Raw genomic sequence first — 230,196 nt, forward strand, 5'->3', positions numbered from 1 at the left:
TTTTACAATCGCAAGAGGCTACACTCTGCCATTGGCTATTGCTCCCCAGAAGAGTTCGAGCAGCAGGAGTTGAAGATGGCAGCATAAGGGTTTCTAACGTGTCCTCTATTGCGAAGATAGGCCATAGGTCACTTCGCCTACCGCGACGCCCTCACCCCAACCCTCTCCCAACGGGAGAGGGAGTGAACGACACCCTCACCCCAACCCTCTCCCATGGGGAGAGGGAGTGAACGATGCCCAGATGAACGGAAAAAGAATGTCTGATAAAAAACGTGTAGTTGTGGCTATGAGCGGCGGCGTCGATTCTTCGGTGACCGCCGCTCTTCTCAAGGAACAGGGATACGACGTCATGGGGGTCTCGCTGCAGCTTTACGAGCGCCCCGAACAGACGCCGTCCGGCGGAAAGACCTGCTGCTCTCTCACCGACGTGATGGACGCCGCCCGAGTCGCCAAGCGCCTGGGGATCCCCTTCCAGGTGGTTGACCTGCGCCAGCGCTTCCAGGAGCTGGTGATCAACGATTTCATCTCCGAGTACAAGGCGGGACGGACCCCGAACCCCTGCGCCCGCTGCAACGAGAGGATCAAGTTCGGCCTGCTCCTCGAGATGACCGCCTCCTTCGACGCCGACCTCCTCGCCACCGGCCACTACGCCCGCATCGAGGCCGATGCCACCGGGATCTACCGGTTGCGCAAGGGGCACGATCCCCGCAAAGACCAGACCTATTTCCTGTTCGGGATGAACCAGCGGCAACTCGCCCGCACCATCTTCCCGGTGGGTCACCTTGAGAAGCCCGAGGTGCGGCAGCTCGCCACGCGCTTCAACCTGCCGGTGGCACAGAAGCAGGAAAGCCAGGAGATCTGCTTCATCCCCGACAACGACTACGTCCGTTTCCTGGAAGACAGCGGCGTCGCCCCGCGCCCCGGGGAGATCGTGGACCGCGACGGCAACATCCTTGGGCGCCACGACGGCATCCACCGCTTCACCGTGGGACAACGGCGTGGCCTGGGCATCGCCTGGAAAAAACCGCTCTACGTGACCGGAATCGACACCGCAAACGCGCAGGTGGTGGTCGGCCCGAAAGAAGAGCTGCAAACGAGCCACCTTTTCGCTGACCAGCTTACCTGGACCGACACGCCCATCACCGGCAGCTTCCGCGGCAGCTGCAGCATCCGTTACCGCCAGCAACCGGTACCGTGCCGCGCCGAGCTGTGCCAGGACGGCAGGCTGCGGGTGGAATTCGACACCCCGCAGGGAGGGGTCACGCCGGGACAGGCAGCGGTGCTCTACGACGGGGACTCCGTAGTCGGAGGGGGCTGGATCCTCTAGGCGGTTGCCGCCGCTCAGCCCAGGCGGCGGAAGGACGAGGCCTTGATCACGGCGTAGACCTCGTTTCGCGCCTGGATGGCCAGATCGTCTGCCGCCTGCACCACCACCTCCGCGATCAGCGTTTCGTGCCCGCAGCGCAGTTCCACACCCACCTTGTTACCCGAGGGGAAGGTATCCATGACGGTGCACTTCAGGAGGTTGCGGGCACTGACCGCCTCCGGATGCCTGGTGAACAGGATGATGTCCCTCGACGAGAGCTCGAACACCGCCATCGGCTCGTCGTCCCCCGCCGAAACGAAGAGTTCCTCCATCCCCCACCGGTACACGTACAGCCCACCCATCTTGCGCAGTTTCTCCACCTGCAACAGGTTGATGTAGCCCACCTGGCTCTGCCCCATCCGATCCCGGGCCAGCTGTTCCGGCGTGGTCTGTCCGAGCACCCTCCCCCCAGCCATGGCGAGCACTTGGTCGGTGAGAAGCCGAATCTCGAGCAGAGAATGAGAAATGAAAAGATAGGGGATCCGGAACTTTTCGCTGGCGCGTTTCAAGTAGTGGATGACCTGCAGCTTGAGACCGTCGTCAAGCGCGGACAAGGACTCGTCCATGAGCAGCAGGCGCGGGTTGGCAAGGATGGCCCGCCCCAGCGCGACCCTCTGCTTCTCCCCTCCCGAAAGCCGGTTCACCCCACGGTCGAGTAGGCCGTCCAACTTGAGGACCGAAACAAGCGCCTTCACGTCGATCTGCCGGTGCCGGACCGGGCAGCGCCGGTAACCGTAGAGGAGGTTCGACTCCACGCTGAGATGCGGGAACAGGCAGCTGTCCTGGAACACGATAGACACCCTGCGCTGCTGCGGAGGGAGATCGATGCCGCGCTCGCTGCTGAAGAGGCATTCTCCGTCGAGCACGATCTCACCCTCGTCAGGCTCGATAAGTCCGGCGATCAGGCTGACCAGGGTCGACTTGCCGCTTCCCGAGACGCCAAACACGCCAACCTGCTCCCCGGCCACGGTAAAGTCGGTCTTCAGATCGAAGGCACCGGCGAAATTCTTGGAAACCTCCACGCGCAGTTCCATCATTGCCTCCTGGCCAGTTTCCTGGTGAGGCTCTCGTGAACCAGGAGCACCAGTACCGAAATGGAGATGGCGACGCCGCAAAGGACCAGCGCGGCCTCCTCGCCCCCCGGCGACCCCGCATAATCGTAGATGGCCAGAGGGATGGTCCGGGTGACGCCGGGGATGTTCCCGGCGACGATGATGGTCGCCCCGAACTCGCCCATGCTGCGTGCGAACATCAGCGACGAGCCGGCAACGATGCCGGTGCGGGACAGCGGAAGGATCACGGTCACCAGCGAGTCCAGGGGTCCGGCCCCGAGCGTGCGCGAGGCCTGGATCAGGCGACCGTCGATGGACTCCATGGCAAGGCGGATGGAGCGCACCAGCAGGGGGAAACCGACCAAGGCGGAAGCGAGCACGGCCGCCTTCCAGGTGAAAATCAGGCGCATCCCCAGCGGCTCCAAGAGGGGAGCGAGCCAACCGTTTTTCCCAAGGGCGACCAGGAGCAGGTACCCCATGACCACGGGGGGCAAGGTGAGCGGGAGGTTGACCATGACCTCGAGGAGCACCTTGGCCCTGAACTTGAAAAAGGTCATCAGGTAGGCGTAGAGAAAGCCGAAGGGGAGGCTGACCAGCGTTGCGGTGAACGCGACCTTGATGGAGAGGACTATGGCATCGATATCGGGACTGCTCAGGGCGGGCATGGGGTCACCTCTCTGTGATGCCCTCCCGTAGCAGGTTCCATTCCAGATACGGTAAACGCCGCAAGTCGCACAACCACGGCGCTTCCGATCTGAGCCGCGGCACGGAGACAGCAGAGGTCCGGGATGAAAATGCTGAAATTTAGGGCACACAGGCCGCGCCGCAGGCAGGGCAATAAAAAAGGGCGGCCCTCGCAACGGCCGCCCTCCCCTTTCCTGTCTGTAGATGTCCAGGCTAGCCGGCCACCTTGAACTGATCCATGATCCGCTCCAGGTCCTTCACGCAGACGGTGAGCTGTGAAGCCTGCTCGGCGCAGTGGTGCGAACCTTCGGCGGTGCTTTGCACCAGGTCCGTGATCTGCCTGATGTTGCCGCTGATCATGCCGGTGGTGGCGGTCTGTTCCTCGGCGGCCTGTGCGATCTGAACGATCTCGCCGGCGACGACGTTCACTTGGTCCAGGATCTCGCGCAGCGCCGTGCTCGACTTGGTCGCCTCGCTGGTGCCGGCTTCCACCTCGTGCACCCCCTCCTCCATGGCGACCACGACCCCTCTGGTTTCCTGCTGGATGGTCTTGATCATGTCGCCGATCTCGCGGGTCGCCTTGGTGGTCCGCTCGGCGAGCGCCCGCACCTCGTCGGCTACAACAGCAAAGCCGCGCCCCTGTTCGCCGGCGCGGGCCGCCTCGATGGCTGCATTCAGCGCCAGGAGGTTGGTCTGGTCAGCGATATCCTCTATGGTGCCGATGATCTGGCCGATCTGGTCGCTGCGCTGCCCCAACTGCTCCACGGTCCCCGAAAGCCCCTTGACCCGCTCCGCAATCTGCTCCATCACCGTAATCGTGCCCGCGACCACGGCGACGCCGGTCTCGGCGATGCTGCTGGTACAACGCGAGTTCTCCGCGGCATGCTGGCAGTTGCGGGATATCTCGTGCGAGGTGGCCGCCATCTCTTCGCTCGCGGTGGCCATAGTGACCGATTCGCCGGCGGCATGCCCGGCGTTACTTGCGATCTGCTCCGATGCAACCGAAAGCTGGTCCGCCGCGCCGACCAGGGTTGCTGAAGTGGCGTGGAGCTGCCGCATCACCTCGCTGAACCTTTCCACCATGGTCTTGAGGCTGATCATCATGCTCCTGACACTGCCGCCCCCCTGGACCGAGACCTCGACTGAAAGGTCCCCCGTCGCGATGCGGTCCATTACGGAGGTACAGGCGACGAAGGTGTTGTGGATATTTTTGATGATGAAGGCACTCAAAACGACGCAGCCGAGGATGACGGCGAGGCAGAGCGCCACGAGCAGCATGGTGGAGCGGCTAAGTTCCTCCCCGGTGCTCTTTTCCAGCGCGGCCCCGTTGGCGTTGGTTACGCTGACGAGCTTGTCGATGCTGGCCCGGTGCTGTTCATAGAGTGCCGAGAGGGTCGTTAAGGACTGGTTGGCCTTGGCCTGATCCGCGGCCAGGAGCGCAGGGAAGAACTCGGCCTGGGCAACCTGGTAGAACTGCGCGGCGGGACGGTAGGATGCGCCTACCATCAGCTGTTTTTCCTCCCCGTCTTTGAGCTCCTTGCCCCAATAGGCGTGGCGCTCGTCGTACTCCCCTTTCAGCTTTTTGAACGAATCCTGCAGCGACCTGATCCTGCCCTGATCGGTCTCCCGCGCTGCCTGGAGCACCACCAGGTACGACTCGATGATGTATTCCGGCGGGGGGAGGATATCCGCCACCAGGTCCTTTCCCTGCACGAGCTCGTTGTAGATCGGCCCGTTCACCTTCACCCGGTTGATGATGGAGTACGCGGTAACGGAAACGAAAGCAAGACCTATGACGCAGACAAGGGCGAGGAAAACGATCTGCTGCAGCACGCTGAAACGGGAGATGGAGGATTGCCTCATCGCACACCTCAATAAGGGGGTAATCAATGGTAACCCTACCTGTATCGGCATCGCTGCACACAGCTTTAGCGCTAAGAAGGTGCAGGCGGCATCGGCCGCGGCGATCTGATTGGGGGAGACTGCTTGGGGAGGAGAGTGGGGTAGCGGGCCGGGGAAGATCAGGCGCCGTTGGCCAGATGGGTGCCGCGCAGCAGGTCGCGGCTCTCTTGTTCGCCCAGCACCGACTCGACCACGGCGTACCCCGCCACCAGCATGTCCCAAAGATGCTCACCGCGATGGGCATCGGTACCAAGGCATGAGTACAAGCCGTGCCGCAGGAACAGCAGGGCGCGTTCGCGCACCTCGTAGCCGTAATAGCCGGCAAAGCTCCCGAGGTTCCCCTGGAACCTGCAGCCGAGCCGCTTGAGCGCCACGATTTCCGAATCCCCCATCTGGTGCTCGGGCTCCTTGCTGAACACCAGGGAAAGCGCGGCCCGGAACCCGCCTCCCGCTGTTGCCGGGTCAAAGGCGGCACAGCGCTCCGGGTGTGCTATCAACGGGGCAAGGCCGTGCCGGGAAAAGGTTTGCACCATGGGGCGCAGCAGCTCGGTGCCTGCATGAAAAGGGACTTCCACGAGCAGGTACCGCGAAGTTCCCGCCCTCAGTGCTCCCGGCAGCATTTCCGGAAGGTACTGGTCCAGGTAGTGCTCGTTGCCGGGTACCAGGCGCAGGGGGATGCCCTCCTCGTCGAGCCGGCGCTGCATGATGTGTACGGCGCGAATGACGCGGGCGGGTTCGTTCTCATAACCGCCGCGAATGAGATGCGGCGTACAATGAACCGTGGCAAAGCCGAAGCTGCAGAGTGTGCGCGCCATATCGAGCGACTCTCTCAGGTCCACGGCGCCGTCATCGAGTGCGGGCAGCAGATGGCAGTGATAATCGATGAAGTCGGAACTCATGAAACATTCTGTAACACCTGTGTGCCGTCAAGTCAAAGCCCCGCAACATTACAATACTCTCACAGACACGTCTTCGCCGCTCACTGACCCTATCCCCCGCCTTGCCATCAGCAACGACCCCTGTAGAATTATCACTTGTGCAAGGAGGTACTGTGGAGAAGACCTTCCTGAAAACGTCGCGGCTGAACCAGTTCCTGGAGACCTTGCGCCTCTTCGGCGAGTTGCACGGCCCCACCGTCTCCGAAAGCGGAGTGCACCGCTTCTCGCAGCTGCACGACCCCGCGGAGCTGCAGCTCGACTACCGCCGCACCCAGATCCCCCCCAAGAAATACCTGCTCCCCTTCAGGGAGGAGATCCTCCACTACGCCTCGGGCAGCTACAGTGAGGGATATGCCGGCGCCGGCGACCTCGTCCTGTTCGGCGTCCACAGCTGCGACCTGGAAGGGATCGCGTACCTGGACCGCGTTTTCCTCGCCGAACCCGTCGACACCGGCTACGCGACGCGCAGGTCACGCCTGACCCTGATCGGTATCTCCTGCGAACCTGACGATTTCTGTTTTTGCACGGAAGGAATGGAGTCTTCCTCCTGCGACCTCTTCCTGGACGCCGTGGCAGACGGTTTCCGCCTGAGCAGTCACAGCGCCAGGGGAACGGCACTCCTCACCGCGGCAGAGCAGCTTCTGGAAGAGGGGCCGCCTCCGGCTCCACGCCCTTCGGGGCCCCGTCTCCTGCCGCAGGACCCGCAACTCCGTTTTTCGGAGCACCCGCTCTGGCGGAGGTTCGCCTCCACCTGTGTCTCCTGCGGGGCCTGCTCGGTCTGCTGTCCCACCTGCTACTGCTTCGACGTGCGCGAGTATCCTTCCCTTTCCGGAGGCGGCACGCGGATCAGGGAGTGGGACAACTGCCTGTTCGCCAGCCACGGCGAGGTCGCGGGTGCCAACTTCCGCCCGGACCGTCTGGACCGGCTGCGCTACCGCTTCCTGCACAAGTACTGCGGCTTCACCCCGCTGCAGGGGATCACCTCCTGCGTCGGCTGCGGGCGCTGCAAGGAGGTCTGCCCGGTGGGCATCGACCTGCGCGAACTGACCGCGCCACCCGAGCGGGAGGAACGATGAAAAAGGCCCAGCACACGCCCCACATCCCCTTCGCCGCGCGCCTGCTCGAGCGCAGGGACCTCTCGGAAGATACCACCCTGTTCCGCATAGCCCCCGAGGAGGGGGCACTCGCCGAACTCTCCTCATTCGTTCCCGGGCAGTTCGTGCAGCTATCGGTGCCGGGAGCCGGGGAAATCCCGATCTCGCCGGCGGACCTCCCCGCGCCTGACGGCACCCTGGAACTGTGCGTGCGCCGCGTAGGCCACGTCACGGAACTGCTCCACAAACAGCAGACCGGGGCCAGGTTGGGGATCCGCGGTCCCTTCGGAAGCGGTTTCCCGCTACGGGAAATGGCCGGCCGGCCGGTCCTGCTCCTGGCCGGGGGACTGGGGATCGCGCCGCTTCGTTCGCTCCTCATGCACCTTTTACGGCAAAGAAGCAGCTACGGCGAAGTCACCCTCATGTACGGCGCCAAGCAGCCCCGGCTCATGCTGTTCAGGGAGGAGTTGACAGCCCTAGCCGCCACGGGCGGGCTGCGGCTCTACCTGACCGTGGACTTCGCGCCGGAGACCTCGGAGGGCGAATACTCCTGCGCGATCGGCCTGCTGCCGGACCTCCTGAAGGGATTCCGCTTCGATGCCGTCAACACCTATGCCGCGGTCTGCGGTCCCCCTCCCCTGTACCGCTGCCTGGTCACCGACCTCGAGCGCGCGGGCGTTGCGGCCGAGCGCATCCTGCTCAGCCTGGAGCGCAGGATGCGTTGCGGTATTGGACGCTGCTGCCACTGCGCCCTGGGGCAGAAACTTTGCTGCGTGGACGGGCCCGTGTTCCGGGCCAGCGAACTCAAAGGGATACCGGAGGCGTTGTGAGACGAATGAAACTCGCCATAACCGGGCTCACGGCTTGCTCGGGGTGCCAGCTCACCCTGTTGAACTGCGAGGATGAGCTCCCCGAACTGCTGGGGCACTGCGAACTCGTCTACTTCCCCCTCGCGGAAAGCGGCAACGTGCTCGATGTGCAGTTTGACGCCGCCATCGTGGAGGGGGCCGTCTCCACCCCCAAGGACCTGGAGCTTCTGTTCAAGCTCAGAAACGCCAGCACACACCTGGTCGCCTACGGCACCTGCGCGCTCTTTGGCGGCGTCGCCGCCATGAACAACAGGGTCAGCACGAGACGGGAGCTGCTGCGGTCAGTATTCGGCGCCGGGGAGAAACTGCCGGAGAGCTTCCCGCCCGTTCCCCTGGCCAACTTCGTCAGCGTGGACGCGGCCGTCACCGGCTGCCCGCCGGAGAAGCAGGAGATCATGGAGCTTGTGGTCGCCCTGGCGGCGGGAACCCTCCCCCCTGCACGGTCCTACCCGGTCTGTACCGAGTGCCGCAGCCACGAAAACCTCTGCCTGCTGCTGGAAAAAAGGGAACTCTGCCTTGGTCCCGTGGTGCAGGGTGGCTGCAACGCTCGCTGCCCGGCCACCGGCATCGTCTGCGAGGGGTGCCGCGGACCGGTGCGCGAGGCCAACGTTGCCCAGGAGCTGGAACTCCTCCTGGAGCGAGGGTTCGGCAGGGACGAGATCGAACGCAGGATGAGCCGTTTCAAACCGGAGTGGGACTATGGGAAGCGTAGTTGAGATAGCGCCTCTGACCAGGCTGGAAGGTCACGGCAGCGTCCGGGTGTACCGGGAGGGACGCCGGGTGGAGCGGGTCGAGCTGCAGTTCATCGATTCGCCTCGCCTCTTCGAGGCGCTTCTTTTGGGGAAGAGCTTTGCCGAGGTGCCGGAAATCATCTGCCGCATCTGCGCGCTCTGTTCCACGGTGCACAAGGTGACCGCGCTCCTCGCGGTGGAGGACGCCTTCGGGGTCGAGGTCTCCGAGGTGACCGCCCTCACGCGGGAGCTCATGCTGCAGGCAGGGATGATCCAGGACCACGCCCTGCACCTGTACTGCCTGGTGCTGCCCGACCTTTTGGGGGTGCGTGGCGTGGCCGAACTGGCCCGGGTGGCTCCGGACCTTTTGAAAACAGGGCTGGCGATCAAGAAGGTTGGCAACCAGATTACGGAAACGGCGGGAGGACGGCTCATCCATCCGGTCAACATCCGGCTCGGGGGGCTAGGGCGCAGTCTGACCCGGAACGAACTGGCGAGGCTTAGGGACGAGCTGCAAAAGGTGCTGCCGGCGGCGCAGGAGGCGCATCGGCTCTTCAACACCCCCTTCCCTTTCCCCGAGCTTCCCACACCTGACTTCCTCGTCCTGCAACCGGCTGAACACCCGCTGGGGGCGCAGGCTTGCAGCATGGTCGGCCGCGCATCGTTCCCGCTGCGGGATTACCGGCAGCACATAGAGGAAACGGTCCTTGACTACTCCAACGCCAAGCTCTCCAGGGTGCACGGCAAGGAGGCCACCGTGGGCGCCCTGGCCCGGCTCAACCTCCACCCCGACCTGGAAGGGGGCGCCGGCGCGTTGTTCAAATCCCACAAGCAGGAACTGGTGGGGAAGGACATGCGGGGCAACAACCTGGCCCAAGCCATCGAAATGTACCACGCCACCGAGCGGGCGCTGCGCCTGATCGACCGCCTCATCGAACTGGGACCGCGGCAGGAGGAAACGGCCGCGCCTTCACCCCGCGCAGCGACGGGTTGCGCTGCCTGCGAGGCTCCCCGCGGGGTCCTGATCCACAGCTACTCGTTCGACTCGCAAGGGATCTGCACCATGGCCGACGTCATCACCCCCACCGCCCTGAACCAGGGGGCCCTGGCCCGCGACCTGCTGGCTTTGGCCCGCGGCATGGAAGGGGAAGAGACCAACCGTATGACAACGGCGCTGGAGCGGCTCATCCGCTGCTACGATCCCTGCATCTCCTGCTCCGTTCACGTGCTGTCACTCTAGCAGCATCCCACGTGGGTGCTACGCCACAGGACCTGACATTCATCGTGCACCTCACTGCTGCAACGTTCGTTGCTACTTGCGCCTTGCACTCCCATAAAAATCAAGGGCAACTGTCATACCAACAACCGGTGAAAGTGGTCAGACAGGCATTGGTCGAATCTCACTCAAAGAGGCAAAGCCGGCGAAATGACAGCCGCTTTACCCATTAGCAAAACCGACAAAAAGTGCTATTTATCAGCATCTTAGATCAGATGAAATTAATCTCATGTCAGTCTTGACAGTCATAAAGGGATTGCTAAACTTGGGTCAAGCTTACGCATGTGAATGCGAGCGGCTCTGGAATACTCGTTGCGCATCCGTTTGGGTCCCTGACTACCTTTATTATCAAGATGTCCCTGGTTTCAGTCGTGGTGAGCAAGCCCTCAACAAGGCAGAGGGAAGCCTGAAGCGTCTCACCGGGGTATGTTGCGACACTGGTCAGTAATCCATGCCCCCCGTAGCGGTATTCCGGAGCGAATTAAAAAATTGGCGTTACTCGGGACAACGCTGAAAGCGACTTATCTCATCCGCCAGGCGGCTGCGCTTGAAAAAGGGAAGCCGACCGGTACGCGCTGCGGGGACGCACCGACCACGCAGCACCGGCCGTGAAGCTTTACCGACGGATTGGTAGAAAGTGCCCCGATGCAACGCCAATGCAGGGAAAAGGCCCATGGTCAAACATGGGCCTTTTTTAGTGCCAGCCCCCCTTGTCCAGGGGTACACGCCCTGAACAACGGGCATGGAGCTCGAGAACGGATGGGCTTTCATCTAAGTAGCTATATTGTTGGGATAAAAAATGTCACACATCTTCCACAATTGCTGTGGAAAACTCTGTGGGTAACGTGGGGTGGAGGGGAAAAAATCGACGTGACGATCGCTAATGATAGCGTTTTGCCTACTTTTTAAGCAGCGGGATTGAGCGCAGCAAAAAGGGCGCGGCCAACGCCACGCCCTTACCCGCCCGCATCCCGACCAGGCTCAAGCTCCCCTCGCCCTCCGGGAGAGGGGCGGGGGTGAAGGGCCCAGTCCTTTGTCAAAGGAAGCAGCTACCCCTTCAGTCCGGCCTCCAGGTTGGGGTAGAGCAGCGTGATCCCGAGTTCTTTCAGAATCTTGCTGCTGTCGACGATGCGTCCCTCTGAGAAGTATGAGATCATGAGCGGGGTCATTACCTGCCGCGCCTCGGCCAAGGTAACCTGCCTGGGCCTGGGGAGCCCCAGCCTGTCGGCTGCGGCGTTGAAGTACGCCGTCATGGTGCTCGGAGCCCCGTCGCTCACGTTGAAGACCGCCCCGTCCTTACCCCGCTCGAGCGCAGCCAGGCAGATGCGGGATAGGTCGTCGGCGTGGATCCTGTTGCTGGGGAGCGCCTCCTGTTCCCGGAGCACCGGCTGCCCGGTGGTGAGTTGGGTGACCGGCAGGCGGTCGGCCGCGTAGATGGCGGTCACCCTGAGTACGACCACGGCAACTCCGCGCTCGCGCCCCCAGGCCTGCAGAAGACGCTCGGCGTGCAGGCGCCTTTTGCCGCGTGCGGTCTGGGGAACCGGCTCAGTCTCCTCGGTCACCACCTCGCTCCCCCCGCCGTAGACGCCGCTGGTGCTGATGTAGACCACCTTGGCGGGCTCGTCCCCCGCGGCGATGCCGGACAGGAAGTTGCGCATCCTGGTGTCTTCTATGCCGCCTCCCGGCGGCGGTGCGAGGTAGATCACACCCGCGCCACGGGTGGGAAGACCGCGCAAGGTATCAGGCTCGTCCAGGTTTCCCGTTTGGTGCCGTACCCCGGACAGCGGGGCTTCACCCCTGTTGAAGGTGCAGACGTCCATCCCCCGCGCGAGTGCCAGTGCGGCCACCCGACGGCCGACGGCACCGCAGCCTACGATCAGTAATGGTTCCATGTAGAGCCCCCTTTGGCACGTGATTCTCCTGCAGCAGCCGCTGCAGCCCTCCCTTTCTACCAGAAACCCCGCCGCGGTGTCAGCAAAAAACCCGCCCCCCCTTGCCCGGTCCGGCTACCGTTTTGTAAATATGTTTTAATATGCTATGGTTTTGCTTTCTCGGAGAAACGGCATGAAATACCGCGCGGTCACCTGCATAGCACTGCTGCTGTTCACCGGACTGGCCACCGGGGCGCTGATGCCCACGCCGCCGACGATCCAGATAGAACAGGAGGAGTACTTGGAAGCTGACGACTGGTTCCAGGCCGGCGTCGAGCTGAACAGCGAGGGGAACTACCGCGAGGCAACCGAGGCCTTCAGCAGGAGCGTCGCCCTCGCCCCGAGCAACGCTCTGGCCTGGCTCAACCTTGGAACGACCCAGGCCTTGAGCGGCGACTACACCCGCGGTATCGACTCCCTCAAGAAATCGGTACAGCTGGATCCTTCATTGGCTCTTGCCTATTCCAACCTCGGCGAGGTCTGTTTCAGGGCGGACCGATACGATGAAGCCGTCGAAGCCTATACCATCTTACTGAAGCTGTGGCCGGGCAATGCCAATGCACTGTACAAGCTCGGACTGTCACATCTGCTGCTCGACGAAACGGAGAAGGCACAGGGAGACTACCTTTCTTTGAAAATAGTGGACCCGGAACTGGCAGAAAAGCTGCGTCATGCGATAATTCAGGGTGCCGGCAATTGAGGGAGGGCACCATGCGTTATTCGCCTTTGCTTACCGATCTGTACGAACTCACCATGCTGGCGGGATACCTGGACCAGGGCATGCACGAGCGTCCCGCCGCCTTCGACCTCTTCTTTCGCCACAACCCGTTCCATGGCGGTTACGCGGTGTTCGCCGGGCTCGACACCGCCTTGTCCTACCTCGAAGAACTCTCGTTCAATGACGAAGAGCTCGGCTACCTGGAGAGTCTCAATATCTTCAAACCCGCCTTTCTCTCCTATCTCTCGAATTTCAGCTTCAGGGGAAGCATCACGGCGCCCCCCGAGGGAACGGTGGTCTTCGGAAGGGAGCCGCTCCTCACCGTCGAGGGAGGGCTCGCCGAGGCGCAGTTCGTTGAGACGGCACTTTTGAACATCATCAACTTCCAGACCCTGGCCGCCACCAAGGCGGCCCGCATCAAGCTCGCCGCCGGCGACGCCACCGTGCTCGAATTCGGGCTGCGTCGGGCCCAGGGGCCGGACGGCGGGCTGTCCGGTGCCAGGGCCGCCTACATCGGCGGGGTGCGCTCCACCAGCAACGTGCTTGCCGGCATGCGCTACGGCATCCCCGTGCGCGGCACCCATGCCCACAGCTGGATCATGGCATTCCCGGACGAGCTCAGCGCGTTCCGCTGCTACGCCAAGGAATTCCCCGACAGCTGCATCCTCCTGATCGACACCTACGACACCTTGAAATGCGGACTCCCCAACGCGCTCATCGTGGCCCGCGAACTGAAGGAGCAGGGCCACGACTTGGTCGGCGTGCGCATCGACTCGGGCGATCTCGCCTACCTCTCCCGCCAGGTGCGCGCAGCCTTCGACGAGGCCGGCTTCACCAAGGTGAAAATCGTCGCATCAAACGAGCTGGACGAAAACGTGATCGACTCGATGCGCCGGGAGGGGAGCAGGATCGACATCTACGGAGTCGGCACCCGCCTGGCCACCTGCGCCGGCGAGGGAGGAGGCGCCCTGGGGGGGGTCTACAAGCTGGTGCTCATGGACGGGGAACCGAAGCTCAAACTGACCAGCGACCTGGCCAAGGCGACGCTGCCCGGCCGCAAGAAGGTGCTGCGCGCGGTGGCACCGGACGGTTCCTTCATCCTGGACCTGATCGCGCTGCAGGACGAGGAGATCCTCCCTGGAACAGTGGTCTTCGACCCGGCCAATCCGGTGCAGCACGTCCGGATTCCGGAAAAGGCGCGCCTGGTCGACCTGCGGCGCAAGGTGATGGAAAAGGGCAAAAGGTGCGTCCCGACGCCGGACCTCGAGAGCTGCGCCGACCTGGCCGCGGAACAGCTGAAACTGCTGCCCGAAGGTAGCCTCCGCCTGGTCAACCCGCACACCTACAAGGTTTCCATCAGTTCCGGCGTCAACACGCTGCGTCTGAAGCTGATGAACCGGATCCAGAACAAATACCGCAGCTAACGCCGGGGGGGCACGAGAGCGGCCCGTCACCGGCAAAGGAGGCTCGCGATGCTACGCAGAGGCGCCCTTCTCGTGGTTGATGTACAGCTCGACTTCTGCCCTGGGGGCGCACTCGCGGTCCCGGAGGGGGACCAGGTGGTGCCGCCGCTCAACCGTTATCTCGAACTCTTCAAACAGAGTAGCGCGCCGGTCTTCGCTTCCCGGGACTGGCACCCGGCGCAGAGCAAGCACTTCAAGGAACAGGGGGGGGTCTGGCCGCCCCACTGCGTCCAGGGGTCGGCCGGCGCGGAGTTCCATCCCGGGTTGCTGCTCCCGGAGGGGACCATCGTCATCTCCAAGGGGATGTCCAGCTGGGACAACGGCTATTCCGCGCTCCAGGGGGTCACCGAAAACGGGACCCCGTTCGCGATGCTGCTGCGGCGCATGGAAATGGACCGGCTCTACGTCGGGGGGCTGGCTACCGATTACTGCGTGAAGGAGTCCGTACTGGAGGCGCTCAAGGAGGGTTTCGCGGTGACGGTGCTTACTGACGCCATACGCGGGGTCGAGGTGGAGCCCGGGGATTCGGAGCGCGCGCTGCAAGAGATGTGGGGAGCGGGAGCCGAGCAGGCCACCTTCGCGTCGGTCCGCGGCGACCTGCAGGCAAAAGTCGCCTCCCGCCCCCCTTCCAGAACCGACTGAACAGGCATTTCGCCCTACCTTTTTATACCTGCGCCATACAAAAATATGCTCCCGGCAAAATTCCATAACGAGGGGGCATTTTTTTTTGACAGCGGGTTGGAAACGCGCTAGATTACGGCACATTAAAAACTGCTAGCGCGGAGCCTACGATGATTAAGACCAACAATCTCAAGGTAAAAAGCATCACCCCCATAATTGCACCGACCGATCTGAGGCAGGTCTTTCCGATCTCGGAGCAGTCCAGTACCTGCGTGAGCGAAAGCCGCGCGGCGATCTCCAATATACTGAGGGGCGCGGACAAGCGGCTCATGGTGGTGGTCGGCCCCTGCTCCATCCACGACCCCAAGGGCGCCCTGGAGTATGCCGAGAAGCTGGCCGCCCTCTCCAAGGAAGTTTCCGAGGAACTCCTCTTGATCATGCGCGTCTATTTCGAGAAACCGCGCACCACCGTCGGCTGGAAGGGGCTCATCAACGACCCCGGCATGGACGGGACCCACCTCATCTCCAAGGGGCTCGGCATTGCCCGCGGACTTTTGTGCAAGGTGACCGAGATGGGGCTCCCCGTCGCGACCGAGATGCTCGATCCCATCACCCCCGAATACCTGGCCGATCTCCTCTCCTGGGGTGCCATCGGCGCGAGGACCACGGAGTCCCAGACCCACCGCGAGATGGCCAGCGGCCTCTCCTTCCCCATCGGGTTCAAAAACGGCACCGACGGCAACCTGCAGATCGCCATCGACGCCATGAAGGCCGCGCTGCATTCGCACAGCTTCCTGGGCATCAACCGTGACGGCCTCACCTCCATCATCCAGACCACCGGCAACCCGGACGTGCACATGGTGCTGCGTGGCGGCAACAAAAAGCCGAACTACTCGCCGGAGGACATCGCCAAGTCCGAGGAGATGCTCGCCAAGGCCGGGCTGAACCCGACCCTGATGGTTGATTGCAGCCACGGCAACTCGGAGAAGAAATACGAGCGCCAGCCCGAGGTGCTGAATAGCGTCGTCGACCAGATCGTGGCCGGCAACCGCTCCATCTCCGGCGTCATGATCGAGAGCTACCTGAAGGAGGGGAACCAGCCGATGCCGAAGAACCTCGCCGAGCTCACCTACGGCGTCTCCATCACCGACAGCTGCATCAGTTGGGAGACCACGGAAAAGGCGCTGCGCGAAGCGCACCGGAGGCTGAAGGCCTGCGGCGGGAGGAAGCTCGCCTAACCCGGAACAGGGAGGACGTCGAGGTAACGACACCGTAGGGGCGAATAATTATTCGCCCAGCGCAGGTGCCCCCAGGATGTCTCCCAGGTATCAACCGCCGTGGTGGCACGAATAAGGGGCGAACGGTTACTCGCCCCTAAACAGAATTTGCAGTATCAAACAATGAAAAAGACCCCCGAGCTTGCGCCGGGGGCCTTTTCTTTTCCTGCTCTTCTATCCTGCCTTACTTCGCGGTGATCAGGTAGAGCGGCTTCACGAAGGTCGCCTCGGTGGCTTTCCTTACCTCTTCCACGACGTCCGCGGGGACGGCGGAGTCGAGCGACAGGATGACCATCGCCTCCCCCTTCTTCTCACGACGCCCCAGGTTCATGGCGGCGATGTTGATCTCGTGCTTGCCGAGAATGGTGCCGATCTTGCCGATGATGCCCGGACGGTCACCGTACGCCATGAGCAGCATGTGCTCCTCCGGACGGAAGTCCATCTGGTAGTCGCGCAGCTTGACGATGCGGGGAACCCCCTCGAACACGGTGCCGGAGATCAGGCGCTTCTCGCCCGGCCCCTCGATGGTTATCGTGATCAGGTTGGAGAAGTCCTCGGAGTTCTTGGTCTTCACCTCTTCGACCACGGTGCCCATGCTGTCGGCCACGAGCTGCGCGTTCACCATGTTCACTTCCTGCTCCACCCTGCGGTTCAACAGGGAAGCGAGGCCGCAGACGGTGATCGGGGTGCAGTCGTACTGCGCCAGGCCGCCGGTGTAGGTGAAGGTGATTTTGTTCAGGTTGGTGTCGACCAGCTGGATGATGAAGTCCGCCAGCACGTTCACCAGGTTCAGGTAGGGACGCATCTGCCCCATGAGGGAGGCGTCGAACTTGGGGATGTTGATGGCGTTCTCGATGGGCTGCTCGTCCATGTAGCGCAGGATTTCCTTGGCCACGTCGACGGCGACGTTTACCTGCGCCTCGAAGGTGTTGGCACCCAGGTGCGGGGTGACCACCATCTTCTCGTGGCCGATCAGTTTCTTCAAGGTCTCGGAGTCGGGCGGCTCCTGGCTCCAGACGTCGAAGGCGGCGCCGGCGACGCGACCGGAGTCGAGGGCTTCCAGCATCGCCTCTTCGTTGATGATGCCGCCGCGCGCTGCGTTGATGATGATGACCCCGTCCTTCATGGCGGCCAGTTCCTTCTTGCCGATCATGTTGTGGGTCTCGCTGGTGAGCGGGGTGTGGACGGTGATGATGTCGCAGTTCTTGATGATCTCGTCGAGGGTGACCAGTTTGACGCCAAGGTCATGAGCGCGTTTCTCGGCGATGTACGGGTCGCAGGCGAGCACTTCACATTCGAAGGCCTTGAGGCGGGTGGCGACGCGGCCGCCGACCTTGCCCAGGCCGATGACGCCGGCTGTCCTTCCCTTCAGCTCGTAGCCGGTGAAAGGAGCGCGTTTCCAGGCGCCCCCCTTGAGGGAGCCATTGGCCTTGGTGACGTTGCGGCAGAAAGAAAGCAAAAGCGCCATGGCGTGTTCGGCCGCGCTGTTGGTGTTGCCGAAGGGTGCGTTCACAACGATGACACCCTTGGCGGAGGCGTAGTCGACATCGACGTTGTCGACTCCTACGCCGGCGCGGGCGACGAGCTTCAGGTTGGTCGCATGGTCGAGCAGGGGCTTGTCCACGGTGGTGCCGCTTCTGGTGATGATAACGTCGTAATCACCAATGATCGAGTAAAGCTCCTCCTTCTTAAGTCCCAGCTTGATGTCCATCTGCACGCGCGGGTCGCGCTGCAAAATCGCCAGTCCTTCGTGAGCCACCTCATCGGTTACGATAATCTTCATTGCCACTCCTTTGTTTGGGTTAGAAACAAGTTCTAAGTTCTACGTGCTACGTGCTACGTCTGCGTTCGAGTTTCCTGCTGCTTCAGATCGGGTGTGGATGCTTGGCCAACTGGATGAAACGGCGCACCTTGTCCGGATCCTTCTTGCCGGGAGACGCTTCGACCCCGCTGGAGACGTCCACCCCGTAGGGCCGAACCCGCCTCACCGCCTCGGCAACGTTCTCGGGGGTGAGCCCTCCGGCCAGCACGATGCGGCCATGCTCCTTTGCGGCGATGGCGCAGTCCCAGTCGAAGACCTCGCCGGTACCGCCGTAGGCGTTGGGCGAATAGGCGTCGAGCAGGTAGGCGGCAACCCGGTACTCGGAAAGAGGGGTCAGGCTCTCGGGCCCGCGCACGCGGAACGCCTTCATCACCCTGCGCTTTATCAATCGGCAGTATTCCGGGCTTTCCTCGCCGTGCAACTGTACGATGTCCAGGCCGCAGCAATCGGCGGTGCTGTTGACCACGTCGAGATCCGCGTTGACGAAAAGGCCGACCACCTGGACGAAAGGAGGAAGCTTGGCGATGATCTTCTGCGCGGCCTCCGCTCCGATGAAGCGGGGAGACTTGTCGAAGAAGACGAAACCCAGGGCGTCAGCCCCGGCATCGACGGCCATCAGAGCATCGTCCTCCGATGTTATGCCACAAATCTTGACCTTTGTCATGCGCGTATACCCTTAAAATTACTCAACTTCCACAGTCAAGACCGCAGGCCGCGGAGAAAATCAGAGGAGGTCCGAGAAATCAGAAACCCCTGTCGGGGTGAGAACCCGTCGGGTGCCCTCCCCTTTCGGCGCTCAGGTTGCTACCGAGGCGCTTCCCTACAGAGACACCTTGGGGAGCCTCTCCAGGGACTGGCGGATCAGCTCCGCGGGGTACTCGAAGTCCTCCAGCTGACCGGAGAGATAGGCGTCGTAGGCGCCCATGTCGAGCTGGCCGTGACCGGAGAGCCCGAAAAGGATGGTCTTCTCCTTCCCCTCTTCCTTGGCAAACACCGCCTCATCGATGGCGGCGCGCAACGCGTGGGAGGATTCCGGGGCGGGGACGATCCCCTCGGTCCTGGCGAAGAGGAGCGCCCCCTCGAAGCAGGCGTTCTGCTTGTAGGCCTTGGCCTCGATCTCGCCTGCGTGGTAGAGCTGCGAGATGAGCGCCGACTCGCCGTGGTAGCGCAGGCCGCCGGCATGGATCCCCGGCGGCATGAAGTCGTGCCCCAGGGTGTACATCTTGGTGATGGGAGCTAGCTTCGCGGTGTCGCCGTAATCGAAGGCGTAGACCCCCTTGGTGAGTGTCGGGCAGGAGGCAGGCTCCACGGCCAGGCAGCGCACCTTCTTCCCATTGGCGCGATCCATGAGGAACGGGAAGGTGAGCCCGGCGAAGTTGGAACCGCCGCCGCAGCAGGCGATGACCACATCCGGGTAATCCTGGGCCAGCGCCATCTGCTCCTTCGCCTCAAGGCCGATCACGGTCTGGTGCAGGCAGACGTGGTTCAGGACGCTCCCCAGCGCGTAGTTGGTGTCATCGTGGGTGGCGGCATCCTCGACCGCCTCGGAGATGGCGATGCCAAGGCTCCCCAGGTTGTCCGGGTCGTGGGCCAGGATGCTGCGCCCGGCGTTGGTTAACTCGGAGGGGGACGGGATCACCGTGGCGCCCCAAAGCTGCATCATGCTCTTGCGGTAGGGCTTTTGCGTGCAGGAGACCTTCACCATGTAGATGGTGCATTCCAGGCCGAACATGGAGCAGGCCAGGGCGAGCGAGCTCCCCCACTGGCCGGCGCCGGTCTCGGTGGCCAGCCTGCGGATGCCGGCCTGCTTGTTGTACCAGGCCTGCGGGATGGCGCTGTTGGGCTTGTGGGAGCCGGCCGGCGAAACGCCCTCGTACTTGTAGTAGATCTTGGCCGGCGTCTGCAGCGCCTGCTCGAGCCGGTGCGCCCTGAACAGCGGCGACGGACGCCAGATACGGTACTTCTCGCGGACCTCGTCGGGGATGTCGATCCAGCGCTGGTTGGACATCTCCTGCTCGATGAGGGCCATCGGGAAAATCGGGGTCATGTCCTCCGGTGTCACCGGCTTCAGGGTGACCGGGTTGATCACCGGCTGCAGCGGACCCGGCATGTCGGGGATTATGTTGTACCACTGTTTCGGGATGCGGGACTCGTCAAGCAAGAACTTGGTATTCATAGCCACTCCTTTGTCAGATGGAACATGAAATCACATTGGATTTAGCGCTGCCCTCTACCCCAGCAGCTCGCTTAGTTTGGCCCCCACGTCCGGCTCGCGCATCATGGACTCGCCGATCAGGAAGGCGTGCAACCCCTTCTCGGTGAGGCGCACGATCTCGGAGCGGGTGTTGATGCCGCTCTCGGCGACGATGATCCTGCCGGCCGGGATCCGGGCCGCCAGGCGTTCCGATGTCGCAATATCCACCTGGAAGGTGCGCAGGTCGCGGTTGTTGATGCCGATCATGCTGCAGTCGGTCTGCAGCGCCATCTCCAGCTCCTTCTCGTCGTGCACCTCGAGGAGCACGTCCATGGAGAGTTCTTTAGCAAGGCAGTGGAAATCGCGCAACTGCGGCACGTCGAGCATGGCGGCGATGAGCAGGATGGCGTCTGCGCCGGCGGCCCGGGCCTGGTAGATCTGGTAGGGATCGAAGATGAAATCCTTGCGCAAAAGCGGCAGCGAGACCTGCTCGCGGATCAGCGCCAGGTAGCTTAGGTGCCCCATGAAGAAGTGCTCGTCGGTGAGTACGGAGAGGCAGGTGGCGCCGTTGTCCTGGTAGGTGATCGCGATCTGCAGCGGGTCGAAGTCTGCCCTGATCAGCCCCTTGGAGGGGGATCCCTTTTTCACCTCGGCGATGATGGGGGTCCAGCCGGAGCCAAGCGCGTTGAGGATGGCGTTCTGGAAACCGCGCGGGGTGTCTTCGAGGTCGGCCAAGCGGTCCATGATCTCGTTCAGCGGAACCGCACGCATGGCGGCCTCGAGCTCGCCCTGCTTGTAGTCGACTATCTTTCTGAGTACGTCGGGTACCTGGGTCATCTGCTATTGCACCTCGTTGGTCAGGGCCACCAGCCGTTCCAGTTGCTTCAGGCTGCGCCCGGAGTCGATGGTCTCGGCGGCAAGCCTGATCCCTTCCTTGATGTCGGCAGCCTTGCCGGTGGCCACGAGGGCGAAGGCCGCGTTCAAAAGGACTATGCGCCGTTTGGCGCCGTCCTTGCCGGAGAGGATCTCCCTGACGATGACCGCGTTGCCCTGGGCGTCGCCGCCGTGCAGTTCGGCAAGCGGCGCGCGCTCCAGCCCGAACTGCTCGGGGGTGACCTTGTACACCTTGACCCCGTCGGCGCTGACCTCGGCGATGGTGCTTTCTCCGGTCAGGGTCACCTCGTCCATGCCGTCGCTGCCGTGCACCACGTAGCCGCGGCGGCAGCCGAGCTTTTTCAACACCTGTGCCAGCTTCTCGACCAGTTCCTCGCGGTAGACCCCCAGGACCTGGCAGTCCGCGCCGGCCGGGTTGGTGAGCGGGCCCAGGATGTTGAAGATGGTGCGGACGCCGATCTCGCGACGGGGGCCGATGGCGTGTTTCATGGCGCCGTGGAGCGCGGGGGCGAACAGGAAGCCGATGCCGATCTCGGAGATGCAGCGTTCCACCGTTTCGGGGGTGACGTCGAGGTTGACGCCCAGCGCCTCGAGGACGTCGGCGGAACCGCAGGAGGAGGAGACGGCGCGGTTGCCGTGCTTGGCGACCTTGACGCCGCAGGCGGAAACGATGAAGGCGACAGTGGTGGAGATGTTGAAGGAGTTGGTGCCGGAACCGCCGGTGCCGCAGGTATCGAGGATGGTCTCGCGGTCGAGGTTGATGTCGTCGCGGTCGATGCCGAGGACGCTCTTGCCGACCCGGATGGGAAGGGCTCTATCGCGCATGACCCGTGCCGCACCGGTGATCTCGTCGACGGTCTCTCCCTTCATCCTGAGGGCGGTGATGAAGGCGGCGATCTGGGCCGGGGTCGCCCCGCCGGACATGATCTGGTCCATCACCTCGATCATCTCAGCCTCGCTGAGGTTCTCCCGCTCCACGACGCGTGCAATGGCCCTACGAATCATAGCAACTCCTTCCAAACGGAATTCAAAGAAACAAAGGTAAAAGGGTGTCGGGTGCCCTAAGGGCGGATGAGGGATGTCCTGCACGCTTGGCGCGGATGCCGGCGCCCTCACACTAACCCTCTCCCGGGGAGAGAGGGAACTGTCAGCACTACCTGGACATCTTCAAGAAGTTCCTCAAAAGATCCATCCCCCCCTCGGTGAGGATCGACTCCGGGTGGAACTGCACCCCCCAGATGGGGAGCGTGCGGTGCCGCATTCCCATGATCTCCCCCTCTGCGACCCAGGCGGTTATCTCCAACTCGGCCGGAAGCGTGTCGCGTTCCACGATGAGGGAGTGGTAACGGGTCGCGGCGAACGGGTTCGGGAGCCCCTCGAAGAGCCCCTTGCCGTCGTGCAGGATCGGCGATGTCTTGCCGTGCATCAGCGTCGCGCTCTTGACGATAGTGCCGCCGAAGGCGTACCCGATGGACTGGTGACCAAGGCAGACGCCAAGGATGGGGATCTTGCCGGCGAAATGGCGGATGACCTCGACCGAGATGCCAGCCTCCGCCGGAGAGCAGGGACCGGGGGAGATGACGATACGATCGGGGGCAAGAGCCTCGATCTCGGCGATGGTGATCTTGTCGTTGCGATAGACCTTGACCTCCTCACCCAACTCGCCCAAATACTGCACGATGTTGTAGGTGAAGGAGTCGTAGTTGTCGATCATGAGGAGCATAGCTGGGACCCGCCGCAGTCGAGGAGCCGGCAGGAAAGCGCCGGGAACCCCACTCATTTGCTGTAAATTTGAAAGAGGAAAATATAAAGGTTTCGCGCCCAAAACTCAAGAAAATCCGACAGGAAAAGCATAAAAAGGGGTGACGTACCGGGGCCCGGAAGGAGAAAAACGGCATTACCCCAGCGGCATGGGAGGAAACATTTGTCCTGGTCAAAACAATATTTACCGAGGCTAGCTCGTTGGACGCCTGTTCCAGGCGAGCCAATAGAAGCCAAGGTCGCGCAGCAGGTTGCTGAAGGAGTCGAAATCGACCGGTTTGGTAAGGTAGGAGTTGGCGTAGTGATCATAGGCCTGGGCCAGATCGCGCTCCGCGGCTGAGGTGGTCAGTATCACGACCGGAATGGATTTGAGTTGATCCGATCCCTTCACCTGCTTCAGCACCTCGATGCCGTCGACCTTGGGGAGACGCAGGTCCAGGAGCACCAGGTGCGGGCGGGGATAGGCAGTTGCGTCAGCGAACCGGCCGCGGTTGTTGAGATAGTCCAGGGCGGCTTCTCCGTCCTCGACGTGGAACAGGCGGTTGACCAGTCCTGCATCGCTCAGGTTGCGCATCGCCAGTTCGGCGTGGTCGGGGTTGTCCTCGACGAGCAGGATACACAACGGTTCGCCTTCTATCATATTTCGCTCCTTTCAACGGGGGCCGGATGCATAGGGAGAGTTCATCGTACCCTCTGCATCCCATTCACCCCCTTCATCCCTGTTTGTTCGGGTCGGGAGGGCGGGTGCCCAGCGTGAAGCAGAAGGTGCTCCCCTGCCCCGCTCCTTCCGATTCCACCCAAAGCTTTCCGCCATGAAACTCAACGATGCGCCGCGCGAGGGCCAGGCCGATCCCGGTCCCTTCCGAGCGCGCGTCCAACTGGTTGAAGAGCCCGAAGATCGTTTCGTGGTACTGGGCCGCCACCCCGACGCCGTTGTCCCGCACCGTGAACACCGGCCCATCCGCCCCCTCGCGCACACCGATGTCGATGCGGGGCTTATGCTGCTCTCCCCTGTACTTGATGGCGTTCTCCACGAGGTTTTGGAGCACCTCACCGATGCGGGGCTGGTCCCCCCACACCCTGGGGAGGTCAGGCGGCAGCACCACCTCCACGCCGGCCTGCTGGATGGGCCCGGAAAGCTGGCCAAGCACGTCCCCTGCCAGATGGTTCATGTCGATGAGCGAGGGGGCGTTGACGATCCGTCCGATGCGTGAAAGTTCGAGCAGGTCGCCCAAAAGGGCGGACATCTTGTCGGCAGCCCCCATGATGCGACGCACATCGCCGTCGAGCCTCTGCAGGTTACCGCCCTCGATGTCCTTCAGCACCGCGCCGGCGAACCCCTTGATGGTGATGAGCGGGCTCTTTAGGTCGTGGGATACGGTGTAGGTGAAGCGCTCCAGCTCGGCGTTCTTCGCCTCCAGCTCCGCTTCGCGCTCCACGCGCTCGCGCACTTCCTTCTCCAAAAGTTCGGCCTGCTCATGCAGGGCCTGGCTGGCGAGCTTGCGGTCGGTGATGTCGCGGTTACTGCCGCGGATACCGTTTTCCGCACCGCTTGAGGTATAGACCAGCCGGCAGACGTGGGCGATCCAGCGCACCTCGCCGTCCTTCCTGATGATGCGGAAGTCCAGGGGCTTTGGGGTGCCGCGGAATGAGTCGCTGACGTGGCTTTGGTAGTGCTGCAGGTCTTCGGGGTGGACGATGCGGTGCAAAAGGTCGGGATCGGCGTAAAACTCCTCCCGGCTGTAGCCGGAAAGCTCCTCGCAGGAGGGTGATACGTAACGGAAGGCGTGGTCCGGCCCCTGCCAGTACTCCCAACCCTCCGTGTAGTCCGCCACGGTCCGGTAACGCTCCTCGCGCTCCTCGATCACGCGCGCGCTGCGGCTGAGAACACGCGCCCCGGTGCCGATCAGCCCCACCCCCAGGAGCCAGATGAAGCCGTGGCTCACCGCTGCCCCGGTAATCACGTCACCCATCACCGCCGCATCAACCTCCAGCGGCACCGAGGCGCTGACCCCGCCCCTGATGACACCGACACGGTATCCCTGGGCGGCGTGGCACTTAAGACAGGGGGTGTCGGTCACGAAGGGGCGCATCAGCCTCATGTAGGGGCGGCCGCCCATCTCCTGTACCTCGCTCACCTCCTTCACCCCGGTCTCGAAGAGCTTTAACGCCTTGGCCTCCCACGGGTCGGGCAGGTTTTCCGGCCGGATCGGCTTGAGGCTCGTGATGTGACCGCGCACCAGGTTCTTCTGGCTGTCGGCGAGCTCGAACACCTGCCGGGTCATGTAGGCCGGGTTCACCAGCGTCAACGCCTTCCCCGATGGGGTGGTGACGTCGCGCTCCGGAATATGGTTCAGGTAAGGGTTTGGAGGACTGAGGTCGGAGGCGGGAACGTAGACCCCGCCATGCAGCGTGGCCCAGCGCCGGTACAGGGTGTCTTTCTCGAAGGTGGCACGCGCCTCGGCGCGGGCGATGGCCAGCACCGTCTGCTGCTCTCCGCGGTAGAACCAGTAGAAGGAGAAAGCAATCCCCGCGCTCCAGAAAAGCACGAGGACCAGGGCGAAGCGGCGTATCTTGTGGAACTGGGTGACCATGCCGGCTATCTCTCCATGCGGATCCGGTCCCGGCTAGGGCCGGTCCAGCATCTCCCGAATCTTTTTCAAAAGCACCATGGGCTTGACCGGTTTCATCACCAGTTCGGCGCCTTCGTCGAGGTCGCTCCTGCTGCGAATGATGTCTGCCGTGTAGCCGCTGGTGAAAAGGATCCTGGCGTCTGGACGATACTCCCGGATGGTCTCGGCGGCCTCCTTGCCGTTCATGACCGGCATGATGATGTCCATGAGCACCAGCTTGATCTGCGGGTTTTCCTTGAACCTCTGTACCGCCTCGAGGCCGTTGGCGGCATGGATGATGTCGTAGCCGTATTGCCTGAGAATCGACGCCACCAGGTCGAGGACATGCAGATCGTCCTCAGCGACCAGTATCGTTTCGGTCCCCCGCACCTCCGGTTCCACTGACGGCAGACTTTTCTCCGGCTCGGCGGCGCTGATGGCGGGGAGGTAGATCCTGAAGGTGCTGCCGATGCCCGGCTCGCTGTAGACGTTCACGAACCCTTTGTGCTGCGTGACGATGCCGTAGACGATGGCGAGTCCCAGCCCGGTCCCCTTGCCGACGACCTTGGTGGTGAAGAAGGGATCGAATATCTTCTTGCGGGTGGCCTCGTCCATCCCCTCGCCGGTGTCGGAGAGGGTGAGCAGGGCGTACTGGCCCGGCGTGCCGAAACCGTGGGCGTGCACGAACGCCTGGTCAATCTCCTGACGTTCCGTCTCGACGAAGAGCTTGCCCCCCTTGGGCATGGCGTCTCGGGCGTTGGCGGCCAGGTTCATCAGTACCTGTTCAATCTGCCCGCTGTCGACGATGGCCCAGAGCGACCCTTCAGCAAGCGAGGTGGTGAGGGCGATATCCTCGCCGATGATGCGACGCAGGAATTTCTCGACTCCCCGTACGATGTCGTTCAGGTTCGCGGGAGCGGCCTTCACCTCCCCCTTGCGGCTGAAGGCGAGCAGGCTGCGGGTGAGGTTCGCGGCCCGGTCCGCCGCCGCCGAGATCTGCATCACCTTGTCGCGGACCGGGCTCCCCTCGGCCAGGTCCAGTTTGAGCAGCTCGCAGTACCCGCCGATCACGGTGAGGATGTTGTTGAAGTCGTGGGCGACCCCGCCGGCCAGCACCCCCACCGCCTCCAGCTTCTGCGAGTGGCGCAGCTGCTCCTCGAGCTTCATGCGCTCGGTGATGTCGAGGGCGACGGCCAGAAGTCGCTCGCGGCCGTCCACGGTGATCCGTTGGCAGTAGTACTCCCCCTTGAGGGTCCGGCCGTCCTTGGCATGCAGGGTGACCACCATTCCGGTGACCTGACCGTCCTCATCCAGCTTGTCGATCAAGGCCTTACGATCAAGGGGGCTGATCCAACCAAGCGAAGTGGAGGTGCGCCCCAGCACCTCGTCCCTGCCGTAGCCGGAGAGTTCCACGAACTTCCTGTTCACGTCGAGAAAGACTCCCTCCTCAATGTCGGTGATCACCATGATGAGCGGCGCGCTGTCGAAGGCCTTGTGGAACTTTTCCTCGCTAAGACGCAGGGTCTCCTGGGCCAGCTTCCGGTCCGCGATCTCCTTTTTCAGGAGCAGCGCCTGTTCCTGCAGGGCCTCCTGGGCCAACTGCCGCTCGCTCACCTCGTGTTCGAGCCGATGGCTTTGCAGCTTGAGAGCCTCCGCCGCCCGCTTGTGTTCCAGCATGTGGTCCCATTCCCGCAGGGCACGTTCGACGATGCGGGGCATGGCATCGAAGACCTCCGGCATCTTCACCACGTAGTCGATGGCGCCGGACTTCATCGCCTCCACCGCCACCTGCTCGCTGCCGTGGGAGGTCATCATCACCACCGGCGCTATGTTCGCGGAATGCGCCACCAGGTCCCCCCCCTTGCCGTCGGGAAGGAGGTAATCGGTGAGCACGATATCGTAATCCAGGCTGCGGATGCGTTCCACCGCTTCCTTCACCGTTGCGGCGACGGTCAGCTCGTACTGGCCGGACAGGTCGCTGAACCCCCGCCGGATCAACTCCGCGTGGGCGTCATCGTCTTCGACTACAAGGATTTTCTTGACGGGGGTATAGGAGGCCATGCTTTCAACTCCTGCATCTTCTGTGTGACAAGTTCTCACAGCGGGCCGCTCAATTGCACAGCAAGGATTGTGCAGTGGCAACGCAAGGAACCAAACATTCGATCGAGGAAAAATTTTACAATAATTTACCCGTTAGTCTGCTGTTCGATAGTATTTTTAAAATTAAATTCAGCCAATACAACGCCAGATTTTGTCTCCTGTCCTCCTCTGACAGTCGGCAGCATGGGGAGTGAGGGCTGCAACCACTAAACGAGAGACGCAGAAAGTAGTATTAAATTAATGAGTTTACGAAGGGAGTGAAAGGGGCGAACGCGGGGGAATAAAAAAGGGCGCGCGGAAAATCCGGGCGCCCTCTTCAAACGAAGTGGGTAGCGGTACCAGGCGAAGCGGGTCTCAGTCCAGGCCGCGCTCGGCCATCTCTATGGCCTTGACCACGGCCTTGGCCTTGTTCACCGTCTCCACGTACTCGGCGGCGGGATCGGAGTCGGCGACGATGCCGGCGCCGGCCTGCAGGTGCACCTTGCCGTCCTTGATCACCAGGGTCCTGATGGCGATGGCCATGTCCATGTTCCCGGAGAAGGAGAAGTATCCCACAGCGCCGCCGTAGACCTCGCGCCGCACCCCTTCCAGCTCGTCGATGATCTCCATGGCCCGCACCTTCGGGGCTCCGGAAAGGGTCCCGGCCGGGAAGGTGGCTCGCACCACGTCGAAGGCGTCGTGTCCCGGCGCCAGCTCCCCCTGCACGTTGGAGACGATGTGCATCACGTGCGAGTAGCGCTCGATCACCATGAGCTCGGAGACCTTGACGCTGCCGATCCTGCAGACTCGCCCGAGGTCGTTTCTCCCAAGGTCCACCAGCATGACGTGCTCGGCGCACTCCTTGGGGTCGGCCAGGAGGTCCTGGGCCAGCTCCTCGTCGGCGGCGGGAGTTGCCCCGCGCGGGCGGGTGCCGGCGATGGGCCGCAGTTCGACCAGCTCGCCCTCCTTGCGCACCATGACCTCGGGGGAGGCGCCCACCACCATGGTCTCGTCCAGGCGCAGGAAGAACATGTAGGGGGAAGGGTTCAAGGTGCGCAGGACCCGGTAGATGTCGAAGGGATCCACGGTGAGATCGCCGGAGAAGCGCTGGGAGAGCACCACCTGGATGATGTCACCGCTTCTGACGTATTCCTTGGCGCGGGTCACCCAGGACTCGAATTCCTCGCGCTTTACGTTGGATGCCAGCTCCACCTTCCCCTGGGCAGGCTTCTTCTGCGTGGCCGGCAGCGGCTTCTTGAGGCGCTCGATGAGTCCCTCGATCTTGCCCACCGCCTCGGCGTAGGCGGCCTCGGGTGTGCTGTTCCCGTCCAGGTGCGCGTTGGAAACGACCTTTATCTTCTGGCTCAGGCTGTCGAAGATGACGATGGTGTCGGTGATGATGAAGTAGGCGTCGTAGGTGTTGATGAGGCTCGGGTTCTGGTCCGGCAGCGTCTCGAAGTGGCGCACCGCGTCGTACCCCAGGTAGCCGACCGCGCCGCCGAAGAACCTCGGGATCCCTGCAACCTCGACCGGCTGGTAGCGCGACATGTAATCCCGGACGTAGTTCAAGGGGTCGGAGACCTCCATGCGGCGCACCTCGCCCCCCTCGACGATCTCGACCCAGTTGTCCTTGCCGCGGATGACCACCGCCGGGGAGGAGCCGAGGAAGGTGTAGCGTCCCCACTTCTCGCCCCCCTCGATACTCTCCAGAAGGAATCCGAAGCGGCCGTCGTCGATCTTCTTGAAGGCCCCAACGGGGGTATCCAGGTCGGCCAGGATCTCACGGTAAACCGGGATCAGGTTGCCTTGTGCGGACAGGGTCTGGAACGTCGCGAAATCGGGGCAGTACATGGGGCTCCTTTTAGTGGCGTGCGAGGTGATCGGTACGGCTATCCCCTTGCGCGGAAAAGAGTTTTGGCCCGACCTTAGTAACATAACGATGAAAGGGTGTCAAGAAAGGGGGAGTCTGGTAGAATCTTGTGCTAATGAAAACACCTAAGACAGTGGTCATATTAAGGGAGCGGTTCTCGGCCTTCGCCCTGAAGGTTGTGGACCTGATCGTACGTTTCAAGCGGGCGACCGAGAAGATGTTCCTCTCCTGGGAGAAATGGGTGAAACCGGAGGGGGACATCGCGCTGGAAAAGCTGGCCTCCCGCTTCCCGCGCTACCTCAATCCCCCCTCAGGCAGCGTGCGCTGCGGCGCCGGTTGGTACCCGCTGGTCTGGGACCTCTGCACCGCCATCGAGGCGATGGAGCACCTGGGGATGCCGAGGGTCGGTCATTTCAAGGCCGAAGAGAGGCTGGGTGGGCTCTTCGTCCGGATCGAATCCAGCTCCTTCATCGTCAAGGAGCTGGCAAGGGACGCAGAGCACAAGGCCGCCGCCGTCTGCTCTGAGTGCGGGGCACCCGGGTCGCTGCAGCTGGGGCACGGCTTCGCGAAAACCCTCTGCCCGGTTCACGCCAGGAAGCGGAAGCCGCAGAAGGCGAAAGCGGCACCCATCGCTCCGGAACTGGCCGCAGAAGAGCCGATGCTGCTGTTCCTGGACACCGAGTTCACCGATTTCGACTACCCGCAACTGATCAGCATCGCGCTGGTCTCAGCGAACGGCGAGAGCTTCTACGCAGAACTCGCGGACGGCTGGAGTCCCGAAGGGTGCTCGCCGTTTGTGACTGCCAACGTCCTGCCTCAGCTGACCGGTGGTGACTTTTTCCAGGAACGGAACTACGCCAGGCGCAGGCTCGCCGAGTGGCTACACTCTTTCGTTGTCCCGGTACGGGTGGTATGCGACGCGCCGGGGTTTGACTGGGTACTCATGGTGGACCTTTTGCACGACGACTTCCCGAAAAACCTCTACCCCGCACCGATCCACTACTACAGCGAGAGTTTCCCTGGGCTTTTCGAGCTGTTGCAGAAAGCCCACGCCGAGGCCTACAACGAGTTCCCGCCCCACCACGCCCTGCACGATGCCGAGGCCCTGCGCGAGGCCTGGGAGGTCATGAGGGAGCACCTGCACCCCGCCATACTCAAACAGTATCTGAAGCTTTAAGACCACACATCCCGGGCGGCCTTCCTTGTAGGGGCGAATAATTATTCGCCCAGCGCCGGTGCCTCTTCCTAGCGCGGGGGTACACGGTGAAACCAAAGGCGGGCGAATGATTATTCGCCCCTACAGTTTTCTTAGCCGCTCCCCCTTGAAATTCCCCATCTCCGTGATTATGTTCCACCGACCATTCACTAAGACCAAAGGAGACCACCCAGACATGGCAAAAACCGTCAAGAAGTTCGAGACCGAGGTCCAGCAGCTTTTGGATCTGGTGATCCACTCCCTCTACTCCAACAAGGAAATCTTCCTCCGGGAGCTCATCTCCAACGCGTCTGACGCCATTGACAAGATAAAGTTCGAATCCCACTCCAACATGGAGCTGCTGGAAGGGAACGCGGAGTGGAAGATCAAGCTGCACGCCGACAAAGACGCCGGCACCCTCACCATCACCGACAACGGCATCGGCATGAGCATGGACGAGGTCGCCGACAACATCGGCACCATCGCCAAGTCGGGCACCAAGAACTTCGTGGCCGCCCTGAAGGAACAGAACCTCGCCGACAACCCTGAACTGATCGGCCAGTTCGGGGTCGGCTTCTACGCCTCCTTCATGGTGGCGGACAAGGTGGTCCTCACCACCCGCAGGGCTGGCGAGAAGCAGTACGGCTGCCGCTGGGAGTCCACCGGCGACGGCTCCTACACCATCGAGGAGTGTGAGAAGGAGACCCGCGGCACCGAGATCGTGCTGCACCTGAAAGACGAGATGAAGGAATTCCTGGACGAGTGGAAGATCCGCTCCATCGTCAAGAAGTACTCAGACTACGTGCAGTACCCGGTCGTGATGGACATCACCCGTTCCGAGCCGGTAAAGGACGCCGAGGGCAAGGTGATCGAGGGCGGCGGCACCATCGACAAGACCACCGAGGAGACCCTGAACTCCATGAAGGCGATCTGGACCCGCTCCAAGAGCGAGATCACCGAGGAGGAGTACGAGGAGTTCTACAAGCACATCTCCCACGACTACGACAAGCCGCTCTCCACCATCCACTACTCCGCCGAAGGGGTCAGCGAGTTCAAGGCCATCGTCTACATCCCGTCGCACAAGCCGTTCGACCTGTTCCTGCGCGACCACAAAAAGGGCGTCCACCTCTACGTGAAGCGGGTCTACATCACCGACAACTGCGAGGCGCTGCTCCCTGACTACCTCCGTTTCATCAAGGGGGCGGTCGACTCATCCGACCTGCCGCTCAACGTCTCCCGCGAGATCCTGCAGGAGGACGTGCAGATCAAGCGCATCCAGAAGTCCCTGGTGGGGAAGGTCCTTTCCACCCTCGCCGAGATGAAGGAGAAGAACTTCGACGACTACCTGAAGTTCTACGGCGAGTTCGGTCCGGTCCTGAAAGAAGGGATCCACTTCGACTACGCCAACAAGGAGAAGCTGCAGGACCTGCTCCTCTTCGAGAGCTCCAAGACCGAGAAAGGGAAGTTCGTTTCCCTCAAGGAATACGTCGAGCGCATGCCCGAGGGGCAGAAGGAGATCTACTTCATCACCGGCATGTCCCGCGAGTCGGTAGAGAACTCCCCCTACATGGAGGCACTGCGCAAGAAGGACTACGAGGTCCTCTACATGACCGACCCGGTCGACGAGTGGGTGGTGCAAGCGGTCAACCAGTACCAGGACAAGCACCTTAAGGCGATCGACAGGGGCGACCTCGAGCTCGACACCGAGGAGGAAAAAAAGGAGAAGGAGGCCAAGAAGGAGGAGGCCAGGAAGGAGTTCGGCGGTGTCATGGAGTACATCCAGGAGACCCTGAAGGACCGCGTCAAGGAGGTCCGCCTCTCCTCGCGCCTGACCGAGAGCGCCTGCTGCCTGGTGGCCGACGAGATGGGTCTCAACGCCAACATGGAGAAGATCCTGAAGGCGATGAACCAGGAGGTCCCGGAAGGGAAGCGGATTCTCGAGCTCAACCCGGAGCACCAGATCATGCAGGTCATGACCGCCATGTACGAGAAGGACAAGAACAATCCCAAGCTCGCCGACTACAGCGAGCTCCTCTTCGACCAGGCCCTCTTGACCGAGGGTTCCCCGATCAAGGACCCGCTGCGCTTCACCAGGCTGGTCAGCGAACTGATGGTGGTCGGCGGGAAATAGCGCCACCTGTCACCATGAAAAAAGCCGGGAGGGACGCGACCTCCCGGCTTTTTCGCCTGCAAAAGAACTGAAAAGGAGGGGCGTCCCCAAGGGGCGCCCCTCCTTTTTTGCCTCAACCTCAACCTCAACCTCAACCTCAACCTCAACCTCAACCTCAACCTCAACCGTGCCCATCCCCCCCCAGCACCTCGGAGAGCTTCCGGCTCATCTCCATCATTTTGTAGGGCTTTTGAATGAAGCCGGAAAGGCCTCCCCCCGCGAACTTCAGGCTCACCTCCTGCTCGTTGTAGCCGCTGGACATGATCACCTTGACGTCGGGCTTCAGGGCACGCAGGATCCCGAAGGCCTGCTCCCCGTCCAGGTTGGGCATGGTCAGGTCGAGCAGGACGCAGACGATGTCGTCCATGCCCTTTTTGAAAATCTCCACCGCTTCGCGCCCGTCGCAAGCCAGCTTAACGCTGAAGCCCAGGGCCTTGAGCATGTCGCTCCCCAGAGCCCGGATGCTTTCCTCGTCGTCGGCGAGCAGCACCGTACCGCTGCCGCGCCAAAGCGCCTGTTGCACGGGGGGATCGGGGCGGTCGGCCGCGCCGGCGATGCAGGGGAGCAGCAGCCTGAAATTGCTCCCCTTCCCTTTCTCGCTGTAGACCTTGATGGCACCCTTGTGCGCTCGCACGATGCCGAGGACCGCAGCCATGCCCAGCCCGCGGCCGGTGAACTTGGTGGTGAAGAAGGGGTCGAAGATCTTCGGAATGACCTCCCGGTCGATGCCGCACCCCGTGTCGGAAACCTCAAGCACCACGTAGCAACCTTCCGGGAGCCGGTCGTCGATCCAGGACTCCGAGAGGTAGGCGCGGTCGCATTCCATGGCCTTGGTGCCGATGGAAATGACCCCTGTCCCCTCCCCCATCGCCTCGGAGGCATTGATGACGAGGTTGAGGATCACCTGGCGCAACTGGGTGGCGTCGCCGCTGATCGCGGGGAGGTCCGGTGCGAAGTCGTAGCGAAGCTGCGCCTTCTTGGAGATGGACACCTCGAGCATCGGGCCCATGTCCTGTACCACCCTGTTCAGGTTCAGCTTCTCGATGACGAAGTTGCCCTTGCCGGAGTACGCCAACATCTGGCGTGCCAGGTCGGCGGCGCGGCTGGCGGCCTGCTCGATCTGGACCAGGTTTTCACAGGCTGGCGAATCGGGTGGAACGCGCAGCAGTGCCAGGTCCGCGTTCCCCAGCACCACCATGAGGATGTTGTTGAAGTCGTGCGCGATTCCTCCCGCCAGCACCCCGAGGCTCTCCAGTTTCTGCACGTGGAGCATCTGGGCCTCTATCAGGCGTTTCTCCTGCTCCAGCTGTTTGCGCTCGGACATATCCACCGCGATGAACATCAGGTGGTGCTTCCCCTCGACGTCGAACCGCGACACGAAGCATTCGTATTCCAGTGGGGCACCGAACGTCGATGCACCCGATGCCTCCATGCTCCGGGTCTGCCCGTCGGCCAGGACCTGTTCCGCGAGCTGGCGGATCCCCATCGCCTCCCAGGAGGGGATCTGGCGGAAATTCTGCGCGAGCATCTGCTCGATGCTCGCACCTACCATGTTCGCCACGGCCTGGTTGGCCTTGACGCAGGCACCGCTCTCCCCCTCGTAAACCAGTATCCCGGTCGGAGACGAGGCCAGCAGCGATTCCAGCATCGCGAGCGCGCGGTCGCGCGCCTCCTCGATCCCTTTACGCTCGGTGATGTTGTCGTACACCCCGAGCACGCCGACCACCGCGCCGCTTTCGTCGCAAAGCGGGACCTTGGTGGTGTCCACCCAATAGCGCTCGCCATGGGCCTGCAACTGCTGCTCGATGATGTGGTACTTGGCGGTACCGCTGTCCATGACGACGCGGTCGTCGGCCCGATAGGCGTCACTCTCCTCCCGCAGCCAGGGGAGGTCGTAGTCGCCCTTGCCGCGAATCTCTTCGGGCCGCTCCAGGCCGGCGGCCCTGGCAAAGACGATGTTGCACCCCTCGTAAACGCTGTTCTTGTCTTTCCAAAAGACGAACTGCGGGATGGTGTCGATGATCTGGGCCAGCATGTTGCGCCCCTGCCGCAGTTCCTCCTCGGCCCGCTCCCGTACCGCGAGTTCCTGTTTCAGCTGCTCGTTGGCCCTGTGCAGTTCCTCGGTTCTCTCTGCGACCCTCAGTTCGAGCTCTTCCTTGGCGCGCCGCAGCTCCTCCTCGACCTGGGCCTGCTTGCGGGCCTTCACCTGTACGGTCTTGCCCAGGGCCAACGCAAGCAGGGCGAACAGGGCGACCGCCGCTGCCAGTTGCAGCCAGTCTCCCTGCCAGTGCAATCCCCCGGGAACGAGCACGGCGGCGAAGCCGGGCGACAGGCGCTGCCAGGTGGAACTTCCGGATGCGGGTTGTGCGAGGTGTTTCATCTGCTCTCCTGCTGCCTGCCGTAGGCTCCCGCAGCCAAGCCCCGTCCCAAGCGGGTGCGGCATGACGTGGAATGAGGGATGGAGTGAGGTCAGGTTACTTTTCGGCAGGAACCAGCAACTTCATTAGGGAAAAGCGGGGTCAAGGGCGCGGAGGGAGGAAAGGATGAGCGGGAACGGGCGCTCCGGTGGTGGCAGCGTCTGCCCCGCCCGCGGTGTGGAGGGGTGGAAACCGTCAGGCGGTCTTGCCGTAGAGGGCTTCCCTGCTGGCGAAAGCCCGCTTCACCCTGGTAAGCAGACCGATCTCCTTGACCGGCTTCAGCACGAAATCGAAGAACCCCTTTTCCAGGGCCTCCTTTTCCTCGTCCGGGGTAGCAGCGGCGGTCATCAGGATGACGGGCATGTAACGGAACTCGGGGATGTTCTTGATGGCGAAAAGGAATTCGTACCCCCCGAGCTTGGGCATGACCTTGTCGGTGATCACCAGCTTGGGCTTTAAAGTGAAGATCTTGCTGAAGGCGTCCATGCCGTCTATGGCGGTCTCCACGGCGTACCCCTGGCGGGTCAGAATCTTGGCGACCATCTCGCGGGAGAGTTGGTCGTCCTCGACCAGGAGGATCGACTTGCTGGCGGGGCCGGCTATGGTCTGCCCCAGGTAGTGCCGCGCTATGGCCCGGTTTATCTCAAGTCGCGTGGAGACGTAGAGGACCAGCTTCAGGTTGTGTTGGGCAGCGATGGCGGCGAAGAGCTGGTCGGTGGTCGGGTCGGCGACGGCGAGCCCCAGGCGGCCGTCGTCCAGCTTCAACGGGAAGATGCTGTGCTTTACCGCCATCTCGAGCGGGATCAGTTTGAGCACGTTCTGCGCGTAGTTGTACTTGGCGAAGTCGCCGATTTTCCTGACGCGGTACTGGATGGCGAGCGCCTCGGCGAGCTCGTCCGGGGTGACCAGTCCGATCACCTCCAGCAGTTCGCCCAGGCGGATGTTCTTGCTCTTGGCGTGGGCGATCAGCCGGTCTACCGAGGCCTTGGTCAACAGGCCGCGTTCGACGAAGATCTCCCCGAGGGGTTTGCGGGTTGGTTGTGGTTCGACTATGGGCTTGATGTCTGCGGTCATGCGATCCTTCTCCTGCGGGGGGTGCTGCCACCCGCCGCGGCTGCTGCTCTTCCTTTCTGGACGGGAGTTTCTCCTGGCGGTGGGGCCGTGAGCCGGAGCGAAACGGGTGTCGCGGCCGCCGCGCGAATTTCAATAATGGGTGTGGAACCGGTGGAAAGTCAATTTCTATATCGGCAGAATCGGCAAAAAGATGATCAAGAAATGATCATCTCGTCGGGAAGCTCGTTGCGATCGTCCTCCCGGCGCGGGAAGTGCCGCTCCAGTTCGCTGCCGCAGGCCTCTACCACCTCGCAGACCGCCTCAGCGCCGCGCCCGGCGCGAAGCCCCTGCGCCAGCCGTTCGGCCAGGGTCTTCCAGTAACCCGGGGGGATCTTCTCGTTGATGCCCCGGTCGCCGACGATCCAAACCTTGCGCTCCAGGAGGGAGATGAAGATGAGGATGCCGGTCTCCATCCGGGTCCGGTACAGCCCCTGCTGGTAGAAGGCAACGAGCGCCCTTTCGCTCACCGCCTCGGCCAGGCGCCTTGGCCCGACGAAGGAGAGCTTCAGCCGCGGGAAGCGCCGCAGGAACAAGAGCGCCGGGAAATAGAGCAGAAAAACCAGGGGAATATAGGTCCAGATAGTGACGTGGTGCAAAAGCACGGCGACCACCACCGCGACGAAGCCGGACAAGAGAAGCGCTCCCAGCGCCTCTGCCTCGCGGTAGCGATCGCTCTCGGATACCACCATGGTAGCGATTTCGCCGCTGGAACGGGCTTCGGCGCGGGCCACCGCCAGCCTGACGGCCTCTTTTTGGTCGGCGCTGAAATAGTCGTTAGCTATCGATTTGTGAGAAATGTCCATTACCAGTCTCCCGAAGCACCGCCACCGCCGAAGCTGCCGCCACCGCCGGAGAATCCTCCCCCTCCGCCGCCGAAGCCCCCTCCCCCGCCGAAGCCGCCGAAGAAGGGGGGGCCTCCCATGAACCCGCCGCGTCCTCCCGAGGAGAAGAGAAAGGCGATGAAGAGGCCGGCCAGGAAACCGACTACCGCCAGAATCCCCAAAAGCAGCAGCGATAGCCCCGAGAAAGAGATGAAGGCGGCGATCGGGAGCCCGACGGCGCCGGCCACGCCTCCAAGGAAGCGGGAGATGCCGCCCAGGAAGACGGAGGCGACCATGACGAAGAGAAGCAGCGTCAGTATGGGGGGAGCCCCCTTCTTGCCGTGGCGCAGGTCGCTTGGCTGGGCCTGGTACTCGCCGCGCACCGTGGCCATGATGGCTCCCACGCCGCGGGCGATGCCCAGGTCGAACTGCCCCTGTTTGAAGGCCGGACTCATCTCGTTGCGGATGATGCGTCCGGACGTGAGGTCGGTCAGTTTTCCTTCCAGCCCACGCCCCACCTCGATGCGTATCTTGCGGTCGTTTTTGACAACCAGCAGGAGCGCGCCGTTATCCTTCCCCTTTTGCCCCAGCTGCCACTTTTCCACCACCTTGATGGAGTACTGTTCCGGCACCTCCCCCTCCAGGCTCGGGATGGTGAGCACCACGATCTGGGTCGAGTCGCTTTTCTCGAAAGCGGCAAGCTCGCTCTCCAACTGCTGCACCACCTGAGGCGACAGCATGGAGGCGTAGTCGTTCACGTGGCCGCGCAGGGGCGGGACCTCGACCGCTGAGCAGACCTGGACGGTCAGGAAGAATGTCAGGAGCAAAAACAGCTTTTTCATGCCCGCCTCTAAATAAGGTTGAGGTTAAGGTTAAGGTTGAGGTTAAGCCCCCCACTATGGTCCTTGACCTCAACCTCGACCTTGACCTGCCTCTAAAACTTCACCTTGGGCGCCACCTTGGCACCCTCTTCCGCCTTGAACGGTTCCTTGCGCTGCAGATGCAGCATCATGGAGTTGGTGAGCGAGTTTGGGAAGGTCCTGATGGTGGTGTTGAAATCCTGAACCGCCTGGTTGTAGCGCACGCGCGCCACGTTGATCCGGTTCTCGGTCCCCTCAAGCTGGTTCTGCAGATCCATGAAGTTCTGGTTCGCCTTCAGGTCCGGGTAGCGCTCCACGACGACCATGAGGCGGGACAGGGCGCCGCTTAACTGCGACTGGGCCTGCTGGAAGTTCTGCATCGTCTTGGGGTCGTTGATGGCGTCCTTGGAAACCTGCATGGAGCCCACCTTGGCGCGCGCCTCGGTGACCGCCTTCAGGGTCTCCGCCTCGTGCTTGGCGTACCCCTTGACCACTTCGACCAGGTTCGGCACCAGGTCTGTGCGGCGCTGGTAGGAAGCCTCGACATCGCCCCATGCTGCGAAAACGGCTTCTTCCTTGGCCTGCATCGTGTTGTAGCCGCAGCCGGAAAGGGCGGCAAGGGTGAACAACGAAAGCAACAGTAACGTCAAGCGTTTCATGATCTAATCCTCCTTGAATGGCATGAGCACAATAATAATCATCGTGCGGCCAAATGTCACCTGTTGAGAGTGGAAAAATACAAGTAATTCCGAGGAACAGTCAAAAAGTCAGTCCGCTGGATGCAGGAGGCTTGCAGGTAGAGTCAATGAGCCGGGCAACAGAGGGTTGAAAGGCCGGCGGCGGGCCAGCTTCAGTAGTGCTGCACCATGTCAGCCTTGGGGAAAGATCCTGGTACCGTCGGCGAGGACGCGGAAGGCGACCAGGTACATGGCGGCGTTCCAGGACTGCCGGGGCATCCCCATCGGCTCGCCCGTCTGTCCTTGAAACCACTCGTTGAATTCCCAACCGTTAACCCTGTTGCTGAGCGCGAGTTTCACCAGTTCAGCGCGTGCCAGGGACCGCTCCCCGAGCATCGCCAGCAGCACCACCCAAAACCCTCCCACGAAGGGCCAGGCGCCGCCGTTGTGGTACTGCCAAGGGAGGTTTTGCCGGTGCCGCTGCATGTACGGACGCCAGCGGGGGGAGCCCACCTCTATGGGGGTCCCCACCACGCGCACGGGGTGCGGATCGTTTGCGCTCAGGGCGGCGACGCCCGCCACCATCTTACCGGCATCGGATGGGACCCCCAGCCCGGTCAGGTAGGCAAGGATGTTGCCGAAGATGTCGATCTCCTCACCCCAGAAGGAGAAGTTCACGTAGCTCAGCAGAAAGGGGGCCGGTCGGCTGCCGTTGCGGACGTAGTGGCGCATGAGACGGACCCGCTTCTGGTCGGGAATCGCGTTGTCGAAGGGGTTGAAGAGGAGCCGGGCGAAGTCGCGGGTTGCGCGTGCGGTGGGGAGGTTGTAAAGCCTTTTGGCCCAGTACCAGAGCGCGTTGGTGTAGAGCACGAAGCCCGACCGCGGCATGATGTCGGCCCAGTCCGCACAGTCGTTTTGCTGCAAGAGGTGCCACCCTTGGTGCTCCTGGCATTCGAGCCAGGAAAGGGCGCGCACCGCGTTGGCGGAGAGCCGCTCGGCCAGGCCCAGTTGCGGCGCCACCCGGTCCAGGAAGTGGACCGCGATGAGCCACCAGACCGTGGCATCAACGCACCCCGCGTACCAGAAGTCCACCTCGGCGATTTCCGGCTTCACGAACTTGGGGATCTGGCCGTTGCGGGCCTGGTGCCGCGCCAGGGTGAGCAGGCCTGCCTCGGCTGCCTGGAGCAGTTCAAAGTCCCCGGACAGGGCCATGCCCAGGGAACAGATCGCGGCATCGCGCCCGAAGATGGCGTCGTAGTTGCGCCTGGATGATCTCCGGTTGCGCGCCGAGGCAAGAATGCCGTCCGGGGTGGAGTTTTCCCGCAAAAGGAGCAGGGCTTGCCGGTAACACTCCTCGAGCAGAGCGGTTTCGTCCCCATGCACCGCCGCGGAATCCCCGACGTGAAGCAGATCCTCCGTCACTTGAGCTGCACCATCTGGTAGCTTGCCCTGCCGTTTTTTACCCGGACCACGATGATGTGGTTGACCCTCTCGCCGTAGCGACTGATCCAGACCAGTGGCGCTCCGGCACCGCCGGAAATGAAAGCGGGCACGCCGCCGAAGACGCTCGCGTCGTAGAGGTGGGAGTGGGCGAAAAAAAGTCCCTGTACTGCAGGCGCGGCGGCTACCATCCGCTCAAGCTCCGCCGCCCCCTTGACAAAGGTATGGCCGCGCCAGCGGCCGGTTTCGGGTGGGACGTGCATGGCCACGAAGGTGACGCCGGGCGCTCTGGAAAGTTCCTTCTTGAGATAGTCGAGTTCCACGGGATGCAGTGCCTCCCGCGAGTTGTCCAGGGCGACGACCTTCAGCCCGAGTCGTGGTACGGAAAGAGCGAAGCGCGGGGGACCGATCTCCCTCTCGAAGACCCTGGGGTTCTCGTGGTTGCCCAGCACCACGAAGACCGGGATGCATGGCGCGTTTTTCTCAACCAGGGACAGGAAGTTGCCGGTCTCCTCCTCGCCCCCCTCGGTGGAGTAGTCGCCGCCGTGCAGGATGAAGAGAGGTTTGAAGCCGGCCGCGGTGCGCAGCGCCTTCGCGAATATGGCGTCGTTGGAGCGGCTGTCCCCCATGACCACGAAACAGTAGTCATCGGCCGAGGCTTGGCGAGCCTTCTCCTCGAGGAGTGCACCGGAGCGCTGGAAAAGGGTATCGGCGTAGGAAAAAGCCGGAAGAAGCAGACAAAGGAGCAGCAGGAGACCGACCGGATGTCTCCTGCACGTGTTGGAGGTATCAGCTGTTGACGGCATACTGCTTGTTGCTCTCGATGCAGAGCTTGCACAATTTCTCGATGGCGGCCACCTGGCTCTCAGACAGTCCGGTTTTGTCAGGCAGGCGAATGGTCCTGCAATCACAGCAACGGCAGAGAATACCGAGGTCGAGTCCAAGATCTTCATCAAGCATCACCGCGCCCCCAATAAAGATTTGCACAATTTAATGTTCCGGCATACTAGCACAGTTGCCAAGAGCAAGCAACACCTTTGAAGAGACAACAGAGATGCTCGTTGAGAGCTGAGCGACCTTGGTCACCTTGGTGCCGCGGTGCGCGGCGCGGGCCTGCAGAGTGCGGCGGCCGGGCTTCACCGAGCACTTCGCGGCGCGCCGGTCATCCCGCAACTTCAGGGAGGCAAACTTGTGACGGCGTGGTTGGCTGATGAGGGCAACCGACGCGGCGATGACCTGCGCCTTCACCCTCTCCACTTCGGCTACCGGGGTCAGCTCGCCCGCGATCCCCTTGAGGTCGGCTGCGGCGTAGGTGGAGACGTTCCTGCGCAGTTGGTTGAAGTTGTGCACGTTTCGGTAGTCGAGCCGCCTGGTCAGCATGATGACGAACATGTCCTGCTGCGGGTCGATCCAGATGGAGGAGCCGCTGTAGCCGGTATGACCGAAGGAGGCGTCCGAGAAGTAGTTTCCTTTGGGCGCGGAGAACGCGGAGGCCATGTCCCACCCCAAGGCGCGTTTCACCCTGCCGTTGTTGCAGGCGTAGGGGGTGGTCATCTCGGCAACCGCCTGCTCCGAGAGGATGCGGGTGCCGTCGAGGGTGCCGCGACCCAGGAGGAGCCGGGCGTAGCGAGCCAGGTCGTAGGCTGAGCTGAACAGGCCGGCGTGACCGGCTACGCCCCCCAGGCGGCGAGCGTTCTCGTCCTGGACCACGCCCCCTTGGGTGCCGGAGGTGGGCGCGATATCGTTGCCTTCGCGGGAAGGGAGGAAGGAGGTGTCGCGGGTCCCCAGCGGCTCGTATATCTGTTCGCGGCAGAACTGGTCAAGCCTCTCGCCGGAGACCCGGTGCACCAGTTCCCCAAGGAGGATGAAGTTGATGTCGGCGTATTCGAAGCCGGTACCGGCGCCGCGGAAACGTTGCGCCGCGACCTTGCGGACCAGTCCCTCCACCGAGCCACCCTGCCCGACCATGACGTCGGAGAGGCCGGAGGTATGGGTCATCAGGTGCAGGATGGTGATGTTCCCCTTGTCGGTACCGGCAAGTTCCGGAAACCAGCGGGAAAGCGTGTCGGTCAGGGAGATGCGCCCTTCGTCGAGGAGCTTTATCACCGCCGGGGTGGTGGCAATGACCTTTGTGAGCGAGGCGACGTCGAAGAGGGTCCGGTCGGTAATCGCAGGGGCGCCCGGTAAGGGACTGATCTGGCCGCGGGCGGCGGTGGCGATGATCCCCTCGTGATTGCCGACCACGACCACTCCGCCGGCGATGAGGTTCTCGGACATGGCACGCTCCAGCAGGAGGTCGAGGTTGGCGGTGGAGAGTGCTGTTGAGGTCGCGGGATCGACCATGGCCCGGGCTTTTACGGGGAGGAGAAGCGGGAACAGTAGGAGTACCAGTAGAATAACGCGCACGAGCTTCCTTTTAAGATCTGTGCGGACACAGATTTCCAGTTAGGACTGCGGTTGATGTTCATGTTGAACAGCGCGGCTTCGCGGGGGGAGCCGGGGCTGAAGCTGCCCCTGCAGGCGGAGGGCGCTGCCAACCGGTAAGCACGACAGGAGCTAGGATACAGGAGAGGACCGTAAACTTTTGTGATGGAGGTCACCATTTCGCCAGCCAAACCCGCGATTCTCCGTGAAAATCGCCACGTCGCCCCAAAGCAGTTTACTTTGGGTGCGGGACAGGATGCAAGACTTCTCTTAAGGGGTCCCCCTCCCCTGACGTGCAACTGCCGTGGTTGCACCCCGCACGAACAAAAAAAAAGGCCCCGGAGAATCCCGGGGCCTTTGGCGTTCAGACAGGTTTTGCGCTTACTTCATGCTGGGCAGGTCGTGGACGTCAAGGTGGCAGCCCAGGCAGTTCGGGAAGCGGGTCAGGATCGACTGCGGGTGCGGAGCCTTGTGGCACTCGGTGCACTGCGGGATGTAACCGTGCTTCGCCTTATGGCAGGAAGCGCAGGCAACCTTCGAATGACGAGCCTTGGAGTTGGAGAGCTTCGCGTACACCTTGCTGTGGCAGGAGGCGCAGGTCTGGTTCCAGTCGGTCCCCTGGTAGGTCACCTGCTTCGGCTTGTGAACGGAGTGACACTTGGCGCACGCCTCGATCGGCTGATCCTTGAAGTGCGGCTTGTGGCACATGAAGCAGGAAGGCTTGTAGCCGTGCGAAGTGTGGCAGCGGTCGCAGGAGACGTTGGTGTGCTTGCTCGGGAATTTGACCAGCTCAGCCTTCTCTTCGGCGTGGCAGGTGGCGCAGGTGGTGGCGAGCCTCTGGGTCATGGCGACTTTGCGCGGGGTGTGCGGGTTGTTGTGGCAGCTCGCGCAATCCTTATTGGCCGGGCCGTGGATGTCGGTGTGACAGGAGGCGCACTTCGGCATCACTTCGTCGTAGTTGGCCTTTTTCGGGTTGTAGGCGTGGATCACGGTGTGGCAGGCCTGGCAGTCGAAGCGATGCTTGCCGCCGGCGTTCTTGAGCCCGTTGAACGCGCCGGTGTGGCACTGGGCACATTGCTGCGGGGTGAGCGCAGCCGGGGCCGTGGCGTAAAGGTCGGCCTTCACCGGGATGTCAACGGTCGCCATCTTGGCAGCAAAGGCCGTGGAAGCGACGAGAATCAAGGCCGCGATGATCAGCGACAGGGTACTCTTTTTCATCATTCCTCCCCAAATAACAGTGTATTCACAACAATCGACTGGTTTAAATACTACCTATGGCGACTGCCTGTCAAGAAAGTTGTGATTAAAATCACGCGCGGGGAAGCCAGGATACGGCATTCGGGAGAAACAAAGAGAAGCGCTAAAGGCGAATCAGGTCTTCGTGAGGCTCATCGGAGGGGTTTATGTGTATCATGACGTCGCCCACGTTGCTGAAATGGTCGAAGATGCGCCGTTTCACCTCGGTGGAAATGTCGTGCGAACGCTTCACGGTCATCTCCGGGGGCATGTCGAGCTTCAGGTCCACGATCAGGTACTGCCCGGAGTGACGCGCCCTGATCTCGTGCACCTGGTCCACCCCCTCTACGCTCCGCGCCAGCTGCGCGATGGCGTCCAGCAGGGACTGCTCGGGCTGTCCGTCCATCAGTTCGTGGGCGGAGGTGCGGAAGGTGTGGTAGCCGATGTGGAAGATGAAGATCGAGGTGAGTCCGGCCGCGACGGGGTCCATGACGCCGAGGCCGAAATAGGCGCACCCCACGCCGACCAGGGTGGCAACCGAGGTGATGGCGTCCTTTCTGTGGTCCTTGGCGATGGCGAGCAGCGCCGGGCTCCCCAGGTCCCCCCCCACCTTCATGGAGTAGCGGTAGAGCGCCTCCTTGGCAACGATGGTCCCGGCGGCTGCCAAAACGGCGACCAGCGCCGGGGCGGAGTAACGTCCCGCCAGCATGGTGGTGGCGGCACCGTAGAGAATCCAGCCGCCGGTAGCGGCGATCACTAGCGATACGAAGATGGCGGAGAGGCTTTCGACCTTGCCGTGTCCGTAGGGGTGGTCCGAGTCGTAGGGCTTGCGCCCGACCTTCAGGGCGATCAGGGTCATGCCGATGGCGATGAAGTCGCAGGCGCTTTCCACGCCGTCGGCGAAGACCGCCTCCGAATGTCCGAAATGACCGGCGGCGAGCTTTACGACCATCAGCAAGGCGTTGGCCCAGAAGCCGATCCGGATGACCCGGTCGGCCTTGTTGAAGCGGTCACTCCTCAGCACGTCCCCTCCGCGCGCAGGTCCTTCACGGTGAGCTGCAACGAGCTCCTGCCGTTCCAGACGTTGATGGCTGGGGAGAACAGGATGTCTACCCTCCCCTGCGGCACCCCCGCCTCTGCGAGGCCGAATCCGATCGCGTCGAAGCTCTTGCCACCCTCCCCTACCCTAAGCTTCAGGTGTCCCCCCTTGAGCACCCGGCTCTCCAGCACCTGTGCCCCCTTGAGCACGAAGAGTGGTTCGGGATTCCCCATGCCGAAAGGCTTCATCTGCTCCAGTTGCCGCACCAGGTCGGCCGTGATGTCGCCGGAGCCGAGCTCGAGGTCGAAGGAGAGCGTGGGGGTGAGCGCCTCGGCGTCGAGCACCTCCTGGGCCGCCTCGTCGAAGCGCAGCGCGAAACGCTCCAACTCTTCCTGCGCGATGGAAAGGCCGGCCGCATGGCTGTGCCCGCCGAAGCGCAGGAGGTGATCGGCGCACTCCTTGATGGCGTCCAACAGGTGGAAGCGCGAGATGCTGCGCCCGGACCCCCTCCCGGTCTCCCCGTCGAAAGCGAACAGGATCACCGGTCGGTGGAAGAGTTCGACGATGCGCGAGGCGACGATGCCGATCACGCCTGGATGCCAGAGCTCGGAGCCGAGCACGATGCTCTTTCTGCCGCTGCAGGCCCCCTGCTCCAGCATGGAGCGCGCCTCCTCGAAGGTGGCCCGCTCCAGGGCCTGGCGTTCGACGTTGGCCTCGTCCAGCTCTTTAGCGATGTCCCGGGCGCGCTGAAGATCCCCGCAGAGCAAAAGCTCGAGCCCCAGGGAGGCGTCCTCGAGCCTGCCCGCCGCGTTGATGCGCGGGGCGAGACGGAAACCCACCGCACCGCAGCCGACCTCCCCCGTGATCCCGGCCACCTCCTTGAGGGCCTCGATGCCGATGCGGTCGCCGGTACAGAGCTGCTTTAGCCCGTAGCTGACCAGCACCCGGTTGATGCCCAAAAGGGGGACCACGTCGGCGATGGTGCCCAGGGCGACCAGGTCGAGATACTCCTTGAGGTCCGGCTCGCCGCCCCCCGCGAAGTGGCCGTCGGCGCGCAGTCGGGCGCGCAGCGCCACCACCAGGTGAAAGGCGACCCCGACGCCCGCAAGCGATTTGAAGGGGAAGCGGCACCCGGGCTGCAGCGGATTGACGACGGCGCAGGCGTCCGGGAGCACCTCCCCCGGCGCGTGGTGGTCGGTGACGATGAGGTCGAGCCCCGCCTCCCGGCAAAGTCGTGCCTCGTTGACGGCCGTGATGCCGCAGTCGACGGTGACCAGTACGGTCGCGCCGGCACGGGCCGCCGCGGCAACCCCCTGCTCGGAGAGCCCGTACCCCTCGGTAAGGCGCTTGGGTATGTAGTGGCAGCAGTCGAGGCCGATCTTACGGAAGAAGCTCAGCAGGAGCGCGCAGGAGGTGACGCCGTCCACGTCGTAATCGCCGTGCACGCAGACACGCTCGCCGGCTTTGTGTGCCCTAGCCAGACGCGCCACGGCCTGATCCATCCCGGCCAGGGCCATGGGGTCGTGCAAACGGGAAAGCACCGGGTTGAGGTAGGCATCGGCGTCGTCGGGGGTGCAGACCCCGCGGTGGGCCAAAAGGCGCGCCAGAAGCGGGGCGACCCCGGAACGGGTCAGCCCGGCTACCGTGTCGGCGTCGGCCTCCCTGCCCCGCCAGCTTCGGTGTGTAACTGGTTTCATCCCCCCTCCAAATCCGAAAAATCAGGGTGCAATCATAGCATAAGGAGCAGCACCCCGCGAATCTAATGTGCCGCGACGGCGACAAAAAAAAACCCGCCGGAAGCGGGTTTTTTTTCTTTGTCTTTATATCTCTCTACTTCTTGAACGATGTCGGCATCTGGTTCAGCCCCGCCATATCGTTCTTGATCTGCTGAGCCGTGGGACTGGTCGAATCGAACTGCAGGTACTTGGTCCAGATCTCCTTGGCCTTTTCCGGCTGTTTCAGGTCCTGCAGATAGACGACACCGAGGTTGTAGAGGCTTTGCAGGTGCTTGGGGTCGATCGACTGCGCCTTCTCGAAGTTGGCTATCGCCTTGTCGTACCAGCCGATCTTCCGGTACATGATCCCCTGGTCGGTCATCACGTTCAGGTTGTTCGGGTCGAGCTCCAGGGCCTTGCTGTAGGCGTTGACAGCCTTCTGGGCCTGGTCGGTGTCGAAGTAATCGTTGCCGAGCTGGATCCAGGCCTGCAGGTTCTTGGGGTCCTGCGCCACGATCTTCTCGGCCTCCACGATGCGCCGCTGGTAGTCGGTCGGCGAACCTGCCCCCTGCGGCACCGACATGGCGACCTGGGGTTCCTTGTTCTGGCCGGCGATGTTGAAGATCAGGTAGCCTCCCAGGAGACCAACGATCAGCGCTACCACGATGGTAAGTACGTTCTCCTTGCTCACGGAACCTCCTTAAGCGGCCTCGGCCTTGGCCTCGACGGCGTGCTTTTCCCAAAGCGCCACGATCGGGCTCGCCACGAAGATGGATGAGTAGGTGGCCACCACGACCCCCACGACCAGGGCGAAAGCGAAGTCGTGGATGACCTCGCCGCCGAAGAGGAAGAGGGAGACTGCGGCAAGGAAGGTGGTCACCGAGGTGATGATGGTACGGGACAGGGTCTCGTTGATGCTCCTGTTGAAGATGGTGATCATCGGATCCTTGAGGCTTTTGTGCATGTTCTCGCGGATACGGTCGAAGACGACGACGGTGTCGGTGAGCGAGTAGCCGGCGATGGTGAGGACCGCGGTGATGAACAGGATGTTGACCTCCCTGTGCATCACGTAGAAGACGGCAATCATGGCGAGAACGTCGTGCATGGTGGCCACAACCGCGCCCACGCCGAACTTGAAGTCGAAACGCCAGGCGATGTAGAGGATGATCCCCAGCATGGAGAGCGCCACGGCCACCAGGGTGTCCTGCTTCAGCTTCTCGCCGATGGAGGGGCCGATCTCGGTGGAGCTTTCCACGGTGAAGGTGTTGCCGGGGATCCCGGCTTTAAGCGCGTCGGCAACCTGGTCGGCGGACTTGCCGGTCGACTTGTGCATCTTGACGAGCACCTGGTTGCCGCCGGTGATCTCCTGCAGTTCCACTTCCTTGACGCCGGACTTGGCGAGGGCGTCGCGGATGGACTGGGTGGTCGCCGGCTGGGCGAACTTGATCTGCATCTCGGTGCCGCCGGAGAAGTCGATCCCCATGTTGGCGGTGCCGCGGGCGATGGCGATGATCCCGATGAGGCCGATGATGGCCATGAGGCCGGAAGCGAGGAAGGAGAACTTCCTCATCCCGATGAAATCTATGTTGGTCTTCTTGAGCAGTTCCATTGGTCTCCCCCCTTATACGCTGAGTCGCTTCACGTGAACGCGCTCAAGGAAGGCGTCAAAGAGCACCTTGGTGGCGACGAGCGACGTGAACAGGTTGATGATGATACCGAGGCTGAGAGAGACGGCGAAGCCCTTGACCGGGCCGGTGCCGAACTGGAACAGCACCGCCGCGGTGATCAAAGCGGTGACGTGCGAGTCCATGATGGTGAGAAACGCCTTGTCGTAGCCGGCATCGAGCGCGGCGTGCGGCGTCTTGCCCAGGCGCAGCTCCTCCCTGATCCTCTCGAAGATGAGGACGTTGGAGTCGACCGACATACCGACCAGCAGGACGATAGCGGCGATGCCCGGCAGGGTAAGGGTCGCGCCCAGCGCGGAAAGAGCCCCCATCAGGAACAGGATGTTGAGCACCATGCCGAGGTTTGCCACCATGCCGGAGAGCTTGTAGTACATCGCCATGAAGGAGACGACCAGCACCACGCCGATGAGGCCGGCCATGAGCCCCTTGTGGATGGAATCCCTACCCAGGGAAGGACCGACGGTGACGTTCTGCAGGATCTTGACAGGAGCCGGGAGCGAACCTGCGCGCAACACGATGGCGAGGTCGGCGGCCTCCTTCTCGGTGAAGGAACCGGAGATCTGGGCGCTGCCGCCGGAGATCCTCTCGCGGATCACCGGCGCGGAGTAGATGTTGCTGTCCAGCACGATGGCGAAGCGCTTGCCCACGTTGGCTGCGGTGACCTGGTCGAACAGGCGGGCGCCGGTGGAGTTGAACTCGATGGCCACGTAGGGCTGGTTGTACTGGGAGTCGATCCTGATCTGGGCGTCGGTCAGAAGCTCGCCGGTGATCATCGCCTTCTTCTTCACGACCAGCGGGGTCTCGGAGACGGCACCGGTCTGGGGATCGGTCCTCTTCTCGAAGAGGAGCTCGTCGTCCTCGGGGAGCGAGCCGGCGGTCGCGGTGGCCGCGTTCACGCTCTCGTCGACGAGCTTGAATTCGAGGCGCGCGGTCTTGCCGATCAGCTCGATGGCGCGCTTGGGATCCTTGATGCCGGGGAGCTGGACGACGATGTTGTTGAGCCCTTCACGCTGGATCACCGGCTCGGAAACGCCGAACTGGTCAATCCTGTTGCGGATGGTCTCCAGGGCCTGGGCCACGGCACGGTCCTTCCTGACCTGGGCCTCTTTCTCGTTGATGCGCAGCTGCATGTTGACGAAACCGCCCTCGTCGAAGACCGGCAGGGTCTCAAGGTCGGGGTACTTCTTCTTGATGAGGGCCTGCACCTTGTCGGCGGAGCCGCGGTCGTACAGGGTGAGCTGCACCTTGTCGCCGCCCAGGCGCGCAACCTTCTTGAAGCGGACGTTCTGCGCGGTAAGGGAGTCCTCGAGGTCGGTGGCGATCAGGTCCAGGGACCCTTCCACGGCCTTCTGGGTCTCAACCTCCATGACCAGGTGGGTGCCCCCCTGCAGGTCCAGACCCAGGTGGATCTTGTCCTTGGGAAGCAGGCCGCTCCACCACTTGGGGAGCGTGTCGACCAAAGTCGGCGTCAGGTAGACGCACGAGGCGATGATGAAAATGAAGATAAGAGAAATGCGCCAGGTATAACCCTTCATGGGAAAAGCTCCTTTCGGAAAAAATCGATCAATGCACTAGTCCTGCTTTACAGACGCAATGTACCCTTTGTTGATCCTGACGTTGACGCCGGGAGCGATCTCCAGGGTGACCACCTGGTCGTCCAGTGCGGTCACCTTGCCGTGCATGCCGCCGGCGGTGACGACCTGATCGCCTTTCTTGAGCGCCTCCAGAAGCGCCCTGTGCTCCTTGGCCTTTTTCTGCTGCGGCCTGATGAGCAGGAAGTAGAAGATGGCGAACATGAACACCAGGGGGATAAGCCCCTGGAACTGTGCCATCATCCCTCCGCCCGCCGGCGCGCCGCCCTGCGCGGGAGCAGCCATTGCAAACGCCAAACCTAACATTTAGTTACCTCCTGGGTTGTATTTCCATCCCTTTATTGACAATCAAAACTTCGGTAAAACTTCAAGCGCGCGGCGCTAACGCCCCGTTCTTGCCGCGTAGAATTCCTGTCTGAACTTGACGAACTCACCCGCTGCGATGGCCTCCCGCACCCGTTTCATGAGGTTCAGGAAGAAGTGCAGGTTGTGCCAGCTGTTAAGCCGCGAGGCCAGGATCTCCTGGCTGCGGTACAGGTGCCTGAGATACGCCCTGGTGTAGTTGCGGCAGACGTAGCAGTCGCAGGCCGGATCGATGGGACCATGGTCCTCAGCGTAGATGGCCGCCTTGATGTTGATTCTGCCGAAACTGGTGAACAGGGCGCCGTTTCTGGCGTTCCTGGTGGGCATGACGCAATCGAACATGTCGAAGCCGTTGTAGACCGCCTCGACCAGGTCCTCGGGGGCGCCGATGCCCATGATGTAGCGGGGCGCCTGCTCGGGAAGGATGTCGCTGCACTCCTGCATCATGCCGTGCATCACTTCCTTTTCCTCGCCCACCGACAGCCCGCCGAGGGCATAGCCATCGAAGCCGATGTCGATGATCTGCTCGGCGCTCACCCGCCGCAGATCCGGGTGCATCCCCCCCTGCACGATGCCGAAGAGCGCCTGGTCGGGACGGTGATGCGCCTCCTTGCAGCGCCGTGCCCAGCGCGTGGTCAACTCCAGCGACTTTTGCACGTAGGAGCGCTCGGCGGGGTACGGGGGACATTCGTCGAAGCACATCGCGATGTCGGCGCCAAGCGACTCCTGGATCGCGATGGAAACCTCGGGGGAGATGAAGTGCGGGGAGCCGTCGATATGGGAGCGGAACTTGACCCCTTCCTCGGAGATCTTCCTCAACTCCCCCAGCGAGAAGACCTGGAACCCGCCCGAATCGGTCAGCATGGGGCGGTCCCAGTGCATGAAGCGGTGCAACCCTCCCATCCGCCCGATCAGTTCGTGCCCGGGACGCAGGTAGAGGTGGTAGGTGTTGGCGAGGATGATCTGCGCCCCCACCTCGACAAGTTCCTCGGGGGTCATCGCCTTGACCGTCGCCTGGGTGCCGACCGGCATGAATATCGGGGTTTCGATCTTGCCGTGCGTGGTTGTCAGAGAGCCTAGACGGGCCGCGCAGCCCGGGTCCTTCTTGATCAGTTCAAACGATATAGCTGACAATAACTGTTCCCGTAAATGGATTTCAAAAGCTGTCGAGTATTTATTCGCCCCTGCAACGTCCACCGTAGGGGCGAATAATCATTCGCCCCCGCCCTTCCCTGCCGCCTCGGCCATCAGGCGATGAACATCGCGTCGCCGTAGCTGAAGAACCGGAAGCGCCGTTTCACCGCCTCGCGGTAGGCGTCCAGCATGATCTCTTTTCCGGCGAAAGCGCACACTAACATAAATAGTGTCGATTTGGGGAGATGAAAATTCGTTATAAGCGCATCGACCACCCGGAACCGGTACCCGGGGAGGATGAAGATGTCCGCCTCGCGCTCCCCGGCCTCCAGCTCGCCCGAGGCTGCGGCGTGCTCCAGGGCCCGCATCGAGGTGGTCCCGAGAGCGATCACCCTCCCCCCCGCCTCCTTGGTGCGCCGGATGGCCTGCGCGGTCTGGTGCGGGATCCGGTACAGCTCCCGGTGCATGGTGTGCTGGGAAAGGTCCTCGACCCGGACCGGCATGAACGTCCCGAGCCCAACGTGCAGGGTGAGCGGCGCGATCTCCACGCCGCGACCCCGGATCTCAGCCAGGATCTCCGGGGTGAAATGCAACCCGGCGGTCGGGGCGGCCACGGCCCCCTTCTCGCGCGCGAACACGGTCTGGTAGCGCTCGAGGTCCTCCCCTTCGGGTGCGCGCTTGATGTAGGGGGGCAGCGGCATGCTCCCCGCCTGTTCCAGCCACCCCATGAAGTCATCGCTCCCCTCGAAGCGGACCCGCCACTCCCCTTCCTCGCGGGTGAGCACCGTCGCCGTGACCGCGGCGGGGAGCATGATGCGGGTGCCGGCGCCGGGAGTCTTGGAGGCCTTGATCAGACAGCTCCAGACCTCATCTGCGCCGGGGACGCGGCGCACCAGGAACACCTCGACGGCGCCGCCTGTTTCCTTGTGCCCCTTCAGCCGGGCCGGGATGACCCGGGTGTCGTTGAGAACCAGGAGGTCGCCCGGGCGAAACTGCGCCGCGATGGCGGCCACAGTGCTCTCCCCGACCGAGCCGGTGGCGCGGTCCAGGGTCAAGAGCCTCGAGGCGTCCCTGCGGCTGGCCGGGTGCTGAGCGATCAGCTCCGGCGGAAGCTCGTAATCGAAATCTGAAAGGCGCATGCTATCGACCGTACCCGCCGGAGAGCTTCACGCCCGGATAGTAGTAAGTGAGGATCTCGCGGTAATCGAACCCTTCGTTGGCGCGCCCCTTGGCGCCCCACTGGCACAGGCCGACGCCGTGACCGGAACCGGTGCCGATCATCTGCACCTCGTCGCGGCTGCCGCGCAGCTCGAAGTTGGTGCTCTTCACGCTGCCGTAGCCGAGGGCCTTCCTGAACGCCACCGCCGGGATGACCACGCTCCCCCTGGAGCATTCGGCGACCACGTCCTGCACCCTGCCGCTTTGGTTCCTGCCGCGCACGCGCAGCTCCCTGAGCCCCGCCACCTGGAAGCCGGCGCCCTTGAGCGAGCTCTCCACCTTCTTGAGGGGGAGGTTCAATTCCCACCGGATAGGGTTGGAGTCGCCGCAGTAGCGGCAGGAGACGCCTTGGAGGTACGGGATTGAGAGCCCCCAGACGTTCTTGGAGGACTCGGTATGGCCGCCGCAGTTGGAATGGTAGAAGGCCTGGATGGTCTTGCCGTTGTAGCTGAGCACCTCTCCGGCGGTCTCACGCACGCCGTAGGCGGCCCGGCTGTCCTCTACGTCGGCCCCCTCGTACACCTGGTCCATCACGCTGGACTCGAGCTGGTAGCTCGCGCCGCGGCGGGCCTGCATCTGGTACACCGCGTAGGAGCGGGCGATGACGGCCTGCGCCTTGATGGCCTCGATGGGCCATGCGGAACTGATCTCGCAGTTGATGAGCCCGACCAGGTACTCCTCGAGCGGAAGCTCGTTCACCACAAGGAGCCCCTTGTCGGCGGCCGAGACCTCGATCAGGGCCCGGTATCCCTTGCCGTTGATCGTGATGCGCGAAAACGCCGAGGCGACCAGGCGGTTCACGGCCCTGCCGTTCACGCTGAGCCCGCTCCCCGAGCGGCGCACCTCGAGCGGCATCTCCACCCTGAGCGGTTCGCCGCGGCCGTCGGTCAGGAGCACGCCGTCGCCGTCGATCCTGAGGGTCTCGGCCCCCTTGAACAGGGCCACCCGCACCATCTCCGGTCGCATCGCCGCGGCACTACCCCCGGCGGCGAGGCAGATGATTAATATGATCAACGTCCTGAAGCAGCTCATCAATTCCGTATACACATGGGTTTAACCGTCCCGTAAAAGCCCTAGATATAAACCATGGAACCGCCCGCAAAGTCAATAATTTTGTCGCTCTAATCAGAGCGGTTTCAGCCTAATTAATTGGCAAGCGATTTGCTTTGTTTCTCATTAAATATGGATCCCGGCACGCGGCACCCCAAGGGGGCGTTCGCGCGCAGTGAAGCTAAGACGTCGATCTCAGTCGGTTTGAAGGCAACGGCGCGGAGCTCTATATACCTAAATAACTGTTGCCAGAAGTGCAAAAAAAGGCTATATGGCTGTAGGACATAGCCATATAGCGTGATCTGCGCCACAGTACGGACCGGTAATGTGCAATTCCCTTAAAATCAAGATCCTCACCCTGGTCACCGCGATTCTGGTCGTAGTCATCTCTACTGTGGCGTACCAAAACTACCGGCAGCAGAAGGAAATGCTGCACGAAATCGCCAACCGGAACACCTCGGTCCTGATCGAGACCATAAAGAGTTCGGTCGCCAATGCCATGCTCTCCGGCCGCTCCGACGAGGTGGCCGGCATCTTCGCGAGGATCAAATCCAGGGAGTTCGTCAAGTCCATAAGGATCGTGGACGCCGAAGGGAAAATCCTCAACTCGGCGGACCGCGAGGAGATCGGCAGCAAGGTCCCCGAAATGGGCCGCCCGAAGCTGCCCACCCGCAACCTGTCCCTGCTCCCCGAAGAGGGGGTCTTCCTCTCCTACGCCCGCATTTTCAACGCGCCGCAATGCTACAAGTGCCATCCCGCCAGCAAGGAAACCCTGGGGCTTCTCGAGATCAAGCTCTCCCTGGGCTACATGAACGGCTTCATCTCCCGTGAACGCGAGATCGCCATCGCCTCCGCCATCATCCTGGTGCTGCTCACCGTGGCCACCATCTTCACCTTCCTGGTCATCTACGTCGAGCGCCCCATCCGCAAACTGATGCGCTACATGGAGCAGGTGGAGCAGGGAGACTTCAGCAAGGAAATCAGCCTCACCTCCAGCCGGGAAATGCACTCGCTCGGCAACAGTTTCAACCACATGGTCGGCACCATCGCCAACCTCATGGAATCGGCAGTGAAACACGAAAGGGAGCTGACCCGGGCCCAGGAAAAGCTCGCACACCACCGCGAGACCCACCTGATGAACGGCCGGCTCGAGGAGCAGATCCGGGAGATCGAGAACCTGAACGTGACCCTGGAAGAACGTATCGAGGAGATCGAGGAGGCGAACTACAAGATCGCCGATCTGGCCGGAGAACTGGAGGACAAGAACACAAACCTGGAAAAGGCGGTGGCGAAGCTCTCCACCCTGTACCGCCTTGGGCTGGCCATCAACTCCACCATCGAGGTGGAGGACCTGTACCGGCTGGTGGTGAAGACGACCATGGACACGCTGCAGGCCCAGGTCGGCTACGTGGTCCTGTACGACGCCGAGCACGGCGAGCTGCGCATCACCAACCTGGTCGGCTACCGCGACCCCAACCCGCAGTACCTGCGCGTCCCCATGAAGCCCTCCAGCGTCTCCAGCTGGGTGATCCAGAACAGCAAGCCGCTTCTCATCACCGACATCTCCCTCACCCCCGAGTTCGACCGGCTGAGCCCGCTCGGCTTCGAGAGAAAGACCCTGATCTGCGCCCCGCTCATGGTGAAGGACGAGATCATCGGCACCCTGACCGTGGTCAACAAGCAGAACAACACCGTCTACAACCACGAGGAGCTTGAGCTCCTCTCCACCATCGCGGCCCAGGCCTCCATCGCCATCAAGAACGCCATGCTCTACGACGAGCAGCAAAAGACCTACCTGAACACCATCCAGGCGCTGGTCTCGGCCATCGAGGCGTCCGACAGCTATACCCGCGGCCACTCCGAGCGGGTCACCCGTTTTTCCCTGGCCCTGGCCAGAAAGCTCGAGCTCCCCGCCAACCGCCTCAAGGTGATCGAGCGCGCCGCCATCCTGCACGACATCGGCAAGATCGGCATCGATCTCTCCCTGCTGCACAAGGAAGATTCCCTGACCAGGGACGACGTGGCCGAGCTGCAGCAGCACCCCACCATCGGGATGACAATCCTGGAGCCTATCGAATTCCTGCACGACGTGCGGCTGTGCATCGGCCAGCACCACGAACGCTACGACGGCAAGGGGTACCCGAACCGCCTGACCGGCCAGGAGCTCCTCCTGGAATCCCGCATCCTGGCCATAGCCGACAGCTTCGACGCCATGACCTCGGACCGCCCCTACCGCAAGGCGCTGAAGCTCGAGGTGGCCATCCAGGAGCTGGCCGAAAACGCCGGCACCCAGTTCGACCCGGAACTGGTGCCCATCTTCATCAAGCTCCTGAAAACGCCCAATTTCCTGCCGCAGCGCGAGGAGTACCCAGGTCTGCACGTGGTACCCGCCCCGCCCAAGGCCGGCAGCGCACCTCACTCCTGCGTTGCCCAGTAATTCAAATAATGGTATAAGATAAACCTTTGCAGCGCGGCCGGCAGAGCCAGTCCGCGCCGTTTTTGTGCCCCCAGCGGGCACCGGGAGCCCTCGTGCCGGCACTTCTAGAAATCACAGGACTGCGCACCGAATTCCGCTTGAAAGGCGGCGTGCTCAAGGCCGTGCGCGGCGTTGACCTCAGCGTCGACGCCGGCGAGACGCTTGCCCTGGTGGGCGAGTCCGGCTGCGGCAAGAGCATCACCGCGGCATCCGTGCTCAGGCTGGTCCCCCCGCCGGGCCGCATCGTATCCGGCTCCATCCGCTTCAAGGGGGAGGATCTGCTGGCTCTCTCCGAGGAGCGCATGCGCCAGATCCGTGGAAACCGGATCGCCATGGTGTTCCAGGACCCGATGACCTCGCTGAACCCGGTCTTCACCGTCGGCTTCCAAGTCGCCGAGGGACTCAGGATCCACCGCGCCCTCTCGGTACAGGCGGCCGAACGCGAGGCGGTCGAGCTCTTGACCCAGGTCGGCATCCCCGCCGCCGTGGACCGGGTCCGGGACTACCCGCACCAGCTCTCCGGCGGCATGCGCCAGCGCGTCATGATCGCCATGGCGCTCGCCTGTGCGCCGGAACTGGTCATCGCCGACGAGCCGACCACGGCGCTGGACGTGACCATCCAGGCGCAGATACTCGAGCTTTTGGACCGGCTCATGGAGCAGAACCGCATGGGGCTGATCCTGATCACCCATAACCTCGGCATCGTGGCCGAACGCGCCCACCGGACCGCCATCATGTACGCCGGCGAGATCGTGGAGAGCGCGCCCACCGCCGAGCTCTTCGCCAACCCGCTGCACCCCTATACCAAGGGGCTCCTCGCCTCGCTCCCCGAATTCGGCACGCCGGGCGAAAAGCTCGCCACCTTCGCCGGGGGGGTGCCGGATCTGCGTGGCGACCTGACCGGCTGCCCCTTCAAGGAGCGCTGCCCGATCGGCGACGAGGGATGCGCCAGGGAAACCATCGAGATGAGGGAGGCGGCGCCGGGACACCTCGTGCGCTGCCGGAAGGTATCATGACGCCGCTTCTGACCGCAGAAAACCTGGTGAAGCAGTATCCCGTAAGGGGGGGGATGTTCGCGGAGAAGCGGATACTCACCGCCGTGGCAGGGGTCGACCTCGAGCTCTACCCGGGAGAGACGCTGGGGCTCGCGGGCGAGTCGGGTTGCGGCAAGTCGACCGTAGCGAGGCTGTTGACCGGGCTCACCCCTCCCACCTCGGGGAACATCCGCTATGCCGGGCGGGAGCTGGCGCAGATGAGCAGGGCCGAGCTGGCCCAGTACCGCAAAGAGGTGCAGATGGTGTTCCAGGACCCGTTCTCCTCGCTGAACCCGCGCATGCGGGTCGCGGAGATCCTGGGGGAGCCCCTGGAGATCCACCGCATCGGCAGCGCCGCGGAACGGCGGGAACGGGTGGCGGAACTGCTCAGGCGGGTCGGACTCTCCCCCGAGCACATGATGCGCTTCCCGCACGAGTTCTCCGGCGGACAGCGCCAGCGGATCGGCATCGCGCGCGCGCTGGCCGTCTCACCGAAGCTGATCATCGCCGACGAGCCGGTCTCGGCCCTGGACCTCTCCATTCAGGCCCAGATCATCAACCTGCTGCAGGAGGTGAAAAAGGATCTGGGGCTCTCTTTTTTGTTCATCACCCACGACCTCTCTGTGCTCCGGCACCTGAGCGACCGGGTGGCGATCATGTACCTGGGGAGGATCGTCGAGACCGGCAGCCGCGACCAGGTGCTGAGCCGCCCCCTGCACCCCTACACGGAGGCGCTCCTCTCCGCGATACCGAGCATCGACCCGAAGAAGAGGACCAGGCACGTGATCGCGAAGGGTGAGCTCCCCTCGCCCGTTGCGCCCCCCAGCGGCTGCCCCTTCCATCCGCGCTGCCCCTACGCGCGGCCGGTCTGCAGCGAGAAGAGGCCGGAACTGCAGGGAAAAGTGCCGGGGCAACGGGCGGCCTGCCACTTCAGCGAGGAAATCTTCCTCAGCGAAGCAAAGTAATTCAGTTGACAATTGCTATTAGCATATATAGATTATCTTTAGCCCAAACCGGAGGATACTACGTTGGCATTTGACAAGACCAAAGATTACGGAAAAGAAGCGGAAATGCTAAAGGTGCTCGGGCACCCGATCCGCCTGAAGATAGTGGCAGGGCTTTGCACCCAGGAGTGCAACGTGAAGCACATCTGGGAATGCCTGGGGCTCCCCCAGGCGACCGTGTCGCAACACCTGGCACTTTTGAAGAACAAGGGGATCATCGAGGGGACCCGCGATGGGGTCGAGGTGCACTACGCGGTGGTGAGCCCGTTCGTGCGCAGGCTGATCGAGATCCTGCACGCGGAGCCCTAAGAAGACGAGACAGGCAAAGGCCAGGACCGCACCCACCCGGGGCGGTCCTAGGTGCCGCTGACGTCGAGTTCGGCAATCCTCAGCGAAGGCGACCCGGTCGAGCCGAAGAAACGCAGGTCGTTCCCTACCAGGTCCACCCTTCCAAACAACTCCAGCAGGTTTCCCGCCAGGGCCAGCCCCTTGACCGGGTACCTGATCTCTCCATCCTCCACGTAAAAGCCCGCGGCGCCGACCGAGAAGTCACCGGAGATCGGGTTAGCCGTATGCATCCCCATCACCTCGGTTATGAAGACCCCCTTACGCACCCCGGCCAGCAGCGTCGCGAGGTCGGCCCCGCCCGGCTCGACATGGAGGTTGTGCGCCCCGACCCGGGGAGGGCTCTTGATGCCGCCGCGCACGGCGTTGCCGGTTGAGCGCGCCCCCAGGCGCCCACCCCAGTAGCTGTCGTACAGGTACCCCTGCAGCACGCCCCTCACCACCAGCGGGGTGTCCTGCTGCGCTACCCCTTCGCCGTCGCAGGGGGCGCTCCCCATGCCGCAGGGAAGAAGGCCGTTATCGCGTACGGAGACGCGTTCAGAGAAGAGCCGCTCCCCTACCCTGCCGGTCAGCAGCGACTTCCCCTTGTGCACGTTTTCGGCGAGGAAGGAACCGGAGAGCACGTCGACGAGGTCGGCGGCGACGCGGTTGTCCAGTACCGCCTGGCAGCGCATAGTGGGAAGGGTGCGCGCCCCCAGGAGCCCGGTCGCCTTGCGCCCCGCCCCCCGGGCCACCGCGCCCAGGTCTATTCCCTCGAAGGAGGGGGAGAAGGCGTAGTCCCAGCCGGTCTGGGCGTCGCCGTCGGACTCCGCCACGGCGGAAACGCTGCAGCTGTTGTAGGTGCCGCTGTAGGCGGCATCGAGCCCGAGGGAATTGCGGGTCAGGGAGTGGTAGACCGATTCGCTGTAACTGCATTTGCGCACCCGCTTCACCCGCGGGTCGACGTCGAGCACCAGGCGTTCCAGTTCCAGGATGCGGGCGACCTTGAGCGACTCGTCAACGGCGGGAAGAGCAGGGTCGAAGAGCCAGGGGGTGTCGGGGTAGGAGGGGCTCGCCTCGGGAAAGGTGTGGAACTCGTCCGGGCTCTGCACCCGGGCCGCCACCAGCGCCCCTTCCACCATGCGGGAGAGCGAGCCGTCGTCCAGCGCGGTGGAGTAGGAGAACCCCATCCCCCGGCCGACCAGGAGCCGCAGGGAGACCCCGAAGGGCTCCGCCACACGGAAGGCATCCACCTTCCCCTTCTTCACCTCGATGACGACATCCCGCGAACCGGAGACGGCGATCTCGTAGCCGTCGATCTGCCGCCCCTTGAGCAGGCGCTCCACCGCATCTGCGTGTTGTGCCAGTTCCATTTCCATTTTTGCCTCGGAAGATTTTGACAGGCAGCCCGCTCATAGCAGCTTCTGTCCGGTGGGTGCTGTAGGGCAGATAATCGTTTGTTTCAGCGTCGGCACCCAGGCCGATGCCGATGGCGGTCGAGGCTGCGGTGCGATGAACCAGGGCGATGAGTCGTTGTAGGGGGAGACAGGCACCAGCCCAGCCGCCGGTGCCCGGCCGGTGCAAATGGCGAGCGGCGTTGAGGTGCGATGAGGCGGGGCGAATGATTATTCGCCCCTACAGGTCTTAGGCGCTGTCCCTCCTCCTGGCCCTGCGGTTACAGCTCGAGGATCATCGCGATCTCGTCGCAGTCGGGGAACTTGACGCACTTGATGCAGTCACCCCAGACCTTGTGCGGCAACTCGGACTTGTCGGCCACCTTGAAGCCGAACTTGGCGAAGAAGTCGGGCTTGTAGGTGAGGCAGAAGAGCTTCTTAAGCCCCAGGGCGCGGGCCTCCTCGATGCAGGCCCCGACCACCTGGCTGCCGATGCCGCGCCGGCCGGCGCTCTCAGCCACCGCCACGGAACGGACCTCGGCCAGGTCGTCCCAGACGATGTGCAGCGCCGAGGTGCCGAGCAGCTGCCCGTCCTCCTCGAACACGTAGAAGTCGCGCAACGCCTCGTACAGCTCTGAAAGCGAGCGGGAGAGCATCTCGCCGCGGCTCGCGAAGTTGGTCAAAAGTTTCTGAATCTCTTTTACGTCGCCAATCCTGGCCTTTCTGATCATCTCACTGCCTCCTGAATCAACTCCCTGGCATGTTCCAGGGTCTTTTCCGTGACGCGCGCGCCGGAAAGCATGCGCGCCACCTCGGCCACCCGCTCCTCCCCTTCCAGGAGGTCCACGCCGGTGGCGGTACGTCCGTCGGCCACCCTCTTCTCGACCTTCAAGTGCCGGTCGGCAAAGGCGGCCACCTGCGGCAGGTGGGTGATGGCCAGCACCTGCTGTTCGCGGGCCACGCGCTTCAGTTTCTCCCCAACCAGGGCCGAGGTCGCCCCACCGATGCCGGTGTCCACCTCGTCGAAGATGAGAGTGGGGACCTCGGAGTCGGGGTGGAGCTGCTTAAGCGCCAGCATGAGCCGGGAAAGCTCGCCACCGGAGGCGATCTTCGCCAGCGGTTTCGGGGGCTCGCCGGGGTTCGGGGAGAAGAGGAACTCGGCGCGCTCGAAGCCGTAGCTTTTCGCCTCGGCGCCCTTCTCGAAGGCGGTCTCGAAGACGGCGTGCTTCATGGCGAGTTCGGCGAGCTCGCGCTCCATCCCCGCCTTGAGCTTCGAGGCCCCTTCCTCACGCGCATTGGTGAGCTTCGCACCGAGAGCCGCCATTTCCTGCTGAAGGAGCGAGATCCGCGCCTGCAGCTCGCCGCGGGTCCCTTCGAGGTTTGAGAGCACCGACAGCTCCTGGTCCACCTGGCGCTGGTACTCGAGGATCTCCTCGATGCTCGCGCCGTACTTCTTCTTGAGGCGGCTGATGGCATCGAGCCGGTCGTCGAGCTCCTCGAGGCGGGCCGGGTCCGACTCGACCCGGGCGGCGTAGTCGCGCAGGGTAAGGGAGGCGTCTTCGAGCTGGGCGTAGGCCGTCTCGAGCGCATCGCTCACCGGGACGAGGGCGGCATCGATGCGACCGGCGTCGGCGACCCCGGCGATGATTCCGGAGAGGTTCCCGAGGATCGGGGCGTCGCCGCCGTAGAGTGCGTCGAAAGCGCTCTGCGAGGCCGCCATCAGCTTCTCGCTGTGCATGAGCCTGCCGCGCTCCTCGGCAAGTTCCTCCTCCTCGCCGGGGACGAGCTTCGCCTCGGCGATTTCGTTGCTCTGGAAGGCGAGCAGGTCGAGCCGGCGGGCCGCCTCGCGCTCCCCCGCCTCGAGCGCCTGCAGCTCGTGCTTCGCGGCCTGGCACTCCTCGTAACGCGCGGCGAACTCGGCGCGCAGGGAAAGCGCACCGGAAAAGCCGTCCAGAAGGAGCAGGTGCTGCTCGGTCTTCAGGAGGCTCTGGGCGTCGTGCTGGCCGTAGATGTTGATCAGGTTGCGGCAGATCTCGGAGAGAAGCGAGGTGGTGGCGAGCCCGCCGCCTATGAAGACGCGGCTCTTGCCGCCGGGGGCAACCACGCGCCGCACCAGGAGCTCGCCGTCGCAGTCGATCCCCGCCGCCGCGAGCGCGGTGAGGAGCGAGTCGCGCCCGGAGAGGTCGAAAAGGGCCTCCACCGAGGCCTCCTTGGCGCCGGAGCGGATCAGGTCGGCGCTGCCGCGCCCCCCGAGGATCAGGTTCACCGCGTCGATGATGATCGACTTGCCCGCGCCGGTCTCGCCGGTCAGGATGTTGAGCCCGGGGCTGAACTCGACGTGCAGCTTGTCGATGATGGCGAGGTTGGTTATCTGGAGCTCTCTGAGCACTTAGCGTTCACCCCACTTGAGCTTGGTGCGGAGCACCTCGAAGTAGTCCTTGCTGCGGGACTGGATCAGGCGGGTCACGTGGGGTGCCTTCCGGATCTGCACCACGTCGCCGGAGAGGAGCTTCATGCCGACCTGGCCGTCCAAGGTCAGGAACACGGACTCGTCCGGGGCGTAGTTCAGCTTGATGGCGATCTGGGCGCCCGCGTCCACCACCAGCGGGCGGTTAGTCAGCGTGTGCGGACAGATGGGGGTGATCGAGATGCACTCGAGCTCGGGATGGATGATCGGGCCGTTGGCGGAAAGCGAGTAGCCGGTCGATCCGGTCGGGGTCGATATGATGAGGCCGTCGGCCTTGAAGGTGGTGAGGTAGCGCCCGTTCACCGAGGTCTCCATGTCGATGATCCTGGCCAGGGCCCCCTTGTTGATGACCGCGTCGTTCAGCACCCGGTGCAGTTCGACCACCTCGCCGGCGCGCTCGACGCACGCCAGGAGCATCATGCGCTCGGTCACCTCGAAGTCGCCGGCCAGGCAGCGCTCCATCGAGGGGTAGAGCTCGTCCAGGGTGATCTCGGTGAGAAAGCCCAGGCTCCCGAGGTTCACCGCCAAAATGGGGACGTCGCGCTCGCCGATCAGGCGCGCGGCCGCGATGAGGGTGCCGTCGCCACCAAGGACCACCACGAGGTCGGCATCGCGCGCGATCTCGGAGCTCTCGGCGCTCTCGGCGAGCGTGGTGCGCCTGAGCCTCAGGGAGAGATGCTTCTCCACGTGGGCGGTCACGCCGCGGCCAGCCAGCCACCCGATCAGCTCTTCGGCAACCCCCAGGCAACGCGGATCGTGCACTTTCGCAAAAATGGCGATTTTTTTCATCACGAGCCCTTTACTTGTACTGTAATCTAGGATTTACTAGCACAGTTGGTGTATCATGTCCAACGGAAAACTGGCGCACCCCAAGTAGTCCAGCAGAGACTTTTCCCACAATAACTACGTGCAGATGCAGGGTGACTCATGACTGAAGAGCAGATCGGCATCAACGAAGAGCTTGACAAGCAAATGCTCATTATCAAGTCCTTTCTGGAGCACCTGGAGTACACACTGGGAAAGGACAAATACTCGGCCACAGCCTATGACAGGTTCAACGCCCTCGCCTATGCGGTCCGCGACCACCTGGTTGAGCGCTGGCTCGACACCCAGCAGGCCTACTACAACTCCGATAACAAGAGAGTCTACTACATATCGATGGAATTCCTGATGGGAAGGACCCTCAGCAACAGCCTCATCAACCTGGGGGTTTGGGAGGACTTCAAGGACGCCATCACCTCCTTGGGGAACGACTTCGAGCAGATCGTCAACGAAGAACAGGACGCGGGGCTTGGCAACGGCGGCCTTGGGCGGCTCGCCGCCTGCTTCCTCGACTCCATGGCCACCATGTCCATCCCGGCCTACGGCTACGGCATCCGCTACGAGTACGGCATCTTCCGGCAGCACATCGCGGACGGCGCCCAGGTCGAGATCCCGGACAACTGGCTGCGCTACCGAAACCCCTGGGAGCTGGACCGGCAGGAGCACCTGCACACCGTGAAATTCTACGGCCGGGTCATCTCCACCTTCGACCAGAACGGAAAACTCGTGCGCGAGTGGGTGGACACCGACGACGTCATGGCCATGGCCTACGACACCCCCATCCCGGGCTACCAGACCCACAGCGTCAACACGCTCAGGCTCTGGAGCGCCAAGTCCAGCCGCGAGTTCGACCTCAAGTTCTTCAACGAGGGAAACTACATCCGCGCCGTGGAAAAGAAGATGCAGTCGGAGACCATCTCCAAGGTGCTCTACCCCGCCGACAACGTGGTGGAGGGAAAGGAGCTCCGCTTCAAGCAGGAATACTTCCTCGCCTCGGCCACCGTGCACGACGTCATCTACCGCTTCAAGAAGAAGCACCAGGACATGAGGCTATTGCCGGAAAAGGTTGCCATCCAGTTGAACGACACCCACCCCACCCTCGCCATCCCCGAGCTGATGCGGGTTCTCATCGACGAGGAAGGGGTCGACTGGGAGGACGCCTGGGAGATCACCAGGAAGACCTTCGCCTACACCAACCACACCATCCTTCCCGAGGCGCTGGAACAGTGGCCGGTATGGTTCTTCGAGCAGATCCTGCCCAGGCACCTGCAGATCGTCTACGAGGTCAACGAGCGTTTCTTGAAGGAGATCCGGGAGAAGTTCCCCGACGAGCCCGAGCGCCCGGCCAGGATGTCAATCGTCGAGGAGCACTGGGAGCGCAAGATCCGCATGGCGCACCTGGCCATCGTGGGGAGCCACTCGGTGAACGGCGTTGCCGCCCTGCATACCAAGATCCTCAAGAACGAGCTGTTCCGCGACTTCTACGAGATGTACCCGGAGCGCTTCAACAACAAGACCAACGGCATCACCCAGAGGCGTTGGCTCAAGATGTCCAACCCCGCACTCTCCGGCCTGATCGACGAGTATATCGGCGGCGGATGGACCAGGAGCCTCTACGAGCTGGAGAAGCTGCGCGCCATCGCGGCCGACCCCGAGTTCGTCGGGCGTTGGCAGCAGGTCAAGCGTGTCAACAAGGAGTTGCTGTGCCGCTACATCAAGCAGCACAACGACCTCGACGCCGACCCGGACTCGCTCTTCGACGTGCAGGTGAAACGGCTGCACGAGTACAAGCGCCAGCTGCTCAACGTCCTGCACATCATCACGCTCTTCAACCGGATCAAGGACAACCCCGCCGCGGAGGTGGTGCCGCGCACCTTCATCTTCGCGGGCAAGGCGGCACCTGCCTACGCCGCCGCCAAGCTGATCATCCGGCTCATCAACGCCGTGGCCGCCGTGGTCAACCACGACCCGGACGTCGCGGGAAGGATCAAGGTGGTCTTCCTGGCCAACTACGGCGTCTCGCTGGCCGAGAAGATCTTCCCCGCATCCGACCTCTCCGAGCAGATCTCCACCGCCGGCACCGAGGCCTCCGGGACCGGGAACATGAAGTTCGCCCTGAACGGCGCCCTCACCATCGGCACCCTGGACGGCGCCAACATCGAGATCATGGAAGAGGTCGGTCGCGACAACATCTTCATCTTCGGCATGACCGCGGCCGAGGTGTCGCAGCTGCGTGCGCGCGGCTACAATCCGCGGGAATACTACAACGGCAACCGGGAACTGAAGCGGGTACTGGACATGATCGCCTCCGGCTTCTTCTCCCCCTGGGCTCCCGAACTGTTCACCCCGCTCACCGACTCGCTTTTGAACCTCGGAGACCACTACATGCTCCTGGCCGACTACGCCTCCTACGTCGCCTGCCACGAGAAGGTCGCCGAACTGTTCAAAAAACCCGAGGAGTGGGCGCGGCGCGCGATACTCAATTGCGCCGGCATGGGCAAGTTCTCAAGCGACAGGACCATCGACCAGTACGCCCGCGAGATCTGGGGCATCAAGCCGGTGGACATCCTCCCGGGAGCCGTGGAACTGCAGAGGCATTGATTGGATCTTTTCAACGGAACTGACGAACGATTCGCGCCGCTTGCCGAACGCATGCGGCCCCGCACCATCTCCGAGTACCTGGGACAGGGGCACCTTCTGGGCGAAGGGAAGCTCCTCAGAAGCCTGATCGAAACCGATCGGGTCACCTCCCTCATCTTCTGGGGCCCCCCGGGCTCCGGCAAGACCACCCTGGCCCGCATCATCGCGGGCGCCACCAAGAGCCACTTTATCTTCTTCTCGGCCATCATGAGCGGCATCAAGGAGATCCGCGAGGTGGTCAAGGAAGCCGAGGACACCCTGAAGTACCAGGGGAAACGGACCATCCTCTTCGTGGACGAGATCCACCGCTTCAACAAGAGCCAGCAGGACGCCTTCCTCCCCTACGTCGAGCGCGGCACCTTCACCATGATCGGCGCCACCACGGAGAACCCCTCCTTCGAGGTGATCGCGCCGCTTCTGTCGCGCTGCAAGGTGCTGGTATTGAACCCGCTCGCCGACGAGGAGATCCGGCAGATACTGGCGAACGCGCTCATCGACCGGGAGCGGGGTCTGGGAAAGTTCGAGTTCACAGCCTCCGAGGATGCACTCTCCTTCATGGCCGAGCAGGCCGGCGGAGACGCGCGCATCGCGCTGAACACCCTGGAGACGGCGGCGCGCCTGGCGCGGGACGGCGACATCTCGCTGGAGACCGCCCGCGAGGCGTCCCAGAAGAAGCCCCTGCTCTACGACAAGGGGGGTGAGGAGCACTACAACGTCATCTCGGCGTTCATCAAGTCGATGCGGGGCTCCGACCCGGACGCGGCGCTCTACTGGCTCGCGCGCATGCTGGAAGCGGGCGAGGACCCGATCTTCATCCTGCGCCGCATGGTCATCTTCGCATCAGAGGACGTGGGCAACGCCGACCCGCGCGGGCTGCAGATAGCGGTCTCGGCGCTGGAGGCCTTCCGCCTGGTGGGGATGCCCGAGGGAAGGATCATCCTGGGGCAGGCCGTCACCTACCTCGCCACCGCCCCCAAGTCCAACGCGAGCTACCAGGGGATCAACGAGGCGCTGGCCGAGGTGAGGAAGTCGGGGGGGCTCCCGGTACCGATGCAGATCAGGAACGCCCCGACCAAGCTCATGAAGGGGCTCGGGTACGGCAAGGGGTACCTCTACCCGCACGACTACCAGGACGGCGTCGTGGCGCAGGGGTACCTCCCGGAGCAGCTCTCGGGCAGACGTTTCTACACCCCCAAGGAAAGCGGCTACGAGAAGAGCATCAGGGAGCGCATGGAGTGGATCCGCGGTCAGCGGGAAAAGACGAACGATCCCGGGCGCTAAGGCCTTGTTGAAAACGGGGCACCACATGATATATTCAAGCTGGCCCCGCCCCGGGGTGGGGTGCGGCATCGGCAAGACAACTTCCAGCGGAGTCAGAGCATGAAAAAGATCGGGATTCTTACCAGCGGCGGAGATTGCTCCGGCATGAACGCGGCGATCAGGAGCGCGACCCGGACGGCGCTGGGACACGGGGTGCAGGTGGTCGGCTTCAGGAAAGGGTACGCGGGCCTTCTGAAAGGGGACCTGCTGGAGATGACCACCAGGGACGTGGCGGGGATACTGCACCGCGGCGGTACGTTCCTGCAGTCGGCCCGAAGCGAGGAGTTCCGCACCGTGCTCGGCAGGGAGAAGGCGGTCCGTCACCTGCAGGACCTGGGGATCGAGGGGCTGGTCGTCATCGGCGGGGACGGCTCGCTCAATGGAGCGCTCGCCCTGCACCGCATGGGGGTGCCGGTGATCGGGATCCCCGCCAGCATCGACAACGACATAGCCTATACCGACATGGCCCTCGGCGTCGACACCGCCTTGAACAACATCATCTACGCCGTCGACTGCATCAAGGACACGGCCAGCTCGCACGACCGCGCCTTCGTGATCGAGGTGATGGGGAGAAACTCGGGGTACCTCGCCAGCATGAGCGCCATAGCGACCGGCGCCGAGTACGCCATCATCCCCGAGGTGGAGTGCGACATAGCCGACCTCTGCAACCAGCTCAGGAAACGCTACGAGGAGGGGCGCAGCAACGCCATCATCATCCTCGCCGAAGGGGCCGGCCGCGCCCAGAACATCGCCGACAACATCAAGGACGCCATCGGCTTCGAGACCCGCGTGACAGTGCTCGGACACTACCAGCGCGGCGGCGCGCCCTCGGTCTTCGACCGGCTGCTCGGGAGCCGCTTCGGCCACGCGGCGGTCGAACAACTTATCGCCGGCGAAAAGGGGACGATGGTGGGACTTTGCTGCGGCGAGATCTGCGCCACCCCCCTGGAGACGGTGGTGGCCAGCGAGAAGATGCCGCAGGACGAGTTGCACGACCTCTCGATGATTCTGGGAATCTAGCGGGACGGCGTGTAAACAAAGAAAAAGGCCGCGCACCGGGGAGACCGGGCGCGGCCTTTTCGCAGTTTTCGAGCGCTCCCCTTACGGGCGGCAGTAGGTGATCGCAGTCAGGACGGCACCCTGAGGGTCCTGAAGCACGCAAAAACGTCCCACCCGGGGGATGTCGGTGGGGGGCACCAGCACCTTACCGCCCAGTTCTTCGGCCATGGCGGCGGTCTGGTCCACATCGGTTACCGTCACGTACACCCCCCAGCCAGGCGGCTTGCGGTGTCCCGGTCCGGCCGGGGCCATCCCACCTACCTCCTTGCCGGCAACCTTGATCAGGGTGTAGTCACCTTCCCCGTCCCAGCGCTCGGTGCTCCAGCCGAACAACCTGCCGTAAAAGTTCTGTGCCGCGGGAAGATCATCCGTTGTCAATTCGAACCAGCTGAAAGCCCCTTGTTGCCGGAATCGGTCGGTCATCTGGCACCTCCTCACGCTCGAGATGAGCAAATGAGGAGAAGTATACTACGGTTCCGGCTTGTTCGCCTCAGTTTGGGGAGGGTTAGCGCAGGCCGACGCGGGAAAGGGCGATGCCGAGCCACTTGTTCAGGATGTGGTCGCGGGAGAGGAAACTAAGCGGAGGAGGCTTCCTGGTGCCAAGGGTGGCCAAAAGGGCCTTGATCTCATCGCTTCCGCCGACCGACATTCCCTTCCTGAGCACGTCGATGGCCAGCAGCTTGTCGCCGGCAGCCTGGTGAACCCGGGCCAGGTTCAGGTAGTGCGCCGGGTTCTCCGGTTCGAGGTCGAGAGAGGCCAGGCAGAGCTCGCGCCCCTTTTTCACCTGCCCGCGCTCCTTGGCGATGCACAGGCCGAGGTAGGAGTGCAGCAAAGGGTTGTCCTGAAGCTTCAGTGCCCGCTCCAGCTGAGCCAGGGCAGCCTGGTATTCGCCGGAGGAAAAGGCGGCAAGGGCGCGGCTTAACAGCTTCTCTGCATCTTCCTGCGGCACAGGCTCCATAGATCAACCCTCCGGGTTAAAGCAGTAACAGCAGATCCTGGTGTCTAACTATCTTGGTGGCGCAGTCGAGATCCCCGCGATAGGCGACGAAGGGGACCCCGGCCCCCTCGGCGGCGCGGCGGTCGACATCCGAGTCACCCACGAAAAGGGCCTCGTGCGGCGCGAGGCCGTAATGTTCCAGCACCTTGAAGAGGGGCTCGGGGTGCGGCTTGGGGTTCTGGACCCGCCCGGCCGTCATCACGCAGCTGAAATAACCATCGAGCCCGAACGACGCGAGCAGGATGTCCATGGAGCTCGCCCGGTTGGTGCATATCGCCAGTTCCACCCTCCCCTTCAACGCGTCCAGGGTCTCGCGCAGCCCCTGTTCCATGACCATGAGCGGAAAGAGTTTCCTGTAATCGATGCCGGCGGAAAAGGCGCGCACCTCGTCCATCCGGCTGTCGCCGGCGAACAGGTACTCGAGCACGTCCTTGTTGCAGTGGGTGTGCAGGATGCGCATGGTATCCAGGTCCGCCCGGTCGAGGGCCGGCTTGTCGAAACGCTCGAGTATCAGGTGATAAAAAGCGTAGTTTGCCTCGAAGGAGTCAAACAACACGCCGTCGCAATCGTAAATGACCGCCTTGATGTTCTGGCTCAAAACTCTATCTCCACGGCAGCCGCTGCTAGGCCTCGGCGTCACCGTCCCGTCCCATCCCTTGCAGGTATTCCTGCCACTCGATGGGAAGCATGTGCTTCTTCTTGTTGTTGCATTCCTTGCAGCAGGGGACCACGTTCCCCTTGGCCGACTTGCCGCCGCGGATGACCGGTACGATGTGGTCCATGGAAAGCTCCGCTGGGGGGAATTTCCCCTGGCACCAGTGGCAGACCCCTTTGGCCAGCCGGTTCTTCCACCACTGGCTGCGCCTCAGCTCGCGCGCCTTCTCGCGCTCGCGTCTGACCTCCTCCTCGGAGACCTCGATGATAAAGTAATCCACTACACCCTCGTATCGGGAGCCGCAGCCCCCTTACCTGCCGGCGCCGGCCCGGTAGCTGTCGATGGCCGCGCGCGCCAGTTCGTCACAGCGCTCGTTTTCCACGTGGCCGTTGTGGCCGCGCACCCAGACCCAGGTGATCCGGTGCGTCTTGGCGAGGGCGAGGAGTTTCTCCCAGAGGTCACGGTTTAGCACCGGCTCCTTCTTCGAGTTCACCCACCCCCTTTTCACCCAGCCGGCGAGCCACTCGGTCATCCCCTTGGCCAGGTACTGCGAGTCGGTGGTGACCACCACCTCGCAGGGGCGGGTCAGCGCCTCGAGCGCCTGGATCGCAGCGCTCATCTCCATCCGGTTGTTGGTGGTCTCACCCTCGGCGCCGGAAAGCTCCTTCACCTTCTCTCCGTAGCGCAGGATGCTCCCCCAACCGCCGACCCCGGGGTTGCCGCTGCAGGCGCCGTCGCAGAAGATCTCAACCCGCATGAGGCCGTCCCCCTTTTTGCTGCAGCAGGGCCGCGATGGCGTCCATGACCCGGTCCACGATCATCTGGTGGGTCTCCTTGCAGTCCTCGAGCTGGTACAGGTCGCTGAAGTCAAGCGGCGCGCCGAAAACGACTCCGCCCCGAAGGCCGACGCCAGGGAACTTCCAGCGGTTGATGCCGCTTAGCGCTGTGGGAATCACGTGAGGCCTGGTGTCGTAGATGATCTTGCCCACGCCGCGGTTCCCCTTGCCGAGCACGCCGTCCTTGTGCCTGGTCCCCTCGGGGAAGAGCATCACCTTCTGGTCGACGAGGAGCGCGTTGATCTGCTTGCCCGCGCGCACGTCGCGACCGCGCCGCACCGGGAAGGCCCCCCAGGATTGGTAGACGAATCCCATGAAACCTGCGAAGAGTTCCTCCTTGGCGGGAGCCCAGAGCATCTGCAACGGGTGGTTGCGGATGACGGCCCAGGGGAGGAACACGGTGTCGTAGGCGGAGATGTGGTTGGAGGCGATCAGGACCCCCCCCTTGGCAGGGATATGCTGGGCTCCCTCTACGCGAAACCGGTTCAACAAGGAGGCGTAGCTGCCGATTACCCAGACGGAGAAAGTAACCCAGAAGCGACGTAGCAGTGAAACCTTCAAGAAGAAAACCTCTTCATCACGTGGAATTTATTAGGAAGAAAGCTGATGTATAGCATGAATGGCGATCCGGGGGCAACCGTTTCCGCGTCAGCGGGGCAGCGTGAAGTAGAAGGTCGCACCGCGGCCCGGCTCCCCTTCTCCCCATACGCGCCCGTTGTGACGGCGCACGATGCGGCGCACGGTGGCAAGGCCAAGGCCGGTGCCGGGGAAATCCCGATAGGTGTGCAGCCTCTTGAAAGGCTGGAATAGCTGACCGGCCAGGCTGCTGTCGAAGCCGGCCCCGTTGTCGCGGATGAAGATGGCGGTCTCCCCTTGCTCGGTGGTCAGGGTGCCCAGTTCCACTACGGGGGTATCCACCTTGTTGCTGTACTTCCAGGCGTTGGAGAGGAGGTTTTCCAGAAGCACGCAGAGAAGCTGGGGATCGCCATGCACCAGGAGCTGTTCAGGGGCGCGGAAGGAAACCGGCCGATCGGGATTATCCTGCTGCAGTTGCGCGGCTATTTCACGGGCGGCGGGGACCAGGTCGAAGGAGGCGCAGGACAGGCCCACCTCGGTGACGCGGCAGAGCACCATGAGCGAGTCGAGCAGCGCCTCCATCTGGAGGCAGCCGTCATGAACCAGATCGACGAAGAAACGGCCGTTTTCATCCAGCTGTTCGCGGTACCCTCGAAGCTCCTGGGCGGAGCTGTAGACCCTGGTGAGCGGGGCACGCATGTCGTGGGAGATGGCATGGCAGAAGGCCTCCAGCTCCTGGTTGGCCTGGTGAAGTTCGGTAGCCTGGTGGGTCAGCGCGGCATTGAGGGCGGCGGTCTCCTGCTCGGCGAGCTTGCGGGAGGTGATGTCGCGAACCACCTCGATGCCAAAGAGCGGCTTTCCGTCGCTTCCCTTCAGTGAGGAGCCGATCAGCTCGACGTACCCTCCTGTGGCAGATGCTTCCGGCCCAAGTTCGGCGCGGTGCACCTTGCCGTCCTGGAAGGAGGCCAGCAGGTGGCATCCGGCGCAGGGCTGGCTCTCCTTGCGGTAAGCCTCGTAGCAGTAGCGGCCGATGTTGTCGCCGGTCATCTGCCGGTGGGCAGGGTTCTGGTAGAGGACCCTGAGATCGGGGTCCTGGATGGAAACCGCTTCCCCGAGGGCTTCAAAGATGCTCTCCATCTTGGCCCGCTCCCGTTGTGCCTCCTCCAGCGCCGCCTGCAGGGCCTGCTCGAGGGCGGCCTCGTTGCGATGGGCGCGGCGGCTGTAGAGGAGCAGGCCGCCGACCAGGAAAAGCACCAGGGCGAAGTCCTCGTGGCTGTCCGACGCCAGCAGATACTCGGCCAACGGCTTTCCGCCGAAGAGCAGGTAATCGATCAGGCCATCGACGACCCAGAACACCAGGACAAGCAGTGCTCCCAGCAGGATCTGAAAAAGGAAGGAGACGAACCCCGGTTCCGAGAGCTTGGCCCACCGGGCCATTCGCCGCACTACGTCCATACACCCTCGATGACTGCCCCGCAGCCGGGACAGGTTCCATTGCAGAGAAGATTCTTTCCCACCAGATAGCCGAGTCTCTTAATTAGCAGGGAGCCGCATAAAGAGCAATAGCTGTTTTCGCCCCCCTCACCCGGCACGTTCCCCTCGTAGACGTAACGCAGACCTGTGCCGCACCTCCGCTCCGACCGGTAAATTAGCGAGCGCAAATATAGCATTCGCTGGTGGAAATTTCCAGCGAAAATTTAAGGGGATGCCGGTTCGATCCGGATACCGTATACATTCCTGCAAACCGTTGTTCGACCAATTTGCGCAGAAATATTTTTTTGTGGTGGCCACTCATTTTACGCAAAGGTCAACGCAATGCCACCGTGAAAGCATACCTTTGTTTGATAACGGGAAATACCTTAGAAAATAGACGAGTTACAACGAAATGTCGAGGCAAGGACGGCGCTGAAAAATGAAATGTTTTAAAATGGAGGCTTAGTATCAGATCGTGACGTGAAAGCTAAACTACTGTTTTAGGTAACTTTTTTGAAAAAATACCTCTTGACCAACAGGAGCGGTTCTATATATTGTCAGAATCATACTTCCTCCTAGGAGAAAACAAAACATGAAATGCCCGCACTGTGACAACAAAGTAGGAATCGAGATCGACATGCATTCCGATGGTTATGCGAAAGACCTTCTCGAATGCAACTCCTGCGGTACCGTCTGGCTCGAGAAAGCGTCCCAGATCATCACCGTAAGCAAGCAGGCCGCCTAAACGGGAACGGGGGCGCCGCAGGCGCCCCCCCTCTCAACCACTCGAGTCCCCCCCGCTAAACGAGAGCAATCTCGGGCACCTCTCCCTCTTCGCTACCGATCAAGCCGCTGAAAAAGTCATCGTAGACCGGAGCCAGTCGCTCCCAGTCGTAGCGCGCCACGTGTCCGTCCAAACGCGCCCCGTGTTGCGCCCCGTGTTGCGCCCCGTGTTGCGCCCCCTGCAGCAAGCCCCTGAGCCGATCCAGCAACGACTCCCCGTCCCGGTACAGCACCGCGCTGGTCAAGCCGCCAGGCACGTGCTCGGGGTAGGCCAGCCGGTCCGGCAACAGCGCCCGGCATCCGCAATAGAGCGCCTGCACCACGCTGGCGCCGAAAAACTCCTGCCGCGAGGTCACCGGGAGGATGTCGGCGCGCCAAAGCCACTCGGCATACTCGGCGAAGCTCTTCTGGTAGCCCCACCCCACCACGCGCGCGCCAAGCCTCTCCCGCGCCTGTTTGAATACAGGCGGGACTCTCCCGAAGGACTCGCCCAGAACCGCCACCCGGAACTCCACCCCCTCGTCGGCAAGCCGGTACAGCGCCTCGAAGAAGGGCTCCGGCGCCTTGTCATATTCCCAGCGGTGGTTCCAAAGCAGCAGCGGCACCCCGGTCTCGGCACGCTCCTGCGGCCGAAAGGGCTCGAATTTGCGCAGGTCCAGCCCCAGAGGCAGCACGCGGCTCTTGGCCGCGATCCGCTCCACGGTCGAGAGCTCGACGGCATCGGGAAACCGCTTCAAAAAGGCGGGGAGCTCCCCCAAAAAGGAGTCCATGTGGTAACGCGAGTTGAACAACACCGCGTCGGCGCACAGGGCGCTCACGTAGTTGATGAAGGCGTAGTGCAGGTCGCGCTGCTCCCCGGGGTCAGGGTCGCCGGGAGACCAGGGATAGGTGAGCTGGTTTTCGTGGAAGTAGATTGCGCTGCGGCAGCGGTCGCTGAGCGGCCTGGTCAGCGCCAGGAAGGTGGTCAGGTCGAGCATGTCCGTGGCCAGGATGAGATCGGGCCTCTTCCCTGCCGCCAGGAAGCGGCCGGCAAGGGCGACCGCGCCGCCATGCATGCGCCATTTCCAGTTGCGGCCAGCCAGGGTGAAGAGCTCGACGTCGTGGCTGGAATGGGCGGCGTACTCGGTGGCCCAGGCGGCGTGCGACCCGGTGCAGTAGGGCTCGACGAGGGCGATGTGCATCTGGCGCTCCTATTGGGCCGGGGCGGCCCGGCGATGGTCAGAACATGAAGCGCCGCATGCTGATGTTGAGCAGGATGCCGACCCCAACCATGGAGGTGACCATCGAGGTCCCCCCGTAGGAGAAGAAAGGAAGCGGCACCCCCACCACCGGCATCAGGCCGATCACCATCCCCATGTTGATGACGATGTGCCAGAAGAGCATGGCGGTGACCCCTACGGCCAGCAGCGAACCGAAACGGTCGTTGCATCTCTTGGCGATCCCCAGCCCCCAAAGGATCAGGAACAGGTAGAGGGTGAGCATGAGCAGGCAGCCGAGAAAGCCCCACTCCTCCGCGAAAACGGAGAAGGCGAAATCGGTGTGCTGCTCCGGCAGAAAGCGGAGCTGGGACTGGGTCCCCTGCATGAACCCCTTGCCGAAGGTGGCGCCGGAGCCGACCGCGATCTTGCTCTGGATGATGTGGTAGCCGCTCCCCAGTGGGTCGAGATCGGGGTTCAGGAAGTTGTAGATGCGCTTTTTCTGGTAGTCGTGGAGCAGGAACTGCCAGGCGATCACCACGGTGGGAACCGCTGCGGCGAAGATGGTCCCGAGGGCAGAAAAGCGCACCCCGACGAATAGGAGCATGGTGCCGGCGATGAGGGACACCAGGATCGCGGTACCCAGGTCAGGCTGCTTCATGATCAGCACGGCCGGGATCCCCAAAAGCAAAAGCGGCTGCACCAGTTCCCTGAGGGTGAGCCCCTTGAAGACCGGGTAGCGGCTGAAGAACCGGGCGAAGGTCATGATGATGACGATCTTCATCGGCTCGGAGGGCTGCATGTTGAAGAACCCGAGGCTGATCCAGCGGGTGGCACCCATGGTGGTCTTGCCGGCCACCAGGACCAGCACCAGCAGAACCAGCACGCCGCCGTAAAGCCAGTAGGCGAAGTCCTCGAGCATGTGGTAGTCGAGGCTGCAGACGGTGAGGCACAGCCCCAGTCCCGCCACGATCCAGTAGAGCTGCTTCAGGTAGTAGGGTGTGCCGATGTCCCGGTACGAGGACGAGGCGCTGTATATGTTGATCACCCCGAAGGCGGTGATGAGCAGCACCACCCCTAGCAGGGTCCAGTCGAAGTTGGTGAATAGCCGTCTGTCGAACATCTCTTCCTCGTTTATCGGGTGCCCGCGGCGTTCACTGCGGCCGCGGCGGGTGGAGGTTACTGCTGCGCTGCGCCGGTGGTGTCGGGCTCGGCCACCCCTTCGCCCCCTTCTTCTTCCTTGGGGACCGACTTGGGGACCGGTTTCTTGATGACACCCTTCCCTTCGAAGTAGGCACGCAGGATTTTGCCGGACACCGGCCCCGCTGCCGAGCCGCCGTGCTCGCCGTGTTCGACGATGACGGCAACCGCGATCTCCGGCTTTTCAAAAGGGGCGAAGGCGACGAACAGTGCGTGGTCGCGGAAGCGGTAGGGGATATTCCCCTTGCTGTCGCGCAGCTTGACCACCTGCGACGAGCCGGTCTTCCCGGCCACCTTGACCTCCCACAGCCGCGAAGCGCCGCCGGTGCCGTGGGCCTCGTTGATGACGGCCAAAAGCCCTTCCTTGACGAAGCGGTAGGTCGCGGGCTTAAGGCCAGTCTTCCCCAGCACCTGCGGCGCGAAGTCCTGCAGCACCTTGCCGTCGGAATCGACCACGCGCTTGACCAGATGCGGCCGTAAAATGGTCCCCTCGTTGGCCACGGTGGAGATCATGGAGGCAAGCTGTACCGGGGTGGTGAGCACGTACCCCTGGCCGATGCCGACCGGGAGGGTTTCGCCGGAGTACCACTTCTTGCCGAAGCGCTTGAGCTTCCACTCCTGGGTCGGGATCACCCCGGCCTTCTCGTTCTCCAGGCCGATGCCAAGCGGCGCGCCGAGGCCGAAGCGCTTGGCGTACTTGGCGATCCGATCGACCCCGAGCCGCTCGGCCAGCTTGTAGTAGTAGACGTCGCAGGATTCCCGGAGCGACTTCTTCAGGTCCACGCTGCCATGCCCCTTGTGGTCCCAGCAGCGAAAGGTGGCGTTGCCGAACTTGTAAGAGCCGGTGCACTGGATGGTGGTGTGCTCGTCGATGAGCCCCTCCTCCAGACCGGCTATGGCGGTGATGATCTTGAAAGTGGAGCCGGGTGGGTACATACCCTTGAGCGCCTTGTTCTCCAGCGGGTGGCGCTCGTCCTCCAGGTACTTCTTCCAGACCTCGGGGGGCATGCGACCGGTAAAATGGGCCGGGTCGAAGTCGGGGCTGGAGACGAAGGCGAGGATCTCGCCGGTGTTGACGTCCATGGCGACGGCGGCGCCGGCCTGGTCGCCCAGGGCCTGTTCCGCGGCCTTCTGCAGGTCGAGGTCGATGGTCAGCATGACCGTGTTGCCGACGCTGGAGCCGGTCTCCGCCACGGTGCGCAGGAAGCGGCCCCGGGCATCGACCTCGATCTGGCGCCCGCCGTCGGTCCCGTGCAGGTAGGATTCCCAGGCCCTCTCGATGCCGCTCTTGCCGATGTAGTCGCCGGCGTTGTACTCGCGGTAGCGCTCGCTGTTCAACTCATCCTCGGAAACCTCTCCAAGGTACCCCAGAAGGTGCGAGGCGAGCGAGCCGTTGGTGTAGGCCCTGATCGGCTTCATCTCGATGTTGACCCCGGAGAGGGCGAGGCGGTTCTCCTCCAGGAATTCCATCTGGTCGCGCGTGATGCCCGAGGCCACCACCAGCGGGTAGTACTTCGCCCTCCCCTGCCCCTTGTTCCACTTGGTCTCGATCTCGGTGCGGTCGAGGTTCAGGTAGTGGGCCAGGTTGTCGATCAGCTGTTCCTTGTTCTTGACGTCCTGAGGGATGACCGCCACCGAGAAGGAGGGGGTGTTGGAGACCAGCACCTTGCCGTTGCGGTCCAGGATGGCCCCGCGGGGGGCCGCCACCGGGACGAAGCGGAGCCGGTTGTTCTCGGACTGGTCGATCAGGTCCTCGGCGCTGATCACCTGCAGGTACCAAAGCCTGGACAGGAGCAGGAAGAACATGGCGCAGGCGCCCAGGGAGAGGCCGATGATGCGGCGGCCGCCCCCGTCGTCGTCGGGGAGGATGTTGTTGAGCTTCTTCATCGCGCCTCCTCGACCGGGAGCCTCACCCCGGAAAAGAGGGAGGCGACCAGTGCGTTGACCAGCGCCTGCGGCAGGAGCGCGGGGAGAAGCGAGGCGTACAGGCCGTTGCCGACCGAGAAGACCAGAAGGAGCAAAAGGTTCAAGAGGGCACTCATGATGGTGGCGATAAAGACGACCAGTACGAACAGGGCGCGGTTGTCGGTGTAGAGCCGGTCGGCGAGCTCTGACAAAAGGGTGTAGATGCAGAGATAGGAAAAGGCGTGCAGCCCCAGGTATATCCCGCTGAAACTGTCCTGAAGCAGCCCCAGGGCGAAGACGGTGACGCCGGCGAAGCGGTGCGGCAGCTTGAGTCCCAGGTACACCACGAGGATGATGATCAGGTTGGGCTGGAAGGGGTCCAGCAGGTACCTTGGGAGGAGCGTCATCTGGAGCAGCAGGGCGGCAAGGAGTATGGCCGCTATTTTTAGATAGGCAATCACTGGGTTGACCCGTGTTGGAGAACTCTACTCATCGCGCTGCTTGACCAGTACCAGCGCCTCTTCCAGCTTCCCGATGTTGACCATCGGGCGGACCTCGATGGTCTGGAACACGCCGTACTCCCCCTTTTTCACCATGGTGACCTCCCCGATGGGGAGCCCCTTCGGAAAGACGCCCCCGATGCCGGAGCTGATCACGGTGTCGCCGACCTTGACGTCCTCGTCCTTCACGGTGAATTCGAGGGAGCAGCGTCCTCCCCCGGCGCCGCGCACCACGCCGCGGGCGCGGGAGCGCTGCACGATGGCGGCGATGGCGCTGGCATGGTCGGTCAGCAAGAGCACCCGGGACGAGTGCGGTGCGACCTTCACCAGGCGCCCGACCACCCCTCCGGTTGCCACCACCGGCATCCCCTCCTGGAGCCCGTCGGCGCTGCCGCGGTCCACCACCAGGGTCTTAAACCAGGCGGAGCTGTCCTCACCGATCACCGAGACGGCCAGGGAGGGGACGGCGACACTCTCCTTCAAGTCGAGGAGCTGTTTGAACCGCATGTTGGCGGCAACCGCCTCGTTGTCGGCGATGATCCGCGCGTTCAGGCGCTTCACGCTGTTTCTCAGCTCGATGTTCTCGCGCCGCACGTCGATCAGGTCGATGTAGTTGTTCCAGATGTCGCTGAAGAATCCGCTTGCGCTGGCCGCGGACCCCGCCACCGGGGCGGTGATGCTCATCACGGTGCGCTCCAGGGGGTTGGCGTGCTCCCTGTTCCTGAGGTTCAAGGCGTAGGTCAGAAAGGCCGCCAGCAGTATCACTGCGGTCATCAGGAAGCGCCGGTAGCGGATCAGAAGGTTTTTCATCGGCCTCAAAAATGGTTTAGGGGGCACGGTGCCCCCTATCGAAAAATGACGATATCAAAATATAGTCCGAGGCGGCAAGGAGCCGCATCAGTCAAGCTGGTAGGGAGAATCGACCAACTCCTCGTGGCGTATCTCGTCGACCGGTTCGCTCTTCCCCTGCCCGGCGAAGAGGCGGTTGGGCGCGTTGAAGACGATACCGTTCTCGGTGCCGATGTTGCGGTAGGCATGCACCACGCCGGGGGGGACCACCACCATGGCGGGTGCGTCTACCCCCGCGTACAACACCTGCTTCACCCCAAAGCTGGGCGAACCGGGACGGGTGTCCCAGAGATAGACCTTGAAATTGGAGGGTCCCAGGAAACAGAAGTAATCGGTCTGCTCGACATGCTCGTGCGGCCCGCGGGCCACGCCCGGCTGGGTCATGGAGATGTAGGACATGACCGGCATGATCTCCGGCTCAAGTTCGTCGGAGCGGAACAACTCCGTCAGCCATCCCCTCTCGTCAAGGAACTTCTTAAGGGGCTTGCAGGTTACGTCGTGAATGCGTCCCTTGTTGAATTGCTGCACCGTGCTCATCTAGTCCGTACCTCCGCCGCAAAGTTCGGTCTCGTTGTAAACCCGCTGCAGATAGTCGCGGTACGACGATTTAGGCGTTTCATCAATGACCTTGGCCATGGCCTTGCAGTCGAGGAATCCCATGCGTAGGGCGATCTCCTCGAGACAGGCGATTTTCAGCCCCTGCCTCGCCTCCAGCGTCCCTATGAAGTGGGAGGCCTCCAGAAGGCTCTGGTGCGTGCCGGTGTCGAGCCAGGCGATGCCGCGTCCCAGGCGCTCGACGGTCAGTTCGCCGTGCCCCAGGTACTCCTTGTTGATGTCGGTGATCTCCAGCTCCCCTCGCGGCGACGGCTTGAGCGCCTTGGCGATCTCGACCACGCGCGAGTCGTAGAGGTAGAGGCCGGGAATAGCGTAATTCGACTTGGGCGCCGAGGGTTTCTCAACGAGGTCGAGCACCCGCCCCTCCTTGTCGAACTCGACCACGCCGTAGCGCTCGGGATCCTGCACGTAGTAGCCGAAGATCTTGGCGCCACCGGCAAACTGGGCGACCAGGCGGTCCAGCTCCATCTTGCCGTAAAAGATGTTGTCGCCAAGGATCAGGCAGACCGGGTCCCCGTTGATGAACCGCTCGCCGATGATAAAGGCCTGGGCGATCCCCTTGGGCTCGGGCTGCACCGCGTAGCTCAGGCGGATGCCCCAGCGCGAGCCGTCTCCCAGGAGGGCCTCGAAACGGGGCGTGTCCTGCGGGGTCGAGATGATCAGTATGTCCGAGATCCCCGCCATCATCAGGGTCGCCAGCGGGTAATAGATCATCGGCTTGTCGTACACCGGCTGCAGCTGCTTGCTGGCCACCATGGTCAGCGGGTAGAGCCTGCTCCCGGCGCCGCCGGCCAGCAGTATCCCCTTCTTTATCCCTTGCGACATTGCCACCCTTTCCAAAGCAGAAAATCACATTAACAAAGGGATTTTTCTACCACACCGGCGCCCCTTGCGTCAAACAGATTATCCCCGGCACGGGGCGCCCGGCCTGCCCCGACGCGGCTGCCGGAGCTACAGCAAGCGCTCCTTCATCCCCTCGTCGATGAAACTCTCCTCGATCGCCTCCCGGACCCAGGGCTCTTTGCAGCGGGCGAGCACCACCGCCGCCCCTTCGGCAACGGCGGGTATCTGGCTCCAGAGCGCGTTTCTCAGCGAGCGCAGCCGGCGGGGATCGGGGTTCTTCGTACCGACAAGCTCGCGGCAGGAGCTGCACAAAAGCGCGAGGTTCTCCTCACCGGGCTCACGGTCCGGCTGGTACTCCCAGAGGCGGAGTTCCTGGTCCCCTTCGCACCATTCGCAGCGAAAGCCCGCCCTCTTGCTGACGGTCTTGCCGAAGAGCTGTACTGCTGCCTGATGTTCGCGGTTTTGCTGCGCCCCTTTTGCCATGTGTCTCCTCCCCTCCCTTCCCGGTTGCCCCCGGGCGGCCCAGCACCTGAGTGTAGCAGAATGGCTAACCAGATCAATAGTTTTCTCCGCCGCCGCCTTCCCGCCGCAACCAATTCTAACTGGACAGCGGCCGCACCTTGCGGTTAAAGTTTGCGCCTGACCAATCCGCCGCGTCGCTCCATCGCACCCGAAAGGAACCTCACCGCATGAAACTGCCGCAGCCGCTCTACCAGGGGACCCTGATCCGCCGCTACCAACGCTTTCTGGCCGACGTCGAGCTCGACGACGGCACCGTGGTCACCGCGCACACCCCCAACACCGGGAGCATGATGGGGTGCGCCCTCCCCGGCAACCGCGTCCTGCTCTCCGTGAGCGGCAACCCAGGCAGGAAGTACCCCCACAGCTGGGAGCTGGTGCAGGCCGACGGCGTCTGGGTGGGGATCAACACCATGCTCCCCAACCTACTGGCAAGGGAGGCGATCCTGGACGGGACCGTCGCCGAGCTTTCCGGCTACGAAAAGATCAAGCTGGAGGTCCCCTACGGCACCGGGAGCCGGATCGACCTCCTGCTCTCCGGGGAGCGCGGCCTTTGCTACGTGGAAACCAAGAACGTCACCCTGGTGCAGGAGCGCTGCGCCCTCTTTCCGGACGCGGTGAGCACGCGGGGGCAGAAGCACCTGCGGGAACTCATGGAGATGGTGCGCCAGGGGCATCGCGCCGTGAACCTCTTCGTGGTACAGCGTGGCGACGGCGACGCCCTCTCGCCGGCCGACGCCATCGATCCGGCGTACGGGGCCCTGCTGCGGGAGGCGGCTAAGGCGGGAGTGGAACTGCTTGCCTACCAGGCGAGGGTGACCGAGAGCGAGGTGCGCCTGAGCCACTCGGTGCCGGTACTCTTGTAGGTCATTGACATCCTTGGGAAGGACGCTAAAGTTATAGGCGTTGTCCCGGGGGCCAATGAGAACTCCTAAACTCACCATCTTCGCCAAGCAGACCGGCGTCGAAATAGCACCCAGCGAGAAGAGGCAAAACGGCAAACCCGAGGAGGGGCGCGTCGCCTTCAGGTTCTTCCGGCTCGCCTCCGGCCAGCCCCACATCCGTTTCGTGGCCGAACCGTGCGAGGCCTTCGAGGTTTCCAGGAAGATCACGCAACTGCAGGCGTCGGGAGGCAAGGCGACCTTCACCCACCGCTTCGAATCGGCGGAGGGGGAGAGCGTGACCAAGCTGAACGTGGAGAGCTACCAGCGTAACGGCAAGCAGGGGTACGCCTTCTCCATCCAGCGCGGCGAAGAGAGCATCAACGTCCCGGCGCCGGAGGGGGAATTCCTCTTTGCCGCCGAGTTTCTGAGACAGCTCTCCGTGGCGCAGTCCTGGGTGGCCTGGACGGAGCCGGAAGCGCCCAAGCGCGATTAGTGAGGTACCGAATGGGTGGGGGAAGGACCGCCGGCAGAGCTAAGCGCGACATCGAAGCAACCGAAAAGACCCGGAAAACGGCGAAAGCGGGACAGCGTGATCAATAAACCGAGCAAGACCCTCTATCTCAGCATCGAAAGCAGGCTTTGCGACGTGGCCCTGGTGGGGCACGCGGTGCGTGGCGTCTGCGCCTGCTCCCCTTTGAAACTCGAAGCCTACGGCGAAATGGAAGTCTGCGTGGTGGAGGCTCTCAACAACGCCATCACCCACGCCTACCGGCGCCAGGAAGGGTACCGGGTCGACACCGCCATCACCCTGCACCACGACCGCATCTCCTTCGAGGTCTCCGACGAAGGGAAGGCCATCGAGGAGTTCGCCCCCCGAAGCCTCGAGTTCGACCCCGAGGTGATCGGCTCCATCCCGGAGAACGGCATGGGGCTCTTCATCATCGAGACCCTGATGGACGAGGTCAGCTACAGCTCCAAGAACGGCCGGAACACCCTCTCCTTCTGCAGGTACTTCACCCAGCCCCAGGCCTAGCCCTGCCCCAGCAAAAACTCGAAGTCCTCCCGCCCGATCGCCACGGGTCCCTCGTTTTCCGCGTCCTCCAGGAGCGCACGGTACAGCTTGAGCTTGCGCTTTTTCAGCTCCATCATCTTCTCCTCGATCGAGTGCCGCATCAAGAGCCTGGTGATGGTGACCTGCCGTTTCTGACCGATACGGTGGGCGCGGTCCGATGCCTGGCTCTCCACCGCCGGGTTCCACCAGGGATCCAGATGGAAGACGTAGGAGGCGCGGGTGAGGTTGAGCCCCCTCCCCCCCGCCTTCAGGCTCAGCAGGAACACGCCCGGTTCCGTCGAGTTCTGGAAATTCTGCACCAGCTCCTTTCGGCGGGCCACCGGGGTGGTGCCGTCCAGGCGTGAGGAGACGATGCCGCGCTGGGTAAGCCCCTGCTGCACGATGTCCAGGAAGGAGGTGAACTGCGAGAACACCAGCACGCTGTGCCCTTCCGCGAAAAGTTCCAGCAGCTGGTCGACCAGGAAATCCACCTTCGGAGAACGGTCGGCGGCGTCGGGGAGGACGAGCCGGGAGCAGAGGCAGATCTGGCGCAGCTTGAGGATGGCGGTAAGCGCTATGATGCGCGCCTGCCCGGCGGAGTTGGAGCTAAAGGCCCGCGCCACCGTCTCCCGCACCTCGGTCACGGTACGCGCGTAGAGGGCCTTCTGCCTCGGGCTCATCTCCAGGTAGATGTCGGTTTCCACCTTCGGGGGTAGCTCGGCGGCGATCATGTCCTTGGAGCGCCGCAGGATGAAGGGGTGGGTGCGCCGGATCAGCGTCTCCAGGAACTCCGCCCCCTCGCGCCCCATCTGCCTGCGGAACTGCTCGTAGGCCCCCAAAAGGCCCGGCAGCGCAAGGTCCATCACCGAGAAGTATTCGCCCAGGTGGTTCTCCACCGGGGTGCCGGTCAGGGTAACCTTGAACCTCCCCTTCAACCTGCGCACCGCGCCGGTGGTCTCCGCGTGGATGTTTTTCACCGCCTGCGCCTCGTCGAAGACGATGACGTGGAAGGGGATCTCGCTCAACACGTCGATGTCGCGCTGGATGACGCCGTAGCTGGTGAGCACCAGGTCGAACCCGGAGAACTCGGCGCGGCGCCCCTGGCCGCGGTAGACGCCTACCTTGAGCGCCGGGTAGAAGCGTGCCAGTTCGCTCTCCCAGTTGAAGATCAGTGTCGGGGGGACCACCACCAGGTGCGGCACATCGGGGGGGAGCTGTGAGTCGATGCCCCCCTCTTTCAGACCGGCGAGAAGCGCGATGGCCTGGATGGTCTTGCCGAGCCCCATGTCGTCGGCCAGGCAGGCGCCGAAACGGTGCTCGTACAAAAAGGCGAGCCAGCTGTACCCGTCGAGCTGGTAGTTGCGCAGGGTGGCCTGCAGCTCCGTTGGGGGCGAGCGCCGGGGGATGCTCTCGAAGCGGGTCAGGCTTTCGAAAATGCGCTCGTCCTCGGGGGAAAGGAGCACCCGGACCCCGTTTCTTCTCAGCGTGATCCAGTCGAGGATCTGCAGGCGCGGCACCCGCACCACCTCCCGCTTGGCGTGGGGTGCGAAAAGCGCCAGGGTGCTGCAGGTCGTCGGGTCCAGCACGAACAGCGAGTTCCCCCTGCGGAAGACGCCCCCCCCCTGCAGCGCGTCCAGCAGTTCCGCCTCGTTGACCAGCTCACCGTCGGCCCGGATCTCCGGGCGTAGCTCGAACCAGTCGATACTGGAACGGGTGGCGTCGAGGGTGAAGGTCCAGGAGGCGGTTTGCAGGTCCTCTCCGGCAAGGGCGAGGGCATAGCCTTCTGCGGCGAGGGCCCCCTTCAGTTCTGAGAGCTGGCGCATCAGGACCTTGCGCTCCACGGAGAAACGCCCCGCTCCTTCTGCCTGCCAGAAGATGTCGAAACCGAAATGCTCGGCCAGAAGCTCGAGTAACCGCCCCTGACGTCCCACTGCTACGGTCACGGCCAGCCATTCCCCTTGTTCGGAGAGCTGCAGCATGGTGGACGGCTGCTGCGCCTGCTGGCAGAAATCGCCTATGATGGCGCGCGCATCCGACCTTACACCGCGCTTGAAGAATTCGGCCCCTTCAAGCACCTGGCGCACCAGCCGGTCGCGCTCGCCAAGGTTCGCGGCGCGAAGGGCGGCGAAACAGGCCTTGATGATGGCGGCGACCCGCTTCTTCGCCTTGAGCGGCTGGGGGAACACGGCACGCCCGGCGACGTTGAAGAAGCGGAAGGCCGTGGGAGAGAGGGAGAAGCTGAGGCCGTCGGCGACACCTTCCGCTACCAGCGAGGACATTTCGGCAAGTTCGAGGATGTTCAGCCGATAGCGCGGCTGCAGCGGCAACGGCGCTGCCGGAACGCCCCCCCGGGAGAGGACCACCCGCCGGGTGAGCTCTTCCTCACTGCCGCCGCCGAGGTCGAATTGGGCCTCGTTGAAGCTGGCTGCGGGAAAGCAGAGGGTATCCTCCTCCTGCGCCGCCCCGGCCTGCTGCGTCTGCGCCAGCCGCCGCCCCAACTCCGCGAAGAGCCGGGTGGCCGTATCGTCGACCTTCTGGATGAGGCCGCGCCCCAGGTCGAAATAGTACCCCTGGTGGATGAACGACTCCTCGCCGTCGAAGGAAACACCATCCTCAAGGGAGAGTCTCGCGTGGATATCCCCGTCGACCAGGTCGAGGTGCAGCATGACGGTGCGCTGCAGCGACGGGTCGAAACAGAGCGGCAGGGGGCCTTGCGGGGCCAGGTAGAAAATCGGGAATCTCCCCCGGAACCGGGACAGAAACTCCTCCACCGCACGGCCGCGCAGAGCCGAGGAGTTAAGAAGCCGCAGGAATTCGCGAATGGACGCCGGCAGAGCCGCATCGAACAGGGCCACCGGAACCTGGTCCAGCATGAGGCGCATGCGCAGCGCACCCTGGTCCCGGTCCAGCACCAGTGCGTAGCCACTCTCGGTTATCGGCGCCGCCTCCTCCCCTGCGACACCCTGAGCCGGCGCGGCTGCCAGGGCGGTGCGGATCCCCTGCAGGTAGTCGTTAGGCAGTTGCAGCATGGGGAAGGAAGCGGGGGCCAGGGCCTTCTTGAGGGTGGCCAGGGCGGCAACCAGGTGGGGGCAGCGGCCGTGGGGGCTCCAGGTGCCGCAGTCGCAGGCGCTGGAGAAATCACCCTGGAGCAGGGAAAGAGTGACGCGGCAGGACACCTCGGCGTCGCGGAGCTCGACCTCGAGGACGCTGCCGTCCTTGTGCCAGCTCACCCCGCGGACCGGCTTCCTCTTGCACAGCTCGAAGCCGTTGAAGAGGTGCACCTTGTCCGCAAGTGCGTATATGCCCGCGGCAGGCATCTGGAAAAGGTGCCGCAGCAGGGGGATGCCCATGATGTCGATCAAGTCGTCTTCTCCCAGCAGGGTCAGCGAATAACGGATCGTTTAAGTTAGCAGAAAGAGATGTCGAATACAACAGCACCCTGCGCAGGAATCGACAAGACCCGGCCCGGCGGTCGAACGGCTTGAAGGGGGGCGCTATCTTTTCAGTTCCTTCGTAAGGAAGAGGTACCTGGCGATAAACCGGGCATGAACGGGGGGGGATGAGGATTGGACGGTGGACGGGATTGCCGGCAACGGCTGCGGTTTTGAAGGAAACTCTCGGACAAAAAAAATGGGGGGCGGTTTGAATCCGCCCCCCCAAAAAGGAGACCCAGGAGTGTGTTCCGGGGTGTTAATTAACACTATCGGCCACACATCCCGGGACTTTAATTATTTTTTTCACCTGCCGGATCCCAGGGCGAAGTTGTCGATGATCCACCGGGCGATGCTCCGTTTTTGGGGGAGCGCCGGAGGCATCCGTTCCTTCGTGAACCACCGGGCATCCTCGAGCTCGTCCTCCTCGACGACGATCTCGCCGGAGTCGTAATTGGCCACGAAGCCGGCCATGAGCTGGCTCGGGAAGGGCCAGTTCTGGCTCCCCACGTAGCGGACATCCTTCACCTTCAGCCCGGTCTCCTCGAGCACCTCGCGTGCCACGCACTCCTCCAGCGACTCGCCGAAGTCGACGAAACCGGCCACCAGGCTGTAGCGCCCCGCCGCCCACTCCGGTTTGCGAGCCAGCAGGAATTCGTCCCCCCGCCTGACCAGCACGATGACGCAGGGATGGATGTGCGGGTAATGCTCGTGGCCGCAGCCGCCGCAGCGCTTCCCCCAGGTGGGGGCGATGCGGGCCATCTCGCCGCTGCCGCAGCGCGAGCAGTGACGGCTCAGCTTCTCCCAGTGGAGGATCTGGCGGGCGACGCCGTACAGGGTTGCGATCTGGTCGGGGAGCTCGGTCCAAGGCACGCCCTGCAGCCCCTGTGGGACGTCATCGCTCTTGGAGAGGCTGAAAAGCCGCACCGGTTGGTCGTCCCACTCGCCAAACTGCAGCGCCTGCCCGTTGTCTTCAAGCGGCGCGGGAAGCTCGCCGCGGTAGAGCTCGCCCTCTTGCAGAAGAAGGGTGTCTCCCTGCAGCAAAACCCAGTATCCGGGGCCGCCGGCGCTCGCGGCGTCCGGCTTGAGTTGGGTGAACCTGGTCCTGATAATCTCGCCGTTGAAGGGGAGGTTGACGGTCTCGGGGTATGACATACTTCGACTCCTGTAGCATGGCTGGTTGCTGCGCTGGCGTGCATCATACAGGAACCGGAAGAGGAAGCAATCCCCCTTTTCTTTCAAAGCATTTAACTTGATTGGCTTCGCGCGCTATGTTACTTTTTTCGTTCGCAAATACCCAGGCCGCAGCGCGGCCGAAGCAGGAGTTCAAGTGAACCAGAAGAGAAGATTACCGGCAGAGTGGGAACTGCAGGACGGCGTGCTGATGGCATGGCCGCACGAGCAAAGCGACTGGTTTCCCTACCTGGACCAGGTCCGCCCCGTTTTTGCCGCGATCGCGAGCGCCATCAGCCAGTTCGAAAAGGTCGTCGTCGCCGCCGACGAGCCCGACCGGGTCCGAGAGGAGCTGCAGGGAGCCGGAGCAGACCTGGAGCAGGTGCGCATCCTCCCCGTCGAGACCAACGACACCTGGGCCAGGGACTTCGGCCCGATCACGGTGCTGGAGGACGGCGCCCCGAGGCTGCTCAACTTCGGCTTCAACGGATGGGGCCTCAAGTTCCCGTCCGATCTCGACAACCGCATCAACAAGCGGCTGCAGGCGCTGGGCGTCTGGAATGCGCCGCTTGACACCGTCGGGCTGATCCTCGAAGGCGGCAGCATCGAGAGCGACGGCAAGGGGACCATCCTCACCACCGAGGAATGCCTCATGAACGACAACCGCAACCCGCACCTGACCCGCGAGGAGCTCGAAGAGGAGCTGCACGGCCTGTTCGGCAGCGACCGGTTCCTGTGGCTTTCCAACGGGTACCTGGCCGGCGACGACACCGACTCCCACGTCGACACCCTGGCCCGCATCTGCCCGGACGACGCCATCGCCTACGTGCGCTGCGACGATCCGGAAGACGAGCACTACCCGGCACTCAAGGCCATGGAGGAGGAGATCCTCGCCTTCCGCACCCGCGGCGGCCGCCCGTACCGCGCCGTCCCCCTCCCCTGGCCCGCCGCGGTGTACGACGAAGAGGGGGAGAGGCTTCCGGCCACCTACGCCAACTTCCTGGTGATCAACGGCGCCGTGCTGGTGCCTACCTACCAGGACAAGAACGACGCCGCCGCACTGGTTGCCGTCGGCGAGGCGTTTCCTGGTTACGAGGTGATCGGGATCGACTGCCTACCGCTCATCCTGCAGCACGGCTCCCTGCATTGCGTGACCATGCAGCTTCCCAAGGGGACGCTCAGGTAGCCGGCGGGCGGGTCTGGGCGAATGATTATTCGCCCTTGTACGAAACCGGGGCATCCCCTCTCCCCTTGGGAGAGGGTGGCCGCAGGCCAGGTGAGGGCGTCGCGCAAAACGACACTCCAGCCTGGTGCAACGCCCTCACCCCGGCCCTCTCCCGGCGGGAGAGGGAGGGACATTTAATGACGGAGAAGAACATGGACAAACTGAAAGTAGCCCTGGTGCAGCAGGCCCTCACGGCGGGGCGCGACGAGATGGTGGCCGCCACCACTGCCAGGATCCGCGAAGCCGCCGGCCAGGGAGCGCAGCTCGTGCTCCTCCAGGAGCTGCACACCGGCAGCTACTTCTGCCAGACCGAGGACATCGCCTGCTTCGACCTCGCCGAGACCATCCCCGGCCCCTCGACCGAGCAGTTCGGCGCTCTGGCCCGCGAACTCGGCGTGGTGATCGTCACCTCCCTCTTCGAGCGCCGCGCTCCCGGGCTGTACCACAACACCGCGGTGGTATTGGAGAAGGACGGCTCAATCGCCGGGAAGTACCGCAAGATGCACATCCCGGACGACCCGGCCTTCTACGAGAAGTTCTACTTCACCCCCGGCGACCTCGGCTTCGAGCCGGTGCAGACCTCAGTCGGCAAGCTGGGCGTGCTGGTCTGCTGGGACCAGTGGTACCCGGAAGCGGCGCGTCTCATGGCGCTTGCCGGCGCCGACCTCCTCATCTACCCGACCGCCATCGGCTGGGACCCGCGCGACGAGGCCGCCGAACAGCAGCGCCAGTTGGACGCCTGGGTCACCGTGCAGCGCGCCCACGCGGTCGCCAACGGCATCCCGGTCGTCAGCGTGAACCGCGTCGGCTTCGAGGCCGACCCGAGCGGCGCTGGCGCCGGCATCAAGTTCTGGGGTTTCAGCTTCGCGGCCGGACCGCAGGGAGAATTCCTGGCCCGCGCCGGCGAGGATGAAGAACTGCTGGTCGTCGATCTCGACCTGCGCCGCAGCGAGGACGTGCGCCGCATCTGGCCGTTTTTGCGCGACCGCCGCATCGACGCCTACGGCGACCTCGTCAAGCGCTACCGGGACTAACGGCGTACCTCTCGACCCCTGCTCTCCCCCCTCGCCCGCCGGGAGAGGGGCGGGGGTGAGGGTGCCGCAGTAGGCAGCATCACGGCTTCGTGGCATCTCCCTCACCCGCCCTTCGGGCACCCTCTCCCAAAGGGAGAGGGGATGCCACATACGAGCCGGGCCAATGCCACATCCGAGCCGGGTCAATCCACGTCCGAGCAAGGCCAATGCCACATCCGAGCAAGGCCGGCGCTCCCAACGTCCAGAGGTCCGAACAGGTGACTCAGCCAAAACAACTTCACCCCAAACCGCATGACCTCTTGGCCCGCTGCACGCCCCAACAGTCCGCGCTCGTCCAGCTCCTCTCCGTCATCCACGCGCCTCTTTCCAAGCACGTACTGCTCAACATCGTCAAGAAGGCCGGACTTGCCGCACCTCCGGGACGGAGCTACACCGGCCTGGTCCTCGCCGAGATGCTGGAGGAGTTGAAGAACCTGGGCCTGGTCCGCCACACCGGCGAGGGAATTTCCTGCTCTCCCGAGGTCGCCCACGCTGCGACCCTGCACGCGATCGAGAGCGGCGCATTCGAGCCGATGGTCCGCGCCGCGGTTGCCGAAATCCCCTTGGTCTCCAACTGGGGGAGCAACTTCTACCGCCTGTCGGCGCATGCCCTGCGCGACGTGCGCATCGGCGTCTACCGCAAGGATGCAAGGGAAGCCCTGGATGCCGCCGAACGCTACCTGCGCCAGTTCCCCTACGAGGCCCAGCGCAGCCACCCCTTCGACGCCATCTGCTTTCACCCCTTCGACGAGCCGTGGTTCCGCTCCCTCCCCGTCGTGCTGCAGGGGGCGGCGCTGCAGGCGCACCTCACCTCCGCGAGAAGCACCCTGACGCCCGCCGAAGCCCCCTTCCGCGCACTTGCAGAACTGGCGGCACGCCCCGACGTCCCCCATTACCTGCTCGACCTTTATTGCCTGGAGCTGTTGTGGCGTGGCCGCACGTCCGATGCCGGGGCGGCCGCAGTCGAGGGGAGCAGTTCCACCCAAATTGCCGTGCTCGCCTGCTGTGCACTGCAGCGCGGCCAGTACGCCCGCTCCGCGGAGCTTTTCCGGTTGGCCCTCTCCGCGTTGCGCAAGGAGACCGGCAAGAGAAAGGCGTACCTCGACGACGGCACGGGCCCGTTCTTCATCCTGGCTCTTCTCGCCACCCAGGAAGCGAAACTCCTGGAGGAGGCCGCGGAACTGTGCCGCTTCATCGCCGCCAAGAGGGAGTGGCCGGACCAGGAGGTGTACCACGTCCTGCAGGGTGTGATCGGCGAGCGGCAAGGTGGGCGCAGCAGCAAGGAGCTCCAGGAGGCGACCCTGCAGCGCGCCCCCCAAAGCCCGCTCCACGCCTTGTTCCGGCTGATGGCGCTCTACTGGTGCGCAAGCGATCAGCATCGCGGCGAGGCCAAGAAGCTTGCCGGCCTTGTGCAGCGGCTGCAGGACGCGGGCCAGCTCTGGCTTGCCCGCGAGATCGAGCAGGCGAGCGAGCCTGCCGCACCGTCGCCACCTTCTGCACCGTCACCCTCCCCTGAGGCCGCAGCGACGCCTCTGTATCGCGCCTTGGCCCCGGTCGAATCCTGGCAAAGCTCCATCTCGGCCCTGCTGCGCCTGAACAGCGAGGAGGCGACGGACCCGGCAGCCCCCCAGTCGCGCCTCATCTGGCACTTCGAGGAGTTGCGCGGCTTCTTCCAGATCACCCCAAGGGAGCAGAAGCAGACGCCCAACGGCAAGTGGAGCGGTGGCCGAAATGTCGCGCTCAAGCGGCTGGTCGAGGAAGCGGAGAGTCTCGATTTCCTCAGCGCCCAGGACCGCCTCATCTGCGCCTGCATCAAGAAGGATCGCGGCGCCGGCTACTATAACCGTGAGAGCTACGTGTTGGACCAGGACCAGGCGGTGCCGCTCATGGTCGGCCACCCGCAGGTCTACCTCGACGCCGCCGCCTCGGTTCGCCTGGAGCTGGTGCACGGAGAACCGGAAATCCAATTGACCGCGGAGGGGGAGACCCTGCAGCTGCAGTTCTTCCCCCCTTTCCAGCAGGATCAGAAGCTGTACCTCCAGAAGGAGACCCCGACGCGGATCAAGGTCTACCAGGCCAGAAGCGAGCACAAGAAGATCGCAGCCATCATCGGCGCCGGCCTGAAGCTTCCCGCCCGGGCCAAGGACCAGGCGCTCGCCGCGATAAACTCGCTCGCTTCGGTCCTCACCGTGCACTCGGACATCGGCGTCGACTCGGCCGGGCAGATCCCGGGGGACGCCACCCCGCACTTCCACCTGCTGCCGTACCAGGGCGGACTGCGGCTGCAGCTCCTGGTGCGCCCCTTCTCGGACGCGGGCCCCTATTTCCGTCCCGGTGCCGGAGGCGAGACGGTCCTCGCCGAGGTCGAGGGGAAGCGGGTTCAGACCAGGCGCGACCTGAAGCAGGAGGAGGAATGCGCCGCCGCGGCCCTGGCCCAGCTCACGGTATTGGGCGAGACAGAGGAGATCGAGGGTGAGTGGCTGATTCCCGCGACGGAGAATGCGCTGGAACTCTTGGTGCAATTGCAGGCGCTTGGCGAATCGGTCCGGGTTTCCTGGCCGCATGGCGCCCGCTTCAAGGTAAAACAGACGGTTACCCCCGGACATTGCAAGCTTTCCGTGAGGCAGGCCAAGGACTACTTCGAGCTCGAAGGGGAGGTGAAGGTAAACGAGGGTCTGGCCCTCGACCTGCGTCAGCTGGTGGAATTGGCCCGCAACGCGCAGGGGCGCTTCGTGGAACTGGGCGACGGCGAATTCCTCGCCCTCTCCTCCCAGCTGCGGCGCTACCTCGACGATCTCACCTCCTGCGCCGATCCCCACGGCGCCGCCTTCCGCTTCCATCCCCTCGCCTCCTCCCTGTTCGAGGATTTCGCCGCTGAAGCGGGCGAATTCCAGGGCGACCGATACTGGCAGGCGCAGATGAAACGGCTGCACGAGGCCGAGGCCTTCAGGCCGCAGCTTCCCGGCACGCTCCAGGCGGAGCTGCGCGGCTACCAGGTCGAGGGCTTCAACTGGCTGAACCGGCTCTCCTACTGGGGCGTAGGCGCCTGCCTCGCCGACGACATGGGGCTCGGCAAAACGGTCCAGGCGCTGGCCCAGATCCTCAGCATGGCGCCGCAGGGCCCGTCCCTCGTGGTGGCGCCCACCTCGGTCTGCCTGAACTGGGAGAGCGAGACCGCCAGATTCGCGCCGACCCTGAACCGCATCGTCTACGGCGGCCCGAAACGATCCGAACTGCTGCAGGGGCTCAAGCCGCTCGACCTCGTCATCTGCAGCTATGGCTTGCTGCAACAGGACGCCGAACTGCTCGAGGCGGTGCAGTGGCAGGCCGTCGTCCTGGACGAGGCGCAGGCCATCAAGAACATGGCGACCAAGAGGAGCCAGGCCGCCATGAAGCTCCAGGGACGATTCAAGATGGTGGCCACCGGCACCCCGATCGAGAACCACCTGGGCGAACTCTGGAACGTGTTCCGCTTCATCAATCCGGGGCTGCTCGGCTCGCTGAAACAGTTCAACGTGAGGTACGCCGCACCCATCGAGAAAAGCGAGGACAAGAAGGCGCGCCAGCGGCTGAAAAGGCTGATCCAGCCCTTCATCCTGCGCCGCACCAAGAACCAGGTGCTCGAGGAACTCCCCCCCAGGACGGAGATCACCATCCCGGTAGAGCTCGGTATGGAAGAAGTCGCGCTGTACGAGGCGATCAGGAAGAGCGCGCTGGACAACCTGGCCGGCGTCGGCAAGGTGGAGGGAAAGGGAGAGCTGCACCTGAAGATCCTGGCGGAGATCATGAGGCTGCGCCGCGCCTGTTGCAACCCGCGCCTGGTGCTGCCGGACAGTGCCATTCCGAGCGCAAAGCTGGCGGCCTTCGCCGAGATCTTGGACGAACTGCGCGAGAACCGTCACAAGGCGCTGGTTTTCAGCCAGTTCGTCGGGCACCTGCAGATCATTCGCGGCTACCTGGATCGCGCCGGCATCCCCTACCAGTACCTGGACGGCAGCACCCCCGCGCCAGAGCGCAAACTGCGGGTGGACGCGTTCCAGTCCGGCGCCGGGGACCTCTTCCTGATCAGCCTCAAAGCCGGCGGCGTCGGGCTCAACCTGACTGCCGCCGACTACGTCATCCACATGGACCCCTGGTGGAACCCCGCGGTGGAGGACCAGGCCTCCGACCGCGCCCACCGCATCGGTCAGCAGCGCCCGGTGACCATCTACCGTCTCGTCGCCAAGGGAACCATCGAAGAGAAGATCGTCGGCCTGCACCAGCAAAAGCGCGGGCTCGCCGACAGCCTGCTCGATGAAAGCGACCTCTCCGGCAAGGCGAGCGTAGAGGAGCTCCTGGCGCTGCTACGGTCAGGATCTTAGCCTTCGTGCAACAATCACCCTCTTTGAGTCACCCGTTATTTTCACATTCAAACTTCTTTCAATACTCTCGTCCCAGAATATAATGAACAATGTTGCTCTGCAGGCGGCAACTGCGACTGCTGCGACTAAAGTTAAATGTCCGCCGGGCCGATAACATTCACTGTGCTACCTGCAGCAGGAAGCTTCAATTCATCAGGCAAAGGCCGTAAACGTGAGCCACTACTTCAACAACTCCCACAACCGAATCAGAACCATCGACCTCACTTTCTCTGCGGCATTGCTGCTGCTGACAGTGATGCTCTTTCTGTCCTACCACATCAGGACGGAACTGGCGGAGACCAACGACCGGACCCAGCATACCTATGATGTAATCATGGCGGTGGACGATCTCAGCAACGGCCTGCTCCAGGCAGAAAGCAGCAGGCGCGCCTACGTACTGACCGGCAACGCCGAGCAGAAGGCCCGTTGCGAACTGTTCGCCCAGAAAACCGAAGAGAATCTCCGCGAGGTCCAACGGCTCACGGTCGACAACGGGGGGCAGCAGCAACGGCTTGCCAAGGTGTCGGAGCTTATCAAAAGAAAGCTGACAATTTTCAAGGTTTCCCTATCCGAATTCGACCGGAGAGGGTACCTGGCCCCCCAGCAGGCACAGCTGACGGAAGAAGGCACCACCCTCATGACCGCCGTCCGCGTACGCATCGATGAGATCAAGGACCATGAAAAACAGTTACTGGGTGAGCGACGCAGCAAAGAGCATACGACCCTGCTGATCCTGACCGTAGTGGTTCTGTCGGGCATCTCCATCTCCATCATCCTGCTGAGCCTCAGCTACTACATAGCGCGCCACGAGTCGCGCAGCCACCTCGTTGCCACAGGGGATCTGCAGGCCGCCAACAGGGACATCTCCGACTTGAGCAACATGACCCAGTTGCTGCAGTCCTGCTCCACCCTCGAGGAAGCACGGGGGATCCTCTCCTGCTACGGGGAAAAGCTCTTCCCTGACGATGCGGGCGCGATCTATCTGATCAACGCATCGAGAACACTGATGACCGATACCGCGACCTGGGGTGCCGCGAACCTGGCTCCCTTCACCCCGGACCAGTGTTGGGCCATGCGGCTAGGACAGGCGCATGCCACTGTCGCCAAATCCGATGTGAAGTGCCTGCACGTCGAGGGGGGCAGCGGAACGCACCTCTGCATCCCTCTTGCCGCACACCATGAAACCCTCGGGACGCTCTACCTCCACGTGCCCTGGGCAACCGAGCCGGACGAACTGGCCAGGGTGAAGATGAGGGCCACCGGGTTCGCGGAACAAGTGGCGCTCGGCATACGGAACCTGCAGTTGCGGGAACAGCTGAGAGAACTCTCGATACGGGATCCGCTGACGGGATTGTTGAACCGGCGCCACATGGAAGAATCGCTTCTGCGGGAAATCAGCCGGGCAACCCGAACCAAGCAGCCGCTCAGTGTCGTCATGCTGGACATCGACCATTTCAAAAAGTTCAACGACACTTTCGGCCACGAGGCGGGTGACCATGTCCTCAAGGAGGTCGGTCAAGTGTTGCTGAAAAACGTCCGCGACAGCGACATCGCCTGCCGTTTCGGGGGAGAGGAGTTCACCCTCATCCTTCCCGATGCCGACTGTGACACGGCCTTTGAGATCGGCAACCGGATCAGGGACGCGGTGAAAGGGCTGAATCTGGTCGTGGGAAGGCAGCACGTCGGGCGGATCTCCATCTCGGCAGGTGTCGCGGTATTCCCCGTGGACGGAGACACTATCAGGCAGCTTCTGTCAGCGGCGGACGGAGCCTTGTACGAGGCCAAGGAAAAGGGACGCGATCGGATCGTAGGAAGCTGTGCCGCCACCCGGCGACACGGCGACGAGCGGGCCGATGGGTAAGTTCGGCAACCGTTTCCGTTGGTCATAAACGAAGCGGAACCCGGCGGCATCTTTTAGCAGTCGGTACGACTGGTACAATCATGCAGTTCTGCATCTCTTGAGCAAAATAAAGGGGGAAGAGACATGCTTGTATTTCGAAAGATCGCGATGGGAACAGCGCTACTGGCGCTCCTTGGTTCGGCACAGCTGACATTAGCGGGGCAAGGCAAGACAGCCGATGCCAAGAGTGTGGAACGGGGCCGCTATCTGGTACAGATAGGCGGTTGCAACGACTGTCACACCAGCGGCTATGCGCTGGGTGCCGGAAAAGTCGCCGAGGAACAGTGGTTGACCGGCGACCAGCTCGGCTGGAAGGGCCCCTGGGGAACCACCTACCCGGCAAACCTCAGGAACTTCGCTGCGCAGATGTCGGAAAAGCAGTGGATCCGCTTCGCCCAGGCCGCGGAGACCCGTCCCCCCATGCCCTGGTACGACCTGCGCGCCATGTCCAAAGAGGATCTCCGCGCCATATACCGCTATCTCAAGGCCTCAGGCCCCCGGGGCGAGAAAGCGCCCGCCTATTTGCCACCCGGCGCAGAGCCCGCCGGGCCTTACGTCCTTTTCCCCCAGCCGCCGAAGTAACGCCGCTCTGACGGGGCGGGAGCGTTGGCTCCCCCCCGTCTCCACCCAAGCCTCATGTCCAAGTTGAGGTTCCTCTGGCAGGGACCGGCATCTGCCACACCTGGCCGATTCTGCAGTAAAACAGTGAGCTCGTATTCTCGTTGACTTTGCCACGGTGCCCGGTGTATTAGAATAAAATTTCTAATAAACCGGATTAGACCTGCAGTTCAACGGAAGGAGCTATGGCGAACCTCGATCTCGGCCCCACCCACCTGCGCAAACACCACTATCGCCTTTCCGCCCGCACAGCGGCCCTCATGGTCGCCTGCTCCCTTCTCTCCGGCTGCATGTGCCTCCTCAAAAACCCGCCCGACAGCGGCGTGAAGTTCTACCAGCAACTCGGCTCGGTCCAATGCACGGGGGGTGGCAAGACCGTGGCCGAGGTTAAGCGGGACATCCTCACTGCCGGCATCACGGTCACCCAGACCAGCTGCGGTGTCGACGGCAGGATGTATCCCGCTGTCTGCGGCGCTCCCGACGGTCGCATCGCCATCTTCGAGATTGCTCCGGATCAGGCCCGGGCGGCCTTGGCCATCGGACTGAAACCGCTCACCGAACTCCCCGACGCAACCGCTACCCCCTGCCCGGAGCGCTAACCCTAAAGAATCAGCGGAGACGAGCATGACATCAACAAGTGAAAATCAGCAGGCCATGCTTCGTCAGGTGCTGGGCCTCCCGGTGATCGTGGCGGCCCTGGGCTACTTCGTCGACATCTACGACCTGGTGCTGTTCAGCATCGTGAGGGTCCCGAGCCTGAAGGGGATCGGACTGGCGGGTCAGGAACTGATCGACCAGGGCGTATTCCTGCTCAACATGCAGATGGCGGGGATGCTTTTGGGCGGCATCCTCTGGGGTGTCCTCGGGGACCGCAAGGGGCGCCTGAAGATCATGTTCGGCTCCATCTTCATCTACTCCCTGGCCAACCTCGCCAACGCCACGGTCCACTCCATCGAGGCCTACGCCCTGCTCCGCTTCCTGGCGGGCGTCGGGCTGGCGGGAGAACTCGGCGCCGGGATCACGCTGGTCTCCGAGGTGCTGCACCGCTCCGTCCGTGGGTACGGCACCATGATCGTCGCCACGGTCGGCGTCTCCGGCGCGATACTCGCCAACTTCGTTGCCAAGCAGTTCGACTGGCGTACCGCCTTCGTCATCGGCGGCATTCTCGGGCTGATGCTCCTGGTGCTGAGGCTGAGCGTGGCTGAATCGGGGATGTTCAAGGGGATGGAGTCGCGGGAGGTGTCCAAGGGTAATTTCCTGGCGCTGTTCACCTCCCGCGACCGTTTCGGGCGCTTCCTGCACTCCATCCTGATCGGCCTTCCCTCCTGGTTCGTGGTCGGGGTGCTGATCACCTTCTCGCCGGAGTTCGCCAGGGTGTTGAACGTGCAAGGGGCGGTGAGCGCGGGGAACGCGGTGATGTACTGCTACCTCGGGCTGGTCGGCGGAGACCTGGCGAGCGGGGTGCTGAGCCAGGTGATGCGGAGCCGCAAGAAGGTGGTTTTAATGTTCCTTTTGATCACGGTCGCCGCGGTCGCCGTCTACTTCTCTGCGGAAGGAGTGAGCGCCGGCGCCTTTTACGGCATCTGCTGCCTGCTCGGCTTCGGCATCGGCTACTGGGCCATCTTCGTTACGGTCGCCGCCGAGCAGTTCGGCACCAACCTGCGCGCCACCGTGGCCACATCCGTCCCCAACTTCGTACGCGGCATGACCATCCCCATCACCATGCTGTTCCAGGTCGCCCGTAAAAGCCTCGGCCTCGAAACCGGCGCCATCGTGGTGGGCGTCCTCACCCTGGCTATCGCGCTCTTCTCCCTGTCGCGGCTGCAGGAGACCTTCCACAAGGATCTGGACTACTTCGAGGAGTTCATCTGACCGGGTCGCCAGGGCGCATACATTACGGCTGGATCATCGTCGCCACCGCGGCGCTCGGGCTCTTCTCCTGCTTCGGGCTGGCGCGCTACGCCTACTCGATGCTGCTCCCCGGGATGCAGGCGGGACTGGGGCTCACCTACGACCGCATGGGCTTCATCGGCACCGGGAACTTCGTCGGCTATCTCCTCTCGGTGCTGGCCGCTCCCCGGCTGATGAAGCGCCTCAAGCCGCGCCGCATGGCCGCCCTGGGCCTCCTGGTCATCGGGGTGGGTATGATGGCGATCGGGGCTTCATCCTCCCTGCTTTCCATCATCGCGCTCTACGCCCTGGTCGGCGTGGGGAGCGGCTTCACCAACATCCCGCTCATGGCCCTGGTGACCTACTGGTTCCGCAGCGAGCAGCGCGGCAAGGCGGCGGGACTGGTCATCGCCGGCAACGGCATCGGCATCATCCTGGCCGGTTTCCTGATCCCCTTCCTCAACCGCAACCTCGGCGCATTGGGGTGGCGCAGCGGCTGGATCGCGCTCGGAGCCATCTGCCTCGCCGTGGCTGGCGTCGCGGCCGCGCTGCTGCGCAACCACCCCTGCGACCTCGGCCTGGAGCCGGTCGGGCGCAAGGTTGAGCCCTCGCCGGAGCAGTTTCTGCGCCACGAGCATAAAGGCGACGGGAGGGTGCTATTCCACCTCGGCATGCTCTACCTGGTCTTCGGCGTCACCTTCATGGTGTACGGCACCTTCATCGTGACCACCATGGTAAAGGAATACGGCCTTTCCGAAGCGCGTGCGGGGTTGTACTGGTCCTGGGTCGGCTTCTTCAGCTTCTTCTCCGGGATCGGCTTCGGCACCCTTTCCGACCGGATCGGCAGGAAGCGCGGACTCGCGCTGGTCTTCGCCGTGCAGAGCACCGCCTATCTCCTGGCTGGAGTGAAGGCGGGAGCGGCCGGCCTGATCGTTTCGCTGATCCTCTACGGCTCGGCCGTCTTCGCCATCCCCGCCATCATGGCGGCGGCGGTCGGAGAATACCTCGGTCTCAACCGCGCCTCGGCCGCATTCGCCACCATTACCATCTTCTTCGGCGTAGGCCAGGTGATCGGACCGGCCGGTGCCGGCATCATCGCCAAGGCATCCGGGGCTTTCACCACGCCATACCTGATCAGCGGCCTTTTGACCAGCGTAGCTATGGTGTCCGCGCTGTTCCTCCCACCGCCACGGGAAAGGGTCGAGTGACCATGACAACCGACCAGAACCGGCACCTGCTGCGCACCTCCCTTGTCACCGCGATCGCCCCCTGCATCTGGGGCAGCACCTACATCGTGACCACGCAGTTGCTCCCGCCGAACCACCCGCTCACCGCGGCCTTGCTGCGCGTGCTCCCCATCGGGCTGATCATGGTCGCCCTGCAGCGCCGAGCGCCTGAGGGGGAGTGGCGGTGGCGGCTGCTGTTTCTTGGGCTTTTGAACATCGGGGTGTTCCAGGCACTGCTCTTCATCGCCGCATATCGGCTTCCCGGCGGTGTGGCCGCTACCGTGATCGCGACCCAGCCGTTGGCGGTCATCGTGCTCTCCCGCCCGCTCCTCGGGAGCACGCCCACGCGCCTGGCCTGGATCGCTGCGGGAACCGGCGTGGTTGGCGTGGCGCTGCTGGTGCTCACCCCGGCCGCGCGTCTCGACGCCATGGGCATCGCGGCCGCCCTGGCCGGCGCCGCCTGCATGGCCCTCGGGACCGTCCTCACCAAGCGCTGGTCGGCGACGCCACTCCCCATCGCCGCCTTTACCGGCTGGCAGTTGGTCTTCGGCGGCCTGTTCCTGCTCCCCTTCGCGCTGCTCTTCGAGGAGCCTCTCGCGGGCCTCACCGTCAAAAACGTGATCGGGTACACCTACCTCGGCGTCTTTGGCACCGGCATCACCTACATGATCTTTTTCTGGGGGATCCGGCGGCTGCAGCCGTCCGCGGTTTCACTGCTGGGGCTGTTGAGCCCGGTGATGGCCACCGCCCTGGGCTTCCTGGTGCTGGGACAGAGCCTCACGTCCCTGCAGATCGTGGGTGGGATGCTGGTGCTGTGGAGTATCTGGGCGGGTCAGCGGCAGGCGCCGGTCAGGCGCTAGCCGCGAGTCTCGAGGAAAGCCTGCAGTCGGGAGAGGGTAGGCAGAGCGGCTCGTCCCCCCAGGGCGCGCGTGTTCAGGGCGCCGGTTGCGGAAGCGAAGCGCGCCGCCTCCCTCAGGGAGAGCCCTCGCGCAATGCCGAAGAGAAAGCCGCCGTGGTAGGCGTCGCCGGCTCGGGTTGTGTCGATGACCTGGTCCACCGGGTAAGCCGGCTGGTGGAAGGCCTCGCCGTCAGCCGACAGGAGATAGCTCCCCTGCATCCCGCAGGTGACGCCGACCACCCGGGGGCCGCACTGCAAAAGCGCCTGGGCGGCCTGCTCGGGGGAGGCGGCTCCGGTGCAGCTCGCGGCGTATTCTTCCGCTACGATGCAGATGTCCACCATCGGCAACAGTTCGCGGTGTTCCGGCCGGAAGCGGTGCGAACCGCCGTCGAAAGAGACCATCACCCCGGCTTGCCGCGCCGCGTGCGCGCCCCTGAGACAGGCCTGCCAGTGCCGTCCGTTCAGGTGCAGTATTCTGGCCGCACGGATGGCCTCTTCGTTCAGCATTGCCACGGGGAGTTCGCCGGAGGTTCCCGGCGTGAAGGTGATGGCACGCGCCCCGTCGCTTTTTCTGACCAGGATCGCGGCTTGCGCAGAGGTGCTGCCGGCGTCGATCGCCACGCCTGCGGTGTCGATCCCTTCCGTATCAAGCTCGGCGAGGATCATCCGGCCGATGAGATCGTCGCCCACGAGGTCCAGCATCGCGGTCCGCGCGCCCAGCCGGGCCAGGGCAACCAGCGCTGTGGCCACCGGCCCTCCCCCCGCCAACGCCGAAGCATGCGCCCTCTGCACCAGTTCGCTTCCGGGCAGTTCATCCACCACCATGAGCAGGTCCATGGTGCATACGCCCAGACCGACCACATCGTATTTCATAGCGCCCCCCTTTCGCGATAAGCCCATTTGCCCGCTCCCCGGGGCGTTGCACCAGCTGGCCGCCGGGAACTTGGTGCCGTAGGCCGAGTCCGGTACATCCCCTCTCCCTCTGGGAGAGGGTGGCCAAAGGCCGGGTGAGGGAGCCGCCCGCTGCTGTTACGCTGCCCGTGGCAACGCCCTCACCCTGACCCTCTCCCCGGAGGAGAGGAGATGTGGGCGGAAGTGTTGACTGGCAGTTTAAAACGCCTGCCTCGGTATCAGATGCAGAAATCCAGCACATCGTCCTGCAGCGCGCCTGCCTCGTCCATCTTTATCATCACGTCGGCGAGCGTGGTGCCGTCCAGGATGCGCGCCATCTCGTCGCGGACGTCCTTCATGACCAGCCTGATGCCGCAGGTCGCCTCGTTGCTGCACTCAGGACACCTTGCATAGGCCATTTCGCTGACGCAGGGAACCGGCGCCAGTGGTCCTTCCATGACCCGTATCGCCTGGCCGAAGGTCACCTTCTGGGGCGGACGTCCCAGGTAGTACCCACCGCCCCTCCCCTTCCGGCTCTGCAAGATGCCGCTGTTTTTCAGGGTGAGCAGGATATTCTCCAGGAACTTCTTGGGGATCCTCTCGTCACGGGCCAGGTCCTCTATGAGGATCGGCCCCTGGTCGTACTTGCGTGCCAGGTAAATCAAGGCCTTGAGGCCGTACTTGGTTTTCTTGGATATCATGCTTTCCTCTTAGATCTTCAGCCCGAGCAGGGGCCAGATGAACACCACGGATCCCATGAAGAGGAGCCAGGAGATGGCCATCACCACGGCACCCGCCACGATGATGTCGCGGCTCTTCAGATACCCCGAGGCGTAGGCGATGGCGGTGGCAGGGGTTCCCATGGGAAGGCAGTAGGCCAGGCCGGCGGGGAGCGCGATGGAGAGCGTCATCACCTTGGGATCCATCCCCGTGGTCTGGCACAGCCCCATCCCGACCGGCATCAGGATCGCCACCACCGCGGCGTGGCTGATGCACTCGGTGACGAGGATGGCCACCAGGGAGATGACCGCGATCACCGCAAGGGGAGCGTGCGCGTGGTCCCCCATTCCCTTCTTCACCACCCAGACCGCCGCACCGGTCTTCTCAAGGGCGGAGGCGAGCGCGATGGTGCCGCCGTACATCAGGATGATGCCCCAGTTGACGTACTCCTCGATCATCTGCCAGGAGATCACCTTGAAGGTGAACAAGGCCGCGGCCCCCAGGATGGCTATGGCGGCAAGCCCGGTCTTCTCGCCCAGGAACATCCAGCCGCCGACGGTGACGGCCATGACCAGGGCGGTGAGGATTTCGTCGTAGCTGATCTTCCCCATTTCCAGCCGCTTGCCGTTCAGGAATTTAAGCCCTACTTCAACGTTGTCGAGATCCGGCGGGAAGAACTTGAGCAGGATCGAGAACCCCAGGACGAGCAGCGGCAAGACAATCATGCAGGCCACGGTGGACCACTCGACGAAGGAGAAATGAAGCCCCGTCGCCTCCTTGAGCAGCCCCGCCGCGAGCGGTGCGCGGGCGCCGCCGAGGAAGGTGGCTATGCCGCCGATGATGCACCCCCAGGCCATGGACATGAACAGCAGGCGCCCGAAGCTGCTCTTCCCTTTCTCCAGACGCAGGGCCGTTGCCAGTTCGGTGACCACCGGGAAGAGCATCGCCGCCACGGCATGCTCGCTCATGATGAAGGAGAGAAAGGCGGACAACAGGAAGACGGTCAGGGCGAGCCGGGCGGGGGTTCTGCCGAACCTGGCCAGCATGGCGCGGGCGAGGCGGGCGGAGATGCCGGTGCCGGTAAGGGCCGCGGCGAGGATGAAGGCGCCGAGGATGAAGAAGACCGACTCGTTGCCGAACATCGAGTAGGTCTTCTTGGCGTCCATGATGCCCAGAAGCGGCAGCATCACCATGGAGAGGAGCGCGGTGACGGCGATCGGTAGCAGACCGGAGATCCAGAAGAAAACGGTCGCGCCAAAGAGCACCAGCGAACGGTACCCCTCGACGGAGAGTCCTTCCGGGGGACTCAAGCGGATCAGGAATGCGATGACGAGCGCGACGGCGGCCATCACCTGGTAACGGGCGGTGCGGTCCAGCACGATGAGCCACAGGGGACGGTTGTCGATCTTCAGCGGTTTGTCCAGGAACTGCTTCGGTTCCATCTGCGGCGGGATGCCCTCGTTGCTCGACTTCAATACCTTCACTCCTAATTAGAGGCCGGAAGATTCGTAAGATTCTGCCACTTCTTTCACCCGGAGCAAGCGTCTCAGATCGGAGCCCGCCAGGAGCCTGCGGTCCTCGATGCTATCGATGAAGCCGCGCAGGACCCCTTTCGAAGCGGCGGGAGCGAAGGGCGAGGTCAGGAAGACCAGCGGCAGGAGCGGCTTGAGCAGCACCTTTTTCTGCTGCCACCCCCGCTGCAGGTGGTTGAAGATCCTGGTGAGCTGCTCGGGTGGGAGTGCGGCGCCTTCGTCGCAAAGCTGCACCAGCGGCACGATTTCCCGCTCCAGCAAGGCATCGATGCCGGCAACGGTGGAACCGGCCGGTTCGCTCCCGGCGCCAAGGGAAGACACCACCGACCAACGCGGAAAGACGGCACGAGCATGTTCGAGGGAGCGCAGGCGCTCCTCCATCTGCCAGCCGCGCTCCCTGGAGCGGGCATGGTCGTAGGCGTGCAGCGGGATGTCGAGAATGTCGACGCCGGCTGCATAGGCCCGCTCCACCATCTTTTGCGAGGGGCAAAAATCCACCCTTCCCACGAGGTAGGCGTTGAAGTTTTTCTTGATCAGCCGGGCGAGGTTTTCGGCGTTGGGGAAGCGCTCCTCCTCCCCGAAGGTAAGGTGAAAGAGGGCGGCGTTACTCTGGTAGTGGCTGTCGTACAGCGTCTCGATGGTCTGCCGCTCAGGGAGATCCCCCCCCACGTAGAAGACGTTTGCTTCCCGCCGCAACTGGTCGGGGGAATATGGGGAGGTACGAGCGACAAGCTCCCGCATTTTCTTCTGGTCTATCCTCATGGGTATTTTGTCCCTCCGGCAATCAAAGATACTTCACAACATCGTGCGATTTTAGCCACCATACGTAAATAAACCAAAACAGTCAACAAAAATTCCACCATAACCCATCATCATACTAGAGTATTGCAAAACGTCTATATTAACGGCAGTTTGCACCCACAAAGGTACACCGACCGGGGCGCTGCAACAGTACGTTTCGGTACCGCTCGGCCGAAGCTGAAGAGCTGAATCCATTCTCATTGACTTGGCGTCACGGACGCGATATAGAAAGTGAACCTTGAGCGAGCCGCCGCCCGCGACTAAACCATCGACCGACTGCGTTGCGCAACGCTCAAAGGTTGTTATCCTCATTAACAATTCACCCCCGCTGCCGGCCTGCGGCAGTCGACAAGGCTCTCATGATTTCTCGCATCGATCATCTCAACATCGTGGTACGCGACCTGGAAGCGGCGGCCGCCTTTTTCGCGCTGCTCGGCTTCACCCCCGGCATAAGTTCCGTCCTCGACACCGACTTCCTCGAGAAACTGACCGGCGTGCGCTGCGCTGGAGGGAAGTTCACCGCCCTGCACCACCCCGGCTCCGACCTCTCCATCGAGTTGCTGCAGTTCGACGCAGGCGGCGACCCCGATGCCGGGGTCGGCATCGCCAACCGCATCGGCATGCGCCATCTCGCCTTCGCTGTCACCGACATAGATGCCGAGGTGGCGAGGCTGCGCGGCCACGGCGTGCAGTTCATCGGGGAGGTGCAGGTCTGGCAGAAGACGGGAAAGAAACTGATCTACTTTTACGGGCCGGAAGGGATCCTGCTGGAACTCGCCCAGTACCCGAAGCCGTAATACACGAGGGGTGCCGCCGGCCATGCCGATCAAAAACAAGACCCCGCGCCACCTGGCCGAATTCGTCTGCACCGAGCTGCGCAAACGCAAAGCCGCCGCGCCGGACGAAAAGATCATCATCGAGCTCATGGAGACCATGTACTACTCAAGCCTTCGCACCGAGGAGGCGGAGCCGGTACTGTTCCACATGGTCTTTCTGGACCCGAGCCAGCCCGATCCGAAGCCTCCGCGCAACCCCGCCCGGGATCGCTGGAGCTATATCCCCTTTGCCGACCCGATCCCCTTCACCGTCTCCAACGTGGTCAAGATCGCCAAGTCCACGGACCTGCGCACCTCCTCGTTCGTGATCTGGCCGGACCGACTGGGCCAGCTCTTCATCTGGGGACTGGTGGACCAGCAAAACCGCTTCCACAAGTTCCTGAACCGGAGCGCGGAGGTCGAGGTCGAGCGTCCCGGTGTCTTCCAGGCCAGCGTCGAGGGGATCGGCATCATCGCGGTCTACATGCGCTACGAGAAGGTGGCGGAACTGAGGGTGAACGAGGTTATTCGCCACTCGCTTGACCTCTTCCGAGAGGGGCCGGTGCGCGACCTATTGGCAGCAGGCATCGACCGATTCCTGGAGGGGGTGCGCAGCCACATCCCGGACGACATCTACCAGGCGCCGGGGGCCGCTGACGAGCTCCATGCCCAGCAGTGGATATCGGTACTGTGCCGGATACTGCTCAGGATCCAGAAGATCAAGAACGGCGGCGCCATCCTGATCACGCCGGAGATCACCCCGGACGACCTGAACGTAAAGTACGGCATCAACTACGACCGGCTCCCCACCTCGCTGCAGTCCAACGCGGTCACCAAGATCAAGTCGGACTTCCTGGAACAGCACCTGCTCGGGCACGGCGAATCCAAACCAAAAGGACTATCCACCGACCAGTTCCAGCAGTTGCGGCGCCTGGAGAAGGAACTGCGGGCCAACAAGAACGAGATCGACGGGGTCATCTGGTTCATCGCCCTGCTGACCCGGGTGGACGGACTGGTGGTCATGGACCCGAACCTCGTGGTGCGCGGCTACGGCGTCGAAATCAGGAACTGGCAGGAGCCGGACCGGGTGTTCATCGCCACCGACCGGATGGGGAGCGAGGCAAAGCTGCGCCCGGTCAACTACAACCACTTCGGTACCCGGCACAGGTCGATGATGCGCTATTGCTGCCAGAACCCGGGCACCCTCGGTTTCGTCATCTCCCAGGATGGCGAGGTCCGGGTCATGACCATGCTCGGCGAGCGCCTGGTGATGTGGGAGAACATCAAGCTGAAGTACTACAGCCACGCCTCAAAGAAAAAAAGCTGAAAAGGAACGCGAGGTATCTATGAAAATCATGAGTCTTCCCCTTTCGCTTTTGCTGCTCCTTGGCTCTTCGCTCGCCCTCGCGGCGCAGACCACCACCCAGACCGCTTCCTCCCGGATCACGGCGGTGACCGTCTTTTCAGACAGCGCCCAGGTGACACGCCAGGCGAGCGTGGCGCTCAAGACGGGAACCAACCTGGTGACCCTGGAAAACATGCCGCAGCTCATGGCCGAGGAATCGCTCCGGGCCGAGGGGAAAGGGACCGGGCGCGCCCGCATTGCAGGGCTCACCGTCAAGAATGTCTTCCTCGATCGCAGCAAGGACCCGCGGGTACGCGAACTCGAGGACGAGATCGCCCGGCTGAACCGGAAGGTGGAAGCGATAGAGGCGCGGCGCAAAGCCCTGGCCGCCCAGCGCGCCTTCGTCGACTCCATCCGCGTCGGCTGGGGGGAACGGATCTCCAAGGAACTAAGCCTCGGCAAACCCACGGCCGCCGAGCTCTCCGAGGCGGTGCGCTTCGTGGGCGACAACACGGGCAAGATCGAGGATGAACTCTACGACGCCGATGCCGCCAAGAAACCGCTTTTGGAGCAGATCGCGGCACTCAGGAAGGAACTGGAACAATACCGGGCCGAGCCCATGAAAGAGGTGCGCTCGGTTCAGGTGGCCATCGAGGCGGAGCGCGACATGAAGTTCGATCTCGACCTCAGCTACCTCGTCGCCCAGGCCAGCTGGGCGCCCGCCTACGACGTCAGGCTCGCGCCGGACGGAAAGGATGCCCAGCTCACCTACCGGGCCCAGGTCTGGCAGAAGACCGGCGAGAGCTGGCCGCAGGTGAAGCTCACCCTCTCCACAGCGAACCCGGCTTCCGGGGGAGGCGCCCCCGAGCTCACCCCCTGGCGCATCTCCTTCTACGAGCCTCCGCGTCCCATTCCCTACCTGAGCCGGAGCAAGATGGAGATCGGCGCCGCTGCCCCCGCCCCGGCGCCGCTCCAGGAACGGGCCTACGGCGCCGCCCCCGCCGAGGACCGGATGGAACCGGCAGGGATCGTACCGGCGGAAGTGGCCCAGGGACAGACCTCGGTCCAGTTCCAGGTTGCGCAGCCGGTGGACGTGCCCGCGGACGGCACCCGTTCGGTAAGCGTGATCGCCGCGGAGAGCGTTCCCGTGGTCGCTGAGTATGTGTCGGTGCCCAAACTCTCCCCCCGGGTCTACCTGAAGTCCACGGTGACCAACCGCACCCCCTTCCCGCTGCTGGCGGGAGAAGCCAGCATCTTCAACGACGCGACCTTCGTCGGCAAAAGCCATTTGAAGACGGTCGCTTCCGGCGAAGAGTTCGACCTCTACTTCGGAAGCGACGACCAGGTAAAGGTGAAGCGCGAAGTGGCTCGGGTAAAGAAGAAAGGAGGCCTCATCGGGGGCAGCAGCGTCACCTACCACGTGACCATGGAGCTGGAGAACTACAAGCAGCGCGCCGTGACCGTGTCGCTCAAGGACCAGCAGCCGCTGCCGGGTAACGCCGAGATCAAAGCAGGCGTCGAGGATCCCTCGCCCAAGCCGTCCGAGTATAAGGAAGACGGGACGCTGGTGTGGAGGGTCGAACTCGCGCCGGCAGAGAAGAAGAAGGTTTCCTACGACCTGGTTATCGAATATCCCAAGGGAAGGGAGCTGGTGGGGCTCGAGTAGCGCCCCTCCCCGCCCTGACGACCTCAACCGTTTTTGCAAAGGAACTGCATGAAATCGTTATGCCTTGCCGTCGTTGCGCTGCTATGCCTCGCATCCGTCTCACATGCCGCAAAAATCGACACCTCGTTCCGGTTTTCCACCGTTGAAACCGAGCACTTCGCCATCCACTACCACCAGGGACTGGAAGGGGTGGCCCAAAAAGCCGCCGGGATGGCCGAAGATATCTACGCCAGGCTGACCCGGGAATTCCAGTGGCACCCTGCGGAAAAGACCCAGGTGGTGCTCATCGACGACAGCGACTTCACCAACGGCCTGGCCATCACCATCCCCTACAACACGATCTACCTCCAGGTGGTTCCTCCCGCCCTCTCCTCGACGCTCGGTGAGTACGACGACTGGCTCAAGGTGCTGTTCACACACGAGTACGCCCACATCGTTTCCGCCGATCCGGCACGCGGCTACTCCAAGGTGACCCGCGCCATCTTCGGCAAGCCCCTCCCCTGGATGGACCCGCTCTCCGCCGTGCTCTTCCTGGCCACGGCACCCCCCAACACCTTCCTGCCGCGCTGGTGGCACGAAGGTATGGCGACCTGGGCGGAGACCAAGTACACCGGCCAGGGACGTGGCAAGGGGAGTTATTACGACATGATCTTCAGGACCGCCGTCGCGGAGGACAACCTCCCCACGGTGGACCAGATCAACGGCGACATGCCCAACTGGCCGTCGGGGCACCTCCCCTACATTTACGGCTACCGCCTGCAGCGCTACATCGCGGAAACCTACGGCAACGACGTCACCGGGAAGCTGGCGCTGGCCCACGCCGGGCGCGTCCCCTACACCATCAGCACGCCGGCCAAGACAAACTTCGAGGGTAAGACCTACCGCGAGGTGTACCAGGACATGATAGCGTCGCTCAAGGATGAGCAGTCCCGGCGCATCGCCCTCTTGTCAAGGGAGTCCTTCACGCCGCTGACCACCGTCTACGACGACGGGGAAAACCTGGTGGCCCCGCGCTTCTCGCCGGACGGTAGCCGCATCGCCTTCACCAGGCGCGACCCGCACGACCATACCTCCGTCATCGTCACCGATGCCGCCGGGCAGAAAGTGGCCGGCTTCAGGCGCCAGTTGTCCGACGGCAGCCTGAGCTGGTCCCCCGACGGAAAGAAGATCTATTTCACCCAGGCGGAGGTGAACCGGGGCTTCAACATCTACCAGGATCTCTACGTCTACGACCTGGAGAGAGGAGTGAGTACCCGTCTCACCGAAGGGGAGCGCCTGGGCGATGTGCAGGTTTCACCGGACGGGAAACTATTTGCCGGGGTGGCCAGCAGCCGCGGCAGCCAGAACCTGGTCGTGATGGCAGCCGATCCCTCCCAGGGAAAGCTCGTCCCCGCCGCGGTCACCACCTTCTCCGAAGAGAGGGTCTCCGCCCCGCGCTTCTCCCCTGATGGGCGCAGCATCTGTTACGTCCTCACCGACAACGCCGGGACCAGCAGCCTCAGGATCTACGACGTGACCGGCAAGAGCGACCGCCCCCTGTTCAGTGCCGGCAACACCATCGCCTACCCCGCCTGGTCTCCCGACGCTTCGGTCATCTACTACGTGTCCGACGAGACCGGGGTGTTCAACGTCTTCGCCTACGACCTGCGCGAAGGGAAGAGCTACCAGGTAAGCCACCTTCTTTCCGGCGCGCTGCAGCCCGAGCCCTCACCTGACGGGAGTCGTCTGCTGCTTGCCAGGTACAGCTCACGCGGCTTCAAGATTGCGCAGATGCGCATCGACCGCACCCAGTGGCGCGAGCAGCGCGGGCCCACCCTCCCCCTGACCCGCGCCCTCCCGGCAGCAACCCCGCAGGCGCCAGCATCTTCCGCAGCCGCCGCGTCTTCGGCCACTGCCTCCCCGGCCTCCCCGGCATCCACAGCTTCGCCGGCTGCCGCTCCCGTGGCTCCCGTGGCTCCCGTGGCTCCCGTGGCTCCCGTGGCTCCCGTGGCTCCCGTGGCTCCCGTGGTTTCCCAGGCCTCCCAGGCCTCCCAGGCCTCCCAGGCTTCCCAGGCTTCCCAGGCTTCCCATGCTTCCCAGGCTTCCCAGGTCTTACCGGCTTCCGCCGCCCCGAGCGACTACAATGCGCTCAAGACCCTGCTACCGCGCTTCTGGCTCCCCCGCCTCTACGCCGACGGCCCGAACGGCACGGTAATCGGCGCCTTCACCGCTGGCGCCGACGTACTCGGCTACCACACCTATGCCTTGAGCGCCGCCTACAGCGGGGAGCGCAAGAGAGGCTACTACACCCTGCTCTACAGCAACGACTCGTTCTACCCGACCCTGACCTTGCGGGCCCATGCCGAGCCGTTTTTATATGCGGACCTGTACCAGAACGGCAACGACTACTGGGAGCTCAACCGCGGCCTCTCCGTGGAGGCGTCCGTCCCCATCAACCGGCTCGAATCGCACTACCGCCTGCTCGCCGGCTATGAGATCGTCGACCAGGAGGCGCTCACCCCCCTGCAGCCCAACGGCACCCTCTACGGCGTTCCCGTGTTCCAGGGGCGCCGGGACAACCTCTATGCCGGCATCGACTTCGACAACGTGCTCAAGTACCCCTACTCGGTCAGTTCCGAAGAAGGAAGGCGGATCTCGCTCCTGTACCGCTACTACTCGCGCGACCTGGGAAGCGACATCAACCTCTCCGAGTACAGCGCCACCTACCAGGAGTACCTGCGGCTCCCGATCAAGTCGCCCCGGCACCAGGTCGTCTACCTGCGCCTCGCCGGCGCCCTCGCCGACGGCGACCTGCAGTACGGCCAGCAGGCCTTCCAGTTGGGCGGCCCCCCTTCCGACCTGAACAAGTTCCCCCTGCGCGGCTACCCCGTGCGCTCCATGGCGGGGAAATACGTCGCCACCGGCACCGTGGAGTACCGGGCCCCCATCATGTATCCGCTGCACGGCATCGGCACCGTACCCGCCTTCGCGGAGAAACTCCACTGCGCTCTCTTCGCCGACGCGGGCCAGGTCTGGGACGACCACAGATCATTCCACGCCGACGAGACCAGGGTGGGCGCCGGGGTGGAACTGCGCGCCGACCTTACCCTGGGATACTGGGCCAAGGTGACGCCGGCGCTCGGATTCGCCCACGGCTTCAACAAAGGCGGAGAAGATCAGATATACTTCACGCTGTACCTCGGCCTCTAGAGGGGCTTCGCCCGTCGAGTCCGGGGACGCCATAGCGCCAATACGGGAGGACAGGCTTATGAGGATCATAGTGGTGGGAGCGACGGGGACCATCGGCAAGGCGGTGGCGAAGCTTCTGGCGACCGAGCATGAGGTGATCAAGGTCGCATCCAAAAGCGGCGATCATCTGGTCGACATGTCCAGGAAGGATTCCATAGAGAACATGTTTCAGGAGGTGGGACCGTTCGACGCCCTGGCTTGCGCGGCCGGGGTGGCCCGCTTCGGTCCCCTGCCGGAACTATCCGACGAAGACTTCCAGACCGGCCTCTCGGGAAAACTGATGGGGCAGGTGAACCTGGTTCGCATCGGGATGAATTACATCAACGACAACGGCTCCTTCACCCTAACCAGCGGGGTATTGAGCCACCAGCCCATGCCCGGGAGCGCCTCGATCAGCATGGTCAACGCGGGATTGGAAGGTTTCGTGCGGGCCGCGGCGCTCGAGCTGCCGCGCGGCATCAGGATCAACGTGGTGAGCCCCCCGTGGGTGAAGGAGACCCTGGAGGCGCTGGGGATGGACAGCTCCGGGGGAATGCCTGCGCAGCAGGTGGCCCAGGCCTACTGGGCCAGCATTCACGGGACCCGCAGCGGCCTCGTCATCAACGCCAGGGACTTCATGTAACTGGGCGTACGCAAGAGGGGTAACAACAAAGACGGCCGGTCCTGAAAAGGATGCGGCCGTTTTTCATTCGCCTGTCCCGGGCCTGCCTACGAGGCCGGCTTCTCTTCCGGTTTGGGTTTGTTCTTATCGTGCAGGTAGCGATGAAGATCCTCCAGGGAGGCCGCCTTCCCCAATGCTGAGAGCATCTCCTGCTGGTCGATGATGTTCAACTTCTTCACCAGCGCCGCCTCGATACTCCCTCCGACGTGCACCGTGTTGTCCACCGCCTGCGGTGGCTTCTCTCCCCGGTCGCCCACCACGTAGAAAAACTTCAGGTAGGGGTTGAAACGCATCGCCTCAGGGAGCACCGCGCGCAGCATCTCCAGCGGCACGTTCTTACCGATCCAGACGGCGCAGTTGTTCTGCGGGTCGGTCACCCACATGTTCTTGGCAGGGACCACCGTGGTGTACCCCTTCCCTTTCAGTAGCGCGGCCAAATCTGCGCCTTTCCCCACGTCGGCGACCTCGACCGTGAAACTGTCGTTCACTGCGGCCCATACCGCAGCCGGAGCGACCCCCCCCATGCTTAAAAGAATGAGGACTAGAAACAGACGGGTGGCGAAATGGAACACGGATTACCTCCTATGCAAAAGTCGAAATAACAGGGACGGTACCTGCCTCAAGTGCTCCCGCCGGTTCGGCGGTGCAGGGCTCAGCCCGCTCTCTCCCCCGGACGGTTACTGAGTGACAGGGGCGACTCGAAGGTCGCCCCTGTCGAAAGGTGCTGCAGGTCCCGTTAGTTCGGGGTCATCTTCAGCCCACGCTCAGGGCGGGAGAAGTTGTGGCACAGCGAGCAGTCGTACCCTTTGACGTTTACATGGTTGTGCATGCTCACGTAGTCGCGCGGGGACTTCTCATTGTGGCACTGCGAGCAGACCACGGAGGTGGGTGCCTTGAGGCCGTAGCCCAGGTTGGTGATGAGCTTGACCTGGGTGGCAGTTGCGTTCGGGTGGCAGGAGGCGCAGGCGAGCACATTGCCTGTTGCCGGCGGCACCTGGTGGTTCAGCACCTGGAGCTCATCCGTGGTGACGTTGGTGTAGGCGGTGGTGCTGGGGATCCCCATGTAGGTCATGCCGTCTTTGACGGACTGGTCGTAGTTGCCGGTTGCGAAGAAGGTGGCGGTGGAGATGGTCACGACCTTGCCGTTGGCCAGAGCCTGGTTGGCGGTCTTGTACTTGAAGGGGAACAACTTGGTGCCGACCGGATCGTTGATGGCGCCAACCGGACGGGAGATCTTGTATGCGTTGGTCGCGGTGTCGAGAACGGCGGCGTTGAGGGCGTTGTTGCCCCAGCTAGTCCCGTTCCAGAAGGCGTACTGGGGAACCAGGTCGTTGGCTTTGGTCGGCATCGGCTCGTAGCGGTTGAGCGTGGCGTTCCACTCGGCTACCTGCCAGTTGCGGTTGGTTTCGGTGGCCTCGGTGTTGGCAGTGTCGTTGGCGTTCTTGGCGTACTTGCTGATGTGGCAGGTCTGGCAGGCGATGCGGGTCACGTGGCGGTTGACGTCAGTGGTGGTGTGGCCGGTGGCGGTGCCTTTGGTCGGGTGACAGGCGGTGGTGGAGCAGGTTACCTCGGTGGTGCTGTCTTCGGGGCGCAGGTCGGAACCGCGGCCGGCAACGCGGTGGCCGACGAAGCTGTGGCATCCCTGGCACTGGATGTTGCCGCCATTGCCCATGGCCATGTGGGTATCGTAGAGGACGTCGGAGGTGGTGCCGGAAGCGAGGGCGATGTCGCCGCGCTTGACGGCGTCGCCGCCGCCCGCCTTGGCATGGCAGCCCAGGCAGTTTTTGCGGGTCGGCTTCTGGCCGGCTTTCTGCACCACGAGATTCATGTCGAGACCTGCAGCCGGCTCGAACAGGCCGGTGGTGGCGTTACGTACACGGCTGTAGGGGGCGTTGGTGGCATCGGCGTGGCACATGAGGCAGTCGATGGAGGCGAGCTGCGCGGAGCTCGGGGTGCTGGTCGCAACCGGCTTGGCACCGGTACCGGCATGGCAGGCGCCGCAGGGGCCCCAGTTGCCCTGGATGTTGATGCAGTAGGCGTTGAGCGCGGAGGAGCCGTCGGTGGCATCGATCTTACCCTGGGTGGCCGGGCCGGTGGTCATCTCGGCAGCGGAGCCTTTCCACTGGTAGTGCACGCCCTGGTACATGGCCTGTGCCTGGCTGGTGTGGCAGGAGGAGCACATGGCGTACCCGGTCCAGGTCAGGGTGGCGTGGGTGGAGGTGGACCCGGAGATGGTGTAGGTCTGCGACTTCACGGTCTCCAGGTTCCCGGCGGTGTCCTTGGAGAAGTACTTCAGCGTCTTCGTGGTGCTGAAAGTCAAGGGCGCGCTGTACACGGTCGAACTGGTGGTCGGAGTGGATCCGTCCGTCGTGTAGTAGGTGGTGGCGGGCTCGTTGACCGACAGGGTCACGGTGACGGCACTGGTGAAGGTGCCACCCAGGGGGGAAGCGGTGGTCGTCGGCGCGGTTTTGTCGGCGACCGGTCTGCCGGCCAGTGCTGCAGGAACGCTGAGCGCCAGGAGCATGGCCAAACAGGTGAGTGCTGCGAACAGTTTTTTCATCCTTTCGTACCTCCTTTGTGGTTATGCTGGGGGAAATATCCCACCAATTGGGTAAACCCACCCAGCTTGATAAGCAGTGTGCTGTCGACGTCCCCGGTCAGGAACAGGTTGTTGCGACAACAAAACCAATAAAAGTCGCAATCTTAATGAGGCTAACCCGAACAGATCGTCTAGGATAATTTCCCATCGCATGGGCAATTACCCCTAGTTACAGCAACAGCCATTCCACTCAGGAATTGGATTATTCAAAAAACGGAATGCGGATGGCTAGCTTAGAACCACAGGAAGGATTAAAAAAAAGACGTGAAATACTGCTACTTGTGGAGGAAATAGGGAAGCTGCGGAGGGGGGTACTGGACCCCCTTTTTAGGGGAAAAGAGAGAAGAATAAATAATTTTAACGGAAGAAACGCTTATCAGGTGGGTGGGGGATTTAACGCTCCAGCACCTCCCTCACCTTGCGCAGCAGTTCAACCGGCTGCACCGGCTTCATGATCAGTTCGACCCCCTCCTTCATGCCGCGGCTCTGGATGAAGTCGGCGGTATACCCGGAGGTGAAGAGGACCTTCGCTTCCGGCTGGATCTTCTTGATCTCCTCGTAGGCCTCGATGCCGTTTTTGCGGGGCATGATGATGTCCATAAGGACCAGCTCGATCCCGTCCTGCTGGGCGGCGAACCGGTCCACGACCTCCTCGCCGTCTTCCGCGAGGATCACCTGGTAGCCGTGCCTGGTCAGCACCATGTCCACCAGGCTGCGCACGCTGGGATCGTCCTCGGCGACGAGGATGGTCTCGGTTCCGGTCTGCGGCAGCGGCTGAGGGTTGAGAACGGATTCCAGCGCCGCCCCACCCTCGAGCAAGGGGAGCTCGATGGTGAACACCGTCCCCTCCCCCGGCTTGCTGCTGACCCAGATGTTCCCCTTGTGCTGCTGCACGATGCCGTAGACGATGGCCATCCCCAGCCCGGTCCCCTTCCCGACCTCCTTGGTCGTGAAAAAGGGTTCGAAGATCCTCCGGCTGGTCTCGTCGTCCATCCCCTCCCCGTTGTCGGCCACGATGATGACCGCGTGGCGGCCGGCCTGGTCGCCGTGGCCGCGCCCCCCCGCATCGCGTACCCCGGTGGCGATGGAGAAGACGCCTCCTCCCGGCATGGCGTCGCGGGCGTTGGCCGCCAGGTTGATCAGCACCTGCTCGATCTGGGCCAGGTCGACCTGCACCGGCAGGGGCTCCGGAAGGATCTCGGTCTTCAGCTGGATGTCCTCGCCGATGACGCGCCCCAGGAACTGCTCGACGCGGTGCACGATCTCCCCCAGGTCGCAACGCTGCTGGTCCATGGCCTGCTTGCGGCTGAAGGCGAGCAGCCCCCGGGTGAGCTGCGCCGCGCGCTCCGCAGCCGCCGAGATCTGGTCCGCCAGGGCGTGCTGCGGGCTCTCCGGGCCGAGGTCCATCTTGAGGATATTGGCGTAGCCGGCTATGACGGTGAGGACGTTGTTGAAATCGTGGGCGACCCCGCCGGCCAACTGGCCGATGGCCTCCATCTTCTGGGCTTGGCGCAGCTGCTCCTCCATCATCTGCCGCTCGGTCACGTCGGATATGGCGCCCGACATCCGGACCGGCTCCCCCGCCCCGTCCCATTCCGCCTGGCCGCGGCAGCGCACCCGCAGGTACTCCCCTCCCCTGGTCCTCAGCCTGATCTCCAGGTCGAAGGGGGTATGCCCCAAAAAGTGCGCGCAGAGGGACTCCTGGACCAGGGGGAGCTCATCGGGGTGCAGCCGGGAAAAGAAGGTCTCCGGACGGTTCTCCAGTTCGTCATCGGCGAACCCGAGGAGCTCCTTCCAGCGGGGGGAATAGTAATACTCGTTACTGACCAGGTCCCAGTCCCACAGGCCGTCGCTGGTGCCTCGCACGGCCCGCGAGTAGCGCGCCTCGTTCTGCGCCAGCCGCTCCAGGTGCTGCTTCAGTTCCACGTTCGCCTGCAGCAGCTGCGAGGTCCGCCTCTGCACCAGCGCTTCCAGGGAATCGCGCTCCTGCCGCAGCGCGTCCTCAGACCGCTTGATCCTCACCATCGCCTTGATCTGGGCCACGAGCTCCGCCTCGTCGAAGGGTTTGGAGAGGAAGGCATCGGCGCCGCACTCAAGGCCCATGACGCGGCAGGCCGAGTCGCTGCGGTGGGCAGTGACCAGGATGACGGGGACGTGCTGGGTCGAAGGGGACGCTTTCAGGCGCCGGGTGGCCTCGAAGCCGTCCATCCCCGGCATCTGGATGTCGAGCAGGATCACGTCCGGCGCCTCCATGGCGGCCCGGCGTATGCCGTCCTGCGCCGACTGCGAGGTGATCAGCTGTGCCTCGGGGAGGAACGTCTTCAACAGCGCACTCAGGGTGAGGAGGTTGTCCTGGTTGTCGTCGATGGCAAGAAGCTTCATGCTCACTGGTTCCTTTCAGGATAACTGCGACACCGTCATCTAAACGGGATTCGCCCCCTGCGGGGCGAAGAAACTCTCCACCAACTCCTGCAATTCCTCCGGGTGGTAGGGCTTGGAAAGGTAGGCCGCGCACCCCGCCGCCAGCACCTTCTCCCGGTCCCCCGCCATGGCACTTGCCGTGAGCGCAACCACCGGGATGGCGGCGGTGGCCGGGTCTTCCTTGAGCCTCTTCAGGACCGCGAAGCCGTCCAGCACCGGCAGGTGCATGTCCAAAAGGATCAGCGACGGCGGCGCGCTCCTGGCCGCGTCGAGCCCGGCGGCTCCGTCGCACGCCTCGACGATGCGGTACTTCCCGCCCAGCGCGGCCTTCAGCGTGACCAGGTTGTCCGGGTTGTCCTCCACCACCAGCAGGGAGCCATCCCCTTCCCACTTCGGCGCCTTCGGCGGCTGGGCCGCGGCGGGTTCCCCCCCCGGCCGGAACAGGTTCACGCTGCCGAGCATCTCGTAGACCCGCTGCAGCAGCTCCTGGAGCTCGACGTCCCCTTTCTGCACCAGCTGGTGCACCTGCAGTTCCCTGAGCCGGTCGTATTCCCCCGGCGAAAGCGTCTTGGCCGTCATCACCATCACCGGCACGTTGGCGGTCAAGCTGCTGGAACGGACCGCCTCCAGCACCTGGAAACCGTCCACCTCGGGCATCATCAGGTCAAGGACGATGCCGTCGGGCACGTGGGACTTGAGGTAGGTGAGCGCGTAGCGGCCGCCGGAAACAGCATCCACGTGGTACCCGGCCGACTCCAGGGCGAAGCGAAGCTGCACCGTCGCGGCCTCGCTGTCCTCGACGATCAGGATCCTGGCGCCGTGACTCTCCTCCCGATTGGGCAGGCGCCACCCCAGGCGCTTCAGGCTCCTGACCAGCTCGTCCAGCACCATCCGGCGCTCCAGGCCGTTCTTGGAGATGATCGCGCTCACCCCGCTGGACAGGCGCTGCAGCTCGCCGTGAGAGAGTTCCTTCGAGGTGATGACCACCACCGGGATGTCCGCCGTACACGAGTTCGACCGCAACCGGTCCAGCACCGCCGCGCCGTCCATTCCCGGCATGAGGAGGTCCAGGGTGATCAGGTCGGGGTGGTCTGTGACCGCAAGCTCGAGCGCCTCGGGGCCGCTCTCGGCCAGGAGCACGTCGAGCCCCTGCTCCTTGAACAGGGAGGCCAGGAAGAACCGGTCGTAATCGCTGTCGTCGACCACCAGCACCAGGCGGCATCCGGCCCCGGTCAGCCTGGCGAAGGCCTCCATGAGCTGTTCCCTGCCGACCGGCTTGCTGATCACCCCGACCGCCCCCAGGGCGACGCCGGTGGCGCGGTCCTCGGAGAGGGAGATGATCATAACCGGTATATCGGCGGTCTCGGGGTGTTCCTTGAGTTCCCGCATGACCTCCCAGCCGTCCATCTCGGGCATCATGATGTCCAGGGTGATGGCGAAGGGGCGGTTGGCGCGGGCAAGCCGCAGGGCGTCCGGGCCGTTGAGGGCGCTCAGTGTGCCGAAACCGGCCTGGCTCAGGTGTGTGGTGATCAGGGACACAGTCTCCGGGTCGTCGTCGACCACCAGCACCGATCTTCCCGAGGGGTGCGGCGCCCGCCACTCCTGCGCCGGTACCGCCGCCAGCGAGGCATCCTTTACCCCGTCGCCCAAGCTGCACTCAAGCGGCAGGCGCAGCGTGAAGACGGAGCCTTGCCCCAGCTCGCTGGTGACGCCGACGTCTCCCCCCAACAGGAGAGCGCTCTTCTTCACGATGGCGAGCCCGAGCCCGGTCCCCTCGTAGGAGCGCGAGGTGGAACCGTCGGCCTGGCGGAACTCGTGGAAGATGCTCTCCAGGTACTGCGGCGCGATGCCGATCCCGGTGTCCTTCACCTCGAAGAAAAGCTCCCGGTCCCGCGCTTCCAGGCGCACGGTCACCGAACCCTGGGCCGTGAACTTCACCGCGTTCCCCACCAGGTTCTGCAGCATCTGGCGCAGCTTCTTGACGTCGATCCGCATCGGGGGGAACGCATCGGGCGCGACCAGCGAGAGGGCGATCCCCTTCTCCCGGGCCAGCACCGCCAGGCTGTCCACCACCTCGGCGGCCACCTTGGCCGGGTCCACCGACTCCAGGAAGAGGTCGAGGCGCCCCGATTCGATCTTGGCCAGGTCCAGGATGTCGTTGATCAGGGAGAGCAGATGCTTGCCGTTTTTCTCGATGATCCCGAGATAGCCTCGCTCCTCCTCGCTGAGCCGCTCGGCTCCCTGCACCGCCAGCACCCGGGAGAGCGCCAGCACCGAGTTTAGGGGGGTGCGCAGCTCGTGGCTCATGTTGGAGAGGAACTCGCTCTTCAGGCGGGTGGCCTCCTCGAGGAGTTGCTTTTGCTGGTCCAGGACCCGGTTGCGGCGGACCAGTTCGTCGGACTGCTGGGCAAGCTCGGTGGACTGCTGCACCAGTTCCTCGGACTGCTGCACAAGCTCGGCGTTCTTGATGGCAAGCTCGGAGGCGAGCCGGCGCACGTCTTCGGCAGCCACCACGCGGGAGAAGGCGGAGCCCAGCGGCACCCGGACCATCTCGAGCGTGTCGTGCACCCAAAGCGGAAAGGGATGCTCGGAAGCGAGCGACACGAAGGCGTGCAGTTCCCCGTCGGTGTCGACCGGCACCGTCACCAGTTCCGCGGGGACGATCTCGCCGAACGGGGTGACAAAGCGCAGCCCCTCGCCGGCGGGACCGGGGGAGAAGCGCGTGATCCTGCGCGAGGTCAGCAGTATGCCCAGTTCCCCCTCGAGCTGGGAGCGGCTGTAACGGCGCATCCTGCCGCAGTCGGCCCCGATGGCATGTACCGGGGCGAACCCGTCGCCCTCGCCATCCTGCACGAAGGCCGTCGCCATCCTGGCGCCGGTAACGTCGACGAAGGCGGGGAGCAGTTTCTTGAAGAAGTCGTCCAGGCTCACCGCATCGACCAGGTGCTCGGACAGTCGCGCCAACCCTTGCTGGGCCGCCATCTTCATCTGCAGCGTGTCGGCCATGGCGTTGAACGAGGCTGCCAGCGAGATCTGCTCCAGGGTCCCTTCCGACTCGATGCGCGCTTCGTAGTGGCCGGCGCCCAGTTCGTTGGCGGTCTCGGAGAGCTTGACAAGCGGCGCGCTGATCCCCCCGGCGAGCTTTAGGGCGAAGCCCCATACCAGAAGCGAGATGAGGGCGGCTATACCGTAGGTGACGTAGAGAGCATGCCGGATCGGCGCGAAGACCTCGGAAGAGTCCTGCTTGCACACGAGCCCCCACCCGGTGCGCGGGATGTGGGAGTAGGCGGAGAGGACGTCCACGCCGCGGTAGTCGGTGGTCTGGGCGAGGCCGCTTTGCCCCCCCGCCGCCATCACCGCCGGCTTCCCGGTGAGCTTCACCTTGAGCACCGCGTTGGGGATGCCGCGCAGCTCGACCAGGGGGCGAACCTTGCGGTCGACCAGCACGACCTCGCCGGTCTTGCCCATCCCGGTGCTGTTTTCCATCGTGATATTGAGGAGTTTGCGCAGGTTGTAGCGCACCACCACGGCCCCCCTGCCGGCCTCGGTGCCCCCCCCCTTGATCGGCGCGGCGATGTCGATGCTCGCGTTACCCTCGTTCCCCAGCAGGTACGCCTCGCCGATCACCGGCGCGGCGTCGTTGAGGGAGGTGAGGACCATCTCGGGCCGCGCGACCCGGTGCCCCCTCCGGGCCTGGTCGGTGCTGAGCAGGATGGTGCCGTTTTCCGTGACGATGGAGACGTCGGCGACCGGCTCGTACTCGTCCTGGTAGCCGCGCAAAAGCCGCATGCTGTCGGTGGCGGCTGCGTCGGACCAGGCGGTCGGGTTTGCGGCCAGCGCCTGGGCTGCGACCAGCACCGACTTTCCCGACCCGAGCGTGGAGACGTCGCTCATCAGGTTGTCGAGCATGGAGTTGATCTGGTCCTGGCGCAGCGCCGTGACGGCGGAGAGCTTGTCCAGCATCAGCGACCGGGCCAGTTGCACCCGCTGCGAATAGATTGCCGTGGTGAAAACCGCCAGCGGGACCAGGCAGATCGTAGTGAACCAGAAGGCCAGACGCCCCTTCAGCGTCGGCAGGAGTATTCTTTTCATTTAACACCGTCCGATTGGTCAGTATTGCGGTAGTCGAACCGTTGCAGGGCCAACTGGTCCCCTCTGGCCACGACCTGCCGCATCATTTCAGTATCAAAGGAGCCGCGAACCTTGGCCCAGGGGGTGCTTTCAGGGATGTTTCCCGTGCGCTTCAGGAAGGTAAATTTCCTGTAGAGAAGCCCCTCCTCGCTCAATACCGTCGCCGGGATGCGTGGTGCCCCGGGGACGTTGAGCAGGTCGTTGCGGATAATATTACCCATCGCCTGCCCGGTCACCTGGTAGGGCGCCCCCTGCAGCCGCGCCGCAGATGCGGCGGTCCACTCGGCGGCCTGCTTCAGGCCGTGGGGGGGGCGCATCCAGGCGCAGGCCCTGACCACTGCGGCCGCCAATTCCCGGGCCTGGTCGGGGTGGCTGCGGACGAAGTCCCGCCGCAGGCAGAGGAAACCGTAGCTCACCCCCTTGTGCACCATGTGGAATTCGGGGTGGGCGGCAAAGGCCAGGGTCGGGGTCGGCTCCCACGCGCTGAAGGCGTCGATCTTCCCCTCCGCCAGTGCCTTTGGCATTTCGCTTATCTCCATCGGCACCAGCTTGATGTCCCCCTCGGTCAGCCCCTCGTTTTGCAGCGCGCTCAGGAGGGTGAAGTGGGCCGCCGACCCCAGACCGGTGGCCACGCGCCTCCCCTTCAGGTCGCGCACCAGCATCGGTTTCCCGGAAACGATGGTGGCAAAGCCCTGCTTCAGCAGTCCGACGCAGACGAAGTCGCCGCTTGCGGCGGCGGTCAGGGCCGGCATGTCCGCGAAAATTCCCCCCTGCAGTTTCCCCGACGAGAGGAACTCGGTGATGTCCTTCCCCTTGAAGAAGGGATGCACCCGCACTGAGAAACCTTGGGAGGCAAGCCGGGAGGCGAGGACGGAGTCCCGGGCGATCAGTTCCGCCACCGCACCTTCCGGCAGGGTCAACGGCTGCGAGCCGAGGTCGATCACCTCGTCGCCGCCGAAGCGATAACCGGCGTATCTCCCGGCCGCGGCCCCTTCCTTGGCAGCGCCGCCGTCGTTCTCCTTGCGGGAACAGCCACAGAGGCAGAGTGAGAAAAGGAGCGCGATCGCCAGGCATCTCATCAGGGTACGCATCAGGTCCTCCCGGTCTGCTGTTTGCGGTACAGGTTGCCGCATTCGAAGATCCGCACCAGGTGCTGGTGGTAGCGCTCGGGCACGGATTCCGCCTTGCCCAAAAGGAGCACGCCGCCGGGGTTCAGGGCGCGGAACAGGTTGTCGAACACCCTCAGGTAGGCCTGCGGGTCCAGGTACATGAGAAAATTCCGGCAGCAGATGAGATCGAACCCCCCGAACAGTGACTCGGGGGGGGCGTAGGTATGGGGATCGAGCAGATCGTGACGGCAGTAGCTGATCATGGAGAGTATCTTGGGGGAAATGCGGTAGCCGGTGCCGTCGGGTGTGAAGTAGGTCTTTAGCTGCTGCAGGGTGACGCCGCCAAGGCTTCCCGTCGCGTAGTATCCGGCACGCCCCTCTTCCAGGGCGTCCTCGGCCACGTCGGTGGCGAAGATCTGGACCTTTGGGTGCACGTCGAGCATTTGCAGGGTTTCGTCGATGATGATGGCGAGCGAACAGGGCTCCTCTCCCCCGGCGCAGGCCGCGGACCAGGCGCGCAGGAACCCGCCCTGCGACGAGGCGGGAAGCAGGCTGGACATGATCTGCGACCTTAACAGTTCGAACTGGAGCGGGTCCCTGAAGAAGCTGCTGAACCTGATGCGCAGCATGCGGGAAAGGTAGGCCGGTTCGCCGCAATCGCGCTGCAGGAACTGGTGGTACTCGGACAGACCGGGAAGGCGAAGCTGTTTCACCCGCTCCGCGATGCGCTTTTCGGCGAGGGATTGGGAATAGGAGTGAAAATCTTCCCCGAAATGATCGGTGAGAAACCTCAGTATATCGACTACCGTCTCACCCAAGCAGCTCCTCCAGGAAGATTACTGAACCTCAATGGCCATATTGGACTTGTCGGCATTCTCACAGAGGACTTGAGGTTTATAATAGGCAAATCCCAATTACACCTTTTCACTATCCAAAGTCAATGAGAATCTTCTTCTCAAAACGAAACAAAAGAGTAACTGTTGTAAACAAATTGAAAGAGAGAATTGACGATGCATCGCTACACCTTCTCTCTCTGGGAGAGGGTGCCGAGGGGAGAGGGGTATGAGGGCGGATGCGGCTGAAGATCATGCCTGATGAGGGGAGAAACAAGGGGCGAGGCTGGCGGGCGCCACCGAAACGGGACCGCCCTTCTCAATCTTCCGGGCAAGGGCAAAAGCGCGGCACCGGCTTGCCTTCCACGAGGACGGTTTCCAGGAACATCGCCTCGGGACGAACCCAAAGCCCCCCTTCCCCGTAGAGGGGACGGTACACGACCATGGGTTCATCGGTCTCGCTGTGCCTGGCCGTGCCGATGACCTGGTAGTAATTCCCTTTGTAGTGCCGGTAGCGCCCCGGTATTACGGCCATGTTCCCTCCCCTAGAGCGAGGTGTGCTCGGTCCGGGCGATGATCTCGTTTTGCAGTTCCGTGGAGAGGTCGCAGAAGTAATCGCTGTACCCGGCGACGCGCACGATCAGGTCGCGGTTCTCGGCGGGGTTCTCCTGCGCCCTTTTCAGGGTTTCCACGTTCACCACGTTGAACTGAACGTGATGCCCGTCCATGCGGAAGTAGCTCCGCACCAGGCTCGCCACGCCGTCCAGACCTCCGGCGCCGGTAAGGAGCGCCGGGGAGAATTTGAGGTTCAACAGGGTGCCGCCGCTTCTGATGTGGTCCATCTTCCCGGCGGAGCGGATCACCACGGTGGGCCCTCCGCGGTCCGCCCCCTGCACCGGGGAGATCCCCTCCGAGAGCGGGGTGCCGCGCCGGCGACCGTCGGGGGTGGCGCCGGTGACGGAGCCGAAGTAGACGTGGCAGGTGGTGGGAAGCATCTCGATGCGGTACACGCCGTTCTTGGTGTTGGGTCTGCCGTCCACCTCGTCGAAGAAGGCGTCGAACACCAGCCGCATCAGGTCATCGGCGTAGTCGTCGTCGTTGCCGTACTTGCGGGTCTTGTTCCAAAGGCGCTGCCTGAGCGGCTCGTCCCCGGCGAAATCGGCGTCGAGCTTCGCCACCAATTCCGGCAGGGAGAGGGCGTTGCGCTCGAAGACGTGCTCCTTGATGGCGGAGAGCGCGTCGGTGATGCTCCCTATGCCCACCCCCTGGATGAAGCTGTTGTTGTAGCGGGCGCCCCCCGCGTTGTAGTCCACCCCCCGGCTGATGCAGTCGTCGGTCAGCACGGAGAGAAAGGGAGCCGGCATCTGGGAGGCGTAGATCATCTCGATGAGACGGTTGCCGCGGATCTTGATGTCCAGGAAGTGGGCGAGCTGGGCGCGGAACGCCTCGAAGAGCTCGTCGAAGCTCCCGAGGCTCTCGGCGGCCCCCGTCTTCGGTCCCAGTTGCACCCCGGTCAGCGGGTCCACGCCGTCGTGCAGGGCAAGCTCCAGCATCTTCACCAGGTTGAAATAGCCGGTGAGGATGTAGGCTTCCTTGCCGAAGGCCCCCACCTCGACGCAGCCACTGCACCCTCCGGCGCGGGCGTCCACCAGGCTCTTACCCTGGCGCAGCTGTTCCTCGACCACCGCGTCGGCGTTGAAGATCGAGGGGAAGCCGTAGCCGTTACGCACCACCTTCAGGGTGTGCTTCAGGAAGGCGTCCGGGGATTTGCGCGAAAGCTGGACGTTGCTGGAAGGCTGCAGGAGATGCATCTCGTCGATCACCTCCAAAAGCAGGTGCGACACCTCGTTGGAGCCGTCGGAGCCGTCCGGAAGGAGCCCGCCCAGGTTGATGTTGGCGAAGTCGGTGTAGGTGCCGCTCTCCGCCGCGGTCACCCCCACCTTGGGGGGCGAGGGGTGGTTGTTGAACTTGACGAAGAAGCACTCCAAAAGCTCGCGGGCGCCCTCCCTGGTGAGCGTCCCCTTTTGCAGCTCGGCCTGGTAGAAGGGGAACAGGTGCTGGTCCAGGTGCCCGGGGCTGAAGGCGTCCCAGCCGTTCAGCTCGGTGATCACCGCCAGGTGGCAGAACCAGTAGGACTGCAGCGCCTCCCAGAAGTCGCTTGGTGCGTGGGCCGGGACCCAGCGGCAGTTGGCGGCGATCTTAAGGAGTTCCTGTTTCCGTGCCGGGTCGGTGCAGGCGGCGGCCATGCTCTCGGCGAGCTTCGCGTGGCGCTCCGCGAAGAGGATCACGGCGTCGCAGGAGATGTCCATCGCGGTCAACTGCTCGCGGCGGGCCCAGGCATCGGCGTCGGCGGCGAAGTCCAGCGCATCGACGGCCTGAGCGATCTCCTTCTTGAAGTCGAGCAGCCCCTTGCGGTAGATCTTGTCGTCCAGCACCGTGTGCCCGGGGGCGCGCTGCTCCATGAACTCGGTGAAGATGCCGTAGCGGTAGGCCTCATGCCACTCCTCGGGGAGTGCGGCGAAGATCTTGTCCCGCAGGCTGCGGGTGCCCCAGTACGGGATCACCGTCTCCTGGTAGGCCTTGAGGCAGGCGCCGTCGACGCGGTAGGAGGTCAGCTCGCGCGAGTTGAGGATGCGCAGGTCCTCGACCGAGTGGCAGGTCAGTTCCGGGTAGGTCGAAACCAGCTTCGGCGCCGGTCCCCTCTCCCCGACCACCAGCTCGCCGTCGCCTATATAGATGGTCTTCTTCTCGCACAGGTAGTGGAAGGACTTGGCGCGCATGACCGGGACGGACCAGCGTCCCTCGTTCTCGCGGTAGAACTCGGTGAGCAGCAGCGCCCGCTCGGCGGAAATGGCGGGCTCGGCGGCAAGGCTTTCCTGGCGCAGTCGTGTCGTTCTTCCGGTCATCTATGCTCCCCCTCCTATCTGCGTGTCCAATCCCCGGGCTGCGAAGAACCGGGCGAAAAGCTCCATGGTTTGCGGTGCGGGCGCCTGCGCGGCCAAGGCCTCGGCAGGCGGCTTCTTGCCAAGGCGCGCAGGCTTGGCGCTCCAGGTGCCGTGGTAGGGGAGCAGCCAGACCTGGCGCACCCCGGCGGCGCGGGCTGCGTGCTCGGCCAGCGCGGCCATCTCCTCTTCCGTGTCGTTGAAGCCGGGGATGACCGGGATCCTGAGCCAGATGTTGCGGTGTACCCGCCCGAGCTGTTCCAGGTTTTCCAGGATGCGGCGGTTGCCAAGGCCGGTTCCCTTTTGGTGCAGCGTCTCGTCTGCGCACTTCAGGTCGAAGAGGAAGAGGTCCACCAGCGGGGCGAGGTCGAGCAGGGTCTCGGAAGGGCAGAGAGCGGCGGTGTCGACGGCGGTATGGATCCCCTGGGCGCGGCAGGCGAGCAGGAGTTCCTTGAGAAAGGCGGGCTGGCAGAGCGGTTCGCCGCCGGAGAAGGTGACCCCGCCGCCGGAGTCCTCGAAGAACATGCGGTCCTTCAGGATGCTTTGCAGCACCTCGTCGGCGGTGGTTTCCTTTCCGAGCAGTTCGCGAGCGCCGGTCGGACAGGCATCGGCGCAGGCGCCGCAGGTGCGGCAGGCCTCCCGCGGCTTGAGCCCTTCATGGCAGGCCAACAGGCAGGCGTCGCAGGAGATGCAGCGGTTTTGGGACCAGGCTGTTTCCGGGGTGTGAGTTTGGCTTTCCGGGTTATGGCACCACCAGCAGCGCGCAGGGCACCCCTTCAGAAAGACCGTGGTACGGATGCCCGGTCCGTCGTGCAGAGAGTACCGTTGCAAGTTAAAGACAATGCCCTCAGTCATAGCTCTATCCGCCACCCCACCACCCCTTGCCTGCACTAACCGGCTCCTCCGGTTCCCACCTGACCCGCCTGGTCCGCCGGGTCCGCCACTGGGCTACACCACCCTGATCATGAATTCCGGGCAAGCCGCCCCGCAGTAGCCGCACAGGATGCACTCGTCGTCGTCCACCTTTGCCCTGCCGTCCACCAGGGAGAGCGCGTTGTTGGTGCAGGCGGGGACGCAGGCGCCGCACCCCTTGCAGAAGGCCTCCATGATGGTGAGCTTGCGGCGCCTCCCCTCCAGGGTGTTCCAGAGCGCCTCGTCGGCCCGCCCCTCCTGGAAGAGCGCCAGGTTGCCGTCGATCTCGGCCTCCGAGAGCATGCCCAGCGCGATGCCGTGCACCCCGGCGAGCCCCAGCACGTAGCGGAGGCTCTCGCGGGCAGTGGAGATGAGGTTCCCGCCGGCCAGGGCCTTCATGGCGTAGACCCCCTTGCCGGCCGCGGCGCAGGCCGCGATGGCGGCGGCCATCTCTTCCTGGGACCCGTCGATGATCCCCATGCCGGTCCGGTTGATGAGCGGGTGCACCACCTCGATCTCGGGGTGCTGCACCGACTTCCGCATGGCGCTGACGAAGTGCGAGGAGAGCCCTACGTGGGCGATCTTCCCCTCCTCCTTCATCCTGAGCAGCACCTCGATCACCTCCGGGCGCTCCACGAAGGGATCCGCGACCCGGGCGCCGTGCAGGTGCACGATGTCCAGCCGCTCCACTGCGAGCTCGGTCAGCGCCCGCTCAACATGCCCGCGGGCCGCCTGCGCAGTGTTGGCGTGGGTCTTGGTGGCGATGTGAACCTCGCCCGTGAAGCCGGCCAGTGCGGCGCGGATGTGCGGGTAGGTCTGGTAGAGCTCGGCCGTGTCCAGGAGGTTCACGCCGCGTTCCAGCGCGTAGCGGATCAGGCGTCCCCCTTCCTCGGGAGAAAGGGAGGCCTGCAGGGGACCAAGCGGAAGGGTGCCGAAAACGAGGGGATTGATGCTGAGGCCGGTGCAGCCGAGGGCAACTTTCTTCATGTGTTTCCTGTTCCGGGGTTAGTAATGGGGCGGAGGCTCTTCTTCGGAGGGGAGCCTGTTCTCGGAAGCGCTCAGGCCGCGCAGGTGTTCCTTGATGGCCCTCAGTTCCTTGGTGAGCTGGTCGATGACGGCCTGCTGCCCGGTGACCACCTCGTTCAGTTGGTCGATGATGTGACCCTGGTGCATGATCAGCATCTCCATGTCAGTCAGACGCTGTTCCATAGTAAGCTCCTTGTCGTGCCGGTTGTGAGGCTCGCAAAGTTTAACCCGATTCAAAGCGATAGCCAAGATAAAAAACTTCAAAAACCGGACGGATTCTGATAATTTCGCTCACTGTTCCGGCGACGCGAAGTGCCGGGCAATGGAGGTAGCGATGCAGGAAACACCGAAGTCGAGCAGCGAGCGGCACATCGAGTCCATCATGCAGCACCTGGAGCCGGGCACGGACCGGTACGAGGTATTGGACAAGGCGAAAAGGTTCAAGTCGTCCTGGGTGGAGCTTGGCGAGAAGCTGCTGGACGTAAGCAAGAGGGGACGGTTCCGCGAGTGGGGCTACGGGACCTTTGAGGAGTACTGCGTGCAGGAGATACGCATAAAGCGGGGTACCGCCGAGAAGCTCACCATGGCCTACCGCTTCATGGAGAAGGAAGAGCCGCAGCTGTTGGACCGGCGCGAGGAGTTGCGTCCCCTCCCCGACTTCCGGTCCATAGACCTTTTGCGCCAGGCCAAGGAAGAGAAGGGATTTTCCGCAGAGGAGTACGGCGACTTGAGAAAGCGCGTGGTGGAAGAGGAGAAGAGCCACCCCACCGTGCTGAAGAAGTTCAAGGAAGTGGCCGCGCTGAGGGAAGAGCCCAACCCGCTCGTGCCGCTGAAGGCCGCCGTTTCCGCCGCCAAGCGGCTGGACAACGCCCTGCGCCTTTTGGAGAGCGTGCCGCAGGTTTATGTGCAGCAGGTGACCGAGCTTTTGACCCACCTGGAGCAGGAGTTGAACGCCCGCGACCTCGGCGCCGAGACCGAAGCCGGCAACCTGCGGGAGATCTGATCCCTACCGGTAGCTGTCCCAGAACAGCTTCGCCGTCACCGCCAGCACCGAGCAGATGAACACCGGCCGCACGAAGCGGGTCCCCTTGTGGATGACCAGCCTGGCCCCGACCCGCGCGCCGACCGCCTGCCCCGCCCCCATCAGCAGCCCCGCCCAGAGCAGCACGTGCCCCCCTGCCACGAACACCACCAGCGAGACGATGTTGCTCACGAAATTGAAGAGCTTGGTGTAGCCGGTCCCCTTGCGCATGTCGAAGCCCAGCCCGAGCATGATGGCGATCACCCAGAACGAACCGGTCCCCGGTCCGAGGAAGCCGTCGTAAAAGCCGAGCCCGAGTCCCGCAACCGCGTAGAAGAGCCTGCGGGGGAGGCGCGGGTGCACCTCCTCGGCGCCGAGCCTCGGGGTGAAGATGGTGTAGCAGAGGATGGCAAGCAAGAGAAACGGGATGCACTTCTTCAAAAAGCCCGGGTCGATCTGCTGTACCGTGTACGAGCCGAGGATGGCGCCTATGGTGGTCCAGATGACGCCGGGGAGCGCGTCGCGCAGGTTGACGGTCCCCGCCTTGACGAAGTGGGCCATGGCGCTGCAGGAGCCGAAACTGGCCTGGAGCTTGTTGGTGCCCAGCGCAGCCTGAGGCGGCAGGCCGAGGCCGAGCAGGACCGGTATGGTGATGAGGCCGCCACCGCCGGCGATGGCGTCGATAAGGCCGGCGACTGCGCCGGTAAGGAACATGACGGGGAAAAGAACCGGTGAAATCTCCATGAACTAGCTGTCACTCCCCTGCCTGACGTTTTGCTCGTGCCTGCGGTACGCGGTGAAACTCTGACGTGCTATCGATACTGCCAACGGAATCTCCTTCAATGCTATGTTTTGATCGGCTACCGCCCGCGCCACGTGGTACATCCGCTGCCAGGGGATGGGCGCCTCCCCCGCTGCAGCCTTCAGCCAGAGCGTCTCAAGGACCAGCCGCTCCAAAAGGACCGGCCGCTGCTGCTCGAGGACCTGGTCGCACAACTGTTCCAGCACCGTCGCCGTCCTGACCGCTCCTTTGGCGCCGCGGGCCGCCTCGACGACGCGGTCCACAGCACTTCCCTCCACCTTCCAGCTCCCGAACAGGGCGCGGTAGCGGTGCCACCCCCCCGACTCCTCCAGGGCGAGGAGCTCCGCGCTGGCACCCTCCTCGGGCGAATCCGGTGCGGCAACCTCTTCGGCCAGCTGCCGCAGGGTTTGCGCCGGGTCGGGGTGGGTCCCTTTCCAGTGGCCGCGCCCCAGAAGTTCGGCAACCCGCACCAGCCAGTGCCCGGGCACCCTCCCCGCCTCGGTCCCGGCCGCGATGGCCATCCCCAGGCGCAGGTCGAGGTACTCGCCGGTCGACGTAAGGCAGCAGCGCCGGCTGCGCGCCGCCCGGATGAAGTCCTCCCGGTCCCTGCGGGTCTCCAGCCGCACCACGGTGCAGTCGGCGACGCCTCCCCCCTCCTGCAGCAGCAGCGTGCACCCGGCATAGGCGGCCCGGTCGGAAACGATGACCTGGAACGCCTGCCCCCCGGAACCGTCCAGGCAACTGGCGTACACGGTTTCCTCGTCCGGGTTTTCCAGGTGGGCGCACGGCACCCGAGCCCGCCGCGCGTTGCTGATGGTCTGGTCCACGATGCTTCGGGCCGGTTCCGGAAACCAGTTGCGCGCCATGATCAGGCGCCGCAGCGTATTGGGGGTCAGGGTGGCGCCCGCCACCGAGACCAGCATGCGGGCAACCTCCCGGGAGAGTTCCGGATCCGCGTTGAAGATGAGCAGAGCGGCGATCTCGCGCAGAAACGGGGCGTCGGCGGTCAAAAGCTCCCAGGTGAGCCCGGGCCTCAGCTCAGGGTCGTTGACCGCGAACAGTTCCAGGATCTCCTGGGCGCCGGCGAAGGGACAGGTCACCCCGACGGAGGCGAAATGCCGGAGCACGCCTGAGACGAACTCCTCGCTCGAGGCGGCGTTCAGGTCGAGCCCACCCTCCGCCTTCCCCTCCCCCGCCTGGCAGATCGCCTGCAGTTCGGGGATCAGGTTCAACCGGCTGCGCACCAGTATGTCGGTCACCGAAAGGCGCAGTTCCATGCCGCTTCGTTCCAGGTACACCCGCAGCGCGAGGGCGCTCTGCAGCCGCTGCAGCTGCTGCCTCGCACCCGGGCGCCCCCCCGCCATCTCCACCTGGTAGAACTCCAGGGTGAGGGAGAGGATCCTCAAGGCCGCCGAGATCCGGTCATGGTCAGCCTTGGCGGCCCGTCCGAGCGCCGCCAGCAGGGCCGCCAGCTCCTCCACCGCGAGGGGGTCGGCCAGGAGGTGCCGGTGCAGTTCGTCCTGCAGGGAGATGAGGATGGCAATGGGAGCGCTCACCCCGGCCCGCGCGTACAGCTCCACGAGGCGCATGGTCCCCGACGGCTCCCCCTGCCCGGCGCAGGGGGGCTGGGGACAACCGGGGGTGAAACCGTGCCGAACCGATTCGGTGAGCATGGTCTCCAGGTCCGGTGCCGGCATGGCACGGTAGAAAAGGTCTCCGGGAATAGGGAAAGGTCTGCCGTTGTAGGGGACGCCGTCGATCAGCTCCCGCACCTCGCCGTAGCGCCGGTACATGCGCTCCACCCACTCCGTGCGGGAATTGAGGGTGTGCACGCAGAAGTCGAGGAGCTCGTCGGCGTAGGGGACTTGATAGCTGGAGCCGTCCAGGTAGGGGCCGCAGAAGGGTCCGTCGCCGTCGAAGCCGAGGCAGATCAGCGCCTTCTGCCGCTGCTTCTGGTCCAGCACCAACAGTGCGACCCGGCGGCAGTCACACCCGGGGGTGTTGCAGTAGCACTCGACGAAGGCGTAGCTCCCCTTCGGGATCCGTCCGCTCTGCGCCGGCAGTTCCAGGGTCATGGTGGACCCGGCTGCATCAGGGAAGATCTGGTGGTACGGCTTCATGCCCACTCCTGCGAAAAAGGCCGCTCCTGCCGGTCGCGGGACCGGTCGGTAGCGGCCGCTGAAAGAAGGCGGTCGTCCCTGCTGCGCTGCCGGTTCAGCGTCTCTTGCGCTTCCCCTTCCCTTCCGCGACGAGGATCGCCTCGACCACCGCCTGGAGGTCCTCGTAGGCACGGACCCCTTTGGGGAGCCGCGCCGATTCGGCAGCGCCGTAGCCGGTCAGCACCATGAGCGAGGTGCAGCCGGCGTTGAGTCCCGCCTCGATATCGCCCAACTTGTCGCCGACCATGTAGGAGCGGGAGAGGTCGATGTCGAAGTCGAGCGCCGCCTGCTCCAGCATGCCCGGCAGGGGCTTGCGGCAGTTGCACTCCACGCGGTAGTCGCCGACGCCGTGCTCGGGGTGGTGCGGACAGAAGTAGCAGGCGTCGATGGTGATGCCGAAGTCTCCCAGTTCCTCGTGCATGCGGTCGTGGATCGCCTGCAGCGCCGCCTCGTCGTAGAGGCCGCGCCCGACGCCGGACTGGTTAGTGACCACCACCAGGAGAAAACCGGCATCCTTGAGCCGCTGCAGCGCGTAGGGGACCCCGGGGATGAGACGGAAATCCTCCACCCTGCTCAGGTACTGCACCTCTTGGTTGATGGTTCCGTCCCGGTCGAGGAAGACCGCACGCCGCTTGCCCATGGTACCCCTGGCCTTTCCCGCTGCCCTAATCCCGCCGCACCGTCATGAAAAAAGTTCCCGCTCCACCAGGTCGCACAGGATGTGGATCATGGTGATGTGCCCCTCCTGGATCCTGGGCGTGTCGTCGCTGGGCACCACCAGGGAGAGCTCGGCCACCCCCTTGATGCTCCCGCCGTCCTTGCCCAAGAGGGCGATACTGCGGCACCCCAGCCGCTTCCCGGTCTCGAGGGCCAGCTTGACGTTGGGGGAGTTGCCGCTGGTGGAGATCCCCACCAGCACGTCCCCCGGGTTGGCGTGCGCCTCCACCTGGCGCGAGAAGATGTGTTCGAAGCCGTAGTCGTTCCCCACAGCGGTGAGGATGGAGGTGTCGGTGCTGAGCGCGATGGCCGGCAGCGCGCGGCGCTCGAGCTTGAAACGCCCCACGATCTCCGCGGCGAAATGCTGCGCGTCGGCGGCGGAGCCGCCGTTACCGAAAACAAGCAGCTTCTTCCCGTCGCGCAGCGCCGCAGCCAAAAGCGAAACGGCGCTCTCCAGGGACGGACAGAGGTCCCTTTCGAGCGCCGCTATGACCTGGGCGTGGGCCTGGAGCTGGGCCTTGATCTCTTCTTTCATCAACCCTCCGCGTGCCGCGGCTCCCCGCAGCGATGCTAGTGAACCCGTGCCTTGATCCGCTCGGTGAGTTCCGAAAACGAGAGGTAGCGCTCGCTCCAGGGAAACGGCAGCCCGTCCACCGCGGTAACCGGCATGGTGCCGGGACGCTGGGCGACCAGCTTCTCGTAGATGCGTCGCTTCATGCCGTCCCAGGCCATGCGGGGGAGCGGCACCAGCTTCACGTTCTCGTGCAGGCAGGAGAGGCCCGACTGCTGGGCCGCCTGGTTCAGGCCGTGGGGCAGAAGCAGCGTGTAGCTGTCTCCGTGGCGCGCCCCCTGGAGCAGCCAGTCGAGCTTCTGGCGCAAGAGCTCCAGCTCGACCCCCTTGGGGACGTGCAGCAGGTAGCTCCCCCCCTCGCCCCAGCGTTCGCGGAACGCGGCCATGCTCCGTTGCAGGGTCTCCCGGCGCCTGAGTTCCGAGCCGAGCGGGACCTCCTCCTGGTGGCTCACCAGGGGACCCGGCACCTGCAAGGTCAAGTACCCCTTCGCGCAGGCGCGCCGGGTGAAATCCTTCAGGCACCAGACCCCGCCGTCCAGCGACTCGTCGAAACCGCCGATCTCGCGGTACAGCTCGCGGCGGATCACCATGGCGGCGAAGGAACCGCTCTCCACCTCGCAGGGCCCCTCGCAGGGGTCTCCCGGATCGAGACAGGGGAGCAGGATGCCCGCTTCGGGATGCTCCTGGGCGTACTGCAGCAGCGGGTCGAGCCAGCGCGCGCTGACTATGCTGGTGCTGCGCAGCAGGGCCAGGAAGGGGGCCGTCGAGCTCTGGAAACCGCGGTTGGCGGCACGGACGAACCCGATATTGCTGTCGTCGCGCATCAAAAGGGCGCGCTCGTCCAGCCCGTCAGCGAACTCCTGCAGCATCCTCTCGGTGTCGCGTTCGGAGCCGCAATCGACGATGATAAATCGGGCGTTCGGGGTGTGGTTGATCAGGTTGACCAGACAGTTTCGAGTCTCTTCGGGCCGGTTCCATACGGGTATGATGACGTCAATGATAGCGTCGTCCATGAGGATCCCTCGGGCAGAAACGGCAGATGTGAGAACAGGAAACTAGGAGCTTACCGCGACGTTGCGCAACAGCGCGAGTTCGTCAAGCACCTTTCCGGAGCCGAGCACGACGCAGGAGAGCGGGTCTTCCGCGGTAACCACGGGGAGGCCGGTCTCCTCGCGCAGGAGCACGTCGAGGTTTCTCAGGAGCGCGCCGCCGCCGGCAAGGACGATCCCCTTGTCGACGAGGTCCGCCGCCAGTTCGGGCGGAGTGCGCTCCAGGCAGTTGCGCACCGCGTCGACGATGGCGGTAACCGGCTCGGAGAGCGCCTCGCGGATCTCGTTGGAGTCGATCTCGGTGGTCTTGGGGATCCCGGAGACGAGGTCGCGCCCCTTGACCTCCATGTGCAGAAGCTGGGTGCCGGGGTACGCCTCGCCGATCTCGATCTTGATCAGCTCGGCCATGCGGTCGCCGATCAGGAGGTTGTACTTGCGCTTTATGTACTGGACGATCGCCTCGTCCATCTTGTCGCCACCCACCCGGACGCTCTTGGTGTAGACGATGCCGGCCAGCGAGATCACGGCCACCTCGGTGGTGCCGCCGCCGATATCGACGATCATGTTGCCGGAGGCCTCGGTGATGGGGAGGCCGGCGCCGATCGCGGCTGCCATCGGCTCCTCGATCAGGTACACCTCGCGCGCGCCGGCGGACTCGGCGCTTTCCTTGACGGCGCGCTTCTCCACCTGGGTGATCCCGGAGGGGACGCAGATGACGATCCTCGGACGTACCAGGGTCTTTCTGTTGTGAACCTTGTGAATGAAGTAGCGCAGCATCTCTTCGGTGATGTCGAAATCGGCGATGACCCCGTCCTTCATGGGCCGGATGGCCGTGATGGTACCGGGGGTGCGACCGAGCATCTTCTTCGCTTCCATCCCGACGGCGAGGACCTTCTGCTGGCCGTTCGGCATCTTCTGGACCGCCACCACGGAAGGCTCACGCACCACGATCCCCTTCCCCTTGAGGTAGACGAGGGTGTTGGCCGTGCCAAGGTCGATGGCCAGATCGTTAGAAAACATGCCGAAAAGGGAGTCGAAAATCTTAAACATGCATGAACTCCTTTGAATTATCGCAATAACCGGACCCTGCCCGGTGTCAAAGGAGGAAATATAGCAAATGGTACGCACCCTTGCAAGAAAGAAAACCCGCCGGATGTCTGGAGCTGGACTGGGAGAGGTCGGTATACTGCTTCATTCTACCGTTGCTTTTGCGATTAAAGTATATTATGATTCGGCACTCTTGAGTGTGAGCTAGACTCTATTTTTTATCAGCGCAAAGGAGCCGAACCGGAATGCTAGGTGTAATGAGGAAGTACAAGCAATCCATTGTCATCAAGGTCGTATTCGTCGTCATCGTCCTCTCTTTCATAGGAACCATCTTCCTGGTATGGGGCAAGGGCGGCAGTGACGGAAGAGGTGGCAAGAGCTATGCGGCAACGGTAAACGGCACCAAGATATCCCTGGACGAGTTCCAGAAGAGCTACTACCGCACCCGCGGCCTCTACGAGCAGATCTACGGCCGCAGCCTGACCCCGGAACTTGAAAAGCAGATGGGGATCAAGAAGCTCACCATCGACACCCTGATCGACAACGTCCTCATCCTCGACGAGGCGAAGAAGATGGGGGTCAAGGTGAACAAGGACCAGGTTGCCGCAGAGATCGCCAAGATCCCCGCATTCCAGAAAAACGGTGCCTTCGACTTCGGCGTCTACCAGCAGACCCTGAAGGTAAACCGCATCACCCCGAAGGACTTCGAGGAGTCCCAGGAACAGGAGATGGTGCTGCAGAAGACCCGCAACAAGATCAAGGAATCCGCCACGGTGACCGACGCCGAGGTGAAGGAAGCCTTCAAGAAGCAAAACGACAAGGTGAACCTCGCCTACGTCTCCTTCTCCCCCGCCGACGTCAAGGGGAGCGTCAAGCTGACCGACCAGGAGCTCACCTCCTACCTGCAGGAGCACCAGAACGACTTCAAGACCCCGGAGCAGGTCTCCGTCGCCTACACCGTGGTGAACCCTGCCCAGGCGGCCGCCAAGGTGAGCGTCACCGCGGATGAGGTGCAGACCTACTACCAGAAGAACATCGACCGCTACCAGGGCAAAGGGGGCATCCTCCCCTTCGCCGAGGTGAAGGACAAGGCCACCGCCGACGCCCAGAAGCAGAAGGCAGCCAAGGAAGCCTACGAGAAGGCCGCCGAGGCGGTCAACAAGTTCAAGGCCAACGGCGACCTGGACGGAGCCGCAGCGGCCCTTGGGGGCAAGGTCGAGAAGACCGCGTTCTTCACCGCCAAGGCACCCGCCGCAGCGCTTGCCGGCGAGAACGAGGTTGTCGCCCGCGCCTTCGCCCTGAAGCAGGGTGAACTGGGCGGACCGGTCGAGACCGCCAAGGGGATCTACCTGGTCAAGGTGCTGGACAAGAAGCCGGCCGCCGTACCGCCGCTGGCCCAGATCAAGGGCGCCGTGGAAGCCAAGGCCGTCGAGGTCAAGGCCGCCGACCTGGCCAAGAAGAAGGCCGAGGAAGCGCTGCAGCAGCTGTCCAAAGGCGGCGCCGCCAAGGAGACCGGCAGCTTCGGCTTCGCCCCGACCGGCGTGGTCCCCGCCATCGGCACCTCCCCCGAGTTGATGGAGGCTGCCTTCACCCTGAACGCCCCGAACCAGGCCGCCAAGCAGCCCTTCAAGGTGGGCGAGCGCTGGTACGCCGTGGCGCTCAAGTCCCGCACCGAGGCCCCCCTTACCGAGCTCGCCAAGGATTCCGGCTCCATCAAGGCGGCCCTGCTTCCCAAGAAGCAGCAGGAGGCCCTGGACAAGTGGGTCAAGGGGCTGCGCGAAAAGGCGAAGATCGACATCAACCCGATGGTGCTCCAGGACTAACGGGACTACTGGGAAGTATCACAGCTTACAAGTGCGAGGTGGAGGGTGCGGGTGCACTCTTCACCTTTCACTTTTCACGCTAAGGGCGAATAAAAGGAGAATGCACCAATGACTACACCGGTACTCAACACTGACTTCCCCGGCCTCAAACTTGCCGCACGCGGGAAGGTGCGCGACATCTACGACCTCGGTGAAACGCTGCTCATCGTCACCACCGACAGGATCTCCGCGTTCGACGTCATCATGAACGAGGGAATACCCAACAAGGGGTACGTCCTGACCCAGATCTCCGCCTACTGGTTTCGCCAAATGGAAGACATCATCAAGAACCACATCATCTCCACCGACGTGGCCGATTTCCCCGCGGAGTGCCAGCCCTACGCCGACGTCCTGGCGGGCCGCTCCATGTGGGTGAAAAAGGCCCAGCCGCTGGCCGCCGAGTGCATCGTGCGCGGCTACATCTCCGGTTCCGGGTGGAAGGACTACCAGCAGACCGGTGCCATCTGCGGCATCAAGCTCCCCGAGGGGCTCAAGGAAAGCGACCGTCTGCCGCAGCCGATCTTCACCCCCTCCACCAAGGCAGAGCTCGGCACCCACGACGAGAACATCTCCTTCGAGCAGATGTGCGAGATTTGCGGCAAGGAGATCTCCGAGAAGGTGCGCGCGGTGACGCTCAAGATCTATGAGAAGGCGCGCGACCTGGCCGACCAGAAGGGGATCATCATCGCCGACACCAAGTTCGAGTACGGCATCCACGAAGGGGAGCTGATCATCATCGACGAGTGCATGACCCCGGACTCCAGCCGTTTCTGGCCCAAAGAGAGCTACCAGCCGGGCGGCCCGCAGCCCTCCTTCGACAAGCAGTTCCTGAGGGACTACCTGGAGACCCTGGACTGGGGCAAGACCGCCCCGGCACCGCCGCTCCCCGAGGAGATCGTCAGAAAGACCGGCGAGAAGTACATGGAAGCGCTGGTGAAGCTGACCGGCAAGGGGATCTAGAGACAGATAAAAACTTAAGATTAAGACTAAGACTAAGATTAAGATTAAGACAATCGAAAAGGCCCCGCATCGTAGGACGCGGGGCCTTTCTCGTTATGGCAGCTACTTAGTCTTAGTCTTAGTCTCAGCCTCAGCCTATCAGTTTGGCAAGCCGCGACCTCTCCTTCATCAGGCGCGCTTCGCCGTCCTCCAGGGCCTTCAGGAGTCCCTTCTTGGCGCTGTAGGCCATGTCCTTGCCGCGATCCAGGATCTCAGAGGCGCGCTCTCCGACTGCCTCGGCCATCTCCCCCACATGATCGGAGAAGTCCTCGACCGCCTCCAGGGCTTCCTCCCCTTTGCGGCGCGCCTTTTTGGCGTAGCGCCCGAGCTCCTTGCGGGTTTTCTCGCCGCTTTGCGGCGCGTACAATAGCGCGACCCCGGCGCCTATGATGCCTCCGGCCAGGAGCAGCATCGCCCCAACCATCACCTTGTTGTCTCTTCCGGCCATAGCCCTCCTCCTTCGCGATCGTAGTATTTTTCCGACTGCCATCAAATACTACCCGATGCTGAAGCTTTGCCAAGCAGCGTTCTCATTATTGCTAGGAAGGGCCCCTTGAAGCGTGTATAGTTGATGCGTTACCGAAATCCCCCGTGAGGGACCCGCGAGGAGCAACATGGATCAGAAATACGATGTACTAATCGTCGGCGGAGGCCCCGGCGGTGTGGCGGCCGCTTACTTGTGCCACAAAAACGGCCTGAGCCATATCTTGATCGAGTCGGGCAAATCGATTTTCCAGGGCATCGCCAATACCTACCCCGAGGGGAAGAACGTCTACCCGTCCAAACCCAAGGAGAACCCGGAGCCTTTCCTGGTCGAGGAACTGCGCCCGCCCGACAAGCCGGTCACAGTGGAAAAATACATCCAGTACGTGCAGCACTTCGTCCAGCACGAGGGGCTCAACGTACTGACCGACACCCAGTTCGAGAACATCGAGGAAGGGCGCGACTACCTGAAGGTGCACACCTCCAAGGGGACCTTCCAGGCCAGGAAGGTGCTCCTCGCCTTCGGCAGTTCCATTCCCAAGGAACTCTCCGTCTACGGCGACGCCAAGATGGTCGCCAAGGGGCTCGACGACCCGAAGAAATACATCGGCGTGCGCACCCTGGTCATCGGCGGGGGCAATTCGGCCGCCGACGTGATCATCTCCATCCTGAAGGAAAAGAGGAACGCCAACGACAAGGAGCCGGTGTACTGGGCGCACATGGCGGAGACCTTCGACGTGAACAAGGAGACCGCGCAGCGACTGGGCGAGGAGATCCTTTTAGGCGGCAACATCAGGCTGCTCCCCGGCGCCACCCCTCGCATCGGCGAAGTGGACGACGAGGGTGTGGACCGGCTGGTGATCCGGGTCAGCGAGGACAAGATGGCCGGCGGCATCGAGCGTTACCACGCCATGAGCTTCCCGATGAAGAACGTGATCGCCTGCATCGGCAGCCAGGGCCCCACCTCCATCTACGACAAGATCGGCGTGCAGACCATCGCCTGCGCCGAGGGAGTGTGCCAGGTGGCCAAGGAAGGTGATCGGCTGCTCCTGCTCACCGCCGACTTCGAGTCCACCAGGAAGGGAGTCTACGTGATCGGTGGGGCCATCTCCCCCTCCTACATGCGTATCAGCCAGGGCGCCATCCACGAAGAGCGTCATCCCAACCTGATCTACACCGCCGTGAACGACGCGCACCACGTGATCGAGGCGATCCTCAAGAAGATCAAGAAGTAAGCGCCCCCTTCCCTCTCCGTCCACCCTTCCCTCTCCCTCCGGGAGAGGGCCAGGGTGAGGGCGTCGCCACGAAGGGACGCACTTGCCCTCAAGCAACTTCTTTCACCGCATCCCCACTCTATCCACCTCCCCTCTCCCTCCGGGAGAGGGCCAGGGTGAGGGCGTCGCCACGAAGGGACGAACTCGCCTCAAGCAACGCCCTCACCCCTTCCCCTCTCCCAAGGGGCGAGGGGGTTTCGTCTACGAACGAAAAAAGGGAAGCCCAAATCGGCTCCCCTTCTGCTTATCTAATTGTTGATTCCAGCTAATCCCTAGTCCCTGGCCCCTAATAGCCTACTTCATCTCCTCCTTGAGCCCCTCGATGACCGCCTTCACCTCCGCGATCATCTCCCTCGCCTGGGGCGAGTGCTCACGTTTCAGGTAGTTCTCGAAGTGCTTGATGGCCTCCGCGGTGCGGTCCTGGTCGATGCAGATGTTGCCCAGGGTCAGGTAGCTCATGGTGAAGTCGGGGTCGAGACGGATCGCCTCAAGGGTCTCCCGCTCGGCCGCCTCCAGGTCGTCCATATCGTAGTAGAGCTCGCCCAGGTTGAAGCGGGCGGTGGCGTCGGTGGGGTCGATCTCGATGCCGCGGTGGTAGGCTGCGATCGCCTTCTCGTTGTCGCCCAGCCCGTAGTAGAGGTCGCCCATGGCGTTCAGCGCGAAGACGTTGGACGGGTCGAGCTCCAGCGCCCTCTCGAAGGCCTTGAGCGCATCGTCGGCGCGCTCCATAGCGTTGTAGACGAGCCCCATGCTGACGTAGCCGTCGCAATCCTTGGGCTGCAGTTCGGTCACCTTGCGATAGCAGCCCAGGGCGTCCTTGTGCTTGCCCGATTCGAAGTAGACGTCCCCCAGGGCGGTCAGACCATCCAGGTCGCCGGGGGCCAGTTCCAGCCCCTTCTTGAGGGCGGCGATGGCGTCATCAACCTGCCCAGCTTCGGAGTATGCCTCGCCGAGGTAGAAGTACCCCTCCGCGTTCTGGGGCTCCAGCGCGGTGCAACCCTTGAAAGCCTCGATGGCCTTGGCGTATTCGCCGGACTCCATCTGCGCTATGCCGTTTGCCAGCTTTTCATCAAAAGTTGTTGCCATTGCCACCTCCACGACTCCAATCGGATTTCATTGGCGCACACTATAACAGGAAGCGCTCCCTTTGCCAACTTAAGAGCGACTCAAAATGCATTAAAACCTTTCACATATCATTTTTCTCATCTATACTGCAGCAATCACACGCTAAAGGGGAAGGCAATGCCAGAGGAGGCTGGTGAGCAACTGGGACTGAGGACACTGGAGGATATCAGCGCGCTGATTCTCCAGTCCCACGATCTGCAGGAGACTCTGGACAACATCGTTAACCTGGTGGCTAAGAGGATGTCCTCCGACGTCTGCTCCATCTACCTGTTGGAGGAGGACGGGGAGACTCTGCGCCTGCACGCCACCCGCGGCCTTTCCAGGCTTTCGGTCGGCATCACCATGAAGGTCTCCGAGGGTCTGACCGGCCTGGCCGTTGAACAGCGCGGCGTGGTCGCCACCGACAACGCCCCGAGGCACCCCCGCTACAAGTACTTCCGCAAGACCAAGGAAGAGAAGGTACTCTCCTTCCTGGGCGTCCCCTTTTTCGAGCGCGACAACCCGATGGGTGTCCTGGTCATCCAGAATCGCGAGGCACGGACCTTCACCCCCCAGGAGATCAGCGCCGTCTCCACCATAGCCTGGCAGATCTCCAGCATCGTCTCCAACGCCAAACTGCTCGACTCCATCCGCAAGAAGGAGGAGGAGCGTGCCTTCTACGCCGCCGAGGTGGACCGTCTCAGGAAGAACGGCGTACTCAAAGAAGGGGGACGCTCCGCGCGCAAGTCCCCCTCCTCCTCCGCCCTTACCGGGATCGGCATATCCCCTGGCTTCGCCCTGGGCAAGGTCTCCATCCTGCACCACAGGGGCCCGAGCGAAGAGGCGGTCCTGGAACGCGCCCGCCCCCGCTCGGAAGAGCTGAACATGTTTCACCAAGCCCTGGAGAAGGCCCGCATCCATACCATCTACATGGAAAAGCGGATGGGGGAGATCCTCTCCGAGGCCGACGCCGCCATCTTCCACAGCCACCTGATGATCCTCGAGGACCGCGGCTTCATCGCGAAGATCACCGCACTCATAGAGGAAGGGCTCGGCGCCCACCGCGCGGTGAGCCAGGTGGTAGAGGCCTACGTCTCCGCCTTCGCCAGGATGGAGGACCCGTACCTGCGCGAGCGCTCCGCCGACATGGAAGACATCGGGCGCAGGATCTGCGACGCCCTGAACGGCCACAGCAGCCACCGTGAGCGGCTGCGCGACGAGCGCATCATCGTGGCGCGCGAACTGCTCCCCTCGGACCTCGCCATCATGGATCACGGCAAGGTGATCGGCATCGCCACGGAAAAGGGGAACCAGAACGCCCACTCAGCCATCATGGCACGCGCCCTTGGCATCCCCGCCGTCTTCGGCGTGGAGGGGCTCTTGCAGCGGGTCGGCGTGCGCAGCGAGGTGGTGGTGGACGGAAACTCCGGGTGCGTCTATGTCAACCCGGACCAGAGCGTGAAGCAGGAATACGTGCGGCTGCAGGGCGAGTTCGACCTGAAGCAGCGCGCCCTCGAGGAAATCCGCGACCTCCCCGCCTGCACCCCGGACGGCTGCACCGTCACGCTTTTGGCCAACATCGGTCTCCTGAGCGATCTCAAGGTGGCGCACCTGCACGGGGCCGAGGGGGTCGGCCTGTACCGTACCGAGTTCCCCTTCATGACCCGCTCTTCCCTCCCCTCGCGCCAGGTGCAGGCGGCGGTCTACCGCAAGGTGCTGGAAGGGTTCCCGGGGCTGCCGGTCAACATAAGGACCCTCGACATCGGCGGCGACAAGGGGCTCTCCTACTTCCCGCACCCCAAGGAGGACAACCCGTTCCTTGGGTGGCGCTCCATGCGCCTGTCGCTCGACCGGGAGGACATCCTCAGGGAGCAGCTGGCCGCCATCCTGCTCGCGTCGGCGTCCGGGAAGTGCACCCTCATGTTCCCGATGATCTCGGGGGTGGACGAGGTGCGGCGCATCAAGGCGATCCTGGCACAGGTGAAGGAAGAGTTGACCCGCGATGGAAGGAGTTTCGACGCCCGGATCGGGCTGGGTGTGATGGTCGAGCTGCCGGCGGCGGTGCTCGTGGCCGACATGCTGGTGAAGGAGGTCGATTACCTCAGCATCGGGACCAACGACCTGATCCAGTACACCCTGGCCTGCGACCGCAACAACCCGAGGGTGAGGAAATGGTACGACCCGTACCATCCGGCGGTGCTGCGTTCCATCAAGAAGGTGGCGGATGCCGCCGCGGGCGCGGGCAAGCCGGCGTCGCTCTGCGGCGAGATGGCGGGAGAGCCGATCAACGCGATACTGCTCATGGGGCTTGGCCTGCGCAGCTTCAGCCTGTCGGCGCCCAACATCCCCCGGGTGAAGGAGGCGGTGCGCCGCATAACCCTGAAAAAGGCACGGGAGATCGGCGACCGGGTGCTCGCCATGGAGAGCGCCCAGTCGATAAGGGAATACCTGGAAGCGACCCAGCGGGAACTGGGGCTTTGAAAACGAAGGCCGGGCCCCGCAAGGGACCCGGCCTCTCTACTTTATATCCAGCAGTCGCCGCCGTCGTAGTTCAGCTGATCGGAGCCGTTCTTCCTGGAGCGCAGCTTCGCGTTTTTCACGCACCCTTTCAGCTTGTCAAGCGCCTCGTCTTTGGCTTCGCCAAGCTTCTCGCGGACCTCGCGACCGGTTTTCGGGGTAAAGAGGAGAGCGGCACCCGCAGCTACCGCGGCTCCGGCCAGGAAGGCCAGCAGTGCGGCCTGTTCGCTTTTCTTCGACATGTCGTATGCTCCTTTTGGTTCTGGAAGTTATAACCGGAGAAAAATGTGCAGTCATTCTTATCACATTCCGCAGCGCAATAAAACCCCCAACAACAAATAATGACGCTTTTCCTGCCATCCCGTTTTCTGATTTGAATTGGACAGAATTAGATGCTACTATCCGCTGATAAAAATCCCCAAAGGAGATATGCATGTTTTCCTTCAATAAATCCACTGTGCCTGCCGTTGCCGCCCTGCTTTTGGCCTTGACGCTTCCCGCCGGTGCTCTAGCCGAGGAGGCCGCAGGTAGCGCGGCCAAGGATCCGCTCAAGGAAGCCTCTGAGGTGGCGAAAGAGCAGCAGCAAAAGGCACTGTCCCATCAGTCCCAGCACCCCGCCAACATCGCCGTGCTCCGCGTCAACGGCGCCGTGATCACCAAGCTTGACATGGACCGCGCCCTCAAGGTCATGCTGGCGCAAAGCCAGGTGAAACAACCCTTGGCGCCCGAGGCCCAGAAGGAGGCCGAATCCGCCGTACTGGAGCAGCTCACCTCCGTGGAGCTCCTGTACCAGGAAGCCGCCAAGCTCGAAATACCCGACCTGGACAAGCAGGTCAACGACAAGGTGTCTCTGAACCGCGCCAAGTTCAAGACCGACGAGGAGTTCATCGAAGCCCTGAAAAGCGTCGACATGACCATGCAGGACATGCAGGACTTCACCCGCAAGGACATCGTCATCAACAACTTCATCGAGCAGAAGTTCACCGCCAAGGCGGCGGCCACCGATGCCGAGGCCAAGAAGTTCTATGAGGAGAACAAGGACCAGTACTTCAAGCAGCCGGAAGCGGTTCGTGCCAGCCACATCCTGGTAGGTGCCGACGAGAAGGCGACGCCGGAGGAGCGCAAGCGCGCCAAGGAAAGGGCGGAGGCGCTGCTAAAGCGTGTGAAAGCGGGCGAGGATTTCGCGGCCATCGCCAAAGCCGAATCTTCCTGCCCCTCCGCCAGCCAGGGCGGCGACCTCGGTGCTTTCGGCCACGGTGAAATGGTTCCCGCCTTCGAGAAAGCGGCCTTCGCCCTCAAGAAAGGCGAGGTAAGCGGCGTGGTCGAGTCCGAGTTCGGGTACCACATCATCAAGGTGACCGACAAGCAGGAGGCGGGCGCCGAGAAGTTCGAGAACGTGAAGGACAAGATCACCGACTTCCTGAAACGGCAGAAAGTGCAGCAGGAAGTGTCCAGCCTGGTGGACACACTGAGGAAGACCGCCAAGATCGAGAAAGAATAAAAGTCCGCGGCGGCACATCCAAAGACAGAGTCATCAACGAAAAGGGCCCGGTATACCGGGCCCTTTTTTTATCGTGCTCTCTCTATCCCATCTCCCCTCTCCCTACAAGGCGAGGGGATCATCACCTGCGGCGCTTGCCCATCTCTCTTCTCCCCTCTCCCCCCGGGAGAGGGGCAGGGGTGAGGGCGCGGCAACCGCAACCACTCTCACTTCGTGGCACCCCCCTCACCCGCCCTTCGGGCACCCTCTCCCACAGGGCGAGGGGATCACCACCTGCGGTGCTTTGTCCAATCTTCCCTCTCCCACAGGGCGAGGGGATCACAATCTACGGTGCTTTGTTCCATCTCCCCTCTCCCGCCGGGAGAGGGGAGGGGGTGAGGGCGTGGCATTTGATGCCCGCGAACTGACGCTCCCCCTTTGCGAAGGGGGAACAGGGGGGATTTTGCTTTTATTTACGCCGCCGTTGTCGGCGGCGGCACGAAGACCCTGGTCGCCAGCTCGCTGTCCAGCATCAGCAGCCCCTGCCCGTTGTCCCCGATCAGCTTGAGCTTCCCGATGATGTCCCTGTCGTTCTCCTCCTCTTCGATCTGCTCGGTGACGAACCACTGCAGGAAGATGTTGGTGGCGTGGTCCTTTTCGGAGAGGGCGAGGTCGGTAAGATCGTTAATCGAGGAGGTGATGGTGAGCTCGTGCTTCAAGGTCTGCTCGAACATGTCCAGCAGGTTCTTGAACTCCTCGGGAGGCGCGGCGATCGCCTGCAGCTTCACGTGCTCACCGCGGCTGTTGATGTAGTTATAAAACTTCATAGCATGAACCATCTCTTCCTGGTACTGAACCATGAACCAGTTGGCGCTCCCTTTGAGTCCGATGGAAGCGGCATAGGAAGACATGGAAAGGTAAAGATAGGCAGAGTAAAGTTCGTTGTTGAGCTGTTTATTGAGAGCGGTGCAAATCTTTTCGGTCAGCATCAGGTTCTCCTCCTTGTAATCAAATAGCACGTAGTCTGGAATATTCGTCTCGATGATGCACGTTCTATGTTACCCAAGGCTGTGCCGTTGGCAAGCAAGGTATACGCGAGGCAGGTAGTGCGGGTCAGGTCCGGGAATCTATGGGTCGACGGCCCCACCCGTGTAGGTAGCGTTTGTAGGCCTTGCTGGCCGGCGTCTTCAGGTAATAAAACAGAGTGCCGAACTCGGCCACGGCCTTCAGGTAATCCGCGCCGCAAACCTTGGATCCCTTGACATCCCGCCATTCTTGCAGCGGAAATTCCACCCAGTTGTCGCTCACCTCGGCGCTGGACAATTCCAGCACCAACGGAAACCTCGCCAGCATCTCCACGTCGAAAATCCAACTGACCTTGAACGGGCTGGAGAAGACGATTTGCAACGCCGTCGAGTTGCGAAAGATCTTGGCCCCGCACTGGGTATCGTAGATGTTCATGCCCAAAAGCAGCGAAGCGAAGGTGGCGAAGATCCTGCCCAGGTAGTGCCTCAGGGCTCTGCGCTTGATCCTCCTGCCCAAGAGCCGAACGCGCGCCCCCAGCACGGCGTCGACCTGGCGCTGCTCCAGTACCGCGCAAAACTCGGGGATGACCTCGAGCGGCGTTGCCAGGTCGGCATCCCAGTACCCAACGTAGTCGAAAGCCCCCGCACTCGCCTCCAACATCCCGCGCCGGACAGCCTCCGCCTTGCCGCAGTTGCTCTCCAGATCGATCACCTCGACCTGGGCGGGATTTTCGTCCCTGATGGAGTTGAGTACCTGCAAGGTGCCGTCCGTGCTGCCGTCGTTGACGAAGAGGAAGGACAAGGAGGGATCGGTGTGCAGGGCGGAGAGGAAAGCCTGCGGCAGGAGGCGCTGCGATTCGTTGTAACAGGGGACTACGATCCTTGTTTTTCGCACAGCACCCATCCTGTGAGGCCCGGTATCTTTATCCCAAACCGGCCCGCGGCAAGCAGCATCTTGTTGTCGAGCTTCAGCGCCTGGTGAATCAGAGAAGTTAGCAGCGCCCCCCTTCCCCAACGCCCAACCCCTTCAGAGGAGACAGCCGAACCAAATAGCTTGAAGAGTACCAGCATCGGCAACAGCAAGGAGGAAAACAGGTAGCCCGAGCGCCGGACCTTCAACCCCGCCCCTTCGACCAGGCGCAGCAACTGCGAGAGGCTGTAGCGACGATAATGTCCGAGAAAGGCGTCGTGCCCGCTGAAGAGGGCTTGGAAAGCGGGCACCGTTATGAGGACGAGGCCCTTGGACGCGAGGTGCCGGTTCACCACGTCCTTGAGAAAAGCGCCGTCCTTCTCGATATGCTCGAGCACGTCCAGAAGCAGGACCAGGTCGAAGTTCCCCTCGTCGGGCAACTCTTTGCGGAAGGAGATACCGGTCTTTCTCGCCGCGAACGCACCCAGTTGTTCCTCGGAGAGGTTGCAGTCAACGGCGGTGATTGATCGGACGGCGTTATCCTTGAAAAGAGTTTCGGCAACGAAACCGTCGCCGCAGCCGACATCGAGGACCCGCACCCCCTCGGCCAGATGCCCCGAAAGGATATCGCGCAAAGCATCCAGTCGGGAGGTCTCCCACGGGTGCCTCTTTTGGTGTCCTGCCTGAGCCTCTTTGAGATCCATCCGACCGTGACCCTGCCTTTGTCAGTCCAGGATAAGATTGCGCCAATGTCTCACATCAGCGGGGCATAAGTCAATGATTGCTGTTTTGTTACAGGCAGCCCTCCCAAACATCCACACCAGCTCTCCCGGTGCATGAGCATGCCCCTCCCCTATGAGCATTCCCCCTCTCCTTTTGGGAGGGGGGCAGAGGATGGGAGGAGAGGCCACCATCGGTGCGGATCGCAGCTTCAACTAACCCTTGTTCGTTCCCATCTTGTCGATGAATATCTTGATCAGGTCGATGGGCACGGGGAAGATGGTGGTCGAGTTCTTCTCAGCCGCGATCTCGGTCAGAGTCTGCAGGTAGCGAAGCTGCAGCGACATCGGTTCGTCCGCCATCACCTTGGCCGCCTGGGCCAGCTTCTCGGAAGCCTGCAGCTCGCCTTCTGCGTGGATGACCTTGGCGCGCCGCTCGCGCTCCGCCTCCGCCTGCCTGGCTATCGCACGCTGCATTTCCTGCGGCAGGTCAATGTTCTTCACCTCGACCGTCGACACCTTCACCCCCCATGGCTCAGTCTGCCGGTCCAAGATCTCCTGGAGTTCCCGGTTGATCTTCTCCCGGTTGGCGAGGAGCTCGTCGAGGTCGACCTGCCCCAGCACGCTCCTGAGGGTGGTCTGAGAGAGCTGGCTGGTCGCGTAGAGGTAGTTCTCCATCTCGACCACGGCCCGCACCGCGTCGATCACGCGGAAGTAGATGACCGCGGAAACCTTGACGGTAACGTTGTCATGGGTGATTACGTCCTGGGAGGGAACGTCCATGGCCACGATGCGCAGCGAAACCCGGACCAGCCTGTCGATGCCAGGGATGATCAGTACGAGGCCGGGGCCGCGCACCTTCTTGACCCGGCCGAGCCGGAACAGCACCCCCCTTTCGTACTCGGGGAGGATGCGGACGGCATTGGCAAGAAAAGCAACTATCAGGAACAGTACCACCAGGACCGGAAACAGGTTCACGACGTTCATGATTCCCTCCGTTTACAGCTCTTATTAAAGCCTGAAAACCCGCCCAAGTATATCGAAACAGGGCCTTACGTCAAATTGCCGTATTGCCAAATCCGCTCATCCATGTTATTGAAGAAAACTCTAACTATGGGAAATTTCCGAATGAAACCGAACATCAAGATACTGCTCATAGAAGACGACGACGGCAGCCGCGAGGCGATGCTCATCCTGCTCAAGGCGAGCGGCTTTGCGATCAAGGGGTGCTCCAGCGGCAAGGAGGGGCTCGACCTGTTGGCCGGCGAGCCGTTCGACATCGTCATCAGCGACCTGTTCCTGCCGGACGTTAACGGCATCGACATCCTGACCCGTGTAAAACAGGACTCCCCGCGCACCGAAGTCATCCTTGTCACCGGCCACGGTTCCGCCGAAACCGCCGTGCAAGCGATGAAAAAAGGCGCCTACGACTACATCACCAAGCCCCTCAACATCGAAGAGCTCCGCATCATCATCGACAAGGCCGTGGAAAAGGGGCAGCTGTTAAGCGAGAACGTCTACCTCAAGAAGCAGTTGCGGGAGAAGTACGAGTTCGCCAACATCATCGGGAACTCGCAGGCCATGCAGCAGCTCTTCTCGCGCATGAAGAGGATCATAAAGACCGATTCCACCGTCCTCATCCTGGGCGAGTCCGGCACCGGTAAGGAGCTGGTCGCCAAGGCGATCCACTTCAACGGCAACCGCAAAGACAAGCCGTTCATCGCGGTGAACTGTTCCGCCATTCCTGAGAACCTTCTGGAGAGCGAGCTGTTCGGACACGTTAAGGGAGCCTTCACCGGCGCGGTGAAGGAGAAGGTGGGAAAATTCGAGGCCGCCAACAACGGCACCATCTTCCTGGACGAGATAGGCACCCTGCCGATGCACCTGCAGACCAAACTGTTGCGCGTGCTGCAAGAGCAGGAAGTCGAGCGGGTCGGTTCCAACAAGCAGATCAAGCTGGACGTGCGGGTCATTTCCGCCACCAACGTGAACCTCGAGGAAGAAGTCGCGCGCGGCAACTTCCGTGAGGACCTCTTCTACCGGCTGAACGTCATCCCGGTCCTGATCCCGCCCCTGCGCGAGCGGATCGAGGATATCCTCCCCCTCACCAAGCATTTCCTGGAGAAGAACTGCCGTTCCATGCAGCGTCCCATCATGCACCTGGACAAGGATGCGTTGGAGGCGTTGGAGGCGTATCCGTGGAACGGCAACGTGCGCGAGTTGGAGAACATTGTGGAGCGGATCGTTGCCCTCACCGAAGGCGACGTCATCACCCTGCGCGATCTTCCCGCCAACATAGTCAAGAACTACCAGGAAGGCTCCCACTCCGTGAGCGTCACCCCGGCCGGCATCGACATGGTCCAAGCCATCAACGAGATCGAGAAGCGCATGATCGGCGAGGCGCTGCAGTTGGCCGGCGGCGTCAAAGCCCGTGCCGCCGCCATGTTGAGCATCAACCGAACCACTCTCGTCGAAAAGATGCGCCGCCTCGGCATGCCGATGTAGACTCGTCGTTGCTGTCCGGAGACAATTTAAGTCCTTACATCGACAATAGAGTCCTTACCTTTTTAATCCAATCCTGAAACAGGCAAACAATTAAGTCCTTACATTTTCTCAAAAGCCCTTTGAATTGCCATCGGCACTGCAAGCTATCAGGGTGTCAGCTACAACCTGATCTGGGACAACGACGGTCCCAACGGTTCAACGGTCTGGCTGGATTATAGCAACAGCACAAACCTCTGGGTTGATCAGGTATCCTGGGCATCCGGGCTGGGAAGCGTACTCACCAACATCAATACGTCCGGCTACAGTGTCAACTGGACCGACAGCAACTGGCGCTTGCCTACCTCGGTGGATGATCTAACTAATTCGGGGTGCGGCTTTAATATTGCTACCTCCGAGTTCGGGCATCTCTATTACACCGAACTGGGAAACAAAGGGTATTATGACACCAGCGGTAACTATCAACCAGGCTGGGGGCTGGTCAATGACGGTCCATTCCAGCATTTGCAGTCGACCTCGTACTGGTCGGGCACGGAGGCCTCTGGAATTCCGAACTACGCCTGGTACTTCGATACCTACTTTGGCTTCCAGTACGTGGATGGCGAGGACGTGGGCCACGAGGCCAGCCCCCTTCTCCCTGGCATGGCCGTTCGCTCCGGACAGGTTTCAGAGGCCGCGCCGGTGCCCGAGCCATCAACCTTGCTGCTCTTAAGCGTCGGATTTCTTGGACTGGCTAGATGGCGGTTGCACAAACGCGGCCGTTGATTCTTTGGCGCTTTAATCATCCGTTGATCTTCCCGCCGGTCCGCTGTCAGTAGATCATCATCCATCCACCAGGGGATCTAAAATCCCCACAGCCTATCCCCCAGCACCCTAATGACAAAAGGCACCGGCAAAGCCCAGGTGCCTTTTGTCATTAGTTTAGGGAAGCGCTTTTCAGGACTTAAATGACTTCATAGATGCGAACCTCGGGCTGGTCTTGCAGGTATGGGCTAAGTTCCGCCACGACATCTTTCGTGAAGAGTTTGCTCTCGAGGTAGGCTTTGGCATCGGCAACAGTGGCGAAACCGTGCAGAACCTGCACGTCCTCCTCCCTGACGAGCAGTTGCTTCGACTGCGCCCCCTTGATCTGCTTCAGGAATGGTTCCTTGTATTTTTTGTACACTCCAGCGGCGGCGGGCCGATTTTCATCGGACACCTTCAACGTGATCTCGAGATACGCCATGGTGTTCCTCCTTTCCAGTTTTTGCAGCGGTATCGCTGCAGGTAAACATTTTACCAGATTTTACGAGGCCTCCTTCTCTTCATCCAGCAGGTACCGCCCCCTCAACTGATAGTTCCCGCCCGGCATTCTTGAGATTTTCAGTGCACGTATCGAACGATTAGGGATATCCACCTTTCCCTCCCGATATTGATCGGGTCCTGTCGCCTTTCGGGGACGCCAGCAGTTCGAGCTGTACAGGACGAGCTATCCTTCTTTGACTTATACAACCTTTTAATTTAAGCTAGCCACGTGGAAAGGTAGCGAAGCGTCCAACGATTGGAGCAGGTGATCAACTAGTTGCAGGCGTTCAAGGGGGGGGAGCTGTTGCCTCTTTGAAATTGTCGTTGTAGCCATTGCGCGCATGCATCGAAAGCCAAGGTACTGGAAAAAACTTTAAGATCTAGGAACTAATGATGAGCGAAGTATCTATCGTGCGCTGCGACTTTGAGCGACATGCGGATGCGATACTGGAAATCTTCAACGAGGCGATCTTGAACTCGACCGCGCTGTATGACTACAAGCCCCGGACGCGCCAGTTCATGGCCGAGTGGTTCGAAGCCAAACGGGCGGGCGGTTTTCCGGTAATCGGGATAGAGGACAGCAGTGGAGTGCTGCTGGGATTTGGAAGCTATGGCATCTTCCGAGGTTTTCCGGCCTTCAAGTACACGGTGGAACACTCGGTATATGTGCATAAGGATCATCGTGGTCATGGGCTCGGCCGGACGGTTATGCAAGAGCTGATAGCTGCGGCCCGAGACAATGACGTTCATGCGATGATAGGCGGCATTGATGCGACCAACGCCGGAAGCATAGCGCTGCATGAGCAGCTTGGCTTTAGGCACGTCGGCACGCTACCGCAAGTCGGCTTCAAGTTCGGCCGCTGGCTCGATTTGGCTTTCTACCAGTTGTTGCTAGATACGCCAAACCATCCCGTCGATGGCTGACGCAGGCTAGCCGGTACGTTCCTCGTAGTCGCGATCCACTTCTTCGTAGTCGTGATCCACTTCTTCGCAGTCGTGATCCACTTCTTTGTGGTCGCAATCACCTTCTTTGTAGCCGCGATCCCTTTCTTTGTAGTCGCGATCCCTTTCTTCGCAGTCGCGATCCCTTTCTTCGCAGTCGCGATCCCTTTCTTCGCAGTCGCGATCATTTTCTTCGCAGTCGCGATCCCTTTCTTTGTAGTCGCGATCCCTTTCTTCGTAGTCGCGATCACCTTCTTTGTAGTCGTTATCCCCTTCTTCGTAGTCGCGATCCCCTTCTTCGTAATCGCGCCCCCTATCTTTGTAATCGCTCCTGCGTTCTTTGTAGTCGCTGGTGCGCCTTTGGGCGTGTAAAGGATTTTGTGTAAATGCCCTATCGGCTATGTATCTGGCAATCTTCCTTCGTAGATGATGGATAACAGGATCTAGGAGGGGCAAACATCAAATCGCTTAGGGGAGAATTCGTCGATGTGGATGAGGGAGAGCCAAGAGTCAGTGAGGATGTGGGGGGTGCCGCCGGGAGGGTGTGGGTATGATGGAGGGTGCCTTGGTGGCACCCTCCGGAACCGAAATGTAAATCAGGTGATGGTTACGCTCACGGTAGGGGACCAGGGTCCAGGACCATCGGAACCGTGGTGCCTCATCCTGAAGAAGGTGTTCCCCGCTTCCAGGTTTTCCAGGTTCATGTTTGAGGCATCGGGGAAGATCGACTTGTGAAACCAGTCTGCCTCCACTGAGGGATTGCCTCTATTGATCTGAATCTCGTGATTGAAAGCGCCCGGCATGGTACTGGCGGTAGCAACCGCCCTCCCCTGCTCTGCAGTGTTCACCACGTTCAAATCGTTAGGAGAAACGAGGGGCAATTTTACCCTGGTGTGACTTCTACGCTCCTGGGTCACGGTGAAGCCGGTGGTGAAAAGCGCATCCGGATTACGAATGGAAGCAGCTTCCAGAAGCGGTGCTATTTCCTCGAGGATGACTACCAATTCCTCCATGATCTTGTCCCGCTCCCGAATAAGCGCACGATCTCCATTGCTGGCCGCTCGGTAGGCTGCATCGTAAAGAGCCGCCTTCTCGAAAAATAGTTGCCTGATGAAGATATTGGCCCCCCAAAAATCATCAGAGAAGATCGAGTTTCCGGTCAGGCAATGCTTCACCTTCAGAACTAGTGCGTGGAACTTCGTTGGTGTGAGCCGTCGATAATCACGCTTTATCCTTCGCTGCACCCCCATTGCCACCTCCTTTGGTCCCGCCTCGGGCAGACCAATTTATGATTAATTTCCTCTAACGATATAGTAAAATACCTGCACCTCTGGAACCTGTCAAGGCGCAGATTTATTCGTCGAGAAAAATCCGGGCACGCGGGAGGGGAATAATCAAGCAAATCGAAAAGGTCATTATCATATTGAAATCAGCTGACCTTTAGGACAATATGAGGGCGCACGGCTGGCTGGAACCGATCTATTCCGCAAGCGGAGGGGCCCATTGCAAAAGGGGGCCCGATTTTTTCGCGCCCGCTTGCGGTTCCTTCCCCGCGGCTTGATCCGGTGCGGGTTGCTTCCCGAGCAGGAATTGCTTCACTTTTTCAGACAGGGGGACTGAGGTCTCCCCTACCTTGATATCCTGGATGTCCTTGGCGGGTCCGGACAAGGCGACGGTCTGTACCTCACCGGAGGCGTACTTTATGACCAGGGTGTCTGCAAAGGCCGACCCGCTCACGACCAGACAGATGACGGCTGCGCCCAACGATTCAAGCTTCCAGTTCATAGTGATTCCTTTCCGTTTCATGCATTACTCCTTAATATTTTGAGTAGCTTAGAGGATACCACATGTACAACTACGACGAGGATATGACCGACGCGGCGCCGCAGTTCCGGCTCCCGGAATGGATCGGCTGCGCTCCCTTCGAGGAATACCTGGGGATGCGGATCGAGGAGGCGAAGGACGGACGAGCGGTGCTCAGCATGCCCTTCAAACTGAAACTTGCCCAAGGGGTGGGGCTCATGCACGGGGGAGCGATCACCTCCCTTGCGGACACCGCAGTGGCCATGGCCATCAAGAGCATCCTCCCGGAGGGATCAGACTTCGTCACGGTGGACCTGCATCTCAAGTTTTTTGCCGCGGTTCGGGAAGGCTCGGTACGGGCCGTGGCGCGGGCTATCCCGCAGGATGAGCGCAAGATCGTCGGCGAGGCTGAGATCTTCAACGGCGAGACCAAAGTGGCGGAGTTCAACGCATTCTTCATCGTCAAGAGGAAGGGTGCTCCTTGAATTACTGCGCGTACTCCTTCCAGACCAGGCCGGTTTCGGCGTTGAACTTGGTGACGCCATCGCTGTCCTGCATGCTGCCGGTGAAGGCCTCGTCGTCTTCCCACAGAATTCCGTCCGGCATGAGCACCCTGGCCACCACCCCTTTGCCTGAGATGGTCTTGGCTCCCAACTGCTTCGTCCTCCCGGTCTTGCTCTGTTCATAGATCTTCAAGGTGAACTTGAGGGGGGCCGGCTCTTTGCCTTCGGTTTCCACGGTGAAGGTGTAGATCCCCTCCCCTGCCTTCTCGATGATCGCCTCCCGGGTCTTTTCCGGCGTCTTGACCACGATGGGCGACAACTGCTTTTCGCGCCGGGACTCGCTGCGGGTCATCGCCCTCCCCCTTTTCGACTTCGGGTATTCCTTGAAGGATACGGCGAGCTTGACGTCATGTGCCCCGGCAACAATCAGCTTCAAGTCTCCGTGTATGGAGGGAATCACGATCCCTTTCTCTTCCGGCGGCTTCTCTGAAGGCCTCGGTCCTACCGTTTCTTTCTTTGCCTCGACCGGCTTTACGGGGACTTGCAGTTGCCCGGCTGCGGCCACTGCGGCACGACGGGCCTGCTCCGCCTTTTCAGCGGCCACCCGCTCCCGGGCCAACTGTTCGGCCTGGGCGCGCAGCGCGGCAAGGCGCTCTGCTTCAACCCTCTTCCGCTCCTGCTGCTCCTGCTCCAATCTCTTCTTCTCGGCTGCCGCCAGACGCGCCAGTTCGGCCTTGGCGGCTGCCGCCTGGGCACGTTCCTGCGCCAGCTTATCCTGCTGGGCCTTCAGGGCGGCCACCCGCTCCTGCTCTGCCTTTCTCTTCTCCAACAACGCCTGCTCGGCGAGCCGCTTTTTCTCTGCCGCGGCCTGACGCTGCTGTTCCGCCTTCTCCGCTGCCAGGCGCTCACGGTCGCGCGCCACCCTCTCCGCCTCGGCACGTTGGGCGGCTTTCCGCTCCTGTTCGGACTTGCGCTTATCCTGCAAGGCCTGCTCGGCCAGCCGCTTTTTCTCGGCCGCCGCCCGGCGCCGCTGTTCCGCCTGCTGGGCTGCCAGTTGCTCCCGTTCCCGCGCCTGTCTCTCCGCCTCCGCACGCAGGGCAGCCTTACGTTCCTGCTCAGCCTTTTTCTTCTCCTCGGCGAGCCGCTTCTTCTCGGCAGCAGCCTGGCGCCGCTGTTCGGCCTTCTCGGCTTCCAGTTGCTGCCGCTCGCGGGCCTCCCTTTCCGCCTCGGCACGCTGGGCGGCTTTCCTCTCCTGCTCGGCCCTGCGCTTTTCCTGCAGGGCCTCTTCGGCAAGCTGCTTTTTCTCGGCCGCGGCCTGGCGCCGCTGCTCCGCCTTCTCGGCTTCCAGTTGCTGTCGCACGCGGGTTTGCCTTTCCGCCTCGGCACGCTGGGCGGCTTTCCTCTCCTGCTCCGCCCTGCGCTTTTCCTGCAGGGCCTCTTCGGCAAGCCGCTTTTTCTCGGCCGCAGCCTGGCGCTGCTGCTCCGCCTTCTCGGCGGCCGCCTCACGCTCCTGCCTGGCCTTTTCCGCTGCCAGTTGTTCCCGCTCACGTGCCAGCTGCTCGGCCCGGGCGCGTTCGGTGGCGACACGCTCCCTTTCCTCTTCTCGCTTTTCCTGCTGTTCCTGCTCGGCTTTGGCGACGGCCACACGACGCTCCTGCTCCGCCTTTTCGGCTGCAACCCGCTCGCGTTCCCGAACCAGCCGCTCCAGCCTGGCTCGCTCCGCGGCCCGACGCTGCAATTCCGCCTGTCTTTTTTCCTGGAATTCCTGTTCCGCTTTTTTCGCCTCGGCAGCCTTCCGCTCCTGCTCCGCTTTCACGGCCGCCGCCTTTTCCCGCTCGAGCGCCAGTTTTTCCTGCCGTGCCTTTTCTGCGGCCCTGCGCTCCTGCAGCGCCTTCTCCCGCGCGATCTTGTCCTGCTCGGCTTTCACCTTGGCCGCTTCCGCCGCTTTGCGTTCCGCCTCTTTTTTCTCGGCAGCCTTGCGTTCCGCCTCCTGCTTCTCGGCGACTTTGCGTTGGCGTTTCGCCTCTTCCTCGGCCTGGCGATCCTGCTCCTCCTGCAATGCTGCTAGCCGCTTGCGCTCGGCCTCCTCGCTGGCCTTGGCCTCCTCGGCCGGATCGGGTGGCGGCGGGGTCTCAGGCTCCTCCACCTCGGCACTATCGTCCTCCTGCGGCTCGTCTTTCGCCTTTGCTACCAGGACCGGAATCTTCTTCGGACCGGGCACAGGCCGGTTCGGCTTGCCCGCTGCCGTCCTTGCGGTCACCATCTCTACCTGGGGCTCTTCCCCCGTCGCCTCCGCCGCCTCGGGGACCGGGTCCGGCTCTGCCGCGGCATCGGGCCCGGCAGCGGGAGGGGTAACGGCGGCAAGGGCGTTCAGGGGCAGTTCAGAGGCCGTTGCTGTGGGGGCGCTGCTGGCCTTGTCGGGGGTCGCGGTGGCGGTCATGGGGAGGGACGTAGGGGATACCCAAAGGATGTCGAACTTGGCGGTTGTGCCGGTCTGGGGGTAATAGATCGCAGTCGACGACAGCACGAAAAACAGCAGGGTGTGGATCGCAAGGGAGCCTACGGTGGCCCAAACGATGCCCCCCCGGTCTACCCTTCTGTTCAACCACACGTAATCGTCCATAACTCCGTCAACTCCACTCGATGTCGGGCTTCAACCGCTTCCCGTGCCAGCGGCGTGATTCCTTTCGGCTTCGCTCAGGCCCGGTCTTCCTTGTCGTCCTGGACTGCGGGCCGCACGTTGGGATACTTCTCCATGAGGTACCGGTATTCAGGCACGTTCCTGACGTAGATGTTGGTCACCTTGTCCGCGTAGATCAGTTTCCAGTTCGGGTCGATCAGCAGGTGGCGCGAAAGGACCGTATCCGCAGGGAAAATGATCCACGACATCCGGTATTTTTCCAGTATCGTTTCCCACCCCTGCTTGAAAGTGATCACCTTGAAGTATTCCTTCAGCCTATCGGCGCCGTACATATCGAGCCTGCCGTCGATGAACACCTTGTAGGCCGGCGCCGCCCCGTAGATCAGGCAATCCCCGAATTCGTCGTTGTTGAACATGTTGCCCGGAATCTGCTCACGTTTCAGGAACTCGATGGCGGCCATCGGCTTGATCTTTGGGTCGAACTGGAAATGGATCCGTCCCGAGCCGGCCAAGATCACCACGGCCGCAACCGTCACCAGGGGCCACAGGTACCCCCAGGTGCAGGAATCGATGGAGGCGATGTTCGTCGACCTCTGTTTGAGGAAGCGGGCGAAACCGGACTCGGAGTCGTTGAGCACCAGGGTCAGCCTCTTGGAGACGATGGGCGCGACGATGATGCCAAAGAGCGGAATGTACCGTGCCGAAAAGAGCGACATGTGGGTAAAGAGAAGGACCAGAATGATCTCCACCGGGTTCAGCTTGTACCTGGACAGCCCCACCGTGGCCAGCAGCACGAAAAGGAGCAGCTCGAAGTATTTGATGTAGTACTCGTGGAAATTAGGCGACAGGAACTCGGAAACGCCGTCCATCAGGACCTTGGACGAGGTGAGCTGGAACGGGAACAGCAGGAGATGGAACCCGTGAGGGTTGACAGCGCTTGCCGCGATGCAGGCGACTATCGCCAGACCAAGGGGGCGCAGCCTGCGCAGGCTCTCATCCCTTTTCTCCCCGCGCCCGAAGAAGGCGTCCAGGGCGTTGCCGAGGAAATACGCGCCCAGCAGGATGAAGCCCCCCATGAAGCCGCCGTGCAGGTTGGCCCACGGGATCATGATCAAAGGCAACAGGAAGAGGTGGTTCTTCCCCTGGTATTGGTACTGGTCCAGGATGTAGTACCAGGCGACCATGATGACCAGCGAGAAAACGTGCGGCCTGGCCAGCCAGTGCAGTTGAGCGGCGCCGCCCACCAGGAGAACGACGAAGAGGCAAACCAGGATGTCTCCCTCGGCGCGAATCATCTTGAAAAGCAGGAAACAGGAGAGCGCCAGGAAAAAAGCGAAGAAGATGACCACGCCGGTGAGCCCGGAGGCCTGGTGAATCAGCGCCATGATCACCTCGGAGAGCCATTCGTGGGCCGTCCAGGGAAGCGGGGGCGAGAGGAAGGAAAACATGTCCTGGTGTGGGATGCTGTGGGTCCTGAGCATGTACTCGCCCGCGCGGATATGGTAGCCGGTGTCGCCGTCGTTGAGCAGCTTCTTGCCGGAGTACAGCGCGATGAGCAGGAAGAGGGCGATGAAGAGGAAGTCGCCGATGGACGGAAGCAGGAAGCTCTTTTTGTTGTCGCAGTTGCTCAATCGGTACCACCTTTAGCAGTTATCATGGCGGGAGCAGCCCCCGCACTACGCCGCCACCGCCCGGACCAGCATCTGTTTCCCCAACGGCTTGAAGGGAAGCCTCAAATAGAGACGAATCAGAAACGGTGACACGGGCAAAGCGGACTTGACGGTCAGGGGGAGGAAACGGGGAGCGCAGTGGATGACCCTGAAGCCGTGACAGGCGAGGAAGTCGCTGAGGCTGCGGTCGGTGTACACGGTCCTGTGGCTGAAATCGTCGAAATATTCCCGGTAGGCGAAACGGTAGTTGGGCTGCAGGAGGTTCAGGGTCCCCCCCGGGGTGAGCTTGCCGCGAAGCTGGTCCAGCGTCCGGGCAAAATCGTCCTGGTCCATGTGCTCGAACAGGTTGCTGGCGAATGCGAAGTCGACCGAGCGCTCAGGAATCCGGCTCAGGTCGGTGGCGCTGCCGACGATGGTTTCCACGCCGGGAGCCGCGTGCTGCGGCATCCCTTCCCATTGATCGAGGGCGATGCGCCGGGCACAGCGGACATGGTTGATGAAATGACAGTACCCTGCCCCCAGTTCCAGCACGCAGGCCTGCTCGGGGATCAGGGGCTGGAAGTACGCGTCGCAGAGCGTTTCCCAGAGCAGATCCCTGCGCTGGTCATAGGGGAGGCGTATCTCGTGGTAGCTCTTTATCATGCTCACAGCCGTTTTCTCCATCCGAAGACGATGCCAAGTATCATGCGGGTGCCCACCTTCAGCGCCTTCCAGTTGCTGGAGTTGCCCCCCTTGCTGAAGCCGACCCGGTCGTGGAAGGTGATCGGGCATTCCACGACGGCAAGCCCCTGTGCCAGCGCCGTGTCCAGCAGGTGGGCGTTGAACTCGAGGTTGATCGATGGGTTCAGGTAAGGCAAAAGGCGCTCGAGCGGACGGTTGCGGCACAGTTTGTAGGTGGTCCCCACGTCCGTGAAGGTCCCTCTGCCCAGGTGCTTCACCTCGAGAAGCTTCCCGGCGAAAAAATTGCCGTAGTACATGAAGGTGCTCAACTGGGTGCGCTGCTCCCGCAGTTGCTCGCTTATGCGCGTGCCGTTGACAAGGTCCGCGTGCGGCAGGTAGGCCAGGAACTTGTCGATGTCGTAGGCCCTGAAGGTCATGTCCCCTTCACACAAAAGGGTGAGATCGGTATCGGTGTAGCGAAGTCCCTCGCGCAGGGCGCGATAGACGCAGCTGCCGTACCCCGGTACCGGCTCGTGCACCACGATGGCGCCGGCCTTCCGGGCGACTTCGGCGGTGCGGTCAATGCTGTTGTTATCCACGACGACGACGCGCTGTACCAGCGGATGCGCGGCGAAGTCCTCCACGGCCATCCCTATGCTCAACTCGTCGTTGAAGGCGGTGAGGACCACGGTGAGGCTCTTCTCCCGGGAAGGCGCCCAGCGCACGATACGGTCATTGCGCTTGTAAGGGAGCAGCACGAAGAGGTCGCACAGGATAAGGATGAGGCCGGCGACGACCGGCATGCCGCTGTACCAGACGATCCGGTCCACCACCCAAAGCCACTGGCCGTCGACCTGCAGCAACAACCTGAAGAAACCGAGCAGCACGCCGGTCAGGTAGACCGCCAGCCCCAAGCCGGCGACGAGCAACCCGTAGAGGAAGGCGGGGAACCTGGAGAGCCCCCGGGCGACGGTGTTGGCGGAGTTGCAGTCTCTCATTTGCGCCTGAACAGGAACCACTGGTTGGACTCGGCGGCGAGTCGGAAACGTGCTTGCAGCCCCGGCTGATAAATTCTCATCAACCCCTCGTGCATCCGTCCCGGCGCCGCCGGTCGTTTCGGCACCATGACGATGTCGGCGTCCCCGAAGAACCTCTGGTCGGAGGGGCGGTGGCTGTCGCTGAAGGTGTAATTGTAAGCGATCGCGGCCATGCCTCCCCTTGGCTCCGGCCTTCCCAGGGCGTACGGGAAGGGATTCATCATGTCCATGGTCAGGACCCGATCGGAGGATACCGAATTCAGCCGCAGCAGGCGCATGCCGTCGTTCACCGATTCGACGTATCGCCTCCCGTTACTGTCTGGTTCCGCAGGATCGTCGTAGAGCAAAAGGCTCTCCAGGCGCGCTTCGGTGAAGCGTGCCACGGAGCCGAGGTCCGAGGGAGCGGCCTTGCGCACCAAGCCGTAGGCAAGGCCGGTAAGCTGCGTGCAAAAGGACACCAGGAAGAACGCGGTCCCTATCAGGAGGGTGCTCTTCGCCCCGAGAGACACCGGTGTCGCCTCTCCCCTACCGGACATGCCGTTGCAGGCCCGGACGTCGACAGCCACCCAGAGGGCGTAGATCGCGGTAAGCGGCAATTCCGAATACTGCTGGTTGCTGCATAAAAGGAGCATATCGACGGCGAACACGAAACAGCCCTGCAGGACCCCGTGGACCAGGCGCCCCCCGGTTCCCGCCCCACCCTTGGCACGGACACTCTGGATGATCAACAGGAGCACGAACAGAAGGTACATGGCGTTGAGGGAAAACTTGCGGCCCAGTTCGGCATAGCTGAAGCTTTTCGCCCGCGCACCGGCGGCTATGTCCAGGTCCCTGAGAATCGCGCCGAGGTCGAACTGGAGGTACGCCAGGAAGGCGAGGGTCGCCAGGATGAAACCAGCCGCGATACCGGCCAGGCGCTGTTTGACGACGCCCCCCCTCCACAGAAAAGACGCGCCGATCAGAAGGAGCGCCGCAGCGAAGAAATTCGCCTTCAGGAACAGGGCGAAAGCGGCGACCGCTCCCGTGGATACGCCACCGAGCAGTTCCGCACGACTCCCCCGGAGAAGGCCGTCACCCCAGGGCAACGCCTCGATCATCAGTACGCCGAGCAGCGCGTAGCCGTAGCGGTTGTAAAACATGGCGTGGCTCGAGTTGAGCGGGCCCCACCCAAGCGAGTACGGGGAGACTACCAGCAGTGCCAGGTAGAGGCAGACCAGGAACCTGGGCCAGTACGGCACCGTGTCACGGCACAGCAGATAGCCCCAGACCCCGGCGATGCAGGCGAACATCGCGTTGCCGTAACCTATGGCATCGACGGAGTGCTGGGCCGCCGCCATGCCGGCCCCGACCACCAGGAAGGAAAGCGGTCCCCAGGGGCTCGTGAAATCGAGGTGCGGGCGCTGCCCCGTGAATACCCGCCAGCCGTTGTCGAGCAGGAAAAAGATGTCGTGTCCGAACTTGCGGGTGGGAACGGCGCCGATGTAGACCGCGGCCGCACAGATACCGACCAGGAAGAGCAGAAACAACAAAAGCTGGCGAGGAATGCCGCCGCGGGGGGCGCTGCTGGGACAGTTCATAGGGATCAACGTTCACCGCCAAAGTGGCGCAACCACATCGATAAATTATTCCTTATAAGGCATGATCTTCAGCAGCATAGGTGACATCCCCTCGCCCCTCAGCGAGAGGGCCATGATGAGGGAGTTGCCCAAAGGGCAAGATAACAGCATCCGGCAGTGCCCTCACCCGCCCTTCGGGCACCCTCTCCCGGGGGGAGAGGGGGACTGGCGGGAGGGGAGGCGGCGAGCACCCGCCCCCTCAGCATTCAGGCGATCTCGATCCTGTTGCCGACGACGGTTGCCGACGGGTCCAGCGTGCCGGCCGGCAGCTCGAGCACGCTGGACGCCTTGGGGTGGAAGCCGGATACACGGTTGGGGGCGAGCGTGACGAGCGCCACCACCCGCAGTTCCCCGTCCAGAAAGGCGACGTCTATCGGGAATTTCATCCCGAAGGTATGGACGCTTTTGCAGGGCTTGATCCAAAGCCCCTGCCCCGGCGGGAGTTCCTCCCTGCCGAGCAGCCCCTTAAGCCTCGCCAGGAAGCTCTCCGCTACGCAGACCGTCCGGGCCAGTTCTCTGCCCGAAGTGTGGTCTATTGCCCTCATCTAGTCGAAGATCTTTTCCGGCAGGAACAGGCGCACCCCGACCGTGCCAACGAAACTGTTGGGGTTGTATTCCTGCGGTGTGCTCTTGATGTTCCCGGCAGGGGCAAAGACACCCTTCAGTTCGGCGGTGAGAGCGATCCCCCTGGTGGCAAAGTAATCAACGCCTGCACTGACGTGCCCGCCGGTAGTCCACTCCAGGCCGTACCTGCGGTCGGCCACGTTGGTGAATTTCCCCTTGATGAAATCGACCCCGGCTCCGAGGTAAGGGACCAGGGGCTTTTCCGGTGTGAAGCGGTACTGCAGTCCCAGCGAGATGTCGGTCATGGACGCCTCGCCGACCTTCGCACCTGCCGCCTCCACGCGAAGGGTCGGTACGTGCATGATGTCAACTTCGGCGGCTACGTTCTTGCCGATGCCATAGATAATTCCCCCGCCTGCGGCAAGGCCGGTGTTGGTGTCTTCGACCCCGGTGATGAAGTCGTCCTGCACCGGCATCAGGAAGCCGACCTTGCCGGTCAGGCCGATACGCCCTTGGATGCCGTCGGCCATGGCGTTGGATATCAGCAGGAGCAGCAGGACCAGTGTGAAAGAGATGACGCGCATCAGGCCTCCTTGGTACAGATGATCGTATCGAGCGTTATTTGGGCTGCAAGTTCTCCAGGGTGGCGATGAAACCGCCGTAGGAGAATATGGTAGCCGCAACGTTGTTTATGTCAGGAGCCTCGGCCTTGTAGATAATAGAGCAGGCATTTTCACTCCCCATCGGCGGAACGTCGATGGTTACCCCTGCGTTGAATATGCCGATGCCGTTATCATCCGTGGTTACTGTCCGCGTAGCGGTTTCAGGGGAATCGATGAAGACCGGGCAATTACCGATTTGACTGTAGATGCTGATCGTTACCGGCACACGGGTCCTGGCGATGCCGTTGTTGTCCAGAATCTGGAACGGCACCAACTGCAGTATGGTCCTCGGTGGAGAAGGGAGCGCGACCGCATCCAGGGTCACCTTGAGCGTGTTCAATGTCCCATCGGGGTCGGTGGGACTCTTGGTGGTAATGAACTTGATGACGTTGGTTTCGCTGCGCATGATCTTGAATATGGCAACGGAGGTGACGAACTGGCCTTTCACCGTCGAGGACGCCTTCACGATGACATCAACCGCCGAGGTGGTGCTTGATCCCGCCCGGAGAAAGTTTATCGCCTTTCCATTGGAGTCCGTAGTGATGATGGCAGGATCGATGGTGACCGGTCCGTCCACGGACTCGAACTTGACCGGCTGGTTGGCAACCGGGTTGCCTTCGGAGTCGGTCAGCGTGACGGTCGCAATGACGATACTGTTGGGCCCCACGGTGGTCCCTGTTCCGGAGGTCGGGGTAACGCTCAAGGTGAGGTTGTAGGAGAGAATGGTCCCGGCCCCGGTTGGTGTGGTGGGGGTCCCCGTTCCTGGGGTGAAGGGGTCGGAACTGCCGCTGGAACTGCCACCGCAACCGCCCAATGCAAGAGCTAAAACAGGCAGAAGTATGAGTACAACCTTATAAAAATATCGCATGCCCCCTCCTCATATTGAACGAGCTGATAGCAAAGTTTTGTTACTTCTTGCAGAGCCTGGAATAGATGAGAGCCAGTTCGACCGCGATCACCATCAAAACAGCGCTGTTTAAATCGAAGTGCATGACTTGCCTCCTTGGTTGTGGTGCAACGGATTATTTGAAAAGTGTCTTACTGATCTGGACGTAGGCCGGCCCGAGGATCACGACTAGAAGAGCCGGAAAAACGAACAGGATGAGCGGAAAGATCATCTTGATCGTGGTCTTGGCGGCGGCCTCCTCGGCCAGCTGCCGTCTCTTGGTGCGCAGGGTGTCGGCGTGAACGGTGAGGGCCTGGCTCAGGCTGGTGCCAAACCTCTCGGTCTGCGCCAGCATGGTGACGAACGACTTGACGTCGTCTACCATGGTCCGCTCCGCCATGTCCTTGAGCGACTCGATGCGCGGCTTCCCCGCCCTGGTCTCCATGCTTGCCACCTTGATTTCCATGGCGAGCGGGTCCTTGGCGAACTGGGGGACCTCCGTCGTCTTGATAAGCGCCGCATCCATGCTGAGCCCGGCGTCCACGCATACGGTGAGCAGGTCGAGTATGTCCGGAAGGGTGTGAAAGATCTTCAACTTCCGCTCGTTGTACTGGCGCATCAGCCAGTAGCTGGGCGCCAGGTAGCCGACTATGACCAGCATTATCGTCACCAGGAGCATCATCCTGTTCAGCTCCAGCCCCTTGGCCATGACGTATAAAACCACGAAGGCGCCCGGGAGAAGTACGGCGAGCAGGATCTTGCAGCCGAAGAAAACGAAGAGGCTCTCCCGCTTGTACCCGGCAGCCACCAGGAGCTTCGTGTATTTCCCCTGCTCCTTGGGTGACAGTTTCAGGGACCTGCCCAATTGCCCCAGCTGGTCGTACCATTTGGGCGTTTCGGAAACCAGCTCGACTTTGCTCACTTCCTGCACTTCGAACTTATCGAGCCTGCCCTGGACCACGCTGCGTCGCGACAGGTACGGGTAGATAGCGGCTACGGTGAGTAGCACGATGGCGATGAACACGGCTGCGGTTATAGCTAAAACCATGGTCGCCCCCTAAATCCTTATCCTGATGATCTTCCTGATGACCAGGAACCCGATGATCTGAAGGACCACCGCCAGCGCAAGCACGTACTGCCCCTGTGTTTCCTTATAGAGCAGCGACTCGTACCTGGGATTCAGGATGTTGAACACCACGAAGGTGAATGCCGGCAAAACGCCGAGCACGTACCCGGTCATGCGCCCCTGCGCGGTGTAGACCCGGACCTGCCTGCGTATCTTGAGCCTTTCGCGGATGGTCTTGGCGAGGTTTTCAAGGATTTCAGACAGGTTGCCGCCCACGTCGTTGTTGATGGCGATGGCGGTGGTGAAGAACCTGAGGTCGAGGCTTTCTATGCGCTCGTTCAGGTTGGTGAGAGTCTCGGTTATCCTGAGACCGAGCAACTGCTGCTCGTAGGCCGTCTTGAAGAGCTCGCCCACGGGATCCTGGATCTCCTCCCCCACCAACTGGATGGCGCTGGTAAAGGAGTGCCCGGCGCGCAGCGAGCGCGAAATCATGGTGAGGGCGTCGGGAAACAGTTCGGTGAATTTCTCCAGCCGCTGCCTTATCTTGAAGGAGAGGAAGGCAAAGGGGAGCAGCGATATCATCACCGCGCCGGCCAAGGCTACCAGAAAGGACTTGGACAGCAGCACGATGCAGATGAAGCCGATCACGGTAACCGCTGCGGACAGCATGACAAAGCGGGAGGCGGTCATGTCGAGCCCGGCATAATCGAGCTTCTTGTCCAGGTCCCGCGTAAGCGGCACTTTGGCAAGGATCCGGTCCAGGGGCGGGATCTCCCTGATGATCTCCGTGCGCAAATCTTCCGGCATCCCCTGGGCGCCGGTGTCCCTGGCCAGACGCTGCAGGCGCCTTTTGAGCTCGTACTTAGGAGACCTCGTAACCGAAGTAACCCCGAAGTAAATGGCCAGCAACAGGAAGAATACGGCCAGGAAAGTGACGATGATTATGGGTAGCATTGGATCACCCGCCTCTAGTTCTCGAAGATGCCTTGGGGAAGCTCGAAACCGTAGACCCTGAAGCGCTCGGCGAAGGTGGGCCTCACCCCGGTGGCCCGGTAGCTGCCGATCACCCTGCCGTCCTTGTCTATACCCTTTTGGTCGAAGACGAAGACGTCGTGCATGACGATGGTGTTACCCTCCATGCCGGTGATCTCCGAGAGCTTGACGACCTTCCTGGTCCCGTCCGAAAACCTGACCAACTGGACCACGACATTCAGCGCCGCGGCCACCTGTTCGCGGATGGCGCGCTCCGGCAGGTCCATGCCGGCCATCAGCACCATGGTCTCGATGCGGGCAAGCGCGTCGCGGGTGGTGTTGGCATGGACGGTGGAGATGGAACCGTCGTGACCGGTGTTCATGGCCTGGAGCATGTCCAGCGCCTCGCCGCCGCGGATCTCGCCAAGGATGATCCGGTCGGGGCGCATCCTAAGGGCGTTGCGCACCAGGTCGCGCTGGGTCACTTCCCCCCTCCCCTCGATGTTGGGGGGACGGGTCTCCAGGCGGACCACGTGTTCCTGCTTCAGATGAAGTTCGGCCGAGTCCTCGATGGTGACGACGCGCTCGTCATGGGGGATGTACTCGGACAGAACGTTCAGCATCGTGGTCTTACCGGTGCCGGTCCCGCCGGAGACCAGGATGTTCAACCTGGTCCGAACCGCCCCCTCCAGGATCTTCTCCATGCGGGGGTCCAGGGTCCCCAGGTTGAGCAGATCGCTCATCTTGAGTGGATCCTGCCCGAAACGCCGAATGGAGAGCACCGGTCCGTCCAGGGCCAGCGGCGGGATGATGGCGTTGACGCGGGAGCCGTCGGGAAGCCTCGCGTCGACGTAGGGAGAAGACTCGTCTATGCGCCTGCCCACCTTGGAGACGATGCGTTCGATGATCTGCAGAAGGTGCGCGTTGTCCTTGAAGCAGACGTCGCTCTTGACCAGCTTGCCGAAGCGCTCGACGTAGACCTGGGAGCTCTTGTTCACAAGGATGTCGGAAATGTGCGGGTCCGCCAGCAGGGGCTCCAGCGGTCCCAGACCGAACGTCTCGTGCTGGATCTCCACGATCAGACGGTCACGCTCGAACTGGTTCAGTGGAACCCCTTCCTCGATGATCAGGTTCTCGATGACGAAACCGATTTCCCGGTTGAGCTCGTTGGCACCCAACAGGTCGAGCTTTGCCAGGTCCAGGCGCTCGATGAGACGGCGATGGATGCGGCTTTTCAGGTCCTGGAAAAAGTCCTGGTCGTTGATGGTACCGGGGATCTGAAATGGGTCGTTCGGCATGGATCACACCTCTTTAGCGGCGGGCGGAGCGGCGGCGACAGCTGGCTGACCTGCTCCGGTTGCCGGCGGGGGGGCCGCAGTGGCAGTCGCCCCCACGCTGCGTGTTAGTGTTTTGCCACCAGTTCGGCCAGGCTCAGGATCGCCTTGCTGACCGGGGACCCCGGGGAGAATTTCACGACCGGCATCCCCTTGTTGATGGAATTGACCACATCGAGGTAATCGTTGGGTATGGTCTGGAAAACGGTATGCCCGAGCACCTTTTCGGCGTCCTTTACCTGGATGTCGGCCTTGGGCAGGTACCGGTTCACGACCAGCTTCAGCCGGTCCTTGCGGAGCCCCTTCCTCTCCATGGCGGTGAGGTAGCGCTTGCTGTTTTTGAGGGCGGGCAGGCTCAAGGCGGTGGTGAACAGGATCAGGTCAGACGACTCGAAGATGGACATGTTGCAGCCGGACAGCGGCCCGCCACAGTCGACCACGACGTAGGTGAACACCCCTCTCAAAAAGGTGAGGATGCGGTGCACCTGCTCGGGAGTGATGGAGATGGCATCGTCGACCTCGTTGGGCTCGGTGAGCACGAAGGGGCCGGAGGGATGCCTGGTCATTACCGTCATCAGGAAGTTGGCGTCAAGCCGGTCTATGTTGCTGGTGACGCTGCTCAGGGTGTAATTGGGGCTGACATCGAGAAAGGTGCTGATGTCGCCGGAGTAGAGGTTGAGATCGACGAGGGCCACTTTCACCCCTTCCGAGGCGAGGCTGGCGGCAAGGTTTACCGCGACCGTCGTGGTCCCCATTCCTCCGGTAGGGTAGTAGACCGACACGATCTTCCCCCTTGGGGGCTCCTCGGTCTTGGAGAAGATGAAGCGCCCCACCTTCTGCAGGGCGAGTTTCAACTCGTCCTGGGTCAGGGGGCGCAACATGTACTCGACGGCACCGGCTCGCATGAGCGACAGGATCCAGTCGGAACTCTTCTCCGAGGAGCTGACGATCACCGAGGTCCGGGGGAACTTCGAGGTGATGTGCTGCACCTCCTGCATGCCGCGCTGGATGTCGCTCACCTCGAGGACGACCACGTTGGGCGAGCTCTTCTCGATGACCCTCAGGCCGGCACTGAAGCTGTCCACCGAGCCGACAATGCTGATCGTTTCCGTAAAAGGCTTCAGCGTCGCCTCGATGGATTCCCTGGCGGAAGGATCGCTGTCTATGATGGCTAAACTGATACGTGGAGACATAGGTGGTCTTTTTCCTTTTGATTCACGGTACTTTATTTCACCAGGGCGGCCTTGTCGCCCAGGAAATTTGTGGTTGCGCACGCCTGGCAGGTTATGCTCTCTACCTGTACGTAGCCGTCACTGCTGCCTCCTCCGCCTCCGGCGATATTGACGTCGGAGACCACGATCTCCGCGAACTGGGCCAACGTGGTGTAGCTCTCAGCCGAAGGGGAAACAGCAGGACAAACGTCGAATATAGGCACCAGAATAGTCCAGGTGCCGGTCGAATCCTGTGGCGTTCTCTTTTCGATGAAGGTGTCGTGGAGGACTTTCTTGACCAGTCCCAACCCGTTGTTCGAGTACAGGGTAAGGTCGCAGAGCCCGAGCGGAATATCCTGCCGCCCGTCGATTAGTTTGGCAACCGTACTGTTTTTGCCCAAATCAGTGGCCTTGGAGGTGGCGGAAAACTCGGTCCAGCCGACGGTGTAGGTCTTATCGAGTACCCCGGCCGGGTCCTTCGCCTGGGCCTGGTTGAAGTAGACCCTGAAGGGGGCGGGTTTAGTGCAAAGTTCCTTGCAGAGCACGACCGGAGCCGAAGGCTTGGGCGGCCTGCAGGCGATTGCCTCGGCCCTTGCGGCCATGGTGTCCCAGTTCATCACCCGCGCGAAGAAGGTATCCACGGGCTTGTTGTCCGTGCTGATGCCCGCGCCCGACTCGGAGGTCCTGCGCGTCATGACTTTCACGGCGTTGGCCATCTTGCCGGCCGGCACCACCGCCTGCAGCGTCCTGGAATTCTTGTCCCAGTAGCCCACAACGATGTCGCCGCTGACGCTGTTGGTGTTGTTCAAGTCGACCTTCACCGTTTCCCCGGCGGCCTTGTTGGTCTCGGTGAACTGCTTGGCGGTCTGCCGGGCGACCGTGACGTTGGGCAGCTGCGACACGCCGGCAAGGGCGCCGGCATCGGCGGCATTTTGCAGCTGTCCCTTGGTCAGGTACATGTGACCCATGTCCACCGCAAGACCGACGAAGGCGAACAGGACCACGACCATCAGCGCGATATAGACCAGCGCGAATCCCTTCTGGTCGCTCTTTATTACTCTCCTAAAGGCATCCATGACAGTTCCTTCTCCTGCTCAGGAGTAAGCTTCTTGTCAGTCGGCAGTTCGGTCTTCACCCCCTGCAGAGTGGGTTTCACGAGTTTGGGCGTTATGAAGAAGACGAGTTCCTTCTCGGTGATGTCTTTGCTGCTGGAACGGAACAAGGCCCCCAGGATAGGTATGTCTCCCAGCAGGGGGATCTTGGACATGTTTTTCACCTCCTCCTCCTGCAGCAGTCCCGCGAGTATCAAGCTCTCGCCATCCCGGAGCTCCACGCTGGTTTCGACGGTCCTGGAGTCGATGATGGGATAGCCGTTGACCGGGAGGAACCCCTGGATGCTGCTCACCTCGGCAGGGTTGATCTTCAGGGAGATCATGCCGTTCTCCATGACCTCGGGCTTGAACTTCAGCTTGATGCCGATGGGCTCGTACTTGATGCTCGTGGTGGCCTGCCCGTTGGTGCTCTCGATGATGGCGATGGGGACCTTGCTCCCCGCGAGGAAGTTCCCCTCCTGGTTGCTCTTGACCAGCAGGTTCGGTTCAGCCAGCACCTTGGCGAGCCCCTTGGAGCTCAGGGCCTGGAGCACAGAGGAGATGCCGGCGGGGAAGTAGGAGATGCCGGCCTGGAAGGTGTCCAGCGAGGTAAAATTGCCGATGCCGCTGCCGGTTCCGACCGCCTTGCCGTCGGGCCCGGCGATGAGGTTGGAAAAACCCTCAGCCGTATTCCCCTTGACCAGGAAGCTTATTCCCAGCTTCTTCAGGGAGGTCTTGTCCACCTGGGCGACCTTCACCTGGAGCAGCACCTGCTGCGGCTCGTTGACCGTGATGTTGTTGATGACCTTGGCGGAGAATGCCTTGGCTAAATCCTGGGCCTTGCTCCTGGTCTGGTCGTTGGCGACGTTGCCCGAGAGCACCACGGTGTCGTTGGCGTACTGGACCTCGATGGTGTCATGGGGCGCCATGTCCTTCAGCTGGCTCTGGATCGTTTCGCGGTCTCCGACCACCCTGAGGTCGAAGAAGGTCGGCACGGGGCGCTCGTCCCCCTCCCCCCTGGTCCAGATGATCATGCTGGTGCTACCGATGCTGATCCCGTCCAGCTTCAGCACGTATTCCGAGAGCACCTCGGGCACCACGAACTTGTTGGTGTTCCCCGTGTCGGTCTCCGAGGTTCTCTTTCGCACCGCGCTGGCGGGCACCACGTTGGAGGCGTCGGCGGTGCCGGGCCTGGCCACGGCGACGGTCTCCTCGACATCCTTTTCCTTGGCCTCTTTTTTGGTGTTGGCCAGGGTCACCAGCACGATCTTCTTGTTCTGGCTCTTGAAGTCCACCAGGATGCTCTTATAAAGTCCAACCTCCAGAGGTACGCCGGCGTTTGCCACCGTCACACATGCACAGGTCACCAACAACGCCCAGGCCAGCAACTGCAGTTGTTTTTTCAGGACGATTATCATCAAAGCACCTCATTCGTGAGCTATGTGTCAGCCGATCTATTGAAGAACGAATTCCTTGGTGGTACGCACGCCACCGTCTATCAGCGTCACCGTGTGGCTGGAGCGCGGCGCGGGCGCTTGCGGCCTTGGGGCGGCTTCGGCGCGCGGCTTTTTGACCGCCGGCCGCTTCGCTGCCACCTTGGCCACCTTGGCCACCTTGGCCGGTTTCGGGGCGGCCGCGAGTGCCGGCGTCGCGGCAGGGGGCGGGGCCGAACCGGAAAGCACCCTCGCGATGGTCGCTCCTCTCGCGTCGGTCGGCCCGGTGTCCGCAATGTTCCGCAACAGCAGCTGCAAGGAGCCCCTGCTCGCACCGAGGACGAGCCTCTCCGAGTCGTCGGGGGAGAGGTCGAGGGTGACGGTTGGAACAACCACCGGCTTTCCTTCTTTTTGGTCCGTGATCTGACCAGTGGCGAGGACGGGTACGTTCTGCAGGATGATCTTGCTGATTTTCTCGGATTGGACGCCCGGAATGGGTGTGGTGAGCACGACGTCGACACGATCGTTGGGGGTGATGAATCCCGCCACGCCGGCCACTTCGTTGACGGCAACCGTCACGGCGCGGTGGCCCAGGGGAATGATGTAGGTCATGAAGCCCGACCCCTGCGCACCCCCCTTGGGTTTGAGCTTTTGCTCCGTGACCGCGTCTCCCTTGGAGATGGGGCGGATGGCAACACGTCCGATCAGGGGCTTGGGATCCAGGGAACTCCCCGGCGGGATGCTGTCCTTGGGCCAGGAGGTGACTTTCAGCTGAGGCTGACTTATCGTGGCGCCGATCGGTATGTCGGCGGCGGCAACGACGATCTGCTGTGGCTGAACCGCTTTGGTCTTGTCCATCTCCCCTTGCAGGTAATGGAAGGTGAGCCAGGCTGCAATTCCTGCAAATACCAGAGCAAGAATCGCAACGACGATCACTGCCTTGGGTCGAGTCATAGCACCTCCTGAAAGTAACCAAAACTATTCATAACGCATCGAAGCTTGAGCCGTGATCAGGTTCGTGATGGGGATGAGCAGAGGAAGCACAGCCTCGAACTTGTCCCAAGTCAGCGTGATGGTAACACTGTCGCCGCTGCTCAGACCCGCCGGAGCAGCCAGTTCGGTGTACGCAATGTCGACGACAACTTCATTTTTGGGAATGCCGTTGAAGAGCGAGTTGCAGATGCTGCGGTAGACAGCCCCGTTGGAGGCAGCGTACTCGCTGTCGGTACAGCTCATGGTATGGGTGACGCCGGTCGCCGCCATCCCGTCCGGATGGACCGTGGCATCGAAGTTGGGAGTAACGGCTGCGGTACGGGCACCGGCACGCGCCGCATTGTTGATGGTGTTTTTAAAGTAAAGAAAACGGCCAAACTCAAACAGCCCCATGATCAACAGTATCAAAAGGGGGAGTATTATTGCAGTCTCAACAATCGCCTGTCCTTTTTGATTTTTCATTATTTTTCCCTAAACTATTTACGGCGCCATCTTCATCACTATTGGTATTCTTTTATACAATGCAACACAGATGTCAAGCAATCTAATACAAAAAAAGGAGAACCTTTACCCCTGAGAGATTAGCTCTCTCAGCAAAAAAGATTCTCCCTATACAACAAAAGTACAAGCTAAACCTGAAAGTCAACGGGCGCCTACTGAGTAAGCGCGCTGTTCACCGTACTGAAGGCCTCGCAGGTCTTGTGTCCCAGCGCCGTCATTATGACGATGACCACGATGGCGATCAGAACGAGGATGAGGGCGTACTCTACAAGACCCTGGCCTTTCTGGCTTTTCAGTTTTTCTACGCCGGCAAGCAGATGCAGATAAAGCATTTTGATCCAGTCACTCATGACACGTCTCCTTTTTCGATTGAGATAGCCCAGCACACTGGCCAAGGCGGCGCTGCTAATCATTTACCGGCGTTTTGCACGCTGGAGTTCACCGTCTGATAGGTGTTGTTGAGCTGCTGACCGAAGGCCACCAGCATCAAAAAGATCACCATGGTTATCAGCACCAGCAACAGCGCATACTCGACGAGCCCCTGCCCACCATGATTGCCAACTCGCGAGCACAAGCCAATTAGGCACTTCTTAAGTTTATGCATAGACGATCACAGAGGTCCTGTAGATAGCACTGGCAAATCACCCTGCCACATTTATAATTTAATTATTAACAACTGTCAACTGCACTACCGACCGTTACAAAGATTATAATTCTGTAATCTACTCAGCACGCCCTATGACTTAAAATTAGTCTTTTATAACAAAACACATTCGTCCTAGTTCAGTAATTTATCAGCACGATGCGTGCCGCATCTTCTCTCTGTGAGAGCGGTCTCCTAAATTCCGTCTGATTACTGTCCATTAGCGGATTGGGTTCGGCCGGTGGGATGCGGCGCCGAACCGGAGAGCGTCGGGGAGGTGTAAAGATTGTGTAAACCTGTCTGTAAAGGAAGTGTAAAGGGGCGACGCTGCCGGGGAGGAAGCTACTTCATGTTGTCTATGTTGATCCCGTGCTTCTTTATCAGGGCGTACATGCTGGGACGGCTGATGTTCAACTGGCGGGCGGCCCGGGCGATGACGTAGCCGTTTTGTTCCAGCACCTTGATGACGTAATCCTTCTGGGTTGCCCCGGGCTTGCAGTCGGCTTCCGGGACAGGGGCTGGCCCCCCTTGGTCGAGTTCCATGCACTCCGGGTCGACCACCCTCCCCGTCGCCATCAAAAAGCCCCTGCGCACCTTGTTCTCCAGTTCCCTGACGTTACCCGGCCAGGTATGGTTGCGGATCGCGTCCAGGGCCTCGTCGGAAAACTCCATGAACCGGTTCTCGCTGCGGGAGAACTTTTCCAGGAAATGCCTGGCCAGGCGCACCTTGTCCTCCCCCCTTTCCCGCAGGGGGGGGAGCTTGATGGTGAAGGAGTTGAGCCGGTAGAAGAGGTCGGTGCGAAACTGCCCCTGGGCCATGGCCCGCTGCAGGTCGCAGTTGGTGGCCGCCACGATCCTCACGTCTATCTTCCTCGAGTGCGCAGACCCTACCGGCTGAACCAGCCGGTCCTCGAGAAAGCGCAACAGCTTCGCCTGCAGGGCGGCCGGAAGGTCTCCGATCTCGTCGAGAAAGAGGGTGCCGCCGTCGGCGGACTCGAACTTCCCCTTCTTGGTGGCGTAGGCCCCGGTGAAGGCCCCCTTCTCGTAGCCGAACAGCTCGGCCTCCAGCAGAGTCTCGGGAATGGCGGCGCAGTTCACCGCGACGAAGGGGCCGTCCCTGCGCGAGCTGAGATGGTGCAGGGATCTGGCGGTCAGCTCCTTGCCGGTACCGCTCTCCCCGAGAAGCAGCACGCTCATTTCCGTGGGAGCCACCTTCCTGACCATGGAGAACACGGAGAGCATCCCCTGGCAGGTACCCAAGAACTCCTTGTCGGGGGAGCGGTGCTGCACCTTCAGGAGCTTGGCGTCGACAAACTGGATGATCTTCTGGATGTGCTCGAGGTTGAGCCTGCTCAAGCGGATGTTGAGGCGCTGCGCGAAGGTGTTCTCGATGTGCCGTTCGAGGTAGTTCTTATTGGAGAAGTTGAGGTAGAGGCCGCACTTGTCGCAGGACCCTTCCCTCGAATCGTCGGGATGGCGGCAGTAGGGGCAGGAATCGGTCGGGGGCAGGTTGTCCCTGATGTGCTCCCAAAGGGCCTGCATGGTGTCCTGGTCGGAGTAGAACAGGCGGACGGCGGCCCCCTCCTTACCCTGCCGCACCAGTTTTGCCAGCAGCTCCACCTCCCCCTTGCCGGGAAGGACGGGCTTGATGGCGAAAATTTCGCTCAGCTGGGTGGAAAGACCGACCACCAGGGCGCCGCTCAGGCTGAGTTCCCTGACGGTCACCCGCTCTTCTGGTCTGCCCTCCCGTGCGATGTAGCAAACATTGGAGTCAAGATGCGTGCGGACTCTGACATCAAGTCTCGCCATGCTGCCTCCCAGGAGAACCAGCAACTTCGCTGGACTCTTTAGTTAAAATATGACAATACTATAGACTGACCGAAACGCTTAGACAAGGACAAACTTTCTGGCATAGCGGTCACTCAGGTTCTTTACATGACGAAGTTTTGAGGTAAATCTTACCACGAAGCTACGCATATGACAGTCACGGGGGGCACAATGTTCATTCTGGGGGAAAAGCTGGTTAAGGAAAACATCATTACCCAGTCACAACTTGACGAGGCCCTTGACCGGCAGCGCCGGCTGGGAGGGAGACTGGGGCAGAACCTCGTCGCCCTGGGCCACGTCACCGAAGCGGACATCAGGAAGCAGTACCAGAAGAATCCACCTCCCCCGAAGTGTGTCGAGGACACCGGGCTCGCCCTCTCCTTCCTCACGGACCTCGTCCTGAAGCACATCGTCTTCATGGGGGAATTCCGCATGGGGGACGTGGTGGACCGGATCAAGCTCCCTATCACCATCGTGAACCGGGCGCTGGAGGTGCTGAAGCGGGAGAAGTTCGTCGAGATCAAGGGGGCCACCAGCTACGCGTCGGCCACCTACAGCTTCAAGGTCACCGAAGCCGGGCAAAAGCGCAGCCTGGAGCTGATGGACCTGTGCCGCTACGCCGGCCCGGCGCCGGTAACCCTCGACGAGTACCAGGCCATGGTCGAGTTGCAGACCGTCAAGTTCATCACCATCAGCGACCAGACCCTGAGGGAGGCCTTTTCCCACCTGGTCTGCCGGGAGGACCTGTTCCGGCGCCTGGGCCCCGCGATCACCTCGGGCCAGACGGTCTTCATCTACGGCCCTCCCGGCAACGGCAAGACCGCGATAGCAGAGGCGGTGGGGCGCGTTCCCACGGACTTCATCTACGTACCCTACGCCATCGACGTCGGCGGCCAGATCATCAGCGTCTTCGACCCGGTGAACCACATCCCGGTCCCCCCCGCCCTGCTTCCCGAATACGTGGACCAGCGCTGGGTACTCGTGCGCAGGCCGGTGGTCATGGTGGGGGGCGAGCTGACCATGAGGATGCTCGACCTCGATTTCAACCGCATCTCCAAGTACTACGAGGCCTCGCTGCAGTTGAAGGCCAATAACGGCATCTTCATCCTGGATGACTTCGGCAGGCAGCAGATAGAGCCGCGCGATATCCTGAACCGCTGGATCGTCCCCCTGGACCGGCACATCGACTTCATGACCCTGCACACCGGCATGAAGTTCGCCGTCCCCTTCGACATGCTGGTGATCTTCGCGACCAACCTCGACCCCGCCCAGCTTTTGGACGAGGCGTTCCTGCGCAGGATCAGGTACAAGGTGGAGATAGACCGTCCCACCGAACCGGAGTACCAGAGGATCTTCAAGATGGTCTGCGACTCCAACGAGGTGCCGTTCAACCAGGAGGCCTACGACTACCTGATCAGTTACTGTTACAAGCAGTACGGCGCCATTCCCAATGCCTGTCACCCGCGCGATCTCATAGAGCAGATCATCGTTGAGTCGCGTTACCACGACCGACCGGCCAAACTCACCAAGGAAAGTATTGAGATGGCATGCGCCAATTATTTTGTTAGAATGGAGACATAAGCAAGCTGCGTCACCTTGAATGTGCATTTTCTGGAGGGGTTCGACACACAGCAGTAGTGGCATCCATTGTCATCCACACCGGTCCGGTCATCTGCCAATGCTGATTTCAGTATGAGGATGCCATTACGGGGGAGAGACGGCGATGTTGGTACGCGTAGTGTACGACGAGTTCCAGACAGGAAAGGTGCACGACCACCTTCTCGACACCCTGATCGTGCAGGGGAAGATCCTTGGGTTCTTCCGCTCCGACGGCTACGTCCGCGTCGGTCACGATCCGGTGAGGGGTTCGGGTGGGACGTATGCCGGGCATGACCGCAGGCGCATCCTGAAGGCCGCGTAAGCGTCCAGGCTGCCTGTCACCGGTTCAAAATTTCCTTCGTCACGTCACCGATCCGGCGCTGCCACAGCGGCAGATGCCAAGGGGACGTCTATCCGTCAGGCATCCTTCACGCCCCCCCCTCTTCCTGCCGCGCTGTCGCTGCATTTCTTCTCACCTTTAGCTTTCGCCGGATCCAACCAAGACACATCCCCCCGCCCCACTTCGCAATGGGTGATTCCGGTTCGCGTGCATTTTGCTCTTCGCCGGCACCTACCAGATATCTTTCCCGAGAATTGCGGCCGTCCCCAACGCCCCCCTTCTGAAGCACCCCGAATCGCCTCTCCGGAAGAGTCTTTTTTTGTCGCCATTGTTGACACCTCGACAGCCCGGGATAGATTTAATATTCCTAATTATAAAAAAAATATATAGTTTTAATCACCTCGCCTGAGGAGTGACGGGCGAGTCTACCCGGCCGTCGGCGACGTTCCCACGGCTGCGGCTGGCCCATATCCGTTCGCTTTCACTGCATTTACCCTACTAACGGACCTGATACCGAGATGAGGACCATGACTTCCCATTACAAGCGTGTGAGTCCAAAGGAGGGAAACACCATGGCCATTACCCGGGGAGTAACATTCAACTTCACCGGACCAGGAGAGGGACGAAAATGAGCATGTTATACCTGTGGCATCCTTCGGTAAGCGCAGACGGAACGGTGGTGGACTTCATCCTGACCCGAGGCGATTCGGACCAGGTGGGGGGCGGCTCCGAGCGATTCGTGGGGGCACTGATCGGCGCGCTCGACCTGGGCGCCGAGCCGCTCAAATGGGGTATAAAGCCGTACCGGTGCAACTACTACAGCGAATACTGGGAGGAAGAAGGGTGGCAATCCAGGTGGGACTTCGTCTGGCGGGTCACCATCCACTTCAGGGTGCAGGTCGCGGTCGAGCCGCTCAGGCTCGGGTACCTGGGGATCAGCGACATCGACGACTACTCTCCGGAGGTCGAGAGCTACAAGTTCGAGCCGTACTCCTGCCTGGCAGTCGCCGTGTTCGATTCCGAGAACAGGGCCAAGGACACCGCGCGCAGGCTGATCACCGACAAGGAGCTGACCGCCGCCAGAAAAGAGGTGCCGGCACCCGACCCGGTGGTGCAGGTGGTGCGGGTGCAAAACGGGGAATTCCATGTGCGGGCGTCCCTCGGGTCGGGGGATGAAACCTTTTTCCGGGGGGCATACCCCGACACGGTGCTCACCTTCCTCCAGGCGTCAGGAGGCGTCATCCATGCCAAAGCATAGCCGCCACCCACCTGAAAGCGACGATGCGGTAAACCTCGAGCTCGCCCTGGAGTGGCTGAGCCGGCTCGTTACCGGCTACCTCCGGGTCCGCCTGGAACATTCCGAGGAGTTCCTCCCCCCTCCCCTGGAGTTCTACAGCGAGGACTCGCCGATCGAGTTGTTCATCAAGAGCCAGGACCCCACCCGGGAGGAGTTCGCCGCGGTGATGATCGCCTTGGCGCCCCACCTGCGCCCGGGGTTCTTCAACAAGATCCTGGGGAAGCTGCTCCCGGAAGGGGGTGAACTCCCCGAATTCGGCGGCGTGACCGGAGCGGACCAGCGTTCCATCCTCCCAACCGGCGAGACAGCGCAGTACATCCTGGCCGGGCAGGACGTGAGAAAGAGGATCGAGGTGCAGCGTTTCTTCACAAGCGATCACTGGTTCGCGAAGAAGCGGATACTCTGGCTGGAACCGGTGCGCCCGGGTGAACCGGTGATGAGCGGACGGCTCTGCATCGACCCCGAGCTGGTGGAATGGGTCACCCTTGGGACCGTGGGCAGGCCCCGCTTTAGCGCCGAGTTCCCTGCGCAGGCCATTGAAACGGAGCTTGAGTGGGAAGACCTGGTGCTGCATCCCGAGACCCTGCACCAGATCCGCGAAATAGAGAATTGGATCAACCACAACCGGACCCTGATCCCCATGCCGCGCCCTGAGGAGCGTTACCGGATCTGGTGCAACGCCTTCCCCCCCCAGGTCGAGATCTCCCCGGAGATCGACTGGCGCCAGATCGCAGCCCGCTACGAGTTGTCAGGGGCGGGGATCATGAACGTGATCCATTACTGTGTGCTGGAGGTGCTGGCGGACAAGACGCGGCGGCTGGAGCCGAAGCGGCTGGAGCAGGCGATTTTGAGGGAGTACGTGAAGGAGGGAAAGGTTGTGTAGGGGAGAGGGACCAGTTCAGAATTTCCTGCTGTCGTAGGCCCAGTGCAGCAAGGCCTGGCGCTGCCTCCTGCGGCAGGTGAGCACCCCTTCGGGGCAGTTGTGCCTGACCTGTGCGATGTGCCTCGTCATCGCCTTCCAGCGCTTGATCTGGCGCGCGTCGTCCGGGCAGCGGCGCCCCATGTAATAGCGGCAGTACCACTGGAACCAGCCGCGCGGGTCGTCGCTGTAGATCCATCCCTTCTCGCGCCAGTAGGAAAGCGGCTTGGAGGCGTTGACGCCGAAGAAGTTGTATTCCGCAACGTGCCGTTCGTGGCAGAGCCTCGCGTTGACGAACCACTCTTTCGGGAACTCGTCCCGGCAGTCGGTCATGTACTTCCCGCCGAAGACGCCCATCTCCAGCATCTCCCTGGGAGTAAGGTCGGGCTTGAACTCAGGATGAAAGTTCTCCCCCACCGGCTCTGTCCGGTAATAGACGTACCCCTGCTGCATCATGTCGTTGACGCATACTCTGATTTTATTCACCGTTACTTGTACTCCCCCCGCAAAGCGGTAAAAATATCCGGACCAAATGTACAATGCGGAGAACGAGTGTCAAGCTGCGGAAATCAGTTGCGTGTGCCGTCCCTGCTTTGATACAACCGCCCCTGTTCCGATCCGCTCCTCAGGCGGACCGGCGATAACCAGTTAGGGAGGCAGCGTCGCCATGATCAGCATCGAAGAAGCGCAACGGATCATCCTCGAACAGGTCGCACCGCTGGAAACGGAGAAGGTGACCGTTTTTCACGCCTTGAACCGGATCACCCCGCAGGACCATATCGCCCCGTGGGACATCCCCGCCGCCGACAACTCGGCCATGGACGGCTTCGCCTTCCTCCATGCAGGGGTCAGGGAGAACCGGCTCAGGGTGTGCGGCTTCCTCCCCGCCGGCGAGGTGCGCAGCGAACCGGTCCCTCCGGGCGAGGCGGTGAGAATCATGACCGGCGCGCCGGTTCCTCCCGGTTGCGATACCGTGGTCCCCATCGAAGACGTCGAAGAGGACGGGGAATGGATCGTGCTGCGCGGCAAGGTGAAGGGCGGAGACCACGTGCGGCAACGCGGCGAGGACATAACCAGGGGCGACGTGGTGATCCCGGCCGGCTCGCTGTTGCGCCCGCAGGAAATCGGCATGCTTTCCGCCATGGGGAGCACCTCCCTCGCGGTGCATCGGCGCGCGCGGGTGGCGATACTGGCCACCGGCGACGAGCTGCTCGAGCCGGGGGCAACGCCGGAACCGGGCAAGCTCATCAACAGCAACAGCTACAGCCTCGCCGCCCAGGTGCTGGATGCCGGGGGAGACCCGGTGCTCCTGGGGATCGCCCGCGACACCCTGGAGGCCACCTGCGACAAGATCCGGGCCGGGCTCAACGCCGACTTCCTGGTGATCACCGGAGGGGTCTCGGTGGGGGACCGCGATTTCGTCAAGGCCGCCATCGAGGAGCTCGGGGGGAGCGTCAGCTTCTGGAAGGTGAACATGAAGCCGGGCAAGCCGCTCGCCTTCGCGACGCTGCAGGGAAAACCGGTCTTCGCCCTGCCCGGCAACCCGGTCGCCGCCATGGTTTCCTTCGAGCTTTTCGTCCGCCCCACCCTGCTGAAGGCGATGGGACACGAGCGGGTCTTCCGGCCGGTGGTCCAGGCCGAGCTGAGGGAATCGACCGCCAACAAGGGCAACCGCCCGCACCTGGTGCGAGGCATCGTGTCGCGTCACAACGGGCGTTACCTCGTCTCCACCACCGGCAACCAGAGTTCCGGCCGCCTCTCCTCACTCATCCTCGGTAACGGCCTGATGAAGCTGGCCCCGGAATCCACCTACCCCGCAGGGGAGCAGGTCGACGTCATCCTCCTGGATCGCGATTTCGAGATGAGCCCCCTTGAGGGGTGATGCCCCTCCCCCCTCCGCCTTTCGCAACACGCCTGTCGCCATGCCTGCCGCCCCGAATGGTGGCATGGCCCCGCCGCCCCCGTGCCGCCCCAAAGGTAATTTCGAAGACCGCATCCTCGCCCACCGAAACCATGCTTGCCTCCCCCCCCTGCGAACTCTGAATTCGATGTTATAATGAATCCGCCTCTGCCGGGACCTCATTAGCGAAAGGTCCATCTCCACTTTTTTGATTTAGGTCAAGAACCTTAACAAACTCCTGTTCTAGAGTCTCCTTTATCCGAACTGTTTACAACATCGCCACGCCGTGCAACCGCCGCATCAGCAGGGCGTATCGACACGCCAGAAGTTCAAGGAGAGCATCCATGCCACTTTCGCCGTTGACGCCGATTCGTTTTATTCTCGCAATCATGCTGGTAATACCCCTCTCCGGGACCGCACGGGCAGACGGTGGCAAGGAGCTCTTCGACAAGCACTGTGCCTCCTGCCACACCATCGGGGGTGGCGACGGCGGCGGCCCCGACCTGAAGGGTGTCGGGGCCAAGCACCCCCCGGAGTGGCTGGTGAAGCTCATCACCGATCCCGGCAAGCTGACCGCGGAGAAGGACCCGGCCCAGGCGGAACTGGTGAAGAAGTTCGGCTTCGAGATGCCCAACGTCGGGGTGAGCCGCGGCGATGCCGAGAAGATCGTCGCATTCCTGGGGGGTGGCGCTCCCGCTCCCGCTGGCGCGGGTAAAGCGGCCCCGGCGGCGACCGCACCGGCCCAGGCCGAGGCCCCCCAGCAACCGGCGGAAGTGGTGGTCACCAAGGAACTCCTGGCGACCGGGCGCGACCTGTTCACCGGGAAGCAGCGTTTCGCCAAGGGGGGCGCCCCCTGCGTCTCCTGCCACCGCTTCGCCTACCCCGGCATCTACGGCGGCGCCCTTGCGGCGGACCTCACCGACCTCTACGGCAAGATGGGTGAGAACGGGGTGCGCGGGGTGCTGAAGAGCCTCAGTTTCCCGGTCATGAAGAAGATCTACGCGGAACGTCCCCTGACCGATGAAGAGTCCACCGCGTTGATCGCGCTGTTCAAGGACGCCGCCGCCAGAAAGCATGCTGCCAGCGACCCGTACCCCGCGGCGGGCCTCGGCTTCTTCGCCCTCTGCCTCATCGCCGTGCTGCTCTTCAAGAGGAGAACCAAGTAATGTCACACGACAGGATCAAGGACGACTGCTCGGCGCACAACCGCCAGTGGGAGGAGCTTTACCGGAACCGCGCCCAGTACGACAAGGTGGTACGCAGCACCCACGGGGTCAACTGTACCGGCGGCTGCAGCTGGATGGTGCACGTGAAGGACGGCATCGTCGGATGGGAGCTGCAGGCGAACGACTACCCGCAGTTCGACGGCACCATCCCGAACCACGAACCGCGCGGCTGCACCCGCGGCATCAGCTTCTCCTGGTACCTCTACAGCCCGCTGCGCGTCAAGCACCCCTACCTGCGCGGCACCCTTTTGGACCGCTGGACCGAGGCGAAAAAGCTGTTCGCCGACCCGGTCGAGGCGTGGGCCAGCATCGTGGAGAACCCGGAGTCCCGCGCCTCCTACACCGGACAGCGCGGCATGGGTGGCTTCCGGCGCGGCGACTGGGAGACCGCCACCGAGATCATCGCGGCCTCCAGCATCTACACGGCCAAGAAGCACGGCCCGGACCGGGTGGTCGGTTTCTCCCCCATCCCCGCCATGTCGATGATCAGCTACGCCGCGGGCAGCCGCTTTCTGCAACTCTTCGGCGGCGTCGCACTGAGCTTCTACGACTGGTACTGCGACCTTCCCCCCGCGTCCCCGCAGGTCTGGGGCGAGCAGACCGACGTGAACGAGTCGGCGGACTGGTACAACGCCTCCTACATCGTCCTGTGCGGCTCCAACGTCCCGATGACCCGCACTCCGGACGCCCATTACCTCACCGAGGCGCGCTACCGCGGCACCAAGGTGGTGGTGATGTCGCCGGACTACTCCATGGCGAGCAAGTTCGCCGACGCCTGGCTCCCGGTCGAGCAGGGGCACGACGGCGCCTTCTGGATGGCACTGAACCACGTGATCCTGAAGGAGTTCTACGCGGAGCGCAAGGTCCCCTTCTTCGAGGAGTACGTCACCCGGTACACCGACTTCCCGTTCCTGGTCGAGCTCACGCCGGACGTTGACAAGGCACCCGGCGCCTGGCGCCAGGGCGAGCTGCTGCGCGCCGCGCGCTTCGAGCGTTCCGCCTCCCTGGAGCACGCCGAGTGGTGCCTGTGCGTCGCCGACAAAAGCGGCGAGGTGCGCGTCCCCAACGGCAGCATCGGCTCGCGCTGGAGCAAGCAGGAGGGGAACTGGAACCTCGACATGAAGGACGTGGTGGACGGCGCGGAGATCGATCCCGCCCTCACCTTCCTCGGGCAGGAAACACGCAAGGTCCTGTTCCGCTTCGAGGGGGATAAGGACGCGCTGCGCGAGGTGCCGGTGCGCCGCGTCGCGACGGCTGACGGCGAGATCGTGGTGACCACGGTCTTCGATCTCCTCATGGCCCAGTTCGGCGTATCCCGGGGGCTCTCCGGCGACTACCCGCACGGCTACGACTCCGACCTCCCCTTCACCCCGAAGTGGCAGGAAAAGCACACCGGCATCGACGCGGAAACCCTGGTGAAGATCGCGCGCGAGTGGGGCGAGAACGGCGAGCAGAGCCGGGGACGCAACATGATCATCATCGGCGCCGGGGTGAACCACTGGTATCACAACGACCTCATCTACCGCGCCGCCATAACGGCGCTGATCCTCACCGGGAGCGTCGGCAGAAACGGTGCGGGTCTCGCCCACTACGTCGGGCAGGAAAAGGTGGCCCCGCTTTCTCCCTGGACCTCCATCGCCATGGCGCAGGACTGGGTCAAAGGGAGCCGCCTGCAGAACGCGCCGACCTTCTGGTACATGCACTCGGACCAGTGGCGCTACGACCGCAACTTCGTGGACTACTTCAAGCCGGAGACCGGGGACAAGATGCCCATGCACGCGGCGGACTTCAACGCCAAGGCGGTGCGCCTGGGGTGGCTCCCCTTCGCGCCGCACTTCGACGCCAACCCGCTTGAGCTTTTGAAGCAGGCCAAGGCCGAGGGGTGCGGGGACGACGACGCCACCCGCTCCTGGCTGGTGGACCGGTTGAAAAGCGGCAAGACGCGCTTCGCCGTCGAGGACCCGGACGCCCCGGGCAACTCCCCCAAGGTCTGGTTCATCTGGCGCGGCAACGCCATCTCGGCCTCCGCCAAGGGGCACGAGTTCTTCCTGAAGCACGTGCTGGGCGCACCCAACTCCAGCGCCACCGCGAAGGAGGTCGCCAAGGGGCAGGTGCAGGACATCGTCTGGCACGAAAAGGCGCCCGAGGCGAAGGTCGACCTGGTCGTGGACCTGAACTTCAGGATGGACACCTCCACCCTGTACTCGGACATCGTGCTCCCCGCGGCCACCTGGTACGAGAAGAGCGACCTGAACACAACCGACATGCACTCCTTCGTGAACTGCATGGACGCCGCGGTGCCCCCCTCATGGGAGTCGAAATCGGACTGGAAGATCTTCAGCATGATCGCCAAGAAGGTGAGCGAGCTCGCGGCTACGCATCTTCCGACGCCGGTGAAGGACGTGATCGCGGCCCCCCTTCTGCACGACACCCCGGGTGAGATCGCCCAGCGCACGGTGCAGGACTGGAAACTGGGGGAATGCGAGCCGGTTCCGGGGAAGACCATGCCCAACCTGGCCATCGTGGAGCGCGACTACGTGAACCTCTACAACCGCTTCCTCTCGCTCGGCCCCGGCATCGGGCACCTGGGGTCGCACGGCAATTACTACGATGCGGACGACGAACACGAAAAGCTTTTGAGGGAACTCCCCAACCGGAGCTGGAACGGCAAGAGCTTCGTCGATCTTGCCGACGAAAAGGTGGTGGCGGACGTGATCCTGTCCCTCGCCCCGGAGACCAACGGCGAGCTGGCGCACCGCGCCTACCGGAACCTGGAAAAGCGGGTCGGCAAGCCCCTGGCGCAGATCGCGGATGGCGCGCGCGAGATCCGGGTGAAGTGGGAGGACGTGACCCAGAAGCCGCGCCGGGTGATCAACTCGCCGATCTGGAGCGGGCTCGTGAACGGCGGGCGCCCCTACTCCCCCTTCACGCTGAACGTCGAGCACCTGGTCCCCTGGCGCACCCTTTCCGGGCGGCAGTCGCTCTACCTGGACCACCCCTACTACCGGGAGTTCCACGAGGGGCTCCCCACTTTCAAGGGGAAACTGAATCCGGCGCTTCTGGACGAGACCGAGGGGGAGACCGGGCTGGTGCTTAACTTCCTGACCCCGCACGGCAAGTGGGGGATCCACTCCACCTACAGCGACAACCTGCGGATGCTCACCCTCTCGCGCGGCGGGCAGGCGGTCTGGCTGAACCACCTCGATGCGGCCGGAGCCGGCATCGAGGACAACGAGCAGATCGAGGTCTACAACGCAAACGGCGTCGTGGTCTGTCGCTCCATCGTCTCCTCCAGGATCCCGAGGGGTGCGGCGGTCATGTACCACGCGCCGGAGCGGACCCTGAACATCAAGAAGTCGAAGAAAAGCGGCAAGCGTGGCGGCGTGCACAACAGCCTCTCCAGGATCCGCCTCAAGCCGACCCTGATGCTTGGGGGGTACGCTCAGTTCAGCTACTACTTCAACTACTGGGGGCCAACCGGCGTCAACCGCGACAGTTACGTGGTGGTCAGGAAGCTCAAGTAAAGTCTGCACGTCTTTGGGGGGGCGACCTGTAGGGGCGAATGATCATTCGCCCAAACCTGGCCGCGCCACCCCACATCGTCACCTTTCAAGGGGCACGCTGGGCAGGGCGAATGATTATTCGCCCCTACGGTTACCACGAACGCAATAAAACGCCGAGCGCTGTAAATCCCGATCGTGAGCGGCCGGGGCAATGCGGCGATCAAGGAGCCATAAATGGATGTAAGAGCTCAGATAGTGATGGTGTTCAACCTGGACAAGTGCATCGGATGCCACACCTGTTCCATCTCCTGCAAGAACATCTGGACCGACCGCCAGGGCGCGGAATACATGTGGTGGAACAACGTCGAGACCAAGCCGGGTGTGGGCTATCCCAGGCAGTGGGAGGACCAGGAGCGCTTCAAGGGGGGCTGGGTGGTAGACGGCAAGAAACTGAAGCTGAAGGCGATGGGGAAAGGCCCCACCCTGGCCAGCATGTTCTTCCAGCCCAACATGCCCAAGATCGAGGACTACTACGAGCCCTTCGACTTCGACTACGGCAACCTCGCCGGCGCCAAGGAGTCCAAGGACCAGCCGGTCGCAGAGGCATTCTCCCAGATTTCCGGCAAGAAGATCGAGGAGATCCAGGGGGGACCGAACTGGGACGACGACCTCTCCGGTTCGCAGGTGTACGCCGCGAAGGACCTGAACCTCAAGGACAAGAAGGTGATCGAGTCGTACGACTCGATGTTCATGCAGTATCTGCCGCGCATCTGCAACCACTGCCTGAACCCGGCCTGCGTCGCCTCCTGCCCCTCCCGCGCCCTCTACAAGCGCGGCGAGGACGGCATCGTGCTGGTGGACCAGGAGGTCTGCAAGGGGTGGCGTTTCTGCACCAGCGCCTGCCCGTACAAGAAGGTTTATTACAACTGGAACACCGGCAAGGCCGAGAAGTGCATCTTCTGCTATCCCCGCGTGGAGACCGGGCAGTGCAACGCCTGCGCCCACAGCTGCGTCGGGCGCATCCGCTACGTCGGGGTGCTGCTCTATGACGCCGATGCCGTGGAGGCGGCCGCACTCAAGGGGGACGCGGAACTCGTCGAGGCGCATCGCGACGTGATCCTCGACCCGCGGGATCCGGAAGTTTGCAGGATGGCACGGGAAAACGGGATCTCTGACCAGTGGCTGGATGCGGCGGTCGCCTCACCGGTCTATGCGCTGGTGAAGGAGTTCCGGGTCGCGCTCCCGCTGCACCCGGAGTTCAGGACCCTCCCCATGGCGTACTACATCCCGTCCCTTTCGCCGGTCCTCTCGACCTGGGGCGATACCCATAAGCTCCTGGAGCATGGCATGATCCCGGCCCTGGAGACCTTGCGCGTCCCGATCGGCTACCTGGCGAGCCTTCTCTCCGGCGGCAACGAGGGCGTCATCGAGGAAGCGCTGAAGAAGCTGATCGCCCTGAGGGTGCAGATGCGGGCCGAGAACCTGAGGCTGCCGGCCGACCCGGCGCTGCTCAAGGAGGCGGGGCTGGACGAAGCCGCTGCGAAAAGGCTGTACCGGCTCTTCACGGTTGCGGGCTACAACGAGCGCAACGTGATCCCCCCCCAGCAGCGCGAGGAGCAGGATCCGGAGCGGCGCAAGCAGGAGGCGGGCTTCGGCATCCTTAAAAAGACCAGGGGGGGAGCGAAATGAGCATGCAGCAGAGTTACCAGGCCCTGTCGCGGCTTTTCGAGTACCCAGAGCAGAGAGAGGAGCTCGATAGCTCCTACGACGCCCTGGCCTCCTACCTGAGACAGAGCGGCATCGAATCGCGCACCCACCTCTTTGGCGAGATGCTGAGCGGCTCCACCCTTTCCGAATTGCAGGAAGATTACGTGGCCCGCTTCGACTTCAACCCGGCGGCGGCTCCCTACCTGGGTCACCACCTGTACGGGGACAACCAGAAGAAGGGGGGCTACATGATCCAGGTGAAGCAGGAGTACGGCAGGTATGACTTCGAGGCGCCGCAGGACGAACTTCCGGACCACCTCGGCGTGGTGCTCGCCTTCCTGGCGCACCTCGCACGCCGCGGCGAGGACCAGTCCCGCCGCGAGTTCATCGAGAAACTGGTACTGCCGGCAATCAACAAGTTGCTCGGCTCCTCGGCACAACGCGATACGTCCCCATGGCTCACCCTGGTCGAGGCGGCCGAGCTCTTGTGCAGCGCGGATTGCCGTGAGGAGGCAACATGCTGAACTCTTTCATCTTCATCGCCCTGCCCTACGCGGCCCTGGCCCTGGTGCTCCTGGTCACCCCGTACCGCTTCCTCAGCAACAGGCTGACCTGGTCCGCCTATTCGACCCAGTTTCTGGAACGAAATATCCTCTACTGGGGGATCAACCCGTGGCACTACGGCATCCTGCCTATCCTTTTGGCGCACGTGGTCGGCTTCGCCTTTCCAGGCGTCTTCAAGCGCTTCCTCGGCAATCCACAAACCCTGCTCGGCGTGGAAAGCGTGCTGCTCGGGCTCGGCATCTTCGCGGTGCTCGGGGTGCTGCTCCTTTTGCTGCGCCGCGTGAACTCGGGGATGCTGAAGCGAGTCACCTTCAGCTCGGACTGGCTTATCCTCTACCTGCTCCTGTTCCAGGCCGGCACGGGGATCTACATCGGCTACTTCATGCGCTGGGGCTCGCAGTGGTACCTGCACACCGCGGTTCCCTACCTCTGGTCCATCGTGTCGTTCCAGCCGCAGATCGAGTACGTCGCCGACCTCCCCCTGGTGTTCAAGCTGCACGCCGCCTGCGCCTTCCTGATCGTGGCCGTGCTCCCCTTCACCAAGCTGGTGCACATGCTCTACCTGCCGGTCGATTTCCTGAAGGACCCGCCGCTTTTGTACCGCTGGCGGTCGAAGTAAGTCGTATTGAACTACGCTCGCCGTCCATCCCCTCTCCCGCTGTGAGTGGGGGAAACCGCAACCTCTGCAATCTGCACTGTGCCATCCCCTCGCCCCCTGGGAGAGGGTGGCCGGAGGCCGGGTGAGGGGTGCTGGCACATGGCACGATGTCGCGTTATTGCAACGCCCTCACCCCCGCCCCTCTCCCGAGGGAGGGGGGGGTGAATGCAACATTTGAGCATTTGAGAAAATATGGAGGGATGATGTCGTCACGAGTACTGGCAGTATGGACCCCGGAGGATGCGCAGTTCTGGGAGCAGGAGGGCAAGGCGATCGCCTACCGCAACCTGTGGATCTCGATCCCGGCCCTCTTCCTCTCCTTCGCGGTCTGGATGGTCTGGAGCGTTGTGGTGGTGAACCTGCAGTCGATCGGCTTCTCCTTCGACGCGGACAAGCTGTTCTGGCTGGCGGCGCTGCCGGGACTTTCCGGGGCCACGCTCAGGATCTTCTACTCCTTCATGGTCCCCATCTTCGGCGGCAGGGCCTGGACCACCATCAGCACGGCGTCGCTGCTGATCCCTGCGGTCGGCATCGGCTTCGCGGTCAGGGACCCGCACACGAGCTACACCACCATGCTGCTGCTGGCCTTTCTCTGCGGCCTCGGCGGCGGCAACTTCGCCTCCAGCATGTCCAACATCAGCTTTTTCTTCCCGAAGACGCTCAAGGGTACCGCCCTGGGGCTAAATGCAGGACTCGGCAACCTCGGCGTGAGCGCAATGCAATTCCTGGTGCCGCTGGTGATCACCAGCGGCACGTTCAGCGCCCTGTGCGGCGCCCCCCAGGTTTGCGTCATCAAGGGGGGGGCCACCTCGGTCTGGATGCAGAACGCGGGCTTCGTCTGGGTCCCCTTCATCGTCCTCTCCACACTGGCCGCCTGGTTCGGCATGAACGACATCGCTGAGGCCAAGGCGTCGTTCAAGGAGCAGTCGGTGATCTTCAAACGCAAGCACAACTGGATCATGTGCTGGCTCTATCTGGGCACCTTCGGCTCTTTCATCGGCTACTCCGCCGGACTGCCGCTTCTGATCAAGTCGCAGTTCCCGAGCGTCAACCCGATGCAGTACGCCTTCCTGGGCCCCCTGGTTGGTGCGCTGTGCCGTCCGCTGGGCGGCTGGATCGCCGATAAACTCGGAGGGGCGCGGGTCACCTTCTGGAATTTCACCGCCATGACGGCAGCCGCCTTCGGGGTGCTGCACTACCTTCCGAGCCAGGGCAACCCCGGCAACTTCTGGGGCTTTCTGGCCATGTTCATCCTCATGTTCGTGACCACCGGAATCGGCAACGGCTCTACCTTCCGGATGATCCCGGTCATTTTTCTCACCGAGCGCCAGCGTGCGGCTGCGGACCAAAGGCGCGAGGCTCAGGCCAAAGCCACGGCCGAGGCGGCGAAAGAGGCAGCGGCAGTTCTCGGCTTCTGCTCAGCGTTTGCAGCCTACGGCGCCTTCTTCATACCCAAGGCGTTCGGGAGCTCCATCACGCTGACCGGCGGCCCGCAGGCCGCCCTTTACGGGTTCCTGGTTTTTTACCTGAGCTGCATCGTCCTGACCTGGTACTGGTATTCGCGCAGGAATGCGGAGATGCCCTGCTGAGGGGTAGGCCGGGACAGTACCGGGAAAGTATGGTATCTTTCCCCGGTGCCTGGCGGGACAGGGCAAGTTCGCGACAACACTGAAGGTCTGCAGCGTGAAACGCTGCCGGGCCGCCAGAGGGCTACATGATCCTGGAACTTCTGATACCGATGTTGTTTTGCACCCTGGTGGTGGCGGTCCTCTATTCCTGCGTGGGGCACGGCGGCGCTTCGGGGTACATCGCGGTGCTGGCGCTGTTCAGCGTGGCGCCGGAGGTCTTCAAGCCGACGGCGCTCACCTTGAACCTCCTGGTGGCAGGCATCGCCACCTTCTCCTTCGCCCGCGCCGGGCATTTCTCGTGGCGCCTGTTCTGGCCCTTCGCGGCGACCTCGATCCCCTTCAGCTTCCTGGGAGGGTACCTCACCCTCCCCTCCCACATCTACCGGCCGCTGGTCGGCGTGTTGTTGCTTCTGTCGGCATCGCGCCTGCTGCTGCAGAAGAACCAGGCGTCTGCCCGCACCACTCCACCCTCGACCCCGACGGCCCTCGTCATCGGGGCAGTCCTCGGCCTTCTTTCCGGTCTCACCGGCGTGGGGGGCGGCATCTTCCTCAGTCCGCTGCTGTTGTTGTTCAAATGGGGAGAAGCGAGGGAGGTTTCAGCGGTGGCCGCGCTCTTCATCCTGGTGAATTCCTGCGCGGGGCTGCTGGGGCACTTGAGCGGGGTGCAGGCGATACCGAGCTATGCGCCGTTCATGGCCGGAAGCGCGCTCCTGGGTGGCGTGGTCGGCTCGCTTTTAGGGAGTCGCCACCTTCCCGTCCCCACCATCATGCGGGTCCTCTCGCTCGTCCTGGCCATCGCCGGTTTCAAGCTATTGCTGGTGTAGTGCTAATCAGGGGTGAGGGCGATGCCCTCAGATGCTCCGCCCCCCTTGGCTTCACCCCTAGCTGACCACTCCTAGAAGAGAAAAACCAGGAAGATCACGCCTACCACGATGCGATAGATGCCGAAGGGGATGAAGGTGTGGCTGGTGACGAACTTCAGGAGCGCCTTGATGCCGATCACGCCGAAGATGAACGAGGTGACGAATCCGACGGCGATGTTCTGCCAATCTCCCGTGTGGAACACAGTGTAGTTCTTGTAGATGTCGTAACAGGTGGCGGCAAACATGGTGGGAAGGGCCAAAAGGAAGGAGAATTCCGCGGCGTCCTTCCGGTCCAGGCCGAACAGCAGACCGCCCATGATGGTCGCCCCGGAGCGCGAGACCCCCGGCACCATGGAAAGGCACTGTACCAGCCCGATGCAGAAGGCCTGCTTGTAGCTGATCTCGTCCAGGGTGTGGGTGGTCGCCGGCCGGTCCTTCATCCAGAGCTCGATGACGATGAACGCCACGCCGCCGGCGATGAGCATGTAACTCACCAGTGAAGGCTGGAATAAGGACTTCACCAGCTTGTAGAGCAGAAACCCGATGGTGCCGGTCGGGAGAAAAGCGAAACAGACCTTCTTGATCAGGTCGGGACGGGAGAAGAGCTGCTTGCGGTACACCTCGACGACGGCTAGCATCGCCCCCAGTTGGATGACCACCTCGAAGACCTTGTGCGTCTCGGACTGCTGAAGCTTCAGCAGGGCCGACGCCAGGATGAGATGCCCGGTGGAAGAAACGGGAAGGAACTCGCTCAGCCCCTCCACGATACCCAGTATGATCGACTCGAAAATACCCACGAAATACACTCCTTTGACTGCGCTGGTTCGACAGAGCAAAATAACCGATCGAGCCTGCGTTGTAAAGGGAACATGCGCCGGAGAGATTTTTGCGCGACAGGGCTAGCCGGGAGGAGCAGGGAAAGACCTGGAGCCACGGAGGGACGCCCCGCGGCTCCAGGAAGAGCGGGTTTCAGTGGTGCAGCTTATCGTAAGCCGCGTAGAGGGTATTCTCCTCGCTGCGCAGCCTCCTGGAGATGGTGGCGAAAAGCCTGCCGAGCGCCTTGGCGAACTCGATGTCGATCACCGCGTCGTCGGCGGAATATTTCTTGAAAAAGGCGATGGCGTTGCCGGAGATCTCCTCCATGTCCTTGGCGTAGAAATCCACCGTGCGCTTCAACCCCTGGTCCGCCTGTGCGGCCTTGTTCAGCACCGGGTACAGTTGCGCGTCCTCTTTGCGCAGATGCGCAAGCAGCGTCGCCTGCGCCGAGAGCAGGAGCTGGTGCGCCTCCTTGTTGGTGATACTGGTATCCTTAACGCGGTTAAGCATCGCTTCGATTGCCACGTGATCCCGTTTCAACTCATCTATCAACCTTGCCATACGTCACCTCTCCTACTCGCTTTTATGGTCCCATCGGACGTTTCCATTGATCCGAGTATAGGCCTGTCGGGAGATGTGCGGCTTGATGCAGGTCAAGAAAAGAAGGAATCGGAAATACCGGTGCGCAGACGGCGGAAAACAAAGTTGCCGGCGCGTCGCAGGCCGGAACCGGTGAGGGCGAAGAGCCCGGGGGGGGTGAACAGGCGGCGTGTGAAAATCCCCCTGGCGACGAAGTTCACCAGGCAGACGCCGACCCAACGCTCGACCAGCATGGTCGAGAACTGCGGCTCCGGATAGATGCCGCGCTGGTCGTTGGCCTCCTTGAGCTTGCAGAGCCAGCGGTCGATCCGCTCCAGCTGCCGTGCCGCGGGAAGCTCCTGGAAAGGGAAATGAAGGGGGCGGGTAAGAGCGCTCAGCACCTGGTGGATCTCGAACTCCTCGGCGTCGGGCTCGATCCCCAGCTCCCGGATCAGGCGCAGCCGCACCCTCCCCGCGGACTCCATCTGCTGCCGGGCATGTTGTGCGGTCACCTGGCCCGGGTGTACCCGGTAGTGCAACAGCACCTCGGGGATGTTGGCAAAACGGCAGTGCTGAAGTGCTTGCGACCAGAGCTGGTAGTCTTCGGCGTGGCGGTAGGCCGGGTCGTAACGCAGGCCGTGCTCCAGCAATAGCTTCCGGCGCAGGATCACGGAGGGGTGCCCCACCACGGGGTTGAAGAGCGTGCCGCACCTGATGCTCTCGTGGTCGGCGGCACAGCGGGTGATCCGGCGCAGCTTCGGGCCGAACTCCAGATACCACACTCCGCAGACACCCACCTCGGGAAAACGATCCATGAAGTCGACCTGCTTTCGCAGACGCTCGGGAAGACTCACGTCGTCGCAGTCCATGCGCAGGATGTACTCGCCACGGGCAAGCTCGATGCCGCGGTTCAAGGTCTCGATCAGCCCGAGGTTGGCGCCGTTTTGAATAAGCCGGAGGCGCGAATCGGCATAGGAAGCGGCGATGGCGGCACTGGCGTCGCTGGACCCGTCGTCGATCACCAACAGCTCGAACTCCGCAAAGCTCTGCGCGAGGATGCTGTCGATCGCCTCGCGCAGGAAGAGTTCGCCGTTGTAGACCGGCATCAGTACCGTCACCTTGGGCTGGGCGGCTGCAGTCATGGCTACATCCTCGTCCAGGACGCGGGGATCACGTCGCCGGTGTCGTGGCTGGCGCCGGCGAACCAGGTCTGCGGCGCGATCACGATCTTGTCGCGGTTGCGGCAGAGCCAGGCGCCCCACCAGCTGAAGCTGCTGTTGGCGATGATGTGATGCCTGCACAGGGTCATCAGCCGGAGGTCCTCATGCCCCTGTTCCGGAGGGTTGTGCGCCACTATGGTGCAGGGGTGGTCGAGAGGGAAGTTGTCGGGGACCCACTCCGGCTCGTCGGAGAAAATGAAGAAGTGCGGCCGCTCCACCCGGGCTGCAAGGGAGGCGACGGCGCGGGCGTAGTACTCGGGGGAGCAGCTGCCGTGGACCGACGAGGCCGAGGGACAGGAGACGTAATCCCCCCTGCGTATGTGCAGCGACACGCTGGCAAGAGCGGGGTCCGCGAGCCGCTCGGCCAGGTCGCGGTTGCTCCCCTGCGGCGCTTCTTTCAGGGTGAGATCGGCGCAGATGGTGTCGCGGATGTCACAGAAGTACTTCTCGCTCTGCCAGTAACCGTCGAGGTAGGCGCTTTTGCGCGGTGCCAGCAGCGCCGGGTCGAAGTGGAAGTGCCGCTCCGGCAGGTACGAGCCTCCAAAAGGAAGGCAGCGAGCCAGCAGTTTCCCGAGTGTACCCTGACGGGGGGCGAGGCGGGCTATCTCAGAGGCGGAGGCGCACTCCCCGGCTATGTTGAAGGGACCCAGGGCGTACTCCCTGGGTGTGGTTCCGGGCAAGGATCCCTGGAACCACCCGAGGTCCAGCTTCAGGGGGACGCCACTCACCCAGGCGAGCCGCCTGGCGGCAGCGTACTGGAACATCTGGTTCCCAAGCCCTCCCATCAATTTCACGATGATCATGGACATGTCCCGTCAGGGCCCGCAAAGCGGCCGGTTGTACTTTTTCGACATCTGCTGCAAATACTCCCTGCTGCACGAGCTCCCAAGGAAATCGCCCTTCTTGAAGACGGCCTCGCCGGAACTCAGCACCGGGAGACAGTTCCCCTGCCGGTCGGGGGTATGAACCACCACGCGCTGGTAACGCCCGCGGTTGGCCCAGGAGACGGCGTGCAGCACGAGCAGGGAGAGGGTGACGCACACCAGCAGCTTTCTCTGCGCCGAGACACTTTGCACGCGCAGCACGGAGACGAGGGCGAACAGGGAAACGATCTGCGCCACGGCATAATAGCGCGGTCCCCCTTCCCAGGTGGAAACGAAATAGGCAGCGAACAAAAGCAGGGAGAAAAGCGCCGGCACCAGGGAAAACGCTGACAGGGGCGCCTTCCCCTCGCCGTCGGCAAGCCAGGCGATCAGGATCAGGGCGAATACCAGGACGGCCAGCGGCACAAGGAAGGAGACGATGTTGAAAGGGACCATCTCGTTCCAGGTGGAGAGGTAGTAGAGCCCGCCCAGAAACAGGAGCCCCGCCCCCCATCGTTCCATGCGGCCACCGGCAAAGCGCGCCCTGAGGAACAGGAAGGAGGAGCAAAGGATCAGGAGGAGGGCCTGTGCCACGTAGGTCCACCTGGCCCCCATGACGCCGAGCAACTGCTGCAGTTTCGCCAGGTTGAAGATCGACTCGTGTTTCGACATGGAGGACATCAACTGCCACCCCATGACGTAGTTCAGGGGGTCGTCCAGGTAGCTGAACAGGTTCCCGGCCAGCAGTCCGAACAGGCCCAACAGCAGGATGGCAACCGCCCCCCCTCCCGCGCCGCGGGACCGCGCGCTGAACCAGGCGTAGGCGACGCCAGCGAACAGGGTAACACACAGGACCAGGGACCACTCGTTCTTCCCAAGCCCCGCCGCAAAACAGGCGAGAAAGAGCACCGCACCGTGGCGATAGAGGCGCGCCGGGAGGGAACCGGAGAGCGCGGTCACGGCAAGGGCCCAAAGCCCGAAGGAGCCGATGCCGAAACTGGCGTCGAGCTGCAGTTCCGTGGAACTCACCAGGAGTACCGGCGAGGAGGCGAAGCCGACGAGGAGGGCCAGCCAGTAGTAGAGGTTCTCGTTGCCGCAGCGGTAGAGGTAGACCACTCCGGAAAGGAGCACCAGGAAAAGCGGGAGCGAAAACACCACCCGGAGCACGAAGGCGCTCTCCAGCGGGTCGAGCTTCCCGAAGGGAACCAGTTGCCGCACCACCTTGCCGACGCCGTTGATGGCCTGGTACATCGGCGCCGGGTGCTGCGGAGCCGTCATCTGGTTCACGCCGTCGATGCGGGCCAGCAGGAGATAGTCGGGCTTTTTGACCTCGTTGAGGAACAGGTGGGCGATGATCCCCTCCTCTCCGACCAGTTCCTGGGCATAGAAGGGAAGACGAAGCAGGAAGAAAGAACCCGCCAGTATTAGCAGCGCGAAAAAGAGATGTGGTAGCGGGTATTTCATAAGACTCGCAGGGCGGTCCGGCGACCGCCGGCGCCCGCCGCGTCCCGGGGCGCAAGACCCGGCTCCGAGAGCGGCAAAATTGGTCCACCTATCTATACAGAAAAAGCGGGAAGGTTGCAACTGCCGACGATTTTTACCGAAAACGGCATTTTTAGCATCCCCTGTCACGCCGATGCGTGCTATAAAGGGGAGCCCGCCAGGGCTCATGAAGGGCCGGGGCAGATGACGAGTCGGGAGCATCCATGTTTTTCAAACGCGACCAGGAGGGATCCAGGATCCCCTCATGGAAGAGGTACATAAACGGCCTGCTGGCTGGTGAGATTTCCGCGACCACCCGGTTCTACGACCGGACCATCCAATGGCTCCCCCGGGAGGAGGATTCCGGCCTGCTGCTGCAGGAGCTCCAGTGCGGCGAGAAGTCGGCGCTGCGCGACGAGGCCCGGTTCCCGGACCTTTCCGGCGAGACCGAGAAAAGGACCGCGGTGCTGCTGAACGGTACCGTCAACCACCACTACGATATCCAGGGGCTGCTGATGCAGCTTCACCCTTCCCTGTCCCGGACCTCCCGGGTGATCATGGTGATCTACAACCCCTACCTGGGGTGGCTGTACCGCTTGGCCAACCGGCTCGGCCTGCGCAGCGGCGAGGTGCCGACCACCTTCATCACCAAGGTGGACCTGGACAACATCGCGCAGCTCTCCGGCTACACCATCGTCAGGAGACGCCTCGCGCTTTACTGCCCCTGGCGGCTGTTGGGGCTTGGCGACCTCGTCAACCGGGTCGCACCCTGCCTCCCCCTGCTGCGCTGGCTGGGGCTCGTCTACGTCACCGTGCTGAAGCCGGTGAAGGGGCCGGAGTCGAGACGCCCCTCCCTTTCGGTCCTGATCCCGGCCAGAAACGAGCGCGGCAACATCGAGAACGCGATGAAGCGGATGCCCGACCTGGGGTGCGACCTGGAGGTGATCTTCGTGGAGGGGCATTCCAGCGACGGGACCTGGGAGGAGATCCTGAGGGTCAAGGAACTCTACGGCGACCGCTACGACATCAAGGCCATGCAGCAAAGCGGCAAAGGGAAGAAGGACGCGGTGGCGCTCGGGTTTTCCAAGGCCAGGGGGGAGCTCCTCACCATACTGGACGCCGACCTCACCATGCCTCCGGAGCTTTTGCACCGGTTCTACGACGCCTACTGCAGCGGACAGGCCGACTTCGTCAACGGCTCGCGGCTGGTCTACCCCATGGAGGGGGAGGCGATGCGCTTTCTGAACCGCCTGGGCAACACCTTCTTCGCCAAGGCCCTCAGTTGGGTCCTCGATGCCAGGCTTGGGGACTCCCTGTGCGGAACGAAGCTGCTGGCGCGCCATGACTACCGCCGGGTCCTCGCGTGGCGCGAGCAGTTCGGGGACTTCGACCCCTTCGGCGACTTCGAGCTCCTCTTCCCGGCGGCGCAGCTCGCCCTGGGCATCACCGACGTCCCGATCCGATACCTGAACCGGACCTACGGCAGCACCAACATCAGCAGGTTCAGCCACGGCTTCATGCTGCTCAAGATGACCCTGATCGGGCTGTTCCGCATCAAGCTGGGAGTGAGGAGAAAGGGTGCTCGATAGCCCGGACCGATACGGCGAGATCCGCGCAGCCATCGAGGGGAAACCGGCCCTGAAGCGCTTCTACCTCGAGGTCTACCGCGAATACCGGCGCGTCCTGGCGCGCTCCCCCGGCACAGGCACGGCGCTGGAGATCGGTTCGGGGGCAGGCTTCGCTAAAGAAGTCGTCCCGGAGCTGGTCACCTCGGACATCGTCCCCTACCCCGGCGTCGACCTGGTGCTGGACGGCACCAGCCTCCCCTACCCCGAGGGGAGCCTTCGCTTTCTCTGCATGACCAACGTCTTCCACCACATTCCCGACACGGGGGCCTTTCTCCGCGAAGCCGAGCGCGTCCTGGTTCCCGGCGGCAGGCTTCTCATCGCCGACCAGCACGTCGGTTTTTTGAGCAGGCCGATACTGCGCCATCTGCACCACGAACCCTGCGACCCGGAGGCCAAAGAATGGGCCTTCCAGTCCGCGGGTCCGCTCTCCGGCGCGAACGGCGCGCTGGCCTGGATCGTGTTCCGGCGCGACCTGCGGCTGTTCCGGGAGCGGTTCCCCGATCTGCAACTGGAGCGCTACCAGCCGCACTCCCCCCTACTCTACTGGCTCTGCGGCGGGCTCAAGAAGTGGAGCCTCGTGCCGTCCTGCGCCATCGACGCGGTCCTCGCCGCGGACCGTCTGCTGGCCCGGTTACTCCCGGACTCGGGGAGCTTCGTCTTCATCGAGCTGGTCCGGCGCTGACACGACTGACAGTTTCCGCGTGGCACCCAATCACCCTCCCCCAGGCTACGGAACCGCAGTGACGGTCCTTCGCCCCAGGTCGATCACCCCGTGCCTCTTTGGTTCCCCATTCACTATCCCCCGCACCACCCTCTCCCCGCAGAACATCTGCGGAACCCTGTAGTTGTCACCCCCGACGATCGTGAAGCTGTTGCAGGGGGATTTGAGGATCTCGGGTTCCAGAAGGCGCAGGGCCCGCACCTGGGCATTCACATGCTGGTCCACGCAGTAATACGAGAAAAGCCGCGTCGGGAAAAGGGAGGCCACCAGCACGGCGCCCAGCGCCACCCGAGGCCAGAGGCGCTCATCCGGCCAGACCTGCTCCGCCCCCGCCACCAGGGTGAAGGTGGAAATGGAAACGAGCGGCAGGTTGGCGAAGACGTGCAGGCCGATGTAGTTGCGCAGAAGCAGCGTGTAGACCAGCACCGCCGGCAGCAGGTACGCCTGCAGGGAACGCCGCCTCGCCAGGTTCACGAATGCGAGCGGCAGGACCAGGGCGAAGTATCCCAGGTTCACGTAGAAGTGCTTGGCCAGGGTGATGAGCAGGGAAAAGAGGCCGATGTTCTCGCTGTAGCGCTGGCTCAGGTTGGCCCGGTGCAGGTACTGGGCCAGCAGTTCCCTGGCGCCGGCGGCAAGCCCGCTGCTGGTCCAGGACAAGAAGAACATGACCGTACAAAAGGCGCCGACCACGCAGAGCAGGTCACGGCAGAGAACGTTCCTGTCACGGTGCCCCCACCAAAACCGGGCCAAGGCACCGAAGAAGGCGAAGGGGGCGATCAGGTGAATGAAGAACGGGGCGACCAGTGAGCCAAGCCTGAAGAGCCGGGTGGCGGTCGCCGGACGATCCCTGGTAAGGGAAACCGCGGCAGCCAAAAAGCCGATCCAGAACAGGAGCGCGGCGTCGATGAAGACGAAGGAAAGGCAGTCCCTGCCGATGGGAGAGACCAGCAGCACCGGTACGGCCAGGTAGGAAACCCCGCTTTTGTTCCTGAAGGCGAAGGCGAGCAGATAGAGACCGGGGATCGTGTAGAGAAGCGCCAGCGACCGCCCCACCATCTCCGTGTTGCCGAAAAGCTTGATCGCGGCGGCCAGGGTGAGGAAGAAAGCGTTGGGCCAGTGGTTATATTCGGTGATTTTGCCATGCTCCACGTCCACATCCCGCGCGAGGACCGGGTTGGGCCAGACCCCGGCGAAGTTGGCAACGGCGAAGCCATGGGCGTGCATGGAAACCACCGACTCCTGGGGCGTGTCGTTGTACGGCCTCCAGTAGTCGGCCCGACGCAGGTAGAGGATCGCCGCCACGGCGAGCACCGAGACGCAGAAGAACAGCAGTGCCCTCTTCCGCCTCACGCCGTTTTCTCCTCGTGGTATTCCTCCTCCGCGTTGATCCCCCAGATGTTGTCCTTAACGGTGCAGCCGGAGGCGATGTTCTCGACGGCGGCCATGGCGGTAAGCATGGAGTGGTCTGCGTTGTTGTAGCGGTGCATGCCGTTGCGCCCGATTAGGAACAGGTTCTCGAAACGGTCGGTGTAGCCGCGGATGACGTCGAAGCGGTCATAGCTGCCGAAGTAGGCGGGGTAGGCCTTGGGCATGCGCAACACCGTCGAATCGAGCACCTCCGTCGCGTCTATAATGCCGATGGAGGCGAGCTCGGAGATGGCGAAGGAGGATAGCGCAGCATCCTCCATCCCCCAAAGTTCGTCCCCCTCGTTGCAGAAGTACTCCAGGCCGATCCAGACGGTGTCGGGATCCCTTACCAGGTAGGGGCTCCAGTTGTTGAAGATCTGCAGCCTGCCGAGTTTCACCTCGCGCTCCTGGATGTAGATCCAGTTGTCGGGGACGATCCCGTTGACGGTGGCAGTCCCGGTCTCGTTACGGATGGCGAGCCTCTTCAGCAGAAGCCCGACCGTGATGAAGTCGCGGTACTTGAGCCCCTTGGCGACCTCCCGCACCTCCGCAGGAACCTCCTCGCCCAAGGCGGCAACCAGCTCCCGCACCGGCATGGTGGAGAGGAAATAGTCGCCGGCGTGTCGCGTCTCGACGCCGGTCGCCTCGTCCCGGACCAGGACCGCGCGCACCTCTTCCCCCTCGGCTTCGATGCCGACCACCTTGGCGCGCCGCACCACCTGCCCGCCGTGACGCACCACCCGCTGGGCAGCCTCCTCCCAGATCTGGCCCGGCCCAAGCTTGGGGTAGTAGAACTGCTCGATGAGACTCGTCTCCACCTTCTTTGCCTGCAGACGCTCCCCTTGACCGGCCAGCTTGCGCAGGGCATGCAGCAGCGTTTTGGTAACCGAGAGCCCCTTGATGCGTTGGGCACCCCACTCCGGCTTGATGTCCCGGCAGGGGACGCCCCAGACCTTCTCCGTGTAGTCCTTGAAGAAGGTGCGGTAGAGTTCGTCGCCGAAGCGGTTGATGAAGAAGTCCTGCAGTGACCGTTCGTCGCGGATCGGGGCGAGCCTCGCCTTGACATAGCTCACGCCGATCTTGACGATGCGCCAGGCTCCCAGGTTGCGCACCGTGCCGAGGGAGAGGGTGATCGGGTAATCGAAGAAGCGGCGCAGGAAGAAGATGCGCGAGCACCGCCCCCGTACCAGCATGACCCCGTCCGTCTCCTCGGGGTCGGGGGCACATACCCGGACCGGCTCTGGCTCGAGGATGTCGCGCAGCAGACATTCAGTTGCCAGCGGCACCTGGCGGCCGAGCAGGCGGTCGTCGCGGGCCGGGGCTCCCTGCAGCGGGAAGAGGTTCTGCCACCAGCGCATCACCCGGTCCGACTTGGAGAAGAAGCGATGCCCGCCGATGTCGATCCTGTTTCCCTTGTAGTTGACGGTCTTGGAGATCCCTCCGATGTCGTCGGACATCTCGAAAACGAGCGGGACGACGTCGGTCTTGTCGAGGAGTTCGTAGGCGGCGGTGAGCCCGGCGGGTCCCGCGCCTATGATGATGGCGGTCTTCTTGGACATAATTTCCTTGTCAGGTTAATCGGGGTTACCGGTAAGGTCCCGGTACAGGCGTTCGTACTGCAAAGCGATCTTTTCCCAGGTGAAGCGCTCCTGCCAGGCGGAGTACCCGCAGGCCGCCATCCTCTCGAGCAGGGGGGGGTCGTTGGCGGTCGCCTCGAGAAGCTCCGCCGATGCGGCGACCCGCGTCCTGCTGAAACCGCTTGGCGAGACGTCCGTCGGGAGCAACACCCCTGCGCCGGACCACCTGATGATTTCGGCGGCATTGCCCGCATCGCTGGTGAGAAAAGGGGTACGCGAGGCGAGGCACTCGTACAGCACGATGGGAGAGCACTCGACGCGGCTGGGAAAGAGAAAGAGGTCGGCCGCGAGGTAGGCGGCCACGGTCGACTCCCGGTCCAGCGACACGACCAAAAGCTTCTTGCCGCTCTTTTTCCAGGCGGGACGCCGGTTGTACAGCGCCGATTTCAGGGCGCACGTCTTGCCGCAGCCGTTCCAGTAGCTGTTGCCTATCATGAGGAAGGTGGTGTCCGTCAGGCGCGCCCGGTTGAAGATCTCGATGGCCTCGGCGTGCCCCTTGAGGCCGGTGTGCGATCCCACGCTGAGGATGAGCCTGTGGCCTGCGGGGATGCCGAGCGCCTTCCTGATGTCGAGCGCGGGCGGGGCGAGGAACTCGTCCTCAGCGGCGCCGTTTGGGATCAGCACCGTATTGGTGACGCCGTTATCACGGGCAAAACGGATGTCCCGGTAATCGTCCGAGAGAAAGACGTTGATGTCGTAGCGCTTCAGGTACCCCGGCATGCGCGCGAAGTAGGCGGCGTAGCGCCTGTCGTGCAAAGCGGAGAACCCGGTGGGGACGAAAACCTTCTTCCCCGCGATCCGGTCCAGCATCGGCAGGGCAAGGTCGGTCGCCCACTGCTGCGCGGCGAAGCTGGTCACCACGTCGAAACGGGAGGCGAGCAGGAAGTCGCGGTAACGCTGCACCTCGCCCCGGTACCCGTTCACCTCGTTCCCCCTCACGTCGAATTCCTCGATGCGAACCCCGTTGTGGCTCACGCTGCGCCCGGCGACCCTGGCGGTCGCCACGGTCACCTCGTGGCCGCCCCTGACCAGGCGCTCTGAGAGCTGCTGCACCACCTCCTGCATCCCGCCGGTCTCCGGGTGGTACTGTGCTACGGTGTGCAGGATCCTCATGGCTTAAGCCCCAGCATTCTTTTCAGGACGATGATGAGCACGGTGGGTGCCCGCAGGAGCAGGAACAGCGGCAGCGACCCGCCGGTGGCGTTGAAAAGGAACCGGCGTGCCTGCGGGTCGAGCAGGCTCCGGGTGAGGCGCAGCGAGTCCAGGCGCGGCAGCTCCTGGGCGATGCGGCAGACCACTGCGTTACCCCAGGCGCGATGATGCCCTGCCCTGAAGGCCTCTTCGGACCACTTGTTGTAGAAGGTGAGCGAGTTGACGAACATCCTGGTGTCGTCCTTTTGCATGTTGGAGCCGTGCCTGCGGATCTTCACCAGCTTGCCGTCCACGTAGTCGAACTGGTAACGCCTGGCGAGCCGCAGCCACATGTCCCAATCCTCGCAGGCGCTCAGCGTCTCGTCGAAGAACCCGACCTCCCCCAGCGCCTCACGCAGGACCAGGATGCCGCTGCCGCTGCCGGTCACCAGGTTGGCAGCCAGTATGCGCTGGAAGATGTCGCCGCGGTTCTCCGGATCGGGTTCGACGACGTGGCAGTCGTGCCGCACCACGGAGCCCTCGTCGATGATGTCGTAGCGGCAGTAGACCGCGGCGAGGTGCGGGAAGCTGCTTTCCCGGAACAGGGCGAGTTGTCGCGAGAGCTTGTCCGGGTACCACTCATCGTCGGCGTCGAGGAAGGCGACGAACCTCGAGCTGCAAAGGCGGATGCCGGCGTTGCGCGCCGAGCTGAGCCCTCCGTTTTCCTGGTGGAAGTACCTGATCGGGACCTCCCCCCGCACCCCTCGCACGATGTCGGCGGTAGCGTCGGTGGAACCGTCATCGACCACGATGATCCGCGTCGGCGGATGGTCCTGCTCCAGCACCGAGCGCAGGGCTCTCTCGATGTAGGGGGCCCCGTTGTAGACCGGGATGACCACGTCGACCGACCAGTCGTCCGGGGCCTGGAACGGTCCGCTGCCGCCCGGTTGCGGGGAATGGGATGAGCCGATCATGATGACACCCTTCCATTCCGGCGCAGCGGGACCGGCAGCCGCCGGGACAGCCGCCAGGCCTTGTAGATCAGCAGCGCCTTGACGAGCCTCAGCCGCATCCTGCGCACGGCGGCCGCCAGCAGCGCGGGGTCTTCCGCCTCCCCGGCCAGCGATGCGCCCAGTCTTGTGACCAGCGCGAACAGGGGGGCCGGCTCGGGCTCACCGGTGAGATGCCCGAAGGAACAGTGCAGCAGCGCGGCGAGGTCGGCGACGGTCCGGTCATCGGGTGACAGCCCCGAGGCGAAGGCGATGTTTTGCCCGCAGATGCGGACCACGCCGTCGGTGATCCGCTGCGGCGCGGTGCGGCAGATGCTCCCCTCCACCTCGCGGTAGCCGACCAGCCTCTCCGGGAGATTCCCGATCCTGCAGTTGCCGTCACGCATGAACCGGGACCAGAGATCGAAATCCTCGGGCTGCCGGTCGGCCTCGGCCGCGTAGAGCCCCACCCGTTCCTGGACCGACCTTCTCATCATGACGGAGCTGTGCACGAAGTAGTTGTCGCAGAGGAGGTTGAACTTGAGCGCGGCGTTGTCGCAGGGGTGCTGGTGCGCCCTTTCCGTGCGGCGCGAGCCGACGTAGATGTCGGCCCAGGTGCCGAGGAGGCCGCAATCCGGGTGACGCTCCAGAAAATCTACCTGCTTCGCCAGGCGCTCGGGGTAGCTGATGTCGTCGGCATCCTGCCGGGCCAGGTACTTCCCCCGGGACACGGAGATGGCGCGGTTCAGACTGGGGGAGAGCCCGCGGTTCTCCTGCTCCAGCACGCGGATGCGCGGGTCGGCGTAGCGCGCGATCACCTTCGCGCTGCCGTCGGTGGAACCGTCGTTGACGACGACAAGTTCGAAGTCGGTGAAGGTCTGGGCCAAAAGCGAATCGATCGCTTCGGCCAGGTAGGGTTCGGCGTTGTAGACCGGCAGCAGGATACTTACCAGGGGTTGCGGCATGGCTTCACGGCTCCCGTCTCTGCTTGAATTCGCGGATCACCCGCCGGTAAAAGGCAAGGAGCTCTCCGATACGGTCCTCCGAGGCGATCGCGTCGACCTCGCGGCCTACCCCCTGCCGCAGCGCGGCGAGTTCGTCCCCGGACAGGGAGAGGAGCCGTTCCACGCTCACGGCCAGGCTATCGGCGTCGCCGTTTCCAAACAGGAAGCCGTTCACCCCGTCCTTGACCATCTCCTCGAGGCTGGAGCGGTCCGAGGCGATGACGGGTGTCCCAAGCTGGAGCGCCTCGAGGCAGACGTTGGGGTAGTTGTCCACGCGCGACGGCACCAGTACGGCGGCCGCCCGCCGGACGAACGGGAAAAGCCGGGACTTTGGGAGCACCGGAAAAAAGAGGAGGCGCTGCGAGGATTCCGGGCAGCTCCGGCGCAACCGGTCGGCGTACTTGATCCCGTCGGGACCGCCGTCGTCCCGACCGATGAACACCACGGAAAGGTCCGGGTGCCGGGCCAGCAGGCCGGGAAGCGCCTGCACCAGCAGGTCCACCCCCTTGACCCGGTTCAAGGTCCCGAAGTAGAGCAGGTAGCGCCCGGAAGGGGCGTGCGAGGCGCAGAAGGCGTCATCGTCCTCTGCCGAAAGGTCCTCAAGCGGGGTTTTCACCACCTCGAGATCATGGGCCTCCAGGCGCTCGAAGTAATCGGCCATGAAACGGCTGGGGGAAAAGGAGGCGTCGGCGTCGACGACCTGGCGCAACTCCAACCAGTCCAGCAGGTACTCGGAGAACTTCCGCTTGTTCCCCTGGGCGGCTGCGTAGAGCGGGGTGTAGCTGGAGACGCGGCAGACGACGGGGACGGCGCCGTTACCGAGGAGCGCGTAGCCGGGGGCCTGGTAGCTGGAGGCCTGCACCAGGTCGAAGCCCGCCTCGGCGTGCGCGGCGTGAAAGGCCCGGGCGCAGGCGCGGGCCGCGAGGAGGCGCTGCAACAGGGGCATCACGGAGGCGAGGTACGGGATCCTGGACAGGAAGGCGGGGAGCCGGGGGGTGCGCAGCTGGCACACCCTCACGTCACCGTCGCGCCAGCGCGCGTCACGGTCGGAGGTCACCAGGACCCAGACCTCGCAGCCTCGCTGCGCCAGGGCGGCCGCGGTTTTCCTGACGTAGCCGGCGAGCCCCCCTTCGGCCGCCGCATCGCTCGGATACTCTGGCGTCAAGAATGCGATCTTCACGGCGTGCGCTCCTCGAGCCTCGCCAGCAGGTCCTCGATTTGGGCCTGTTCGGGCCACATCTGCCCCGGGTGCCAGTTAAGCTCGCCATCCCAGTGTCCCGGGCAGGAGTGCACCATCCAACTGACGTAGGTGTAGCTGATCTCACCGACTACCGGGGCTCCATCCCGCAGGAGCAGGTCGAGCGCCACCGACTGGGTGCCGAGCTTCTCTGCGACCCGGAAGGCGAGCCTGACCGCCTCCGGGGTGATCAATCCAGGCTCGACCGAAAAATTGCCGCTGCCGCTTGCCCTGAAGTCGCCGGGGCGGTTATGGCGGCGGTAGCCGAAGGCCCGGTTGCCGATGATGGTGACGCGGGTGTCGTAGTCGTTGCCCGGCAGGAACTCCTGGAAGAGGACGTAGTCCTTGTGCAGCTCCCAAGGGTGCGGCTCGTCCAGGGCCAGCAAGGCCCGCAGCGCGTGCTTCACCCTGTGCCTAAGCACAGGGGGGGTCTCGTCGAGGGTTTCCACCCCGTGGCCGAAGAGGCGCTCGATCCAGTGCACCGCCTCCGAGGCGGAAGAGACCAGCCTGACGTTGGTCGAACCGGCGCCGGACCACAGCTTCAGCACCACCGGGTAGCAGGCCTGCGCCGCCCAGGCCAGCGCGGCGCCCTTGTCGTACCAGACCCAGGTGCGGGGGATGGGGATGCCCGCTGCCTTGAGCAGATGGCTCTGGGCGATCTTGTCGTCGTAGTGCCAGCAGGTCTGCTGGTCCGGATAGACGGTGAGCCCCAGTTCGCGCTCGACCACGGGCAGCAGGCGGCGCGCCACCTGCCGCATGTGCGGCGCATGAACGTGCCGCCACATGAAGGCGTCGCACCCCTCGAGCTGCTCCAGTATGTCGGCCCGGTACACGTCGACCGTGCGAACCTGGTGCCCCGCCTCGCTGAGGAGCCGACTCCAGATCGGCGAGGAGGCGTCGCCGGGACCGTAGTCGTCGGGCTGGATGGCGATGGTCATGGCTGCCCCCCCCTGGCGGAAGCGCCTGCTCCCACCCCCTTGATGGGATGGGAGCACCTGGCGACCAGCGGTGTGAGCCGCGAGGTCACGGTTATCGGGGAGAGCTCCGGAACGTACACGTCGTTCATGGCGAAGAGCTCGACCTTCGCGTAGTAGCACCTGAGCACCCAGTAGAATTCGCCTGCGCTCCACTCCCTCACGTGCTGGTAGTAATCGGGGGGGCCGTCGGTGTCGAAGCTCTCGTGGCGTCTCTTGTTCGGGGTGGTCAGGATGGCGCGGTCGGCGAGCGCGCAGCAGCTTTCCAGGAAGGCGTTGAAATCGGAGACGTGCTCGATCACGTCGACTGCGACCACGAGGTCGTAACGCCCTCCCAAGAATTTCGCCTCCTCCTCGGTGCAGTACTTCACGTTGCTCTTGGCGCGATGCACCCGGGCCCAGGCCAGTGCATCCAGGTCACGGTCCACGCAGACGATGCTGCGCCCGGGGTCGGCGGCGGCCTCGGAGGCGAAGCAGCCGGTCCCCCCACCCAGTTCGAGGATGGACCTCGCCTCGCCGATCAGCCTGGTGCAGGCCCAGTTCAGGGCGACCATGTTGGGCCACTCGAAAAAGCCCCCCTCCGCGGCGCGGGCCTCCTTCTCGGCCAGGTTTATGCCGCCGGCCTCCTCCCGCTCCAGGTACGGCACGGCCGCGCCGGCGCTGAGTTCCGCACCGCTCTCCTCGGGGCGCCTCTCGTAGCCCAGCTTGCGCGCCACGTCCTGCGTGAGCGCGGAAACCTTTTCCAGCGTGGTCCTGCGGCTCGGTTCCCTCCAGGACTGCGCCTCCCGCTTCAGTTGTTCCTTGTTGCCGCACCACTCCGCGAACCTGGCGAAGTAGTACTGCCAGATCCTCTCCTCGCTGTAGCGTTCCCGGTAGGCGCGCAGTCCGTTTGCGGCGATGCGGCGCCGGTCGTCATCGTGCTCCAGGTAGTAGCGGGTCAGCTCGACGCACTCCTCAACGCTGTCGAAGCCGACCACCTCCTCCCCGAGGGCGAGGGCCTGCCCGGTACGGCACTTGTTGTCGCAGATCTGCAGCACCCCGTTGGCCAGAAGGGCGAAGAAGCGAAGGTTGACCGGCCCCACGCCGTTGTGGAGGTTCCAGCCGATCCTGGCCCGGCGATAGGCCGCCTGGCGCTCCTCGGCACTGACGTACCCTCCCGGCCAGCCACGCCCCCGGAACATCGCTGCGGGAAACTCCCGGGCGAGGAGGTCCAGTCGGTCCCTGCGCCAGGCGCTCTCGCGCTCACCGAAAAAGACCAGCTCAAGGGGACGCTCCTCGGCGAGCACCTGCTCGGGTGTCAGCGAGGCGGGGGCATCATCGCCGACAAAGGCGAGCGGTGCCCAGGCGTGATGGCGCACGCCCCAGCTTTGGTACAGGGGGGCACAGGCGAGGTTGCCGATCAGGCAGGCATCCGCATAAGGGGCGACCGGCTTCGAGAGCCCGGTCGAGGTCTCAGGATCGTCGAAGCAGCCGTACACGTTGAGGCAGTCGAATTCGGCCAGCCAGGCGGGGTGCACGTTGGCGCCGTTGAAATTCCAGAAGACGTCGGCACCGGTCAGCGCCTTTTTCAGGCGGCGCTGCAGTTCGACCAGTTCCGGGTCGCGCGAGCGCCAGCGCCGGTCCAGTTCGTCGAAGTGGTAGCACGGCTTCGGGGTCCCCGGGGTGAGGCAGAATCCCTCGACCTCCCACCCCAGAGCACGGGCCCGCTGCACTATCCCCTCGTGCCACCGGCGCGCCTGTTCAGACCACGCTATGTAACCGAAAACGACCTTCACGCGCTATTCCTCATTTACCCCGGGACCAGGTACAGACCGGTCCAGGAGTCCTGCAGGTGCAGGATCCTGCCGGTCAGGAGCCGGTCGGCGTAGAGCCGCTCCACGCCGGTGCACACGTCATTGATCCAGCCGTAGACCTTGGCCAGTTCCGGATTGAAATCGTGCCAGATGACGATGCTCCCGGGCCGGCACCGTTTCAGGACCTTTCTGGTGTCGTGGTAGACGAAATCGGCATCGTGGCAGCCGTCGATGAAGGCGACGTCGATGGGGCCGAAATCGGGCTCCCAGCGGGCAGTGTTGGCGAAGATCTGCCTGACGTTGGCCAGTCCCTTCTCCCTGTAGTAGCTGCCTATCTCGTCGCGCGAGGGGGCGAAGGTGACGTTTCGCCCCCCCTGGGCGATCTCCTCCGGCGGGATGTTCACGGTGTACACCGTGGCTTCCGGCGCGTTCTGCGCGATGAGGACCGTGGTCCTGCCGTGGGAGGTGCCGATCTCGAGGATGATCCTGGGGGTGCCGTTGCAGCAGGCGCCGCCGATCACCGCGGCGTCCAGCAGCCGCCGGTTGTTCAGGTCCTCGAGGTACTGGAACTCGTAAAGGTGGTCCCCCTCAAGCAGCGGATCGCGGTCCCAGGCAAGCGCCTTCTTGAGGCAGCTGAAGTCGCGCGCCGTCAGCACGTTGGCCGTAAGAAACGGGAACGGGTACCGGTCCCGGTGCTGGAACATGGATGAAAAAGGAAACTTCACGTCTGGTTATTCTCCGTCGTGAGCCGCACGCGTATGCCTCAGGGGCGTCTCACCGTCTCCCAGTGTAGCGGGAGAGCGAACTTGGCCCGGAAGGTGTCTTCGAGATAGGCCTGGTTGTATTTTCCGGTCAGGGCAACGGTCAGGGGGATGCGCACCCCGGAGATGGGGAGGCAGCTGCGCACGTTGAAAATGGTGGCGCGGATCCTCAGTTCGTACGGGACCGGGCCCAGCAGGTTGGCGGGAATGACCGCCCTGGAGGTGTAATCTCCCGGCTCCACCGACGGGATTCCCTCCCCCGCCTCGTCGTGGAAGCTGCGCAAGAGGAGCGTCTCGTCGCTGTCGCACAGGTCGAAATAGACCCTGAGTCCGGTGCAACGCCTGAGCACGCGGTAGCGTATCTCGATCTCGAGCGGTTTGTCGTTCTCCACCACCGCCCCCAGCGGCTGTGCCCCCTGGCTCAACCCGATCGATTCCAGTTTGAAGTCGGGGTCCTCCGGGAGCGACGCTATGACCCGCTCAAGGCTTCCCTGTTCGCCGGTGGCGCTGGTATCCCGCAGGTACCGTTCGATCACCTGCGGCGCGGCACCGTCTGCGATCAGCTCCCCGCCGGACAAAAGGATGGCCCGGTCGCACAGCTGCCTGATGGCGCGCATGTTGTGGCTGACGAAGAGGACGGTGCGCCCCTCCCTGCCGACGTCTTGCATCTTCCCCAGGCACTTCTTCTGGAAGGCCGCATCCCCGACGGCCAGCACCTCGTCGACCACCAGGATTTCGGGCTCCAGATGCGCGGCGACCGCGAAGGCGAGCCGGACGTACATCCCGGAGGAGTAGCGCTTGACCGGCGTGTCCAGGAAGCGCTCCACCTCGGCGAACGCAACGATCTCGTCGAACTTCCGTCTTATTTCGGCGCGGCTCATCCCCATGATGGCGCCGTTCAGGAAGATGTTTTCCCGCCCGGTGAGTTCGGGATGGAAACCGGTCCCTACCTCAAGCAGGCTCGCCACACGGCCGCGGAGACGGACGCCTCCGGCGCTCGGCTCGGTGATGCGGCTCAGGATCTTCAACAGGCTCGATTTCCCCGCACCGTTTCTGCCGATGATACCAATCCGTTCCCCCTGCCCCACCTGGAAGCTGACATCCTTCAGGGCCCAGAACTCCTCGCTGTACTGGGCGGCCGCCACCTTTTGCCCGAGCAGCCGCTTGCCAAGGCGCCGGGCCCCCTCGGTGAGCACGTCGCGCAAGGCGGCCTGCCCCGCGCCGCCGCCCTGGTGGCGGATCAGGTACTTCTTGGACAGGTTTTCCACCTTGATCGCGTAGGACATCGGTTACACCACGTCGGCGAAGCTGCGTTCCATGCGCCTGAAGGAGACGACTCCCCCGACGAGAAGCGCCAGCACCAGGAAGATGGAGAGGGTGAAGCCGGGGATGCTGAGGCGCGGTGCCTCACCCAGAATGGCCCAGCGGACCCCTTCGATGACTCCGGCCATCGGGTTCAGGAAGTAGAAGAAGCGCCATGATTCCGGGACGACTGCGCTGGAAAAGCCGACCGGAGACACGAACAGGCCGAACTGCACCAAAAGCGGCACCAGGAAGCGGAAATCGCGGTACCTGACGTTGAGAGCGGCGAACCAGAGCCCTGCCGCAACGGCGGTAAGAAGGGCGAGCAGCAGGAACGCGGGGAGCAACAGCAGGTTAAGGCCGGGTGCCACGCCGTACCAGACCATGAACCCGGCGAAGATGGCGCCCGCGACGGCGAAATCGACCAGGTTGACCACCAGCGTCGCGGCCGGGACCAGGAGCCTCGGGAAGTAGACCTTGGTAAGGAGGTTGGCGTTGTCCACCAGGGAGCTGCTGCAATCGGTGAGGGTGCCGGCGAAGAGCTGCCAGGGAAGCATCGCGCTGAAGACCAGCACCGGATAGGGGACCCCGTTGGAGGGGAGGCTGGCCAGTCTGCCGAAGATGACGGTGAAGACCACCATGGTAGTGACCGGTTTGAGCACGCACCACAGGATGCCGATCGCGGTCTGCTTGTAGCGCACCAGCACGTCGCGCCAGGCCAGGAAGACGAAGAGCTCCCGGTAATGCCACAGGTCGCGCCAGTAGTTGGCGACGCTCCCGCCGGCCTGAATCACGATCTCGTTGTCGCTGCCTCGTTCCATGAATTTCCCGCGTCTACTTTTTTGCCGGAAAGAGCCCGGCGATCAGTGCCTCGAAACAGCTGCCGGATTGGGCCAGGGAGTGCCGGGAGGCGTAACCGCGTCCCTGCTCCGCCAGGCGCTCCGCCAGTTCCCGATCGGCGAGCAGCCGCTCTACCCGGTCGGCCAGGGCGGCCACGTCTTCAACCGGCGCCACCAGGGCGTTCTCGCCGTCGCGCGCGAAGCCGACCGCGCCAGTGGTGACCACGGGGCAGCCGCAGGCGAAGGCCTCCAGCACCATGAGCCCGTAGCCTTCAGAGCGGCTGGGATAGAGGAAGAGGTCGGCGCTGCTCATGATCTCCCGCAGCCGGTCTTCGTCGACGCTGCCGAATTCCCGGTGCGGCAGGTCCGGCTCGGCGCAGGGGGCACTTTCCCCCACTGTCCAGAGCTCGAGGTTGCCGCCGCGCGCGGCCACCCGCCGCACCGTTTCCAGGGCCAGGTCGAATCCCTTGCGCCGGTCCGCGCGGGACAACAGCAGAATCGCCCTGCGCCCCTTTTTCGCCGCTACCAGCTCCCGGGAGGGGGCGGGAAAGAAGCGAGCGGTATCCACGCCGTTTTCGGCGACGGCGCACTCGGCCCCGAACCTCGAACCGAACAGGGAGCAAAGCGTATCGGAAACGGTGACACAGGGGATGGACAGGGGACCGAAGGCGAGCCGGTAGAGCCAGCGCATCAAAAGGTTCCCCGGAAACCCGTAAGCGGTCTCGTTGTCGTCCTGGGCGAAGTGCAGCACGCGCCCCCGGTTCCTGAATCGCAAAAGCACGGCGGTAGGCACGATCGTGGCCAGCACCAGGTCCGCATCCTGCCGCTCCAGGAGCGCGCTCGCCAGGGTCCCGAGTTTGCCGGGAAACAGTGGCCTCTCCAGCGTGAACGACGGGTGCAGGGGGAACGCGGTATCGATCAGGTTGCAGCGCAGCGTCACATGGTGGCCGGCCTGGGCCAGGCGCCCGAGGTGCGCGAGCACCATCTTGTCACCTCCCCTGTTCAGGACGCTATGCGCGAAGTAGACGATCCTCATGCCCGCTGGAACAGGGCGTCCAGGTCCCGTGGCCGCCCCTCTTCCCCCGCCGCCAGGTGCACCAGGCGGAACCCCCTCTCCTCCAGGAAGCTGCCGATCCTGAACAGGTTGCCGGAGCACTCCCGGAACACGCTCATCTCGATGAGCACGAGCCTCGTGCGGGAGAGCACCTCCTCGGCTGACTTCAGCACGTCGTACTCGCTCCCCTCGGTGTCGATCTTCAAGAGGTCGATCTCCCCCACCCCGAGTTCCTCCGCGATCCCGTCAAGGGTCCTGGCAGGGACCGGGTAGCTGTCACGGTAACCGGCGTCGGGCTGCGGCAGGTAGGAACTCAACTGGGTGGACTCGCAGGCCACGTGGAAGAGCACTTCCCCTTCCTGGTCGCTGACGGCGCAGCGGCGACAGTCTGAACTACGCAGGGCGTTGACGGCCAGCAGCTCGAAAGAGCCGGGGTCCGGCTCGATGCTGATCACCCGGCGCGCAGCGAGGTAGTGGCTGGAGAAGAAGTTGAACTGGCCGATGTTGGCGCCGACGTCCAGCACCACGGGACGCTCAGGGAGCAGGTCCTTAAGGCCGTGCGCGGCGCAGTAAACCCGCTGCAGCGAGGCCACCGCGAGCGGCTCATTGTAGCAGAAGCGCCGGCCGAAAACCATTAATGATTTCGCCCTTCCTCCCCCCACTCCCAGCCTCCCGGCGAGGTAACGCAGGTACTTATGGAACAGCAGCGACAGCTTCGCCGACAGCGGGAGCCCCCCGACGGCGAAGAAGAACTGGCGGTCCAGGCTCAGGGACCATTTCAGCATCCGCAGCGTGGCGCTCATCGGTACACGATCCAGGCGAACATGAGGGCCCAAAGGACGCTCACCGCGAGGAGCTGCCTGTCCTTCAGAAGCGACTCGGTGGGGTCTCCTCCCAGCCCCGACTTAACGCGGAGTACGAAGCGGAACAGCCCGAAGCAGCAGAGGATCACCGTGTAGACCAGGGCGGGGCGCGTGACCACGTAGAGGGTGTAGGTGACCAGTACCGCGGCGCCGGTCATGGCGAGGAGCAGGTCGAGGACCCCCTCGGGATAGTGCAGCAGCGACTTGCGGTGCGCCCCCGCCCCCTCCCCCAGCGCGTTCAGCTCACCGAGCCTCTTCCCCGTGCTGAGGAACAGCGAGAGCAGGAACACCGACAGAAAGAGCCACGGCGAGACCAGGATGCCAAACGCCTCGCCACCCGCCTGCAACCGGAGCAGAAACCCGGAGGAGATGCAGAACAGGTCGAGTACCGGAATCTCCTTGAGCTTGAGCGAATAGCAGACGGAGATGGCCAGGTAGGCGACCAGAAGGAGCAGGAAGACGGGAGAGACCAGCCACCCCAGCCAGAGCGCCGGCACGAGGAGCAGGACGCAGATGGCGAGCGCGAGCGAGGGCGAGACCGCACCCGACGGGATGGGGCGGTGCCTCTTGACGGGATGATGGCTGTCGTTGTGGCGATCGCAGAGGTCGTTGAGGACATAGGTGGAGCTGGCGGCCAGACAAAAGGCGGCGAAGGGAACAGCTCCCCTCGCCGGCACGCCCGGCGCCAGGATCGCCCCCCCCAGAAACGGCGGGAAGAAGATCATCAGGTTCTTCAGCCACTGCTTGGGGCGCAGCATCACCAGGTACTTGAAAGTGGTCCGGTTCATTTTCCACCTCCCTGGCGTACAGCAGGCGGCGCCACCAGGGCCTTCCGGGATTTAAAGCTGCCACTGTCCAGGTTGGCGATCATCTTCAGGGCGAAGACACGGTTCTCGCCCCCTTTAGCCAGTTCTGCGTAGCGCCCCAGGTAGCGGCGGGCGTGCTCCGCGTCCCCTTGGGCGTAGTAGAGCTTCCCCACGTTGTAGTAGGCGTCAAGGTACCCGGGGTCGCTCTCAATGGTGGCCAGGTGGTACTTGATTCCCTTCTGGAACCGGGTGGCCTCGTCGAGCCCCCGGGCTCCCATCAACGCCAACACCATCTCGTGGTACACGGGGATCGGGTTCGAGGCACGGTTGGCGGCCTGTTGCATGGCCTGCTCGTAGCGGGGGTAGTCCCTGCGCGCCAGGTACACCCGGGCCAGGTTCTTCCACGCCACCGGCTCGTTGAAGCCAAGCGCCTGCGCCTTGCGGATGTAGCGCTCGGCATCGTCGTAGCGCTGATCGTCCAGGGCGACGGCCCCAAGAGACGAGTAGCTCTTGGCGAAGCCGGGGCTGTGTTTCAGGCAGTCCTGCCAGAACGCGGTGGGGTCGCGCCAGAGAGCGGCCCGGGTAATGGTGGGGATGCCGAGCAGGAGCACGCCCCCCAGAAGGAGCCACGCGGGCACCTTGAACTCGAGGAGCACCAGCGGGACCAGCAGCGAGAAGCCGACCATGGGGAGGTAGAGGTAGCGCTCCCCGAACGGGGTCCAAGGGATCCTCCCCAGGTAGGCAAGCAGCGGCGGGATGATCCCTACGAAGACGATGAGCAGCGGCAAAAGCGCCTGGGGGCGGCGGCGCATCAACACCCAGGCGGCCGCCACAGCAAGGGCGCAGGCGGCGAGGCCAAGGGGCAGGTCGTAGGTCAAGATAGTGAAGTTGAGCGGGAACGGGAAGACGAGCTTGCGCAGGTAGAAACCGTACCCTCCCAAGGCGTCCAGCACCGTGGGGTAGGTGTAACTCTGTGCAGCCGTGGCCGCCGCGACGGCCGTGCTCTCCATGGCCTTGGGGACCTTCTCGACGCCCCCCTTGCTCAAAACCCCCTTGGCGAGGCTCGCCACCCCCCGGTCGAAGTTGAGGGCGGTACCGGCGCGCAGCAGCAGGTACAGGGTCGTGGTCCCCGCGACCGCGCCGAACAGCATCAGCGCATCACGCTTACCCTCCCGGGGAGCGCGGCGGAGCAGGTACAGCGGCACGATGGCGGCAACCGCTATCGAGGACTCTTTGCTGGCCAGCGAAGCGAGGTAGGCTGCGGTGAAGCAAAAAAGCGTCTGCCAGGTCACCTGTTCGCGCCGCTCAACTAGCAGCACCATGGCAAGGATGAAGAAGAAGGTGCACAACAGGTCGGGCCTGGCGGAGACCCAGATAACGGCTTCGCTGTTGAGCGGGTTCAGCAGGAAAAAGAGCGAAGCGATCAGGGCTGCCCGCTCCTTTTGCGGGTGGTCCGCGAAGAAGAGCGACGCGAGCCAGTAGATCAGCAGCGCGTTGGCGAGATGGATGACGACGTTGACCACGTGGAATGAAAGGGGGGGCAGCCCGAAGATGCTGTAGTTGGCGACGTACGATATCACCACCATCGGGCGGTAATAGGTGCTGGCGCCACCAAAAAGCAGCGACTTGAGGTCGAGGGTCTGCTGGGTGACAAATTCCGTCATCCCCACGTCGTCAATGGGGAGAAACCCCACCTGCAGCGCGCAGAGGTAGGCCAGCACCCCTGCCGCAAGTATGGTGAGGATCGGGAAAATCCTTTCTTTCATTCACGCCCCTGCGCCGAGCGGTGGCTCTTGATCAGGTCCAAGAAGATCTGCTCGAGCGTGCGCCGCTCGGGCTCCACGGACAGGAGCTCGTTTTCGCGGGACAGGGACGAGAGCAGGGCGTTCAACGAATCCCTGGGGATGGAGAGGCGCCATGCGTCCCCTTCCCTGGTGGCGGCGACGCCATCGGGGAGCGAGGGGGAGAGTTCGTCGCTTCGCCTGATCACCACCTCGTAGGAGTTGAAGCTCCCGTCGATCACCGACTTAACCGCGCCGCAAAACTGCAGCGAGCCACCAAGCAAAAGGGCCACGTCGTCGCAGACGCGCTCGACATCATGGATGATGTGGGTGCTGAAGAAGACGGTCTTGCCGCGGGCCTTCAACTGCTGAATGATGTCGGTCACCAGGGCGCGCCCCAGCGGGTCGAGGCCGGACATGGGTTCGTCCAGGATGTAGAGGTCAGGGTCGTGCACCAGGGTCTGGCCAAGGCCGATGCGCTGCACCATACCCTTGGAGAGGCTCCGGATGGGACGGTCGGCGGCATGGGTCAACTCGATCAAGCGCAACACCTCGTCGACCTTCCCGGCGCTCTCCGCGCCTGGGACCTTGTAGTAGCGCGCCACGAACTCCAGGAGCTCGCGCGGCGTCAGGTAATCGTAGTAGGCCGGGTTCTCCGCCAAGTACCCCACCCTGCCCCGTGCCTCGGGGAGGTGGGAATTCTTGCCGTAGAAGGAGGTGCTCCCGGCGTCCGGACGCAAAAGCCCCATCAGGATCTTGATGGTCGTACTCTTGCCGGCGCCGTTGGGGCCGATGAAGCCGAAGACATTGCCGTGCGGCACCGAGAAGGAGACGTCGTTCAGGGCGCGCACCTTGTGGGTCAGCTTCTTGGTGAAGGTCTTGCTGATCGAGGAGACATCAATGGCGGTCATGCGCTGCTCCGTGCACTGCCAGCTTGCTGGTGGTTTTGATGCGACCGTCGTTGCGGTCGTAGTAGAAGGTCCCGCCGTAAGGGTCGGGAGGAACACCCTTGAGCACGCCACCGGCTACCAGGTCGGCGAGCTGCGCGGGCTTGTGCCCGGTCTCTTTCTCGTACCTCTGCACGGCCTTCTCCAGGAACAAAATCGTCTCCAGCGCCTCGATGCGGGTCTTGATCCCCCTGCGCACCTGGTCGCTGTAGGTACCCTCGTAGACCACCTTGAGGTACTGGACGGCCTGCTCGGTCTGGTTGGCCTCGTAGTAAAAGCGTCCCGCAAGGTTGGAGAGAAACGCCATCTTCGGGTTCAACTGTGCTGCCTTGCTCATGTACTGGGCGGCCTTCTGGTAATCCTTGAGGAAATACGAGTTGTTGAAACCGATAAAGAAAGGCATGTAAAAATCCCATTCCCTCTTCTTGACCCCGCGCTCCAGAATGTGGTTCATCGGCTTCACGAGTCCCGCGTCCCAGGTGAGGATCGCCTGCCCGAAGTAGTAGGAGTCGATGTTGTAGGGGTTGAGCCTGGTGGAGGTGTCGACGTACTTCAGGAGCATGGCGTAATCGGGGGGCTGGTGCAGGTCGAGTATGGTCCCGTAGTAGAAGACGGCGTCGTAAAAAAGGAGCTCCGACAGAAGGTAGCGGTGCTCTAACGACGTGAAAAAGGTAACTTCGAAGGAAGGTCTGTAGCCGAGTCGTTCGGGCGCGGGAGTGGATTTGCGCAGCGCGGTAAGCGCCAGCAGCGCAGGAACCAGAAGCAGCAACCCGATGGCGAGAGCGACCAGACGCCTCATATGAAGTCTCTGCGGGAAAACGCGCACGAGGCGAGGGTGAGCATCACGACAACGTAGCCAAAGCCGTACAGCGAAGTCAAGAGGAGCGCCTTGGGGTCGACCGGGAGCGCATAGATCATCTGCACCTTGAGGTCGAAGGGGGTGAGGTTCGGAAACAGGTAGTAGATCACCTGCACCACGCCGCGCAAAAAGGGCGACATGCGCTCGGCACCTTGGGCCGTCTCGACGAACAGCTTCACCTTCTCCGTGGTCATCCCCACCGCGTACACGGCCAGGGTCAGGATCATGGGAAGAAACGAGGAGGTCGCCACGGCGGAAAAGAACACCAGCACGGAGGCGAGCACCAGGAGTTTTTCCAGGTCGAAGATAAGGTACAGCAGGTAGTTGCCCCACACAACGGGACGGTCCGGCGGATAGGCGCCGGACATGAGCCAGATCCCCACGCAGTTGAGCGTCCCCATGAGCGCCAGCGAAGCCGCGAGCAGCAGCGAGAGCCCCAGGTATTTCTCCAGGAGATAACGGGTACGCGAGATGGGAAGAGTGGCCACCGAGTAGATGGAACGGCTCTGGATGTCACGGGGGACGAGGGCCGAGCCGATCAGCAGCACCAGCAGGACGCCTATGGCGGAAACGGCGGACAGGGAGAAGGTGGTCGCCGCCGCGGTCACGTCCCGCATGGAGAAGGAACCAAAGATCGGCAACGTGCAGACCAGCAGCAGCGAGACTACGAAGAGCCCCAGCAAAAGGCGGTCACGGAAGCCCCCCTTCAGGGTGGCCAGCGCCAGAGGAAATCTTGCCAGCATTGACGACGAACTCCTGTTCGGGTGAGGTGGAAATAAAATGGGGCATGCAGGCATGCCCCATTCCGACAAGCATTAGGTTGCTTCGATTTACATCGGGCTCCAGTTGGTGAAGACGGACTCGCCGGCTGCGCTCAGGGCAGTCACGTTGGTGTCGGTCAGAGAGAGCGCAACACCCGGGCCGGCAGTACCGGCAGAAGCGGTCGGGGTCTTCTTGTAGATGGTGGTGGAGATGTTGGAAGCAGCGTAAATGGTGTCGCCGGCGGTGTTCTTGGAGGCGATCAGGTAGTTCTGCGGCGAGGTGGCGGCCGAGTCGTACTTGTAGGACACCTTCACGTTGTTCGAGGGCTTGAAGTTAACGCCCGGGACGTTTTCGATGTAGTCAGGGTTGTTCATAGCGAAGGCGACCCCGGCGAGCAGAGCCACTGCGGCGAGGGCAACAGACATCTTCTTCAGCATAATAAGCCTCCTATAAGGTCTAAGTTAGCGTGTGTTTGGTAGCTTCCGCAGCTATTAGTGCGGGTACTCCTGATGGTCGGCAAAGTATGCCTCGAGAGCGGTCTTGACGTTCTTCAGGTCGCTGGCCGCAGCGGTGTTGTAGGACTTGATGCGGTAGGAGGAGAACTGCGGGATTGCGATTGCAGCCAGGATGCCGATGATCGCGACGACGATCAGCAGCTCGATGAGGGTGAAGCCTTTGTTGCTTCTCATTCTGTTGAGCATATTTTTCTCCTTATGGTGATGGTGGGCTTGCCTCTGGCGCGCCGGATTAACTAAGTACGGGTAAGAGCAAATAGCAGGCCAATTGCGCGAAGACCGGAAAAGGGCGTTTTATGGTCGTTTGAGCGGCTCAAAGCCTGAAGTCGGCTGACCAAAATCGGCACAAAGTGACGTTTTTTGTCAATGCGGGTAACTGCCGTGTTCGAGAAAGTAGGCCTCGAGCGAGTTCCTGAGAGTGCGCAGGTCGGCCACCGCGCTCGCGTTATAGGACCTGATGCGGTACTGGGTGATATACGGCACCGCTATCGACGCGAGTATGCCGATCACGGCTACGACGATCAGCAGCTCGATCAGGGTGAAGCCCTTCTGGTCCCTGCGCTTCAATGGCATGTGTTACCTCCGCTCACTCGCCCGTCGGATTCAGTCGGTACAGGTAATGACAGCTGGCCCGTTTCAATCATCTTCCATGCCAAACTTCGCCAAACGGTACCGGAAAGATCTGAAAGTCATGCCCAGAAGGGCCGCCGCTCGTTTTTTCACCCCGCCGCTGCGCTCAAGGGCCTGCACCAGCAGGCGCTGCTCCAGGTTGTCGAGATACCCCTGCAGGTCCATGCCGTCCGCAGGAATCGAGACTTCCTCGGCGTCGACGCTGGGGATATGGTAGTTGCGCACGCTGGGCGGCAGGCACTCGGCGGTGATGACCCGGCTTCCCAAGACCACGCAGCGCTCCACCAGGTTCTCAAGCTCGCGCACGTTTCCCGGGAAGGGGTAGTTGAAGAGCGCCAGCAGCGCGTCGGGGGTCACGATATCGCCGGTTCCGGACCAGATCGCGTACTTCTTGTAGAAATGCTCGATGAGCAGAGGGATGTCCTCGCTCCGCTCGCGAAGCGACGGCATCCGGACCTCCACCACGTTGAGACGGTAGAAGAGGTCTTCCCGGAAGGTCCCCTCGCGCACCTGCTCCTCCAGGTTTCTGTTGGAGGCGGCGACGATCCGGACATCGGCCTTCAAGGCGCTCCCCCCCCCCACCCGCCTGAACTCGCGTTCCTGCAGCACGCGCAAAAGCTTCGCCTGCAGTTGCAGCGGCACTTCGCCGATCTCGTCGAGGAAGAGCGTACCCCCTTCCGCCTGCTCGAAGAGACCGGGGCGGTCCGTGATGGCGCCGGTAAAGGCCCCCTTCATGTGCCCGAAGAGCTCGCTCTCGATCAGGGTCTCGGGGATCGCCCCGCAGTTCACCGCTTCGAAGCGGGCGTTGCGGCGCGGGCTGTTGTAGTGGATGGCGCGGGCGGCGAGTTCCTTGCCGGTGCCGCTCTCGCCGGTGATGAGGACGTTGGCCATGCTGTCCGCGACCTTGGCGATCAGGTCGTAGACCTCGCGCATCTGCTTGCTCTTGCCGATCAGCCCGCTGAAGCCGAAGCGCTCCTGCACCTCGGCCTTCAGGCGCTTGTTCTCCTGGACCAGGCTCCGCTTCTCGAGCGCCTTGCGGACCAGCACCTTAACCTCTTCCACCTTGAAGGGCTTGCCGATGTAGTCGTAGGCCCCAAGCTTCATCGCCTCCACCGCCTGTTCGGCAGTGGTAAAGGCGGTGATCAGCAGGACCGCCGTGTCCGGGGAGTCGGCCTTGATCCGGGTGAGCAGGTCGATCCCCCCAAGTCCCGGCATGCTCACGTCGGAGATCACCATGTCGTAGTGCTGGTCGGCCATGCAGGCGAGCGCGTGCTCCGCGCTTTCCGCCTGGTCCACCAGGTACCCCTCGCCATCCAGGAGGATGGCCAGGAACTCCCGCATGCTCAGCTCATCATCGACAACCAAAATCCTGGCACGCATCTAAAAAACCTCGCTGAACTGATCTCACTAAAAATTGAAGCAGCACCTTTCGCTGCGGAACCGGCGCCCCCCTCTGCCCTTTAAGCAGGCAGGTACAGGGTGATCGTGGTCCCTTTCCCCAGGGCGCTGTTGATGGACATCCTGCCGCCGTTGGTTTCCACGATGCGGTAGACCGTTGCGAGCCCAAGCCCTGTGCCCCCCTTCTTGGTGGTGAAGAAAGGCTCGAACACCCGCTTCACGTCTTCCTGGCTCATCCCGGAACCGTTGTCCCTGATGCTTATGCGCACCTCGTTGAGGCCGCCGTTTGCTTTGATGAGGGCGCCGTCGACGCAGATGCGGCCGTCGCCGGTGATGGCCTCCGCGGCGTTCACCAGGAGGTTCCAGAACACCTGGGTGCACTGGTCCTTGTCGAACTGCACCACCAGGTCGTCGGGGAGCCGGTTGTCGACCCCGACCCCTTCCAGTCTGGGATCGGTGGCAAGCAGCGCGCAGAGATCGCCGATCACCCGATGCAGGTTGAGCGCTACCTTGGTGGGCTGGTTGGGCTTGGCGTAAAAGAGGAAGTCGCGCAAAAGACCGTCCAGCCGGTCGGTCTCCCTCAGGATGATGGAAAAAAGCCGCTCGTCCTTCTCGTCCACCCAGGGCCTGAGCGCCACCAGTTGCACCGACCCGCTGATCGCGGCCAACGGGTTGCGGATCTCGTGGGCCATGCGCGCAGAGAGCTCACCGACCGCGGCGAGGCGGTCCGCGCGCTTCAGTTCGGCGGCCATCCGCTTCATCTCGGTCAGGTCGTGCAGGTCGAAGATCGCCCCGGCGACGGCCCCGTCCTTGTCCAAAAGCGGAACGGACTTAAACGACAGGAGCAGCTCCTTGCCGTCGGGCCCCTTGTGCGGGAATTCCCCCTGTCCCGACTCGAAGAAGGTCGGAGCGAAAGCGGCGCAGCCTGGCAGCACCTCGGCCAGGGGGCGGTCGTAGGCGTCCTGCTGGGACACCCCGGTCAGGGTCTCGGCGTAGCGGTTGAAGACGCGGATCCTGCCGGAGGTGTTGATGGTGAGAAGGCCGCTGTCGATGGTCGAGACGATGCAGGAGTTCAGGCGCTCCAGCTCCTCGTAGTCGATCGCCTTCTCCTTGAGCGCGCTTTCCGAGACGCGGGCGCGCTCCGCAAGGTGCCCGGCCAGGAACGCGGTCAGGAAGAAGGAGGCGCAGTGCACAAAGATCAGGTAGAAAAGGTACTCGGCCCCCCACTGCTGTGCCGGGTAGGGGGAGAGCCCTAGCGGTGCCAACTTGCCGTAGTACTGGAAATCCAGGATCGCGCCGTACAGGATGACACACAGGGACGCCGTGTAGTAGGCCTGGGAACGGGCCAAAAGCGCGCTGGCGGCGATGATCGACAGGAAGTAGAGAAAGGCGTAGTGGGAAGTCACCCCGCCCGAGACCAGGATCAGCACCGTGACCAGGATCAGGTCCCAGACGATCTGGAGGTAGGTCAGGGTGCGCACCGTCCGGGGGGACGCCCTGCGCAGCACCGCCAGGGAAAGCAGCGAGAAAAGGTAAGTGGCGCCGATCAGCCGGATCAGTACTTTGCCGGCGACCTCGCCACTTACGTCATAGGTGTGTACGTCAAGATAAACGGTGGTAACCAGGAAGAGGGTTACCACCAGCAGTCTCAGCAGTATGAACCAGAAGACCTTCTTCTTTTCGATCATCCAGCTAACCGCTGACTGCGCCAGCCAGTTTGAAGATCGGCAGGTACATGGCGACGACGAGCCCGCCCACCGTGGTTCCCAGGAACACCATCAAAAGCGGTTCCATCATCGAGGTCAGGGCACCGACGGCGTCGTCGACCTCGTCGTCGTAGAAGTCCGCGATCTTGTTCAGCATGGCGTCCATGGCACCGGTCGCCTCGCCGACGGAGATCATCTGCACCACCATGGGAGGGAATACACCGCATTCCCCGAGCGGCTCGGCTATGGTCTTCCCCTCGGAGATCGACTGGCGCACGTTGTAGATCGCCTCCTCGACCACCTTGTTCCCCGCGGTCTTGGCGACGATCTCCAGGCCGTCCATGATGGGAACGCCCGAGCTGATCATGGTCCCAAGGGTACGGGTGAACTTGGCGACGGAGACCTTGCGGATCAGGGGACCCGCGATGGGGGCCTTGAGGGCGAAGGCGTCGATGACCTTCCTGCCGTTGGCGGTATCGTAGTACTTCCCGATGGCGTACTTGATGCCGAACATGACGGCGATGATCACGACGATGTACTTGACCAGGAAGTTGGAGAGCGCGATGACGAACTTGGTCGGCGCGGGGAGGTCGCCGCCGAAGTCCTGGAACATCTTCGCGAAGGTCGGGATGACGAAGATGAGGATGACGCCCACGACGATGACGGCGATGGACATGATGGTGATCGGGTAGACCATGGCCCCCTTCACCTGCTTCTTGAGCTTCATCGCCTTCTCGATGTAGGCGGCGAGTCTTGCCAGGATTGTGTCGAGGATACCCCCCACCTCGCCTGCGGCCACCAGGTTGACGTAGAGCTGGTCGAAGGCCTTGGGATGCTTCGAGAGCGCGTCGGCGAAGGTCGAGCCGCTCTCGACGCTCTCCTTGACCTTAACCAGGATCTCCTTGAAGGTCTTGTTCTCCTGCTGGTTGGAAAGGATGTCCAGGCATTGCACCAGCGGCAGGCCCGAATCGATCATGGTGGCGAACTGGCGGGTGAAGACGACCAGGTCCTTGGTCTCGATCTTCTTGGGTCCGCCGAGTCCCGGGATCTTGAGCTCCATAGAGAGCCCCTTCCCCTGCTCCTTCACGGTGATCCCGGAGAATCCGTATTTCTTGAGCTGCGCCTCCACCATGCCGGCGCTGGCGGCTTCCATCACGCCCTTTTGGACGCTCCCCGCCTTGCTTCTTGCTTCCCAATCGAATTTTGCCATCTATTACTCCTTTCCCGGCGCTGGCCGGGTCTGGCTGCTGCTATCGTTGCGGCGGGCGCCTCATCTGCGAGCCCGAACCGGGGGCGAGCATCTGCTTCAGTTCGTCGGGCTCGGATGAGCGGCCGAGGGCGTCGTCCACGGTGATGAGACGACGGGACAAAAGGCTCATCAGGCACTGGTTCATGGTCTGCATCCCGAACTTCTCCTGGCCCACCTGCATCTGGGAGTAGATCTGGTGCACCTTGTCCTCGCGGATCAGGTTCCTGATGGCGGGGTTCGGTACCATCACCTCCAGCGCCAGAGCGCGCCCCGAGCCGGTGGCCCTGGGGATCAGGGTCTGGGACATGACCCCCTCCAGCACGAAGGAGAGCTGGGTCCTCACCTGGGTCTGCTGGTAGGGAGGGAAGACGTCGATGATCCTGTTGATGGTCTGGGCGCAGGAGTTGGTGTGTAGCGTGGCGAAGCAGAGGTGACCGGTCTCGGCCAGGGTCAGCGCCGCCTCGATGGTCTCCAGGTCGCGCAGCTCGCCGATAAGGACCACGTCGGGGTCCTGGCGCAGCACGTACTTAAGCGCGTGCTTGAAGCTCTTGGTGTCGGCTCCCACCTCGCGCTGGTTCACGATGCAACCCTTGTGCGGGTGCAGGTACTCGATCGGGTCCTCGACGGTGACGATGTGGTCGTGGCGGTTCACGTTTATGTGATCGATCATCGAGGCGAGCGTGGTCGACTTGCCGGAGCCGGTAGGCCCGGTGACGAGGATCAGGCCGCGCGGCTTGTCGCACAGGAGGTTGACCACCGGCGGGAGTCCCAGCTCCTCGAAGGTGAGGATCTTGTACGGGATGACCCTGAAGACACCGGCCACGGCGCCGCGCTGGACGAAGATGTTTCCCCTGAAACGGGACAGCCCCTTCACGCCGAAGGAGAGGTCCAGCTCGTTTTCCTCTTCGAACCTGTGCTTTTGTGCGTCGGTCAGGATGCTGTAGCAGAGCTGTTTGGTCTCGATCGCGGTGAGCGGCGGGACGTCCATCGGGGTGAGTTTACCGTCGATGCGGATCTGCGGCGAGGTATTGGTGGTGATGTGCAGGTCTGAGCCGCCCCTCTCCACCAGTTCCTTGAGCATTTGATGAAAGTTGATCATGAATACCTCGTCTGCTTAGTCTTTCGTGGGGTCAGTCATCGGCCACCGTGACCCTCAGGACTTCCTCGAATGAAGTTACGCCTTCGATGAGCTTGGTGAGGCCTGACTGGCGCATGGTCTTGACCCCGAGGCGCATCGACTCCCGCTTGATCTCGGCGGTGTTGGCGCCGTTTAGGATCAGCTCCCGGATCGGCTCCAGCATCGGCATGACCTGGTAAAAGCCCACCCTCCCCTTGTACCCGGTGCCGTTGCACTTGGGACAGCCGGTGCCGCGGTAGCAGACCACGGACGGGGCCTGCTCGGCCGGGAGGCCGGCGTCGATCAGGGCCTGCACCGGCACTTCCTCGACCACCTTGCATTCGCCGCAGACGCGGCGCGCCAGGCGCTGGGCGGTGATCAGGTTCACCGCGGAGGCGACCAGGAACGGCTCGATGCCCATGTTGAGCAGACGGTTGATGGTGGAGGGGGCGTCGTTTGTGTGCAGGGTCGAGAGCACCAGGTGGCCGGTGAGGGCCGCCTTGACGCCGATCTCGGCGGTCTCGAAGTCGCGGATCTCGCCGATCATGATGACGTCCGGGTCCTGGCGCAGGAAGGCGCGCAGGGCGGCGGCGAAGTTCAGGCCGATGTCTTCGTGCATCTGCACCTGGTTGATGCCGGCGAAGTTGAACTCGACCGGGTCCTCGGCGGTGGAGATGTTCTCGGTGACCTTGTTCAGCTCCGAGAGCGCGGAGTAAAGGGAAACCGTCTTGCCGCTGCCGGTAGGGCCAGTAACCAGCACCATGCCGAAAGGCTTGTGGATCTCCCGCTGGAAGTGCGACAACGCCTCGGGCTCGTACCCAAGCTTGGTCATGTCCAGCTGCAGGTTGCTCTTGTCCAAAAGACGCAGAACGATCTTTTCCCCGAACAGGGTGGGGAGCACCGAGACGCGGAAGTCCATGTCCTTGCCGCCACCCAGCTTGATCTTGATGCGGCCGTCCTGCGGCAGGCGCCTTTCCGCGATGTCCAGCTCGCTCATGATCTTGATGCGGGAGGTGATGGCGTTTTTCAGCTTCAGGGGGGGCTTCATCACCTCGTAGAGGACGCCGTCGATGCGGTAGCGGACCCGGAAGTACTTCTCGTAGGGTTCGATGTGGATATCCGAGGCCTTCTTCTTGATGGCGTCGGTGAGGATGAGGTTCACCAGCTTGACGACCGGGGCGTCCTCGGTGGCGCGCTCCAGGGAGCTGACGTCGATGTCCTCTTCGTCCCCGATGACCTCCAGGTCCTCCATCTCCAGGTCGCTCATGACGTCGGCGAGCGAGGCGCTCTGGTCGTAGAACCTGTCGATGGCTGCCTTGATGGAACTCTCGGCGACCACGACCACTTCGACGTTGTAGCCGGTCATGAACTTGATGTCGTCGATGGCGAAGATGTTACTGGGGTCGCTCATGGCGATGATGAGCGTGGAACCTGCCCGGTTCACCGGCACGATCTGGTACTTGTGGGCTGTCTCTGCGGGAATGATCTTTACGACGGCCGCATCGACCTCATAGTCGGCAAGATTGATGGTCGGAACACCGTACTGTTTGGAGAGAAAAGAGGTGAGATCCGCCTCGTTGATCAGACCATCCCGAACCAAAATGGAGCCAAGACGCAATTGGCCACCCGCAGCCTTTTGTTCCACGAGCGCCTGCTTCAACTGTTCCTTGGTGATCAGGTTGTTTGTGACCAGCAGTTCACCCAGTCTGCTTACGTGCATAGCTACCTCAGGGGGTTAATAACCTGTGAATGGTATTTTGTATTTGCCTTAATGTCAAGGAATTGCTCAAACCTGAAGAACCGCGGTCAGAGCGCTTTCCATGCACCCCTTGGGTGGCGTGGCCCCGGTCCAGATTCTGAAGGCAGCCTCCCCCTGTGCCACCAGCATCGCGAAGCCGTTGGCGCAGGGAATGCCGAGCGAGCAGGCCTGGGCGAGCAGCGGGGTGACCGGAGGCGCATAGACCATATCGTAAATACCCCCCCCCGACTTTAGTGAGGAAAGCGCGAGGCCGGGGAAGGAGTCCCCCGCCATCCCCACCGAGGTGGTGTTGACCACCAGGTCGAAGGATCCCATGAAGCCCGGATCGGAGAGAAGCCCGAGCCCCCGGGTCGCGAACTCGGTCTGCGTCAGGCGTGCGGCGACCAGTTGCACCAGCGCGGCGGCCGAGTCGGGAGAGCGGTTGGCGACGGTGACGCCGGCGGCCCCGGCGAGGGCAAGCGAAACCACGGCGCTGCGGGCCGCCCCCCCCGCGCCGAGTACGAGGATGTTCTTACCGGCGGGTTCGAAGGAGAGCTTCTCGCGAAGGGCGGCGATCAGGCCGATGCCGTCGGTGTTGTACCCGGTAAGGCTACCGTCGCGCGCGACCACCGTGTTGACCGCGCCGATCAGCTCGGCCTCGGGGGTGACCTGGTCGAGGAGCGGGATGATGGCCACCTTGTGGGGGATGGTGACGCTGAACCCGGCCACGCCAACCGACTTCAGCCCGGCAACACCTGCGGCGAGACGCTCGGGCGCAACCGGGAAGGGAACGTAGATCCAGTCCAGGCCGAGCGCCTGGAACGCCGCGTTGTGGAGTACCGGCGAGAGCGAATGGGACACCGGCCAGCCGATGATCCCGGTTACCGTGGTCTTTCCCGTGATCGCCATCACTGCACCCCGCTCGCCTTCAGCAGGTCGTCGATCTGCGGCCTGTTCTCGGGCGAGATGGCCGCCGCGGTCTTGAGGTCGCGGATGCCGGATTCCCTCTGCCCCATCTTCAGGCGCATCTCCCCGGACTCGATGAGGGCGGCGGCGTAGATCAGGATCGCCTTGCCGGTGTCGAGGTCGCGGAAGAACATGTCGTGGTCGCCAAGGACGCCGCGCAGGGAGTACATGGGCCAGGCGTCCAGGTCGGGGGGGGACTGCGGCACGTTCGGGCTGTCCAGCCGGAAGGTGATGCCGCGCTGGTGCAGGACGAAGTTGCTGAAGTTGATCGAGTACTTGGTGGAGAAGTCCACGTAGACGGGGCGGCGGCCGGACTGCTCCATGACCGACATGATGAGCGTGTTGTTAGGGGAGCGCTGCTCCATCGGGACCTGGCGCAGCTGGGTGTTCTTGAACAGGCGCGGCATGCTGTCCAGGTACCAGTCGAACACCAGGTGCGGGGTGTGCGGCAGGTCGAGATCCTCGCGCATCCGCTCCACACCCTGCAGGTACCAGAGAGGGAACGCGCCGGAATCGCCCCAGGTGTACATCACCGCGTTCTGCGGCAGCGATCGGAGCGTGTTGCTGGCGTAGTCGAAGGCGATGTAGTTGTCGTGCTGGTCGTTCTCCACGAAGTTGCGGGCGAAGATGGTGCCCGGCAACGAGAAAAGAAGCGCGATGAGCCCGACGCGCAGCGGCACCGAGTCGGGGAGGCGCTGGGCCGCCTCCTTCAAGAGGGTGAACAGCCCTACCCCGATGAAGACGGCGGAGAGGAGGTACAGCGGCGTGAAGAATTCCTCGGTCAGGAAGATCATCTCCCCCGGGGTGTTGAAGCAGCCGACGATCACCACCAGGAAGGAGCCGAGGGCGATCAGGTAGCCAAGCACAAGCTCGCGCTTCTTGGAGAAGAAGACCACCAGGCCGATGATCAAAAGCGCCATCCCAGCCGCGGTGAACTCGAAGGGTATGTTGAAGGCGTTCAGCTGCGACCAGAGCAGGCCGAGGTCCCGGTTGGGCTTCTCGTTCGGGTACCCCTTGCGCAGTATGTTCCAGAGGAACTGCTCGAGGTTCTTGGAGTCGCCCCAGTTGAGAACCGGGTGCTGGAAGGCGCGTACCACCAGGTGCAGGTGGATGCCGAAGCCGAGCACGCCAAAGGCGAAGGCGATGAAGAACTCCTTGAAGCGCAGGATGACGCGGTGGTCCGCGGACCAGAGCAAAAAGGCGTAGGTGGGGATCATCAGCACCATGATCTGGTGCGCCCCCGCACCGAGCCCGCAGAGAAAGGCCCCGAGGTAGACGTAGGCGGGGCGTTCGTCTCCGGCGAGAAAGCTCTCCCGCCACAAAAGCATCAGGTAGAAGACAACCGCACATATGAAGGCGAGCAGCGGGTACGGCTTGTCGTGGTTGGACTGCAGCCAAAGCCTCGCGGTAAAGGCGAAGGTGACGGCCGCGGCCAAGGCCGAGAGCT

At 63.0% G+C, this 230,196-nt stretch carries 201 protein-coding genes and 1 other RNA gene (1 of these 202 only partly in view); 61 read left to right on the top strand and 141 right to left on the bottom strand.

What is annotated here, in order from left to right:
• Positions 1-87: IS3 family transposase (locus tag KOM00_RS20990; RefSeq protein WP_407931680.1), on the top strand; the 87-nt coding region annotated here is incomplete at its 5' end.
• A 169-nt stretch (positions 88-256) separates the two neighbouring features.
• Complete coding sequence (gene mnmA / locus KOM00_RS05995) at positions 257-1,327, top strand: tRNA 2-thiouridine(34) synthase MnmA (protein WP_216497935.1); 1,071 nt, start codon at positions 257-259, stop codon at positions 1,325-1,327.
• 14 nt (positions 1,328-1,341) lie between these two features.
• Here the strand turns inward: mnmA and modC are convergent, their stop codons facing one another.
• From modC to KOM00_RS06015, 4 genes are all read right to left on the bottom strand, one after another.
• Positions 1,342-2,400, bottom strand: coding sequence for a molybdenum ABC transporter ATP-binding protein (gene modC, locus KOM00_RS06000; protein ID WP_216497936.1), 1,059 nt, complete (start codon positions 2,398-2,400; stop codon positions 1,342-1,344).
• The gene (modB, locus tag KOM00_RS06005; RefSeq protein ID WP_216497937.1) at positions 2,400-3,083 is read right to left on the bottom strand and encodes a molybdate ABC transporter permease subunit; all 684 of its coding nucleotides are present in this window, start codon (positions 3,081-3,083) and stop codon (positions 2,400-2,402) included. The genes modC and modB overlap by 1 nt, the downstream gene beginning before the upstream one ends.
• Before the next feature lie 232 nt (positions 3,084-3,315).
• Positions 3,316-4,965 carry a methyl-accepting chemotaxis protein gene (locus tag KOM00_RS06010; protein ID WP_236026780.1) on the bottom strand — a complete coding sequence of 550 codons (1,650 nt, stop codon included), beginning with the start codon at positions 4,963-4,965 and terminating at the stop codon, positions 3,316-3,318.
• A 158-nt stretch (positions 4,966-5,123) separates the two neighbouring features.
• The gene (locus KOM00_RS06015) at positions 5,124-5,903 is read right to left on the bottom strand and encodes a tyrosine-protein phosphatase (RefSeq protein ID WP_216497938.1); all 780 of its coding nucleotides are present in this window, start codon (positions 5,901-5,903) and stop codon (positions 5,124-5,126) included.
• Positions 5,904-6,055: 152 nt separating this feature from the next.
• Here KOM00_RS06015 and KOM00_RS06020 point away from each other — a divergent pair, with 152 nt between their 5' ends.
• From KOM00_RS06020 to ssrS, 5 genes are all read left to right on the top strand, one after another.
• On the top strand, positions 6,056-7,018 hold the full coding sequence (locus KOM00_RS06020) for a 4Fe-4S dicluster domain-containing protein (RefSeq protein WP_216497939.1): 963 nt from the start codon (positions 6,056-6,058) through the stop codon (positions 7,016-7,018).
• Complete coding sequence (locus KOM00_RS06025; RefSeq protein ID WP_216497940.1) at positions 7,015-7,866, top strand: FAD/NAD(P)-binding protein; 852 nt, start codon at positions 7,015-7,017, stop codon at positions 7,864-7,866. The genes KOM00_RS06020 and KOM00_RS06025 overlap by 4 nt, the downstream gene beginning before the upstream one ends.
• 5 nt (positions 7,867-7,871) lie before the next feature.
• On the top strand, positions 7,872-8,621 hold the full coding sequence (locus tag KOM00_RS06030; RefSeq protein ID WP_236026794.1) for an NADH-quinone oxidoreductase subunit B family protein: 750 nt from the start codon (positions 7,872-7,874) through the stop codon (positions 8,619-8,621).
• The gene (locus tag KOM00_RS06035) at positions 8,605-9,876 is read left to right on the top strand and encodes a Ni/Fe hydrogenase subunit alpha (RefSeq protein WP_216497942.1); all 1,272 of its coding nucleotides are present in this window, start codon (positions 8,605-8,607) and stop codon (positions 9,874-9,876) included. Before KOM00_RS06030 ends, KOM00_RS06035 begins: the two co-directional genes overlap by 17 nt.
• A gap of 330 nt (positions 9,877-10,206) precedes the next feature.
• A non-coding RNA gene (gene ssrS / locus KOM00_RS21135) (6S RNA) lies at positions 10,207-10,394 on the top strand.
• Between the two features lie 567 nt (positions 10,395-10,961).
• Here ssrS and KOM00_RS06040 read toward each other — a convergent pair.
• Positions 10,962-11,804: an NAD-dependent epimerase/dehydratase family protein gene (locus tag KOM00_RS06040; protein ID WP_216497943.1), complete on the bottom strand. Its 843-nt coding sequence runs from the start codon at positions 11,802-11,804 to the stop codon at positions 10,962-10,964.
• A gap of 172 nt (positions 11,805-11,976) precedes the next feature.
• Between KOM00_RS06040 and KOM00_RS06045 the strand changes: the two genes are divergently transcribed.
• From KOM00_RS06045 to KOM00_RS06060, 4 genes are all read left to right on the top strand, one after another.
• Positions 11,977-12,543 carry a tetratricopeptide repeat protein gene (locus KOM00_RS06045; RefSeq protein ID WP_216497944.1) on the top strand — a complete coding sequence of 189 codons (567 nt, stop codon included), beginning with the start codon at positions 11,977-11,979 and terminating at the stop codon, positions 12,541-12,543.
• 11 nt (positions 12,544-12,554) lie between these two features.
• On the top strand, positions 12,555-13,985 hold the full coding sequence (locus tag KOM00_RS06050; protein WP_216497945.1) for a nicotinate phosphoribosyltransferase: 1,431 nt from the start codon (positions 12,555-12,557) through the stop codon (positions 13,983-13,985).
• Between the two features lie 48 nt (positions 13,986-14,033).
• Positions 14,034-14,666 carry a nicotinamidase gene (locus KOM00_RS06055; RefSeq protein WP_216497946.1) on the top strand — a complete coding sequence of 211 codons (633 nt, stop codon included), beginning with the start codon at positions 14,034-14,036 and terminating at the stop codon, positions 14,664-14,666.
• A gap of 149 nt (positions 14,667-14,815) precedes the next feature.
• Positions 14,816-15,883, top strand: coding sequence for a 3-deoxy-7-phosphoheptulonate synthase (locus KOM00_RS06060; protein ID WP_216497947.1), 1,068 nt, complete (start codon positions 14,816-14,818; stop codon positions 15,881-15,883).
• A gap of 223 nt (positions 15,884-16,106) precedes the next feature.
• On the opposite strand, the gene serA is transcribed toward KOM00_RS06060, so the two are convergent.
• The 10 genes from serA to trpE form a co-directional block, all read right to left on the bottom strand.
• Positions 16,107-17,705 (bottom strand): phosphoglycerate dehydrogenase, encoded by a 1,599-nt coding sequence (gene serA, locus KOM00_RS06065; RefSeq protein ID WP_216497948.1) that lies wholly within the window; start codon positions 17,703-17,705, stop codon positions 16,107-16,109.
• Positions 17,706-17,787: 82 nt separating this feature from the next.
• Positions 17,788-18,408 carry a phosphoribosylanthranilate isomerase gene (locus KOM00_RS06070; protein ID WP_216497949.1) on the bottom strand — a complete coding sequence of 207 codons (621 nt, stop codon included), beginning with the start codon at positions 18,406-18,408 and terminating at the stop codon, positions 17,788-17,790.
• Positions 18,409-18,564: 156 nt separating this feature from the next.
• Complete coding sequence (locus KOM00_RS06075) at positions 18,565-19,920, bottom strand: TrpB-like pyridoxal phosphate-dependent enzyme (protein WP_216497950.1); 1,356 nt, start codon at positions 19,918-19,920, stop codon at positions 18,565-18,567.
• 54 nt (positions 19,921-19,974) lie between these two features.
• Positions 19,975-20,775, bottom strand: a complete 801-nt coding sequence (trpC, locus tag KOM00_RS06080; RefSeq protein WP_216497951.1) for an indole-3-glycerol phosphate synthase TrpC — start codon at positions 20,773-20,775, stop codon at positions 19,975-19,977.
• Between the two features lie 3 nt (positions 20,776-20,778).
• Positions 20,779-21,837 carry an anthranilate phosphoribosyltransferase gene (gene trpD, locus KOM00_RS06085; protein ID WP_216497952.1) on the bottom strand — a complete coding sequence of 353 codons (1,059 nt, stop codon included), beginning with the start codon at positions 21,835-21,837 and terminating at the stop codon, positions 20,779-20,781.
• A gap of 148 nt (positions 21,838-21,985) precedes the next feature.
• Positions 21,986-22,555, bottom strand: coding sequence for an anthranilate synthase component II (locus tag KOM00_RS06090; RefSeq protein WP_216497953.1), 570 nt, complete (start codon positions 22,553-22,555; stop codon positions 21,986-21,988).
• A 231-nt stretch (positions 22,556-22,786) separates the two neighbouring features.
• On the bottom strand, positions 22,787-23,233 hold the full coding sequence (locus KOM00_RS06095; RefSeq protein WP_216497954.1) for a response regulator: 447 nt from the start codon (positions 23,231-23,233) through the stop codon (positions 22,787-22,789).
• A gap of 73 nt (positions 23,234-23,306) precedes the next feature.
• Positions 23,307-25,187, bottom strand: a complete 1,881-nt coding sequence (locus KOM00_RS06100) for an ATP-binding protein (RefSeq protein WP_216497955.1) — start codon at positions 25,185-25,187, stop codon at positions 23,307-23,309.
• A gap of 33 nt (positions 25,188-25,220) precedes the next feature.
• On the bottom strand, positions 25,221-27,266 hold the full coding sequence (locus tag KOM00_RS06105; protein WP_216497957.1) for a response regulator: 2,046 nt from the start codon (positions 27,264-27,266) through the stop codon (positions 25,221-25,223).
• A 393-nt stretch (positions 27,267-27,659) separates the two neighbouring features.
• Positions 27,660-29,135, bottom strand: coding sequence for an anthranilate synthase component I (gene trpE / locus KOM00_RS06110; protein WP_216497958.1), 1,476 nt, complete (start codon positions 29,133-29,135; stop codon positions 27,660-27,662).
• A gap of 134 nt (positions 29,136-29,269) precedes the next feature.
• Here trpE and KOM00_RS06115 point away from each other — a divergent pair, with 134 nt between their 5' ends.
• Positions 29,270-30,331 (top strand): 3'-5' exonuclease family protein, encoded by a 1,062-nt coding sequence (locus tag KOM00_RS06115; protein ID WP_216497960.1) that lies wholly within the window; start codon positions 29,270-29,272, stop codon positions 30,329-30,331.
• A 214-nt stretch (positions 30,332-30,545) separates the two neighbouring features.
• A complete protein-coding gene (gene htpG / locus KOM00_RS06120; RefSeq protein ID WP_216497962.1) occupies positions 30,546-32,480 on the top strand; it encodes a molecular chaperone HtpG in 1,935 nt (644 codons plus the stop codon).
• Positions 32,481-32,489: 9 nt separating this feature from the next.
• On the opposite strand, the gene KOM00_RS06125 is transcribed toward htpG, so the two are convergent.
• The 20 genes from KOM00_RS06125 to KOM00_RS06220 form a co-directional block, all read right to left on the bottom strand.
• Entirely contained in the window at positions 32,490-32,654 is a 165-nt protein-coding gene (locus KOM00_RS06125; protein ID WP_216497964.1) for a hypothetical protein, read from the bottom strand.
• Positions 32,641-34,899, bottom strand: coding sequence for a PAS domain-containing protein (locus KOM00_RS06130; protein WP_236026781.1), 2,259 nt, complete (start codon positions 34,897-34,899; stop codon positions 32,641-32,643). Before KOM00_RS06130 ends, KOM00_RS06125 begins: the two co-directional genes overlap by 14 nt.
• Positions 34,900-35,131: 232 nt before the next feature.
• On the bottom strand, positions 35,132-36,010 hold the full coding sequence (locus KOM00_RS06135) for a response regulator (RefSeq protein ID WP_216497968.1): 879 nt from the start codon (positions 36,008-36,010) through the stop codon (positions 35,132-35,134).
• A 194-nt stretch (positions 36,011-36,204) separates the two neighbouring features.
• The gene (locus tag KOM00_RS06140; RefSeq protein WP_216497969.1) at positions 36,205-36,852 is read right to left on the bottom strand and encodes a TPM domain-containing protein; all 648 of its coding nucleotides are present in this window, start codon (positions 36,850-36,852) and stop codon (positions 36,205-36,207) included.
• Complete coding sequence (locus KOM00_RS06145) at positions 36,852-37,712, bottom strand: TPM domain-containing protein (RefSeq protein ID WP_216497971.1); 861 nt, start codon at positions 37,710-37,712, stop codon at positions 36,852-36,854. The genes KOM00_RS06140 and KOM00_RS06145 overlap by 1 nt, the downstream gene beginning before the upstream one ends.
• A 92-nt stretch (positions 37,713-37,804) precedes the next feature.
• Positions 37,805-38,389, bottom strand: coding sequence for a LemA family protein (locus KOM00_RS06150; protein ID WP_216497972.1), 585 nt, complete (start codon positions 38,387-38,389; stop codon positions 37,805-37,807).
• A 210-nt stretch (positions 38,390-38,599) separates the two neighbouring features.
• Positions 38,600-39,829, bottom strand: coding sequence for an amylo-alpha-1,6-glucosidase (locus KOM00_RS06155; protein WP_239027635.1), 1,230 nt, complete (start codon positions 39,827-39,829; stop codon positions 38,600-38,602).
• Positions 39,826-40,653 (bottom strand): metallophosphoesterase family protein, encoded by an 828-nt coding sequence (locus KOM00_RS06160; RefSeq protein WP_216497973.1) that lies wholly within the window; start codon positions 40,651-40,653, stop codon positions 39,826-39,828. The genes KOM00_RS06155 and KOM00_RS06160 overlap by 4 nt, the downstream gene beginning before the upstream one ends.
• Positions 40,637-40,807, bottom strand: a complete 171-nt coding sequence (locus KOM00_RS06165) for a hypothetical protein (protein WP_216497974.1) — start codon at positions 40,805-40,807, stop codon at positions 40,637-40,639. Before KOM00_RS06165 ends, KOM00_RS06160 begins: the two co-directional genes overlap by 17 nt.
• A gap of 30 nt (positions 40,808-40,837) precedes the next feature.
• Entirely contained in the window at positions 40,838-42,253 is a 1,416-nt protein-coding gene (locus KOM00_RS06170; protein WP_216497975.1) for a serine hydrolase domain-containing protein, read from the bottom strand.
• A gap of 399 nt (positions 42,254-42,652) precedes the next feature.
• Positions 42,653-43,489: a cytochrome c3 family protein gene (locus KOM00_RS06175; RefSeq protein WP_236026782.1), complete on the bottom strand. Its 837-nt coding sequence runs from the start codon at positions 43,487-43,489 to the stop codon at positions 42,653-42,655.
• Positions 43,490-43,631: 142 nt separating this feature from the next.
• Complete coding sequence (locus KOM00_RS06180; protein ID WP_216497979.1) at positions 43,632-44,531, bottom strand: cation diffusion facilitator family transporter; 900 nt, start codon at positions 44,529-44,531, stop codon at positions 43,632-43,634.
• Positions 44,525-46,243 carry a single-stranded-DNA-specific exonuclease RecJ gene (recJ, locus tag KOM00_RS06185; RefSeq protein ID WP_216497981.1) on the bottom strand — a complete coding sequence of 573 codons (1,719 nt, stop codon included), beginning with the start codon at positions 46,241-46,243 and terminating at the stop codon, positions 44,525-44,527. The genes KOM00_RS06180 and recJ overlap by 7 nt, the downstream gene beginning before the upstream one ends.
• 133 nt (positions 46,244-46,376) lie before the next feature.
• Complete coding sequence (locus KOM00_RS06190) at positions 46,377-46,952, bottom strand: tetratricopeptide repeat protein (RefSeq protein WP_216497983.1); 576 nt, start codon at positions 46,950-46,952, stop codon at positions 46,377-46,379.
• A gap of 9 nt (positions 46,953-46,961) precedes the next feature.
• Complete coding sequence (secF, locus tag KOM00_RS06195; RefSeq protein WP_216497985.1) at positions 46,962-47,870, bottom strand: protein translocase subunit SecF; 909 nt, start codon at positions 47,868-47,870, stop codon at positions 46,962-46,964.
• Between the two features lie 12 nt (positions 47,871-47,882).
• Entirely contained in the window at positions 47,883-49,481 is a 1,599-nt protein-coding gene (gene secD / locus KOM00_RS06200; RefSeq protein WP_216497987.1) for a protein translocase subunit SecD, read from the bottom strand.
• Between the two features lie 36 nt (positions 49,482-49,517).
• Positions 49,518-49,844, bottom strand: a complete 327-nt coding sequence (gene yajC / locus KOM00_RS06205) for a preprotein translocase subunit YajC (protein ID WP_216497988.1) — start codon at positions 49,842-49,844, stop codon at positions 49,518-49,520.
• Positions 49,845-49,919: 75 nt separating this feature from the next.
• Positions 49,920-51,035, bottom strand: coding sequence for a tRNA guanosine(34) transglycosylase Tgt (tgt, locus tag KOM00_RS06210; RefSeq protein ID WP_216497990.1), 1,116 nt, complete (start codon positions 51,033-51,035; stop codon positions 49,920-49,922).
• A 113-nt stretch (positions 51,036-51,148) separates the two neighbouring features.
• The gene (gene queA, locus KOM00_RS06215; RefSeq protein WP_216497992.1) at positions 51,149-52,174 is read right to left on the bottom strand and encodes a tRNA preQ1(34) S-adenosylmethionine ribosyltransferase-isomerase QueA; all 1,026 of its coding nucleotides are present in this window, start codon (positions 52,172-52,174) and stop codon (positions 51,149-51,151) included.
• 1 nt (position 52,175) lies between these two features.
• Positions 52,176-53,285: a SpoIID/LytB domain-containing protein gene (locus tag KOM00_RS06220; RefSeq protein ID WP_216497994.1), complete on the bottom strand. Its 1,110-nt coding sequence runs from the start codon at positions 53,283-53,285 to the stop codon at positions 52,176-52,178.
• 343 nt (positions 53,286-53,628) lie between these two features.
• Between KOM00_RS06220 and KOM00_RS06225 the strand changes: the two genes are divergently transcribed.
• The 4 genes from KOM00_RS06225 (at position 53,629) to KOM00_RS06240 (ending at position 58,126) form a co-directional block, all read left to right on the top strand.
• Positions 53,629-55,740 carry an HD domain-containing phosphohydrolase gene (locus KOM00_RS06225; RefSeq protein ID WP_216497995.1) on the top strand — a complete coding sequence of 704 codons (2,112 nt, stop codon included), beginning with the start codon at positions 53,629-53,631 and terminating at the stop codon, positions 55,738-55,740.
• A gap of 92 nt (positions 55,741-55,832) precedes the next feature.
• Complete coding sequence (locus tag KOM00_RS06230; protein WP_216497998.1) at positions 55,833-56,795, top strand: ABC transporter ATP-binding protein; 963 nt, start codon at positions 55,833-55,835, stop codon at positions 56,793-56,795.
• Positions 56,792-57,778: an ABC transporter ATP-binding protein gene (locus tag KOM00_RS06235; protein WP_216498000.1), complete on the top strand. Its 987-nt coding sequence runs from the start codon at positions 56,792-56,794 to the stop codon at positions 57,776-57,778. Before KOM00_RS06230 ends, KOM00_RS06235 begins: the two co-directional genes overlap by 4 nt.
• A 63-nt stretch (positions 57,779-57,841) precedes the next feature.
• The gene (locus tag KOM00_RS06240; protein WP_216498002.1) at positions 57,842-58,126 is read left to right on the top strand and encodes an ArsR/SmtB family transcription factor; all 285 of its coding nucleotides are present in this window, start codon (positions 57,842-57,844) and stop codon (positions 58,124-58,126) included.
• 47 nt (positions 58,127-58,173) lie between these two features.
• Here the strand turns inward: KOM00_RS06240 and KOM00_RS06245 are convergent, their stop codons facing one another.
• From KOM00_RS06245 to KOM00_RS06260, 4 genes are all read right to left on the bottom strand, one after another.
• The gene (locus KOM00_RS06245; protein WP_328758100.1) at positions 58,174-59,520 is read right to left on the bottom strand and encodes a TldD/PmbA family protein; all 1,347 of its coding nucleotides are present in this window, start codon (positions 59,518-59,520) and stop codon (positions 58,174-58,176) included.
• A gap of 296 nt (positions 59,521-59,816) precedes the next feature.
• Positions 59,817-60,266: an N-acetyltransferase gene (locus tag KOM00_RS06250; RefSeq protein WP_216498003.1), complete on the bottom strand. Its 450-nt coding sequence runs from the start codon at positions 60,264-60,266 to the stop codon at positions 59,817-59,819.
• On the bottom strand, positions 60,263-61,924 hold the full coding sequence (recN, locus tag KOM00_RS06255) for a DNA repair protein RecN (RefSeq protein WP_216498004.1): 1,662 nt from the start codon (positions 61,922-61,924) through the stop codon (positions 60,263-60,265). The genes KOM00_RS06250 and recN overlap by 4 nt, the downstream gene beginning before the upstream one ends.
• Complete coding sequence (locus KOM00_RS06260) at positions 61,925-62,791, bottom strand: NAD(+)/NADH kinase (protein ID WP_216498005.1); 867 nt, start codon at positions 62,789-62,791, stop codon at positions 61,925-61,927.
• Positions 62,792-62,929: 138 nt separating this feature from the next.
• Here KOM00_RS06260 and KOM00_RS06265 point away from each other — a divergent pair, with 138 nt between their 5' ends.
• The 3 genes from KOM00_RS06265 to pfkA all read left to right on the top strand — a co-directional run bounded on the left by KOM00_RS06265 (position 62,930) and on the right by pfkA (position 67,804).
• Entirely contained in the window at positions 62,930-65,425 is a 2,496-nt protein-coding gene (locus KOM00_RS06265) for a glycogen/starch/alpha-glucan phosphorylase (protein WP_216498006.1), read from the top strand.
• 51 nt (positions 65,426-65,476) lie between these two features.
• The gene (locus KOM00_RS06270; RefSeq protein WP_236026801.1) at positions 65,477-66,745 is read left to right on the top strand and encodes a replication-associated recombination protein A; all 1,269 of its coding nucleotides are present in this window, start codon (positions 65,477-65,479) and stop codon (positions 66,743-66,745) included.
• Between the two features lie 99 nt (positions 66,746-66,844).
• Positions 66,845-67,804: a 6-phosphofructokinase gene (gene pfkA, locus KOM00_RS06275; protein WP_216498008.1), complete on the top strand. Its 960-nt coding sequence runs from the start codon at positions 66,845-66,847 to the stop codon at positions 67,802-67,804.
• Between the two features lie 81 nt (positions 67,805-67,885).
• On the opposite strand, the gene KOM00_RS06280 is transcribed toward pfkA, so the two are convergent.
• The 15 genes from KOM00_RS06280 to KOM00_RS06350 form a co-directional block, all read right to left on the bottom strand.
• A complete protein-coding gene (locus tag KOM00_RS06280) occupies positions 67,886-68,266 on the bottom strand; it encodes a VOC family protein (RefSeq protein ID WP_216498009.1) in 381 nt (126 codons plus the stop codon).
• An 82-nt stretch (positions 68,267-68,348) separates the two neighbouring features.
• Entirely contained in the window at positions 68,349-68,801 is a 453-nt protein-coding gene (locus KOM00_RS06285; protein ID WP_216498010.1) for a tetratricopeptide repeat protein, read from the bottom strand.
• A gap of 16 nt (positions 68,802-68,817) precedes the next feature.
• A complete protein-coding gene (locus KOM00_RS06290) occupies positions 68,818-69,438 on the bottom strand; it encodes an HAD family hydrolase (RefSeq protein WP_216498011.1) in 621 nt (206 codons plus the stop codon).
• Positions 69,439-69,463: 25 nt separating this feature from the next.
• A complete protein-coding gene (locus KOM00_RS06295; RefSeq protein ID WP_216498012.1) occupies positions 69,464-69,775 on the bottom strand; it encodes an HNH endonuclease in 312 nt (103 codons plus the stop codon).
• A gap of 30 nt (positions 69,776-69,805) precedes the next feature.
• Positions 69,806-70,252 (bottom strand): ribonuclease HI, encoded by a 447-nt coding sequence (rnhA, locus tag KOM00_RS06300; protein ID WP_216498014.1) that lies wholly within the window; start codon positions 70,250-70,252, stop codon positions 69,806-69,808.
• On the bottom strand, positions 70,242-70,892 hold the full coding sequence (locus tag KOM00_RS06305) for a lysophospholipid acyltransferase family protein (RefSeq protein ID WP_216498016.1): 651 nt from the start codon (positions 70,890-70,892) through the stop codon (positions 70,242-70,244). Before KOM00_RS06305 ends, rnhA begins: the two co-directional genes overlap by 11 nt.
• 87 nt (positions 70,893-70,979) lie before the next feature.
• On the bottom strand, positions 70,980-72,362 hold the full coding sequence (locus KOM00_RS06310; protein WP_216498017.1) for a sensor histidine kinase: 1,383 nt from the start codon (positions 72,360-72,362) through the stop codon (positions 70,980-70,982).
• 818 nt (positions 72,363-73,180) lie between these two features.
• Positions 73,181-74,344 carry a tRNA-queuosine alpha-mannosyltransferase domain-containing protein gene (locus KOM00_RS06315; protein WP_216498019.1) on the bottom strand — a complete coding sequence of 388 codons (1,164 nt, stop codon included), beginning with the start codon at positions 74,342-74,344 and terminating at the stop codon, positions 73,181-73,183.
• 37 nt (positions 74,345-74,381) lie between these two features.
• A complete protein-coding gene (gene rodA / locus KOM00_RS06320; RefSeq protein WP_216498021.1) occupies positions 74,382-75,482 on the bottom strand; it encodes a rod shape-determining protein RodA in 1,101 nt (366 codons plus the stop codon).
• Between the two features lie 56 nt (positions 75,483-75,538).
• Positions 75,539-77,446, bottom strand: coding sequence for a penicillin-binding protein 2 (mrdA, locus tag KOM00_RS06325; RefSeq protein ID WP_216498023.1), 1,908 nt, complete (start codon positions 77,444-77,446; stop codon positions 75,539-75,541).
• Positions 77,443-77,925 carry a rod shape-determining protein MreD gene (gene mreD, locus KOM00_RS06330; RefSeq protein ID WP_216498025.1) on the bottom strand — a complete coding sequence of 161 codons (483 nt, stop codon included), beginning with the start codon at positions 77,923-77,925 and terminating at the stop codon, positions 77,443-77,445. The genes mrdA and mreD overlap by 4 nt, the downstream gene beginning before the upstream one ends.
• Positions 77,926-77,949: 24 nt before the next feature.
• Positions 77,950-78,774 (bottom strand): rod shape-determining protein MreC, encoded by an 825-nt coding sequence (gene mreC / locus KOM00_RS06335; protein ID WP_216498027.1) that lies wholly within the window; start codon positions 78,772-78,774, stop codon positions 77,950-77,952.
• Positions 78,775-78,861: 87 nt separating this feature from the next.
• Positions 78,862-79,350 carry a dTDP-4-dehydrorhamnose 3,5-epimerase family protein gene (locus tag KOM00_RS06340; protein WP_216498028.1) on the bottom strand — a complete coding sequence of 163 codons (489 nt, stop codon included), beginning with the start codon at positions 79,348-79,350 and terminating at the stop codon, positions 78,862-78,864.
• Positions 79,351-80,253 carry a glucose-1-phosphate thymidylyltransferase RfbA gene (gene rfbA / locus KOM00_RS06345; protein ID WP_216498030.1) on the bottom strand — a complete coding sequence of 301 codons (903 nt, stop codon included), beginning with the start codon at positions 80,251-80,253 and terminating at the stop codon, positions 79,351-79,353.
• Positions 80,254-80,379: 126 nt separating this feature from the next.
• Complete coding sequence (locus KOM00_RS06350) at positions 80,380-80,754, bottom strand: hypothetical protein (RefSeq protein ID WP_216498032.1); 375 nt, start codon at positions 80,752-80,754, stop codon at positions 80,380-80,382.
• 206 nt (positions 80,755-80,960) lie between these two features.
• On the opposite strand from KOM00_RS06350, the gene sfsA reads away from it, so the two are divergent.
• The 3 genes from sfsA to KOM00_RS06365 all read left to right on the top strand — a co-directional run bounded on the left by sfsA (position 80,961) and on the right by KOM00_RS06365 (position 82,707).
• The gene (gene sfsA, locus KOM00_RS06355) at positions 80,961-81,656 is read left to right on the top strand and encodes a DNA/RNA nuclease SfsA (RefSeq protein WP_216498034.1); all 696 of its coding nucleotides are present in this window, start codon (positions 80,961-80,963) and stop codon (positions 81,654-81,656) included.
• A 55-nt stretch (positions 81,657-81,711) separates the two neighbouring features.
• On the top strand, positions 81,712-82,167 hold the full coding sequence (locus tag KOM00_RS06360; RefSeq protein WP_216498036.1) for a hypothetical protein: 456 nt from the start codon (positions 81,712-81,714) through the stop codon (positions 82,165-82,167).
• 96 nt (positions 82,168-82,263) lie between these two features.
• Positions 82,264-82,707, top strand: a complete 444-nt coding sequence (locus KOM00_RS06365) for an ATP-binding protein (RefSeq protein WP_216498037.1) — start codon at positions 82,264-82,266, stop codon at positions 82,705-82,707.
• Here KOM00_RS06365 and KOM00_RS06370 read toward each other — a convergent pair.
• Positions 82,704-86,087 (bottom strand): DEAD/DEAH box helicase, encoded by a 3,384-nt coding sequence (locus KOM00_RS06370; protein ID WP_236026783.1) that lies wholly within the window; start codon positions 86,085-86,087, stop codon positions 82,704-82,706. The two genes, KOM00_RS06365 and KOM00_RS06370, sit on opposite strands and share 4 nt — an antisense overlap.
• A 375-nt stretch (positions 86,088-86,462) precedes the next feature.
• Positions 86,463-87,311, bottom strand: a complete 849-nt coding sequence (nudC, locus tag KOM00_RS06375; RefSeq protein WP_216498038.1) for an NAD(+) diphosphatase — start codon at positions 87,309-87,311, stop codon at positions 86,463-86,465.
• Positions 87,312-87,486: 175 nt separating this feature from the next.
• Between nudC and KOM00_RS06380 the strand changes: the two genes are divergently transcribed.
• The 9 genes from KOM00_RS06380 (at position 87,487) to KOM00_RS06420 (ending at position 100,521) form a co-directional block, all read left to right on the top strand.
• Positions 87,487-88,515 (top strand): agmatine deiminase family protein, encoded by a 1,029-nt coding sequence (locus tag KOM00_RS06380; protein WP_216498039.1) that lies wholly within the window; start codon positions 87,487-87,489, stop codon positions 88,513-88,515.
• Between the two features lie 191 nt (positions 88,516-88,706).
• The gene (locus KOM00_RS06385) at positions 88,707-89,588 is read left to right on the top strand and encodes a carbon-nitrogen hydrolase (protein WP_328758111.1); all 882 of its coding nucleotides are present in this window, start codon (positions 88,707-88,709) and stop codon (positions 89,586-89,588) included.
• Between the two features lie 206 nt (positions 89,589-89,794).
• Positions 89,795-93,988 (top strand): DEAD/DEAH box helicase, encoded by a 4,194-nt coding sequence (locus KOM00_RS06390; RefSeq protein WP_216498040.1) that lies wholly within the window; start codon positions 89,795-89,797, stop codon positions 93,986-93,988.
• A 211-nt stretch (positions 93,989-94,199) separates the two neighbouring features.
• Entirely contained in the window at positions 94,200-95,888 is a 1,689-nt protein-coding gene (locus tag KOM00_RS06395) for a diguanylate cyclase (RefSeq protein ID WP_216498042.1), read from the top strand.
• A 123-nt stretch (positions 95,889-96,011) separates the two neighbouring features.
• Positions 96,012-96,509 carry a hypothetical protein gene (locus KOM00_RS06400; RefSeq protein ID WP_216498043.1) on the top strand — a complete coding sequence of 166 codons (498 nt, stop codon included), beginning with the start codon at positions 96,012-96,014 and terminating at the stop codon, positions 96,507-96,509.
• A 221-nt stretch (positions 96,510-96,730) separates the two neighbouring features.
• Positions 96,731-97,144, top strand: a complete 414-nt coding sequence (locus tag KOM00_RS06405) for a hypothetical protein (protein ID WP_216498044.1) — start codon at positions 96,731-96,733, stop codon at positions 97,142-97,144.
• A gap of 25 nt (positions 97,145-97,169) precedes the next feature.
• On the top strand, positions 97,170-98,417 hold the full coding sequence (locus KOM00_RS06410; RefSeq protein ID WP_216498045.1) for an MFS transporter: 1,248 nt from the start codon (positions 97,170-97,172) through the stop codon (positions 98,415-98,417).
• A gap of 35 nt (positions 98,418-98,452) precedes the next feature.
• A complete protein-coding gene (locus tag KOM00_RS06415; RefSeq protein ID WP_328758150.1) occupies positions 98,453-99,643 on the top strand; it encodes an MFS transporter in 1,191 nt (396 codons plus the stop codon).
• 2 nt (positions 99,644-99,645) lie between these two features.
• A complete protein-coding gene (locus tag KOM00_RS06420) occupies positions 99,646-100,521 on the top strand; it encodes an EamA family transporter (protein ID WP_216498263.1) in 876 nt (291 codons plus the stop codon).
• On the opposite strand, the gene KOM00_RS06425 is transcribed toward KOM00_RS06420, so the two are convergent.
• The 4 genes from KOM00_RS06425 to KOM00_RS06440 form a co-directional block, all read right to left on the bottom strand.
• On the bottom strand, positions 100,518-101,432 hold the full coding sequence (locus KOM00_RS06425) for a carbohydrate kinase family protein (protein WP_216498046.1): 915 nt from the start codon (positions 101,430-101,432) through the stop codon (positions 100,518-100,520). The two genes, KOM00_RS06420 and KOM00_RS06425, sit on opposite strands and share 4 nt — an antisense overlap.
• 257 nt (positions 101,433-101,689) lie before the next feature.
• Positions 101,690-102,151, bottom strand: a complete 462-nt coding sequence (locus KOM00_RS06430) for an RrF2 family transcriptional regulator (protein WP_216498047.1) — start codon at positions 102,149-102,151, stop codon at positions 101,690-101,692.
• A gap of 9 nt (positions 102,152-102,160) precedes the next feature.
• Positions 102,161-103,612 carry an SLC13 family permease gene (locus tag KOM00_RS06435; RefSeq protein ID WP_216498264.1) on the bottom strand — a complete coding sequence of 484 codons (1,452 nt, stop codon included), beginning with the start codon at positions 103,610-103,612 and terminating at the stop codon, positions 102,161-102,163.
• A 48-nt stretch (positions 103,613-103,660) separates the two neighbouring features.
• Positions 103,661-104,464 (bottom strand): hypothetical protein, encoded by an 804-nt coding sequence (locus KOM00_RS06440; RefSeq protein WP_216498048.1) that lies wholly within the window; start codon positions 104,462-104,464, stop codon positions 103,661-103,663.
• Between the two features lie 398 nt (positions 104,465-104,862).
• Between KOM00_RS06440 and KOM00_RS06445 the strand changes: the two genes are divergently transcribed.
• The 5 genes from KOM00_RS06445 to KOM00_RS06465 are packed head-to-tail and all read left to right on the top strand — an operon-like array spanning position 104,863 to position 112,179.
• Positions 104,863-105,300: a VOC family protein gene (locus KOM00_RS06445; RefSeq protein ID WP_216498049.1), complete on the top strand. Its 438-nt coding sequence runs from the start codon at positions 104,863-104,865 to the stop codon at positions 105,298-105,300.
• 22 nt (positions 105,301-105,322) lie between these two features.
• The gene (locus tag KOM00_RS06450) at positions 105,323-106,645 is read left to right on the top strand and encodes a putative sensor domain DACNV-containing protein (protein ID WP_216498051.1); all 1,323 of its coding nucleotides are present in this window, start codon (positions 105,323-105,325) and stop codon (positions 106,643-106,645) included.
• Between the two features lie 19 nt (positions 106,646-106,664).
• Positions 106,665-108,329 carry a mucoidy inhibitor MuiA family protein gene (locus KOM00_RS06455; protein ID WP_216498052.1) on the top strand — a complete coding sequence of 555 codons (1,665 nt, stop codon included), beginning with the start codon at positions 106,665-106,667 and terminating at the stop codon, positions 108,327-108,329.
• A gap of 48 nt (positions 108,330-108,377) precedes the next feature.
• On the top strand, positions 108,378-111,518 hold the full coding sequence (locus KOM00_RS06460) for a BamA/TamA family outer membrane protein (RefSeq protein WP_236026786.1): 3,141 nt from the start codon (positions 108,378-108,380) through the stop codon (positions 111,516-111,518).
• A gap of 58 nt (positions 111,519-111,576) precedes the next feature.
• On the top strand, positions 111,577-112,179 hold the full coding sequence (locus KOM00_RS06465; RefSeq protein ID WP_216498053.1) for a short chain dehydrogenase: 603 nt from the start codon (positions 111,577-111,579) through the stop codon (positions 112,177-112,179).
• 86 nt (positions 112,180-112,265) lie between these two features.
• Here KOM00_RS06465 and KOM00_RS06470 read toward each other — a convergent pair whose 3' ends face one another.
• The 11 genes from KOM00_RS06470 to KOM00_RS06520 all read right to left on the bottom strand — a co-directional run bounded on the left by KOM00_RS06470 (position 112,266) and on the right by KOM00_RS06520 (position 128,374).
• Positions 112,266-112,790, bottom strand: a complete 525-nt coding sequence (locus KOM00_RS06470) for a hypothetical protein (RefSeq protein WP_216498054.1) — start codon at positions 112,788-112,790, stop codon at positions 112,266-112,268.
• A 164-nt stretch (positions 112,791-112,954) separates the two neighbouring features.
• Positions 112,955-114,778, bottom strand: coding sequence for a chitobiase/beta-hexosaminidase C-terminal domain-containing protein (locus KOM00_RS06475; RefSeq protein ID WP_216498055.1), 1,824 nt, complete (start codon positions 114,776-114,778; stop codon positions 112,955-112,957).
• Between the two features lie 432 nt (positions 114,779-115,210).
• Positions 115,211-117,199, bottom strand: a complete 1,989-nt coding sequence (locus KOM00_RS06480; RefSeq protein WP_216498056.1) for a response regulator — start codon at positions 117,197-117,199, stop codon at positions 115,211-115,213.
• Between the two features lie 39 nt (positions 117,200-117,238).
• Entirely contained in the window at positions 117,239-121,330 is a 4,092-nt protein-coding gene (locus KOM00_RS06485; RefSeq protein ID WP_216498057.1) for a response regulator, read from the bottom strand.
• Positions 121,327-122,460 (bottom strand): NrtA/SsuA/CpmA family ABC transporter substrate-binding protein, encoded by a 1,134-nt coding sequence (locus KOM00_RS06490; protein WP_216498059.1) that lies wholly within the window; start codon positions 122,458-122,460, stop codon positions 121,327-121,329. Before KOM00_RS06490 ends, KOM00_RS06485 begins: the two co-directional genes overlap by 4 nt.
• Positions 122,460-123,296 (bottom strand): CheR family methyltransferase, encoded by an 837-nt coding sequence (locus tag KOM00_RS06495; protein WP_216498060.1) that lies wholly within the window; start codon positions 123,294-123,296, stop codon positions 122,460-122,462. The genes KOM00_RS06490 and KOM00_RS06495 overlap by 1 nt, the downstream gene beginning before the upstream one ends.
• A gap of 334 nt (positions 123,297-123,630) precedes the next feature.
• A complete protein-coding gene (locus tag KOM00_RS06500; protein ID WP_216498061.1) occupies positions 123,631-123,846 on the bottom strand; it encodes a DUF1653 domain-containing protein in 216 nt (71 codons plus the stop codon).
• A 10-nt stretch (positions 123,847-123,856) separates the two neighbouring features.
• Positions 123,857-126,217: a trans-4-hydroxy-L-proline dehydratase gene (gene hypD, locus KOM00_RS06505; protein WP_216498062.1), complete on the bottom strand. Its 2,361-nt coding sequence runs from the start codon at positions 126,215-126,217 to the stop codon at positions 123,857-123,859.
• Positions 126,218-127,084 carry a glycyl-radical enzyme activating protein gene (locus tag KOM00_RS06510; protein ID WP_236026787.1) on the bottom strand — a complete coding sequence of 289 codons (867 nt, stop codon included), beginning with the start codon at positions 127,082-127,084 and terminating at the stop codon, positions 126,218-126,220.
• Positions 127,085-127,201: 117 nt separating this feature from the next.
• Entirely contained in the window at positions 127,202-128,152 is a 951-nt protein-coding gene (locus KOM00_RS06515; RefSeq protein WP_216498065.1) for an aldo/keto reductase, read from the bottom strand.
• Positions 128,153-128,170: 18 nt separating this feature from the next.
• Positions 128,171-128,374, bottom strand: a complete 204-nt coding sequence (locus KOM00_RS06520) for a SlyX family protein (RefSeq protein ID WP_216498067.1) — start codon at positions 128,372-128,374, stop codon at positions 128,171-128,173.
• A 151-nt stretch (positions 128,375-128,525) separates the two neighbouring features.
• Between KOM00_RS06520 and KOM00_RS06525 the strand changes: the two genes are divergently transcribed.
• Entirely contained in the window at positions 128,526-129,194 is a 669-nt protein-coding gene (locus tag KOM00_RS06525; RefSeq protein ID WP_216498069.1) for a hypothetical protein, read from the top strand.
• Between the two features lie 3 nt (positions 129,195-129,197).
• Here KOM00_RS06525 and KOM00_RS06530 read toward each other — a convergent pair whose 3' ends face one another.
• The 6 genes from KOM00_RS06530 to KOM00_RS06555 form a co-directional block, all read right to left on the bottom strand.
• Positions 129,198-129,956, bottom strand: coding sequence for a TSUP family transporter (locus KOM00_RS06530; RefSeq protein ID WP_216498071.1), 759 nt, complete (start codon positions 129,954-129,956; stop codon positions 129,198-129,200).
• Between the two features lie 3 nt (positions 129,957-129,959).
• A complete protein-coding gene (locus KOM00_RS06535) occupies positions 129,960-132,134 on the bottom strand; it encodes a hypothetical protein (protein ID WP_216498072.1) in 2,175 nt (724 codons plus the stop codon).
• A 94-nt stretch (positions 132,135-132,228) separates the two neighbouring features.
• Positions 132,229-132,813 (bottom strand): D-glycero-beta-D-manno-heptose 1,7-bisphosphate 7-phosphatase, encoded by a 585-nt coding sequence (gene gmhB, locus KOM00_RS06540; RefSeq protein WP_216498074.1) that lies wholly within the window; start codon positions 132,811-132,813, stop codon positions 132,229-132,231.
• Between the two features lie 42 nt (positions 132,814-132,855).
• Complete coding sequence (gmhA, locus tag KOM00_RS06545) at positions 132,856-133,425, bottom strand: D-sedoheptulose 7-phosphate isomerase (protein WP_216498075.1); 570 nt, start codon at positions 133,423-133,425, stop codon at positions 132,856-132,858.
• 35 nt (positions 133,426-133,460) lie between these two features.
• The gene (locus KOM00_RS06550) at positions 133,461-134,474 is read right to left on the bottom strand and encodes a glycosyltransferase family 2 protein (protein WP_216498076.1); all 1,014 of its coding nucleotides are present in this window, start codon (positions 134,472-134,474) and stop codon (positions 133,461-133,463) included.
• Positions 134,475-134,516: 42 nt separating this feature from the next.
• Entirely contained in the window at positions 134,517-135,560 is a 1,044-nt protein-coding gene (locus KOM00_RS06555) for a rod shape-determining protein (RefSeq protein ID WP_216498077.1), read from the bottom strand.
• A gap of 242 nt (positions 135,561-135,802) precedes the next feature.
• Between KOM00_RS06555 and KOM00_RS06560 the strand changes: the two genes are divergently transcribed.
• Positions 135,803-137,380 (top strand): peptidylprolyl isomerase, encoded by a 1,578-nt coding sequence (locus KOM00_RS06560; protein WP_216498078.1) that lies wholly within the window; start codon positions 135,803-135,805, stop codon positions 137,378-137,380.
• 108 nt (positions 137,381-137,488) lie between these two features.
• Positions 137,489-138,379, top strand: a complete 891-nt coding sequence (locus tag KOM00_RS06565) for a phosphoribosylaminoimidazolesuccinocarboxamide synthase (protein ID WP_216498079.1) — start codon at positions 137,489-137,491, stop codon at positions 138,377-138,379.
• Positions 138,380-138,509: 130 nt separating this feature from the next.
• Here the strand turns inward: KOM00_RS06565 and KOM00_RS06570 are convergent, their stop codons facing one another.
• Positions 138,510-138,866, bottom strand: coding sequence for a YtxH domain-containing protein (locus tag KOM00_RS06570; RefSeq protein ID WP_216498080.1), 357 nt, complete (start codon positions 138,864-138,866; stop codon positions 138,510-138,512).
• Between the two features lie 166 nt (positions 138,867-139,032).
• Between KOM00_RS06570 and KOM00_RS06575 the strand changes: the two genes are divergently transcribed.
• Positions 139,033-140,136, top strand: coding sequence for an NAD(P)-binding domain-containing protein (locus KOM00_RS06575; protein WP_216498082.1), 1,104 nt, complete (start codon positions 139,033-139,035; stop codon positions 140,134-140,136).
• 333 nt (positions 140,137-140,469) lie between these two features.
• Here the strand turns inward: KOM00_RS06575 and KOM00_RS06580 are convergent, their stop codons facing one another.
• Positions 140,470-141,261 (bottom strand): tetratricopeptide repeat protein, encoded by a 792-nt coding sequence (locus KOM00_RS06580; RefSeq protein WP_216498083.1) that lies wholly within the window; start codon positions 141,259-141,261, stop codon positions 140,470-140,472.
• A gap of 156 nt (positions 141,262-141,417) precedes the next feature.
• Between KOM00_RS06580 and ptsP the strand changes: the two genes are divergently transcribed.
• Positions 141,418-143,760: a phosphoenolpyruvate--protein phosphotransferase gene (ptsP, locus tag KOM00_RS06585; RefSeq protein WP_216498084.1), complete on the top strand. Its 2,343-nt coding sequence runs from the start codon at positions 141,418-141,420 to the stop codon at positions 143,758-143,760.
• Positions 143,761-143,801: 41 nt separating this feature from the next.
• On the opposite strand, the gene KOM00_RS06590 is transcribed toward ptsP, so the two are convergent.
• The gene (locus KOM00_RS06590) at positions 143,802-144,038 is read right to left on the bottom strand and encodes a YtxH domain-containing protein (RefSeq protein WP_216498085.1); all 237 of its coding nucleotides are present in this window, start codon (positions 144,036-144,038) and stop codon (positions 143,802-143,804) included.
• A 191-nt stretch (positions 144,039-144,229) separates the two neighbouring features.
• Between KOM00_RS06590 and KOM00_RS06595 the strand changes: the two genes are divergently transcribed.
• On the top strand, positions 144,230-145,297 hold the full coding sequence (locus KOM00_RS06595; protein WP_216498087.1) for a peptidylprolyl isomerase: 1,068 nt from the start codon (positions 144,230-144,232) through the stop codon (positions 145,295-145,297).
• 452 nt (positions 145,298-145,749) lie between these two features.
• On the opposite strand, the gene KOM00_RS06600 is transcribed toward KOM00_RS06595, so the two are convergent.
• The 4 genes from KOM00_RS06600 to KOM00_RS06615 all read right to left on the bottom strand — a co-directional run bounded on the left by KOM00_RS06600 (position 145,750) and on the right by KOM00_RS06615 (position 148,917).
• Positions 145,750-146,265, bottom strand: coding sequence for a ferritin (locus tag KOM00_RS06600; RefSeq protein WP_216498088.1), 516 nt, complete (start codon positions 146,263-146,265; stop codon positions 145,750-145,752).
• A 124-nt stretch (positions 146,266-146,389) separates the two neighbouring features.
• Entirely contained in the window at positions 146,390-147,196 is an 807-nt protein-coding gene (locus KOM00_RS06605; protein WP_216498090.1) for a dolichyl-phosphate beta-glucosyltransferase, read from the bottom strand.
• Positions 147,175-147,915: a class I SAM-dependent methyltransferase gene (locus KOM00_RS06610; protein ID WP_216498092.1), complete on the bottom strand. Its 741-nt coding sequence runs from the start codon at positions 147,913-147,915 to the stop codon at positions 147,175-147,177. Before KOM00_RS06610 ends, KOM00_RS06605 begins: the two co-directional genes overlap by 22 nt.
• Before the next feature lie 231 nt (positions 147,916-148,146).
• A complete protein-coding gene (locus KOM00_RS06615) occupies positions 148,147-148,917 on the bottom strand; it encodes a slipin family protein (RefSeq protein ID WP_216498093.1) in 771 nt (256 codons plus the stop codon).
• Between the two features lie 141 nt (positions 148,918-149,058).
• Here KOM00_RS06615 and KOM00_RS06620 point away from each other — a divergent pair, with 141 nt between their 5' ends.
• Together KOM00_RS06620 and KOM00_RS06625 are read left to right on the top strand one after the other, a co-directional pair.
• A complete protein-coding gene (locus KOM00_RS06620) occupies positions 149,059-150,435 on the top strand; it encodes a sigma-54-dependent transcriptional regulator (protein ID WP_216498094.1) in 1,377 nt (458 codons plus the stop codon).
• A 333-nt stretch (positions 150,436-150,768) separates the two neighbouring features.
• Positions 150,769-151,197, top strand: a complete 429-nt coding sequence (locus tag KOM00_RS06625) for a PEP-CTERM sorting domain-containing protein (protein WP_216498095.1) — start codon at positions 150,769-150,771, stop codon at positions 151,195-151,197.
• Between the two features lie 178 nt (positions 151,198-151,375).
• On the opposite strand, the gene KOM00_RS06630 is transcribed toward KOM00_RS06625, so the two are convergent.
• On the bottom strand, positions 151,376-151,657 hold the full coding sequence (locus tag KOM00_RS06630; RefSeq protein WP_216498097.1) for a hypothetical protein: 282 nt from the start codon (positions 151,655-151,657) through the stop codon (positions 151,376-151,378).
• Positions 151,658-152,109: 452 nt separating this feature from the next.
• Here KOM00_RS06630 and KOM00_RS06640 point away from each other — a divergent pair, with 452 nt between their 5' ends.
• Positions 152,110-152,640: a GNAT family N-acetyltransferase gene (locus KOM00_RS06640; protein ID WP_236026789.1), complete on the top strand. Its 531-nt coding sequence runs from the start codon at positions 152,110-152,112 to the stop codon at positions 152,638-152,640.
• A gap of 6 nt (positions 152,641-152,646) precedes the next feature.
• Here the strand turns inward: KOM00_RS06640 and KOM00_RS06645 are convergent, their stop codons facing one another.
• From KOM00_RS06645 to KOM00_RS06655, 3 genes are all read right to left on the bottom strand, one after another.
• Positions 152,647-153,114: a hypothetical protein gene (locus KOM00_RS06645; protein ID WP_216498102.1), complete on the bottom strand. Its 468-nt coding sequence runs from the start codon at positions 153,112-153,114 to the stop codon at positions 152,647-152,649.
• Between the two features lie 140 nt (positions 153,115-153,254).
• Positions 153,255-153,908, bottom strand: a complete 654-nt coding sequence (locus tag KOM00_RS06650) for a hypothetical protein (protein ID WP_216498104.1) — start codon at positions 153,906-153,908, stop codon at positions 153,255-153,257.
• A 229-nt stretch (positions 153,909-154,137) separates the two neighbouring features.
• Complete coding sequence (locus KOM00_RS06655) at positions 154,138-154,464, bottom strand: hypothetical protein (RefSeq protein WP_216498105.1); 327 nt, start codon at positions 154,462-154,464, stop codon at positions 154,138-154,140.
• Positions 154,465-154,505: 41 nt separating this feature from the next.
• Between KOM00_RS06655 and KOM00_RS06660 the strand changes: the two genes are divergently transcribed.
• Positions 154,506-154,946 (top strand): PaaI family thioesterase, encoded by a 441-nt coding sequence (locus KOM00_RS06660; RefSeq protein WP_216498106.1) that lies wholly within the window; start codon positions 154,506-154,508, stop codon positions 154,944-154,946.
• Position 154,947: 1 nt separating this feature from the next.
• On the opposite strand, the gene KOM00_RS06665 is transcribed toward KOM00_RS06660, so the two are convergent.
• The 19 genes from KOM00_RS06665 to KOM00_RS06755 form a co-directional block, all read right to left on the bottom strand.
• Positions 154,948-157,587, bottom strand: coding sequence for a hypothetical protein (locus KOM00_RS06665; protein WP_216498107.1), 2,640 nt, complete (start codon positions 157,585-157,587; stop codon positions 154,948-154,950).
• A 74-nt stretch (positions 157,588-157,661) separates the two neighbouring features.
• A complete protein-coding gene (locus KOM00_RS06670) occupies positions 157,662-159,236 on the bottom strand; it encodes a hypothetical protein (protein WP_216498109.1) in 1,575 nt (524 codons plus the stop codon).
• Between the two features lie 45 nt (positions 159,237-159,281).
• A complete protein-coding gene (locus KOM00_RS06675) occupies positions 159,282-159,917 on the bottom strand; it encodes a class I SAM-dependent methyltransferase (RefSeq protein ID WP_236026807.1) in 636 nt (211 codons plus the stop codon).
• Between the two features lie 2 nt (positions 159,918-159,919).
• Entirely contained in the window at positions 159,920-160,933 is a 1,014-nt protein-coding gene (locus KOM00_RS06680; RefSeq protein ID WP_216498113.1) for a glycosyltransferase family 2 protein, read from the bottom strand.
• Positions 160,930-162,549: a DUF2339 domain-containing protein gene (locus tag KOM00_RS06685; RefSeq protein WP_216498115.1), complete on the bottom strand. Its 1,620-nt coding sequence runs from the start codon at positions 162,547-162,549 to the stop codon at positions 160,930-160,932. Before KOM00_RS06685 ends, KOM00_RS06680 begins: the two co-directional genes overlap by 4 nt.
• A 245-nt stretch (positions 162,550-162,794) precedes the next feature.
• Positions 162,795-163,133, bottom strand: coding sequence for a DUF192 domain-containing protein (locus tag KOM00_RS06690; protein WP_216498117.1), 339 nt, complete (start codon positions 163,131-163,133; stop codon positions 162,795-162,797).
• Positions 163,134-163,736 (bottom strand): outer membrane beta-barrel protein, encoded by a 603-nt coding sequence (locus KOM00_RS06695; RefSeq protein ID WP_216498119.1) that lies wholly within the window; start codon positions 163,734-163,736, stop codon positions 163,134-163,136.
• Between the two features lie 34 nt (positions 163,737-163,770).
• Entirely contained in the window at positions 163,771-164,682 is a 912-nt protein-coding gene (locus KOM00_RS06700; RefSeq protein ID WP_216498120.1) for an Ig-like domain-containing protein, read from the bottom strand.
• 154 nt (positions 164,683-164,836) lie between these two features.
• Entirely contained in the window at positions 164,837-165,748 is a 912-nt protein-coding gene (locus KOM00_RS06705) for a type II secretion system F family protein (RefSeq protein ID WP_216498121.1), read from the bottom strand.
• Between the two features lie 9 nt (positions 165,749-165,757).
• Positions 165,758-166,720: a type II secretion system F family protein gene (locus KOM00_RS06710; protein WP_216498122.1), complete on the bottom strand. Its 963-nt coding sequence runs from the start codon at positions 166,718-166,720 to the stop codon at positions 165,758-165,760.
• 14 nt (positions 166,721-166,734) lie between these two features.
• Positions 166,735-168,036 carry a CpaF family protein gene (locus KOM00_RS06715; RefSeq protein ID WP_216498123.1) on the bottom strand — a complete coding sequence of 434 codons (1,302 nt, stop codon included), beginning with the start codon at positions 168,034-168,036 and terminating at the stop codon, positions 166,735-166,737.
• A 104-nt stretch (positions 168,037-168,140) separates the two neighbouring features.
• A complete protein-coding gene (locus tag KOM00_RS06720) occupies positions 168,141-169,265 on the bottom strand; it encodes a response regulator (protein WP_216498124.1) in 1,125 nt (374 codons plus the stop codon).
• Between the two features lie 32 nt (positions 169,266-169,297).
• A complete protein-coding gene (locus KOM00_RS06725; RefSeq protein WP_216498125.1) occupies positions 169,298-170,359 on the bottom strand; it encodes a pilus assembly protein TadG-related protein in 1,062 nt (353 codons plus the stop codon).
• Entirely contained in the window at positions 170,338-171,792 is a 1,455-nt protein-coding gene (locus tag KOM00_RS06730) for a type II and III secretion system protein family protein (protein WP_216498265.1), read from the bottom strand. The genes KOM00_RS06725 and KOM00_RS06730 overlap by 22 nt, the downstream gene beginning before the upstream one ends.
• Before the next feature lie 36 nt (positions 171,793-171,828).
• On the bottom strand, positions 171,829-172,761 hold the full coding sequence (gene cpaB, locus KOM00_RS06735) for a Flp pilus assembly protein CpaB (RefSeq protein ID WP_216498127.1): 933 nt from the start codon (positions 172,759-172,761) through the stop codon (positions 171,829-171,831).
• A gap of 24 nt (positions 172,762-172,785) precedes the next feature.
• Positions 172,786-173,262 carry a TadE/TadG family type IV pilus assembly protein gene (locus KOM00_RS06740; protein WP_216498128.1) on the bottom strand — a complete coding sequence of 159 codons (477 nt, stop codon included), beginning with the start codon at positions 173,260-173,262 and terminating at the stop codon, positions 172,786-172,788.
• A 191-nt stretch (positions 173,263-173,453) separates the two neighbouring features.
• Complete coding sequence (locus KOM00_RS06745) at positions 173,454-173,651, bottom strand: Flp family type IVb pilin (protein ID WP_236026790.1); 198 nt, start codon at positions 173,649-173,651, stop codon at positions 173,454-173,456.
• Positions 173,652-173,710: 59 nt separating this feature from the next.
• The gene (locus tag KOM00_RS06750) at positions 173,711-173,875 is read right to left on the bottom strand and encodes a TadE/TadG family type IV pilus assembly protein (protein ID WP_216498129.1); all 165 of its coding nucleotides are present in this window, start codon (positions 173,873-173,875) and stop codon (positions 173,711-173,713) included.
• Between the two features lie 411 nt (positions 173,876-174,286).
• Entirely contained in the window at positions 174,287-175,753 is a 1,467-nt protein-coding gene (locus KOM00_RS06755) for a sigma-54 interaction domain-containing protein (protein ID WP_216498131.1), read from the bottom strand.
• A gap of 189 nt (positions 175,754-175,942) precedes the next feature.
• Between KOM00_RS06755 and KOM00_RS06760 the strand changes: the two genes are divergently transcribed.
• The 4 genes from KOM00_RS06760 (at position 175,943) to KOM00_RS06775 (ending at position 179,890) form a co-directional block, all read left to right on the top strand.
• Positions 175,943-177,352 carry an ATP-binding protein gene (locus tag KOM00_RS06760; protein WP_216498132.1) on the top strand — a complete coding sequence of 470 codons (1,410 nt, stop codon included), beginning with the start codon at positions 175,943-175,945 and terminating at the stop codon, positions 177,350-177,352.
• Between the two features lie 142 nt (positions 177,353-177,494).
• Complete coding sequence (locus KOM00_RS06765) at positions 177,495-177,692, top strand: GSU3473 family protein (protein ID WP_216498133.1); 198 nt, start codon at positions 177,495-177,497, stop codon at positions 177,690-177,692.
• A 646-nt stretch (positions 177,693-178,338) separates the two neighbouring features.
• Positions 178,339-178,968 carry a hypothetical protein gene (locus KOM00_RS06770; protein ID WP_216498134.1) on the top strand — a complete coding sequence of 210 codons (630 nt, stop codon included), beginning with the start codon at positions 178,339-178,341 and terminating at the stop codon, positions 178,966-178,968.
• Positions 178,955-179,890 carry a hypothetical protein gene (locus tag KOM00_RS06775; protein ID WP_216498135.1) on the top strand — a complete coding sequence of 312 codons (936 nt, stop codon included), beginning with the start codon at positions 178,955-178,957 and terminating at the stop codon, positions 179,888-179,890. Before KOM00_RS06770 ends, KOM00_RS06775 begins: the two co-directional genes overlap by 14 nt.
• A gap of 15 nt (positions 179,891-179,905) precedes the next feature.
• Here the strand turns inward: KOM00_RS06775 and KOM00_RS06780 are convergent, their stop codons facing one another.
• Entirely contained in the window at positions 179,906-180,412 is a 507-nt protein-coding gene (locus KOM00_RS06780; protein WP_216498136.1) for a hypothetical protein, read from the bottom strand.
• Positions 180,413-180,593: 181 nt separating this feature from the next.
• Between KOM00_RS06780 and KOM00_RS06785 the strand changes: the two genes are divergently transcribed.
• The 8 genes from KOM00_RS06785 to KOM00_RS06820 all read left to right on the top strand — a co-directional run bounded on the left by KOM00_RS06785 (position 180,594) and on the right by KOM00_RS06820 (position 191,936).
• Positions 180,594-181,808, top strand: coding sequence for a molybdopterin molybdotransferase MoeA (locus KOM00_RS06785; RefSeq protein WP_216498137.1), 1,215 nt, complete (start codon positions 180,594-180,596; stop codon positions 181,806-181,808).
• Between the two features lie 362 nt (positions 181,809-182,170).
• Complete coding sequence (locus tag KOM00_RS06790) at positions 182,171-182,992, top strand: c-type cytochrome (protein WP_216498138.1); 822 nt, start codon at positions 182,171-182,173, stop codon at positions 182,990-182,992.
• Positions 182,992-186,576, top strand: coding sequence for a nitrate reductase subunit alpha (locus tag KOM00_RS06795; protein ID WP_216498139.1), 3,585 nt, complete (start codon positions 182,992-182,994; stop codon positions 186,574-186,576). Before KOM00_RS06790 ends, KOM00_RS06795 begins: the two co-directional genes overlap by 1 nt.
• Positions 186,577-186,789: 213 nt before the next feature.
• A complete protein-coding gene (gene narH / locus KOM00_RS06800) occupies positions 186,790-188,244 on the top strand; it encodes a nitrate reductase subunit beta (RefSeq protein ID WP_216498141.1) in 1,455 nt (484 codons plus the stop codon).
• A complete protein-coding gene (gene narJ / locus KOM00_RS06805) occupies positions 188,241-188,786 on the top strand; it encodes a nitrate reductase molybdenum cofactor assembly chaperone (RefSeq protein WP_216498143.1) in 546 nt (181 codons plus the stop codon). The genes narH and narJ overlap by 4 nt, the downstream gene beginning before the upstream one ends.
• A complete protein-coding gene (locus KOM00_RS06810; protein WP_216498144.1) occupies positions 188,780-189,445 on the top strand; it encodes a respiratory nitrate reductase subunit gamma in 666 nt (221 codons plus the stop codon). Before narJ ends, KOM00_RS06810 begins: the two co-directional genes overlap by 7 nt.
• Positions 189,446-189,687: 242 nt before the next feature.
• The gene (locus KOM00_RS06815) at positions 189,688-191,073 is read left to right on the top strand and encodes a NarK family nitrate/nitrite MFS transporter (RefSeq protein WP_216498145.1); all 1,386 of its coding nucleotides are present in this window, start codon (positions 189,688-189,690) and stop codon (positions 191,071-191,073) included.
• A gap of 125 nt (positions 191,074-191,198) precedes the next feature.
• Positions 191,199-191,936 (top strand): sulfite exporter TauE/SafE family protein, encoded by a 738-nt coding sequence (locus KOM00_RS06820; RefSeq protein WP_216498147.1) that lies wholly within the window; start codon positions 191,199-191,201, stop codon positions 191,934-191,936.
• Positions 191,937-192,007: 71 nt separating this feature from the next.
• Here the strand turns inward: KOM00_RS06820 and KOM00_RS06825 are convergent, their stop codons facing one another.
• The 5 genes from KOM00_RS06825 to KOM00_RS06845 form a co-directional block, all read right to left on the bottom strand.
• The gene (locus KOM00_RS06825; RefSeq protein ID WP_216498149.1) at positions 192,008-192,772 is read right to left on the bottom strand and encodes an undecaprenyl-diphosphate phosphatase; all 765 of its coding nucleotides are present in this window, start codon (positions 192,770-192,772) and stop codon (positions 192,008-192,010) included.
• A gap of 172 nt (positions 192,773-192,944) precedes the next feature.
• A complete protein-coding gene (locus KOM00_RS06830) occupies positions 192,945-193,352 on the bottom strand; it encodes a hemerythrin domain-containing protein (protein ID WP_216498151.1) in 408 nt (135 codons plus the stop codon).
• A gap of 92 nt (positions 193,353-193,444) precedes the next feature.
• On the bottom strand, positions 193,445-194,512 hold the full coding sequence (locus KOM00_RS06835) for a glycosyltransferase family 2 protein (protein ID WP_216498152.1): 1,068 nt from the start codon (positions 194,510-194,512) through the stop codon (positions 193,445-193,447).
• A gap of 2 nt (positions 194,513-194,514) precedes the next feature.
• A complete protein-coding gene (locus KOM00_RS06840; RefSeq protein WP_216498153.1) occupies positions 194,515-195,393 on the bottom strand; it encodes an alpha-1,2-fucosyltransferase in 879 nt (292 codons plus the stop codon).
• Between the two features lie 12 nt (positions 195,394-195,405).
• Positions 195,406-196,917 (bottom strand): hypothetical protein, encoded by a 1,512-nt coding sequence (locus tag KOM00_RS06845; RefSeq protein WP_216498154.1) that lies wholly within the window; start codon positions 196,915-196,917, stop codon positions 195,406-195,408.
• A 242-nt stretch (positions 196,918-197,159) separates the two neighbouring features.
• On the opposite strand from KOM00_RS06845, the gene KOM00_RS06850 reads away from it, so the two are divergent.
• Both KOM00_RS06850 and KOM00_RS06855 read left to right on the top strand, forming a co-directional pair.
• Positions 197,160-198,524 carry a glycosyltransferase family 2 protein gene (locus tag KOM00_RS06850; protein WP_216498155.1) on the top strand — a complete coding sequence of 455 codons (1,365 nt, stop codon included), beginning with the start codon at positions 197,160-197,162 and terminating at the stop codon, positions 198,522-198,524.
• On the top strand, positions 198,514-199,245 hold the full coding sequence (locus tag KOM00_RS06855) for a class I SAM-dependent methyltransferase (protein ID WP_216498156.1): 732 nt from the start codon (positions 198,514-198,516) through the stop codon (positions 199,243-199,245). The genes KOM00_RS06850 and KOM00_RS06855 overlap by 11 nt, the downstream gene beginning before the upstream one ends.
• Positions 199,246-199,290: 45 nt before the next feature.
• Here KOM00_RS06855 and KOM00_RS06860 read toward each other — a convergent pair whose 3' ends face one another.
• The 28 genes from KOM00_RS06860 to KOM00_RS06995 form a co-directional block, all read right to left on the bottom strand.
• A complete protein-coding gene (locus KOM00_RS06860; protein WP_216498157.1) occupies positions 199,291-200,634 on the bottom strand; it encodes a hypothetical protein in 1,344 nt (447 codons plus the stop codon).
• Positions 200,631-202,250, bottom strand: coding sequence for an NAD(P)/FAD-dependent oxidoreductase (locus tag KOM00_RS06865; RefSeq protein ID WP_216498158.1), 1,620 nt, complete (start codon positions 202,248-202,250; stop codon positions 200,631-200,633). The genes KOM00_RS06860 and KOM00_RS06865 overlap by 4 nt, the downstream gene beginning before the upstream one ends.
• Positions 202,251-202,265: 15 nt before the next feature.
• Positions 202,266-203,441: a glycosyltransferase family 4 protein gene (locus KOM00_RS06870; RefSeq protein ID WP_216498159.1), complete on the bottom strand. Its 1,176-nt coding sequence runs from the start codon at positions 203,439-203,441 to the stop codon at positions 202,266-202,268.
• Positions 203,438-204,433: a glycosyltransferase family 2 protein gene (locus tag KOM00_RS06875; protein WP_216498160.1), complete on the bottom strand. Its 996-nt coding sequence runs from the start codon at positions 204,431-204,433 to the stop codon at positions 203,438-203,440. Before KOM00_RS06875 ends, KOM00_RS06870 begins: the two co-directional genes overlap by 4 nt.
• Positions 204,430-205,413 (bottom strand): glycosyltransferase family 2 protein, encoded by a 984-nt coding sequence (locus KOM00_RS06880; protein ID WP_216498162.1) that lies wholly within the window; start codon positions 205,411-205,413, stop codon positions 204,430-204,432. The genes KOM00_RS06875 and KOM00_RS06880 overlap by 4 nt, the downstream gene beginning before the upstream one ends.
• Positions 205,414-205,417: 4 nt before the next feature.
• Positions 205,418-206,632 carry a glycosyltransferase family 4 protein gene (locus KOM00_RS06885; protein ID WP_216498164.1) on the bottom strand — a complete coding sequence of 405 codons (1,215 nt, stop codon included), beginning with the start codon at positions 206,630-206,632 and terminating at the stop codon, positions 205,418-205,420.
• Positions 206,629-207,627: an ATP-grasp domain-containing protein gene (locus tag KOM00_RS06890; RefSeq protein WP_216498165.1), complete on the bottom strand. Its 999-nt coding sequence runs from the start codon at positions 207,625-207,627 to the stop codon at positions 206,629-206,631. Before KOM00_RS06890 ends, KOM00_RS06885 begins: the two co-directional genes overlap by 4 nt.
• Complete coding sequence (locus KOM00_RS06895) at positions 207,624-209,438, bottom strand: glycosyltransferase family protein (protein WP_216498167.1); 1,815 nt, start codon at positions 209,436-209,438, stop codon at positions 207,624-207,626. The genes KOM00_RS06890 and KOM00_RS06895 overlap by 4 nt, the downstream gene beginning before the upstream one ends.
• Positions 209,439-209,452: 14 nt before the next feature.
• Complete coding sequence (locus KOM00_RS06900) at positions 209,453-210,181, bottom strand: class I SAM-dependent methyltransferase (RefSeq protein ID WP_216498169.1); 729 nt, start codon at positions 210,179-210,181, stop codon at positions 209,453-209,455.
• A gap of 38 nt (positions 210,182-210,219) precedes the next feature.
• Positions 210,220-211,503 carry an ABC transporter ATP-binding protein gene (locus KOM00_RS06905; protein ID WP_216498171.1) on the bottom strand — a complete coding sequence of 428 codons (1,284 nt, stop codon included), beginning with the start codon at positions 211,501-211,503 and terminating at the stop codon, positions 210,220-210,222.
• Positions 211,504-211,506: 3 nt separating this feature from the next.
• Positions 211,507-212,340 (bottom strand): ABC transporter permease, encoded by an 834-nt coding sequence (locus tag KOM00_RS06910; RefSeq protein WP_216498172.1) that lies wholly within the window; start codon positions 212,338-212,340, stop codon positions 211,507-211,509.
• A 13-nt stretch (positions 212,341-212,353) separates the two neighbouring features.
• Positions 212,354-213,394, bottom strand: coding sequence for a glycosyltransferase family 4 protein (locus KOM00_RS06915; RefSeq protein ID WP_216498174.1), 1,041 nt, complete (start codon positions 213,392-213,394; stop codon positions 212,354-212,356).
• Positions 213,391-214,215: an FkbM family methyltransferase gene (locus KOM00_RS06920; RefSeq protein ID WP_216498176.1), complete on the bottom strand. Its 825-nt coding sequence runs from the start codon at positions 214,213-214,215 to the stop codon at positions 213,391-213,393. Before KOM00_RS06920 ends, KOM00_RS06915 begins: the two co-directional genes overlap by 4 nt.
• Positions 214,212-215,063, bottom strand: a complete 852-nt coding sequence (locus tag KOM00_RS06925; protein ID WP_216498178.1) for a decaprenyl-phosphate phosphoribosyltransferase — start codon at positions 215,061-215,063, stop codon at positions 214,212-214,214. The genes KOM00_RS06920 and KOM00_RS06925 overlap by 4 nt, the downstream gene beginning before the upstream one ends.
• On the bottom strand, positions 215,060-216,847 hold the full coding sequence (locus KOM00_RS06930; protein WP_216498179.1) for a hypothetical protein: 1,788 nt from the start codon (positions 216,845-216,847) through the stop codon (positions 215,060-215,062). The genes KOM00_RS06925 and KOM00_RS06930 overlap by 4 nt, the downstream gene beginning before the upstream one ends.
• A complete protein-coding gene (locus tag KOM00_RS06935) occupies positions 216,844-217,773 on the bottom strand; it encodes an ABC transporter ATP-binding protein (RefSeq protein WP_216498180.1) in 930 nt (309 codons plus the stop codon). The genes KOM00_RS06930 and KOM00_RS06935 overlap by 4 nt, the downstream gene beginning before the upstream one ends.
• Positions 217,760-218,608 carry a tetratricopeptide repeat protein gene (locus KOM00_RS06940; RefSeq protein WP_216498182.1) on the bottom strand — a complete coding sequence of 283 codons (849 nt, stop codon included), beginning with the start codon at positions 218,606-218,608 and terminating at the stop codon, positions 217,760-217,762. Before KOM00_RS06940 ends, KOM00_RS06935 begins: the two co-directional genes overlap by 14 nt.
• Complete coding sequence (locus tag KOM00_RS06945; protein ID WP_216498183.1) at positions 218,605-219,411, bottom strand: ABC transporter permease; 807 nt, start codon at positions 219,409-219,411, stop codon at positions 218,605-218,607. Before KOM00_RS06945 ends, KOM00_RS06940 begins: the two co-directional genes overlap by 4 nt.
• 87 nt (positions 219,412-219,498) lie before the next feature.
• On the bottom strand, positions 219,499-219,867 hold the full coding sequence (locus tag KOM00_RS06950; RefSeq protein WP_216498184.1) for a hypothetical protein: 369 nt from the start codon (positions 219,865-219,867) through the stop codon (positions 219,499-219,501).
• A gap of 54 nt (positions 219,868-219,921) precedes the next feature.
• Positions 219,922-220,131 (bottom strand): type IV pilin protein, encoded by a 210-nt coding sequence (locus KOM00_RS06955; RefSeq protein WP_216498185.1) that lies wholly within the window; start codon positions 220,129-220,131, stop codon positions 219,922-219,924.
• Between the two features lie 177 nt (positions 220,132-220,308).
• On the bottom strand, positions 220,309-220,518 hold the full coding sequence (locus KOM00_RS06960) for a type IV pilin protein (protein WP_216498186.1): 210 nt from the start codon (positions 220,516-220,518) through the stop codon (positions 220,309-220,311).
• A 63-nt stretch (positions 220,519-220,581) separates the two neighbouring features.
• Positions 220,582-221,955, bottom strand: coding sequence for a sigma-54-dependent transcriptional regulator (locus tag KOM00_RS06965; RefSeq protein WP_216498187.1), 1,374 nt, complete (start codon positions 221,953-221,955; stop codon positions 220,582-220,584).
• A gap of 80 nt (positions 221,956-222,035) precedes the next feature.
• Entirely contained in the window at positions 222,036-223,661 is a 1,626-nt protein-coding gene (locus KOM00_RS06970) for a two-component system sensor histidine kinase NtrB (RefSeq protein ID WP_216498188.1), read from the bottom strand.
• Between the two features lie 4 nt (positions 223,662-223,665).
• Positions 223,666-224,889 (bottom strand): type II secretion system F family protein, encoded by a 1,224-nt coding sequence (locus KOM00_RS06975; RefSeq protein ID WP_216498189.1) that lies wholly within the window; start codon positions 224,887-224,889, stop codon positions 223,666-223,668.
• Between the two features lie 40 nt (positions 224,890-224,929).
• The gene (locus tag KOM00_RS06980) at positions 224,930-226,027 is read right to left on the bottom strand and encodes a type IV pilus twitching motility protein PilT (protein ID WP_216498190.1); all 1,098 of its coding nucleotides are present in this window, start codon (positions 226,025-226,027) and stop codon (positions 224,930-224,932) included.
• 31 nt (positions 226,028-226,058) lie between these two features.
• Positions 226,059-227,765: a type IV-A pilus assembly ATPase PilB gene (gene pilB / locus KOM00_RS06985; RefSeq protein WP_216498191.1), complete on the bottom strand. Its 1,707-nt coding sequence runs from the start codon at positions 227,763-227,765 to the stop codon at positions 226,059-226,061.
• 66 nt (positions 227,766-227,831) lie between these two features.
• Complete coding sequence (gene aroE / locus KOM00_RS06990; protein ID WP_216498193.1) at positions 227,832-228,692, bottom strand: shikimate dehydrogenase; 861 nt, start codon at positions 228,690-228,692, stop codon at positions 227,832-227,834.
• Positions 228,692-230,196: the 3' portion of a glycosyltransferase family 117 protein gene (locus tag KOM00_RS06995; RefSeq protein WP_216498194.1), read on the bottom strand. Its footprint extends 352 nt past the window's final position; the window shows 1,505 of its 1,857 coding nt (coding positions 353-1,857); its start codon lies beyond the right edge, outside the window; it ends in the stop codon at positions 228,692-228,694. Before KOM00_RS06995 ends, aroE begins: the two co-directional genes overlap by 1 nt.

The organism is Geomonas diazotrophica (genome assembly GCF_018919385.1).
GTDB lineage: Bacteria > Desulfobacterota > Desulfuromonadia > Geobacterales > Geobacteraceae > Geomonas > Geomonas diazotrophica.

What these genes read in the sequence shown, in the direction of transcription:
- mnmA (WP_216497935.1), top strand. Translation starts at nt 257, where the DNA reads ATGTCTGATAAAAAACGTGTAGTTGTGGCTATGAGCGGCGGCGTCGAT.
- modC (WP_216497936.1), bottom strand. Translation starts at nt 2,400, where the DNA reads ATGGAACTGCGCGTGGAGGTTTCCAAGAATTTCGCCGGTGCCTTCGAT.
- modB (WP_216497937.1), bottom strand. Translation starts at nt 3,083, where the DNA reads ATGCCCGCCCTGAGCAGTCCCGATATCGATGCCATAGTCCTCTCCATC.
- KOM00_RS06010 (WP_236026780.1), bottom strand. Translation starts at nt 4,965, where the DNA reads ATGAGGCAATCCTCCATCTCCCGTTTCAGCGTGCTGCAGCAGATCGTT.
- KOM00_RS06015 (WP_216497938.1), bottom strand. Translation starts at nt 5,903, where the DNA reads ATGAGTTCCGACTTCATCGATTATCACTGCCATCTGCTGCCCGCACTC.
- KOM00_RS06025 (WP_216497940.1), top strand. Translation starts at nt 7,015, where the DNA reads ATGAAAAAGGCCCAGCACACGCCCCACATCCCCTTCGCCGCGCGCCTG.
- KOM00_RS06030 (WP_236026794.1), top strand. Translation starts at nt 7,872, where the DNA reads ATGAAACTCGCCATAACCGGGCTCACGGCTTGCTCGGGGTGCCAGCTC.
- KOM00_RS06035 (WP_216497942.1), top strand. Translation starts at nt 8,605, where the DNA reads ATGGGAAGCGTAGTTGAGATAGCGCCTCTGACCAGGCTGGAAGGTCAC.
- KOM00_RS06040 (WP_216497943.1), bottom strand. Translation starts at nt 11,804, where the DNA reads ATGGAACCATTACTGATCGTAGGCTGCGGTGCCGTCGGCCGTCGGGTG.
- KOM00_RS06045 (WP_216497944.1), top strand. Translation starts at nt 11,977, where the DNA reads ATGAAATACCGCGCGGTCACCTGCATAGCACTGCTGCTGTTCACCGGA.
- KOM00_RS06050 (WP_216497945.1), top strand. Translation starts at nt 12,555, where the DNA reads ATGCGTTATTCGCCTTTGCTTACCGATCTGTACGAACTCACCATGCTG.
- KOM00_RS06055 (WP_216497946.1), top strand. Translation starts at nt 14,034, where the DNA reads ATGCTACGCAGAGGCGCCCTTCTCGTGGTTGATGTACAGCTCGACTTC.
- KOM00_RS06060 (WP_216497947.1), top strand. Translation starts at nt 14,816, where the DNA reads ATGATTAAGACCAACAATCTCAAGGTAAAAAGCATCACCCCCATAATT.
- serA (WP_216497948.1), bottom strand. Translation starts at nt 17,705, where the DNA reads ATGAAGATTATCGTAACCGATGAGGTGGCTCACGAAGGACTGGCGATT.
- KOM00_RS06070 (WP_216497949.1), bottom strand. Translation starts at nt 18,408, where the DNA reads ATGACAAAGGTCAAGATTTGTGGCATAACATCGGAGGACGATGCTCTG.
- KOM00_RS06075 (WP_216497950.1), bottom strand. Translation starts at nt 19,920, where the DNA reads ATGAATACCAAGTTCTTGCTTGACGAGTCCCGCATCCCGAAACAGTGG.
- trpC (WP_216497951.1), bottom strand. Translation starts at nt 20,775, where the DNA reads ATGACCCAGGTACCCGACGTACTCAGAAAGATAGTCGACTACAAGCAG.
- trpD (WP_216497952.1), bottom strand. Translation starts at nt 21,837, where the DNA reads ATGATTCGTAGGGCCATTGCACGCGTCGTGGAGCGGGAGAACCTCAGC.
- KOM00_RS06090 (WP_216497953.1), bottom strand. Translation starts at nt 22,555, where the DNA reads ATGCTCCTCATGATCGACAACTACGACTCCTTCACCTACAACATCGTG.
- KOM00_RS06095 (WP_216497954.1), bottom strand. Translation starts at nt 23,233, where the DNA reads ATGATAGAAGGCGAACCGTTGTGTATCCTGCTCGTCGAGGACAACCCC.
- KOM00_RS06100 (WP_216497955.1), bottom strand. Translation starts at nt 25,187, where the DNA reads ATGGTCACCCAGTTCCACAAGATACGCCGCTTCGCCCTGGTCCTCGTG.
- KOM00_RS06105 (WP_216497957.1), bottom strand. Translation starts at nt 27,266, where the DNA reads ATGGCCTCCTATACCCCCGTCAAGAAAATCCTTGTAGTCGAAGACGAT.
- trpE (WP_216497958.1), bottom strand. Translation starts at nt 29,135, where the DNA reads ATGTACTGCCCCGATTTCGCGACGTTCCAGACCCTGTCCGCACAAGGC.
- KOM00_RS06115 (WP_216497960.1), top strand. Translation starts at nt 29,270, where the DNA reads ATGAAAACACCTAAGACAGTGGTCATATTAAGGGAGCGGTTCTCGGCC.
- htpG (WP_216497962.1), top strand. Translation starts at nt 30,546, where the DNA reads ATGGCAAAAACCGTCAAGAAGTTCGAGACCGAGGTCCAGCAGCTTTTG.
- KOM00_RS06125 (WP_216497964.1), bottom strand. Translation starts at nt 32,654, where the DNA reads ATGGGCACGGTTGAGGTTGAGGTTGAGGTTGAGGTTGAGGTTGAGGTT.
- KOM00_RS06130 (WP_236026781.1), bottom strand. Translation starts at nt 34,899, where the DNA reads ATGAAACACCTCGCACAACCCGCATCCGGAAGTTCCACCTGGCAGCGC.
- KOM00_RS06135 (WP_216497968.1), bottom strand. Translation starts at nt 36,010, where the DNA reads ATGACCGCAGACATCAAGCCCATAGTCGAACCACAACCAACCCGCAAA.
- KOM00_RS06140 (WP_216497969.1), bottom strand. Translation starts at nt 36,852, where the DNA reads ATGGACATTTCTCACAAATCGATAGCTAACGACTATTTCAGCGCCGAC.
- KOM00_RS06145 (WP_216497971.1), bottom strand. Translation starts at nt 37,712, where the DNA reads ATGAAAAAGCTGTTTTTGCTCCTGACATTCTTCCTGACCGTCCAGGTC.
- KOM00_RS06150 (WP_216497972.1), bottom strand. Translation starts at nt 38,389, where the DNA reads ATGAAACGCTTGACGTTACTGTTGCTTTCGTTGTTCACCCTTGCCGCC.
- KOM00_RS06160 (WP_216497973.1), bottom strand. Translation starts at nt 40,653, where the DNA reads ATGCCGTCAACAGCTGATACCTCCAACACGTGCAGGAGACATCCGGTC.
- KOM00_RS06165 (WP_216497974.1), bottom strand. Translation starts at nt 40,807, where the DNA reads ATGCTTGATGAAGATCTTGGACTCGACCTCGGTATTCTCTGCCGTTGC.
- KOM00_RS06175 (WP_236026782.1), bottom strand. Translation starts at nt 43,489, where the DNA reads ATGAAAAAGAGTACCCTGTCGCTGATCATCGCGGCCTTGATTCTCGTC.
- recJ (WP_216497981.1), bottom strand. Translation starts at nt 46,243, where the DNA reads ATGAAACCAGTTACACACCGAAGCTGGCGGGGCAGGGAGGCCGACGCC.
- secF (WP_216497985.1), bottom strand. Translation starts at nt 47,870, where the DNA reads ATGGAACTGCTCAAGAAGACCAACATAGATTTCATCGGGATGAGGAAG.
- secD (WP_216497987.1), bottom strand. Translation starts at nt 49,481, where the DNA reads ATGAAGGGTTATACCTGGCGCATTTCTCTTATCTTCATTTTCATCATC.
- yajC (WP_216497988.1), bottom strand. Translation starts at nt 49,844, where the DNA reads ATGTTAGGTTTGGCGTTTGCAATGGCTGCTCCCGCGCAGGGCGGCGCG.
- queA (WP_216497992.1), bottom strand. Translation starts at nt 52,174, where the DNA reads ATGCGCCTTTCAGATTTCGATTACGAGCTTCCGCCGGAGCTGATCGCT.
- KOM00_RS06220 (WP_216497994.1), bottom strand. Translation starts at nt 53,285, where the DNA reads ATGAGCTGCTTCAGGACGTTGATCATATTAATCATCTGCCTCGCCGCC.
- KOM00_RS06225 (WP_216497995.1), top strand. Translation starts at nt 53,629, where the DNA reads ATGTGCAATTCCCTTAAAATCAAGATCCTCACCCTGGTCACCGCGATT.
- KOM00_RS06235 (WP_216498000.1), top strand. Translation starts at nt 56,792, where the DNA reads ATGACGCCGCTTCTGACCGCAGAAAACCTGGTGAAGCAGTATCCCGTA.
- KOM00_RS06245 (WP_328758100.1), bottom strand. Translation starts at nt 59,520, where the DNA reads ATGGAAATGGAACTGGCACAACACGCAGATGCGGTGGAGCGCCTGCTC.
- KOM00_RS06250 (WP_216498003.1), bottom strand. Translation starts at nt 60,266, where the DNA reads ATGATCAGAAAGGCCAGGATTGGCGACGTAAAAGAGATTCAGAAACTT.
- KOM00_RS06260 (WP_216498005.1), bottom strand. Translation starts at nt 62,791, where the DNA reads ATGAAAAAAATCGCCATTTTTGCGAAAGTGCACGATCCGCGTTGCCTG.
- KOM00_RS06265 (WP_216498006.1), top strand. Translation starts at nt 62,930, where the DNA reads ATGACTGAAGAGCAGATCGGCATCAACGAAGAGCTTGACAAGCAAATG.
- KOM00_RS06270 (WP_236026801.1), top strand. Translation starts at nt 65,477, where the DNA reads ATGCGGCCCCGCACCATCTCCGAGTACCTGGGACAGGGGCACCTTCTG.
- pfkA (WP_216498008.1), top strand. Translation starts at nt 66,845, where the DNA reads ATGAAAAAGATCGGGATTCTTACCAGCGGCGGAGATTGCTCCGGCATG.
- KOM00_RS06280 (WP_216498009.1), bottom strand. Translation starts at nt 68,266, where the DNA reads ATGACCGACCGATTCCGGCAACAAGGGGCTTTCAGCTGGTTCGAATTG.
- KOM00_RS06285 (WP_216498010.1), bottom strand. Translation starts at nt 68,801, where the DNA reads ATGGAGCCTGTGCCGCAGGAAGATGCAGAGAAGCTGTTAAGCCGCGCC.
- rnhA (WP_216498014.1), bottom strand. Translation starts at nt 70,252, where the DNA reads ATGCGGGTTGAGATCTTCTGCGACGGCGCCTGCAGCGGCAACCCCGGG.
- KOM00_RS06310 (WP_216498017.1), bottom strand. Translation starts at nt 72,362, where the DNA reads ATGGACGTAGTGCGGCGAATGGCCCGGTGGGCCAAGCTCTCGGAACCG.
- KOM00_RS06315 (WP_216498019.1), bottom strand. Translation starts at nt 74,344, where the DNA reads ATGCACATCGCCCTCGTCGAGCCCTACTGCACCGGGTCGCACGCCGCC.
- rodA (WP_216498021.1), bottom strand. Translation starts at nt 75,482, where the DNA reads ATGTTCGACAGACGGCTATTCACCAACTTCGACTGGACCCTGCTAGGG.
- mrdA (WP_216498023.1), bottom strand. Translation starts at nt 77,446, where the DNA reads ATGAAGAAGCTCAACAACATCCTCCCCGACGACGACGGGGGCGGCCGC.
- mreC (WP_216498027.1), bottom strand. Translation starts at nt 78,774, where the DNA reads ATGAAAAACCTTCTGATCCGCTACCGGCGCTTCCTGATGACCGCAGTG.
- KOM00_RS06340 (WP_216498028.1), bottom strand. Translation starts at nt 79,350, where the DNA reads ATGAGCACGGTGCAGCAATTCAACAAGGGACGCATTCACGACGTAACC.
- rfbA (WP_216498030.1), bottom strand. Translation starts at nt 80,253, where the DNA reads ATGTCGCAAGGGATAAAGAAGGGGATACTGCTGGCCGGCGGCGCCGGG.
- KOM00_RS06350 (WP_216498032.1), bottom strand. Translation starts at nt 80,754, where the DNA reads ATGGCAAAAGGGGCGCAGCAAAACCGCGAACATCAGGCAGCAGTACAG.
- sfsA (WP_216498034.1), top strand. Translation starts at nt 80,961, where the DNA reads ATGAAACTGCCGCAGCCGCTCTACCAGGGGACCCTGATCCGCCGCTAC.
- KOM00_RS06360 (WP_216498036.1), top strand. Translation starts at nt 81,712, where the DNA reads ATGAGAACTCCTAAACTCACCATCTTCGCCAAGCAGACCGGCGTCGAA.
- nudC (WP_216498038.1), bottom strand. Translation starts at nt 87,311, where the DNA reads ATGTCATACCCCGAGACCGTCAACCTCCCCTTCAACGGCGAGATTATC.
- KOM00_RS06385 (WP_328758111.1), top strand. Translation starts at nt 88,707, where the DNA reads ATGGACAAACTGAAAGTAGCCCTGGTGCAGCAGGCCCTCACGGCGGGG.
- KOM00_RS06390 (WP_216498040.1), top strand. Translation starts at nt 89,795, where the DNA reads ATGCCACATCCGAGCAAGGCCGGCGCTCCCAACGTCCAGAGGTCCGAA.
- KOM00_RS06400 (WP_216498043.1), top strand. Translation starts at nt 96,012, where the DNA reads ATGCTTGTATTTCGAAAGATCGCGATGGGAACAGCGCTACTGGCGCTC.
- KOM00_RS06405 (WP_216498044.1), top strand. Translation starts at nt 96,731, where the DNA reads ATGGCGAACCTCGATCTCGGCCCCACCCACCTGCGCAAACACCACTAT.
- KOM00_RS06410 (WP_216498045.1), top strand. Translation starts at nt 97,170, where the DNA reads ATGACATCAACAAGTGAAAATCAGCAGGCCATGCTTCGTCAGGTGCTG.
- KOM00_RS06420 (WP_216498263.1), top strand. Translation starts at nt 99,646, where the DNA reads ATGACAACCGACCAGAACCGGCACCTGCTGCGCACCTCCCTTGTCACC.
- KOM00_RS06425 (WP_216498046.1), bottom strand. Translation starts at nt 101,432, where the DNA reads ATGAAATACGATGTGGTCGGTCTGGGCGTATGCACCATGGACCTGCTC.
- KOM00_RS06430 (WP_216498047.1), bottom strand. Translation starts at nt 102,151, where the DNA reads ATGATATCCAAGAAAACCAAGTACGGCCTCAAGGCCTTGATTTACCTG.
- KOM00_RS06435 (WP_216498264.1), bottom strand. Translation starts at nt 103,612, where the DNA reads ATGGAACCGAAGCAGTTCCTGGACAAACCGCTGAAGATCGACAACCGT.
- KOM00_RS06440 (WP_216498048.1), bottom strand. Translation starts at nt 104,464, where the DNA reads ATGAGGATAGACCAGAAGAAAATGCGGGAGCTTGTCGCTCGTACCTCC.
- KOM00_RS06445 (WP_216498049.1), top strand. Translation starts at nt 104,863, where the DNA reads ATGATTTCTCGCATCGATCATCTCAACATCGTGGTACGCGACCTGGAA.
- KOM00_RS06450 (WP_216498051.1), top strand. Translation starts at nt 105,323, where the DNA reads ATGCCGATCAAAAACAAGACCCCGCGCCACCTGGCCGAATTCGTCTGC.
- KOM00_RS06455 (WP_216498052.1), top strand. Translation starts at nt 106,665, where the DNA reads ATGAAAATCATGAGTCTTCCCCTTTCGCTTTTGCTGCTCCTTGGCTCT.
- KOM00_RS06460 (WP_236026786.1), top strand. Translation starts at nt 108,378, where the DNA reads ATGAAATCGTTATGCCTTGCCGTCGTTGCGCTGCTATGCCTCGCATCC.
- KOM00_RS06465 (WP_216498053.1), top strand. Translation starts at nt 111,577, where the DNA reads ATGAGGATCATAGTGGTGGGAGCGACGGGGACCATCGGCAAGGCGGTG.
- KOM00_RS06475 (WP_216498055.1), bottom strand. Translation starts at nt 114,778, where the DNA reads ATGAAAAAACTGTTCGCAGCACTCACCTGTTTGGCCATGCTCCTGGCG.
- KOM00_RS06480 (WP_216498056.1), bottom strand. Translation starts at nt 117,199, where the DNA reads ATGAAGCTTCTTGCCATCGACGACAACCAGGACAACCTCCTCACCCTG.
- KOM00_RS06485 (WP_216498057.1), bottom strand. Translation starts at nt 121,330, where the DNA reads ATGAAAAGAATACTCCTGCCGACGCTGAAGGGGCGTCTGGCCTTCTGG.
- KOM00_RS06490 (WP_216498059.1), bottom strand. Translation starts at nt 122,460, where the DNA reads ATGCGTACCCTGATGAGATGCCTGGCGATCGCGCTCCTTTTCTCACTC.
- KOM00_RS06500 (WP_216498061.1), bottom strand. Translation starts at nt 123,846, where the DNA reads ATGGCCGTAATACCGGGGCGCTACCGGCACTACAAAGGGAATTACTAC.
- hypD (WP_216498062.1), bottom strand. Translation starts at nt 126,217, where the DNA reads ATGACCGGAAGAACGACACGACTGCGCCAGGAAAGCCTTGCCGCCGAG.
- KOM00_RS06515 (WP_216498065.1), bottom strand. Translation starts at nt 128,152, where the DNA reads ATGAAGAAAGTTGCCCTCGGCTGCACCGGCCTCAGCATCAATCCCCTC.
- KOM00_RS06520 (WP_216498067.1), bottom strand. Translation starts at nt 128,374, where the DNA reads ATGGAACAGCGTCTGACTGACATGGAGATGCTGATCATGCACCAGGGT.
- KOM00_RS06525 (WP_216498069.1), top strand. Translation starts at nt 128,526, where the DNA reads ATGCAGGAAACACCGAAGTCGAGCAGCGAGCGGCACATCGAGTCCATC.
- KOM00_RS06530 (WP_216498071.1), bottom strand. Translation starts at nt 129,956, where the DNA reads ATGGAGATTTCACCGGTTCTTTTCCCCGTCATGTTCCTTACCGGCGCA.
- KOM00_RS06535 (WP_216498072.1), bottom strand. Translation starts at nt 132,134, where the DNA reads ATGAAGCCGTACCACCAGATCTTCCCTGATGCAGCCGGGTCCACCATG.
- gmhB (WP_216498074.1), bottom strand. Translation starts at nt 132,813, where the DNA reads ATGGGCAAGCGGCGTGCGGTCTTCCTCGACCGGGACGGAACCATCAAC.
- gmhA (WP_216498075.1), bottom strand. Translation starts at nt 133,425, where the DNA reads ATGAAAGAAGAGATCAAGGCCCAGCTCCAGGCCCACGCCCAGGTCATA.
- KOM00_RS06550 (WP_216498076.1), bottom strand. Translation starts at nt 134,474, where the DNA reads ATGGACGACGCTATCATTGACGTCATCATACCCGTATGGAACCGGCCC.
- KOM00_RS06555 (WP_216498077.1), bottom strand. Translation starts at nt 135,560, where the DNA reads ATGTTTAAGATTTTCGACTCCCTTTTCGGCATGTTTTCTAACGATCTG.
- KOM00_RS06560 (WP_216498078.1), top strand. Translation starts at nt 135,803, where the DNA reads ATGCTAGGTGTAATGAGGAAGTACAAGCAATCCATTGTCATCAAGGTC.
- KOM00_RS06565 (WP_216498079.1), top strand. Translation starts at nt 137,489, where the DNA reads ATGACTACACCGGTACTCAACACTGACTTCCCCGGCCTCAAACTTGCC.
- KOM00_RS06570 (WP_216498080.1), bottom strand. Translation starts at nt 138,866, where the DNA reads ATGGCCGGAAGAGACAACAAGGTGATGGTTGGGGCGATGCTGCTCCTG.
- KOM00_RS06575 (WP_216498082.1), top strand. Translation starts at nt 139,033, where the DNA reads ATGGATCAGAAATACGATGTACTAATCGTCGGCGGAGGCCCCGGCGGT.
- KOM00_RS06580 (WP_216498083.1), bottom strand. Translation starts at nt 141,261, where the DNA reads ATGGCAACAACTTTTGATGAAAAGCTGGCAAACGGCATAGCGCAGATG.
- ptsP (WP_216498084.1), top strand. Translation starts at nt 141,418, where the DNA reads ATGCCAGAGGAGGCTGGTGAGCAACTGGGACTGAGGACACTGGAGGAT.
- KOM00_RS06590 (WP_216498085.1), bottom strand. Translation starts at nt 144,038, where the DNA reads ATGTCGAAGAAAAGCGAACAGGCCGCACTGCTGGCCTTCCTGGCCGGA.
- KOM00_RS06595 (WP_216498087.1), top strand. Translation starts at nt 144,230, where the DNA reads ATGTTTTCCTTCAATAAATCCACTGTGCCTGCCGTTGCCGCCCTGCTT.
- KOM00_RS06600 (WP_216498088.1), bottom strand. Translation starts at nt 146,265, where the DNA reads ATGCTGACCGAAAAGATTTGCACCGCTCTCAATAAACAGCTCAACAAC.
- KOM00_RS06610 (WP_216498092.1), bottom strand. Translation starts at nt 147,915, where the DNA reads ATGGATCTCAAAGAGGCTCAGGCAGGACACCAAAAGAGGCACCCGTGG.
- KOM00_RS06615 (WP_216498093.1), bottom strand. Translation starts at nt 148,917, where the DNA reads ATGAACGTCGTGAACCTGTTTCCGGTCCTGGTGGTACTGTTCCTGATA.
- KOM00_RS06620 (WP_216498094.1), top strand. Translation starts at nt 149,059, where the DNA reads ATGAAACCGAACATCAAGATACTGCTCATAGAAGACGACGACGGCAGC.
- KOM00_RS06630 (WP_216498097.1), bottom strand. Translation starts at nt 151,657, where the DNA reads ATGGCGTATCTCGAGATCACGTTGAAGGTGTCCGATGAAAATCGGCCC.
- KOM00_RS06640 (WP_236026789.1), top strand. Translation starts at nt 152,110, where the DNA reads ATGAGCGAAGTATCTATCGTGCGCTGCGACTTTGAGCGACATGCGGAT.
- KOM00_RS06650 (WP_216498104.1), bottom strand. Translation starts at nt 153,908, where the DNA reads ATGGGGGTGCAGCGAAGGATAAAGCGTGATTATCGACGGCTCACACCA.
- KOM00_RS06655 (WP_216498105.1), bottom strand. Translation starts at nt 154,464, where the DNA reads ATGAAACGGAAAGGAATCACTATGAACTGGAAGCTTGAATCGTTGGGC.
- KOM00_RS06660 (WP_216498106.1), top strand. Translation starts at nt 154,506, where the DNA reads ATGTACAACTACGACGAGGATATGACCGACGCGGCGCCGCAGTTCCGG.
- KOM00_RS06665 (WP_216498107.1), bottom strand. Translation starts at nt 157,587, where the DNA reads ATGGACGATTACGTGTGGTTGAACAGAAGGGTAGACCGGGGGGGCATC.
- KOM00_RS06675 (WP_236026807.1), bottom strand. Translation starts at nt 159,917, where the DNA reads ATGATAAAGAGCTACCACGAGATACGCCTCCCCTATGACCAGCGCAGG.
- KOM00_RS06680 (WP_216498113.1), bottom strand. Translation starts at nt 160,933, where the DNA reads ATGAGAGACTGCAACTCCGCCAACACCGTCGCCCGGGGGCTCTCCAGG.
- KOM00_RS06685 (WP_216498115.1), bottom strand. Translation starts at nt 162,549, where the DNA reads ATGAACTGTCCCAGCAGCGCCCCCCGCGGCGGCATTCCTCGCCAGCTT.
- KOM00_RS06690 (WP_216498117.1), bottom strand. Translation starts at nt 163,133, where the DNA reads ATGAGGGCAATAGACCACACTTCGGGCAGAGAACTGGCCCGGACGGTC.
- KOM00_RS06695 (WP_216498119.1), bottom strand. Translation starts at nt 163,736, where the DNA reads ATGCGCGTCATCTCTTTCACACTGGTCCTGCTGCTCCTGCTGATATCC.
- KOM00_RS06700 (WP_216498120.1), bottom strand. Translation starts at nt 164,682, where the DNA reads ATGCGATATTTTTATAAGGTTGTACTCATACTTCTGCCTGTTTTAGCT.
- KOM00_RS06705 (WP_216498121.1), bottom strand. Translation starts at nt 165,748, where the DNA reads ATGGTTTTAGCTATAACCGCAGCCGTGTTCATCGCCATCGTGCTACTC.
- KOM00_RS06710 (WP_216498122.1), bottom strand. Translation starts at nt 166,720, where the DNA reads ATGCTACCCATAATCATCGTCACTTTCCTGGCCGTATTCTTCCTGTTG.
- KOM00_RS06715 (WP_216498123.1), bottom strand. Translation starts at nt 168,036, where the DNA reads ATGCCGAACGACCCATTTCAGATCCCCGGTACCATCAACGACCAGGAC.
- KOM00_RS06720 (WP_216498124.1), bottom strand. Translation starts at nt 169,265, where the DNA reads ATGTCTCCACGTATCAGTTTAGCCATCATAGACAGCGATCCTTCCGCC.
- KOM00_RS06725 (WP_216498125.1), bottom strand. Translation starts at nt 170,359, where the DNA reads ATGGATGCCTTTAGGAGAGTAATAAAGAGCGACCAGAAGGGATTCGCG.
- KOM00_RS06730 (WP_216498265.1), bottom strand. Translation starts at nt 171,792, where the DNA reads ATGATAATCGTCCTGAAAAAACAACTGCAGTTGCTGGCCTGGGCGTTG.
- cpaB (WP_216498127.1), bottom strand. Translation starts at nt 172,761, where the DNA reads ATGACTCGACCCAAGGCAGTGATCGTCGTTGCGATTCTTGCTCTGGTA.
- KOM00_RS06740 (WP_216498128.1), bottom strand. Translation starts at nt 173,262, where the DNA reads ATGAAAAATCAAAAAGGACAGGCGATTGTTGAGACTGCAATAATACTC.
- KOM00_RS06745 (WP_236026790.1), bottom strand. Translation starts at nt 173,651, where the DNA reads ATGAGTGACTGGATCAAAATGCTTTATCTGCATCTGCTTGCCGGCGTA.
- KOM00_RS06755 (WP_216498131.1), bottom strand. Translation starts at nt 175,753, where the DNA reads ATGGCGAGACTTGATGTCAGAGTCCGCACGCATCTTGACTCCAATGTT.
- KOM00_RS06760 (WP_216498132.1), top strand. Translation starts at nt 175,943, where the DNA reads ATGTTCATTCTGGGGGAAAAGCTGGTTAAGGAAAACATCATTACCCAG.
- KOM00_RS06765 (WP_216498133.1), top strand. Translation starts at nt 177,495, where the DNA reads ATGTTGGTACGCGTAGTGTACGACGAGTTCCAGACAGGAAAGGTGCAC.
- KOM00_RS06770 (WP_216498134.1), top strand. Translation starts at nt 178,339, where the DNA reads ATGAGCATGTTATACCTGTGGCATCCTTCGGTAAGCGCAGACGGAACG.
- KOM00_RS06775 (WP_216498135.1), top strand. Translation starts at nt 178,955, where the DNA reads ATGCCAAAGCATAGCCGCCACCCACCTGAAAGCGACGATGCGGTAAAC.
- KOM00_RS06785 (WP_216498137.1), top strand. Translation starts at nt 180,594, where the DNA reads ATGATCAGCATCGAAGAAGCGCAACGGATCATCCTCGAACAGGTCGCA.
- KOM00_RS06790 (WP_216498138.1), top strand. Translation starts at nt 182,171, where the DNA reads ATGCCACTTTCGCCGTTGACGCCGATTCGTTTTATTCTCGCAATCATG.
- KOM00_RS06795 (WP_216498139.1), top strand. Translation starts at nt 182,992, where the DNA reads ATGTCACACGACAGGATCAAGGACGACTGCTCGGCGCACAACCGCCAG.
- narH (WP_216498141.1), top strand. Translation starts at nt 186,790, where the DNA reads ATGGATGTAAGAGCTCAGATAGTGATGGTGTTCAACCTGGACAAGTGC.
- narJ (WP_216498143.1), top strand. Translation starts at nt 188,241, where the DNA reads ATGAGCATGCAGCAGAGTTACCAGGCCCTGTCGCGGCTTTTCGAGTAC.
- KOM00_RS06810 (WP_216498144.1), top strand. Translation starts at nt 188,780, where the DNA reads ATGCTGAACTCTTTCATCTTCATCGCCCTGCCCTACGCGGCCCTGGCC.
- KOM00_RS06815 (WP_216498145.1), top strand. Translation starts at nt 189,688, where the DNA reads ATGTCGTCACGAGTACTGGCAGTATGGACCCCGGAGGATGCGCAGTTC.
- KOM00_RS06820 (WP_216498147.1), top strand. Translation starts at nt 191,199, where the DNA reads ATGATCCTGGAACTTCTGATACCGATGTTGTTTTGCACCCTGGTGGTG.
- KOM00_RS06830 (WP_216498151.1), bottom strand. Translation starts at nt 193,352, where the DNA reads ATGGCAAGGTTGATAGATGAGTTGAAACGGGATCACGTGGCAATCGAA.
- KOM00_RS06835 (WP_216498152.1), bottom strand. Translation starts at nt 194,512, where the DNA reads ATGACTGCAGCCGCCCAGCCCAAGGTGACGGTACTGATGCCGGTCTAC.
- KOM00_RS06840 (WP_216498153.1), bottom strand. Translation starts at nt 195,393, where the DNA reads ATGATCATCGTGAAATTGATGGGAGGGCTTGGGAACCAGATGTTCCAG.
- KOM00_RS06845 (WP_216498154.1), bottom strand. Translation starts at nt 196,917, where the DNA reads ATGAAATACCCGCTACCACATCTCTTTTTCGCGCTGCTAATACTGGCG.
- KOM00_RS06850 (WP_216498155.1), top strand. Translation starts at nt 197,160, where the DNA reads ATGTTTTTCAAACGCGACCAGGAGGGATCCAGGATCCCCTCATGGAAG.
- KOM00_RS06865 (WP_216498158.1), bottom strand. Translation starts at nt 202,250, where the DNA reads ATGTCCAAGAAGACCGCCATCATCATAGGCGCGGGACCCGCCGGGCTC.
- KOM00_RS06870 (WP_216498159.1), bottom strand. Translation starts at nt 203,441, where the DNA reads ATGAGGATCCTGCACACCGTAGCACAGTACCACCCGGAGACCGGCGGG.
- KOM00_RS06875 (WP_216498160.1), bottom strand. Translation starts at nt 204,433, where the DNA reads ATGATCGGCTCATCCCATTCCCCGCAACCGGGCGGCAGCGGACCGTTC.
- KOM00_RS06880 (WP_216498162.1), bottom strand. Translation starts at nt 205,413, where the DNA reads ATGCCGCAACCCCTGGTAAGTATCCTGCTGCCGGTCTACAACGCCGAA.
- KOM00_RS06890 (WP_216498165.1), bottom strand. Translation starts at nt 207,627, where the DNA reads ATGACCATCGCCATCCAGCCCGACGACTACGGTCCCGGCGACGCCTCC.
- KOM00_RS06905 (WP_216498171.1), bottom strand. Translation starts at nt 211,503, where the DNA reads ATGTCCTACGCGATCAAGGTGGAAAACCTGTCCAAGAAGTACCTGATC.
- KOM00_RS06910 (WP_216498172.1), bottom strand. Translation starts at nt 212,340, where the DNA reads ATGGAACGAGGCAGCGACAACGAGATCGTGATTCAGGCCGGCGGGAGC.
- KOM00_RS06915 (WP_216498174.1), bottom strand. Translation starts at nt 213,394, where the DNA reads ATGAGGATCGTCTACTTCGCGCATAGCGTCCTGAACAGGGGAGGTGAC.
- KOM00_RS06920 (WP_216498176.1), bottom strand. Translation starts at nt 214,215, where the DNA reads ATGAGCGCCACGCTGCGGATGCTGAAATGGTCCCTGAGCCTGGACCGC.
- KOM00_RS06925 (WP_216498178.1), bottom strand. Translation starts at nt 215,063, where the DNA reads ATGAACCGGACCACTTTCAAGTACCTGGTGATGCTGCGCCCCAAGCAG.
- KOM00_RS06930 (WP_216498179.1), bottom strand. Translation starts at nt 216,847, where the DNA reads ATGAAAGAAAGGATTTTCCCGATCCTCACCATACTTGCGGCAGGGGTG.
- KOM00_RS06935 (WP_216498180.1), bottom strand. Translation starts at nt 217,773, where the DNA reads ATGACCGCCATTGATGTCTCCTCGATCAGCAAGACCTTCACCAAGAAG.
- KOM00_RS06940 (WP_216498182.1), bottom strand. Translation starts at nt 218,608, where the DNA reads ATGAGGCGTCTGGTCGCTCTCGCCATCGGGTTGCTGCTTCTGGTTCCT.
- KOM00_RS06945 (WP_216498183.1), bottom strand. Translation starts at nt 219,411, where the DNA reads ATGCTGGCAAGATTTCCTCTGGCGCTGGCCACCCTGAAGGGGGGCTTC.
- KOM00_RS06950 (WP_216498184.1), bottom strand. Translation starts at nt 219,867, where the DNA reads ATGCTGAAGAAGATGTCTGTTGCCCTCGCCGCAGTGGCTCTGCTCGCC.
- KOM00_RS06955 (WP_216498185.1), bottom strand. Translation starts at nt 220,131, where the DNA reads ATGCTCAACAGAATGAGAAGCAACAAAGGCTTCACCCTCATCGAGCTG.
- KOM00_RS06960 (WP_216498186.1), bottom strand. Translation starts at nt 220,518, where the DNA reads ATGCCATTGAAGCGCAGGGACCAGAAGGGCTTCACCCTGATCGAGCTG.
- KOM00_RS06965 (WP_216498187.1), bottom strand. Translation starts at nt 221,955, where the DNA reads ATGCGTGCCAGGATTTTGGTTGTCGATGATGAGCTGAGCATGCGGGAG.
- KOM00_RS06970 (WP_216498188.1), bottom strand. Translation starts at nt 223,661, where the DNA reads ATGATCGAAAAGAAGAAGGTCTTCTGGTTCATACTGCTGAGACTGCTG.
- KOM00_RS06975 (WP_216498189.1), bottom strand. Translation starts at nt 224,889, where the DNA reads ATGGCAAAATTCGATTGGGAAGCAAGAAGCAAGGCGGGGAGCGTCCAA.
- KOM00_RS06980 (WP_216498190.1), bottom strand. Translation starts at nt 226,027, where the DNA reads ATGATCAACTTTCATCAAATGCTCAAGGAACTGGTGGAGAGGGGCGGC.
- pilB (WP_216498191.1), bottom strand. Translation starts at nt 227,765, where the DNA reads ATGCACGTAAGCAGACTGGGTGAACTGCTGGTCACAAACAACCTGATC.
- aroE (WP_216498193.1), bottom strand. Translation starts at nt 228,692, where the DNA reads ATGGCGATCACGGGAAAGACCACGGTAACCGGGATCATCGGCTGGCCG.